The 230,686-nt window shown below is 66.4% G+C and carries 185 protein-coding genes and 1 tRNA gene (1 of these 186 cut by a window edge); 89 read left to right on the top strand and 97 right to left on the bottom strand.

What is annotated here, in order from left to right; translation table 11 throughout:
- From ACQP1G_RS08830 to ACQP1G_RS08810, 5 genes are all read right to left on the bottom strand, one after another.
- Window positions 1-7,667, bottom strand: partial view of a type I polyketide synthase gene (locus ACQP1G_RS08830; RefSeq protein ID WP_433200626.1) — the 5' portion only. 3,244 nt of this gene lie to the left of the window's left edge; 7,667 of the gene's 10,911 nt are visible here — the first part of the coding sequence; the start codon lies at window positions 7,665-7,667; its stop codon lies off the left edge, out of view.
- Between the two features lie 52 nt (window positions 7,668-7,719).
- A complete protein-coding gene (locus tag ACQP1G_RS08825; protein WP_433200623.1) occupies window positions 7,720-22,323 on the bottom strand; it encodes an SDR family NAD(P)-dependent oxidoreductase in 14,604 nt (4,867 codons plus the stop codon).
- A 739-nt stretch (window positions 22,324-23,062) separates the two neighbouring features.
- Window positions 23,063-23,251 (bottom strand): hypothetical protein, encoded by a 189-nt coding sequence (locus tag ACQP1G_RS08820; RefSeq protein WP_433200620.1) that lies wholly within the window; start codon window positions 23,249-23,251, stop codon window positions 23,063-23,065.
- A gap of 863 nt (window positions 23,252-24,114) precedes the next feature.
- A complete protein-coding gene (locus ACQP1G_RS08815) occupies window positions 24,115-25,269 on the bottom strand; it encodes a GAF domain-containing protein (RefSeq protein ID WP_433200617.1) in 1,155 nt (384 codons plus the stop codon).
- Window positions 25,270-26,225: 956 nt separating this feature from the next.
- Window positions 26,226-27,182, bottom strand: a complete 957-nt coding sequence (locus tag ACQP1G_RS08810; protein WP_433200614.1) for a helix-turn-helix domain-containing protein — start codon at window positions 27,180-27,182, stop codon at window positions 26,226-26,228.
- A 166-nt stretch (window positions 27,183-27,348) separates the two neighbouring features.
- On the opposite strand from ACQP1G_RS08810, the gene ACQP1G_RS08805 reads away from it, so the two are divergent.
- Both ACQP1G_RS08805 and ACQP1G_RS08800 read left to right on the top strand, forming a co-directional pair.
- Window positions 27,349-27,618 carry a hypothetical protein gene (locus ACQP1G_RS08805; protein ID WP_433200611.1) on the top strand — a complete coding sequence of 90 codons (270 nt, stop codon included), beginning with the start codon at window positions 27,349-27,351 and terminating at the stop codon, window positions 27,616-27,618.
- 11 nt (window positions 27,619-27,629) lie between these two features.
- Window positions 27,630-27,830, top strand: a complete 201-nt coding sequence (locus ACQP1G_RS08800; protein ID WP_433200608.1) for a hypothetical protein — start codon at window positions 27,630-27,632, stop codon at window positions 27,828-27,830.
- Window positions 27,831-27,900: 70 nt separating this feature from the next.
- Here ACQP1G_RS08800 and ACQP1G_RS08795 read toward each other — a convergent pair.
- Window positions 27,901-27,974, bottom strand: a tRNA-Met gene (locus ACQP1G_RS08795).
- 563 nt (window positions 27,975-28,537) lie between these two features.
- Here ACQP1G_RS08795 and ACQP1G_RS08790 point away from each other — a divergent pair.
- Window positions 28,538-29,089: a transglycosylase family protein gene (locus ACQP1G_RS08790; RefSeq protein WP_433200605.1), complete on the top strand. Its 552-nt coding sequence runs from the start codon at window positions 28,538-28,540 to the stop codon at window positions 29,087-29,089.
- A 117-nt stretch (window positions 29,090-29,206) separates the two neighbouring features.
- Here ACQP1G_RS08790 and ACQP1G_RS08785 read toward each other — a convergent pair whose 3' ends face one another.
- Window positions 29,207-32,203, bottom strand: coding sequence for a UPF0182 family protein (locus ACQP1G_RS08785; RefSeq protein ID WP_433200602.1), 2,997 nt, complete (start codon window positions 32,201-32,203; stop codon window positions 29,207-29,209).
- Window positions 32,204-33,215: 1,012 nt separating this feature from the next.
- On the opposite strand from ACQP1G_RS08785, the gene ACQP1G_RS08780 reads away from it, so the two are divergent.
- On the top strand, window positions 33,216-33,806 hold the full coding sequence (locus tag ACQP1G_RS08780; RefSeq protein WP_433200600.1) for a PPA1309 family protein: 591 nt from the start codon (window positions 33,216-33,218) through the stop codon (window positions 33,804-33,806).
- 1 nt (window position 33,807) lies between these two features.
- Here ACQP1G_RS08780 and ACQP1G_RS08775 read toward each other — a convergent pair whose 3' ends face one another.
- Window positions 33,808-34,833 (bottom strand): YlbL family protein, encoded by a 1,026-nt coding sequence (locus tag ACQP1G_RS08775; RefSeq protein WP_433200597.1) that lies wholly within the window; start codon window positions 34,831-34,833, stop codon window positions 33,808-33,810.
- Window positions 34,834-34,959: 126 nt separating this feature from the next.
- Here ACQP1G_RS08775 and ACQP1G_RS08770 point away from each other — a divergent pair, with 126 nt between their 5' ends.
- From ACQP1G_RS08770 to ACQP1G_RS08755, 4 genes are all read left to right on the top strand, one after another.
- Window positions 34,960-36,372: a zinc-dependent metalloprotease gene (locus ACQP1G_RS08770; RefSeq protein WP_433200594.1), complete on the top strand. Its 1,413-nt coding sequence runs from the start codon at window positions 34,960-34,962 to the stop codon at window positions 36,370-36,372.
- A gap of 87 nt (window positions 36,373-36,459) precedes the next feature.
- Window positions 36,460-37,323, top strand: coding sequence for a hypothetical protein (locus ACQP1G_RS08765; RefSeq protein WP_433200592.1), 864 nt, complete (start codon window positions 36,460-36,462; stop codon window positions 37,321-37,323).
- A gap of 83 nt (window positions 37,324-37,406) precedes the next feature.
- Entirely contained in the window at window positions 37,407-38,750 is a 1,344-nt protein-coding gene (locus ACQP1G_RS08760) for an ABC1 kinase family protein (RefSeq protein WP_433200589.1), read from the top strand.
- A 143-nt stretch (window positions 38,751-38,893) separates the two neighbouring features.
- On the top strand, window positions 38,894-40,627 hold the full coding sequence (locus ACQP1G_RS08755) for a thiamine pyrophosphate-dependent enzyme (RefSeq protein ID WP_433200586.1): 1,734 nt from the start codon (window positions 38,894-38,896) through the stop codon (window positions 40,625-40,627).
- A gap of 233 nt (window positions 40,628-40,860) precedes the next feature.
- On the opposite strand, the gene ACQP1G_RS08750 is transcribed toward ACQP1G_RS08755, so the two are convergent.
- The 6 genes from ACQP1G_RS08750 to ACQP1G_RS08725 form a co-directional block, all read right to left on the bottom strand.
- Complete coding sequence (locus tag ACQP1G_RS08750; RefSeq protein WP_433208327.1) at window positions 40,861-41,136, bottom strand: WhiB family transcriptional regulator; 276 nt, start codon at window positions 41,134-41,136, stop codon at window positions 40,861-40,863.
- A gap of 183 nt (window positions 41,137-41,319) precedes the next feature.
- Window positions 41,320-41,661 carry a hypothetical protein gene (locus tag ACQP1G_RS08745; RefSeq protein ID WP_433200583.1) on the bottom strand — a complete coding sequence of 114 codons (342 nt, stop codon included), beginning with the start codon at window positions 41,659-41,661 and terminating at the stop codon, window positions 41,320-41,322.
- A 108-nt stretch (window positions 41,662-41,769) separates the two neighbouring features.
- Entirely contained in the window at window positions 41,770-43,947 is a 2,178-nt protein-coding gene (locus ACQP1G_RS08740) for an ATP-dependent DNA helicase UvrD2 (RefSeq protein ID WP_433200580.1), read from the bottom strand.
- 58 nt (window positions 43,948-44,005) lie between these two features.
- Entirely contained in the window at window positions 44,006-44,485 is a 480-nt protein-coding gene (locus ACQP1G_RS08735; RefSeq protein ID WP_433200577.1) for a MarR family winged helix-turn-helix transcriptional regulator, read from the bottom strand.
- Window positions 44,482-44,970, bottom strand: a complete 489-nt coding sequence (locus tag ACQP1G_RS08730; protein ID WP_433200574.1) for an EVE domain-containing protein — start codon at window positions 44,968-44,970, stop codon at window positions 44,482-44,484. The genes ACQP1G_RS08735 and ACQP1G_RS08730 overlap by 4 nt, the downstream gene beginning before the upstream one ends.
- On the bottom strand, window positions 44,967-45,389 hold the full coding sequence (locus ACQP1G_RS08725; protein ID WP_433200571.1) for an SRPBCC family protein: 423 nt from the start codon (window positions 45,387-45,389) through the stop codon (window positions 44,967-44,969). Before ACQP1G_RS08725 ends, ACQP1G_RS08730 begins: the two co-directional genes overlap by 4 nt.
- Before the next feature lie 107 nt (window positions 45,390-45,496).
- Here ACQP1G_RS08725 and ACQP1G_RS08720 point away from each other — a divergent pair, with 107 nt between their 5' ends.
- Complete coding sequence (locus ACQP1G_RS08720; RefSeq protein ID WP_433208324.1) at window positions 45,497-45,727, top strand: mycoredoxin; 231 nt, start codon at window positions 45,497-45,499, stop codon at window positions 45,725-45,727.
- Window positions 45,728-45,789: 62 nt separating this feature from the next.
- On the opposite strand, the gene nudC is transcribed toward ACQP1G_RS08720, so the two are convergent.
- From nudC to ACQP1G_RS08700, 4 genes are all read right to left on the bottom strand, one after another.
- Entirely contained in the window at window positions 45,790-46,698 is a 909-nt protein-coding gene (nudC, locus tag ACQP1G_RS08715) for an NAD(+) diphosphatase (protein WP_433200568.1), read from the bottom strand.
- Between the two features lie 47 nt (window positions 46,699-46,745).
- Entirely contained in the window at window positions 46,746-47,801 is a 1,056-nt protein-coding gene (locus tag ACQP1G_RS08710) for a potassium channel family protein (RefSeq protein WP_433200565.1), read from the bottom strand.
- 119 nt (window positions 47,802-47,920) lie between these two features.
- The gene (locus ACQP1G_RS08705; RefSeq protein ID WP_433200562.1) at window positions 47,921-51,766 is read right to left on the bottom strand and encodes an ATP-dependent helicase; all 3,846 of its coding nucleotides are present in this window, start codon (window positions 51,764-51,766) and stop codon (window positions 47,921-47,923) included.
- Window positions 51,763-55,668, bottom strand: coding sequence for a PD-(D/E)XK nuclease family protein (locus tag ACQP1G_RS08700; protein ID WP_433200559.1), 3,906 nt, complete (start codon window positions 55,666-55,668; stop codon window positions 51,763-51,765). Before ACQP1G_RS08700 ends, ACQP1G_RS08705 begins: the two co-directional genes overlap by 4 nt.
- 126 nt (window positions 55,669-55,794) lie before the next feature.
- On the opposite strand from ACQP1G_RS08700, the gene ACQP1G_RS08695 reads away from it, so the two are divergent.
- The 15 genes from ACQP1G_RS08695 to ACQP1G_RS08625 all read left to right on the top strand — a co-directional run bounded on the left by ACQP1G_RS08695 (window position 55,795) and on the right by ACQP1G_RS08625 (window position 73,197).
- A complete protein-coding gene (locus ACQP1G_RS08695; RefSeq protein WP_433200556.1) occupies window positions 55,795-56,580 on the top strand; it encodes an alpha/beta fold hydrolase in 786 nt (261 codons plus the stop codon).
- Window positions 56,581-56,585: 5 nt separating this feature from the next.
- A complete protein-coding gene (locus tag ACQP1G_RS08690; protein ID WP_433200553.1) occupies window positions 56,586-56,882 on the top strand; it encodes an MGMT family protein in 297 nt (98 codons plus the stop codon).
- A gap of 39 nt (window positions 56,883-56,921) precedes the next feature.
- Window positions 56,922-57,665: a VOC family protein gene (locus ACQP1G_RS08685; RefSeq protein WP_433200550.1), complete on the top strand. Its 744-nt coding sequence runs from the start codon at window positions 56,922-56,924 to the stop codon at window positions 57,663-57,665.
- A 161-nt stretch (window positions 57,666-57,826) separates the two neighbouring features.
- Window positions 57,827-59,611 carry an NTP transferase domain-containing protein gene (locus tag ACQP1G_RS08680; protein ID WP_433200547.1) on the top strand — a complete coding sequence of 595 codons (1,785 nt, stop codon included), beginning with the start codon at window positions 57,827-57,829 and terminating at the stop codon, window positions 59,609-59,611.
- Between the two features lie 92 nt (window positions 59,612-59,703).
- Window positions 59,704-59,886, top strand: a complete 183-nt coding sequence (locus ACQP1G_RS08675; RefSeq protein WP_433200544.1) for a hypothetical protein — start codon at window positions 59,704-59,706, stop codon at window positions 59,884-59,886.
- A gap of 593 nt (window positions 59,887-60,479) precedes the next feature.
- Entirely contained in the window at window positions 60,480-60,782 is a 303-nt protein-coding gene (locus tag ACQP1G_RS08670; RefSeq protein ID WP_433200541.1) for a hypothetical protein, read from the top strand.
- Window positions 60,783-61,251: 469 nt separating this feature from the next.
- Window positions 61,252-62,937 (top strand): S-methyl-5-thioribose-1-phosphate isomerase, encoded by a 1,686-nt coding sequence (gene mtnA, locus ACQP1G_RS08665; RefSeq protein ID WP_433200538.1) that lies wholly within the window; start codon window positions 61,252-61,254, stop codon window positions 62,935-62,937.
- The gene (locus ACQP1G_RS08660; RefSeq protein ID WP_433200535.1) at window positions 62,934-63,509 is read left to right on the top strand and encodes a 1,2-dihydroxy-3-keto-5-methylthiopentene dioxygenase; all 576 of its coding nucleotides are present in this window, start codon (window positions 62,934-62,936) and stop codon (window positions 63,507-63,509) included. Before mtnA ends, ACQP1G_RS08660 begins: the two co-directional genes overlap by 4 nt.
- Window positions 63,506-64,189, top strand: coding sequence for an acireductone synthase (mtnC, locus tag ACQP1G_RS08655; protein ID WP_433200532.1), 684 nt, complete (start codon window positions 63,506-63,508; stop codon window positions 64,187-64,189). Before ACQP1G_RS08660 ends, mtnC begins: the two co-directional genes overlap by 4 nt.
- A 517-nt stretch (window positions 64,190-64,706) precedes the next feature.
- Window positions 64,707-68,504, top strand: a complete 3,798-nt coding sequence (locus ACQP1G_RS08650; protein WP_433200529.1) for a nitrate reductase subunit alpha — start codon at window positions 64,707-64,709, stop codon at window positions 68,502-68,504.
- Window position 68,505: 1 nt separating this feature from the next.
- Window positions 68,506-70,245: a nitrate reductase subunit beta gene (gene narH / locus ACQP1G_RS08645; protein WP_433200526.1), complete on the top strand. Its 1,740-nt coding sequence runs from the start codon at window positions 68,506-68,508 to the stop codon at window positions 70,243-70,245.
- 34 nt (window positions 70,246-70,279) lie between these two features.
- Window positions 70,280-70,960, top strand: coding sequence for a nitrate reductase molybdenum cofactor assembly chaperone (gene narJ, locus ACQP1G_RS08640; protein WP_433200523.1), 681 nt, complete (start codon window positions 70,280-70,282; stop codon window positions 70,958-70,960).
- On the top strand, window positions 70,957-71,697 hold the full coding sequence (gene narI / locus ACQP1G_RS08635; protein ID WP_433200520.1) for a respiratory nitrate reductase subunit gamma: 741 nt from the start codon (window positions 70,957-70,959) through the stop codon (window positions 71,695-71,697). The genes narJ and narI overlap by 4 nt, the downstream gene beginning before the upstream one ends.
- A gap of 140 nt (window positions 71,698-71,837) precedes the next feature.
- Window positions 71,838-72,809 carry an alpha/beta hydrolase gene (locus tag ACQP1G_RS08630; protein WP_433200517.1) on the top strand — a complete coding sequence of 324 codons (972 nt, stop codon included), beginning with the start codon at window positions 71,838-71,840 and terminating at the stop codon, window positions 72,807-72,809.
- A gap of 46 nt (window positions 72,810-72,855) precedes the next feature.
- Window positions 72,856-73,197, top strand: coding sequence for a TfoX/Sxy family protein (locus tag ACQP1G_RS08625; protein WP_433200514.1), 342 nt, complete (start codon window positions 72,856-72,858; stop codon window positions 73,195-73,197).
- A gap of 4 nt (window positions 73,198-73,201) precedes the next feature.
- Here ACQP1G_RS08625 and ACQP1G_RS08620 read toward each other — a convergent pair whose 3' ends face one another.
- Entirely contained in the window at window positions 73,202-74,902 is a 1,701-nt protein-coding gene (locus ACQP1G_RS08620) for a metallophosphoesterase (protein ID WP_433208321.1), read from the bottom strand.
- Window positions 74,903-75,119: 217 nt separating this feature from the next.
- On the opposite strand from ACQP1G_RS08620, the gene ACQP1G_RS08615 reads away from it, so the two are divergent.
- Entirely contained in the window at window positions 75,120-75,566 is a 447-nt protein-coding gene (locus ACQP1G_RS08615; RefSeq protein ID WP_433200511.1) for a cupin domain-containing protein, read from the top strand.
- On the opposite strand, the gene ACQP1G_RS08610 is transcribed toward ACQP1G_RS08615, so the two are convergent.
- The 4 genes from ACQP1G_RS08610 to ACQP1G_RS08595 form a co-directional block, all read right to left on the bottom strand.
- Window positions 75,567-76,166: a TetR/AcrR family transcriptional regulator gene (locus ACQP1G_RS08610; RefSeq protein WP_433200508.1), complete on the bottom strand. Its 600-nt coding sequence runs from the start codon at window positions 76,164-76,166 to the stop codon at window positions 75,567-75,569.
- A gap of 134 nt (window positions 76,167-76,300) precedes the next feature.
- Window positions 76,301-77,371, bottom strand: a complete 1,071-nt coding sequence (locus ACQP1G_RS08605) for a fatty acid desaturase family protein (protein ID WP_433200505.1) — start codon at window positions 77,369-77,371, stop codon at window positions 76,301-76,303.
- Between the two features lie 484 nt (window positions 77,372-77,855).
- Complete coding sequence (locus ACQP1G_RS08600) at window positions 77,856-78,254, bottom strand: hypothetical protein (protein WP_433200502.1); 399 nt, start codon at window positions 78,252-78,254, stop codon at window positions 77,856-77,858.
- 233 nt (window positions 78,255-78,487) lie between these two features.
- Window positions 78,488-79,426, bottom strand: coding sequence for a TIGR04222 domain-containing membrane protein (locus tag ACQP1G_RS08595; protein ID WP_433200499.1), 939 nt, complete (start codon window positions 79,424-79,426; stop codon window positions 78,488-78,490).
- A gap of 377 nt (window positions 79,427-79,803) precedes the next feature.
- Here ACQP1G_RS08595 and ACQP1G_RS08590 point away from each other — a divergent pair, with 377 nt between their 5' ends.
- Window positions 79,804-80,220 (top strand): pyridoxamine 5'-phosphate oxidase family protein, encoded by a 417-nt coding sequence (locus tag ACQP1G_RS08590; RefSeq protein ID WP_433200496.1) that lies wholly within the window; start codon window positions 79,804-79,806, stop codon window positions 80,218-80,220.
- 106 nt (window positions 80,221-80,326) lie between these two features.
- Window positions 80,327-80,779: a VOC family protein gene (locus ACQP1G_RS08585; RefSeq protein WP_433200493.1), complete on the top strand. Its 453-nt coding sequence runs from the start codon at window positions 80,327-80,329 to the stop codon at window positions 80,777-80,779.
- Window positions 80,780-80,896: 117 nt separating this feature from the next.
- Here ACQP1G_RS08585 and ACQP1G_RS08580 read toward each other — a convergent pair whose 3' ends face one another.
- On the bottom strand, window positions 80,897-81,808 hold the full coding sequence (locus tag ACQP1G_RS08580) for an NAD-dependent epimerase (RefSeq protein WP_433200490.1): 912 nt from the start codon (window positions 81,806-81,808) through the stop codon (window positions 80,897-80,899).
- A gap of 141 nt (window positions 81,809-81,949) precedes the next feature.
- Between ACQP1G_RS08580 and ACQP1G_RS08575 the strand changes: the two genes are divergently transcribed.
- Window positions 81,950-82,909, top strand: a complete 960-nt coding sequence (locus tag ACQP1G_RS08575; protein ID WP_433200487.1) for a GlxA family transcriptional regulator — start codon at window positions 81,950-81,952, stop codon at window positions 82,907-82,909.
- An 82-nt stretch (window positions 82,910-82,991) separates the two neighbouring features.
- Here the strand turns inward: ACQP1G_RS08575 and ACQP1G_RS08570 are convergent, their stop codons facing one another.
- From ACQP1G_RS08570 to ACQP1G_RS08545, 6 genes are all read right to left on the bottom strand, one after another.
- A complete protein-coding gene (locus tag ACQP1G_RS08570) occupies window positions 82,992-83,786 on the bottom strand; it encodes a sirohydrochlorin chelatase (RefSeq protein ID WP_433200484.1) in 795 nt (264 codons plus the stop codon).
- A complete protein-coding gene (locus ACQP1G_RS08565; RefSeq protein ID WP_433200481.1) occupies window positions 83,783-85,024 on the bottom strand; it encodes a uroporphyrinogen-III synthase in 1,242 nt (413 codons plus the stop codon). The genes ACQP1G_RS08570 and ACQP1G_RS08565 overlap by 4 nt, the downstream gene beginning before the upstream one ends.
- Window positions 85,021-85,473 carry a nitrite reductase small subunit NirD gene (gene nirD / locus ACQP1G_RS08560; protein WP_433200478.1) on the bottom strand — a complete coding sequence of 151 codons (453 nt, stop codon included), beginning with the start codon at window positions 85,471-85,473 and terminating at the stop codon, window positions 85,021-85,023. The genes ACQP1G_RS08565 and nirD overlap by 4 nt, the downstream gene beginning before the upstream one ends.
- A 64-nt stretch (window positions 85,474-85,537) precedes the next feature.
- Window positions 85,538-88,087 (bottom strand): nitrite reductase large subunit NirB, encoded by a 2,550-nt coding sequence (nirB, locus tag ACQP1G_RS08555; protein ID WP_433200475.1) that lies wholly within the window; start codon window positions 88,085-88,087, stop codon window positions 85,538-85,540.
- A gap of 26 nt (window positions 88,088-88,113) precedes the next feature.
- Window positions 88,114-89,580 (bottom strand): nitrate/nitrite transporter, encoded by a 1,467-nt coding sequence (locus ACQP1G_RS08550; RefSeq protein WP_433208318.1) that lies wholly within the window; start codon window positions 89,578-89,580, stop codon window positions 88,114-88,116.
- 391 nt (window positions 89,581-89,971) lie between these two features.
- On the bottom strand, window positions 89,972-91,231 hold the full coding sequence (locus ACQP1G_RS08545; RefSeq protein WP_433200472.1) for an MFS transporter: 1,260 nt from the start codon (window positions 91,229-91,231) through the stop codon (window positions 89,972-89,974).
- Between the two features lie 65 nt (window positions 91,232-91,296).
- Here ACQP1G_RS08545 and ACQP1G_RS08540 point away from each other — a divergent pair, with 65 nt between their 5' ends.
- From ACQP1G_RS08540 to ACQP1G_RS08525, 4 genes are all read left to right on the top strand, one after another.
- Window positions 91,297-91,968: a FadR/GntR family transcriptional regulator gene (locus ACQP1G_RS08540; protein WP_433200469.1), complete on the top strand. Its 672-nt coding sequence runs from the start codon at window positions 91,297-91,299 to the stop codon at window positions 91,966-91,968.
- 202 nt (window positions 91,969-92,170) lie between these two features.
- Complete coding sequence (locus ACQP1G_RS08535) at window positions 92,171-93,655, top strand: MFS transporter (RefSeq protein ID WP_433200466.1); 1,485 nt, start codon at window positions 92,171-92,173, stop codon at window positions 93,653-93,655.
- Window positions 93,656-93,900: 245 nt separating this feature from the next.
- Complete coding sequence (locus tag ACQP1G_RS08530) at window positions 93,901-94,440, top strand: GNAT family N-acetyltransferase (protein WP_433200463.1); 540 nt, start codon at window positions 93,901-93,903, stop codon at window positions 94,438-94,440.
- Between the two features lie 65 nt (window positions 94,441-94,505).
- Window positions 94,506-95,348 carry a hypothetical protein gene (locus ACQP1G_RS08525; RefSeq protein WP_433200460.1) on the top strand — a complete coding sequence of 281 codons (843 nt, stop codon included), beginning with the start codon at window positions 94,506-94,508 and terminating at the stop codon, window positions 95,346-95,348.
- Window positions 95,349-95,362: 14 nt separating this feature from the next.
- Here the strand turns inward: ACQP1G_RS08525 and ACQP1G_RS08520 are convergent, their stop codons facing one another.
- From ACQP1G_RS08520 to ACQP1G_RS08490, 7 genes are all read right to left on the bottom strand, one after another.
- Window positions 95,363-96,469, bottom strand: a complete 1,107-nt coding sequence (locus tag ACQP1G_RS08520) for an SCO2521 family protein (protein WP_433200457.1) — start codon at window positions 96,467-96,469, stop codon at window positions 95,363-95,365.
- A gap of 1 nt (window position 96,470) precedes the next feature.
- The gene (locus ACQP1G_RS08515) at window positions 96,471-97,487 is read right to left on the bottom strand and encodes an SCO2522 family protein (protein ID WP_433200454.1); all 1,017 of its coding nucleotides are present in this window, start codon (window positions 97,485-97,487) and stop codon (window positions 96,471-96,473) included.
- Between the two features lie 46 nt (window positions 97,488-97,533).
- On the bottom strand, window positions 97,534-98,448 hold the full coding sequence (locus ACQP1G_RS08510; RefSeq protein WP_433200451.1) for an SCO2523 family variant P-loop protein: 915 nt from the start codon (window positions 98,446-98,448) through the stop codon (window positions 97,534-97,536).
- 4 nt (window positions 98,449-98,452) lie between these two features.
- Window positions 98,453-100,294, bottom strand: coding sequence for an SCO2524 family protein (locus ACQP1G_RS08505; RefSeq protein WP_433200448.1), 1,842 nt, complete (start codon window positions 100,292-100,294; stop codon window positions 98,453-98,455).
- Window positions 100,295-100,590: 296 nt separating this feature from the next.
- Window positions 100,591-101,442 (bottom strand): TIGR02569 family protein, encoded by an 852-nt coding sequence (locus tag ACQP1G_RS08500; RefSeq protein WP_433200445.1) that lies wholly within the window; start codon window positions 101,440-101,442, stop codon window positions 100,591-100,593.
- Window positions 101,443-101,682: 240 nt separating this feature from the next.
- Window positions 101,683-102,867: an adenylyltransferase/sulfurtransferase MoeZ gene (gene moeZ, locus ACQP1G_RS08495; protein ID WP_433200442.1), complete on the bottom strand. Its 1,185-nt coding sequence runs from the start codon at window positions 102,865-102,867 to the stop codon at window positions 101,683-101,685.
- Window positions 102,868-103,352: 485 nt separating this feature from the next.
- A complete protein-coding gene (locus tag ACQP1G_RS08490; RefSeq protein ID WP_433208315.1) occupies window positions 103,353-104,348 on the bottom strand; it encodes a DUF3152 domain-containing protein in 996 nt (331 codons plus the stop codon).
- A gap of 450 nt (window positions 104,349-104,798) precedes the next feature.
- Here ACQP1G_RS08490 and ACQP1G_RS08485 point away from each other — a divergent pair, with 450 nt between their 5' ends.
- Window positions 104,799-105,464, top strand: a complete 666-nt coding sequence (locus tag ACQP1G_RS08485) for a TetR/AcrR family transcriptional regulator (protein ID WP_433200439.1) — start codon at window positions 104,799-104,801, stop codon at window positions 105,462-105,464.
- An 80-nt stretch (window positions 105,465-105,544) separates the two neighbouring features.
- On the opposite strand, the gene ACQP1G_RS08480 is transcribed toward ACQP1G_RS08485, so the two are convergent.
- Together ACQP1G_RS08480 and ACQP1G_RS08475 are read right to left on the bottom strand one after the other, a co-directional pair.
- A complete protein-coding gene (locus ACQP1G_RS08480; RefSeq protein WP_062984284.1) occupies window positions 105,545-105,772 on the bottom strand; it encodes a DUF3107 domain-containing protein in 228 nt (75 codons plus the stop codon).
- 268 nt (window positions 105,773-106,040) lie between these two features.
- On the bottom strand, window positions 106,041-106,586 hold the full coding sequence (locus tag ACQP1G_RS08475) for a YceI family protein (RefSeq protein WP_433200436.1): 546 nt from the start codon (window positions 106,584-106,586) through the stop codon (window positions 106,041-106,043).
- A gap of 102 nt (window positions 106,587-106,688) precedes the next feature.
- Between ACQP1G_RS08475 and ACQP1G_RS08470 the strand changes: the two genes are divergently transcribed.
- The gene (locus ACQP1G_RS08470) at window positions 106,689-107,519 is read left to right on the top strand and encodes a helix-turn-helix transcriptional regulator (protein ID WP_433200433.1); all 831 of its coding nucleotides are present in this window, start codon (window positions 106,689-106,691) and stop codon (window positions 107,517-107,519) included.
- Window positions 107,520-107,523: 4 nt separating this feature from the next.
- Here the strand turns inward: ACQP1G_RS08470 and ACQP1G_RS08465 are convergent, their stop codons facing one another.
- The 3 genes from ACQP1G_RS08465 to ACQP1G_RS08455 form a co-directional block, all read right to left on the bottom strand.
- Window positions 107,524-108,240, bottom strand: coding sequence for a ferritin-like fold-containing protein (locus ACQP1G_RS08465; RefSeq protein ID WP_433200430.1), 717 nt, complete (start codon window positions 108,238-108,240; stop codon window positions 107,524-107,526).
- A 93-nt stretch (window positions 108,241-108,333) separates the two neighbouring features.
- Window positions 108,334-109,389, bottom strand: coding sequence for an alpha/beta fold hydrolase (locus tag ACQP1G_RS08460; protein WP_433200428.1), 1,056 nt, complete (start codon window positions 109,387-109,389; stop codon window positions 108,334-108,336).
- Between the two features lie 70 nt (window positions 109,390-109,459).
- The gene (locus tag ACQP1G_RS08455) at window positions 109,460-110,317 is read right to left on the bottom strand and encodes an SCO6745 family protein (RefSeq protein WP_433200425.1); all 858 of its coding nucleotides are present in this window, start codon (window positions 110,315-110,317) and stop codon (window positions 109,460-109,462) included.
- 558 nt (window positions 110,318-110,875) lie between these two features.
- Between ACQP1G_RS08455 and ACQP1G_RS08450 the strand changes: the two genes are divergently transcribed.
- The 5 genes from ACQP1G_RS08450 to ACQP1G_RS08430 all read left to right on the top strand — a co-directional run bounded on the left by ACQP1G_RS08450 (window position 110,876) and on the right by ACQP1G_RS08430 (window position 115,752).
- Entirely contained in the window at window positions 110,876-112,591 is a 1,716-nt protein-coding gene (locus ACQP1G_RS08450) for a DEAD/DEAH box helicase (RefSeq protein ID WP_433208312.1), read from the top strand.
- A gap of 102 nt (window positions 112,592-112,693) precedes the next feature.
- Window positions 112,694-113,929 (top strand): Rv3212 family protein, encoded by a 1,236-nt coding sequence (locus ACQP1G_RS08445; protein WP_433200422.1) that lies wholly within the window; start codon window positions 112,694-112,696, stop codon window positions 113,927-113,929.
- Between the two features lie 49 nt (window positions 113,930-113,978).
- A complete protein-coding gene (locus tag ACQP1G_RS08440; RefSeq protein WP_433200419.1) occupies window positions 113,979-114,590 on the top strand; it encodes an acid phosphatase in 612 nt (203 codons plus the stop codon).
- Window positions 114,587-115,075: an N-acetyltransferase family protein gene (locus ACQP1G_RS08435; RefSeq protein WP_433200416.1), complete on the top strand. Its 489-nt coding sequence runs from the start codon at window positions 114,587-114,589 to the stop codon at window positions 115,073-115,075. Before ACQP1G_RS08440 ends, ACQP1G_RS08435 begins: the two co-directional genes overlap by 4 nt.
- Window positions 115,072-115,752, top strand: coding sequence for an endonuclease V (locus ACQP1G_RS08430; protein ID WP_433200413.1), 681 nt, complete (start codon window positions 115,072-115,074; stop codon window positions 115,750-115,752). Before ACQP1G_RS08435 ends, ACQP1G_RS08430 begins: the two co-directional genes overlap by 4 nt.
- A 6-nt stretch (window positions 115,753-115,758) precedes the next feature.
- Here ACQP1G_RS08430 and ACQP1G_RS08425 read toward each other — a convergent pair whose 3' ends face one another.
- Window positions 115,759-116,214, bottom strand: coding sequence for a hypothetical protein (locus ACQP1G_RS08425; RefSeq protein ID WP_433200410.1), 456 nt, complete (start codon window positions 116,212-116,214; stop codon window positions 115,759-115,761).
- Window positions 116,215-116,280: 66 nt separating this feature from the next.
- On the opposite strand from ACQP1G_RS08425, the gene ACQP1G_RS08420 reads away from it, so the two are divergent.
- Window positions 116,281-117,222 (top strand): diacylglycerol/lipid kinase family protein, encoded by a 942-nt coding sequence (locus ACQP1G_RS08420; protein WP_433200407.1) that lies wholly within the window; start codon window positions 116,281-116,283, stop codon window positions 117,220-117,222.
- Window positions 117,223-117,475: 253 nt separating this feature from the next.
- Window positions 117,476-117,730: a WhiB family transcriptional regulator gene (locus ACQP1G_RS08415; protein WP_011211115.1), complete on the top strand. Its 255-nt coding sequence runs from the start codon at window positions 117,476-117,478 to the stop codon at window positions 117,728-117,730.
- A 176-nt stretch (window positions 117,731-117,906) separates the two neighbouring features.
- Here the strand turns inward: ACQP1G_RS08415 and ACQP1G_RS08410 are convergent, their stop codons facing one another.
- Both ACQP1G_RS08410 and ACQP1G_RS08405 read right to left on the bottom strand, forming a co-directional pair.
- Window positions 117,907-119,421: a sensor histidine kinase gene (locus ACQP1G_RS08410; RefSeq protein WP_433200404.1), complete on the bottom strand. Its 1,515-nt coding sequence runs from the start codon at window positions 119,419-119,421 to the stop codon at window positions 117,907-117,909.
- Between the two features lie 23 nt (window positions 119,422-119,444).
- The gene (locus tag ACQP1G_RS08405) at window positions 119,445-119,660 is read right to left on the bottom strand and encodes a biotin/lipoyl-binding carrier protein (protein WP_433200401.1); all 216 of its coding nucleotides are present in this window, start codon (window positions 119,658-119,660) and stop codon (window positions 119,445-119,447) included.
- Between the two features lie 91 nt (window positions 119,661-119,751).
- Between ACQP1G_RS08405 and ACQP1G_RS08400 the strand changes: the two genes are divergently transcribed.
- On the top strand, window positions 119,752-119,826 hold the full coding sequence (locus tag ACQP1G_RS08400) for a 50S ribosomal protein bL37 (RefSeq protein ID WP_095887907.1): 75 nt from the start codon (window positions 119,752-119,754) through the stop codon (window positions 119,824-119,826).
- A 95-nt stretch (window positions 119,827-119,921) separates the two neighbouring features.
- Here the strand turns inward: ACQP1G_RS08400 and rsrA are convergent, their stop codons facing one another.
- Entirely contained in the window at window positions 119,922-120,182 is a 261-nt protein-coding gene (gene rsrA / locus ACQP1G_RS08395) for a mycothiol system anti-sigma-R factor (RefSeq protein WP_433208309.1), read from the bottom strand.
- Window positions 120,183-120,202: 20 nt separating this feature from the next.
- Window positions 120,203-120,844, bottom strand: a complete 642-nt coding sequence (locus tag ACQP1G_RS08390) for a sigma-70 family RNA polymerase sigma factor (RefSeq protein WP_433200398.1) — start codon at window positions 120,842-120,844, stop codon at window positions 120,203-120,205.
- 281 nt (window positions 120,845-121,125) lie between these two features.
- Between ACQP1G_RS08390 and ybaK the strand changes: the two genes are divergently transcribed.
- Together ybaK and ACQP1G_RS08380 are read left to right on the top strand one after the other, a co-directional pair.
- Entirely contained in the window at window positions 121,126-121,620 is a 495-nt protein-coding gene (gene ybaK / locus ACQP1G_RS08385) for a Cys-tRNA(Pro) deacylase (RefSeq protein ID WP_433200395.1), read from the top strand.
- Window positions 121,621-121,694: 74 nt separating this feature from the next.
- On the top strand, window positions 121,695-122,021 hold the full coding sequence (locus ACQP1G_RS08380) for a hypothetical protein (RefSeq protein ID WP_433200392.1): 327 nt from the start codon (window positions 121,695-121,697) through the stop codon (window positions 122,019-122,021).
- A gap of 24 nt (window positions 122,022-122,045) precedes the next feature.
- Here ACQP1G_RS08380 and ACQP1G_RS08375 read toward each other — a convergent pair whose 3' ends face one another.
- Window positions 122,046-122,837, bottom strand: coding sequence for an SOS response-associated peptidase (locus ACQP1G_RS08375; RefSeq protein ID WP_433200389.1), 792 nt, complete (start codon window positions 122,835-122,837; stop codon window positions 122,046-122,048).
- A gap of 94 nt (window positions 122,838-122,931) precedes the next feature.
- On the opposite strand from ACQP1G_RS08375, the gene ACQP1G_RS08370 reads away from it, so the two are divergent.
- From ACQP1G_RS08370 to rsgA, 3 genes are all read left to right on the top strand, one after another.
- Window positions 122,932-124,479: an aldehyde dehydrogenase family protein gene (locus ACQP1G_RS08370; RefSeq protein ID WP_433200386.1), complete on the top strand. Its 1,548-nt coding sequence runs from the start codon at window positions 122,932-122,934 to the stop codon at window positions 124,477-124,479.
- Window positions 124,480-124,947: 468 nt separating this feature from the next.
- Window positions 124,948-126,258, top strand: a complete 1,311-nt coding sequence (gene aroA / locus ACQP1G_RS08365) for a 3-phosphoshikimate 1-carboxyvinyltransferase (RefSeq protein WP_433208306.1) — start codon at window positions 124,948-124,950, stop codon at window positions 126,256-126,258.
- On the top strand, window positions 126,255-127,241 hold the full coding sequence (rsgA, locus tag ACQP1G_RS08360) for a ribosome small subunit-dependent GTPase A (RefSeq protein ID WP_433208303.1): 987 nt from the start codon (window positions 126,255-126,257) through the stop codon (window positions 127,239-127,241). The genes aroA and rsgA overlap by 4 nt, the downstream gene beginning before the upstream one ends.
- 9 nt (window positions 127,242-127,250) lie before the next feature.
- On the opposite strand, the gene ACQP1G_RS08355 is transcribed toward rsgA, so the two are convergent.
- Complete coding sequence (locus ACQP1G_RS08355) at window positions 127,251-127,628, bottom strand: nuclear transport factor 2 family protein (protein WP_433200383.1); 378 nt, start codon at window positions 127,626-127,628, stop codon at window positions 127,251-127,253.
- 135 nt (window positions 127,629-127,763) lie between these two features.
- Window positions 127,764-130,589: a preprotein translocase subunit SecA gene (secA, locus tag ACQP1G_RS08350; protein ID WP_433200380.1), complete on the bottom strand. Its 2,826-nt coding sequence runs from the start codon at window positions 130,587-130,589 to the stop codon at window positions 127,764-127,766.
- A 662-nt stretch (window positions 130,590-131,251) separates the two neighbouring features.
- Here secA and ACQP1G_RS08345 point away from each other — a divergent pair.
- The 6 genes from ACQP1G_RS08345 (at window position 131,252) to bluB (ending at window position 138,265) form a co-directional block, all read left to right on the top strand.
- Window positions 131,252-132,664 carry a WS/DGAT/MGAT family O-acyltransferase gene (locus tag ACQP1G_RS08345; protein ID WP_433200377.1) on the top strand — a complete coding sequence of 471 codons (1,413 nt, stop codon included), beginning with the start codon at window positions 131,252-131,254 and terminating at the stop codon, window positions 132,662-132,664.
- Window positions 132,665-132,674: 10 nt separating this feature from the next.
- Window positions 132,675-133,238 carry a DUF6912 family protein gene (locus ACQP1G_RS08340; protein WP_433208300.1) on the top strand — a complete coding sequence of 188 codons (564 nt, stop codon included), beginning with the start codon at window positions 132,675-132,677 and terminating at the stop codon, window positions 133,236-133,238.
- Window positions 133,239-133,355: 117 nt separating this feature from the next.
- Window positions 133,356-134,513 carry a ferredoxin reductase gene (locus tag ACQP1G_RS08335; RefSeq protein WP_433200374.1) on the top strand — a complete coding sequence of 386 codons (1,158 nt, stop codon included), beginning with the start codon at window positions 133,356-133,358 and terminating at the stop codon, window positions 134,511-134,513.
- Window positions 134,514-134,593: 80 nt separating this feature from the next.
- Entirely contained in the window at window positions 134,594-136,027 is a 1,434-nt protein-coding gene (locus ACQP1G_RS08330; protein ID WP_433200371.1) for a fatty acid desaturase family protein, read from the top strand.
- Between the two features lie 100 nt (window positions 136,028-136,127).
- The gene (locus tag ACQP1G_RS08325) at window positions 136,128-137,375 is read left to right on the top strand and encodes a fatty acid desaturase family protein (RefSeq protein ID WP_433200368.1); all 1,248 of its coding nucleotides are present in this window, start codon (window positions 136,128-136,130) and stop codon (window positions 137,373-137,375) included.
- A gap of 269 nt (window positions 137,376-137,644) precedes the next feature.
- Window positions 137,645-138,265 carry a 5,6-dimethylbenzimidazole synthase gene (gene bluB / locus ACQP1G_RS08320; RefSeq protein WP_433208297.1) on the top strand — a complete coding sequence of 207 codons (621 nt, stop codon included), beginning with the start codon at window positions 137,645-137,647 and terminating at the stop codon, window positions 138,263-138,265.
- A gap of 275 nt (window positions 138,266-138,540) precedes the next feature.
- On the opposite strand, the gene ACQP1G_RS08315 is transcribed toward bluB, so the two are convergent.
- Entirely contained in the window at window positions 138,541-139,833 is a 1,293-nt protein-coding gene (locus ACQP1G_RS08315; RefSeq protein ID WP_433200365.1) for an acetyl-CoA C-acyltransferase, read from the bottom strand.
- A gap of 451 nt (window positions 139,834-140,284) precedes the next feature.
- On the opposite strand from ACQP1G_RS08315, the gene ACQP1G_RS08310 reads away from it, so the two are divergent.
- From ACQP1G_RS08310 to ACQP1G_RS08300, 3 genes are all read left to right on the top strand, one after another.
- Entirely contained in the window at window positions 140,285-140,989 is a 705-nt protein-coding gene (locus ACQP1G_RS08310) for a helix-turn-helix domain-containing protein (RefSeq protein ID WP_433200362.1), read from the top strand.
- Window positions 140,990-141,000: 11 nt separating this feature from the next.
- Window positions 141,001-141,417 carry a hypothetical protein gene (locus ACQP1G_RS08305; protein ID WP_433200359.1) on the top strand — a complete coding sequence of 139 codons (417 nt, stop codon included), beginning with the start codon at window positions 141,001-141,003 and terminating at the stop codon, window positions 141,415-141,417.
- A 209-nt stretch (window positions 141,418-141,626) separates the two neighbouring features.
- The gene (locus tag ACQP1G_RS08300; RefSeq protein WP_433200357.1) at window positions 141,627-142,019 is read left to right on the top strand and encodes a hypothetical protein; all 393 of its coding nucleotides are present in this window, start codon (window positions 141,627-141,629) and stop codon (window positions 142,017-142,019) included.
- A 77-nt stretch (window positions 142,020-142,096) separates the two neighbouring features.
- Here ACQP1G_RS08300 and hpf read toward each other — a convergent pair whose 3' ends face one another.
- From hpf to cofD, 15 genes are all read right to left on the bottom strand, one after another.
- Entirely contained in the window at window positions 142,097-142,801 is a 705-nt protein-coding gene (gene hpf, locus ACQP1G_RS08295; RefSeq protein WP_433208294.1) for a ribosome hibernation-promoting factor, HPF/YfiA family, read from the bottom strand.
- Between the two features lie 248 nt (window positions 142,802-143,049).
- A complete protein-coding gene (locus ACQP1G_RS08290) occupies window positions 143,050-143,694 on the bottom strand; it encodes a ComF family protein (RefSeq protein WP_433200354.1) in 645 nt (214 codons plus the stop codon).
- 306 nt (window positions 143,695-144,000) lie between these two features.
- Complete coding sequence (lpqB, locus tag ACQP1G_RS08285; protein ID WP_433200351.1) at window positions 144,001-145,824, bottom strand: MtrAB system accessory lipoprotein LpqB; 1,824 nt, start codon at window positions 145,822-145,824, stop codon at window positions 144,001-144,003.
- Window positions 145,821-147,698, bottom strand: a complete 1,878-nt coding sequence (gene mtrB, locus ACQP1G_RS08280) for an MtrAB system histidine kinase MtrB (RefSeq protein WP_433200348.1) — start codon at window positions 147,696-147,698, stop codon at window positions 145,821-145,823. Before mtrB ends, lpqB begins: the two co-directional genes overlap by 4 nt.
- 71 nt (window positions 147,699-147,769) lie before the next feature.
- Window positions 147,770-148,447, bottom strand: coding sequence for an MtrAB system response regulator MtrA (gene mtrA / locus ACQP1G_RS08275; RefSeq protein WP_433200345.1), 678 nt, complete (start codon window positions 148,445-148,447; stop codon window positions 147,770-147,772).
- A 78-nt stretch (window positions 148,448-148,525) separates the two neighbouring features.
- Window positions 148,526-149,173 (bottom strand): dTMP kinase, encoded by a 648-nt coding sequence (locus ACQP1G_RS08270; protein WP_433200342.1) that lies wholly within the window; start codon window positions 149,171-149,173, stop codon window positions 148,526-148,528.
- A 224-nt stretch (window positions 149,174-149,397) separates the two neighbouring features.
- Window positions 149,398-150,882 carry an adenosylhomocysteinase gene (ahcY, locus tag ACQP1G_RS08265; protein WP_433200339.1) on the bottom strand — a complete coding sequence of 495 codons (1,485 nt, stop codon included), beginning with the start codon at window positions 150,880-150,882 and terminating at the stop codon, window positions 149,398-149,400.
- A 70-nt stretch (window positions 150,883-150,952) separates the two neighbouring features.
- Complete coding sequence (locus tag ACQP1G_RS08260; RefSeq protein WP_433200336.1) at window positions 150,953-152,158, bottom strand: alkane 1-monooxygenase; 1,206 nt, start codon at window positions 152,156-152,158, stop codon at window positions 150,953-150,955.
- Between the two features lie 143 nt (window positions 152,159-152,301).
- Window positions 152,302-152,922, bottom strand: a complete 621-nt coding sequence (locus ACQP1G_RS08255) for a TetR/AcrR family transcriptional regulator (RefSeq protein WP_433208291.1) — start codon at window positions 152,920-152,922, stop codon at window positions 152,302-152,304.
- Between the two features lie 39 nt (window positions 152,923-152,961).
- Window positions 152,962-153,144, bottom strand: coding sequence for a rubredoxin (locus ACQP1G_RS08250; RefSeq protein ID WP_433200333.1), 183 nt, complete (start codon window positions 153,142-153,144; stop codon window positions 152,962-152,964).
- Window positions 153,141-153,314 (bottom strand): rubredoxin, encoded by a 174-nt coding sequence (locus ACQP1G_RS08245; RefSeq protein ID WP_433200330.1) that lies wholly within the window; start codon window positions 153,312-153,314, stop codon window positions 153,141-153,143. The genes ACQP1G_RS08250 and ACQP1G_RS08245 overlap by 4 nt, the downstream gene beginning before the upstream one ends.
- A 76-nt stretch (window positions 153,315-153,390) precedes the next feature.
- Complete coding sequence (locus ACQP1G_RS08240) at window positions 153,391-154,629, bottom strand: alkane 1-monooxygenase (protein ID WP_433200327.1); 1,239 nt, start codon at window positions 154,627-154,629, stop codon at window positions 153,391-153,393.
- A gap of 235 nt (window positions 154,630-154,864) precedes the next feature.
- Window positions 154,865-155,383: an NUDIX hydrolase gene (locus ACQP1G_RS08235; RefSeq protein ID WP_433200324.1), complete on the bottom strand. Its 519-nt coding sequence runs from the start codon at window positions 155,381-155,383 to the stop codon at window positions 154,865-154,867.
- A 79-nt stretch (window positions 155,384-155,462) separates the two neighbouring features.
- Window positions 155,463-156,830: a coenzyme F420-0:L-glutamate ligase gene (locus tag ACQP1G_RS08230; protein WP_433200321.1), complete on the bottom strand. Its 1,368-nt coding sequence runs from the start codon at window positions 156,828-156,830 to the stop codon at window positions 155,463-155,465.
- Between the two features lie 17 nt (window positions 156,831-156,847).
- Entirely contained in the window at window positions 156,848-157,846 is a 999-nt protein-coding gene (cofD, locus tag ACQP1G_RS08225; RefSeq protein WP_433200318.1) for a 2-phospho-L-lactate transferase, read from the bottom strand.
- Window positions 157,847-158,374: 528 nt separating this feature from the next.
- Here cofD and ACQP1G_RS08220 point away from each other — a divergent pair.
- The 7 genes from ACQP1G_RS08220 to ACQP1G_RS08190 all read left to right on the top strand — a co-directional run bounded on the left by ACQP1G_RS08220 (window position 158,375) and on the right by ACQP1G_RS08190 (window position 164,901).
- Complete coding sequence (locus tag ACQP1G_RS08220) at window positions 158,375-158,608, top strand: WhiB family transcriptional regulator (protein ID WP_029901515.1); 234 nt, start codon at window positions 158,375-158,377, stop codon at window positions 158,606-158,608.
- A gap of 215 nt (window positions 158,609-158,823) precedes the next feature.
- Window positions 158,824-159,303 carry a metallopeptidase family protein gene (locus tag ACQP1G_RS08215; protein WP_330249994.1) on the top strand — a complete coding sequence of 160 codons (480 nt, stop codon included), beginning with the start codon at window positions 158,824-158,826 and terminating at the stop codon, window positions 159,301-159,303.
- A 177-nt stretch (window positions 159,304-159,480) separates the two neighbouring features.
- Window positions 159,481-159,861, top strand: coding sequence for a DUF3499 domain-containing protein (locus ACQP1G_RS08210; RefSeq protein WP_433208288.1), 381 nt, complete (start codon window positions 159,481-159,483; stop codon window positions 159,859-159,861).
- A gap of 59 nt (window positions 159,862-159,920) precedes the next feature.
- Window positions 159,921-161,291 carry a phosphomannomutase/phosphoglucomutase gene (locus tag ACQP1G_RS08205; protein ID WP_433208285.1) on the top strand — a complete coding sequence of 457 codons (1,371 nt, stop codon included), beginning with the start codon at window positions 159,921-159,923 and terminating at the stop codon, window positions 161,289-161,291.
- A 130-nt stretch (window positions 161,292-161,421) separates the two neighbouring features.
- Window positions 161,422-162,645 carry a tobH protein gene (locus ACQP1G_RS08200; protein WP_433200315.1) on the top strand — a complete coding sequence of 408 codons (1,224 nt, stop codon included), beginning with the start codon at window positions 161,422-161,424 and terminating at the stop codon, window positions 162,643-162,645.
- The gene (gene manA / locus ACQP1G_RS08195) at window positions 162,645-163,865 is read left to right on the top strand and encodes a mannose-6-phosphate isomerase, class I (RefSeq protein ID WP_433200312.1); all 1,221 of its coding nucleotides are present in this window, start codon (window positions 162,645-162,647) and stop codon (window positions 163,863-163,865) included. The genes ACQP1G_RS08200 and manA overlap by 1 nt, the downstream gene beginning before the upstream one ends.
- Window positions 163,866-163,980: 115 nt before the next feature.
- A complete protein-coding gene (locus ACQP1G_RS08190) occupies window positions 163,981-164,901 on the top strand; it encodes a cation diffusion facilitator family transporter (RefSeq protein ID WP_433200309.1) in 921 nt (306 codons plus the stop codon).
- A gap of 21 nt (window positions 164,902-164,922) precedes the next feature.
- On the opposite strand, the gene ACQP1G_RS08185 is transcribed toward ACQP1G_RS08190, so the two are convergent.
- Window positions 164,923-166,386, bottom strand: coding sequence for a phytoene desaturase family protein (locus tag ACQP1G_RS08185; RefSeq protein ID WP_433200306.1), 1,464 nt, complete (start codon window positions 166,384-166,386; stop codon window positions 164,923-164,925).
- A gap of 55 nt (window positions 166,387-166,441) precedes the next feature.
- Window positions 166,442-167,026 carry a TetR/AcrR family transcriptional regulator gene (locus tag ACQP1G_RS08180; RefSeq protein WP_433200303.1) on the bottom strand — a complete coding sequence of 195 codons (585 nt, stop codon included), beginning with the start codon at window positions 167,024-167,026 and terminating at the stop codon, window positions 166,442-166,444.
- Between the two features lie 104 nt (window positions 167,027-167,130).
- On the opposite strand from ACQP1G_RS08180, the gene ACQP1G_RS08175 reads away from it, so the two are divergent.
- Together ACQP1G_RS08175 and ACQP1G_RS08170 are read left to right on the top strand one after the other, a co-directional pair.
- Window positions 167,131-167,556: a DUF4267 domain-containing protein gene (locus tag ACQP1G_RS08175; RefSeq protein ID WP_433200300.1), complete on the top strand. Its 426-nt coding sequence runs from the start codon at window positions 167,131-167,133 to the stop codon at window positions 167,554-167,556.
- 183 nt (window positions 167,557-167,739) lie between these two features.
- Window positions 167,740-167,955 carry a DUF4287 domain-containing protein gene (locus ACQP1G_RS08170; protein ID WP_433200297.1) on the top strand — a complete coding sequence of 72 codons (216 nt, stop codon included), beginning with the start codon at window positions 167,740-167,742 and terminating at the stop codon, window positions 167,953-167,955.
- A gap of 139 nt (window positions 167,956-168,094) precedes the next feature.
- Here ACQP1G_RS08170 and ACQP1G_RS08165 read toward each other — a convergent pair whose 3' ends face one another.
- On the bottom strand, window positions 168,095-168,316 hold the full coding sequence (locus tag ACQP1G_RS08165; protein ID WP_433200294.1) for a hypothetical protein: 222 nt from the start codon (window positions 168,314-168,316) through the stop codon (window positions 168,095-168,097).
- A gap of 35 nt (window positions 168,317-168,351) precedes the next feature.
- The gene (locus tag ACQP1G_RS08160; protein WP_433200291.1) at window positions 168,352-169,710 is read right to left on the bottom strand and encodes a cation:dicarboxylate symporter family transporter; all 1,359 of its coding nucleotides are present in this window, start codon (window positions 169,708-169,710) and stop codon (window positions 168,352-168,354) included.
- A gap of 129 nt (window positions 169,711-169,839) precedes the next feature.
- On the opposite strand from ACQP1G_RS08160, the gene ACQP1G_RS08155 reads away from it, so the two are divergent.
- Window positions 169,840-171,510, top strand: a complete 1,671-nt coding sequence (locus ACQP1G_RS08155) for an ATP-binding protein (protein ID WP_433200288.1) — start codon at window positions 169,840-169,842, stop codon at window positions 171,508-171,510.
- Entirely contained in the window at window positions 171,507-172,208 is a 702-nt protein-coding gene (locus tag ACQP1G_RS08150) for a response regulator (protein WP_433200285.1), read from the top strand. Before ACQP1G_RS08155 ends, ACQP1G_RS08150 begins: the two co-directional genes overlap by 4 nt.
- Before the next feature lie 159 nt (window positions 172,209-172,367).
- On the opposite strand, the gene ACQP1G_RS08145 is transcribed toward ACQP1G_RS08150, so the two are convergent.
- From ACQP1G_RS08145 to rfbD, 3 genes are all read right to left on the bottom strand, one after another.
- Complete coding sequence (locus tag ACQP1G_RS08145; RefSeq protein ID WP_433208282.1) at window positions 172,368-173,447, bottom strand: sugar phosphate nucleotidyltransferase; 1,080 nt, start codon at window positions 173,445-173,447, stop codon at window positions 172,368-172,370.
- A 116-nt stretch (window positions 173,448-173,563) separates the two neighbouring features.
- Window positions 173,564-174,457: a glycosyltransferase family 2 protein gene (locus ACQP1G_RS08140; protein ID WP_433200282.1), complete on the bottom strand. Its 894-nt coding sequence runs from the start codon at window positions 174,455-174,457 to the stop codon at window positions 173,564-173,566.
- Between the two features lie 91 nt (window positions 174,458-174,548).
- Window positions 174,549-175,415, bottom strand: coding sequence for a dTDP-4-dehydrorhamnose reductase (rfbD, locus tag ACQP1G_RS08135; protein WP_433200279.1), 867 nt, complete (start codon window positions 175,413-175,415; stop codon window positions 174,549-174,551).
- A gap of 251 nt (window positions 175,416-175,666) precedes the next feature.
- Here rfbD and ACQP1G_RS08130 point away from each other — a divergent pair, with 251 nt between their 5' ends.
- The 3 genes from ACQP1G_RS08130 (at window position 175,667) to ACQP1G_RS08120 (ending at window position 179,281) form a co-directional block, all read left to right on the top strand.
- Window positions 175,667-177,130 (top strand): LCP family protein, encoded by a 1,464-nt coding sequence (locus ACQP1G_RS08130; protein WP_433200276.1) that lies wholly within the window; start codon window positions 175,667-175,669, stop codon window positions 177,128-177,130.
- An 18-nt stretch (window positions 177,131-177,148) separates the two neighbouring features.
- Complete coding sequence (locus ACQP1G_RS08125) at window positions 177,149-177,871, top strand: TIGR03089 family protein (RefSeq protein WP_433200273.1); 723 nt, start codon at window positions 177,149-177,151, stop codon at window positions 177,869-177,871.
- Between the two features lie 102 nt (window positions 177,872-177,973).
- Entirely contained in the window at window positions 177,974-179,281 is a 1,308-nt protein-coding gene (locus ACQP1G_RS08120) for a cytochrome P450 (RefSeq protein ID WP_433200270.1), read from the top strand.
- A gap of 214 nt (window positions 179,282-179,495) precedes the next feature.
- Here the strand turns inward: ACQP1G_RS08120 and ACQP1G_RS08115 are convergent, their stop codons facing one another.
- Window positions 179,496-180,515: an NAD(P)/FAD-dependent oxidoreductase gene (locus ACQP1G_RS08115; RefSeq protein ID WP_433200267.1), complete on the bottom strand. Its 1,020-nt coding sequence runs from the start codon at window positions 180,513-180,515 to the stop codon at window positions 179,496-179,498.
- Between the two features lie 78 nt (window positions 180,516-180,593).
- Between ACQP1G_RS08115 and ACQP1G_RS08110 the strand changes: the two genes are divergently transcribed.
- Window positions 180,594-181,187 carry a helix-turn-helix domain-containing protein gene (locus ACQP1G_RS08110; RefSeq protein ID WP_433200264.1) on the top strand — a complete coding sequence of 198 codons (594 nt, stop codon included), beginning with the start codon at window positions 180,594-180,596 and terminating at the stop codon, window positions 181,185-181,187.
- Window positions 181,188-181,220: 33 nt separating this feature from the next.
- On the opposite strand, the gene ACQP1G_RS08105 is transcribed toward ACQP1G_RS08110, so the two are convergent.
- On the bottom strand, window positions 181,221-182,798 hold the full coding sequence (locus ACQP1G_RS08105; protein WP_433200261.1) for a carboxylesterase/lipase family protein: 1,578 nt from the start codon (window positions 182,796-182,798) through the stop codon (window positions 181,221-181,223).
- A 235-nt stretch (window positions 182,799-183,033) separates the two neighbouring features.
- Here ACQP1G_RS08105 and ACQP1G_RS08100 point away from each other — a divergent pair, with 235 nt between their 5' ends.
- A complete protein-coding gene (locus ACQP1G_RS08100) occupies window positions 183,034-183,261 on the top strand; it encodes an FmdB family zinc ribbon protein (protein ID WP_433200258.1) in 228 nt (75 codons plus the stop codon).
- Window positions 183,262-183,420: 159 nt separating this feature from the next.
- Here ACQP1G_RS08100 and ACQP1G_RS08095 read toward each other — a convergent pair whose 3' ends face one another.
- The 4 genes from ACQP1G_RS08095 to ACQP1G_RS08080 form a co-directional block, all read right to left on the bottom strand.
- Window positions 183,421-183,696 (bottom strand): SelT/SelW/SelH family protein, encoded by a 276-nt coding sequence (locus ACQP1G_RS08095; RefSeq protein ID WP_433200255.1) that lies wholly within the window; start codon window positions 183,694-183,696, stop codon window positions 183,421-183,423.
- A 17-nt stretch (window positions 183,697-183,713) separates the two neighbouring features.
- On the bottom strand, window positions 183,714-184,103 hold the full coding sequence (locus ACQP1G_RS08090; protein ID WP_433208279.1) for a YchJ family protein: 390 nt from the start codon (window positions 184,101-184,103) through the stop codon (window positions 183,714-183,716).
- Window positions 184,104-184,673: 570 nt separating this feature from the next.
- Entirely contained in the window at window positions 184,674-185,060 is a 387-nt protein-coding gene (locus ACQP1G_RS08085) for a hypothetical protein (RefSeq protein ID WP_433200252.1), read from the bottom strand.
- 298 nt (window positions 185,061-185,358) lie between these two features.
- Complete coding sequence (locus ACQP1G_RS08080) at window positions 185,359-187,788, bottom strand: AAA family ATPase (RefSeq protein ID WP_433200249.1); 2,430 nt, start codon at window positions 187,786-187,788, stop codon at window positions 185,359-185,361.
- Between the two features lie 475 nt (window positions 187,789-188,263).
- Between ACQP1G_RS08080 and ACQP1G_RS08075 the strand changes: the two genes are divergently transcribed.
- The 4 genes from ACQP1G_RS08075 to ACQP1G_RS08060 all read left to right on the top strand — a co-directional run bounded on the left by ACQP1G_RS08075 (window position 188,264) and on the right by ACQP1G_RS08060 (window position 195,997).
- The gene (locus tag ACQP1G_RS08075; protein ID WP_433200246.1) at window positions 188,264-191,125 is read left to right on the top strand and encodes a DUF5691 domain-containing protein; all 2,862 of its coding nucleotides are present in this window, start codon (window positions 188,264-188,266) and stop codon (window positions 191,123-191,125) included.
- Entirely contained in the window at window positions 191,122-192,231 is a 1,110-nt protein-coding gene (locus ACQP1G_RS08070; protein ID WP_433200243.1) for an ATP-binding protein, read from the top strand. The genes ACQP1G_RS08075 and ACQP1G_RS08070 overlap by 4 nt, the downstream gene beginning before the upstream one ends.
- A gap of 141 nt (window positions 192,232-192,372) precedes the next feature.
- Window positions 192,373-194,676, top strand: coding sequence for a DUF5682 family protein (locus ACQP1G_RS08065; RefSeq protein ID WP_433200240.1), 2,304 nt, complete (start codon window positions 192,373-192,375; stop codon window positions 194,674-194,676).
- 166 nt (window positions 194,677-194,842) lie between these two features.
- Window positions 194,843-195,997 (top strand): VWA domain-containing protein, encoded by a 1,155-nt coding sequence (locus ACQP1G_RS08060; protein WP_433200237.1) that lies wholly within the window; start codon window positions 194,843-194,845, stop codon window positions 195,995-195,997.
- A gap of 196 nt (window positions 195,998-196,193) precedes the next feature.
- Here the strand turns inward: ACQP1G_RS08060 and ACQP1G_RS08055 are convergent, their stop codons facing one another.
- The 11 genes from ACQP1G_RS08055 to ACQP1G_RS08005 form a co-directional block, all read right to left on the bottom strand.
- Window positions 196,194-197,021 (bottom strand): phosphatase PAP2 family protein, encoded by an 828-nt coding sequence (locus ACQP1G_RS08055; RefSeq protein ID WP_433200234.1) that lies wholly within the window; start codon window positions 197,019-197,021, stop codon window positions 196,194-196,196.
- A 469-nt stretch (window positions 197,022-197,490) separates the two neighbouring features.
- The gene (locus ACQP1G_RS08050) at window positions 197,491-200,019 is read right to left on the bottom strand and encodes an ABC transporter permease (protein ID WP_433200231.1); all 2,529 of its coding nucleotides are present in this window, start codon (window positions 200,017-200,019) and stop codon (window positions 197,491-197,493) included.
- The gene (locus ACQP1G_RS08045) at window positions 200,019-200,795 is read right to left on the bottom strand and encodes an ABC transporter ATP-binding protein (protein WP_433200228.1); all 777 of its coding nucleotides are present in this window, start codon (window positions 200,793-200,795) and stop codon (window positions 200,019-200,021) included. The genes ACQP1G_RS08050 and ACQP1G_RS08045 overlap by 1 nt, the downstream gene beginning before the upstream one ends.
- Window positions 200,796-200,875: 80 nt before the next feature.
- Window positions 200,876-201,301: an acyl-CoA thioesterase gene (locus ACQP1G_RS08040; protein WP_433200225.1), complete on the bottom strand. Its 426-nt coding sequence runs from the start codon at window positions 201,299-201,301 to the stop codon at window positions 200,876-200,878.
- 53 nt (window positions 201,302-201,354) lie between these two features.
- The gene (locus ACQP1G_RS08035) at window positions 201,355-202,173 is read right to left on the bottom strand and encodes an alpha/beta fold hydrolase (protein WP_433200222.1); all 819 of its coding nucleotides are present in this window, start codon (window positions 202,171-202,173) and stop codon (window positions 201,355-201,357) included.
- 78 nt (window positions 202,174-202,251) lie between these two features.
- Complete coding sequence (locus ACQP1G_RS08030; protein ID WP_433200219.1) at window positions 202,252-202,830, bottom strand: TetR/AcrR family transcriptional regulator; 579 nt, start codon at window positions 202,828-202,830, stop codon at window positions 202,252-202,254.
- A gap of 11 nt (window positions 202,831-202,841) precedes the next feature.
- The gene (locus ACQP1G_RS08025; protein WP_433200216.1) at window positions 202,842-204,308 is read right to left on the bottom strand and encodes an FAD-dependent oxidoreductase; all 1,467 of its coding nucleotides are present in this window, start codon (window positions 204,306-204,308) and stop codon (window positions 202,842-202,844) included.
- A gap of 20 nt (window positions 204,309-204,328) precedes the next feature.
- Complete coding sequence (locus tag ACQP1G_RS08020; RefSeq protein WP_433208276.1) at window positions 204,329-204,835, bottom strand: carboxymuconolactone decarboxylase family protein; 507 nt, start codon at window positions 204,833-204,835, stop codon at window positions 204,329-204,331.
- 19 nt (window positions 204,836-204,854) lie between these two features.
- Window positions 204,855-205,727: an NAD(P)-dependent oxidoreductase gene (locus ACQP1G_RS08015; protein WP_433200213.1), complete on the bottom strand. Its 873-nt coding sequence runs from the start codon at window positions 205,725-205,727 to the stop codon at window positions 204,855-204,857.
- Entirely contained in the window at window positions 205,724-206,476 is a 753-nt protein-coding gene (locus ACQP1G_RS08010) for an SDR family oxidoreductase (RefSeq protein WP_433200210.1), read from the bottom strand. The genes ACQP1G_RS08015 and ACQP1G_RS08010 overlap by 4 nt, the downstream gene beginning before the upstream one ends.
- 31 nt (window positions 206,477-206,507) lie before the next feature.
- Complete coding sequence (locus ACQP1G_RS08005) at window positions 206,508-207,965, bottom strand: aldehyde dehydrogenase (RefSeq protein WP_433200207.1); 1,458 nt, start codon at window positions 207,963-207,965, stop codon at window positions 206,508-206,510.
- A 367-nt stretch (window positions 207,966-208,332) separates the two neighbouring features.
- Here ACQP1G_RS08005 and ACQP1G_RS08000 point away from each other — a divergent pair, with 367 nt between their 5' ends.
- The 9 genes from ACQP1G_RS08000 (at window position 208,333) to ACQP1G_RS07960 (ending at window position 217,503) form a co-directional block, all read left to right on the top strand.
- On the top strand, window positions 208,333-209,538 hold the full coding sequence (locus ACQP1G_RS08000) for a cytochrome P450 (RefSeq protein WP_433200204.1): 1,206 nt from the start codon (window positions 208,333-208,335) through the stop codon (window positions 209,536-209,538).
- A 1-nt stretch (window position 209,539) separates the two neighbouring features.
- Window positions 209,540-210,346, top strand: a complete 807-nt coding sequence (locus ACQP1G_RS07995; protein ID WP_433200201.1) for an SDR family oxidoreductase — start codon at window positions 209,540-209,542, stop codon at window positions 210,344-210,346.
- Window positions 210,343-210,558, top strand: a complete 216-nt coding sequence (locus ACQP1G_RS07990) for a ferredoxin (protein WP_433200198.1) — start codon at window positions 210,343-210,345, stop codon at window positions 210,556-210,558. Before ACQP1G_RS07995 ends, ACQP1G_RS07990 begins: the two co-directional genes overlap by 4 nt.
- Window positions 210,558-211,109: a nuclear transport factor 2 family protein gene (locus ACQP1G_RS07985; protein ID WP_433200195.1), complete on the top strand. Its 552-nt coding sequence runs from the start codon at window positions 210,558-210,560 to the stop codon at window positions 211,107-211,109. The genes ACQP1G_RS07990 and ACQP1G_RS07985 overlap by 1 nt, the downstream gene beginning before the upstream one ends.
- Window positions 211,109-212,347 (top strand): hypothetical protein, encoded by a 1,239-nt coding sequence (locus ACQP1G_RS07980; protein ID WP_433200192.1) that lies wholly within the window; start codon window positions 211,109-211,111, stop codon window positions 212,345-212,347. The genes ACQP1G_RS07985 and ACQP1G_RS07980 overlap by 1 nt, the downstream gene beginning before the upstream one ends.
- 12 nt (window positions 212,348-212,359) lie before the next feature.
- Window positions 212,360-213,985 (top strand): acyl-CoA synthetase, encoded by a 1,626-nt coding sequence (locus tag ACQP1G_RS07975; protein WP_433200189.1) that lies wholly within the window; start codon window positions 212,360-212,362, stop codon window positions 213,983-213,985.
- 187 nt (window positions 213,986-214,172) lie between these two features.
- Window positions 214,173-215,768 (top strand): succinic semialdehyde dehydrogenase, encoded by a 1,596-nt coding sequence (locus tag ACQP1G_RS07970; protein WP_433200186.1) that lies wholly within the window; start codon window positions 214,173-214,175, stop codon window positions 215,766-215,768.
- Between the two features lie 26 nt (window positions 215,769-215,794).
- A complete protein-coding gene (locus tag ACQP1G_RS07965) occupies window positions 215,795-217,021 on the top strand; it encodes a cytochrome P450 (protein ID WP_433200183.1) in 1,227 nt (408 codons plus the stop codon).
- On the top strand, window positions 217,018-217,503 hold the full coding sequence (locus ACQP1G_RS07960) for a glutathione peroxidase (RefSeq protein ID WP_433200180.1): 486 nt from the start codon (window positions 217,018-217,020) through the stop codon (window positions 217,501-217,503). Before ACQP1G_RS07965 ends, ACQP1G_RS07960 begins: the two co-directional genes overlap by 4 nt.
- Before the next feature lie 48 nt (window positions 217,504-217,551).
- Here the strand turns inward: ACQP1G_RS07960 and ACQP1G_RS07955 are convergent, their stop codons facing one another.
- The 5 genes from ACQP1G_RS07955 to ACQP1G_RS07935 all read right to left on the bottom strand — a co-directional run bounded on the left by ACQP1G_RS07955 (window position 217,552) and on the right by ACQP1G_RS07935 (window position 224,743).
- Complete coding sequence (locus ACQP1G_RS07955) at window positions 217,552-218,133, bottom strand: TerD family protein (protein WP_433200177.1); 582 nt, start codon at window positions 218,131-218,133, stop codon at window positions 217,552-217,554.
- Window positions 218,134-218,179: 46 nt separating this feature from the next.
- On the bottom strand, window positions 218,180-219,568 hold the full coding sequence (locus ACQP1G_RS07950) for a cytochrome P450 (protein WP_433200174.1): 1,389 nt from the start codon (window positions 219,566-219,568) through the stop codon (window positions 218,180-218,182).
- 454 nt (window positions 219,569-220,022) lie between these two features.
- Entirely contained in the window at window positions 220,023-221,198 is a 1,176-nt protein-coding gene (gene tuf, locus ACQP1G_RS07945; protein ID WP_433200171.1) for an elongation factor Tu, read from the bottom strand.
- A gap of 293 nt (window positions 221,199-221,491) precedes the next feature.
- Window positions 221,492-223,348, bottom strand: coding sequence for a protein kinase domain-containing protein (locus tag ACQP1G_RS07940; protein WP_433200168.1), 1,857 nt, complete (start codon window positions 223,346-223,348; stop codon window positions 221,492-221,494).
- 174 nt (window positions 223,349-223,522) lie between these two features.
- Window positions 223,523-224,743: a serine/threonine-protein kinase gene (locus ACQP1G_RS07935; protein ID WP_433200165.1), complete on the bottom strand. Its 1,221-nt coding sequence runs from the start codon at window positions 224,741-224,743 to the stop codon at window positions 223,523-223,525.
- 145 nt (window positions 224,744-224,888) lie between these two features.
- On the opposite strand from ACQP1G_RS07935, the gene ACQP1G_RS07930 reads away from it, so the two are divergent.
- From ACQP1G_RS07930 to ACQP1G_RS07915, 4 genes are all read left to right on the top strand, one after another.
- On the top strand, window positions 224,889-225,659 hold the full coding sequence (locus ACQP1G_RS07930) for a deoxyribonuclease IV (protein WP_433200162.1): 771 nt from the start codon (window positions 224,889-224,891) through the stop codon (window positions 225,657-225,659).
- Window positions 225,660-225,846: 187 nt separating this feature from the next.
- Window positions 225,847-226,773, top strand: coding sequence for a TauD/TfdA dioxygenase family protein (locus tag ACQP1G_RS07925; protein ID WP_433200159.1), 927 nt, complete (start codon window positions 225,847-225,849; stop codon window positions 226,771-226,773).
- Between the two features lie 170 nt (window positions 226,774-226,943).
- The gene (locus ACQP1G_RS07920; RefSeq protein ID WP_433200156.1) at window positions 226,944-228,152 is read left to right on the top strand and encodes a CaiB/BaiF CoA transferase family protein; all 1,209 of its coding nucleotides are present in this window, start codon (window positions 226,944-226,946) and stop codon (window positions 228,150-228,152) included.
- A 222-nt stretch (window positions 228,153-228,374) separates the two neighbouring features.
- On the top strand, window positions 228,375-229,316 hold the full coding sequence (locus ACQP1G_RS07915) for a hydroxymethylglutaryl-CoA lyase (protein ID WP_433200153.1): 942 nt from the start codon (window positions 228,375-228,377) through the stop codon (window positions 229,314-229,316).
- Window positions 229,317-229,440: 124 nt separating this feature from the next.
- Here ACQP1G_RS07915 and ACQP1G_RS07910 read toward each other — a convergent pair whose 3' ends face one another.
- Both ACQP1G_RS07910 and ACQP1G_RS07905 read right to left on the bottom strand, forming a co-directional pair.
- Entirely contained in the window at window positions 229,441-230,292 is an 852-nt protein-coding gene (locus ACQP1G_RS07910) for a GNAT family N-acetyltransferase (RefSeq protein ID WP_433200150.1), read from the bottom strand.
- A 75-nt stretch (window positions 230,293-230,367) separates the two neighbouring features.
- Complete coding sequence (locus tag ACQP1G_RS07905; RefSeq protein WP_433200147.1) at window positions 230,368-230,655, bottom strand: hypothetical protein; 288 nt, start codon at window positions 230,653-230,655, stop codon at window positions 230,368-230,370.
- Window positions 230,656-230,686: the final 31 nt, after the last annotated feature.

Raw genomic sequence — 230,686 nt, 5'->3', positions numbered from 1 at the left:
GGCTCCATTCGCTGGGAATGGAACGCATGCGACACCCGCAATCGGCTCGTCTTGCGACCCCGATCGGCGAACAGCCGACCGATCTCGTCGACGGCATCCTCATCACCCGAGACCACCACGGCCACCGGCGAATTCACCGCCGCCACCGACACCCGATCACCGAATCCGGCGATCATCGCATCGACTTCGGCTGCGGACGCGGCGACCGCGAGCATCGCACCGCCCGTCGGCAGCGCATCCATCAACCGCCCGCGCGCCGCGACCAGCTCGCAGGCGTCCTCCAGTGACCACACACCGGCTACATACGCTGCCGCCAGTTCACCGATCGAGTGCCCGATCAACACATCCGGGACAACTCCGAACGAATCCAACAGCCGATACAGCGCCACTTCGAACGCGAACAGCGCGGGCTGGGTCAATCGTGTCCGATCCAGGATCCCGGTCTCCGCGGCGACTCCCTGATCGTCGATCAGGTGTCCGGTGAACATCGCCTGCTTCAGGGAACATCCCAGCAGCGGATCGAAATGGGCACACACCTCGTCCAACGCCGCGGCGAATACCGGGAAGGCATCGGACAGACCCGCGCCCATACCGACCCGCTGCGCGCCCTGACCGCTGAACAGGAAGGCGGTCTTCCCGGCGCCCACCGTGCCGGAAACCACTCCGGCCGAGGGGGATCCGGCGACCAGCTGCGCCAGCCGCGCGAGCAGTTCGTCGCGATCACCGCCGAGGACCGCCGCCCGCGACTCATGCTGCGCACGTGTCGTCGCGAGCGAATACGCCACATCCGCCGGATCGGCGTCGGGGTGATCGATCAGCCACTTCTGCAGCTTCGCCGCCTGCGCCCGCAGGGCGGTCTCATTCTTGGCCGAGACCAGCCAAGGCACCCCCGTGCGTGGACGGTCGGTAGCCGGTGGCGCGACGACCGGCGGTGGGGCGGGCGCTTCCTCGAGGATCGCGTGTGCGTTGGTGCCGCTGACACCGAACGACGACACGCCCGCTCGACGGACCCGTCCGCCGGCCGGCCACGGCTGGGCCTCGGTCAACAGCTGGACATCGCCCGCGGACCAGTCCACGTGTGGGCTCGGCTCGTCCGCATGCAGTGTCTTCGGCAGGGTTTCGTGGCGCAGCGCTTGCACCATCTTGATCACGCCACCGACACCTGCCGCGGCCACGGTGTGGCCGATATTCGACTTGATCGATCCGATCCGCAGCGGTCGTTGCGCACGGTCGCGCCCATACGCCGCGATCAGCGCCTGGGCTTCGATCGGATCACCCAGCGTCGTCCCGGTGCCGTGCGCCTCCACCGCGTCGATATCCGACGGCTCGAGTCCGGCATTCGCCAACGCCGCCGCGATCACCCGCTCCTGTGCCGGACCGTTCGGCGCGGTCAAGCCGTTGCTCGCCCCGTCCTGGTTCACCGCTGTGCCGCGCACGAGGGCGAGGACGTTGTGGCCCAGGCGCCGGGCGTCGGAGAGCCGCTCGAGCACCAGTACACCGACGCCCTCGGAGAAGGCGACGCCATCTGCCGCCGCGGAGAACGCCTTACAACGTCCATCGGGCGAGAGACCGCGCTGCCGCGCGAAATCGACGTAGAGGTAAGGACTGGCCGCGACCGTGACGCCGCTCGCCAGCGCCAGCGAGCTCTCCCCCTGGCGCAGCGCTTGGCAGGCCAGGTGCAGCGAGACCAGCGACGACGAGCATGCGGTGTCCACGGTGACCGCCGGGCCTTCGAGACCGAGGACGTAGGCCACCCGTCCCGACATCACGCTGCTCGTGGTGCCGGTGAGCCGGTAGCCCTCCAGATCACCGGCCACCCGATCGATGTAGCCCGAGTAGCCCGCTCCGACGTACACCCCGGTGTCGCTGCCCCGCAACGACGTCGGATCGATGCGCGCGTCCTCCAGAGCCTCCCAGGACACCTCCAACAGCAGACGTTGCTGCGGGTCCATCGCGGACGCCTCCCGTGGACCGATCCCGAAGAATCCCGGGTCGAAATCACCGGCGTTGTAGAGGAATCCGCCGCGCCGGGTGTAGACGGTACCGGGCTTGTCCGGATTCGCATCGAACAGCCGCTCCAGATCCCAGCCCCGATCCGACGGGAAATCGCCGGTCGCATCGGTTCCGGACGCAACGAGATCCCACAGCTGGTCCGGTGATTCGACGCCGCCGGGGAACTGGCAGGCCATACCCACGATCGCAATCGGCTCGTCCGCCCGGACTCGGCGAACAGCCTTCTTGACGGGTTCGCCCACCGTCGGCTCGACGCGCGATTGCACCAGCTTCGCCACCGCCGCCGGGGTCGGATGATCGAACACCAGCGTCGACGGCAATTGCAGGCCGGTGGCCTTGCCGAGCCTGTTCCGGAACTCCACGCCACCCAGCGAATCGAATCCGATCTCGTCGAAGCGCTGGTCGAGACGAATGTCGGCGGCCGAATTGTGCCCAAGCACCGCCGCCGCCTGTGCGAGCACGACCTCCAGCACCACCTCGCCACGCCGCGCTTGCGGCACACCCGCCAACCGGGCGGCCAGCGAGCCCGCCGCCGCGGCGACCGCCGCCTGTTGCGTCGGGCGAGTCGAACGCGGCACGAATCCGCGCAGCACCGCCGGAACCGCGTCGACATCGGACTCGCGCCGCAAGATACTCGCGTCGAACCGGATCGGAGCCAGACGCGCATCCGAGTGAGCGAGCGCTTCGTCGAAAAGACCTGTCCCCTCGACACTTTCGAGCGGGCCGAGACCCAAGCGATCCCACCGCGCGAGGGCAGCGCGGTTCAAGCCGCCGGTCATACCGCTGCCCTGGTTCCACGGCCCCCACGCCAGCGACGTGGCGGCCGCCCCCGCGGCCCGCCGCCGCTGCGCCAACGCGTCCAGGAAACCGTTCGCCGCAGCATAGTTGCCCTGCCCCGACGACCCCAGCACCATCGCGATCGACGAGAACACCACGAACGCGGACAGATTCAGATCACGAGTCAGCTCGTCCAGATGCCATGCCCCGTCGACCTTCGGCGCCAGCACCCGATCCACCTGGTCAGCGGTCAGCGACTCGACGGTGCCGTCGTCCAGAATTCCCGCGGTGTGCACGACAGCGGTCAGTCCGGTGTCGGGATCGATCGTCGCCAGCAGGTTCCGCACCGCGACGCGGTCGGCGACATCGCATGCGACGACCCGAACCTCGGCCCCGGCCTGTGCCAATTCGGCAACCAGTTCCTCGGCACCGGGCGCTTCGGGTCCCCGGCGCGAGGTCAATACCAGACTGCGCACACCGTGCTCGGCAACGAGATGACGGGCGAACAACGCACCCAGCCCACCCGTACCGCCCGTGATCAGCACGGTCCCGTCCCCGAACGACGGCCGCATCTCCGTATCGTCGGAAGCGGACGCGCGCACCATCCGAGGAACGAGAATCTCCGCACCACGGACCGCCGCCTGCGGCTCGCCCGAAATCAATACCGCCGCAATACGTTCCGCATCGAGCGGCCGGGCCGGATCCGCGTCCACGAGGACGAACCGTTGCGGATGCTCCGACTGCGCACTGCGCACCAATCCCCACACCGCCGCCGCGGCCGGATCCGGAGCCTCATCGGGCAATCCCACCGCGCCTGTCGTCACCACGACCAACCGAACATCGGACAGCCGGTCCTCGGCGAGCAGGGACTGCACCGTCGCCAACGCGTCGTGCACCCTGATCCGCACCGATTCCGGACCACCGACGGCCGAACCTGCCACGAAGGACTCGGTTGCCCGCCACACCACCACATCGGGAACACCCTCGGCCGCAACGACATCGGCGACCGTCGCGTATTCCGTGTCGATCCCCGCCACTGTCGTATCCCCGAGTACCGCCAGGGACGGTGCGGGTCGGCTCACTCCCGCAACCGATTCCGCGGTGGGCTCCCAGCGCACCTGGTACAGGCCCGCCTCGTCACCGACGAGACTGCTCCGGAATTCCTTCACGTCATATGGACGCATCACCACCGCGTCGACCGACACGACCGGATTGCCGTCCGGATCGAGCGCCGCGACCGACACGGTCTCGGCTCCGGTCGCCGCCGCGATGACCCGAAGCGAGGTCACCTCGGCCGGCCACTGCCCGCCATCGGTTGCCGACTCGTGGAAACGGGCACCACCCCACCGGAACAGCAACCTGCCGGTATCGGGATCGGAATCCGCATCGCGCCACAGCAACCCGGAGAATCCCGCGTGCATGACCATATCCAGCAGGGCGGGGTGCAGGTCGTACCGTCCCGGCTCCGGCGCCGCATCGGTGTCCAAGACGATCTCAGAGAAAACCATGTCGTCGCGTTGCCACGCGGCACGCACACCGACGAACGCCGGACCGTACTCGAGCCCGGCCAGCTTCGCGATCCGCTCCGGAAGCGCCGCACTGTCCACGACCTCGGTATCGACGGGCGGCCATTGCTCCTCCCGCAGCCGCGACAACAACGCCGAATCACCATCCCACCGGGCCCCCAGTGCACCGGTGGCGTTATGGATCCATTCGGCATCGGAGGACGTGCGGAAATAGAACTCGAACGGGCGCCGCCCGGACTCGTCCGCCGCCTGCACCAGCACCTGCAACTCGACCTCGTCGTCCGCGGTCGGCAGAATCGGCGCCTGCAAGGTGAGCTCCTCCACGACCCCGCAACCGATCCGACGGCCCGCGACGAGAAGGAACTCGATGAACGTCGCGCTCGGCACAACCACCACGCCGTAGGTCATGTGATCGGCGATCCACGGATGAGTACGCAACGAGAACCGGCCGGTCAACAACCATTCGTCGGTACCCGCCAATCCGACCACACCCGTCAGGATCGGATGATCCGTCGACGGCGGCGACGCGTCGACGGCGCCCGACAACCAGAAACGGCGATGTTGGAAGGCGTAGGTAGGCAACGGAATCCGACGCGCCGCCCGACCCGCGAACCACGAACGCCAGTCCACCCGCGCACCCGCGACATGAACCTGTGCCAAGGACGTAACGAACTGCTGCACCTCATCGACCGACCGCCGCGAAGCCGCCGCCACCGACGACACCGACTCGACCGCCGCGTTCTCGGCCAGACAGCCACGCGTCATTGCCGCCAACACCGCATCGGGGCCCACCTCGACGAACCGTCGCACACCTGCCTCGACCAGAACGTCGATCCCCGGTGCGAACCGGACACACCCCCGCAGCTGCTCGACCCAGTACCCGGGATCGGTCAGCTCGGCAGCGACCACGGCCGCCGAAACGTTCGACACGATCGGCAACGACGGCTCCCGATACGTCAATCCTTCAGCGACAGAGCGGAACTCGGCCAATATGGGATCCATCCGCGCCGAGTGGAACGCGTGACCGACCCGCAATCGATTCGTCTTCACGCCCGCGCCGGACAGCAGCCGCTCGATCTCACCGATGGCATCGACGTCCCCGGACAACACCGTCGACGAAGGACCGTTCACCGCCGCGATCGACACCCGGTCGGCGAAATCGGCGACGACATCAATAGCTCGTGCCTCACCGATCGCCACCGCGACCATCGCGCCGCCCACCGGCAAGGCCCCCATCAACCGGCCCCGCGACACCACCAGCGCACACGCATCCGCGAGCGACCACACCCCCGCCACATACGCCGCCGCCAACTCACCGATCGAATGCCCGATCAGCAGATCCGGTGTGACACCGAATGATTCGATCAACCGGAACAACGCCACCTCGAACGTGAACAATGCCGGTTGGGTGAATTCGGTCCGATCCAACACACCATCGGCGTCGGCGAACATCAGGTCCTTCAAGGACAGCGCGGAGCTCCTCGAGGGGTGGTGGTCCGGAGACGGGTTGGCCTGCTCCAACAGCGGATCGACCTGCGCGCACACCTCGTCCAGCGCAGCCGCGAACACCGGGAACGCCCGATACAGGTCCGCGCCCATACCGACCCGCTGCGCACCCTGACCCGTGAACAGGAAGGCGGTCCTATCAGAACCGGCATTCCCTTCGATCGTGCCGTGCGAACCCGCGGCCATATCGGCCAGCCCCGCCAGCAGGTCGTCCCGGTTACGCCCCACGACCGCACCGCGCCGATCCAACTGCGCCCGCGACGTCGCCGAGGAATACGCCACATCCCATATATCGGCGTCGGGATCGTCGATCAACCACTGCCGCAGTCGATCCGCCTGAGCACGGAGGGCTTCCTCGGATTTGGCCGATATCAACAACGGAACGACATCGGCCACAATGGGTTTCGCGGCCGGTGCCAGCTCGGGCCCGTCCGCGGACGCCACGGTGACCGGATGGGCGGGTGCTTCCTCGAGTATGAGGTGGGCGTTGGTACCACTGGCTCCGAACGACGACACCCCGGCTCGCCGGATCCGGTCCCCCACCGGCCACGGCTCGCTGTCCTGCAGTAGCCGCACCGTACCCGCGGACCAATCCACATGCGGGGTGGGCGCATCCACGTGCAACGTCTTCGGCAGCACGCCGTACCGCATGGCCTGAACCATCTTGATCACGCCGCCCACCCCGGCGGCAGCCGAGGTGTGACCGACATTCGACTTCAACGATCCCAAACGCAACGGCGCGCTGTCGCGCCGCGCGCCATACGCGCTGATCAGTGCCCGCGCCTCGATCGGATCCCCGAGCATCGTGCCGGTGCCGTGCGCCTCTACCGCGTCGATATCCGACGGGTCCAGGCCCGCGTTCGCCAGCGCGGCCGCGATCACTCGTTCCTGTGACGGACCGTTCGGTGCGGTCAAGCCGTTGCTCGCACCATCCTGATTGACAGCACTGCCACGCACCACCGCCAGCACGGTGTGACCGAGCCGCTGTGCATCCGACAACCGCTCCAACACCAGCACTCCGAGCCCCTCGGAGAAACCGGTTCCGTCGGCAGCGGCCGCGAATGCCTTGCAGCGCGCATCGGGTGACAACGCCCGCTGACGCGCGAACGCGATCAGCAGAGACGGATCCGACATGACGGTCACCCCACCCGCCAACGCCAGCGACGTATCACCCTGCCGCAGTGCCTGGCACGCCAGATGCAACGCCACCAGCGACGACGAGCAGGCGGTGTCGACCGAGATGGCCGGGCCCTTGAAGCCGAACGTGTACGCGATCCGCCCGGACAGCACAGCGTTCGAAACGCCCAGGTAGGCATGGCCTTCGGTCTCGGCGGTGATATTCGGCGAGCCGATGCGGGGACCGTAGTTCTGATGGATGACGCCGGCGAAGACGCCGGTGTCGCTGCCGCGCAACGACACCGGGTCGATACCCGCGTCCTCCAACCCCTGCCAAGACGCCTCCAACATCAGGCGCTGTTGCGGATCCATCGCCGCGGCCTCACGCGGGCCGATCGCGAAGAAGGCCGCATCGAAATCGCCTATGGCGTCGAGGAATCCACCGTCACGGGTGTAAATGCTGCCCGGCGCATCCGGATCCGGGTCGAACAGCCGTTCCAGGTCCCACCCTCGATCGGTCGGGTAGTCCCCGATGGCATCCACACCGTCCGCCGTCATGCGCCACAGATCTTCCGGGGAGCGCACACCACCGGGATATCGGCAAGCCATACCGACGATCGCGATCGGTTCCCGCGACCGGTCGGTGAGCACACGCAGTTGTTGTTTGGTCTCGTAGAGCTCCTTCGCGGTCTTCTTCAGATACCGGCGTAGCTCGTCGTTGTCGGCCATCGGTGGAACTCCAGATCGTGTTTGCTCAGCTGGGGTGGTCGCGGAACTTGCTTCAACTGAGTTGGTCGATGAATTCGAATAGCTCGCGGTCGTCCGCGGTGTCGAGACTCTCGGCGCCGCCGCCCAGGTCGATGTCGCCGGTGTCCTTGCCTTCGAGCTCACGCAACAGTGCGGTCAACTTGCTTGTGATAGCCGACCGGTCCACGGCCGACAGCTCGGCCGCGGCGCAACTGCGCACCAGCGACTCGATCTCGGCGGTGATACGTTCCGCGGGGTCGTCGACCGGAACGATCTCCTGGCGGATGAAGCCGGCCAGCGCCTCCGGGGTGGGGTAGTCGAACATCGCGGTCGTGGACAACTGCACTCCGACAGCCGATTTCAGCCGGTTGCGGAATTCCATGACGCCGAGCGAATCGAACCCGATATCGCTGAACGGCTTGTCCGGAGCCATCGCGTCCGCACCGGTGTGCCCGAGAACGGCCGCCGCCTGAACACCGATCACGTCGAGGATGATGCGTTCCTGCTCGGCTGTGACACGGCCGAGCAGTTGCGCCGCCAAAGACGCGGAGCCTGCGGAGCGCCCATTCAACGCGGTCGGCGACTCGCTCGTCCGGTCGCTCACCCGGCGGCGTGCCGGCCGCGACAAGCCGCGCATGACCGGGCGCACATCATCGGGATCGGCCTCGCCGAGAGCGGCCCGGTCGATCCGGACCGCCACGAACATGGACCTGCCGCCCGCCAATGCCGCGTCGAACAGCCCCATGCCGTCCTCGTTGCCCAGCGGAAGCAGACCTTCCCGCCGCAACCGGGCGAGGTCGGCCTCGCCGAGGGCACTGGTCATACCGCTGCTCTGCTGCCATGGCCCCCATGCCACCGACGTCGCGGGCAGACCGGCCACCTGCCGGTGTTGCGCCAGCGCGTCGAGAAAGACATTGGCGGCCGCATAGTTCGCCTGGCCCGGATTGCCGATCACGCCCGCGATCGAGGAGTACAGCACGAACGCCGACAGATCCAAGTCCTTGGTCGCCTCATGCAGATTCCACGCCGCATTCACCTTCGGCCGCAGCACCGTCGCGATCTGCTCCGGCGTCATGGTGGCGAGCAGACCGTCGGCCAGCACACCCGCCGCATGCACGACACCGGTCAACGGATGCTGTGACGGTATGGCCGCCAACACCGCGTCCAGTGCGGCTCGATCGGCCGCGTCACACGCGACCACCTCCACATGCGCACCGAGCGCGGCCAGCTCGGCGGTGAGTTCGGCCGCGCCGGGCGCTTGCGGACCACGTCTACCCGCCAACACCAGCCTGCGCACACCGTGCACGGTGATCAGGTGTCGCGCGGCCACCGCGCCCAATCCTCCGGTGCCGCCGGTGATGAGAACAGTGCCATCGGGCCGCAACGGCATCGGCACGGTGAGCACGTTCTTGCCGATATGCCGGGCCTGGCTCAGGTACCGGTAGGCGTCCGGCGCCTGCCGCATGTCCCACGCGATGGTCGGGTACGGCGCCAAAGTCCCGGCCTCGAAAAGATCGACCAGAGCGGTCAGAATCTCGTGCAGCCGATCCGGACCCGCCTCCATCAGCATGAAACTGTGGTAGTCCACCCCCGGATACTCGGCGGCCACCTCGACCGGATCACGCCGGTCGAGCATGCCCATCTCGACGAACCGTCCGCCGCGCGGCAGTAGACGCAACGACGCATCCACGAATTCGCCTGCCAGCGAATCCAATACGATGTCCACACCGCGACCGTCGGTGGCATCGAGGAACTTCTGCTCGAAATCCAACGTGCGCGAGTTGCCGATCTCGGCGTCGTCGAACCCCGAATCGCGCAACACATTCCACTTCGGCTCACTGGCGGTGACCAACAACCGCAGGCCCAGGTGTCGCGCGAGTTGCACGGCTGCCAGGCCGACACCACCGGTCGCCGCATGCAGCAGCAGCGTCTCGCCGGGGCGCGCATCGGCGAGGTCGACAAGGCCGTAGTAGGCGGTCGCGTAGACGATGGGAATCGCCGCGGCCTGCGCGAACGACCAGCCATGCGGCATCGGCGCGAGCAGTCGGCGATCGACCACCGCCACCGATCCGACACCCGGGATCAACCCGAAAACCCGATCGCCCGGCGCGAATTCGGTCACATCCGGGGCGACCTCCAAGACGACTCCGGCTCCCTCACCGCCGGGCCGACCTTCCTTGTCGGGATAGGTACCGAGCGCCATCAGCACATCCCGGAAGTTGAGGCCGACCGACCGCATGCTCACCCGGACCTGCCCTGGTGCCAGCGGTTCCAACGCACCCGGATGGTCGCTCACAACGAAGTTGTCTCCGGTCAACGTGCCCTTGTCGCGCAGCATCAGCGCCCATGCCGGGGTGTTTCGCGACGCGACGTCGAGCGGGTTCGAACCACCGCGGATCAGGCGCGGCGCATGTGCCTTCCCGCGCCGCACGGCCAGCTGGGATTCGTCGCCCGTCACCAAGGCCAGAGCCACAGCGGGCCGACAATCTGCCCAGTCCTCGACATCGACGAGGAGAATCCGGTCCGGATTCTCACTCTGTGCGGTACGCAGCAGACCCCACACCGCTGCCGTGGGCAGGTCCACCCGCTCGTGCGGATGTACTGCGACCGCCTGTCGGGTCACCATGACGATGAGCCGGTCCTGTGTCAGCAGCCGCTGCACCTGCGCCGCAACGACGGTGACCAGATCCCGTACCGCCACCGGGAGATCGCCGTCGACGACCGTAGCGTCGGCGCGCGACAGCTCATTCCATCGCTGAGCGTCGAGCCGCAACACCGTCGCGTCCCGTCCCGCGATCGTCACGGTTTCACCGTCATCGGCGGGGCTCCAGGCGTCGGCCGCGGTGGGCTCATCCGCAGGCTCGGGTAGCGCGACCCAGTTCACCTCGTAGCCGACGCCGTCGGTGCGACGGTGCGACGGTGCGAGCGCATCGGCCGACAAGGTCCGCAGCGTCAGTGCCCCGATATCGGCCACGGCCATACCCGCCGGATCGGCCAGGGTTACGGTGATCCGCTCACGCCCCGGCCCGGAGCCGGTCGCGGCGGCACGGATACGCACTGCGGTCGCGCCCGACACATACAGGGCAATGTTCTCCCATGAGAACGGGACGGCGATCTCACCTGCCCGGGTATCGGGAACCAGCCCACCGAGCAGGATCGCGTGCAGCGCGGCATCCAACAATGCCGGATGCACACCGAATGTCGCGGCGTCCGATCGTGCGGACTCCGGCAGTACGACCTCGGCGAACACCTCTCCGTCGCGCCCCCACAGGGCAGTCAGCCCGCGGAACGCCGGTCCGTACTCATAGCCCCGCTCGGCCAGATCCGCGTACGCGTGATCGATCGCTATCGCTGTCGCACCGGCGGGCGGCCAACTCACCGGGCCGGAGTCGACCGGGGGCGTGTCCGACCCGGCGGTAACCGTCGCGACCGCGTGGCGAATCCACTGTTCCGCATCGGCGCTGGGCGAGTCCGCATCATCGCCGATCGACCGCGAGTACACCGACACCGTCCGTGCGCCGGTTTCATCCGGTCCGCCCGCTACCACTCGCAGGTCGACGGCACCGGCGGCCGGCAGCGGCAGGGGTGCCTCGATCACCAGCTCCGCCAATCGCGGGCAGTCCACCACCGTTCCCACGTGCAGGGCCAACTCCACCAAGGCGGCACCAGGCAGCAATGCCACCCCGGCCACGACATGATCGGCCAGCCAAGGATGACCGGCTTGCGACAGCCTGCCTGTGAACACCACGTCCCGGGAATCCGGCAGCCGCACCATCGCGCCCAACAGGGGATGTCCCGCATCGTCGAGACCCGACTGCCACACATCCGGCATTTCGACCGGCTGAGCCCAGTAGCGCTGATGTTGGAACGCGTAGGTAGGCAACGTCGCCCGGCCCGCGGCGTGTCCGGCGAACACCGGCGTCCAGTCCACCGGTATACCCACCGCGTGGGCGTGTGCGAGAGCCGTGACGAACCCGACCACCTCATCGACCGATCGCCGGGACGACGCCACCACCATCGACTTCGCCTCCACCTCCGGACGCTGCGCCAAGCACTGCCGGGTCATCGCGGTGAGCACCGCATCCGGGCCCACCTCCACGAATCTCCGCACACCGGACTCGACCAGCGTGTTCACCCCGGGAGCGAACCGCACGCAACCACGCACCTGCGCCACCCAGTACTCCGGATCACGCACCGCATCGCCCGCCTGCGCACCCGACACATTCGACACGATCGGCAATAACGGCTCCCGATACGTCAAACCCTCTGCTACGGCACGGAACTCGGCCAACATCGGTTCCATCCGGACCGAATGGAACGCATGACTGACCCGCAATCGGTGCGTCTTGCGACCCCGCTGCGCGAACAGCTCCTCGATCTCACCGATGGCATCCTCATCTCCCGAGAACACCACCGCCTCCGGACCATTCACCGCGGCCACCGACAACCGGTCGGGGTATCCGGCCACCAGCGCCGTCGCCTCGTCCTCGGACACGGCAACCGCCGACATCGCCCCGCCCTCCGGCAACCCACCCATCAACCGGCCACGCGCCGCCACCAACACACACGCGTCCGCAAGCGACCACACCCCCGCCACATACGCCGCCGCCAACTCACCGATCGAATGCCCCGCAACCACATCCGGGACAACGCCGAACGACTCCAGCAATCGGAACAACGCCACCTCGAACGCGAACAACGCGGGCTGCGTGAACTCCGTCCGACTCAACCCCGCCTCGGGAGCGTTGAACATCACCTCGCGCAACGACCCACCGCGATGACGATCGAACTCGGTGCACACCTCATCCAACGCCGCCGCGAACACCGGAAACTTCCGGTACAGCCCCGCACCCATCCCTGGGTGCTGCGCACCCTGACCGGTGAACAGGAACGCCGTCTTACCCGACCCCACAACACCTTCGACCGTCGTGGACGATCCCGTCCCAGAAGCAAGATCTGCCAGGCCGGCCAGTAACTCCTCCCGATCGCGACCCAGTACGCCACCACGCCATGGCAACAGCGCCCTCGTATCGATCAGTGACGACGCCACACCCCACACATCCGCATCGGGATGGACGACCATCCACTGCCGCAATCGATCCGCCTGCGCCCGCAGACCACGCTCGGATTTCGCGGACACCAACAACGCAACGACATCCGACGCGGACGCGGGGACGACGTTGTGCCCAGCGACCCGCGGGACAACGGTCACCGGGGGTTCCTCGAGGATCACGTGCGCGTTCGTGCCGCTGATCCCGAACGACGACACCCCCGCCCGACGCACTCGATCGCCCACGGGCCACCGCTCCGCGTCCGACAACACCCGCACCGACCCCGCCGACCAATCCACATGCGGCGACAACGCGTCGACATGCAATGTCTTCGGCAGGGTTTCGTGCCGCATGGCCTGCACCATCTTGATCACGCCACCGACACCCGCGGCCGCCTGCGAATGCCCGATATTGGACTTGAGCGAACCGATGCGCAACGGCTCCATCCGGTCCTGACCGTAGGCGGTGATCAGCGCCTGCGCCTCGATCGGATCACCCAGGGTCGTCCCGGTGCCGTGCGCTTCCACCGCATCCACATCCGAGGGCGCCAACCCGGCATCGGCCAACGCCGCCGCGATCACCCGCTCCTGCGACGGACCGTTCGGCGCGGTCAAACCATTGCTCGCACCATCCTGATTGATCGCGCTACCCCGCACCACCGCGAGCACGTTGTGGCCCAACCGCTGCGCATCCGCCAGCCGCTCCACCACCAGTACGGCCGCGCCTTCCGACCACGAAACACCATCTGCCGCAGCGGAGAACGACTTGCAGCGTCCGTCCGAGGACAGACCGCGGTTGCGGGAGAACTCCAAGAACACCATCGGCGTCGCCATCACCGTCGCACCACCCACCAACGCCAGCGAACTCTCGCCCTGACGCAACGCCCGACACGCCACATGCAACGCCACCAACGACGACGAACACGCCGTATCCACCGTCATCGCGGGCCCTTCCAAACCCAACGCATACGCCACCCGCCCGGACACCACACTCCCCACGGCGCCGGTCACGACATACCCATCGACCTCCGGCCCTGCCTTACGCGTCAGCGTTTCGTAGTCCTGGTACATCACCCCCGTATAAACACCGGTGTCGCTGCCCCGCAACGACGTCGGATCGATCCCCGCGTGCTCCAACGCCTCCCACGAAACCTCCAACAGCAACCGCTGCTGCGGATCCATCGCGATCGCCTCGCGCGGACCGATCCCGAAAAAGCCCGCATCGAAATCCGCCGCGTTCGTCAGGAAGCCACCCTTCCCGGAATAGGACGTCCCCGAATGGTCGGGGTCCGGATCAATCAGACGGTCCAGCGCCCAACCGCGATCCGACGGAAACTCGCTGATGGCGTCCGTTTCGGACAACACCAGCTGCCACAGTTCGTCCGCGGACTCGACACCACCCGGATACCGGCAGGCCATGCCGACAATGGCGATCGGCTCGTCCGCCCGCACCCGGCGCACAGTCTTCTCGACGGGTTCGCCCACCGTCTCGGGCTCGACGCGCGACTGCACCAGCTTCGCCACCGCCGCCGGGGTCGGATGGTCGAACACCAACGTCGAGGGCAACTGGATACCGGTCGCCTTGGCCAGCCGGTTACGGAACTCCACCGCCCCGAGCGAATCGAAACCCAGCTCACGGAACGGCTTTCCGACATCGACCGACTCGCCCGAGTCGTGCCCGAGCACCGCGGCGACCTGGTCGCGTACCGCCTCCAGCACTACCTCGCCGCGTTGCGCCTGCGGCACCCCGGCCAGCCGGGCGCCCAACGAACCCGCCGCGTGTCCGGCCGAGGCAGCTTTCACGGCCTGCGCCGGGCGTGCCGAACGCCGAACGAATCCGCGCAGCACCGCGGGAACCACAGCGGCATCGGACTCGCGACGCAATACACTCGCGTCGAACCGGATCGGCACCAGCCGCGCATCCGAGTGCGCGAGAGCGGCGTCGAACAGGCGCAGACCCTCGCCGTCACCGAGTTGCCCCAGCCCCAACCGATCCCACCGCGCGACAGCAGCGCGATCCAGGCCACCGGTCATCCCGCTGCCCTGGTTCCACGGCCCCCACGCCAACGACGTCGCCGCCATCCCCGCCGCTCGCCGCTGTTGCGCCAACGCATCCAGGAAGCCGTTCGCCGCGGCGTAATTACCCTGCCCGGCCGACCCGAGAACGCCCGCAACCGACGAGAACACCACGAACGCCGACAGGTCGCGGTCGCCGGTCAGCTCGTGCAGATGCCACGCCCCGTCCACCTTCGGCGCCAACACGCGATCCACCTGTTCGGCGGTCAGTGTCTCGATGATGCCGTCGTCGAGCACACCCGCGGCATGGACAATGGCGGTCGATCCGACAGCTGGATCGATGGTGGCCAACAGCTTTCGCACCGCATCGCGGTCCGCGATATCGCACGCGACCACCCGAGCGTCGGCCCCCGACTGCGCCAATTCGGCGACCAGCTCAGCGACGCCTGCCGCGTCGGGTCCCCGCCGCGAGGTCAGCACCAGCCTGCGCACACCGTGCTCGGCCACCAGATGACGGGCGAGCAACGCACCCAGCCCACCCGTACCACCGGTGATCAACACCGTCCCGTCCCCCAACGATGGCAGCGCACCAAGGTCCGCCGACGCGGACGCGCGCGTCAGCCGAGGAACCAGGACCTCCCCACCACGCACCGCGACCTGCGACTCCCCCGACCGCAACACCGCCGCGATCCGATCGACATCCAACGGCGCGACCGGGTCCTCATCGATGAGGACGAACCGCTCCGGATTCTCCGACTGCGCGCTACGGACCAATCCCCACACCGAAGCAGCGGCCAGATCCGGAACCTCACCGGGCAACCCCGCGCCGCCCGCCGTGACCACGGCCAAGCGGACATCGGACAAACGTTCCTGCGCAAGCCAGGACTTCAGCAACGCAAGCGTGCCGAGCACCCCCGCCCGAACCGCTGCCGGATCGTCGGCCGAATCATCGGCGGACGGCTCAGCCGCGCGCCACACGACCACACCCGGAACACGTTCAGCCGCAACGACATCAGCAATCGATCCATAGGACGCACCGATCCCCGACACCGTCGTGTCCGCGAGCACCGCCATCGGCAACGCGGACCGGTCGGCCGGTCCTACCGCGGTGTGCTCCCAACGCACCGCGTACAGGCTCGCTTCGACATCGGACAGAGCGCTCCGGAATTCCTTGACGTCGTACGGACGCATCACCACCGCATCAACGGACACGATCGGATTGCCATCCGGATCAACGGTCGCGACGGAGATGGTCTCCGCGCCGGTCGCGACCGCGATGACCCGAAGCGACGTCACCTCCGCAGGCCATTCGCCCTCGGTCGTCGGCGGATGGAATCGCGCACCGCCCCAACGGAACAACAACCTGCCGGTATCCGGATCGGAATCCGCGTCCCGCCACACCAACCGGGAGAGCCCGGTATGCAGCGCCATATCCAGCAGGGCCGGATGCAGGTCGAAGCGTCCCGGTTCCGTCGCCACATCGGTATCCAGGGCGATCTCCGCGAAGACCGTGTCGCCACGCTGCCACGCAGCACGCACACCGGTGAACGCCGGACCGTATTCGAGCCCTGAGCCCTGCGACATCTGCTCCGGAATCCGGGTGGCGTCAACGGGTTCGGCGTCGGCGGGCGGCCACTCCTCGCCGCGCAACCGCGACAGCAACACCGAATCGCCATCCCACTCGGCAGCGAGCGCACCGGTCGCGTTGTGCACCCACTCGTCATCCGACGACTTACGGAAATAGAACTCGAACTGACGCCGCCCCGACTCATCCGGCGCCTGCACCAACACCTGCAGTTCGACCTCATCGTCCCCGCCCGGCAGGATCGGCGCCTGCAACGTGAGCTCCTCGACCACACCGCAACCGATCCGGCCGCCCGCGACCAGAAGGAACTCCACCAACGTCGCGCTCGGCACAACCACCACGCCATAAGACATGTGGTCCGCGATCCACGGATGAGTACGCAATGACAACCGGCCGGTGCACAACCACTCGTCAGAACCCGCCAACCCGACCACACCGGTCAAAATCGGATGATTCGACGACGGCGACGCATCACCGCCGGGCTGCAACCAGAACCGGCGACGCTGGAACGCGTAGGTGGGCAACGGAACTCGCCGCACCTCTCGGCCCGCGAACAGCGGACGCCAATCCACCCGCACACCCGAGACATGAACCTGCGCCAGTGCGGTGACGAACTGCGTCACCTCATCGCTCGCCCGCCGCGAGGTCGCTACCACCGACGACGCCGACTCGACCTCGAGGTTCTCGGCCAGACACCCACGCGTCATCGCCGCCAGCACCGCATCCGGACCGACCTCGACAAACCGTCGCACGCCCCCCGCAACCAGGGCATCGACGCCCGGCGCGAATCGGACACAACCCCGCACCTGTCGCACCCAGTACTCCGGATCGGTCACCGCGCCCCCGGCGAGCGCACCGGAAACGTTCGACACAATCGGGAGACTCGGCGATTCGTACGCGATACCTTCGGCCACCGCACGGAACTCGGCCAGCATCGGATCCATTCGCGCCGAATGGAAAGCATGGCTGACCCGCAACCGATTCGTCTTGACTCCAGTGGCGCGGAGCTGCCGCTCGATCTCATCGATGGCGTCGACATCCCCGGACAACACCGTCGACGACGGGTCGTTCACCGCCGCGACCGACACTCGATCGCCGAACCCGGCAACCACATCCGCCGCTCGCTCTTCGCCGATCGCCGCGGCGAGCATGGCACCACCCACGGGCAGTGCACCCATCAACCGGCCCCGAGCCGCCACCAACGCACACGCATCCGCCAGCGACCACACCCCCGCCACATACGCCGCCGCCAACTCACCGATCGAATGCCCGATCAACACATCCGGTGTCACACCGAACGATTCGATCAACCGGAACAACGCCACCTCGAACGCGAACAACGCGGGCTGGGTGAACTCGGTCCGATCCAGAACTGCGGCATCGCCATCGCCACCAGTGCCGCGGAACATCACCTCTTCGAGCGAGCACTCCAACACCGGATCGAACTCGGCGCATACCGAATCCAATGCGTCCGCGAATACCGGGAACGCCTCGTACAGGCCCGCGCCCATACCGACCCGCTGCGCACCTTGACCGGTGAACAAGAAGGCTGTCTTCCCCGAACCGACGACTCCTTCGATGACGCCGGTACCGGTGCCGGATTCGGCAAGACCGGCCAACCGGGCGAGCAACTCGTCCCGATCACGGCCGAGGACCACACTCCGCGAATCCAGCTGCGCCCGCGACATCGCCAGCGCCGCGGCCGCATCCGCGACGTCGACCTCCGACCGCTCCGACAACCACGCGCGCAGCCGGGCGGCCTGCGCACGCAGACCTGCCTCGCCCTTACCCGACACCAGCAATGGGATGACCGGCACAGTGATATTCGACTGCCCCGCAACGTCTTCGATATCGCCGCCGGCCGCCGCTACCGGTGCGACAGGTGCTTCTTCGAGGATCACATGCGCATTGGTGCCGCTGATCCCGAACGATGACACACCCGCCCGGCGCAGCCGATCACCTGCGGTCCACGGTTCGGCTTCGGTCAGCAGACGCACCGCGCCCGCGGCCCAATCCACATGCGGCGACGGCGTTTCGGCGTGCAGCGTCCGCGGCAACCGCTCGTGCCGCATCGCCTGCACCATCTTGATCACACCGGCCACACCGGCGGCGGCCACGGTATGGCCGATATTCGACTTCAAGGAACCGATCCGCAACGGCTCCCGATCGCCGCGATCCTGTCCGTAGGCAGCGATCAACGCCTGTGCTTCGATCGGATCACCCAGAGTCGTGCCGGTCCCGTGTGCCTCCACGGCGTCCACATCGGCCGCCGAAATCCCCGCATTGGCGAGGGCCTGCGCGATCACCCGCTCCTGCGACGGACCGTTCGGTGCGGTCAGACCATTGCTCGCGCCATCTTGGTTCACCGCACTACCGCGAATAACGGCCACGATGTTGTGGCCGAGCCGCTGCGCATCCGAAAGCCGCTCCAGCACGAGCACACCCGAGCCCTCCGACCATGCCACCCCGTCGGCGGCAGCCGAGAACGCCTTGCAGCGACCGTCCGGTGACAGGCCGCGCTGGCGGGCGAAGTCCACGAACAGATACGGGCTGGCCGCGATGGTCACGCCGCCGGCGAGCACCAGCGAGCTGTCACCCTGGCGCAGTGCCTGGCAGGCCAGGTGCAACGCCACCAGCGACGACGAGCACGCCGTATCCACCGTCACCGCCGGTCCTTCCAGGCCGAACACGTACGCGACGCGGCCGGAAATGACGCTGTGCGAAGTGCCGGTCAGCCGGTAACCCTCCAGGTCGCCGGTCACCCGCCGCGAGTAGCCCGACGAGCAGGCACCGGCGAATACGCCGGTATCGCTGCCCCGCAACGACATCGGGTCGATACCCGCGTCCTCCAGGGCTTCCCACGATGTCTCCAGCAGCAGCCGCTGCTGCGGATCCATCGCCAACGCTTCGCGGGGGCTGATACCGAAGAAGCCGGGGTCGAAATCGCCTGCGCTGCTGAGGAATCCACCGTGGCGCGCGTAGACCGTGCCCGGTTTGTCGGGGTCCGGGTCGAACAGCCGGTCCAGGTCCCAACCGCGGTCGGTGGGGAATTCGCCGATCGCGTCCCGGCCCGTGGCCATCAGATCCCACAGGTCCTCGGCGGACCGCACACCGCCCGGGAATCGGGCGCCCATGCCGACGATCGCGATCGGTTCGTCCGAAGTCGTGCGCCGCGATACCCGCCGCTGCCCGCGGTCGGTCCCGGTGACCCGTGCCCGTAGCAGCGCCGCGACCGCGGTCGCGGTCGGATGGTCGAAGATGAGCGTCGCGGGCAGCGGCACGCCGGTGGCCCGCATCAGCCGGTTCTGCAGCTCCACCCCACTGATGGAGTCGAAGCCGGACTCGGTGAACGGCAGGTCGGGGTGAACAGATCGGGCCGACTCGTGGCCTAATACGGCGGCAGCATGCTCACGAACGATATCGAGAACTACTGTGTCGCGCTGATATTCGGGGGCCGCCAGCAGTGTGCGGGCCAGCGGGCTGTCGTCCCAGGCTCCGGTCTGCCCATCGCCCTCGGAAATTCGGTCCTCGGAAATGCGCTTTTCGGTTGCCGCAATGACGTCGGTGACATCGGTGCGACCACCGGAAGTGACCGGTGCACCGACCCAGAAGTTACGGCGCTGGAACGCGTATGGCGGAAGGTCGACCCGCGACCCACCGGAGACCAGCGCGCGCGGATCCACCGGCAAACCGGCGCAGTAGGCCTGTGCCAGCGACGCGATGAACCGTTCCGGGCCGCCCGCACCGCGCCGCAACGATCCGACAATGGATATGCCCTCGGCCGCACCGGCCGCCTCGGCGGTTTCGCCGATGGCCGTCGTGAGCACCGGATGCGGACTTGCCTCGACGAATCCGGTGACGCCTTCCCCGATCAGCGCCGTAACAGCATCGGCGAATCGAACCGGTTCCCGCAACGACCGATACCAATATTCGGCGTCCAGTTCCGCCGTATCCAACCGGTCGGCGAATACCGTGGAAAAGAACGGCACCGACCCGGATCGCGGGTGGATCGGCGCCAGTTCCTCGAGCAGCCGATCGGCGGGCACCTGCGACCGGAGAGCCACCACACGTGCCGCATCAGCCAGCGAAAGTCCGCCGGCAACGTGGGCGGCGGCGATCTCGCCGTCGGAATGGCCGATCACCATGTCCGGCTCCACGCCGGCCGCCTGCCACATCCGGGCCAGCGAGACCATCACCGCGAACAGCACCGGCTGCGCCACATCTTCGCGATCCAGCGAGGGCGCGTCGCCTTCGCGACGCAGCACCGCCGCCAGCGACCAGTCCACGTACGGCGCAAGCGCCGCTTCACATTCGGCGATCGACTCTGCGAACACCCCACCCGCATCCAGCAGCCCCAGCGCCATGCCTTCCCATAGGCCGCCCTGCCCCGGGAAGACGAACGCGACCCGCCGCTGCTCGGCCCGCGCGGTTGTCGGCTCGATGGCCACAGCGGGCGCGATCGGGTCGGCCAGGGCTGCCAAGCCGGCCAGCAGTTCCGCTCGATCCCGCCCGACGACGTTGCCGCGCCACTCCATGTGGGCTCGCGTGGCCAGCAGCGAGTACGCCACGTCGACCGCATCCAGCTCGGTATGGCGGAGCAGCCACTCCCGCAGCCGGGCCGCTTGCGCACGCACGCCGACCTCGCTGCGGGCCGATACCACCCACGGCACCGCACCGGCCGCGCGGTCCACCGTGGACCCGGCGGACCCGACGGCGGGTGCCTCCTCCACGATCACGTGGGCATTCGATCCCCCCATGCCGAACGACGACACACCTGCCCTGCGCACGCCGGCCACCGGCCAGTTCTCGCTGCCCGTCACCACCCGTAAACCCAAGTCGCCGAGTGGAATTCGAGGATTCGGCGTCTCGAAGTTGAGGCTGGCCACCAGTTCCCGATGGGTCAGACAGAGCACGGTCTTGATGAGGCCCGCGATACCGGACGCACCTTCCAGATGCCCGATATTCGTCTTGACCGATCCGACGGCCAGCGGCGCATCCTGTGCCCGGCCCGCGCCGTAGGTTTCGCCGAGCGCGGCAGCCTCCACCGGATCACCGGCGGGCGTCCCCGTGCCGTGCAATTCGACATACTGCACCGACGGCGCTTCGACACCGGCCGCGGTCAGAGCGGAGCGGATCGCCGCCGCCTGCGCATCCCGGCTCGGGGCGCTCAGCACTCGGCGTTCGTTGCCGGTGTTGACAGCACTGCCGCGGATCACGGCATGAATCCGGTCGCCGTCGGCGACCGCCTGCGCCAGCGGTTTCAGCACCACCATGCCGCCGCCCTCGCCGCGCACGAACCCGTCGGCCCGCGCATCGAAGGTATAGCAGGCGCCGAGCGCCGACTGCGCGCCGAACTGCTCGATACGCTCACCGCTCGTCGGCGACAGAATCAGGTTCAGGCCGCCGGCCAGCGCCACATCGCTCTCGCCGCTGCGCAGACTCTCGACCGCCAGATGCACCGCGACCAGCGAAGATGCCTGGGCGCTGTCGACCAGGATGCTCGGACCGCTGAAACCGAAGTAATTCGAGACGCGGTTCGCGATGATGCCGCGTCCGACGCCCCACAGCGAGTGGCGGCTGACACCCGGGCCGCCCCGGGAGGCCACGATTTCGGCGAAATCGCTTCCGGTGCAGCCGAGGAACACACCGCACCGCCGGACCTCGCGCGCCGCGGCGGCCAGCCCCGCGTCCTCGAGCGCCTCCCAGCTCAACTCCAGCGCGAGCAGCTGCTGTGGATCGATCGCCCGCGCCTCATTGGGCGAGACCCCGAAGAAGTCCGCGTCGAACTCCCCTACGGTGTCGACGAATCCGGCCCGCTCGGTGATGCTCTCCCGTCCGGGGGGAACTGCGCCGATCGCGGCGCGCCCCTCCCTGAGCAACTGCCAGTAACTGTCGAGATCGGCCGCGCCCGGCATTCTGCAGGACATGCCAACAATAGCGACGTCAAACACCGATCCGGTCACCTCTGAACATCCTTCCCAAGGCATGCTGCGACCCGCCATAAGCCTCTGACGAGTGTGTTTGTTGTCGGCCACCGAGCCGTTCGAGTCCGAGTTCGGTGAACGGACCGCCGACCTCGATCTCATCGACGGAGCTGGACCCGTCAACGGCCGCCAGCGGCAAAGGAATCTCATCGAGACCAGAACTCGTTGAGTCGTTTTCGGAGACGTTTGCCGATCGCCCCGCCAGCAATGCGTTCTCGATTCGTCGTTCCAACCGCGGCTCCGGGGCGATGGCGCTCGGCGGACGGCCACCTCCCGCGATATCCATCCGGATCGCGGAGCAGGTCATGTCACCATCAATTCGTAGGTCTAACTAACGAGTTCACAAGTAGGTCGACGCAGACAATTCCTGCTTCGACATAACGGCTTTCGACTTGGTCGAGGCTCAGCGAAGAGCCCCGAATGATGCGGCGCGCGTATTCCGCAGGCGGCCCGGGGCCCCGAGGAGATGGTGCAGGCTCGGCCCAGACTGGACCTAGCTGTGCCGCGGGCTCAGTAGAGCAACTGATCAGCGATCGACGCTGAAGACTGGAGCGCTACGTGGCTATGCCCGAGGCTCGAGGCGCGTACAAGAGGGGGTAGTGCCCGAATCGCACGCCGCCGCGAGGTACGTACACAGCACCTACGCTACGGCGAGGTCGATTGGCACAGTGATCCTCTCAGGTTTTCGAACGGCGAGACAGGACTCATATTACTGCACAGTATTTTGACGATCTTGACCTTGTCAACCGTCCGGTAGCTTCACGACGGCTACCTTGGCCGAGGACGAGACCGCAGGGGCGATCAGCTGCACGTAGGCGGCCGGACCGCCCACCAGAGCCGAACCATCCCGGCAGTCGCGGTAGCCCTCATCCATGCGTTGCGGCACGACCAGCGTGGCACCGATTCCGGACAGGCTGACGCCAGTGATCATGCAATTGCAGTCGTAGAAACCCATCGGCGTCGGAGACCGTTCCTTTGTCCAACCCAACCGGCCGACCTGTCGGTTGTTGGTCGACGGCTCCGTTCAGGGTAGGCACTTCCCATCGTTGGTGATCCATCGTGCTGACTGGTAACAATATCCAGCGCTGCTGGAGCACTCGTCAGATCAAAGTCGATCTCGATCCGAACTGCCGTCGGCAACGAGGTCAATTGTGAAATGTCAGCATTTACTTTTTGACCGAGGGTGTGTGCGCCACCCCTTGCCAGGATGTCGAATGAGACTTCTTCGGCGTCGACCACTAGGACACGTTCACACGGGGGCGGTCGCCCCATCCGCCCGGAATTCGATCCGGGAGAGGTTCGAGCGTCCGGCCGCGAAAGCGGGGCTTCCCGAGATCCCACGGGACGATGCCGACCCGAATCCGGCGGACGATTCAGAATCCCGAGCTTGGCCAAGGTTCCCGAATATGCATTCGAGGAGCAATGAAAAACGGCCCGGAACAATGTGTTCCGCGCCGTTTTCCCTAGTAGCGGGGACAGGATTTGAACCCTGCGACCTCTGGGTTATGAGCTCAGCGAGGTCACGCTCCCAGGGTCTTCTCCTGTGCCAGATGCGCTGGTCAGCGGGACCGCATCACCTCTAGCCAAGCCACACGGTCCCACCGGTCTCGACGGATCCAGCTTGTTTCGTTCCCAAATCCGTTCCCACCCAAGGCCCCACCTTTGGGATGCATATCGAATCAGTCGCCCGACAGCGCGAAACCAGCTGGCCTTTCAGGGCGGTCCGATCGCGTGCCAGCCGAGCTGTCAAGCGAATTCACTTCGCCAACGCCACCGTCCTACCCGCGCCTGCACTCATTCATCGGCGGCCTGCGCCGCGACCAAGAGGTCGATCTCGCGGTTCTTCTCCACCGGATTCGAGCGTTGACACCCGTCGGCGACGTCTCGGTGGGGGCAGTTTTCGGAAACGAGCCCCGGCCGCATGTCGTCTCCCACTGGTCGGATCAGGCACGTCAGGAACCTGGGAAGCCCGTGGGGTAGTCGCATGCAGTAAAGCTCGACGAGTTGCCACTCGTGTTCGAGCGTGAGCAGCCGAACGACCGATCGGGCCGATTTGATGCGGTCCTTCACTAGGTCCAAGAGCGGTGTGAGGTAGTACGCAAGATCGTCGGGGTGGATGAGATGCGTGGTGGTCAAGTTGAATTCTTTGCGATCCGCCGACGGGTCGGTGCCACGGGATGCTGGATGATGCCGCCAGGCGATGCCGGTTAGCGGCGGCGTCAGCCACTCGACAATCTGCAGGGTTTCGGTGTCGATCAAGGCGATGGTTCCGCCGAGCAGCCCGGCAGCCGCGCCGCCGTGATAGGTCGGCAGCACGATGCCGGGTTGGCGATCCTGCTCCACTTGGAGCAGCAGCCCGCGCAGGGAATGCGGTGAGTGGTAGCGGAAGAATCCGAAGACACGGGTTGTCTTCTCGTCGTCGGCGGTCAGGACCCGCATCGGTCCCTGCCACTGCGTTCCTGGTTGCGCGTCGAGCGCTGCGGTAATCAGCCGGTCGCGTTCTTCGCACTCGATGATCCGCGACAGAAACCACGCCCCGTGTAGCAGTGGAAATCCCTCGGGCAGCACCGCCCCACCCCGCCCGCTGTTCAGCACGGTCCATTGCTTGCCGTCCCACACCAGGACGTCGATCGCGGGAGGGTCCACAGGGGTATCAGCCTGTGAACCGACCCACATCTGAACCGCCAGAGGCCCTCCGTCTGGTCCAGGCACCGGCAGCGCGAAGACCTTGTGTGCCTCGCCGCGGATCCGGATTTCGCGGGCGCACATCTGGTTTGATGCGATGGCGTCCGTGATGGCCGAAGAGGCAATAGCAGCCAACGAGTTCGGACGGATCGCGCGATGCAGGGTCCGCTCTCGGGGCATGCCTTCCTCCGGCACGTGGCGGATGACCATCCCCGGTGTCGCGGCATCGATCAGATACCACACGTTTTGCTTTCCCCTGTTCATTCGACCGTCCGGCGGCCCTTCGTCGCCTGCTGTGGACAAGGTCCGAATGCCGGGAGGTGCGGCGACATCTACCACTGCGACCGTGCCGCGACGATGGTGATCTCGGTGAGGAGTTGCAGTGGCGGCCGTTGCCTGCCTTCGGCAGTCCTTCGATGTCGAAATCGACGCCCACGTGGCGCTCCACGGGGATCACCCCGGACTGTCGCTGGGCACGAATCGGCAACCGGCCCCCTGCGCCGGTTGCCACGGTCGCGACGCGATCGCACCGTCTGTACCTCGGCGTCAAGGCATAGCACCCGAGCCCGCCTCTTCATCTCCGACTATGCGAATGCAGATCATGTGAACTCGCTTTGCGTCCAAGGGGTTTCGGCTCGATATGAACGTCGGGTCAACACTTTGCCCAGTGCCGACAGAAGCGCCGGCCACCCGGCCAGTGTGCCGAGAGCTTCGAGGTGTTAGGCCGATGCCACTTCCTTGGGGCATGAAAAACTTTAGACGCGAATTCCGGAGATTCTTTGCAAGTTTTCGGAGGATCCTTGCAAGACATCCGCGCGGTGGCGAGCCGAGCAGTGATCAGTCAAACCCAGCCCCGAACCCTCTGCTGCGAGAAGCGCTGCCCCGACCCCGATCCCGGCCAGCCCGATCATCGAGTGGCGGCCCGCGCTTCTGTGCTCCCCGACCTGGACGAGGGGGGAACTGGGTTGTGGTTCGCCAGCAGACGCCGTCGGGGCTGGCGAGGGGCGCCTCTACCGGGAGCGTGGTGAAGCTCCGGCCGCAGCATCGGGTGGTGCGCGATGGGATGGTTTCGTGATTTTGTGGCGTGCGGCCGGGCCGCAGTTGTCCCTTTCTGTCGCGTCGGGACCCTACCAATGCGGTCAGGTCCCGACACCGGCCCGCACCTATCAGCGATATCGAACCGTGGTGTCCGGCAATGCTTTTCCGCGGCCCCTCGGCATCTACCCGTTTAGCTGTTCGCGCAACTCACGCGGGGTCTGCTCGTGCTGACGCCGGAAGGCATCGCTGAACCCGCGCACCGAGGTGTACCCCGCCGCGCGGACAACCCAGTTCATGTCGACGCGCCCAGGTTTGGACAGTCGCTGATATGCGCGGTCGAGGCGGATCTTGCGCAGCAACGCGGCCGGCGTGACGCCGAAGGTTTCCGTCAGCGCGGTGTGCAGCGTCCGATGGGAGACCTTGCACATCTCGGCGACGGCTTCCAGCGTCAAATTGGGCTCGTCTGCGTGGGTTTCCATTTTCTCCCGGGCTTGTGCAGCCAGGAATGCATGTCCCTGCTCTGTGACAGCTCGGGTTGGGTGGAGCACCCCCTCGAGCAGGAAAAGCGCACTGCGATATGCGATGCTGAAATCGTGTGAGGTCCACTGCCCGTGGTTGGCGTGAAGTTGACTCATCTGACCTACCAGCGAGGCAATCAAGGGGCGACTTGCATCCAGGGCGAGCGGGGCGTCTCCGGCGAGGTCGTGATCTACCGAATGGGCTGGAACGGTCATGATCAGAGCATCCAACGGAGCATCTTGCCGCATGATCACGCCCGAGTCCCAGCGAATCAACGCGACGTCCCCGGGCCTGAAGATTCCAGCATCGTCGCCCTGCCGGAGCCGAAATTCCCCGTGCACCGGCAGCATCAGCCGAAAGCCGTCGTCACCATCAGCCTTGGCATCTCGGGCAGTTCGATGGTAGTGCACGGGGTCGGAAGAGAAGCGCACGATCTGCAGGTCGCCAACTGCCTGAGCGATCGTCTTCCAGCCGAAGTTGCGGTTGTTGTCGCGGTCACTGAACGCCAGGCCGAAGGTTCCTTGTCGACGCAGCAGGTAGTCGCGCCAGTGCTCCCTCCGATCCGGGTTCGTCTCGGAATCATCTGGCGAGTCCTCTTCCCACCAATAGTCCGAATCCACGGGTTGTTCCCTTTCGCGCACGCCCCCAAAGGATCTCAACGTACCGAGCCGCCGGGCGCTGGGAACCGCGTAAATGCTCCGGCTCTGATCTCGTAGTGTTTCACATTGACACAAGCGCGTAGGAAGCCAGCCACAGCGTCACGGGCAATCGATCCACGAGAGCCGTGTGGTCGTCGACGTCCGCGCCCAGGACGGCGAAGTCGAGACCGACGACTCCGTCCGACAGAACTCGCTCGACCCGGACACCGTCCAGGTATTGCGTGACTGGAAAGTCGTCCAGGATGCCGAACGGAAGTTCTTCGGCGTCGACTACCAGGACACGGATCGTGTGTTCACATGGGAAGACGGTCGCCCTGTCCATCCAGACTCGACCCGGGAGAGGTTCAAGCGTCTGGCCGCGGAGGCAAGGCTTCTGAGATCCGGTTCTACGATCTGAGGCACTCCTACGTGACCGGTGCGCTGGCCGCTGGGATCAGTCCGAAGGTGGTCAGCGAGCGAGTCGGCCACGCCGATGTGGCGTTCACCCTCGAGACCTACTCACACATACTGCCGGGATGGATCGGGATGCAGCGGTCCGCGGCGCGGACTATCTACTGGACGATGCCGACCCGAATCTGGCGGACGATTCAGAATCCTGAGCTTCGCTAAGGTTCCCGAATATGTTTCGAGGAGCAATGAAAAACGGCCCGGAACAATGTGTTCCGGGCCGTTTCCCTAGTAGCGGGGACAGGATTTGAACCTGCGACCTCTGGGTTATGAGCCCAGCGAGCTACCGAGCTGCTCCACCCCGCGTCGGTAAACACAACATTACACACGTCTACGCAGGGAAGGCAAATCGCTGACATTGTTGGACGTTTTCGCTGGTCAGCAGGCCGAACGAGAAGGCGACAGCGGCGACGGGCGGTGCGGCACACGGAACACTCCGGGGCGAGTCCGGCAGCCGACAGAGGCCGAGCCGGGCTGTCGCACCAATGGCGATAGACGCGCAACGAATGCAATCGAACCGGTCGATCGACGGATTCAAACGTGACCTGAGTCACTATTTCGTAGTGATCCCGAACACATAACGATGCTATAACAGACCGTCCAGAATCCATTCTTAAGGCATTTACGACCTGCGCAAACACTGATATACACGCTATTCGAATCATGCAATGGCGAAGTTATCAAGATGTGATCTGTTGAGATTTCTTCGTTACCGTCGGTCCACGGCCCGGATCAAACGTGATGGGCTCGAACTCGAACTGCCGAACACCGGCGACCCTGTCCCGCGGTTCGAGGATCCCCGACACACCTGGGGGCAGGGACTCGGGCTTTCGGTTTCCGGGGCGGTGGGCGCAGGGAGGGAAACCATCATGTCGAAGCACCGAAAGCTCAGCACCCGCGCCCTCGGCTATGCCGCCGTAACCGGCGCAATCGTTGCCGTCCCGTTCGGTCTTTCCACCGCCACCGCCACCGCCTCGGCCGCCCCCACCCACAACTGGGACGGCGTCGCGCAGTGCGAGAGCGGTGGCAACTGGGGTATCAACACCGGAAACGGCTACTACGGCGGTCTGCAGTTCTCGCAGAGCACCTGGGCCGCCAACGGTGGCGCCGGTTCCGCCAATAGCGCCAGCAAGGACGAGCAGATCCGGGTCGCCGAGAACGTACTCGCCACCCAGGGCCCCGGCGCCTGGCCGGTCTGCGGCCAGTACCTGCGCGCTGGTGAATCCCAGCCGAGCCCGGCCGTCATCGAGCCGGAGCCCGCCCCCGCCGTGGTCGCCCCTGCCCCGTCCTCCAACATCGAGACCGCCATCGAGCAGGCCAAGTCCGCGGGCTACCAGCTGGCCGAGCGCAGCGGCCTGAAGGGCCAGTACCAGCAGATCCTGGACCAGAACAGCACGCTGATCGACTCGTTCGGTCGCTGACGCAAGAATCCGACGTCACTCGGCAACGGCGCCGAAGGTGACGTCGGCTCGTCCGGCGTCAACTAGAACGGCCCCGCCACCCACTTCCGGGCGACGGGGCCGTTCTCGGTTCAACGGTCAGCGACCGGCGTCCTGATAGGCCTTCACCGCGGCCTCCAGTTCCTCCAGCGCCTTGCCGAAGTCCTGGAAGTTGCCGGACTTCATGGAATTTCGCACATTCTCGATCTTCTTGTTCAAATCCGCGGCCGCCGCGTCCTTGGCGGTGGATCCGGTCGCGGGCGGTGGGGTGGTGCCCTGCGCCGGCGGGGTAGTGCCTTGCGCCGGCGGCGTTGCGCCGTGGTCCGACGGCGGTGCGGTGCCCGGTTTCGGCCTGCTCGCCGGATCACCGCCGAACGGCGTGGCCAGCGAACCCGTCCCCGGCAGCACCTGATTCAGCGCATCGGCCAAGGTCGAGGCAAAGCCGACCTTCACACTGCCCGCCACATCGCGATAGCTCACCAGCACGCGCAGCAGCTGCGGGAAGGTGGAGCTGCCCGCCCCGGTATTTCGCTCGTTGTAAAACGGCTCCACATACAGGATTCCGCCGTCGGCGATCGGCAAGGTCAGCAGATTGCCGTATCTGATCTTGTTCGAGTTCGACAGCAGTGTTTTCTGACTGGAGACTTCGGGGGCCGTCGTCATACTGTTCTGGGTTTGCTGTGGACCCTGTGTTTGGGTATCGGTCGGCAATTGCAAAATGGTGAATTTGCCGTAGCCGTCCGGATCCGACCGCACCGAGATATAGGCGGACAGGAACTGCCGGTTGTAGCCGACCATGGCACTGGTCAGATTGAACACCGGCTTATTCGTCGTCGGATCACCGAGCAGCACATAGTAAGGCGGCTGATTGAAGGTGCCGCCCTCGGTGGTCGGATCACTCGGCACCGACCAGAATGCGTTGTTGGTGAAGAACTCTCGCGGATTGTCCACGTGGTACTTGGTCAGCATTTCGCGCTGCACCTTGAACAGATCCTCGGGATAGCGGAAGTGTGCGCGCAACTCCGGGGAGATCTCGCTCTCCGGCTTGACCGCGCCGGGGAACACACCGCGCCAGGCCTTGAGTACCGGGTCGGTGGAATCCACCTCGTAGAGGGTCACCGTACCGTCATAGGCGTCGACGGTCGCCTTCACCGAGTTGCGGATGTAGCTGACCTCCTTGCGCGGCAACAGCCGTCCGGTCTTCTTATCGATGCTGTCCTCGACCGCGCCCTCCAGCGAGGTGGTCTGCGCGTACGGGTAGTTGTCCAGCGTGGTGTAGGCGTCGACGATCCACTGGATCCGCCCGTCGACGACCGCCGGATAGGCATTACCGTCGGTGGTCAGCCACGGCGCCACCTTCTGCACCCGCTCGCGCGGACTGCGATTGAAGATGATCTTGGAGTTGTCACCGATGGCGGAGGAGAACAGGATGTTGCGCTCGGTGTACTTCGCGGCGAAGGCCAACCGGTTGAACCAGTTGCCGATCGAGACGCCGCCCTTGCCGCTATAGGTGAATTGCGCGGTATCGGAGTCGTATTCACGCGGCTGCTGGCCGCCGACGCCGCCGACGATCGCGTAATCCGGGTTGGACTGCGAGATCAGCTCGCCATAGTAGATGCGCGGCTGATCGACCTTGATCTGCTGCTGGTCGGTCGTGTTGAACAGGTCGCTGACCAGGAAGATCGGATAGCCGCTGTCGCTGCTGCCACCGGCGGCATTCGGATCGTCGTACTGCGGCTTGTTGACCCGGTTGGCCGGCGCGGCCACGAAGCCGTTGCCGTGGGTGTAGACGGTGTGCTTGTTGATCCAGTCGAGCTGGTTGCCGCTCAGCGCCGACGGATGCAGCTCACGCGCGGCCACGATGTAGTCCTGTACGTCGCCGCCGAGGTTGTAGCGATCGATGTCCAGCGACTCCGGGAAGCCGTAGAAATTCTTCAGCTGCTTGAGCTGGGTGAAGGTGGGCGAGAGGATATTCGGGTCGAGCAGTCGCGCATTGCCGATGGTGGCCGCGTCGACCGGAACCTCCAGCGGACTCTTCTTACTGTCGCCCTTGTAGTCCTTGTACTCGATCTTGTCGGAGGTGATCCCGAACGCCTGCCTGGTGGCGGCGATATTGCGTTCGATATACGTGCTCTCCTTGTCGGCGGCGTTCGGGCGCACCGAGAACTGCTCGACCACCAGCGGCCACACCGCGCCGACCAGGACCGAGGAGAGTACGAGCAGCGCGGCAGCCATCGCTGGCACCCGCAGATCGCGCAGCACGATCCCGGCGAAGAAGGCGATCGCGCAGATCACCGCGATGGACAACAGAATCAGCTTCGCGGGCAGCACGGCGTTGATATCGGTGTAGGAACCGCCGGTGAACGTCGGCTCCTTGCGGCTGCTGGAAAGCAGTTCGTAACGGTCGAACCAGTACGCGACGGCCTTGAGCAGCACGAAAATTCCGGCGATCAGGGCCAACTGGATGCGCGCGGGGCGGGTCAACGTGCCCTCACGTCCGCTCAGCCGCAGGCCACCGAAGACGTAGTGCGTGACCAGGCTGGCGAAGAACGCGATGACCACCGCGACGAACAGCCAGTTCAGCATCATTCGATAGAAGGGCAGATCGAAGGCATAGAAGCCGACGTCCAGGCCGAACTGCGGATCCTTCTGACCGAACGAGCCGCCGTTGAGGAACAGCTGCACGGTGACCCAATTCGACTGCGCCACCAAGCCGGACAGCACGCCGAGCACCAGCGGGATCCCGATACCGAACAGCTTGAGCCGACTCATCACCGTGGTGCGGTAGCGCGCGATCGGATCGTTCGGACCCGCCACCGGCACGAATACCGGCCGGGTCCGGTAGGCCAGCAGCAGCGCCAACCAGACGACGAGGCCGACGAACAGCGCCACGACGAGGAACAACAGGATCCGCGTGCGCAAGACGGTGAGATATACATTGCGGAAACCGACCTCGCCGAACCACAACCAGTTCGTATAGGTGTCGGTCAGCCGCGGTCCGAGCAGCAGCAGTGCTGCCAGAATGATGGCCGCCACCAGCAGCACTCGGCTGCGTCGGGACAACGAAGGTAAGCCGGTGGGGGGCCGCATGCCCACGATGCCACTCTCCAAGGTCCGGCGGCGCTCGTACCGATCGTTCGGCCGTCGCACCGCAGTCCGATGTTGCAGGTGGTCCGTTCCGGACCGTCTCGCTGCCACTCTACGGAATCTGTGTTGTTGGCCGCGCGGGCGCGGCGTGTTCGCGGCCCCCTTGGTCTCGCGTCCGAGCCGTCGAGACTCGCGCCTGCGGCGCATGCGCTTCGACGACTCGGACGCGAGACGGGCCGCGAACGGGTCGCTCGTAAGACTCGCTCCGTCAGGGTCACCGAGGTACGGATCGTTCGACACCGGATATACACCCGCACCGCAGCCGAGACTCACGCCTACGGCGCACACGCTTCAACGACCCGGACACGAGACAAGACACGAACTCCTCACTCGTAAGACTCGCTCCGTCAGGGTCACCGAGGTACGGATCGTTCGACACCGGATATACACCCGCACCGCAGCCGAGACTCACGCCTACGGCGCACACGCTTCAACGACCCGGACACGAGACAAGACACGAACTCCTCACTCGTAAGACTCGCTCCGTCAGGGTCACCGAGGTACGGATCGTTCGACACCGGATATACACCCGCACCGCAGCCGAGACTCACGCCTACGGCGCACACGCTTCAACGACCCGGACACGAGACAAGACACGAACTCCTCACTCGTAAGACTCGCTCCGTCAGGGTCACCGAGGTACGGATCGTTCGACACCGGATATACACCCGCACCGCAGCCGAGACTCACGCCTACGGCGCACACGCTTCAACGACCCGGACACGAGACAAGACACGAACTCCTCACTCGTAAGACTCGCTCCGTCAGGGTCACCGAGGTACGGATCGTTCGACACCGGATATACACCCGCACCGCAGCCGAGACTCACGCCTACGGCGCACACGCTTCAACGACCCGGACACGAGACAAGACACGAACTCCTCACTCGTAAGACTCGCTCCGTGGTGGGTGCGAAAATTGGCGCCGCCCTCGGCCCGCATGCTGTGACAGTGGTGAAAGGATGTCCGATGTGACCGAAGATCTGCACGCCGAACTCGTCCTCGCCCGATCCGTCCGTGAGGTGGCGGACTTCGTCGACGCTGAGGGTTGGGGCAGACCGCCGCAGATGTTCGCGCTGGTGCCGACGGCCGATCTGGTCGCGGCCGAGCCGGGGTTGCTCGATCAGCTCGACCAGGGCAGCGAACTGACTCCCATTGCGCAGGAATCGTTCCCGGATGACATCACCGGCGGATCGATGGCACTCGACGAATTTCTCGCGACCACCAGCTGGCCCGATGCGGTCAGGGGCTGTGTGCTGGTCCAGGAGATCGTGGTGCTCCCGCCGGATGCCGAGAGCACCCTGGACGACGCGCTCACCCCACTGCTCGCCGATCACGAGGCCGCCGACGCGGCCGCCCGCGCCGCCGCCGAGACACATCCGGAACGGCGCACCGCACGGCTGTTCGCCGCGGTGCTGCGCGAAGGCACCGAGCTGTGCCTGCTGCAGATCAAGCCGGAGGACGACGCCGACGATTTCGGCGACCTCGACCTGCGCACCTACCCGAATCTGGCGCCGAACCTCATCGAGGCACTGCACCACACGATGGAGTGAATCAGCCGCAGGAAACGGTGTCGCGGCCCGCGTTGATGTCGTTGAGCGATTGCACTGCGCCGCTGAGGTTTTCGACCTTCACCAGCCGCAGACCCTCCGGGCTGCGCTGCTTGGCTTCATTGCAGTTGGCGGCCGGGACCAGGAAGGTCTCGGCACCGGCATCGCGCGCGGCCATCATCTTGTATTGGATACCGCCGATCGGGCCGACCTTGCCGTCCTGATCGATGGTGCCGGTACCGGCGACGAACTTGCCGCCGTCGAGTTCGCCGGGCGAGAGCTTGTCGATCAGCGCGAGGCTGAACATCAGGCCCGCCGACGGGCCGCCGATATCGGCGAGATTGAACGAGACCTGCATGAGTGGGCGCGCGCCCTCGGTCAGGCCCAGACCGAGAAAGCCTTTGTTCGCGTCATCGGGACGGGCGGCCAGCGTGATCGTCGCGGTCTGCTCGGCGTTCTCGCGGCGGTACACCACGGTGAGCTGACTGCCCGGCGCCTGCGAGGAGACCGCGGCGATGACATCCTTGGGCGCGGCGATCGGGGCACCGTTGACGCTGACCAGTTCGTCGCCCGCCTGCAGCGTCTGCTTGGCCGGGCCGTCGTCGGAGACGTTGCCCACCAGCACCACCGTCGGCAGGTTCAAGAAGTGCAGCGCGGCCATCTCGGCATTGCCCTCGGAGTTCTTGAAGTCCTGCTGGTTGGACTTATCGATTTCCTCGCGCGGGACACCGGGCGGATACACCTCGGCGCGCGGGACCAACCCATGCTCACCGCTGACCCAGAACCCGAATGCCTCGAAGATGTTCAGCCCGTCGCGCACCGAGACCGTGGTCATATTCAGGTGCCCGGTCACCGGGTCCACTTCGGCGCCGCGGACATCGACGACCTGCTGGCCGTCCACCGCGCCCAGAGTATTGAACGTGGGCCCCGGACCGAGTGCGACGAACGGCACAGTGAGCACGCTACCCACCGCACCGAGCACGAGCACCGGGATCAAGGCGGCCACCAGGGTCAGGATCCGACGATTCACCTGGACCACAGTAGTGATCGCCCACGCGAGCGGGCGGGCGAGGCGCATATTCGGGCCCCACGCGCGTGTCCCGATTTCGCGCCGCGCGAACATCGAACCCCGACCCCACACGCGTATGTTTAGGGTATGAGTGACCTCCCCTTCGGATTCTCGAACCGCGACGACGACGACCGCAAGCGCGGCGACGAGCCGAGCGGTCCTGGGGCGAACGATCCGTTCGGCTCGGGCGGGGCAGGCGCAGGCGGTTTCGATCCGGCACAGCTCGGCCAGATGCTCACCTCGCTCGGCCAGATGCTCAGTGGGATGGGGCAGCCGGGGTCGGCGCAATCCTCCGGTCCGGTCAACTACGACGTGGCCAAGCGACTGGCCCGCCAGCAGCTCGGCGCGAGTGTGTCGCCGGTGGCCTCGGGCACCGTCAGCGCCGTCGCCGACGCCGCGCACCTGGCCGAACTGTGGCTCGACGGTGCGACCACCCTGCCCGCTGGCGCGAATAAGACCGCGGCCTGGACCGCCAACGACTGGATCGAGGAGACGCTGCCGACCTGGAAGCGGCTGTGTGATCCGGTGGCCGAACAGATCTCCGGAATGTGGACCGCACAGCTGCCGGAGGAGGCGCGCGAATTCGCCGGGCCGATGGTCGGCATGCTCGGGCAGATGGGCGGGCTGGCATTCGGCTCGCAGCTCGGCCAGGCGCTCGGCCAGCTCGCCAAGGAGGTGCTGACCTCCACCGATATCGGGCTGCCGCTCGGCCCGACCGGCACCGCGGCGCTGCTGCCAGCGGCGATCTCCGAGTTCAGCGCCGGACTCGAGCAGCCGGAGAGCGAGATCATGGTCTTCCTCGCGGCCCGCGAGGCCGCGCATCAGCGACTGTTCGGACATGTGCCGTGGCTGCGTCAGCAGGTGCTCGGCGCGGTCGAGGATTATGCGCGCGGCATCAAGATGGACTTCTCGGCACTGGAGTCGGCGGCCCAGGGCATCGACCCGATGTCGCTGACCGATCCCTCGAAGCTCGAGGAGATCCTGTCCCAGGGCACCTTCGAACCGCAGACCACCCCGGAACAGAAGCAGGCACTGGAACGACTGGAGACCCTGCTCGCCCTGATCGAGGGCTGGGTCCAGGTCGTGGTCACCGACGCGGTCGGTGATCGCCTCCCCGGCGCCGGCGCGCTCGCCGAAACCCTCATTCGCCGCCGCGCCACCGGCGGCCCGGCCGAACAGACCTTCGCGACCCTGGTCGGACTGGAGCTGCGTCCCCGCAAGCTGCGCGAGGCGGCGGCGCTGTGGCGGCGGCTGAGCACCGATGCCGGTATCGACGCCAGAGACGCCCTCTGGGCGCATCCGGACCTGCTACCGGATTCCAACGATCTGGACTCCCCCGCCGCCTTCATCGATTCGGTCATCGGTGGCGGCGCGGACGTCTTCGCCGATCCGCTGGCCCAACTGGCCGCGACCGAGGCCCGCGAGAAGGCCGAGCGCGAGGCCGCCGAGGACAACGGCGAATCCGGCCCGAACCTCGGTAAGGACACCGACGCGTCCTAGAACTGTCCTGTTGATAGGTACGAATCCCTGTGGATTACTGCGAGATTCGCACTGATTCGCCGATCACGCGGTCCGCATACTGCTGGCATGACGATGCGGATGTGCGGACCGATGCTGGCGCCGCGGGTGACGGTATTGGTGCGACCCTCCGGAGTCGTGCAGCTGGGGTGGGATCCGGAGTGCGCGCTGCTGCTGGATCGGACCGCGTTGGACACCGAGACGGTGCTCGCGTTTCTGCGACTGCTGGACGGGATGCAGAGTCGACCGCAGGTCATCTGGCGGGCCGGGGAGTGTGGGATCGCCGCCGAGCAGGCGGTCGAGCTGCTGAACCGGATCGATGACGCGGGGCTGCTCCTGCAACCCGACCAGCGGCTCGGCCAGGTGCGCTCGGTGCGGGTGCACGGGCTCGGGCCGCTGTCGGATGCGGTCGCGACCGGGCTGCGGCGGCTCGGGCTGCGCGCGATCCGGTCGCGCGGGTACCGTCCCGACGGTTCGGTACCCGATTGGCGCGGTGAACTCGTGGTGCTGGCCGATGCGTTGGTCATCGACCCGCGACTCGCCAATGAGCTGGTGCTGCACGGGATTCCGCATCTGCAGGTCCGCATTCGCGATGGCAACAGGGGAATCGTGGGGCCGCTGGTGTTTCCCGGCCTGACGAGTTGTCTGCGCTGCCTCGACCTCACCCGGTGTGAATACGACCCGGAATGGCCGCAGCTCGCGAGCCAGTTGCTCGGCCGGGTCGGGCACGCCTCACCGGCCGGAGTCCTGGCCACGGCGGCGTTGCTGCTCGGCGAACTCGAGGCGATCATGCGCTGTTCCCCCGAGCGACCGCTCGACACCATGAACACCACGATCGAACTCGAACTGGATACGCACCGGATCTCGCGCCGCGAATGGCCACAGCACGACGGCTGCGGATGCCGCGGAATTTTCGCTGGTCCGACCCGATGAGAGTGTTGATTCTTACGTTCCGCCAAGGAAAGACATCAAGATTGGCATGGCAAAGCCACGGGTCTGTCCGCCATGATGGGTACGTGTCTGAGATTGTGCGTCGTCGCTCAACCCGCAATGCCAAGTTAGCCAAGATTCCGCTCGGGATCGCCGGACGGGCCGCCGTCGGGTTCGGTAAGAAGCTGGCCGGTGGCGACAAGTCGGAGATCAACGCCCAGTTGAACCAGAAGGCCGCCGAGCAGTTGTTCACCGTGCTGGGTGAGCTCAAGGGTGGCGCGATGAAGTTCGGCCAGGCGCTGAGCGTGATGGAGGCCGCGGTTCCCGAGGAGTTCGGCGAGCACTATCGCGACGCACTCACCAAGCTGCAGGCGGCCGCGCCGCCGATACCAGCCGAGACGGTGCACCGGGTCCTCGACCAGCAGCTCGGCACCCAATGGCGGCAGCGCTTTCGATCCTTCGACGACACTCCCGCCGCATCGGCGAGCATCGGCCAGGTGCACAGGGCGGTCTGGTCCGACGGCCGGGTCGTGGCGGTGAAGGTGCAGTATCCGGGTGCCGATGAGGCGCTGCGCGCCGATCTCAAGACACTATCCCGGATGACCGGCCTGATCGCCTCGGTAATTCCGGGCGCGGATGTCAAGCCGATCCTGGCCGAGATCACCGAACGCACCGAGGAAGAACTCGACTACCGCAACGAGGCCGCCAACCAGCGCGCCTTCGCGAAGGGCTACGACGGCCATCCGGAGATCGTGGTGCCGAAGGTGGTGGCCAGCGCGCCGAAGGTGATCGTGACCGAATGGGTCGACGGCACGTCGGTCTCGGCGATCATCAAACAGGGCGCCGAGGATCCGGAGGGCACCCGTGCTCTGCGCAATCGGGTCGCCGGATTGATGGGCAAGTTCCACTTCTCCGCACCGGAGACCGTCGGCCTGCTGCACGCCGACCCGCATCCCGGCAACTTCATGATGCTGCCCGACGGCAAACTGGCCGTCATCGACTTCGGCGCCTGCGCCCCCATGCCGGACGGCTTTCCGGAGATCCTCGGGCGAATGCTCGCGCTCGAAATCGACGAACGCTTCGATGAACTGGTCGAGCTCTTGTACGACAACGGTTGGGTGATTCCGGGCCGGACCGTCACCGATAAGGAGATCGCCGACTACCTGCGGCCGTTCACCGACCCGATCCAGACCGATTCGTTCCACTTCACCCGCAGGTGGATGCAGCGGGTGGCGGGTAAGGCCTCCGATATCACCAGCCAGGATATGAAGACCGCGCGCGCTCTGCAGTTGCCCGCGCAGTTCGTGATGATCTTCCGGGTGCTCGGCGGTTCGGTCGGCATCCTGGCTCAGCTCGACGCGGAGTTGCCGTTCATGCAGCTGGTGCGTACCTGGATGCCCGGCTTCCGCGAGGAGCGCACGGCCAGCTGAACCAGGGCCGGCTACCGGCCGGCTGACGATCCCCGATGACGGAACGGTCCTACCGCCGCGACGGCAGGATCCGACCGATTGGTCTCTACTGCCTGTTCCACCACTTCGTGTACGACCCAGACGATTCACGAAGGAGATCGGCAATGGCAAAGAATGTCGCTGACGGTATGTGGGAGATGCTGGTGTCGGCAGGGGTCCAGCGCTGTTACGGCATTGTGGGTGACGCCCTCAATCCGGTGATCGATGCGATGCACCGCAACGGCGGCATCGATTTCGTCCATGTGCGGCACGAGGAGTACGGGGTCTTCGCGGCGGTCGCCGAGGCCTGTCTGACCGGGCGACCGGTGGCGGTCTGCGGTACCGCGGGTCCGGGTGTCACACACCTGATCAACGGGCTGCTCGACGCCCGCAAGGAAGGCGCGCCGGTCATCGCCATCGCGGGTGACAGCGAGACGGCACTGCTCGACAGCAGCACCGTCGAGGAACTCAACCCCTACAAATTCTTCGATACCGCCGCGCTGTACATCGGCCGGATCGGCAATCCGGCCCAGTTGCACCACGTCGTGGGCAGTGCGATCACTGTCGCGATGGCCGAGCGCGGGCCAACCGTGGTGTCACTGCCCGGCGACGTCGCCATGCAGAATGCGCCGAAAGGCACTATGCGCGTGGCACTTCCGTCCACAACCATCGGCCCGGCCGCACCCGATGACCTGACCGCGATGGCCGCGTTGATCAACGACGGCGCCAAGGTCGCGATCTTCGGCGGTGACGGCTGCGCCGAAGCGGGTGGCGAAGTGCGCGCTCTCGCGACGAAATTGAAGGCGCCGGTCGGCTATTCGCTCAAGGGCAAGCAGTGGCTCGAACACGACAACCGCAACGCGGTCGGTATGACCGGTCTGCTCGGGTACGGCGGCTGCTGGGAGGCGGTCAACCACTGCGATGTGCTGCTGATGCTCGGCACCGACTTTCCGTTCGCCAACTTCCTGCCGCAGAGCAAGGTCAAGGTGATCCAGGTCGACCGCAACGCGCGCCACCTGGGCAGGCGAGTTCCGTTGGAGTTGGCGGTTATCGGCGATGTCGGCGCGACGGTCGCCGCGCTGCTGCCGATGGTGGCGGCCAAGACCAGCGAACGGTTTCTGCACAAATGTGTCAAGGAGACCGAGCATTTCAACAAGCGACTCCAGCACTATGTGACCAAGGGTCCGGAGCTGACGCCGATTCGTCCCGAGTACCTGGCATCGGTACTCGACGAGGAGGCCGCCGATGACGCACTGTTCTTCGCCGATACCGGTACGCCGGTCATCTGGGCATCCCGGCATATCCACTACGGGCCGAAACGTCGTCTGTTCGGGTCATTCTCGTGGGCATCGATGGCCAACGCCTCCCCCAACGCGTTCGGTGCGCAACTGGCCTTCCCGGGCCGCCAGACCATCGCGCTGTGCGGGGACGGCGGGTTCACCATGCTCGGTCTAGGCGATCTGCTGACCGAGGTGCAGCGCAAGGCAGCAGTGGTGCACATCGTCCTGAACAACGGCCAACTCGATTTCGTCAATATCGAGCAGCAGGAGGCCGGGCTGGTCCCGTACGGAACGGATTTCGTGAACCCGGACTTCGGCAAGGTCGCCGAAGCATTGGGCGCCAAGGGCATTCGGATCGAGGAGCCCGGCGATCTGCGCACCGGGATCCGGGCCGCGCTGGCGCACAGGGGCGGTCCGGTCGTCCTGGATGTGCTCGTCGACCGCTACGCCTTGGCGATGCCATCGCACGTCCCGGTGGGGACCGCACGAGGGTTCACGCTGAGCATGGCCAAACAGACCATCGAGGGGCATTTCGACGATGTCGTGGAGACCGCTGGCCACAACGTCCGCCTGCTGTAGAACCCGTATTGTCACAGTCTTTCCCGAGTCAGCTGGAGAAGAGGCGGACGAATACGAGCTCCACACACACCGCGCTGACCGCGTCGCGCCGAAAAGCGTTGGCCCAGAACGCAAACGAGCCGCCCACCGGATCTCACGGTGAGCGGCTCGTCTGCTTTCTCGTTCCTGGGCCCTGCCCGGATCCGAAACGGCCGGATAGGCCTCAGCGACCGGAGGGAGACAGGTCGGCGATCTCATGCCGAGATCGCGACCTTGCGCGGGCGACCGCGCGGGCGCTTGCGGGCGATCACGACACCCTGTTCGAAGATCTCACCGCCCCAGACACCCCACGGCTCACGCCGATCCATGGCCGCGCTCAGGCAGCCCTTACGGATGGGGCACGACGCGCACAGCGCCTTGGCCTGCTCCAACTGTCCCGGGCTCTCGGCGAACCAGAGATCGGGGTCTCCGGCTCGACAAGGCAGGACCTTTGTGACCTCCCGGGGGCGTGCCACGGCTCGGCATGTCACGTCAGTAGTGGCTTGTGGCCAGCTCTCTGCGGTGAACACGTCGTTCTCCTTCAGCTCGTTTGCAGCGGTACGTTTCGTTCGTTCCGCGAAACCGAGGCCGGTTGTGGCTGAAGGGCCGGTAAAAAAATACTGGCCACGGTTTCGCTTCGGGCGATCCGTGGCCAGGAGGTCGGGGAGTGTTCCCTACCTAGTTCGACATCTCTGTCGAATCCTGATCACGGTCGCTGGGTGGGTGGTGCGGCGGAGGCGTGCTGCCCGCAGATCTGCCGGTGCATATCCGGCCTCAACTGCGAATGCGCCGACTTCTGCCTCGGTGGCAAATGCCGGGTGCCAGCCCGCGCTGGGCTTGTCCTGCTCGTTGACGCAAATCGGGGAATGCATTGGCATGGATTGCGCCTGAATCCCGAATACGTCGACGCCGGACAGACCGATCCCCTGCAAATCGAGGATCCCCCGGGAGGCCGACATGACGGGTGCAGCATTCACCGCAACGCCGCTGGCGCTGAAGTTCGTGTTGTCATTCATCGTTCTGCCTCCCTCCTGAGCTCGTGTCGGTAACTGTGCGCGCCGGGATGACCTCCCGGTGCGTGATTCCCACCATATGTGTTGTCGCCCATCGCGACAACCTATTTTCTACCTGCGGTTTTGTGGGCTTGACCGCAGCCGCGATGCCACTATCTTCAACACATCGGCCCCGTATTGCTCGAGCTTCTTCGCCCCGATTCCGGGGATGGCGGTGAGCGCATGGTCGTCGGCGGGCAGTTGCTCGGCGATCGCGGTGAGCGTGGTGTCGGTGAAGATCACGAACTCACGTACCCGCAGATCCTGCGCTTTCTCCTCGCGCCACGTCTGCAGCGCGGCAAGTAGCTCGGCGTCCAGTTCTGCCGGACAGCGGCGGCAGCGACCGAGCATGGTGGCGTAGGTGCCGATCAACGGTTTGGCACATACCCGGCAGGTCGGGCGCACGCCGTTCGAGGTGGTGGCGGCGACCGGCGCCGCGATTCGCGAGGCAGGCGAATCGTCGGGCACCAGACCGTTGAGGAATCGGGAGCGCCGCCGGGTGCGTCTGCTGCCCCCGCCGCGAGCCAGCGCCCAGGACAGCTGCAGATGTTCGCGGGCCCTGGTCACGCCCACGTAGAGCAGCCTCCGCTCCTCTTCGAGTGCGGCCTGATCGGCGACCGAGCCGTCGTCGCCGAGCACATGTGCGATCGGCAGGGTGCCATCGGCGACGCCGACGAGGAATACCGCATCCCACTCCAGCCCCTTCGCCGCGTGCAACGACGCGAGGGTGACACCCTGCACGGTCGGTGGATGTCTGGCCTCGGCGCGCGCGGCCAGTTCACGCAGCAGGCCGAGCAGATCGAGCGCGTCGTCGTGCTCGACCAACTCCTCGGTCAGGCGCACCAACGCCACCAGCGATTCCCAGCGCTCACGGGCCTGGGCGCCCGCTGGTTCGGTGGCGGTGAGGCCGACCGGCGCGAGTGCGGCACGGACCAAGGTGACCAAGGCCTTACCGCTACGGGACTGATCGGGCAGATCGTCGCGGGATGCGACCTGACGCAACACGGATACGGCTTGCCTTACCTCGGCCCGGGCGAAGAAGCCCTCCCCGCCGCGGACCACATACGGAATGTTTTGGTCTGTCATCGCCTGTTCATAGGCTTCGGATTGCGCGTTGATGCGGTAGAGCACCGCGATTTCGGCGGCCGGCGTGCCAGCGGCGATCAGTTTCTTGATGGACCTGGCGACCGCCGTGGCCTCGGCCGGACCGTCGTCGAATTCGGCGAAGCCCGGTTCCGGCCCGTCCTCGCGCTGGCCGATCAGTTGCAGCCGGGTGCCGGCGATGCGCCCACGCGCGGCACCGATGACCCGATTGGCCAGCGAGACCACCTGCGGAGTCGAGCGATAGTCGCGTTCCAGCCGGACCACCGTCGCCTCCGGAAAGCGTCGGGAGAAGTCGAGCAGAAAGCCGGGGGTGGCGCCGGTGAACGAGTAGATCGTCTGGTTCGCATCGCCGACGACGGTCAGATCGTCGCGCTCGCCGAGCCAGGCATCGAGCACCCGCTGCTGCAACGGCGTGACGTCCTGGTATTCATCGACCACGAAACTGCGGTAGCGGCTGCGGAATTCGTCGGCCACCGCCGGATAGTCCTCCAGTGCGGCCGCGGTGTGCAGCAATAGATCGTCGAAGTCGAGCAGCAGACCGTCCGGCGTGGCCTTCAGCTTTTCGTAGCCGCTGTAGACCGCCGCGACCCGCATCGGGTCATAGGGCGCCTCGCGCCGATGTTCGGCAACGGCCGCCGGATAGTCCTCCGGCGCGATGAGTGTGGCTTTGGCCCATTCGATTTCGGTGAGCAGATCGCGGACGGCGTCCGTATGCGAGGACAATCCGGCCTGGTGCGCCGCCTGAGCCACGATCGGGAATTTGCGATCGAGCAACTGCCAGGGCACATCGCCGACGATCTGCGGCCAGAAATACTTCAGCTGCCGCAGCGCGGCGGCATGGAAGGTGCGGGCCTGCACCTGATTGGCCTCGCCGGCGAGTCCGAGCGCGCGCAGGCGGGCGCGCATCTCCCCTGCCGCGCGCGCGGTGAACGTCACCGCGAGCACCTGATCGGCCTTCACATGTCCGGCGGAGACCAGATGTGCGATGCGATGGGTGATGGTCCTGGTCTTGCCGGTGCCGGCGCCCGCGAGCACACACACCGGACCCCGCGGCGCGCGCACGGCGGCGGCCTGTTCCGGGTCCAGCGAGTCCAGCGCTCGGCGGACGGGCTCGCTCGTACTGGTTGCCGACACGACACACATCATGGCAGTGCCCGCCGACAAGTCGTGCCGCCGGACAAGAAGCGGCCCGGTCGAGCCGTTGTCAGCTCGCGCCCGGCGAGTTCTTGCGGTCGCGCAATTGTTGCAGCGCGCCCGCGAAGGCGCGGGCATCCGTGCCGAGCGGGGCGAAGAACTCCTGATCGCAGTTCTCGACCACGACCAGCGCCCGATTCGCCAGTGCCACACCGTCTTCGGTGGGAACCAGGGCCTTGGCCCTGCGGTCGTGCGGGTGGTCGCGGCGCTCGAGCAGGCCCTTCTGTTCGAGCGCGCGCAGGACCTGGGAGGTCATCATCGGATCGGTGGCGGCATGCGCGGCCAGATCACGTTGCATCACCGGTTCATCGCGACGGGCGGCCAGATAGGTCAGCGCGGCCAGCAGGACGAATTGCACATGGGTGAGGTCGAACGGAGCCAGCACCGCGCGCTGGGCGGCCTGCCAGCGGTTGGTCACCTGCCAGAGCAACAGTCCCGGGCTTTCGTCGGCCTCGGCGAATCTGGAGTGCAGGCCTTCCCGCTCACTCATCGACTTCCTTCGCCGTCGATCGAGGCCATTGATCCTGCCAGCGCGTGATCCCGGTCGATCATGGCCCTGGCGATGAGCGTGTAGTCGTGGGCAGTGAGTTCGACCAGTCCGCGGCGCAGCACCATGCCCCAGTTCGGTGCGCTGGTCAGATCCAGTTCGCCGTGCAATTCATCGATCGGAGTCTCGCGCGCATCGGTGCGATAGCTGACCGCGCGCCGCCAGGGTTGGAAGCAGCCGCCGTCCTGGGAGTCCGCCTGCCAGACGGGGCGGTCGTCGATGGTGCCGATCGCGGTGAATGCGCGGATCGGCGCGCCGGACCGCATGCCCTCGCGTGGTGAGTAATAGAGGAAACCGTCGCCGGGGCGCATCCGTTCGAGCGGTGTCCGCTTGCCGTGGTTGACCTGGACGATGCCGAGTTCGACACCGCGGCGCACATGTTCCCTGGAGACGACGCCCAGCCAGTATCGAGGCCCCGTCGTGCTCATACCAGCACCGCCTCGGCCGCCGCGACGAGCGCGTCGAGATCCGGCTGCACCGACTCGGCGATATCGCCGCCCATCACCTTGATCCAGAACCAGCGCAGCGGCCCGTCGATCGAGACGGTCACCGTCACCGTTGTGCCCTCCGAAGCGGTGGTGACCTGGTGATCGAAGGTCAGTCGGGCGCCGATGAGCTTGGAGACGTCGACGAATTCGGTATCGGAGAGCCGCTCGACGCGGAACGGGACCTTGGGGCCGCCCTTCGGCTTCAAGGTGCCGGTCGCGCCCTGGACGAACGGACCGTCGAGACGGACCCATTCGGTGTCGTTGTTCCACTCCGGCCACGTGCCCATATCGGCCCATGTGGCGAAGAAGGCGGCGGATGCAGCGGTCGAGGTGGCCTGTGCGGTGGCGATCGTTGTCATGGATTTAGTATGCGCGCATATTAAATCTCGCGCAAGTCCCAGGATGGAACAGGATCGGACCGTAGAATGTTGAACGATCCGTGACTGATGTGACTCCCGCTTTGACGATGTACTCGACCACCTGGTGCGGCTACTGCCGCAGGCTCAAGAAGCAGCTGGACGAGTCCGGTATCAGTTATGTCGAGGTCGATATCGAACAGGATGCGGCATCGGCCGAGTTCGTCGGCAGTGTGAACGGCGGCAACCATGTGGTGCCGACGGTGAAGTTCGCGGACGGTTCAACGGCGACCAACCCGTCGCTGGCCGCGGTCAAGCAGACGCTGGCCACACTGGCCTGATCAGGCGGCCACCACATCCGTGCGGACCTCAACGGCCCGCACGGAGCTATTCGTGCCCGCGCTCAGCTCTCCAGCGCGGCCCAGGACTCCACAATCGTGCGCGCGATGGAGATCGACCCCGGCAGCAATAGCCGCGCGCCCTGGTTCTGCGCGGACCAATCGCCGACGGCCAGCGCCTCGCGCACCTCGGCCCTGGTGAACCAGTAAGCCTCGGCGATCTCACCATCGGAAAAGATGAGCGGCTGATCGGGATCGGCGACGGCGGTGAAACCGAGCATCAGCGAGCGCGGGAACGGCCACGGCTGGCTGCCGAGGTAGGTGATGTCACCGACCGCGACGCCGACTTCCTCGAGCATCTCGCGCTCGACGCACCGCTCCAGCGACTCCCCCGCCTCGACGAATCCGGCGAGCAGGGAGAACAGCGTCTTGGGCCAGGTGTGCTGGCGGGCGAGCAGCACCCGGTCGCCGCCGTCGTGGATGAGGCAGATGACGGCTGGGTCGATACGGGGAAACTCCTCGTGGCCGTTCTCGGCGACTCGCGACCAACCGCCCTTGGTCGTGATGGTCGCGGTGCCGTCGGCGGCATTGAACCCGGCCTTGTCATGCCAGTTCAGCAGGGCCATGGCGGCCGTGAGCAGACCGGCGGTGAGATCGTCGACGCCGGCCGCCATGGCCCGCAGATCGGTCAGAGTGCCCTGCAACTCGGGATCGCGGATCGCCCACACATGTTTGCCGCCGCTGATACCGAGAAATACCGCGGCCGGATTCGGCTCGGCGGACAGTTCGATCGCCGGTTCCAGCACCAGCGCACCGTCGTCGAAGCGGAACTGCCCGCGCTTGTTGACCCGGAGTAGTTCGGCGTCGGCCCAGCCCTCCTTCAGCGCCTGCTCATCGGTCCGGATCTCCTCGGCCCGGTCGAGCACTGAACGCGAAAGCAGTGGAACACCATTGAGCTGAAATCCTGAGGCCACGGTTCGAGACTATCGCGCCGTCGCGAACGCCAGCCGTCGCGCCGGTATTACCTGCCCGCGTGCCGGATGTACAGCAGCTTGTCGGTCGCCTCCAGCGCGTCCACCTCGGCCTGGCCTACCCGGATCAGCATGCCGCCGCGCACCACGCCGAGCACGATATCGCCGAGATGGCGGGGCGAGCCGCCGACCTCGGACGGTTCCACATCGCGTTCGGCGACCGCGAAACCCTGCTCGGGGGTCAGCAGATCCTCGATCATCTCGACCACGGTCGGGGTGGTGGTGGCAATGCCGAGCAACCTGCCCGCGGTCTCGGAGGAAACCACCACCGAATCCGCGCCGGACTGGCGCAGCAGATGGGTGTTCTCGGCCTCCCGGATGGCGACGACGATCTTGGCGCTCTTATTGAGTTCGCGTGCCGTCAGGCTGACCAGTACGGCGGTATCGTCCCGGTTGGCGGCGACGATGACCGCGGCCGCCCGCTGCACACCGGCCAGCCGGAGCACATCGGATTGGGTGGCCGAACCGTGCACCGTCACCAGGCCCGCATTCGCCGCCGCCTCCAGTGCCACGGCATCGGTATCGACGACGACGATATCGCCGGGCTGCACGCCGTCGCCGAGCATGGCGTCGACCGCGGTACGGCCCTTCGTCCCGTATCCGACGACGACGGTGTGATTACGCACGCTGCGCCTCCAACGCTGAATCTTGAATGCCTGCCGCGAACGCTCGGTGAGTACGCCGATGGTGGTACCGACGAGCACGATGAGGAAGAGAATGCGCAGCGGGGTGATGATGACGATATTGACCAGCCTGGCCTCGGCGGTCACCGGTGCGATATCGCCGTAGCCGGTGGTGGACAGCGATACCGTCGCATAGTAGAAGGCGTCGAGGAACGACAGCTCGTTTCCGGAATTGTCGTGGTACCCATCGCGACCCACGTACACCACCAGCGCCGCGGCGCACAGCAAGCCGATCGCGAAGAGCACCCGACGTACCAGCGAAGCCCATGGACTGGACTGGATTTCGGGGATGCGCAGCACGCCGACCAGCGCGAAATCCGGGCGGCTCGACAACCCGACACTGCGTGCGCGATCACCGAACACCGGACGCACCCGCCCTGGCCGAGTCGATTATCTCCGGCGTTACTTGTCCCTCCGGCACGCACGGGAGCCTACCGGGTCACCGCAACCGCACTCGGCACCCACACGAACAGTCGGTGAATCTATGGCCGCGGATCATTCGGCGCGGCCTTTCTGATCAGTTCGGCCAATTCGTCCGGACCGGGTAGCGCGGCGGGCGCGATAGTGCGTCCGGTGCGCACGTAATGGAATGCGGCGCCGATGCGTTCGAGCATGTGCGCCTCGGTGCCGTGCTCGCGCGCGGCCATCAACCTGGCCCAGGCCAGGCGGTATACGGCCAACTGCATGGCGACCGCCGGTTCGTCGGCGGGTGCTGGTTCGGCGCCGGTCTTCCAATCGACCACGATCCAGCCGCCGCCGGGTTCGGCGAAGACGGCATCCATCCGGCCGCGGATCACCGTGCCAGCGATGGAGGTTTCGAAGGGGATCTCCACCTCGAGAGGGCTGCGATGGGCCCACGGTGAGTTGAGGAAGGACTCCTGCATGGTGACCAATTCGGTGTCCAGACCCGCGTCGGCGGCGCTGCTGTCCGCGCCGGGGAGTTCGTCGAAGCCGAGCAGGCGGTCGGCGGCGAACCAGCGCTGTACCCAGGCGTGGAAGGCGGTACCGCGGCGGGCCAGCGGATTCGGCGGGAACGGTAGGGGGCGGCGCAGGCGGGCGGCGAGTTCGGCCGGGTCGGCGCGCATTTCGACCAGGGCGGTGGCGGCGATCTGGCCGGGGAGTTCGACTTCCTGCGCGATGGTTTGGTCGGCTTCGAATTCGGCGAGCAAGGCGTCGACGTCGGCGGCCCAGCCATCGGGGTCGTCGGGATCGGCGGTGTGGCCTGCGGAATTGTCCTGGGGCAGTGCGGATTCGGAGGTGGATGATCCGAACTCGTCCGGGGGCGGTTCGAATTCGTCGAAGGGCGGTTCGAAACCGTCGGCAGGTGGTTCGAAGTCGTCTGGGGGCAGTGGAAATTCATCCGGGTCGTAGGGATGTGGCACGCCGACGCTCGCGGTTTCGTGGCGACCGTCGAACGGTGCGGGCGCATCGGGAAGGTCGGGTGGCGGCACCTCGGCGTAGGGGTCGACCGGCAGCGTCGGCGGGTCCTCGGGCCGGGCGGCCGCGGATTTCGGGTCGGCGATGTTGTCGGTGGGTGGGTCTACAGTCGGTGCCATGTCGATGGTCTCGCGTTCCGACAATTCCACTGGCGCAGTGGAATGGTCGGGTCGCGTCCGCCGCTCGGTCGCGGTGATTTCGGCGGCGGATCGTGCCGACAGGTCCGCGAGGGCGGCGCGGACCAGGGACGCACCCTGTTCGATGGGGTCGCGGCGGTTGCCCAGGGGGTCGCGAGGCCATTCGGCGGTTGCGGGGTTATCGGTGAAGGGGTTGACGGCATCGATGTCGGGGGCGTCGTCCCAGCGGTCGATGGTGACCGCGCCATTGGCCGGGCTGTCGGGCGCTGCGCTGGCGTGTTCGAGTTCCAATAGAAAGTCCGATGGCCCCTTTGGGGCGGTGCCGGTTTCAGCCCAGTGGTGGGCCGAGACGAGCAGGACCCGTTCGGTTCTGGTGAGGGCGACATAGAACAGGCGGCGGTCTTCGTCGATGCGGCGGCGGTCCAGGGATTCCTTATGGGACTTGATCGCGCGCTCCAGGTCGGCGCGGTCGTAGAGGTCCGACAGGTCGAGGACGGGGACGCCCTCGGCGGCATCGTCCTGTTGGCGGTCGCCGCGCAGTGCGGTGGGAAGTTCGGCGAGCGCGCCGAGCCAGGTGCCCGAGGCCGCGCCGGAGGGGAAGACACCGCGGGTGACGTGCGGTACTGCGACGATCTCCCATTCCAGTCCCTTGGCCGCGTGCACGGTCAGTACCTGGACTCGATCCCGCGCAACCTCGATTTCGCCGGGTTCCAAACCGTTCTCGACCGATTCCGCGGCGGCGAGGAAGGCGAGCAGGCCGCCGAGTGACGCACCGGAGTCGCTGGCATATCCGGCGACCACCTCGGCGAAGGCATCCAGATGTTCGCGTCCGGCACCGGCGCCGACCATGGCACGGCGGGCCTGGGTCTCTACGCCGACGCCGATGGTGCGTTCCACGTCCGCGACGAGTTCGGCCAGCGGTTGGCCGCTGCGTTCCCGCAGTGCGGCGAGTTCGCGGCCCAGTGCGACGACGCGCAGAAAGCCGGATTCCGAATACTGTTCCCGCGGACCGGGATCGGCGATCGCATCGGCCAGACCCGCCTGTTCGGCCGGTTCCGGCGCCACCTCGCGCAGCGCATCGGCCAGTGCGGTCGAGTCGGTGATCTCGTTGACTTCATTGCCGTGCAGGCGGCTGATCGACAGGTCTCTGGCGCGGCGGGCGAGTGCGGCGAGGTCGGCGACGCCGATGCGCCAGCGGGCGCCGGTGAGTATGCGCATGGCGGCGCTGCCCGCGCCGGGTTCGGCGATGAGCCGCAGCGTGGCGACGATATCGGCGACCTCCGGGGTGGCGAGCAGGCCGCCGAGCCCGACGATCTCCACCGGAAGTCCCTGTTCGCGTAGTGCTTCCGCGAGCGGAGCGGCATCGGCATTGCGGCGCACCAGCACGGCCGAGGTGGGCGGTGGCTCCCCCGCTTCGCGCTTGGCGGCCCATTCGGCCGCGACCCGGCCTGCCACCCAGTTCCGTTCGTCGGCGACGGTTTCGGTGAGCGCCAGTGCGACGACACCCGGCGCGGCATCGGGTTTCGCGCGCAGTGCGTCGACGGTGACGCCGCCGCTGTCGATGGCACTGCGGCGCAATGGTTCAGCGACCAGGTTTGCCAGGGCCAGCGCTTCGGGCGGGTTCCGCCAGCTGGTCAGCAGCGGCAGGATCGGCGCGGGAACATCTGGGGCACTGGGGAAGTCGGTGGCGAATCGCGGCAGGTTGGCGGCGGACGCGCCGCGCCAACCGTAAATCGACTGCATCGGATCACCGACCGCGGTCACCGCAAGTCGCTGTTCGCCACGATTGGTCGCCGGGTGCTCGGCATCCGACCGCGATCGCTTGGCGTGCGGCTGCGGTGACAATCCGCCGAACAGCGATGCGAGCAGGATGCGTTGGGCGTGGCCGGTGTCCTGATATTCGTCGAGTAGGACCAGGCGGAAGCGGGCGCGTTCGGCGGCGGCGACCTCCGGATGTTCGGCGGCCAGGCGGGCGGCCAGCGACATCTGCGCGCCGAAATCCAGTGCGCCGCGGCGGCGTAACGCCTCGGCCAACTGCTTGACCAGGGGCAGTAGGGCGACGCGTTCGCGCTGTACCTGGACGATGTTCTGCAGGGCCTGGCTCGGTCCGCCGCGTTGGCGCGGGCCCGCGGGTAGCGTGTGCACCAGTTTTTCGAGTTCGGTGTGGGCCTCGGCGAGTTGTTCGGGCTCCACCAGGTGTTCGGCGAGTTGACCGGATAGGGCCAGTACCGCCTCGGTGACCGAGACCGGGGTGCGTTCGGTATCGAGGTCGCCGTCCCAATTGCGGACCACCTGATGCGCGAGTTGCCAGAGCTGGGTTTCGGTCAGCAGCGTCGCGGAGGGTTCCACCGGCAGCAGCAGCCCGTGTCGGGTGAGCAGCCGCCCCGCGTACGAGTGATAGGTGCTGATCTCGGGTTCGGCGCCGGAGAGTTGAGTGCGCAGCTCACCGCCGGTATCGAGTTCGCGCAGCAATGGCGAACCGGCCAGCCGGGCCAGCCGGGTGCGGATGCGGGAGGTCAACTGCTGAGCGGCTTTTCGGGTGAAGGTCAGACCGAGCACCTCATCGGGCAGCACCAGGCGGTTGGCGACCATCCACACCACGCGCGCGGCCATGGTCTCGGTTTTGCCCGCGCCCGCACCGGCCACCACCAGGGTCGGCCCCGGTGCGGCCGCGATCACGGCGGCCTGCTCGTCGGTGGGTGGCGGGAGGCCGAGCGCCTCCGCGAGCCGGTTCGGCGAGACGGTGCCGCTCACTCGTCGGTCACCTGCCTTCCGGTGTCCTGGACGGGGCAGCTGCCCGCCACCGAGCAGTGCCTGCAGCCATCGTTGCGCATGGCGAGGTAGCTCGGGCCTTGCGTGGCGGCCGCGGCATCATGAATTGTGCCACGCCACTTCTCCAGCGCCTCGGCATCGAGGGCGGGCTGCATGCGTTGGGTGGCACCCTCCTTGCTGCTCGGCTTGGCAACATAGACCAGTCGCGCGCCACCGGGTTCGGCCGCGGCGAATCCGGATTCACCTGCGGTAGTGTCGGATTCGTCCTGCGCACGGTCGGATTCCACGGCGACGTCGAGCGCGCCCGCGGCGGCCGCCACCTGGTAGGTCGCAAGTTGGGCATGGTCGGCGGCGGCCTGCTTGGTGACCGGCGACTTCCCGGTCTTGACATCGACGATGACGAACCGGCCGAAGCCGTCGCGTTCGAGCCGATCGACCCGGCCCCGAATCCGCACGTCGCGTTCATCTTCGGTGCGCGAGGGCAGTACACAGTCGACCGGAACCTCGACTCCGGCCTGGGTCAGCTCACCGCGGGTATTGCGCACCCAGGCCATAAATGTCGCCAACATGGCCTCGGTGCGACGCAGCTCCTGCCGGGAATGCCAGCCGGTACCGGGATCGATGGCCTGCCACGCCCGGTCCAATGCCGCGCGGACCTGCGATTCGGGTACCTTGCCCGCCAGCGCCTGCACGAGTGTGTGCACCAAATTGCCCTTGACGGCATGTGGGTTGTCGCCGTCGGTACCGCCGTGACGTTCCAGGGCCCAACGCAGCGGGCAGGTGCGCAGCAGCTCAACGGTGGACGGGGACAGGGCGACCGCGGTGTCGTCCTCGTCCCACAGCGACCGTGATGAGCTGAGATCGGCGGTGCCGTACCAGTCGTCCGGATGTGTACCGGGCACGCCAGCGTATGCCAGCCGGGCCAGTTGGTGTGCGGCGCGGCGCCTGCGCTCGGGTTCGGCCTCGGAATCGCAGACCACACCGCGCAATTCGGCCACCAGCGCATGCATGACCAGGGCCCGCCCCGGGTCGGCGACGGGTAGCGCGCCGGGTTCGCCGTCATCGTCGTGGCCGAGGAGTTCGGCGAGGAACCGGGACGGGACGAGGTCGCGTTCACCCGATACCGATTCCACGGCGGTGACCAGCAGCGAGCGCCGGGCCCGGCTGCACGCGACCAGCAGCAGCCTGCGTTCTTCGGCCATGATCGGAGCCGCGCGGCTGACCACGTCACCCGCGTCGATGATGCCCGCGGTGAGGTCGACCAGGTCCTCGGTCTGCAGCAGGGTGCCGCGCGGCCGCGGATTCGGCCAAATGCCTTCCTGCACAGCGGCAACCGCGACCACATCCCACTCCCGGCCCGCCGATGCGTGCGCACTGAGCAGTGCGACCGCATCCCCCGGCGCGGTCAGTGATCTGGTGTCGTGTGGAATCTCCTGCTGCACAAGGTATTCGACGAAACCTTCGATGCTCGCGCGCGGCAGCCGGTCCACGTAGGCGGCCGCGGCGTCGAATAATCCGACGGCGGCATCGAGGTCGCGATCGGCCTGCATGCCCGCCGCCCCACCGCGTTCGGACTGTGCGACCCAGCGTCGCTCCAGCCGCGATCCGGTCCACAGCGACCAGAGCACATCCTCCAGACCGGCACCGCGCCGCCGGGTTTTGGTGGCCCGGTCGAGTGCGTCGAAGACCCGCTTCAGCGGTGCGGCCTCGACATCGGTGAGCCGCTCCATGATGCGGCGGTCCGCGCGCCCGACCAGCAGATCCCGCAGCACCTCCGCGGAGGATTTGTCGACATAGGCGCGCCAGGTATCGGCCGGATCGTTTGCGGACCCGCCGATTCCGGTTTGCGCGTCGTTGCGTTGGGGCTGTTGCGCATTCGCATCCCCCTGATCGATTCGCCGCCCGATCTGTTCGGCATCGTCCGTACTCGATTCGGCGACGCCCGTAACCCGCTGGGCAGACGCATCCCCTTCGGCCTCGTCCACACCTTCCGGACCCGGCTCGGCGGTAACAGCGTCTTCGGGTGTCGCGCTGTCGGATTCGTACTCATCGACGTCCGGACGCTCGCCCTCCCATTCGGAGTCGCGGCCGCTCCATTCCGGCTCGATGCCGTACCAATCCGCATCGTCGGCGATCCGTTCGGCCTCGCCGATATTCCGTTCGGCCGTCGCGACACTGCGTCGGACATCATTACCACCGCCCGCCTCGTCCGGCGGGAGATCCGCCTCGTCGAGTGGGAAGTCTCCGGCCACGTCCGATGGGAAATCCACAGCGGTCCAATCGGATTCACCGCCGGGCACGGTACTCGCGCGTCCGGGCGCGGCCTTGATCTCACTGCGCGCGGCATCCAACACACCGCGGCGAATACCGCGACGCAATCGGCGCAGGGTGATCTGATCGGCGCCGCCGAGCGGCCCGGCCAACAGATCCAATGCATCTTCGGCGGAGAACATCGCCTCGGCCGCGCGCCGTCGCCCGCGTCGTTCCGTATCCTCGGCCAGCACCGCCCGCAGCGCGAGCAGCATCCAGGCCGCGCCGCGCCGTCTGGCCAATGGCGCGGCGAGCGCGGGTTGTTGCACGGGTACTCCGGCCGCCAACAGTGCGCGGCGCAGTGGCGCCAGGGACAACGGCACCGAGCGGACGATCACCGCCATCCGCGACCACGGCACGCCGTCGGTGAGGTGAGCACGGCGCAAATGGTCGGCGATCAGGGCCGCTTCCTTGGCCGGGGTGGCCAGCACCCGCACCCGAACCTCGGTGCCGTCGTCCTTGGGCGCTACGGTGTGACCAGGTGCCGAAAAGCGTTGCGGCGCACTGCCGGGCAACTTCGCAGCGATCCGCGCGACGGCCAACTGCACCTGACCGCCCGATCGGTGGTTGTCCCGCAGGATGATGCGCTGTCCCTCCGGCGCCGCCAGATCGGCGACGAAGCGCGCGTCCGCACCACGAAAGGCGAACACGCCCTGATCCGGATCGCCCGCGACGACCGCGGTGTGCGCGGCGGTGCCCATCACCTCGACCAGCAGCGCGGCCTGCGGATCCAAGTGCTGCGCATCGTCGACCAGCAGGTATCGGATCCGATTCCGTTCGGCCGCAAGCAGCTCCGCATCACCGGCCAGCGCGTCCAATGCCGCACCGACGAGCTCGGCCGCATCCAATGCCGGGGCGGTCGCCTCGGGCGCCTCCACGCCGACCGACCAGCGCAAGAGCATCGACTGTTCGTACCGGACCGCGAATCTACCCGCCGCCACCCACTCCGGGCGACCGTGCTCGCGGCCGAGCCGCACCAGATCCTCGGGTCCGAGCCCGCGCTCGGTGGCCCGCAGCATGAGATCGCGCAACTGTTCGGCGAATCCGCCGAGACCGAGTGCAGGCTGCAACCGTTCCGGCCACAGGCCGCTCGCCCCGGCCGCGATATCGATCAGATCGCCGCGCAGCATTTCGCGCAGGACGGCATCTTGCTCGGCACCGGTCAGCAAACGCGGCGGCGGATTGCCGTGCGCGCTGGCATGTCTGCGCAATACCGAGAATGCGTAGGAGTGCAGCGTGCGCACCAGCGGCTCCCTGGTGGCGCCGGGTACACCGCCCTCCACGGTGTCCGGACCGCTCAGCCGCGCGGTGATCGAGTCACGCACTGCGCTCGCCGCCTGCTTCGAATGGGTCAGCACCAGCACCGATTCCGGATCGGCGCCCGCGGCGATGCGCGCGGCGGCCAGATCGATCAGCAGCGCGGTCTTACCGGTGCCGGGACCGCCGAGCACCTGCCACGGCCGCCAGCCCGGTCGAATGGGGCCGACGGTGGCGGCGGCGTCGAACAGCGCGCGGACATCGGCACCCCAGGCCAGAGCCGGGGGTGCCGCCACATTTCGGCGAACAAGTCGCACCGCGCTATCCGATCGCACCACGCCGGCTATTGCAACAGACACCTCCGACACGCCATACAGCCGATTCACGCATCGGTGAGGTCGAACACACGCCTCGGTCTGCGATGGATTTCGATATACGTCACTATGAGTCCTGTGTCGCCTCTTCATGTGTATCGGTACGGACCTGCGGATGGGCCGAAAGTCCTGGCCCTGCACGGTGTGACCGGTCACGGCAAACGCTGGGAAGATTTGGCAACCCGATATCTGCCCGATGTCCGGATCATTGCCCCCGACCTGCGCGGACACGGCCAATCGCCCTCGCTGCCGCCGTGGAACTTCGAGGCCATCGTCGAGGATCTGGTCGAACTGCTCGCCGCGGAGACCGACGAACCCGTGGTGGTGGTCGCGCATTCGTTCGGCGGAGCCTGCGCACTGCACCTGGTCCATCAGCATCCACACCTTGTGCGCAAGCTGATCCTGCTCGATTCGGCCGTCGCGCTCGAGCCGGAGCGCTTGATGGATATCGCCCTGTCGAGCCTGGCCTCACCGGACTACGACACCGTCGAGCACGCGCGTCAGGACAAGATCGCCACCGGCTGGGCCGAGGTGGAGCCGCGCCTGCTGGACGCCGAACTCACCGAACATCTGATGCCGACGGCCGACGGCCGCGTCGGTTGGCGGATCAGTCTGCCCGCCATCAATTCCTACTGGGGCCAGCTGGCCCGGCACTATGTGCTGCCACCCGCCGACCTCCCGACGGTCCTGGTGCAGGCCATGAAGGTGGTGCCGCCGTTCGTGACGCCGGAGTTCCGTACCGCCCTCACCGAGCACCTCGGCGAGCATCTGACCATGCTCGAGTGGGACTGCGATCATATGGTCGCCCAAGCCCGTCCGGCCGAGACCGCTGCGCTGATCCGATCGGTACTGTGAATTCGATGGCCACCACCGATGCCGAGGTCGAACGGGTGCGCGCGCTGGTCGCGACGATTCCGCCCGGCCGGGTGGTCACCTACGGCGATATCGCCGCGGCGGCCGGATTGTCCACCCCACGCACGGTCGGCTGGATCATGCGCACCGACTCCGCGGATCTGCCCTGGCATCGGGTGATCGGCGCGAGTGGCCGCCCCGCCGCCCATCTGGCCGATCGCCAGTTGCGCTTGTTGGCCACCGAGGGCGTCGCGATCCGCGAGGGTCGAGTGGACCTGCGCGCCGCGCGTTTTCCGCTCCCGTAAACGGCCCCGCCGCCGTCGATCGGCGGCTACCGTTGAGTCATGTCCACCCGCCTGGCGTGTGTCGTCTTCGATGCAGACCAGCCCCGTTTCGTCGCGGATTTCTGGGCCGCGTTGCTGGGCTGGGCGGTGACCATCGACCGCCCCGATGAGGTCGACGTCGCGGCGCCCGATCCGGACGGCCTCGATCTGGCCCTGACCTTCCGGCCCGCGGCGCGTGCCAAGGACGGTAAGAACCGCATCCATCTGGATCTGGCCAGCCGCTCACTGGACCATCAGCGCGTACAGGTCGACCGCGCGCTCGCGCTGGGGGCCCGCCACGTCGATATCGGCCAGGGCACGGTGCCGTGGGTGGTGCTCGCCGATCCCGAGGGCAATGAATTCTGTGTGCTCGAGCCGAGGGAGGAGTACGTGGACACCGGCGCTGTCGCCGCCATCGTGGTCGATACCCACGACCCGGTGCGACTGGCCGAATTCTGGTCCACCGCCTCCGGCTGGCCGGTCACGCACGGCGGCGCGCAGGTGGCGGGGCTGCGTTCGGCGACCGGACTCGGATGCTGGCTGGAATTCGTCCGCACACCCGACGTCAAGAGCGGCCGCAATCGACTACGTCTCGACCTGGCCTCGTTCCCCGCCGACGATCCGGCCGCCGAAGTGGCCCGGCTACGCGGGGCCACCCAGGTCGCCCCGGACACGGTCGGCGGCGCCCCCGGACCGATGCTCGCCGATCCGGAGACCAACGAATTCTGCCTGCACCGACTGGCCCCCGACTACTCGACGGTGTAGGAGTTGCGACGGCCAGCGCGTCGCCCGAGGCACCCGGCCCTCCCGGGTCCGTACCGCCGACGAATTAGCATGTCGGCCATGCCTGCCCACCCGACGCCCAACCACCACCCAGCATCGAATCGCCGCACGATGCCGCGGGCCATCGCGCCGGGCGCCGACCGGTGACCACCGCTGATGCGATCGTGCTGGCGGGCGGGCGGGCCAGCCGCATGGGGGGCGTCGACAAGCCCGCAATCATCATCGGTGGCCGATCCATGCTCGAAGCGGCCCTCGCGGCGGTGACGCGCTGTGCGCGAACCGTTGTCGTCGGACCGCATCGCCACGAACTGCAGGCGGACATCGTTCAGGTGCGAGAGGTACCGCCCGGCTCGGGTCCGGTCGCCGCGGTGGGGGCCGGGCTGCGCGCACTCGGCCCGACCGCCGCACCGCTGGTGGTGGTGCTCGCCGCGGATCTGCCGTTCCTCTCGGAATCGACAGTGATGGAACTGATCCGGTACGGCACCGAATCCGGTGCGGACGCGGTCTTCGCGGCCGACGAATCCGGACGACCCCAGTATCTGATCGGTGTGTGGCGGCGCACGGCGCTGGCGGCCGCGCTGGAGCGGCTGGACTCGCTGACCAATCAGCCGATGAAGGCGTTGATTCCGGCCGATACAGTCACCGTCACCATGGCCGGTATCGCCGATTGCGATACCGAAGAGCAGGTGCGGCGGGCCCGGATGGCCTGGGATACGGGCGCCGCGTCGAGCGCTCGCCCCGCACCGTCGTCGACCGCTTCCGGTGCACCGCTACCTCTCGATGAGGCACGGAATATCCTGCGCACCACTATCTCTCGACTCACCGAGTATCGGGCCGAACTGAACTCCGTGCGCGGCGCCACCCTCGCCGCGCCACTGACCGCCGTCGGACCGCTGCCGCGCTTCGACGTCTCGGCGATGGACGGATACGCGGTCGCCGGTGATGGTCCGTGGCGTTTGCGCCGCGATATCGGCTTCGCGGGCGGACGGCGGCCGATCGGATTGCTGCCCGGTGAGGCGGTGCGGATCGCCACCGGCGCACATGTGCCCGATGGCACCACACGCGTGCTCCGTGACGAATTTGCACGGGTCGACCAGGACGAAACACTGCACCAGCGACCGGATTCCCCGCTGCGCGACGATATCCGCCGCCGTGGCGAGGACCGCGATTCCGGCGATCTGGTCGCCCCCGAGGGCACCGCGGTCACCGCGGCCCTGATCTCCGCAGCGGCCAGTGTGGAGGTGACCGAGGCGGTCGTGCGCGGCCCGGTCCGAGCCAGGATCATCATGACCGGTGACGAGATCCGCAGCACCGGCCCGCTGCAGATCGGCCAGACCCGCGACTCGATCGGCCCCATCCTGCCGGATGTACTGTCCTGGTACGGAATTCGCACGGTGGATCGCGTTCACCTGCGTGATACCCCGCGCGGCTTCGACGAAGTGCTCGGCGCCACCGACGATGGCGATCTGCTGGTGATCGTCGGCGCCACCGGTGGCGGGGCGGCGGACCAGTTGCGCGGCGCCATCGCACGCGCGGGGGCTCGAATCCTGGTGCACCGCTTGGCCCTACGTCCCGGCGGATCCACCATCGTTGCCGAACTGGCCACCGGCACAACCATTCTCGGCCTGCCCGGCAACCCGTTCGCGGCCCTGGCCATACTGATGGCCCTGTCCCCCGCCCTGGCCGAAGGCCGGACCGGCGGGCATCCGCTGCGTCCGCCGGTCGGGCCGCTGCATAACGCGAGCGCGATCTCCGGGCCCGTCACCCGCATCGTCCCGGCTCGTATCGCTCCCTACGGCGGCTGGCTCGGCGATCCCCAGATCCGCACCACCCATCTGGGCGGCCTCGTCGACCGTGACGGCCTGGTCATCGTCCCGGCCGGAGCCACCGACGACGATCTGGTCGAATTCCTCCCACTGCGGATGTAAAGAATTGATCTTTTCCTTCCACCGATGATGTCCGCTCGCTATTGTGTGATGGTTAGGCGAATCCCAATCACTTCGGAAAGGACCGAGTGGAGATGGCTGAAAAGTCGAAGAAGACGCCTAAGAAAATGCCCAAGCCGATGGAGCGGCAGCAGCAACAGCAGCGCCAGGACCAGAGCGGTATGAACCGATCTGGCTCGAGCGATCGCGATCGCATGGGCGATGAGCAGCGCCAGGAGCGGCGAGGCGCTGAACAGCGCCGACCCGGGCAAGCCTGATCTGAAACGGGCCGCCGGATCCTGCATTGGACCGGCGGCCCGGCTGTGCGTACCAGAGCCACTCCAACTCTTCCCGGTTCGGGAGCGGCTTGGGACTTTAATTACGACACTGCATTTCCGCCGATCCCCCGATAATGCTCGACGTGTGCTCGCGAATACACTGCGCGCCCGTTCGAAATTACGCCGACGGCGACGCCGCAGCGCTGTTTTTTGCCGCAGCAAATGCGAAATACATTGTGGGCGGCCATCGAGTCGTCCGTAGGGCCCTGATGGGTGCCATATGGCTCGGATCGGCGAAGTTCGGCCGCATGGGGCTACGCGCCAAGGCACAGCAGCTCCGGAGTGTCGAGGCACGGCGGGCAAGGGTGGGGTCGGGAGTGGGCACGGCGTCGAAGCGGCGGCGGGTGTAGGCCGCTCGGGGCGCAGCGAATACCTCTGCTACGGGACGGTTTCGACGACGGAACCCTGGTGCAGGACCACGACGCGGTCGGCGACCCGGTGCACCACCGCGGGGTCGTGGCTGATCGCCGAGAAGGTCGCCGAACTCGCTGCCGCCTGGGACGAATCCGCCTGGGGTGAATACGGTTTTCCCCTTGGTCACCCGGCACGATCTGGCGCGACGGCGGCCCGAGGAGGCGCGCTTCGCGGCGCCGGTGCGGCTGCTGCCGGGCACACCGACGCTGGAGCGCCATCGCTCCCAGCGCTCGATCACCGACCGGGACTTCATGATCGAGGCCGAACTCGGCGGCCACCGACCCGGCGACCAGGGCATGCCCGTCACACACGGCGATCCGTTCGGCGCTATGTGCGCTACGGCGAGGAATGCCGAATCATATGCGGGCCCAACAGCTATGGCATCTACCACGCGCCCACCCCCACGAGCTCGTCATCGATAGTTGCCGCGATGATGTTGGCTGCCTCGCTATCTCGGTCGGGTGACGACCGAACCGCTCGCGGCGGGCGTGCGGCGGATCACGGTGCGCGCCACGGTTCGTCCGGCTGCGCTCGGACTACGTCATCGAGATGGACGGCGTGCCCGGCCCACAACTGCTCGATCAGATGCAGCTCGTCGGCATATCACCATGGACCGGAATCGCCGTCGGCGTCGACGCCCGCGGCCCGGTCTCCTGGGACCCGCGCGAACGCCGCGGCGCCTGCCACTACACCCGTGGACCTACGCGCGATCACCTACACCCCCGGCCCGATCCGGGTGCCCCAGCAGACCATCGAGACAGTCGAGTGAGGCGGAATTCGTCGCCCAATGACCGCGCCGAGCACCGGCGGCCGGATTTCGGCTGCCACCGACCGTCCGATACCGTTGACCAGGGACAACACCCCAGTCCGCCGGACCGAAGGATGCACCTGATGGACGACAGTTCCCTGATCTGGGACGACGGTGCACTGGTCACCATCGACCAGCGCGAACTGCCGCAGGAGGTGCGCGAGCTGCGGCTGACCACGGTCGATGAGGTCATCGACGCGATCAAGACGCTGGCCATCCGCGGCGCGCCCGCGATCGGGATCGCGGGTGCGTTCGGTGTCGTCATCGCCACCGCCGCGCATACGGCCGACGGTGTCGTCGATGTGGCGCGGGCCGAGGCGGATGCCGCGCGGATCGCCGACGCCCGGCCCACCGCGGTCAATCTCGCCTGGGCGGTGCGGCGGGTGGTGCCCAAGGTGCCGCTCGGTGCGGATGCGGTGCTCGCCGAAACCCTGGCCATGCTGGCCGAGGACGGTCGCGTCAATCGGGCCGCCGCGACGCATGCCGCCGATCTCGTGCAGCGGCTCTGCCCGGACCGGCCGCTGCGGGTGCTCACCCACTGCAATACGGGGCGACTGGCGACCAGCGCCTTCGGCACCGCGATCGGGGCGATGCGGGTGCTGTCCGAGCGCGGGGCGATCGAGAACGTGCTGGTCGACGAGACCCGCCCGCTACTGCAGGGCGCGCGGCTGACCGCTTGGGAGCTGGCGGAAGCGGGCATACCGCATCGGCTCACCATCGATTCGGCGGCGGCCTGGGCGATGGCGACCGGTCAGGTCGACTGTGTGCTGGTCGGCGCGGACCGGGTTACCGCCAATGGTGATGTCGCGAACAAGATCGGCACCTATGGACTCGCGATCGCGGCCCGCCACCACGGCATTCCGTTCATCGTGGTGGCGCCGGAGTCGACGCGTGATCCGAAGATGGCGACCGGTGCCGATATCGTCGTCGAACAGCGGGCCACAGCGGAGGTGACCGGATTCGGTGGTGTCGCAACGGCTCCCACCGATACCGCGGCGTTCAATCCGGCCTTCGATGTGACACCAGCGGAGTTGGTGACCGCGGTCGTCACCGAACTCGGTGTCGTCCACGGTGCGAATGCCGAAGGGGCCGAAGGTGATCCAGGTGCGGCCATCGCCGATATCGCGCGCGAGTTGTACGGCAACGGCTGGATGCCGGGCACGGCGGGCAATATCTCGGTGCGCACCGGCGATACCGCGGTGATCACCGGCAGTGGTCTGTCGAAGGGTGAACTGACCGCGCGTGACATGGTGACCGTCCGCATCGCGGACTCCGCGCCGGTGCCGGAGCAGCAGCGCAAACCCTCGGCGGAGACCACGATTCACACCGCGGTGTACCGAACCACGGATGCCACGGCCGTCGTACACATCCATCCGCCGTACGCGACGACCGCCGCGACCCGCTACGGCGCCCCCGACGCGGTGACCACCCTGCGCATCGCGGACTACGAACTCATCAAGGGCCTGGTGGCCAAGGAGCCGGACGGTACCTACCCGACCGTTCTGGACCTCCCCGTCTTCCCGAACTGGCCCGACGTCGCGCGCATCGGCGCCGATATCGAGCGATATCTGAGCGAGAACCCCACCGCGGCACCGGTATTGGGCATCGTCGGGCACGGAATCACGACGTGGGGGGACAATCTCTCCCAGGCACGCGATCGCGCCGAATGCCTCGAGGCACTATGTGAGCTGGTGGCCCGCACCGGCCGACGGCAGGCATTTGCCGGGCGCAATCCGAACGAGATCCTCGAGATTGGACTGACATCATGACGCTGCTGCAGGTTATGGCCGCCGACAATGCCGACAAGGTACTGCTGCGCACCACCGACGATGCGGTGATCGCAGCCGAATTGGCCGCCAGGGGAATCGCTTTCGACCGCTGGCCGGTGCTGGACAACGCCACCGAAACGTCCTCGGACGAACTGCTGGCCGAATATGACGACCGGGTGGCCGAACTCAATGCCTCCGGCCGCTACCAGCATATCGATATCGCGCGCATCCACCCCGACGACGCGAATCCGGAGTGGCCGCAGATCGCCAAGGGCGCTCGGGAAAAATTCCTCAACGAGCACCGGCACGCCGAGGACGAGGTGCGGTTCTTCGCGGCCGGACGCGGCTGCTTCTACCTGCATCTCGGTGACGAGATCGTGGCGGCGGTCTGCGAAGGCGGCGACCTGCTCTCGGTGCCCGCTGGCACGCTGCACTGGTTCGATATGGGCACCCGCCCCGACTTCATCGCCATCCGGTTCTTCGAGGAGGCCGACGGCTGGGTCGGCGATTTCACCGGTGACCCGATCAGCGCGGGTTTCCCAACCCTCGACCAGCTGCTGATCGCCCCGTGATCACCGCCGTCGTCGTCGATATCGAGGGCACCACCAGCCCGACCAGCTCGGTGCGCGAGGACCTGTACGGCTACACCCGGGCGCGCCTGCCCGAGTGGCTGGCCGAAAACCGTGCGGGTGCCGCCGCTCCCATCATCGCGGCCACCCGGGACCTCACCGAACGCCCCGATGCCGACACCGATGAGGTTGCCGCGACTCTGCGCGACTGGCTCGGCTCGGATGTGAAGGCCGAACCGCTCAAGGCCGCCCAGGGCATCATCTGCGCCGAGGGCTTCCGCAACGGTGCGCTGCACGGCGAATTCTTCCCGGATGTCGCGCCAGCCCTCACCGCCTGGCACGCCGCGGGCCTGGCACTCTACGTCTACTCCTCGGGATCGGTACGCAACCAACAGGATTGGTTCACCTTCGCCCGCGGCGGTGAACTGGCATCGATCATCGGCGGCTACTTCGACCTGTCGAGTGCGGGTCCGAAACGCGAACCCGCGTCCTATGCGAAGATCGCGAGCGCCATCGGCGCACCCGCCGACCGCATCCTGTTCCTGTCCGACCATCCGGACGAACTCGACGCCGCCGTCGCCGCGGGCTGGTCCGTGACCGGTGTCCACCGTCCCGGCGAGCCCAATCCCGCACAGCCCCCGCATCATTGGATCGCCTCGTTCGCCGAACTGAACCTGCCCTGAGGCATTCGCCCGCCGCCTGCAACAACGACAGTCGATCGAATGCCGCGCGCGCCCCGGCGTGCGTTGGTTCCCTCGATGACTTCGGCCGAAGAATAATCCGCTAATCCGGCAATCTCCGAAACTATCGGCAAATCCGTAGCGAATATCCGAGCGGGTCGCGAAAATGGCGCGCGCCGGGTCGGTCGACAGCCCCGCGCGGGTGCGGAATCGGCCTCGGAAGGGCTCCCGAAGTGTGTTAACAAATGTAAACCACCTGAGAACCAGCGGTTTCCAAAGCATCACCGGCAAGTCCCCGAAACTCCCGCCGGGAGTCGCGTTTCGGCCGGTCAGGGCGGATCCGCCCAGGTCACCTCGATACCTTCGGCATTTGGCGGCAATCGCGGGGTGACCACCACGTTGCGCCGACCTCACAACTCACGATCGGCCAGCGCGCGCTGTGAGAGGATCGTTTGGACGAGCGTCGCGACCTCCTTACAGTCGGTGCATCAGCCCGATTTCACAGCTCGAAGGGGACGTCGTGGTTAATTCGCGCACTCAGGCTTCCGCGTCCTCCGATTCGGCCGATCGGCAATCCACCGACGCGAGCGATGCACTGCTGCGTCTCGGCAAATACTTCCACCGCGGCGAGGTGTCGACCGACCAGCGCAGCCTGCATCAGGTCGGCGGGCGCAGCGCCGACGAGTTCTACCGGGACCGCTGGTCGCACGATAAGGTGGTGCGCTCCACGCACGGCGTGAACTGCACCGGGTCCTGCTCCTGGAAGATCTACGTCAAGGACGGCGTGATCACCTGGGAGTCGCAGCAGACGGACTATCCGTCGGTCGGCGCGGACAAGCCCGAGTACGAACCGCGCGGCTGCCCGCGTGGGGCATCGTTCTCCTGGTACACGTATTCGCCTGCGCGCGTGCGCTATCCGTATGTGCGCGGGGTGCTGCTCGAGCTGTACCGGGAGGCGAAGGATCGGCTCAAGGATCCGGTGCTGGCCTGGGAATCGATCGTCGAGGATCCGGAAAAGGCCGCGCGCTACAAGTCGGCGCGTGGCAAGGGCGGATTCGTGCGCGCCGAGTGGTGGGAGGCCGCCGAGATCGCCGCCGCCGCGCACGTGCACACGATCAAGAAGTACGGACCGGACCGGGTGGCCGGATTCTCTCCCATTCCGGCCATGTCCATGGTCAGCCATGCCGTCGGCGCCCGGTTCATTTCCATGCTCGGCGGCTCGATGCTGTCGTTCTACGACTGGTATGCCGACCTGCCGGTGGCCTCGCCGCAGGTCTTCGGCGATCAGACCGATGTGCCGGAATCGGCCGACTGGTTCGACGCGGGCTACCTCATCATGTGGGGATCGAATGTCCCGGTGACCCGCACCCCGGACGCGCACTATATGACCGAGGCCCGCTACCGCGGTCAGAAGGTCGTCGTGGTCTCACCCGACTACGCGGACAACACCAAATTCGCGGACGAATGGGTGCCAGCGCGACCGGGAACCGATGCGGCCCTTGCCATGTCGATGGGTCATGTGATCCTGAAGGAATTCTTCGTCGAGCGCGGCACGCCCCGGTTCCTCGACTACGTCAAGCGCTACACCGATCTGCCCTTCCTGGTGTGCCTAGACGATCCGGAGGGCTGGGACGCCGCTGGTGTGTACCACCACGACGGCGCGCTGCCCGGCAAATTCCTCACCGCAGCCGACCTCGGCCATACCGATGAGACCGCCCAGCACAAGATGGTGTTGCTCGACGCCGCCGGTAATCCGGTGGTGCCCAATGGCTCGCTCGGACACCGCTTTACCGCGGGCGACGAAGGCAAGTGGAATCTGGATCTCGAAGGCGTCGATCCGCTACTGACCCTGCACGACCGCGCCGACCAGCGCCCGATCGCGGTGCAACTGCCGCGATTCGATACCGATACCGCGGGCGTGCTGGTGCGTGGTGTACCGACGATCACCGTCGCGGGCAAGCGGGTCACCACGGTCTTCGACCTGTTGCTCGCGCAGTACGGTGTGGGGCGCGACGGGCTGCCGGGGACCTGGCCGACCGGTTACGACGACGCCCGCGAGCCCTACACCCCGGCCTGGCAGGAGGCCATTACCGGCGTGCCCGCCGTACAGGCGCGGCGTATCGCCCGCGAATTCGCCGATAACGCCGAAAAATCCGGCGGCCGGTCGATGATCCTGATGGGTGCTGGCACCAATCACTGGTTCCACTCCGACCAGATCTACCGCGCCTTCTTCACGCTGACCCTGCTCACCGGATGCCAGGGCGTCAATGGCGGCGGCTGGGCGCACTACGTCGGCCAAGAGAAATGCCGCCCGGTAACCGGTTGGTCGACACTGGCTTTCGGGCTGGACTGGCAGCGACCGCCGCGCCAGATGCAGGGCACGGTGTTCTGGTACCTCAGCAATGATCAGTGGCGCTACGACCCGTTCACCGCACAGTCCTTCGCCTCCCCGCTGGGCCGTGGGAAATTCGCGGGCCGGACCGCCGCCGACAATATCGCGCTGGCCAGTCGCCTGGGCTGGATGCCGAGTTATCCGACATTCGACCGCAATCCGCTGGATCTGGTGGACGAGGCCGAAGCGGCGGGCAAGTCGGCACCCGACCATGTGGTGGACGGGCTGAAGTCCGGGGACCTGCGCTTCGCCTGTGAGGATCCCGATGCGCCGGAGAACTTTCCGCGCTGCCTGACCGTGTGGCGGGCGAATCTGCTCGGGTCCTCCGGTAAGGGCAACGAATACTTCCACAAGCATCTGCTCGGCGCGGATTCCAATCTGCAGACCACCGATGTCGCGGGTGTGCGGCCGCAGGAGTTGGTCTGGCGCAAGGACGCGCCGACCGGCAAACTGGATCTGCTGCTGTCATTGGACTTCCGGATGACCAGCACCACGCTGTTCTCCGATATCGTGCTGCCCGCCGCCACCTGGTACGAGAAGCACGATCTGTCCTCCACCGATATGCACCCGTTCGTGCACGCGTTCTCCCCTGCCATCTCCCCGCCATGGGAGGCCAAGACGGATTTCGATGCGTTCCACCGGATCGCGCGCGGATTCTCCTGGATGGCCGAGAAGCATCTCGGTAAGCGCAAGGACATCGTGGCGGTACCGCTGCAGCACGATTCGCCCGATGCGCTCGCGCAGGCGGGTGGACGCGTACTCGACTGGAAAACCGGTGAGTGCGAACCGATTCCGGGCAAGACCATGCCGAAGTTGGTCGTGGTCGAGCGGGACTACCCCAAGCTCGCGGAGAAGATGGCCGCACTCGGGCCGCTGATCGATACCCTCGGCGTCACCACCAAGGGCGTCACCACGCATCCGAACGAAGAGGTGGCCTACCTCGCCGGTGTGAACGGCACGGTGGTTTCCGGTGTGGCCCAGGGGCGTCCGTCGCTGGCCAAGGACACCCACGCGGCCGAGGCCATCCTGGCGCTGTCCGGCACCACCAACGGCAGACTCGCGGTCGAAGGGTTCCATGCGCTGGAGCGCCGCACCGGCACCCAGCTCGCCGATCTCGCCACCGAGCACGAGGGCAAGCGAATCACCTTCGCCGACACCCAGTCCCGGCCGGTTCCGGTGATCACGTCGCCGGAATGGTCGGGTAGCGAGACCGGCGGACGGCGCTACTCCCCGTTCACCATCAATACCGAACGACTCAAGCCCTGGCACACCCTCACCGGGCGCCAGCACTTCTACCTCGACCACGACTGGATGGCCGAACTCGGAGAGCAGCTGCCGATCTTCCGGCCACCGCTCGATATGAGCGCGCTGTTCAGCGAGCCAGGGGTGGGGTCCGTCGGTGACAACGGCGTCACCGTTCGGTACCTCACACCGCATTCGAAGTGGTCGATCCACTCGGCGTACCAGGACAACCTGCACATGCTGACGCTCTCGCGCGGCGGGCAGTCGATCTGGATGTCGGATAAGGACGCGGCGAAGATCGGTGTGGCGGATAACGATTGGATCGAGGCGGTCAACCGCAACGGTGTGGTTGTCGCGCGGGCCATCGTCAGCCACCGGATGCCCGAGGGCACGGTGTTCATGTACCACGCCCAGGACCGGGCGGTGGATGTGCCGCGCATCGAGGGGCTGCCGAATGCGAACGGCAGCGGGAACGGATTCGACTGGGCCGCACCGGACAAGCAGCCCGGTAAGGGTAAGCGCGGCGGCATCCACAATGCGCTCACCCGCATCATGATCAAGCCGTCGCATCTCATCGGCGGTTATGCGCAGCAGTCCTTCGCACTGAACTACCACGGCCCCACCGGAAATCAGCGCGACGAGGTCACCACCATTCGTCGTCGCTCGCAGGAAGTGGAGTACTGACATGCGTGTCATGGCACAGATGGCCATGGTGATGAACCTGGACAAGTGCATCGGCTGTCACACCTGCAGTGTCACCTGTAAGCAGGCGTGGACCAACCGCGGCGGCACCGAGTACATGTGGTTCAACAATGTGGAAACCCGGCCGGGACAGGGTTATCCGCGCCGATACCAGGATCAGGACAAGTGGAAGGGCGGCTGGAAGCTCACCAAGCGCGGCAAGCTCACCCTGAAGTCCGGTTCGCGCATCAAGCGCCTGCTCAATATCTTCGCCAATCCGGATCTGCCCACGGTCTCGGATTACTACGAGCCGTGGAGCTACGACTACGACAACCTGCTGTCCGCGCCCGCGATGGACACCAGCCCGGTGGCGCGGCCGAAATCGCTGATCACCGGCCAGGATACGAAGATCACCTGGGGCGCCAACTGGGATGACGACCTGGGCTCCGGACCGGAGCAGGTAGGTAAGGACCCACTGCTCGCCAAGCTCTCCGATCAGGTGAAGCTGGAGTTCGAGCAGACCTTCATGTTCTATCTGCCGCGGATCTGCGAGCACTGCCTCAATCCGTCGTGTGTGGCCTCGTGCCCATCGGGTGCGATCTACAAGCGGTCCGAGGACGGCATCGTACTGGTCGACCAGGACAAATGCCGCGGCTGGCGGCAGTGCGTCAGCGGCTGCCCGTACAAGAAGATCTATTTCAACCACAAGACGGGTAAGGCGGAGAAGTGCACGTTCTGCTACCCCCGCGTGGAAGTCGGCATTCCGACGGTCTGTTCGGAAACCTGCGTCGGGCGGCTGCGCTACATCGGCGTCATGCTCTACGACGCGGATGCGGTGCAGGCAGCGGCCTCGGTCACCGACACCGAGGATCTGTATCCGTCACAGCTCGGGGTGTTCCTCAATCCGCATGATCCGCGGGTGATCGCGCAGGCCGAACGCGCCGGGATCTCGCCGGAGTGGATCGAGGCCGCGCAGAACTCGCCGGTCTACAAGTTGATCGTCGACTACCAGATCGCGCTGCCGCTGCATCCGGAATACCGCACCATGCCGATGGTTTGGTACGTGCCGCCGCTGTCGCCGGTGGTGGATGTGCTGTCGGAGACCGGACACGATGCCGAGGACGCGTCGAATCTGTTCGGCGCCATCGATGCACTGCGCATTCCGATCGAGTACCTGGCCGAGTTGTTCACCGCCGGTGAGATCGGACCGGTACGCGCCGCGCTGCAGCGGCTGGCCGCCATGCGGTCGTTCATGCGGTCGGTGAATCTCGGTATGGAGCCGGATCCTTCGATCGCGCCGTCGGTGCGGTTGGGGCCCGAGGAGATCGAGGCGATGTACCGGCTGCTCGCCATCGCGAAATACGAACACCGGTATGTGATTCCACAGGGCGCGACTTCCCAGGCGCACGAACTGGATTCGCTGGCCACCGGATGCAGCCTCGATACCGATGGCGGGCCGGGTATGACGGCGTTCGACACGATGGTGGAGAAATTTCATCTCACCGATGCCAATGATGCCGCGCCGGAACAGAAGTCGACGCGGGTCAACCTGCTGAACTGGGACGGGCGCAGCACCGAGGGGTTGTTGCCCGTCGCGACCAATGGCAATGGCGCCACTGGGCACGGCACGAACGGGACCAACGGTTCGGCGACAAACGGTACAGCCACAAATGGTTCGACCGACGGCAGGCCAGCAGTGACGAACGGTTCCGCCGCGCCGACGCCGACCGGAGCGCCCCAGTGAACGCCATCGACCCGCTGACTGTCGGAGGCCGGTGATGGCACTGCTGAAAGTGCGCCGCAGGCCGGAGCCCGTCGCTCGACTGTCCGAGCGGGACTGCCGTCTGGTGTGGCGAATAGCCGCCCTACTGCTCGACTATCCGAGCGAGCAGATGTTGGCGACCGTCGACCAGATCGATGATGCCGCAATGCGATTGCCGGACGAGGTGGGTGCGCACCTGCTGGAATTCGTCCACCATGTGCGCGCCACCACGCCGCTCACGCTGGCCCAACAGTATGTCGAAACCTTCGATATGCGACGGCGTTCCAGCATGCATCTGACGTTCTACGCCTACGGCGACACCCGCAAGCGCGGCATGGCACTGCTGCGGTTCAAGCACGCCTATCGCCACGCGGGTGTCGAACTCGGCGACGAGGAGTTGCCCGACCACCTGCCGGTGCTGCTGGAATTCGCCGCCACCGTCGACCCGATCGGCGGCGAACGTCTGCTCGGCGAGCACGTCCCGGTGATCGAATTGCTGCGTCTGTCGCTGATGGACAACGGATCCCCCTATGCCGCGGTGCTTGCCGCCGTGGTCGCCACACTGCCGCCATTGACCACCGCGGACCGCCGTCGGATCGCCGAACTCGCCGCGCAGGGACCGCCCGACGAAGAGGTCGGCCTCGACCCCTTCGCGATGGACCCCACCCTCTTCGACGGATCGGAAGCCCGCCGATGACCACCACCTTCTGGATGACACTGCCCTACGTGGCTTTTACCTCGTTCCTGCTCGGCCACCTGTGGCGTTACCGCAATGACCAATTCGGCTGGACCACGAGGTCATCCCAGATCTACGAGAGCCGCCTGCTGCGTCTCGGCAGCCCGCTGTTCCACTTCGGCATGCTCGGCGTCATCGGCGGTCACGTCCTCGGCGTGCTGATCCCGGAGTCCTGGACCGCCGCGGTCGGCATCTCCGAGCACTCCTACCACGTGATCGCGGTGGCGGCGGGTTCGGTCGCGGGACTCGCGGTCATCCTCGGCATCGGCATCCTGCTCTACCGCCGCATCACCGTCCCCGCCGTCCGCAAGGCCACCACCCGCAACGACCAGCTCATGTACGTACTGCTGGCCGCCGCACTGATCACCGGCCTGCTCAATACCTGGGGCAGCAATCTGCTGTGGGGTACCTACAACTATCGCGAGACCGTATCCCCGTGGTTCCGTAGCCTTTTCACCCTGCACCCGCAGCCCGAGCTAATGGTCGGCACACCGTGGACCTTCCAGGTCCACGGTCTCGTCGTGCTGACCCTAATCGCGATCTGGCCCTATACCCGCCTGGTCCATATGTTCAGTGCCCCCGTCGGCTATCTGACCCGCCCATACATCGTCTACCGGGCCAAAGAATCCAATGCCACGGACAAGCGCCGCTACGCCCGCGCCTGGGACGCCCCCGTCACGCCCGAAACCTGGCGCTGACCCCGAGTTCGGGTCCTCTCACCCGATGCCCCGTGGCCCCGTCCTCCCACATCGGGAGGATTGGGGCCGCGCCATTTTCCAGCAAACACGCCCCGCCGAATCCCGTGACCACCGCTGAGGCCGTGATAGGAATTCGACCCATGTACCGGCTACTGCGATGCCTGGTTTTCCTGTTCGCGGTCTGTGCCGCGACGATCCCCACCACCGCCGGAGCCGACCCCGGCTCCCAGATCCTCGACGTTCGCCCGTTGGGCGGGCGACAGTTCGAGGTCGTGGTCCATTCGGCGGCGATGAATCGGCCGATCACGCTGTGGATGTCACATCCCGGCTCCGGCGCGCCCGCGCTCTATCTGCTCAATGCGGTCGACGGCGGCGAGGACGGCGGGCCCTGGACGATCCGCACGGATGTCGCGGACTTCTTCGCGAATAAGAACGTCAATGTGATCGTGCCGATGGGCGGGCGCGCGAGTTATTACACCGATTGGCTCAATGACGATCCGGTCCTGGGCCGCAATAAGTGGACCACCTTCCTGACCCAGGAACTGCCGCCGCTGCTGGAATCACGCTTCGGGATGACCGGGCGCAATGCCGTTGCGGGCGTGTCGATGTCGGCGACCTCGGCACTGAATCTGGCCATCGGCGCACCCGGCCGCTATCAGGCAATTGGTGCCTACAGCGGCTGTCCGCGCACCAGTGACGCCGCGGCCAATGCCTATGTGCACTCCGAGCTCGCGGTCTTCGGCGCCAATGCAGACAATATGTGGGGCGCGCCGGACAATCCGGCCTGGGCCGAACACGATCCGATGCTGCATGTGGACCAGCTGCGCGGCATGGCGCTCTACGTCTCGGCGGGCAATGGCGTCGCGGGCGCGCACGAAGCGCTCGGCGATATCGGCATCGACGGCAACCCGGTCCGCCTGCTCGATCGCATGCTGGTCGGCGGCGTCATGGAAACCGTCATCGGCGAATGCACCCGCCCATTCGTGGACCGGCTGGCCGCCGCTGGCGTGCCGGCCACCGTGAATCTGCGTCAGGGCACCCACGCCTGGTCCTACTGGCAGGACGACCTGCACGAGTCCTGGCCGCTGTTCGCGGCCGCGATCGGCGCGTAGGCGCGGTTCGTCCGAAACTTGTCGGTGCCCTGGTCGACAATGCGGTATGGCGTATGACAAGGAGCTCGCCGATCGGATCCGGGAGCTGATCGAGCCCGAACCCGGTCTGGTCGAGAAGAAGATGTTCGGCGGTCTGGCCTTCCTGATCGGCGGCAATATGGCGGTCGCGGCGAGCGGTCGGGGCGGTCTACTGGTCCGCGTCGCCCCGCAGGACAGCACCGCGCTGCTCGCCCGCGCGTACGTCGCCACGATGGTGATGGGCGGCCGGGAGATGACCAACTGGCTGCACGTCGACGGCGCGGCGGTCACCGACGACGCCGCGCTCGACGAATGGATCGATCGCGGTGTGAGCTATGCGCGCTCACTCCCGCCGAAGAAGAACAAGTAGCCGTTCAGCGGACGAGGCGGCGGAAGGTGAGTTTGTCGAATTCCCGGCCGTATTCGTCCACCGCGACCACATCCATTTCGCTGGCGAAGATGCCGGGCCGGACATCGACGCGCAGGAACGAGTAGTTGCGGAACCGTACTCGCGACCAGGGAGCGGCCTCATCCTGCTTATCGCCGGAGGAGGTCCAGACATAGCTGTTCGCGACGGTGGTGTCCGGCAATTCGTGGCCGCGGAACGATTCCTGCGAGCCGGGTTGGAAGTCGTAGCGCGGGCGACCACCACCGCCGACGGTGTAATAGACGGTGCCGTCGGTCTCCGGGTAGACGATCGAATTGTCACCGGCGACCCTGGTCGCGGCGCCAGCGCGGATCGGATCCGTGCGTTCGAAGACGTGATTGTGCCCCTGCAGCACCAGATCCACCTGATACCTGTCGAACAGTCCCGCCCAGGCGTCACGCAGGCCGCCGTCGCTGGCATGTGCGTCGGTGGTCGAATACGCACAGTGGTGGAAGAAGCACACCAGGAAGTCGATCTCCGGATCCGCGCGGTAGGCGGCGAGGGTGCGCTCCACCCAACTCGTCTGTGCCCCACCGGAATACCCGGCATTGGCCTTGATCTCATAGGTGACGTCATTGGCGTCGAGCGAGAGCACCGCGACATTGCCGTAGGTGAACGAGTATGCCGAGGGGCAGCCGGCGGGACCGTTGCCGGGAAAGTCCAGCCGTGCCAGATGTCCGCCGTAGCCGTGCTGCCCGTAGGTCGCTTCCATATCGTGGTTGCCGGTGGCGAACATCCACGGAGTCTGGGCGGCGCTGAGTTCGATGGCGCCGAAGTAGACATCCCAGACATACGGGTTGTACTTGTCGAAGCCGGACGCGGCCTGCGTGCCGTGTGCGACGAATTCGTTCGGCTTGCCAGCGCCGGACGGGTCGGCGTAGGCGATATCACCGGCGAGGATGTGGAAATCCGGTTTGGTGGCGGCGATTTGGCGCAGCACATTGCTCGCGTGCGGTGCGGTCGGATCGTTATCGGACTTGTAGTACTTGTCGTCGTAGTCGCCGGACACCGTGCCCGCCGGCAGCGCCGGGGTGTCGTCGGTGCCCTGATCGCCCATCATGGTGAATCGGAACGGCAGGATTGCACTGCGCGCGCTCGGCATCGCGGGTGCGGCGGCGCGGATATCGCCGGTGAACCCGTCGGAGGTGCGCCACCGATAGAAATGCGGCAGTCGGCCCGGCAGACCGTCGACCGGGGCGTGTACGTAGAACTGTTCGGCAGCGAGCACCCCGCCGTCGGCAGTGGGCACCTGGGTCAGCAGATTGCGCACCTCGGCCTCGATGGTGCCGCCGAGCGCGGGTGTCGGGCCGTGGTCCAGAAAGACCTTGGTTCCGGCCGGTGGCCGGGAGAGCTGACCGGCGAATCGCAGCTGACTACTCGCGTCCGGCCCGTACCCGATATGCCGTCCGCCGACCGCGAGCTGCGCGTCCTCGGCGTAGGCGCGCCGGCCGAACGGCGAGGTTCCGACTGCCGCCACCGCCGCGGCGGCGGCCGCACCACGCAGGACATTGCGTCGCGAGACGGCATGGCGGCGTAGATAATTCCGGTGCCACTCGTGCTGCTCGACCATGGTCATCTCGGCGGCCAGGGCGGCGGGAATTCCGGTATTCGGTATATCGCCAGCGGGGTTCAGCGGATTCGACGGCACGGCATCCGATGCTCTACGGCCGCGGCGCATCACGCAACTCGACACCGCTTCCCAGGCACGAACATTTCATGAACTCTGGTCCGCGACCCGGGCCTGCTGTACGGCAGCCGCGCCAATTCGTACAAAACGAACGAATGCCCCAGCGGCAGTGACAATCTGGGCCCGGTGGCCACGCGGGACCCTTTGCCGAGGGCGTCTTCGTGGCTATGCTGCCGCGATGACGCCTTTTACGCGTGCGGCAGTCACCGTGGTCGTCGCGGTCGGTTCAGTGTTCGGTGCCGCGAGCGCCGATGCCACGCCCGGTACCGATATCACCGCGGTCACCCTCGCCCAGGCTCAGATCCCGGCCGGACTGCTGCCCTTCGTCGCGGGCACCGATCTCGTCGTCCGCGAAATCACCATCGCTCCAGGCGGTTCCACCGGCTGGCACTATCACGACGGCCCGGTCTTCGGCTTCGTCCGATCGGGCACCCTGACCCACCCCGGCCCCGACTGCGTCGCCCCCGTCTACCGCACCGGCGATTTCATCTACGAACCCGAAGGTGCCTGGAACGTCCACATCGGCCGCAACCTCGGCCCCGACCCGCTCATCCTCGACGTCGTCTACGCACCACCCACCGGTATGCCACTGTTCGAGGATGCCGACGCCCCGGAGTGCGCGTAATCAGCTCGGCATCCGCTGACGCACCAGCGGTAGGTACACCTCGTCGACGATCTCGATGAGTACATCGTCGGGTGCGCTCGGCACCCCGCGCAGCACGAATTCATTGCGCAGCAAGACAATTGCCACGGTGGCGACCCGTGGATGCAGGGCTTCGGGTGCGGCTTCGCCGCGTGCGACCGCGCGGCCGAGGATGGTCAGCCAGGTGGCGGCGCTGGAGTCGGTGGACTGCTCCGGCAACTGCGCGAGAAGTTCGGACGCGCCACCGGCCGCCGCCAGTAAATCGCGCATGACCGCGCCGAGGGGTGAGCTCCAATGGCGGTTCGCACGGCGCAGCATCTCGAGCACATCGTCGCGCAGATTGCCGGTATCCGGGGGCGCAACGGCAGTGGCCAACAGCCGATACGCGGCGATGCCGAGCGCTAGGCGGTTCGGCCAGCGGCGGTAGATGGCGTTCTTATTGGTGCCCGCGCGGGCCGCGACCTTGTCCATGGTCAGTCCCGCATATCCGGATTCGGCCAGTTCGTCCGCGGCGGCGCGCAGGATCGCCGCTTCCAGCGCGGTACCGCGCCGCCGCGTTTGCCCGGCCTCTGATTGGTCCACGCCCGCCACCCTTCGGTAATCGGAACTGATCGTACCTTCCGATCTGGACGTGACTCCTACACCTAGCGACGATAAGGCACGTCGAGTACCTTACTGAATTCGGCTCCGCCACCTTTCTCGGCGCGGGGAAACGTTCATCCGGCGACCGGGTGTCGGTCGGTGGTGCGGAGGGGGGCGCCGACGTGGTGCAGGTGCCGCAGCGCCTCGCGATAAGAGGAGATCAGCCCGGTCTCGTGGTATGGCACGCCGATTTCGGCGCAGTAGTCGCGGACGATCACCTGGGCGTGACGCAGATTCGGCGTCGGCATGCTCGGGAACAAGTGGTGCTCGATCTGATAGTTGAGCCCGCCGAGGGTGAGGTCGGTCAGCGCGCCACCTCGCACGTTGCGGGAGGTCAGCACCTGCCGGCGTAAGTAGTCGGGGCGGTCGTCACCGGTCAGGGTTGGCATGCCCTTATGGTTCGGGGCGAAGATGCAGCCCATGTACAGGCCGAACAGCGCCTGGTGGACAGCGAGGAACGCGAAGGCTTTGTCGGCGGGCAGGACCGCGAACAGCGCGGCCAGATAGGCGGCGAAGTGGCCGAAGAGCAGCGCGCCCTCCAATCCGCGGTGTTTAACCGATCGATTTCTGAGCGCACGCGCGCCGGCCACATGGAGGTTCAGGCCCTCCAGCATCAGTAGGGGGAAGAACAGGAACGCCTGCGCCCTCCCGATGAGACGAGGCAGACCACGGCTGGCACGCGCCTGCCGTTGTGACCAGACCAGAATGTCGGGCGCGACATCGGGGTCGAGGTCCTCGTGGTTCGGATTGGCGTGATGCCGGGTGTGCTTGTCCTGCCACCAGCCGTAGGCCAGACCTATGCCGGCGTTGCCGACGAGTCGGCCCACGACCTCCGTCGGCCGCCGTAACCGGAAGACTTGGCGGTGCGCGACATCGTGCATGACGAGTGCGACCTGAGCGCATGTGACGGCCATGAACGCCGCGACCATCAGCGTCCACCACGAGTCGCCGACGAGGACGAACGCCGCCCAGCCGGCCGCGAAGGCAATCCCGACGAGGCTGAGCCGGACGGCGTAGTAGACGGGACGCCGGTTCATCAGTCCCGCGTCGGAGATCCGGCGCAGCAGACGGGCGTAATCACCGCCGTCGCCGCCGCGTCGCGATGACTGTGGAAATGACTGTGGGGCCACGGCCGGTGTCGTCATAGATCTTCCTGAGAGCTGAGTCGGAGGTGCCACCTCCGCCCGTCCTCGATGCCGCCCGGTCGATGTCGATCGGAGATCTGATCCAGCGGCCGCTGCTCGGTATGTCCGGGGCGGGGTGACGATTTCGATACAGCGAAGCTATCGGCTGGATTCTCATTCCATGTAATCCCTTGGTATGACGTGGAATCGGACTGTGGTGTGATATCGGATGTCCACCGCAGACCAAGGATCCGGGGTGCAGATCCGAACGTCGTAGCCGACTGCCCCGTCCAAGACGGCATGGCCGAAGACCGGCTCCGGGATCGAGCGCGGTCCGGTTGGCCCTGCCAATAGCCTGCGCAAGTGCGCGCTCATAACCTCATATCGCACGGTTCCCAACGGCCACGCGGCCACCCCCGGGGTTCGAGGGTCGATGGCCGTGTCGCGGGGTCCAGCGAGGACCCCGCGACCAGTTATCAGCTGTGCTGCGCCGGCCCCGCATCCGTCAGGCGGCGTCGAGGGCCGCGGTGATCTTGCGGGCCATCGCGGCCACGGCGGGGCTCGGCTCGCCCTTGCTGGGCTGGACGGCGGCTTCGACGGCGACCAGGACGGTGCTGCGGAAGTTGTCGGCCTCGCCCGGATGCTGCTCGCCGAGCAGGCCGATGGCTGCGGTCAGGCTCGGCAGCACCTGGTCGGCGAGTTCGGCGACGGACTTGCCTTGCAGGTGGATGTCTTTGGACTTGGCGGCGAGCACGTGCCCGACCAGGCCGGTCGCCGAGGTCAGGGCGATGGAGCCGTGCGTGACGCCCTTGTGCGGCACACCGGCGGCGGCCATCAGCGATACGGCGCCGTAGGCGGCGGTGCGAAGGGTGCTCTTGTCCGAGTCGGTCAGGGTGATGGACATGTCGTGTACTCCTCGAAATCGGTTGTGGCACTTGTGTCGGTGCCGATCGTTTTGTTCGATGTGCATACTGTCGCGGGGCCGACTGACACCGACCTGACACACACCTGACACCTCCACTGACATCGCGATCGGCCATCGAATCGCCAGCTGACCGCTGGTGATCACACGGCCCGAGATCGCGGTGGGTCCGCGGCAAGCTCGACGAGGCCGGCAGACGCCGCTACACCGTTCTGTCAGTAACCACCGCCAGCGCCACCGATGTCACCTGCACCGTGGCCACCGTCGTAGTGCCCGTGGCCACCGTCGTAGTACCCGTGGCCACCGTGGTGGTGCCAGTGACCACTTTCCAAGGAACCCCAGAAATCCAGGCCACCCCAATGCCAGCCGTCCGAATCGAAGCCGCCGTGATCGGTATAACTCGGTACCGGGACTCCTGCGACCGAGGTCAGGTCCACGGTCATGCCTAGCGCCACGAATCGCTTGAACAGCGAATGCTGGTTTCGAAAGAAGCCTGTTCCCGGCGCGGAGTCCGTCTCGTCGAGGGCTGTATCGGCGGCCGAAGGCTCGGCGGTCTCCCAGTCGGCGAGTGCACGACGGCTCTCGCGACGCTCCCGGCGCAGCAACCGCCCTCCCGCGATCGTTCGCTGACTGAATAGCAGCAGGCAGAACGCGGCAAGAATCCCCGCAACCAACACCGCCAGATTGCCCCAGGTGACGACATCGGACTCCCAATACGCCGCCACGGCCACCATGGTCAGAATCAGTGTGACCACCACTATGGTCCGACGCCACCAGAGACGCGGGATCAAGCCTGCCTGCGCGAGCCGGTCCCGCGTCGCCGCCAACTCCCTTCGGGTGAACCGTTTTCCGGGCAGCTCGGACAACTGTGCGTGGCGGCGTACATCGGTGAAGACCGCACGCTCCAACTCGTCTGCGTCCAAAGGTAGTGGTTCCCTGGTGCGCCGGAAGTTCCGGCGCGTGTTCATCGTGATCACGTCGTCCGTATCCAGCGACTTGACCGCGGTGACGACAGCGCCAGGCGCGCCGCGGCACAGGTAGCCGAGCTCACTGGCCGACAATTCCGGGATCGACCGCACCCACAACGGGATACGCAGTAGCGCCGACACCCCAACTGGCAGCAAGGACAGGACGATAAGAACGAAACCCGTCACGTTCGAAACCTCCCCCGAATGTGGACGTGGTGAACCAATTATGAGGCAGATCGACACGATTGCCCAGTGACCGGCCAGTTCAGGAACCCCTCCCGGCACGCTTGTGCCGCAACAGGGTTCGATTCGATGCAGGCCGAGTACACCTCGTCCGCGATCACCTTCGAAGGCGGGATCATCCCAACCGGAAACCAACCAGCACCGGGGTCGGATCCACCGTTGATCCTGGGTTGATCCGACGCTCCCTGATCAGTCGCACTCGGTGACAGATGTCGTGAACAAATGACAGATCAGGTGATCGGCCACATCCGAAAACCGGGATCGCCTGCATTCGACCCACGAGGTAGACTCGAACATAAGTTCGAATCAAGGGGTTGGAGATGCGAACGCTACGTCCTGCCGAGATCGCAGGGTTGCTGGCCAGCGATATCGTCGCGCACCTGGCCACCATCGATGCGGCCGGATATCCGCATGTCACGCCCATCTGGTTTCTCTGGGATCAGCATGCTTTCCGGCTGACCAGTTGGGCTGGGCGTCCGCATCTGCGACGGATCAGGGCGAATCCGCGGGTCGGGTTGGTGATCGACCGTGAGATCGGCAGGCATGCGGACGGTCAGCGACCGAACCGGCAGGTCCGGATCATCGGTGACGCCGAGTTGACCATCGACCCGGATGGTGTGTGGACCCAGCGCATCCGGGAGAAGTACGGCAGCGGATCGGCGCCGGATCGGCCGGATCGTGCGCGGGTGCTGATCACCATCACCCCTGATCGGTTCGTCGCCATCGCGAGCGTCTGAGGCCGCCGCGAAAAACTTCGAGAAATCCGTCGAGATACGTCGACGGTGTCCGATCGGCTCCGACAAAGGGGTGACAGCAGGTCATCAACAACCCAAGGAGCCCATCATGTCGGTCAACACGTTCCTCTGGTTCGCCAGCGACGCCGAGGAAGCCGCCACCCGCTACACCGCACTGATCCCCGACTCCCGCATTGCCGAGGTCACCCGCCACCCCGACGGTTCGGCCTTCATCGTGGCCATCGAACTCGACGGCCACCCCTACACCCTGATGAACGGCGGGCCCGGCCACCCCTTCACCGATGCCGCCTCGATCCAGGTTGTCCTCGACACCCAAGCGGAGGTCGACCAACTCTGGGACGCCCTGGTCGACGGTGGCGAACCCGGCCCGTGCGGCTGGCTGACCGACCGCTACGGGCTGTCCTGGCAGGTGGTTCCCGCCACCCTCGTCACCCTCCTGAACGGCGTGAACCCCACCAAATCCGCCGCGGTTGCCACCGCCATGCAGTCCATGTCCAAGCTCGATGTGAAGATCCTGCAGGACGCCTACGACCACGCCTGAGGTTCGGCGTCCGCCGTGCACCGAACTGTTAACCCGGTGCACGGCGGCGGATATCCGTCAGCGCTGCGCGCCGTGCGGAGGTCGCCACGGCCTCGGGAACCGCGGCGATCCAACCGATCAGGACGTCGAAACCACCTCCGCGAATACCGCGTCCAGGTCGCTGGCTTCGACCCCGAACGTCTCCCGAATCGCCCCGTCGTCGACGGTGAACTTCCGGTGCGACATGTGATAGGTCTCGAACAACTCGGCCCAGAATGGGTCGGTGAGGCCGAGCAGGGTCAGTTCGCGATCGGACATCACCGCCAACTGCGGGCTCGCGGCAGCCGCCGCGGCGGCGAAACGTTCGGCGGCCTCGCGTACGGTGCTGGTGATGGTCGGGGCGAGCCAGGCGCGGCCCCAGGCGCTTTCGCTGCGCGCGACCGCGACCAGCGCCGCGGCCGCATCGCCGATCGCGGTGTAGGCGTGCGGCAGGTCCAGATCCTGCGGGACCAGAGCGAGTTGGCCCGCAACCACTTTCGGCTGCACCAGCAGCGAGAACATCGATACCGCACCGGCACCGAGGAACTGGCCGGCCCTGACCTCGGTGACCCGCACCCGGCCCGCGTCGTGGGCCGCCTTGGCATCGAGCCACATCCGCGCGCGCACCCGCCCTTTGGGGCCGGTGGCCGTCAACGGTGTGTCGTCGGTGACCACGCCGTCCACCGGACCGTAGCCGTAGAGGTTGCCCAGCATTACGTAATTCGCGCCGGTCTGCTCCGCGGCCGACAGGATGGCGCCGAACAATGGCGGTACGGCCTCCGGCCAGGTGTGATACGCGGGCATGGCGGCATTGATCACGGTGTCCGCACCCTTGACCTGGTCGGTGAGCACGGCCAGGTCGACGGCATCGGCGGCGATGCGCTCGATATTCGGATGCTCCGGCCCGGCACCGCTGCGGCTGATCATCCGCACCTGGTCGCCGGATTCGGCCAACAGGACCGCGGTTGCCGAGGCGGTGGCACCCCGGCCGACAATGACATGCGAAGGCATGCGACTTCCCTTCTGAGACAAGACAATTCACGCAATCGGCGGCGGCTTCGGAGCCGGTTGCCGGGCGCGTGTCATCAACATTGCCCGGCGCGGGAGCGCTAGACTAGTGGCCGGTTAGCCATCTATCCCAAGGATCCAGCCATGAAGACCGTGGCCGTCGTCGCCGTTGCACCGGTGAAGCCGTTCGAACTCGCCATGCCCGAAACGATGCTCGGCACGGTGACGGTGGACGGGGAGCCCTGCTACCGGGTCGTGGTGTGCACCGCCGAACCCGGTGTGGTCAAGGGCGGATTGGGCGGCTTCGATGTGGTGGTGCCACGCGGATTGGACGCACTCGACGAGGCCGATACCGTCATCGTGCCGAGCACGATCAGCCGCGGCACCGCCGATCCAGCCACCATCGCAGCCTTGCGGCGAGCCGTCGACCAGGGCAAACGCGTCACCTCGATCTGTAGCGGCGCATTCGTATTGGCCCAGGCCGGGCTGTTGTCCGGCCGCACCGCCACCACGCACTGGGGGCTCGCCGACGAACTCGCCGCCAGGTTTCCCGACGTGACCGTACGCACCGACGCGCTGTTCATCGAGGACGGACCGGTGACGACGGCTGCGGGCGCCGCAGCAGGAATCGATCTGTGCCTGCACTTGATTCGCACCGACTACGGTGCGACGGTCGCGAATGCCGCGGCACGTGCCGCCGTCGTGACACCGGTACGGCCCGGCGGCCAAGCTCAATTCGTCGACTCGCCGTTGCCGCCCGAGAACGGCCTTTCGCTAGCGGACACCCGCACCTGGGCCCTCGGCCGCCTGGACACCCCCCTGTCCCTGGACGAGCTGGCCACCCACGCCCGCACCAGCGTCCGCACCCTGACCCGCCGCTTCCACGAGGAAACCGGCCTCAGCCCGCAGAAATGGCTACTGCACCAACGCATCCAACGCGCGCGCGAACTGCTCGAATCCACCACGCTCCCGATGGACCAGGTCGCACGCCACAGCGGCATCGGCTCCGCGGAATCCCTGCGCCAGCACATGATTCGCCACGTGGGTCTACCCCCGAGCGCCTATCGCGCCTCGTTCACCCGCACCCCACGCCGATCCACCTGAGTACCGACGCCGCAGCAGTCGCGGTTGTACGTCGGGATCCGCGCCACGCACGACGGGATCCCGACGTCCACCGATATGGGGATTACGGAGTCTGTGCCCGAGGTGCCAGCTCGCCCGCACGAACCAGGTCGCGGGCGGCGGTGCGGTAGCGATCGGCGATGAGCCGGACGACCGCCGGATGCACGCCGATGGGTTCGGCGACGCCGTCCGCACCAGCCTCGTGCAGGCGCTGCTGGAACAGACCGTGCGCCAGCAGGTACGAGGCGATGAAGACCCGCTTCGCACCCGAATCACGCAGCGCGGCAACCACTTCCGGCACGCGGGGCGCTCCGGTCGCGACATAGCCGATACCAACGGGTGTCGACAGATGCTCGGCGAGCATGGCCGCCGCACGCCGAACATCTTGGCGCGCACGGGCATCCGACGATCCGGCCGCCGCGAAAACAACCGCGTCACCCGTCCGCCATCCGGCGGCACGCAACCGCATGGCCATGATGCGGGCCAACGCCGGATCCGGTCCCATCGCTGGCGTGACCGCGACCTCGGCATGACCGCTCTCGGCCACCTCGCGCGGCACATCCTGGTAGACGTGATATCCGGATGCGAGGAACGCCGGAACCACCACGGCGGGAACCGATTCCCCCGTGGCATCGGTCAGATCGCGCAATACCTCGGACGGCGATGGACCGAGCACGTCCACGAAAGCGGTACGTACCCAGGGCTTCTCGGAGGTCGCCACGGTGCTGTGCGCACCGACCCCGCCGACTGCCATCCCCCCGAGCTCCCGCGTCACCGCCTCGGCGAGGGCGGCGATCATCTGCACACCCCTGGTACTCCTGGTGCCGTGTGCGACCAGGACCAGGGCCGGAGCCGTCACCAGCTCCCCGCAGTCTGGACGTACCTCGGCGCACGCGCCGGGGTACCGATACCGGCCACCGGCGGACGTCCATTGGCCACGGTGCGCGGATAGTCGTCGGCGCATTCCGCGGCGTCCAGCGCGAGTCGGTAGCCCCGTTTGACCACGGTCTGAATCGCTTTCGGCGTACCGAGCCCCGCGCGCAGCCGCGCGATCGCGGTTTCCACGGCATGGGTGTCGTCACCGCCGCCGGGCAGTGCCGCGAGCAGGTCTTCCCGGGAGACGACCCGGCCGGGCTGACGCGCCAGCGACCGCATCAGAGCCATCGGCGCCGGCGCGAGCTGGCGCACCGAACCATCGACTACCACGCAGGCACCGCGCACGCTGATCGTATGTCCGGCGGCCTGAATTCGATTGGCCCGCCGCGGCAATTCCTCGGCGACGTGCCGGGCCAGCGCACCGAGCCGGGCTCGTCCCGGCATCGAGGTCGGCACGCCCAGCTCCTCCAGCGGAGCGGCAGTGATCGGCCCGACGCAGGCGGGCAGCACCCGGCCGCGCAGGGCGTGCAGCACACTTTCGAGCAGTCCGGTTTCCTTGGCCCGCATCAACAATGACGCGACGGCGGGCGCACTGGTGAAGGTCACGCAGTCCAGGCTGGAGGTGACAATGGCCTCGATGAGCTGATCCATCGGCCCCTGATCATCCGGCGGCACCCAGCGATACACCGGCACCGGAACGACATCCGCGCCCGCACACCGCAATACCTCACAGAAGTCCGGTACGGGTTCCCATTCCGTTGTCGCGCCGTGCAATTGGACCGCGATCCGTACGCCCTCCACGCCCTCGGCGAGCAGATGGTCGAGCACCTCCGCGGAGGATTCCGAGGCCGGGGACCACTCCTCGCGCAGTTCGGCGGCGCGGATGGCGCCCTTCGCCTTCGGCCCGCGGGCCAGCATCCTGGTCGCGGCCAGGGTCGTCCGCAAATCCTCGGCGATGCCCCATCCCTCGGCCGCCTCCATCCAACCGCGGAAGCCGATGCCGGTGGTGGCGACAACCAGCTGCGGTGGATCGGCGACGATTTCGCGGGTCACCCGCTCCAGCTCGGCGTCATCGGCCAGCGGAATGATCCGGATCGCGGGCGCCGCGACGATACCGGCACCCCGTCGGATGAGCAGCGTGGCGAACTCATCGGCCCGCCTGGCCGCGGTGATGCCGACCGTGAAACCGGCCAGACAGGCGCCCGTATCGATTGTTGTCATGCCGATCCACCGTCCGTGGCGTCGAGCCCGGTATCGACCGGCTCATTGGAAACCGAAACGATGCCGTCGTCGACGCGCACCGCATATACCGGCAGCGCTGCCGAATCGTCGTCCAGGCAGCGCCCGTCCAACAATGAGAACGCCTGCTTCAGCAGCGGCGACGCCACGACGGGGATACCGCCGCGATCACCGACGATCCCACGCGACATCACTGCCGCGCGGCCGAGCGGATCGATATTGCCGACGGCGTACAGGGTGCCGTCGGTCAGCAGGAACAGGGCGGCCTGACGGCCACCCTTCAGCAACACCGCGACGCCGCGGCCGGGGATCAGGTAGTCGAGTCGGCACGCCTGCGTCCAACCCGTGGGGGATGGCAAGTCGGCGGAGCCGACGGGGTGGGTAAACACAGTGGTAGCTGTGGCAATGCCGGGGGTATCCATCACGGTCATCGGTGTCATCCTCCAAACGCCTTACCCATTGGTACCGGCGTCCTGTTTCTTCGGGGTTAAGCGGCTATTGCCCGCGTGTGGCGACCGGAACTTCCGGCATACCCAACAGCACGGGCACCTTCCGTTCCCCGCTCTCGTCGAACGAAATGGTCGGATCCGCCGCTGCGGGGGCATTGACAAAGGACACGAAGCGCGACAGCTTCTCCTCGTCGTCGAGTACCGCGGCCCATTCGTCGCGGTAGCCAGCGACATGCTGTGCCATGGCCTCCTCCAGATCGTCGGCAATGCCGAGGCTGTCCTCGCAGATGACCTGCTTCAGGTAGTCGATGCCGCCCTCGAGCGCTTCCTGCCACGGCGCGGTGCGCTGCAGCCGGTCGGCGGTGCGGACATAGAACATCAGGTACCGGTCGATGTACTTGATCAGCGTCTCGTCATCGAGATCACCGGCGAGCAGCACCGCATGCTTCGGGGTCAGACCGCCGTTGCCGCCGACGTACAGGTTCCAGCCATGTTCGGTCGCGATGACGCCGACGTCCTTGCCGCGGGCCTCGGCGCATTCCCTGGCGCAGCCCGAGACGGCCAGCTTCAGCTTGTGCGGCGAACGCAATCCGCGGTAGCGCTTCTCCAGCAGCACTGCCATACCCACCGAATCCTGCTGGCCGTACCGGCACCAGGTGGAACCGACGCAGCTCTTCACGGTGCGCAGCGACTTGCCGTAGGCGTGGCCGGACTCCATGCCGACGTCCACCAGCCGCTTCCAGATCAGCGGCAACTGTTCGACACGCGCGCCGAACAGGTCGATCCGCTGACCGCCGGTGACCTTGACGTAGAGGTCGAATTCCTTGGCGATCTGGCCGATGGTGATCAGCTGATCCGCAGTGACCTCACCGCCCGGCATCCGCGGCACCACCGAATAGGTGCCGTTCTTCTGCATATTGGCCAGGAAGTGGTCGTTGGTGTCCTGCAGTGCGGCCTGTTCGCCGTCGAGGATGTGATCGCTCGAAGTCGAGGCCAGGATGGAGGCGACCGTCGGCTTGCAGATATCGCAGCCGGTGCCCGTGCCATGCTTGGCGATCAGGCTGGAGAAGGTGCGAATGCCGGTGACCTGGACGATCTGGAACAGTTCGGCGCGCGACTGCGAGAAGTGCTCGCACAGCGCCTTGGACATCGCCACGCCGGACTGCTCGAGCAGCTTCTTGAGCATGGGCACGCAACCGCCGCAGGAGGTTCCCGCGGACGTGCACTTCTTGATGCCCGCGATATCGCAGGCGCCCTCTTCGATGGCCCCGCAGATCGCACCCTTGGAAACGTTATTGCAGGAGCAGATCTGGGCGTCGTCGGGTAGCGCGTCGGCCCCGAGTTCGGCACCCGCCGGGGAGATCAACTGGGCGGGCTCGGCGGGCAGCGGACGCCCGACCAGCGGACGCAGCGCCGAGTACGCGGTGGCATCGCCGACCAGGATGCCGCCGAGCAGGGTCTGCGCGTCATCGGAGACAACGAGTTTCGCGTAGGTGCCCTTGGCGGCATCGTGCAGCACCACCGATAGCGCGCCCTCGGTGCTGCCGTGCGCGTCACCGAAACTCGCCACGTCGACGCCGAGCAGCTTCAGCTTGGTCGACATATCCGCGCCGGGGAATTCGCCGGCGCCACCGAGCAATCGGTCCGCGACGATCTCGGCGGTGGTGTAGCCGGGAGCAACCAGGCCGTAGCAAACGCCTTCCACCGCAGCGCATTCGCCGATCGCGAAGATATTCGGATCCGAGGTCCGTAGACCCAGATCGGTAATGATGCCGCCGCGCGGACCGACCTCGATACCGCTGTCGCGGGCGATCTGGTCGCGCGGGCGGACACCGGCGGAGAAGACCACCAGACCGGCCTCGATCACCGACTCGTCGGACAGCGTAACCTTCAGGCGCTCAGCCGAATTCGCCTCGGCGACGGTTTCGATCGACGCGGTGCCGACACCGGTGTGCACGGACAGTCCGAGGTCGGTGACCAGCTTCTCCAGGATGGCGCCGCCGCCCTCATCGATCTGAGCGGGCATCAGGCGGGCGTTGTACTCCACCACATGCGGTGTCATGCCGAGCAGTCGCAGCGCGTTGGCCGCCTCCAGGCCGAGCAGACCACCGCCGACGACAACGCCGACCGCACCGGGTCCCGCCGCGGCGGCCGCCGCCCGGATGCCGTCGAGGTCATCGATGGTCCGGTAGACGAAGCACTCCGGCAGATCGTGGCCCGGCACCGGCGGCACAAATGGGTACGAGCCGGTCGCCAGCACCAGCGAGTCGTAGGCGATGGTGTCGCCCGCCGACGTGGTGACCTTGCGGGCCTCCCGGTCGATGGTCTGCGCGGCTTGGCCCAGCCGCAGCTCGACCAGTTCGTCACCGGCGTACTCGTTGCCGGGCAGTGCGAGCTCACTGGCATCCCAGTTGCCGACGTACGACGAGAGTCCGACGCGGTCGTAGGCGGGCAGCTTTTCCTCGCTGAGGATGATCACCTGCCACTGACCGGCCTCGTCCCGGGACCGCAACGCCTCCACGAATCGGTGCCCGACCATGCCGTGGCCGACGACCACGGCGGTCTTGCGCTGGGCGGGGTCGACTGTCGAGTTCATGACTGTCCTCCGTTGATGGTTCGGCGTCAGGCTCGGGCCGACGGGCTGGCGGACTGGGACGTGGTACCGACGGATTCGGCTTCGAGCACGAGGGCCTCGGCCTCGGCGACGACCTCGGAATCGATCGCGACGCGCGGGCGGCGCAGGAACACCATCCAGGTCACCGCGGCGCAGGCCACGTAGAAGGCCATGAAGACCCAGAACGCGGTGGTCGCCGATTTGGTCGAGGCGTAGGAGGAGCGCAGCACCAGGTTGATCGCGACGCCGCCGAGCGCACCGATCGCGCCGACGAAGCCGATGAGCGCGCCGGAGGTGTTCTGCGACCACGCGGCCCGGGCGGTCGGACTCGCGTCCAGGCTCTTGGATTTGGCGTCGAAGACCGACGGGATGATCTTGGTGACCGCACCGTTGCCGATACCCGACACCACGAACAGCGCGATGAATCCGATCACCAGCGCGACCATCGCCGCACCGCTCGGTACGCCGCCGCTGCGATCGCCTGCTGCGCTCGCCACGGCCACCAGCACCGCGGCCGCGGTCATCGCGGCAAAGGTGTACATGGCGACGCGGCTGCCGCCGATCCGGTCGGCCCACTTGCCGCCATAGGGGCGGGCCAGCGAGCCGAGCAGCGGACCGATGAACGCGATCTGCGCGGCGTGCAGGGCGGCCTGCGCGACGGTGGCACCACCGGCCTTGAAGCTGATCTGCAGCACCTGGCCGAAGGCGAAGCTGTAGCCGATGAACGAACCGAAGGTGCCGATGTAGAGGAACGCGATCGCCCAGGACTGCGGCACCTTGAGCGCCGTGATCATGTAGGAGAGATCGGCCTTCTGGTTCTTCAGGTTGTCCATGTAGAGCGCGGCGCCGATACCCGCCATGGCCACGAGCACGAGGTAGATCGCGCAGATCAGCGAGGCGTGGGTGTTGCCGAGGGTGGCGATGACGAGCAGACCGACCAACTGGACGACGGGCACGCCGATATTGCCGCCGCCCGCGTTCAGACCGAGCGCCCACCCCTTCAACCGCTGCGGGTAGAAGGCATTGATATTGGTCATCGAGGAGGCGAAGTTGCCGCCACCGAAACCGGCGAATGCCGCAACGACCAGGAAGGTCGTGTACGAGGTGCCGGGCTGGTTGATGAAGTACAGCGTGAGCAGCGTCGGAATGAGCAGCAGCAGCGCGCTGAAGATGGTCCAGTTGCGGCCGCCGAAACGCGCCGTGGCGACGGTGTACGGAATCCGCAGCACCGCGCCGACCAGGGTCGGCATGGCGACCAGGAAGAACTTGCCCGCCGGATCGATGCCGAACTTATCGGTGGGCATGAACAGCACCATGACCGACCAGATGGACCACACCGAGAAACCGACATGCTCTGCGAAAACAGACCACACCAGGTTGCGCTTGGCGATGTCCTTGCCACCGGCCTCCCAGGCCGCGACATCTTCGGCATCCCAATGCTCGATGTTGTGGTTACGCGTCAGCGTGCTCAACAGGGGCCTCCCAAAATCGGTTAGCCCCACGGTAGGAAACAGGTATTGCCGAAATGCTGCCCCAAATGACCGTCAAATCAACGGTTGCTCACGATTACCGGGAATGCCGGGTGAGTTTCAACGAAATGTTTCAGGCATGTGACACAACGGTTTCCGCACGTCACGAACAGCCGACCTCGAAATCAATGGCCGGTGAGGTGTGACGTGCGCCCCCGCCTCCCCGGACCTGATGCCGGTCGTGAGTGCCGCTACTGTCCCGCCACGGGCCGGCGGCATATTTGACGAGTTACCCGTGTCCTTACGAAATCCGTTGTCACGGTGGGATCGGTCACGCCCAGAATGCTCGCCATCGCACAGCGGTGCAACTCGAGCAGTGAGATCCGGGACGGCGCTATTACTTCCAGGTGTCTTCGAGCATGCGCGGCTTGCATGCCTGCCAGGCACCGGCCAGTAGCACCAGCACCGCGACGACGAGCATCGCGAACGGCGCGGCCCAGCCGTCGGTCGCGCTGTGCAGCACGCCGAACAGCACCGGACCGATGCAGGCCACCGCATAGCCGACACCCTGAGTGAAGCCCGACAGCGAAGCCGAGCCCTGCGGAGTTCTGGTGCGCATATTGATCAGTGTCAACGCCATCGGGAAGGTGCTCGGGCCCAGGCCGAGCAGCACGACCCACAGCAACGTCGCGGTCATCGGCGCGATCAGCAGTCCGGCGAACGCGGTGAAAAAGAAGACGGCACACCCGACTACGAAGGGAAAGGGATTGCGGAACCGCGCGACGATCGTCGGCGCGGTGAACGCGGACACCAGACCGACCAGCGCGAACACGCCAACCATGGTCCCGCCGTATCCGGCGCTCGCGCCCGCCTCGGACAGGATCTTCGGCAGCCAGGTGAACATCGAGTAGGTAGTCAGTGAGGTCATACCGAACATGCCGGCCATGCCCCAGGCCACCGGCGAACGCCACACTTTGCCCTTGGGCTCCGTGGTCCGCGGCGGCAGACCGGTGCTGTCGACGCGATCGCGGCCCCGGCGGTCCCGCAGCACACCGATCCACGGTAGCGCGGCCGCGAAGCCGAGTATTGCCCACAGTCCCAGCGAAATCCGCCAGCCGTGCGCTTCGGCGACGGGCACGGCGATCAGCGCGGGCACCACGGTGCCGAGCTGGACCATGGTGATGTACAGCGAGCTGACCAGCGCGAGCCGATCCGGGAAGTACCGCTTGACCAGCGGCGGGATCACCACATTGCCGATGCCCATACCGCCGAGGGCCAGCGCGGAGAAGATGAGCAGTTCGGCGGTGCCGCCGACCAGCGCCCGGATCAGCATGCCGAGTCCGGCCAGCACCATCGCGACCAGCGCGGTGCGCTCCAGCCCGAGCCTGCGCACGAAGAGCGGGGTGAGCAGACCCGACACCGCGAACATCAGGGTCGGGATCATGCCGAAGACACCGACAACGGCCGTCGAGTACCCGATATCGGCGCCGATGCGCTCGGCGAGCGGAGAGAACGCGGTGACGGCGACCCGAAGGGTGAGCGCGGACACCACAATGGCGGCGAGGACGAGCAGGCGCCCTTCCGTCAGAGCGCGTTTACGCCGCTCGACCCGGACGTATTCCGGGCTGGTCGTGGTTTCGGAGAGGGTCGCAGTCACTGCGAAATCATAGGATGACCCGATGATAGGAGGCAAGAATTTGTGATGGGCGGTACTCTGTTGCCGTGCAACCCGTCCGGCGGACCAGCCTCATTGCCCAGGTAACCGAGCAGCTGCGTGCCGAAATTCGTTCCGGCCGTTGGCCGATCGGCTCCCGTATCCCCACTGAACCAGAGCTCACCGAGCTCACCGGAACCGGTCGAAATACGGTTCGTGAGGCGGTTCAAGCCCTCGTCCACGCCGGGATGCTGGAACGTCGCCAAGGCTCGGGCACCTATGTCATCGCCGCATCGGAGGTCGGTGGCACGCTCGCGAAGTACTTCGCCGACGCGGAGGAACGCGATGTCCTGGAGCTGCGCATGGCCCTGGACACCACCGCCGCCGCACTGGCCGCGCGCCGCCGCGACGAGGGCGATATCGCGAATCTGCGACGGCTCCTGGAGGAACGCAGCCAACAGCGTTGGGACGAACACAATCTCGCGGCCATCGAAGCCGATGTGGAATTGCACCGCGCGATCGTCGTCGCCAGCCACAACGCGGTATATCTCGAGTTCTACGATTCGCTGCTGCCCATTATCGAGCAGGGGATCCGGGCGCGGACCGCGAAATCCGACGACGCCTACGATGCCGAGCACAATGAATTGGTGCAGGCCGTCATCGATGGCGATCCGGAGCAGGCCGCCCAGGCCGCGCGGTGCTTCCTCGGCTCGCTCATCGCGGAATATCCCGACCGCTAGATTCCTGGTCGAATGACCGAAAAGATCCGACCGGTGCCGCACCCGATCGCCAGGTAACCAACAGGTCACCAAGCGTCGTCCCGATGTGTGAGTCGGATTTGCCGGGAACGTCACGGAGCGCCATTCACACGCAACAACCGGCTCCTACCTTTGTCTCGACCGTAGCTCGGCGAACCCACCGAGCCAGATCGAGAGGAAGCCGATGACTGCCGCAGTAGCTGCCACCGGCCAGCAGTCCGACACCCCAGCATTCACCCATCAGAAAAAGGGCCGCTGGTTGGATCATTGGGAGCCGGACAACACCGAATTCTGGGAATCGGGCGGCAAACTCACCGCTCGCAAGAACCTACTCTTCTCCGTCTTCGCCGAGAATCTCGGCTTCAGCGTATGGGTCATCTGGGGCACCGTGGTGACCAGCATGGGCCTGGCGGGTTTCGATTTCCTCGCCGGACTCGGCAAGGGCAACCCGACCGCGGTCAGCAACGCCCTGCTGCTGACCTCGACCCCGACGCTTGTCGGTGCGGCACTGCGCATTCCGTACACCTTCGCCATTCCGAAGTTCGGCGGGCGCGCGTTCACGGCGTTCAGTGCGGCCATGCTGCTCATCCCGACACTCGGCCTCGCCTACTTCGTCAACCACCCCGGCACCCCCATGTGGGTGTTCATGATCCTGGCCGCGCTGGCCGGTTTCGGCGGCGGTAACTTCTCGTCCTCGATGGCCAACATCTCGTTCTTCTTCCCGGAAGGGAAAAAGGGTGCGGCCCTTGGCATCAACGCCGCCGGTGGCAACCTCGGTGTCGCGCAGACCCAGTTGGTGCTGCCGCTGCTGATCACCCTCGGCACGCACATCATGGCCAAGGATGCGGCGGGCTACCGCTTCGGCATCACGCTGTCGGTGCTGGTCTGGATCCCGTTCATCCTGGTCGCCCTCGTCGGCGCACTGCGCTACATGGACAGCATCGGCACGGCCAAGGCCGACGGGAAGTCCTACAAGCTGGCGCTGACCAATAAGCACACTTGGGTGATGTCGTTCCTCTACATCGGCACCTTCGGTTCGTTCATCGGCTTCTCCTTCGCCTTCCCGACGCTGATCAAGGCCAACTTCCCGGATCTGGCCAAGATCGGCTGGATCACCACACTCGGCAACCTGGCCTTCCTCGGCGCGCTGGTCGGCTCGTTCAGCCGTCCGTTCGGCGGCTGGATCTCCGATAAGGTCGGCGGCGCCAAGATCACCGTCTACGTGTTCAGCGGCATGGCCATCGCATGTGTGCTGATCATGGCCGGACTCGAGGCGAAGAGCTTCCCGCTCTACCTGATCGCATTCCTGGTGCTGTTCATCCTGACCGGCATCGGCAACGGTTCGACCTACCGGATGATCCCGTCCATCTTCAACGCCGAAGCCAAGAAGTACGCCTCCGAACACGGCCTCGACCTCACCGAGGCCACGGCCTCGGCCAAGCGCCAGGCCGGTGCCGCGATCGGTGTCATCGGCGCGATCGGCGCCTCTGGCGGCTATCTGCTGCAGCAGGCACTTCGCTTGTCCAACATCAACTTCCACAGCATGAACCCCGCATTCTGGGCCTACTCCGGAGCCTTCCTGGTGATGGCCGCGGTCACCTGGTTCTTCTACCTGCGGTCCTCGTTCGCCGTGGCCCGCATGCCCTCGCTGGCCCACGCCAACGTGTAACCGCCCGCACCGCCCGCCTTTCGGCCGGAACCCCCGATCGGCAGGCCCGGCGCGGCTGCCCCCGACCCCCTCCGGGCCGGCAGCCGCGCCATCGGATAGACCCGAATGCCGCGCCGGGAAAGGTCCCCCGGCGCGGCATTCGGCATCTCGCCCCCGGCGTCAGCCCAAGTCCTCCGGCATTCCCACTCCCGAACCGCGCCAGCACTTTACGCTGGAAAGCAGACTCACACCGGGAGAGGTGAGCATTGGATAATTCCAAGGGGGCGGGGGAACCGGTGTTCCGGACCGCGACGCTGGCGGATCTCGACGATATCGCCGCGCTGGAGCGGGAACACTTCGGCGACCTGTGCTATCCGTACGTGATGCTGCGACAGCTGTTCGACCTGCACGGATCCGAATGGGTGGTGGCCGAAATCGGCGGCAGAGTGCGTGGTTACGCGCTCGTCGGCGTCGGCACCCGGCGGCGCGGCTGGGTAATGGGTCTCGCGGTCGCGCCGCGATACCGCAACCGCGGCGTCGGCCGGGCGCTGCTGGACCGGGCGGTAACGAGTTGCCGGACAGCACAGGCGGATTCGGTGTACATCACGGTCCGGCCGACCGATCAGCGCGTGGTCGATCTGTATAAGAACGCGGGATTCCGTTGGGCCGGACACGAACAGCGCTACTTCGGCGCTGGCGAACCTCGAGACGTGTTGGTGCACAGCATCGAACACCGTCCGAACAACACTCCGGTCCCCGGACCGAATGACAAGCGCTGGCGTAAAGGCGGTCCCACACCCGATTGATAGTCGAATCACGTTGGTATGGTGGATATCACGTCGAGAGCGACGGCTGCACCCGGGGGAACACGATGACCGATTACGCGGGCCTATCCCAACTACCACCTGCGGTCAATTCGATGACCATGCTGATCGATCGGCACGCCGACCGGTATGCGGGCGAGATCGTCGGCTACTTCCAACAGGCCGGGGCCGGGTCCGAGCAGCGGCTACTCGACTCCCTCAACACCCACGTCGAGACATTGGAGCTCGACTACGACCCGGTCAAGATTTCCCAGCCCGGCGACAGCCTGGTCTTCTCCCATATCTACGCGGCGGCGCAGCAGCCCGCCGTGGACGGCGACGGACCGCTGCCGACATTGACGGCTCTGCTCGCCGCCGAGGTCGAATTCCGCGGACCGCGGCGGCTGAGCCGCACCCAGAACATTCGAATCGGCGAAACCTATGAGCATCTCGGTCGTGCGCTGATCGCCGCCGACCTGCCCCAACATGCCGTGCTGGCCTTCAAACGCGCTGTGGGACTGCACCGTTTGGAGGAGGACTTCGAGGCACAGGACCGCTGCGGACACGCCTTGGCGCAAGCCCGCTGTCGCGCCGTGTATCCGGTCTGGCGGCGGATTCCGCATTGGACCCTGGAATGGCTGTGCGGCTATGGTTTTCGGCCGTTCCGGCTACTCGGCTGGATCGCCGCCGTCCTGCTCATCGGCACCGTCGCACTGTGGGCAACCGACAGCCAGTCGATCCCGACCGCACTGCACATGTGCCTGATCAACTACCTGAACCCGCTCGGCCTCGGCGACCTCGACAACATCAGGGGCGCCGGACGCACACTCCTGATCATCGAGGCCTATTCCGGGCTGGTGCTCAATTCGCTGTTCTTCGCCCTGCTGGTCCGGCGATGGTTCCGGATCTGATGCAGCCGCGCCGGCTAGTCCGGGCTGTAGTCCTCGGTGCCGATCCTGGTGCGCCGCACCGCATCCAACGTCGCCACCAGCACCCGATTGTGCAGTTGGTCGATCAATGCCCGACGTCCCGCGGTGAAATCCGGATCGGTGTGCAGCTGCGTCCACAGCCCGCGCAGCGCCGCGGGTGTGTGCGCGCCGGGCACCCACAGATGCGCCAGATGGTGCAGGACCGGGGCGAGCACCGCCATCGACTCCGCACTGCCCGGCGCGAACAGATCGGATTGCTCCAGCGCCGCGGCGGTGACCGTCAACAGCCAATCGTGTACCGCGAGATCCTCACAGAACCGCTGCACCTCGGCCAGTTCCGCCTCGGTGCGCACGGTGATCAACGCGGTGCGGACCGTATCGTTCTGCAACCGGAACCCCACCACCGGCTGCGCCGGATCGCCGATCCGCGCCGCCCAGCGCAGCCTGGTCGTTCCCGATTGCACCGGCGCGTTCTGGTCCAGCCGGTGGTCCATCCGGATGCGGCCGAGCAGCCGATTCGCGATCGACGCCAGATCGAGGGTGCCCACCGGCGACGGTCCGGCGACCAGGAAGCCCTCGGCCAACCGGGCACCGGTTTCCGCGGTGACCTTGGTGATCACCTCGGACACGCCGACCTGGCTCAGATAATGCGACCACGTCCGGCGCTGATCGCTCGCGGCTCGAACGACTCTGGTCCGTGCCGAACTCTGCAGCACCCGTCCACCGACCACGACCGCATGGGTGGCCACCGTGCCGATCGCCCGCACATCGGCATGCGAGGGGGCGGCCAACCGGCAATCCACGCCCTCCGCGGTGGTCGGCGAGACCGCGAGCGACATCGGCCGTTCCCACCACAGCATCGGACGGCCCGGCACGAGCTCGAGCAGTTCCTCGAGATCACCGCGGGACAGCGGCGTGGCCGCGGGCAGCAGGCAGGTATCGACCTCACCGAACACAATGAGCGGGCCGACGGGCGTCCTGGTCTGCGCCGCGCCACTGCGCACCAGCAGACGCACGGCCCGGCCGCGGCGCCGCTGACTCGGGTGCGGCGTCGAGCGCGGCATGCGTACCCGGCGCGCGGGCGAATCATTCGGTTCGTTCACGTCAGGATCCGTCCAGCAGGAAATGGGTGAGGCGTTCGGTCACCTTGCGCGATACGTCGATTCCCTCCTCCTTGCCCCGGTCGACGATCTGATCGACCACCTCGTCGTCGAGTTGGATGTGGTCGAGTATTACCCGCACCGCATGCTCGATACCCAGATATCGCTGCGGTAGCAGCGAAAGTGACCGATATGCGGCAAAAGGTTTGGCCCGCGGATTCAGCTGGACCACCGTTGGCATCTCCCACCAACTATCCGGCCAGGGCGTATCCGGATCCCACGGCTGCGGCTCGGCCACCGGCATACCGTCGAAGCGCAGCATGCCCAGTCGCAGCAATTGCCAGATGGAGGCCAGATACGGGCAGGACCATTTGGTGAAGACTTCCTTGCGCCCGTTCACCTTTCGGGTCTGCTTACTCCACATCTCGACATCGAGGAAAATCGAGTGCTCGCGCCGTCCGAACTCCTCGGGCGGCTCATACGGCTCATCGTGCATGGCCTGCTCCGACTGATCATCGGAGGCCCGGCGGCCATTACAGAGCCAGCCGGATTCCGCGGTCGGCGGCCTGCGGCCGTTCGCGCCCTCGGGCGGCTCGGCCACGATGCGGGCGCGGACCAGCTCGGCCAGCTCGATCCGGGGCACGCTCACCGCGCCGTATTCGGCGGCCGGAACCGCCCAGCAGCCTGCCTCGCGCGCCAAATAGTCGATGGTCAGCCCGCATTCGTCGGCATTGCGCAGCAATGTGTCGAGGATTTCGCCCGGATTGGTATCGGATCGGAAATAGTCGTCGACCAGAAAGCAGGTGCTCACCCTGGCACGCGGACCGAATTCGATTTTGGCGGCCTCGGTGAATGCGGTAACGAGCGGCACGATCCGGCGGAACTGCGCGCGAATCTTGGCCTCACCATTGGCCAGATCGTGCATATAGAAATGCCCGACCTCGATCGACACATGGGACAGCGGCACCTTGGCGACGCGCGCATGCTCGGTCGCCTCGCTGTAGCCTGCGGCATGCTCCATGTGCTCGAAATCCCTTTCCAGGATGGTGTTCTCGAGTTCCGTCGATTCAGATTCGGCGCCAGGTCGCGGGATCGAGCACGCGATCGGCGAGCGTGTCGAAGGCCTCGACGGTCGCCTTATTGGCGATTTCCTTCTGCACGTCGATATCGAGGATCAACTGTTCGCGCCATTGCAGTACCGGCTCGACCGGGGTCTCGCCGAGCATGGCGCTCGCTCCGACCTTGTTCGTCGAGGCCAGTCGTCGCAACATGGAATCCTGCTGGTGCAGCCAAGCCGCCTGTGGCCCAGGGGATTCGGTTGCCTCGTTCAGTTGTGGAACCGCGGTGCGCACGTACCGGACGTTGTCCAGCAGCGCCTCGGAATCGTGCCCGACGTCTGCACCGCAATCGAGCAGTCCGTACCGGCCGCGAACCAGACCGTGCGCGGCGATGATGTGCTGGCGGGTCCAGCGATGAAATACCAACCAGCGCACCGTCCTTGCCGCGAGCTGGGGCAAAGCCGTTGCCTTCAGCGCGATTTCCATCGCCACCGAGCGCCCTGCGCTGAGATCGACAATGCAGACGTCGAAGTCCTGATCGAGTTCGAGCAGTAGCTTGGCGCAGTTGCCCAGGGCGCGGTCATCTATCTTGGTGAACTCCGCGCCACCCGCATCCCCGGGCAGCAGGAAAAGCTTGCCGGTTCGCGTGCGCATCTTGCGCAATTCTCGGCGATCAGTGTTGTCCCGCACGTCGATCCGGGCGGGGACATCCGTCTTTCCGAGCAAATAAGAATGCAGGCCGTCGCCACTGGAGATGCCGCGCTCCACACCACTGATCTCGAACAGCGCCCCCGCGGTCGGGGAGCCGAAATCGAAATCCAGATAGACGACCCGCTTACCCCGGACACACATCCGGTAGGCGAGATTGCAGCTGGTCACCGAACGACCGGTGCCGCCCTTGTCGGAGGTCGCGAACACGATCATGCGCTCAGGGGTTCCTTGTCGCATCGCGGCGGGCGGCGGCCAGCCGGTCGAGTTCACGCAGCGCGTCGAGCGCGTGCACGAAAGTGGTCGCCGAATCCTCCCGCACCAGCTGCCTGGCCTGATCGATGTGGTCTTCCACGCGATCCAGCGCGGCCCGGTTGCCCGAGGTGTCATCGATACTGACACCGAGCATTTCCTGGTCGAACCGGTGTTCGGCGGTGTTCAACATAACCCGCGCGACGGCCTGTAGATCCGGCCAGTTGGGCGGCGGTTCGCGGTAGGTCCGGTCCGCGGCGACCAGACATTCGATGACTCGTTCGGTCATATACCAGGACGGCTTGGTGACCGCGACATCGCCGTTCTCGCCGAAGGCACCCGCCGGATCGTCCCACAGCCCAGGGGCACCGGCCCGGAGCATGCGCCGATCCAGGTGTTCCATTACCGATTTGGACAATTCCATCAGTTTGTCGCGAGCGGCGACATTGTTGGAAAGCCTTGCGGCTTGCAGCATGCGCTTGAGCAGCACCACCGAGAAGTCCGAAACCTCCCACTGCAGTATCGGCCCGTGATCGACCTCGCTACCCTGCAGCGTCAGCCGGACACCCGGGTTGTGCAGCGCCACCGCCGGATCCTCACGCATCGACCGGCGGATGATCCGGCCGCGACCGGCCAACTCGTCGAAAATGGCCACGGCCCTTGTCAAGTCGTCATCGGAGGCGGTGCGGGCGACCAAGTCCTGGATCAGCACGGCGGATACGATGAGACTGAAGTAATCCGACTGCTCATCGTCGGAAGTGCGCCACGGAATATCCTCCAGCGGCCAACTGCCGGAGCCGAAGCGCGCGACCGTCGACCAATAGCGCTGGGTCAGTTCCCAGCGGGTGCGCAGCGCCTGGGCGAGCCTATGCTGTTTCTCGTTGAGCAGACCCAGCTCACCGGTGCGCGGCGAGACGAGGTCATTGATGCCGTCCAGCGCGACGACGGTGAAATAGAGGTACGGGCGGGGATCGGCGATGCCCTTCTGACTCGCGATCTGCGCCTCGACGAAGTCGACCTCGGTAGCGTCGAGCACCACACCCCAACTCCACCCGCATTCGAAGAGCAGGTTCTCGTCCTCGAGCTCCTTGACCGATTCCTCCTGACCGAGGGTGACGTCACTGCGCAGCCGCGACCGCACCCGTTCCAGACTGCGCCGCACACCGTCGACCATGGCCTGCTCGGGCTCGCCGGTCTGGTTCAACATCCCCAGGATCGCCTGTCCTTCACGGGATTTCGGCTTCACCGTATTGACGACGAAGCTGCGGACCAGTCCGGTCATGGCCGCGGTGAGGCGCACACTGAGCTGCTCGGCGAGCGCATCGATCCGCTGGGTCAGCTCCCCCGGCCGCGCCCAGCCGCGGAAGGCGCGCAGGAAGCGCAAGCCGGCCATGCAGAGGGTCAGGGCCATCGAGTAGGAGTCGACGACCTCGATGCCGCGCTGCGCGGCATTGGGTTCACGCTGGTCAGCGGAGCGCAGATAGCTGCCGGCGGAAAAGCTCGGCTGCCCGTCGTCGCGGGTGTTCTGCTCGATATAGCGCTCGAGCAGCCAGACGACGAAGCTCCCGATCTGCTTCGGACCGCCGAGCGGCTCGAGGACCGAACTGACGTCGTTCTCCATACGATCGGGATTGTCCAGCGCGAAGATATCGATCTCCGTGGCCGGATACAGCAGGCAGAGCAACTGCTCGGAATCGCTGATAGAATTGGCGTCGGTTCGACCGCCCCAATGCCAGTCCCTGCCATCCCAGCATGCGGCGAGCATGGCCCGCCAGATATCCAGAATCTGTTGTCTCGGTTGGATTCTCACCTGCCGCCGTCCTCACCCCATATCGCAGGCGCGCCGGTCACCACCGCGTCCACGAACGTCAAATTAGCACGGGCACAACGCTCACGCTGGCTCCACGAGGGGCCGATCTGGTTCCATTCCGGCATCACCGGAACCGGTTGCAGAGCCATCAGAACACAGGCAACCGCACAGCATCCGGCGGCCCGCCGAGCAAGTAAGAAACCCGCCAGCTCGCGGCGGTCGTCAGAGCATACGCAACCGCCGCAGCGCACCCCGCCGGCCGGGGTGTCCGGGTGCCCGTGCGCACGGGACGAAACTCACAGCATCAACCGAACCATATCCGCGGTCCGCGCCAGCCCGGGGAAGGCGTCCGGTGTCGAACGGGGATGCAGTGCATGCACCGCAAGCCGAAACATGACCGCGCGCAACAACATTTGCGGCCACTCGGGGAGATCGGACCAGCGCTCGAGTAGACCGTCGTCGGCGCCGCCCCAGGCGAGTGCGTCGATGACGATGACACCGGCGGCCCAAGGTGCTGGTCGCCAGTAGGGGGTGATATCGGTGAGACCGGGTGTGAAAACTCCGGCGAACAGAACGGTGCCGAACAGATCCCCGTGGACCAGTTGGGCGGGCGTTTGGACCGGTTTGCGCAGCGTCGCCAATTGGCCGATGAGTTCCATACTGCGCTGACCGTCCGGCGAGGTCGCGGGCGGTATCGCACCCGAGCGCAGACTGCGCAGCGGCACCGCCTCCCAGGCGGCGCGGTCGGCGGCGACGAACACATCCACATCCACCCACGGCGAGACCGGGGGCTGGACCAGGAAGCGCGGGCGTTCGAGTTGGGCGGTGGCCTGATGTAGTCGAAGCGATACCGAGACGACCTCGTCGTGGCGCGGCTCCGGCACACCCTCCAGGTAGGTGTCTGCGCGCCAACCGGATACCACATACCGGCCATCGGTGGCACGGACGGGGCGGGCCAGGCGCAGGCCGTCCACCTTCAGGTTTTCGCGGACCTTCGCCGACCATGCCGCCCTGGCATGGTCGGCGACCGGACTCAGCACCACATCACCGAGGCGCCAGCCGCCGTCCCAGTCTCCCAGGGAAACCGGGGTCACTTCACGCAGACCGAACGTGGCGCGCACGTGCTCGGGGGGTTCCACAGAAGTCACGGCCGTACGGTACCGGCTGTGTTGAACTTGCCGCGGCTCCGCCGCGGCGTGTCCGCGGCCCCCCGATGGCTTGCGTCCGACCCTTTCGAGCGACCTGCAAGCAGTCGCTGGCGGCGCGGCCGAGACTCGCGACTACGTCGCATGCGCTTCGGCCGCTCGGACGCAAGCCGGACCGCGGACGTCGCTCGCTCCGTGGTGGTTACGTTGCGAGCGAAAACTCCGGCCCGGGCACGCTGGTCGTCAGTAAACCGGCAGTGACTTGTCGACCTGATTGGCCCAGGCGACGATGCCGCCCTGTACATGCGTGGCGTCGGAGAAACCCGCGTTCTTGAGCACGGCGAGCACCTCGGCCGAGCGGACACCGGTCTTGCAGTGCAACACGATCGGGCGGTTCTGCGGCAGATCCGAGAGCGCTTCACCGGAGAGGAAGCGATCCTTGGGGATCAACTTGGCACCCTCGATATGCACGATGTCCCATTCGACGGGTTCGCGAACGTCGATGAGCTCGATCTCCTTGCCCGCGTCGATGAGCTCCTTGAGTTCGCGCGCGGTGATCGTCGAACCCGCGGCCGCGGCTTGGCCCTCTTCGGAGACCACACCGCAGAACGCCTCGTAGTCGATCAGTTCGGTGATCGGCTGACGTTCCGGATCGCGGCGCAGCTTGATGGTCCGGTAGTTCATATCCAGTGCGTCGTAGACCATCAAACGACCGAGCAGCGGCTCGCCGATGCCGGTGATCAGCTTGATCGCCTCGGTCACCATGATCGAACCGATGGAGGCGCACAGCACGCCGAGTACGCCGCCCTCGGCGCAGGACGGCACCATGCCCGGCGGCGGGGCCTCCGGGTAGAGATCGCGGTAGTTGATGCCGCGGCCGTCGGGTGCGTCCTCCCAGAAGACCGAGACCTGGCCTTCGAAGCGGTAGATGGAGCCCCAGACGTATGGCTTGCCCGCCAACACCGCGGCGTCGTTGACCAGGTAGCGGGTGGCGAAGTTATCGGTGCCGTCGACAATCAGGTCGTACTCGGCGAACAGTTCGACGGCATTCTCTGGCTCCAAGCGGATCTTGTGCAGCCGGACGTCGATGCCGGAGTTGATCTCGAGGATGGAATCGCGTGCGCTGTCGGCCTTCGGGCGACCGATATCGGATTCACCGTGGATGATCTGGCGCTGCAGATTGGAGGCGTCGACCTCGTCGAATTCGACAATGCCCAGTGTGCCGACACCGGCGGCGGCCAGGTAGAGCAGCGCGGGCGATCCGAGGCCGCCAGCACCGATCACCAGCACCTTGGCGTTCTTCAGACGCTTCTGCCCGTCGACGCCGAGATCCGGAATGATCAAATGACGGCTATAGCGGGCGATCTCGTCCTTGGTCAGCTCCGCGGCCGGCTCGACCAGCGGCGGCAGGGACTTCGGTGATGACACGTCCTGGACTCCTCGAATCAGTTGGCCGATCGCACTGTGGTGGTTCAGCGCCTACTAAATCAACACCGACAACCGGACCGTTCTTCCCAACTATGGTCTCGCATCACCAACCGAGCCCCGCAACCGCCCCGCACGACCCCACCACGCCGCTGTGCGGGACATTTCCAGCCCGACCGACCCATCCCTGGTGACCACCACGGAGCGACTTACGAGCGAGGAGTTCGCGCCCCGTCTCACGTCCGAGCCGTCGAGGCGCATACGACGAAGTCACAAGTCTCGACCAACTGTGCCGCAGTACACCGGGTACTGACGATCCGCACCTCAGCAACCACGACGGAGCGAGTCTTACGAGCGACGTTCGCGGCCCGTCTCGCGTCCGAGCCGTCGAAGCGCATGCGACGAAGTCGCGAGTCTCGACGGCTCGGACGCGAGACCAAGGGGGCCGCGAACCCGCCGCGCCAAAGGCGCGGCAAATCCAACACAGCTCATCCGCGGGGGTAGGGCCACGGGTTGAAGCGGCAGCGTTTGCCGTCCATCGGGACCACGCCGTCGGGGTCGAGCGCAGCGATGTCGTTGTTCTTGGTGCCGAAGGTCTGCTGCATCATCACCGGCGCCAGCCCACCATCGGTCTCGCACGGCTGATGCTGGTGATAGCCGATGGCGTGGCCGACCTCGTGGTTGACCTGGTACTGCCGGTAGGACCCGATATCGCCCTCGAAGGCCAACGCACCGCGCACCCAGCGAACTTCCGAGAGCACCACCCGGCGCAGGTCGGCGTTGAAGCACGAGGAGTCGATCGGAATATCGAAACCGCATGCCTTGCGCGAGGATTCGCGAGAGGCCAGCGAGATGCGGAAGTCCGGCTCGCCCCGATCGATGCGCCGGAAGGCGAATTTGCTGTCGTGCGCCCAGCTTTTCGGATTGCTCAGTGTGCTGTCGACCATCTTGGCCACGGATTCGTCCCCGCCGAATCCGGAAGTGTCGACGCCGTTCTCGATTTCGACGGTGTACTTGAATTGGAATTCCGATCCGGTACCCGTCTGTGCGGTGTTCCCCGGCACCACATGCCATGTGCCCGTACCGGTTTCGGTGAACGGTCCGCCGTCGGGCAGCGCGCCGGTCGGCAGGTTCGTCGGGAAGTGGCCGTCGCCCGGCGGTGCGCCGATGATGCCAGCGGAGGCCGCGTGCGGACTCAGCCGTCCGAATCCTGGTGCGCCGCCTGCGATATTCGCGGGATCGGTGCCGGCGCGCACCGCGTCGACGATCACCAGCACGGTGACCACGAACAGCACGGGCAGGGCGTAGGCACGCCAACCATAGGTGCGGACGAAGCGACCGAGCGCGCTCTGTTTCTTGGCGTCGCGCTCCGGTCTCGGTGAACGCGAACGATTCTCGTCGGCGGCGGTGGGATCCCAGCGCGCCCGTAGCGGCTGATGGGAGCGATCGACGGGCGGTCCGTGCAGGCCGAGCGGATCGTAGATCTCGACACCGTTCTCATCCCGCCGCGCCGCCCCGGGTCTGGACGACCAGTCGTCGCGGACCTCCGCGAGGTCTCGGGCAGCAGCACCATTTCCGGCGGCTGCCCCAGTGCTCACCTCGGGGTCCGGCCTTTCCACAGAGCCCGAGACTACGGAACCGGACGCGTCGGAGCCAGCGGGGCGGTGCGCATCTCGCCCGCCGCCGGAAATATTCGGCGGGCCGGAATCGTTAGCTTGGTGCCCGTTAACGCTCGGGGTCACACTCACCAGAGTCTCACAAGGGGCAATACCGCTGAGCCGGGGCACTCGACGGGGCCGAACAGGGTGCGACATATCTCACCGAGTGGGCTCGATCTCCAGCCCGCAACCGCATGTGAGCTACGACCGGGTATCGTTCATTGGATACCCGGTGCACAACCCCATATTGCCGGGGCATCGACTGGGAGAGCCGAAATGACTGACCTCGTGGACCGGATGACGTCTCGCAGAACGTCGTCCGATGCCATGGCGCCGACCAAGCGCGGTACCCGGCTTCCGCGCGACGAGCGTCGTCAACAGCTACTCGCGGCGGCCAGTGAGGTCTTCGTGCAACGCGGCTACCACGCCGCTGGCATGGATGAGATCTCACAGTGCGCCGGAGTGAGCAAGCCGGTGCTGTATCAGCACTTCGCCAGCAAGCTCGAACTCTACTTGGCGGTGCTACAGAACTACGTCGACATGCTGGTGTCGAGTGTGCGCCAGGCACTGCGCTCGACCACCGACAACCGCCAGCGCGTACGTGCCGCCGTGCAGGCCTACTTCGATTTCGTCGATAACGAAATGCAGGGCTTCCGATTGGTTTTCGAATCCGATCTGATCAGCGAGCCGCAGGTGCAGCGCCGGGTCGAGCAGGCCACCGAGGCCTGTGTTGACGCGGTCTTCGATCTGGTCGCCCACGATTCCGGCTTGGACCCCTATCGGGCCCGGATTCTCGCGGTCGGACTGGTCGGCACCAGCCAGTTCACCGCGCGGTACTGGCTGGAGGCGGATCGGCCGATCCCGAAGGAAGAGGCGGTCGATACGACCGTCGCACTGGCCTGGGGCGGTCTGTCGCACGTACCGCTGCACCCGATCAACTGAGCCGACAACTCGGACGAGACGCCAGAGCCCCCGCACTGACCCGAGTGCGGGGGCTCTTGTCTGTCGCGGCGCGGTTCGGCTCAGACGGCGGCGAAGCCGACGCGACCGCCGGTGGCGGCGCCGATCTCGACGTAGGCGACCTTCGAGGCCTGGATCAGGAACTTGCGACCTTTCTCGTCGGTGAGCGCGACGACGCCGCCCTCGCCGCTCAGCGCACCGGACACCAGCGCCTCGACCTCGTCCGGGGTCTGCCCGCTATTGATCACGAGCTCGCGCGGGCTATCCGAAATACCGATCTTGACCTCCACGGCCAACCTCCGAACCTAGAGTCCTGTGTGCTGTCGAAATCAAGGCTAATGCTCCCCCGCCTCCCCGGGTATTCAGCGCCCCACTAAGAGCCACGAAATCCACGTCGGCGACCGGCGGTCGTGCGACCGCCCAGCTCTGGGCGTACCCGATAAGTTACCCATGTACCTGCGAAATCAGTGGTCATGTCGGAGATCCGACAGCCCTGCCGACCGAGCACGCGGGTGGCGTTCGCCTGTCGCGAACGCCGCCCCTCCCGCGTCGCGAAGATTACTTGGGCTCGATGAGCTGGATTTCGAGTTCGACCTTGACCGTATCGCTGAGCATGCCGGGCAGCGGCCCGCCGACGCCGAAGTCGGTGCGCTTGATGGTGCCGGTCGCGGAGAAACCCGCGTGCCGGTCGCCGGTCCCGGCGAATACCTGCACACCGCCCCACTCCACCTCGAGGGTGACCGGCTTGGTGATCCCGCCGAGGGTGGCCTCACCCTCGACCGCGAACGATTCGGCGATCTGGACCGGCTCGACGGCACGGAAGGACAGGGTGGGGCGGTTGGCGACATCGAGGAAGTCGGCGGTCCGCACGTGGTTGTCGCGATCGGCATTACCGGTGTCGAAGGAGTCGAGGTAAATGGTGGCGCCGAGGGTGGCCAAGCCCTTGTCGTCGACGACGAACTCGGTCTCGAACTTGTTGAAACGGCCGCGGACCTTGGAGATGCCCAGGTGGCGGATGGTGAATTCGACCTGGGAGTGCATCGCGTCCAGGGTCCAGGAACCCGGGACGAGCGCGGTGGTGCTGGATTCAGTAGAAGATGTCATGCCATAGACCATGACCGGACCGTGGTCCGTTAACCAGACCGCCGTTATCCTGGACCCGGTAGGGCGGGGATAACCATTCCAGGACAGGGCACGATGAAACGCATGGCACCGAACCCCTTCGCGGAGTATCTCGTCGCGCGCCGCGCTCAATTGCGGCCGTCGGACGTGGGACTACCCGAGGGCGGCCGCCGCAGGACCCCGGGACTGCGTCGTGAAGAGGTCGCGGTGCGCGCCGGGGTGAGCGCCGACTATCTGGCCCGGCTGGAGCAGGGTCGCGATACCAACCCTTCGGGGGCGGTCATCGATGCGCTCGCGCAGGCGCTGCGGATCGAGGGTAGGGATCGCCACCACTTCGGCTGGCTGGCCGTCACGTCCAGTAGCGAATCCCGCTGCCCCACCACTGAATCCGTTGCGGAGCAGCCGACCCCCGCGATCGAGACCATCGTGCGCGCACTGCATCCGACCCCGGCCTTCGTGCTCGGGCGACGGCTCAATGTGCTCGGCTGGAATCCGGCGTGGGAGGACATCGCGAAACCTCTTGGGCTGCTCGATAATCCCGAAGCCGTGAACCTGGCCTGGTTCACCTTCACCCACCCGCGCGCCAAGCAGGTGCTGCGCAACTGGGACGAGGTGGCCGACAGCTTCTCGGCCGCACTGCGCCGCGCGACCATGCGCTGGCCCGGCGAGGACCGCCTACTCGAACTGATCACCGCACTGCTCGCGCATCCGGAATTCGAAAGCCGTTGGCAACCGCAGCATATCGACGATCTGATCTCCGGCACACTGCGCTTCGACCACCCGGTGCACGGACACATCGATATCCCGTTCGAAACCCTCAACGGCGACCGCGATCAGAGCATCGTCGTCTGGCTCACCGACCAGACGCAGGCGCAATCCCCCGGCCTGCGACTGGTCCGCGCGGTGAACGAGTAAGAAATCAGATTCCCAGCACGGCCATGCGCTCGGCATGGCTGGCCTGCATGCGCTCGAACAGCGCGGCGATGCCGTTGAGGTCACCGGTCGCGCTGAGCACCAGTTCGGTGAGTTCGTCACGCTGGGCCATCACGTACTGCGCCTGGGTGATCGCCTCACCGAGCAGGCGTCGACCCCACAGGGTCAGCCGGTCGCGCTCGGAGCGGCTGGTCGCGACCGCGCGGCGCACCTCGTCGACCACGAATTCGGAGTGGCTGGTCTCGGCGAGCACATCCCGGACCACGGCGGCGACCTCGGGAGACAGGGCACCGGCGATCTCGGTGTAGAAGTCGGCGGCGATACCGTCACCGACATAGAACTTCACCATCGACTCGAGCCAGGTCGAGGGGTCGGTGGAGTCGTGGTAGGCATCGAGGGCACGCACGAACGGCGCCATTGCATCGAAAATGTCGACGCCGCGTTCGGCCAGTGCGGACTCCAGGGTTTCGAAGTGCCGCATCTCGGCGGCGGCCATCTTCGCGACGGCCACCTTGCCGCGCAGCGTCGGCGACAGCTTGGCCTCCTCGGCCAGCCGGTAGAACGCGGAGATCTCACCGTAGGCGAGCACCGCGAACAGGTCGACCACGCCGGGATCATCTGCTGCGAAGGACGAGCCGGACAACGAAACCCCCTGCGCGGCAGCTTGCCATGTTCCTAGCGCTGCGGATGACTGTGCTCCCATATCGACACAGCCTAGCCCCGGTCCGTTACCTGTCACCTGTCATCCCGGTACGTGTCGGGGACGTCCCGGCGAACGCCAGGAACCAGCGGTGGCTCAGGACAGCTCGGAAAGGAACTTGTCGAGATAGGTCCAGGTGGTGTCGCGGGCGGTTTCGCCGGTGAGGATGCCCAAGTGACTGCCGGGGGCGGTTTCGTAACGGACGGACTGCGCGCCGGTGAGGGTGCGCTGCCCGGCCTCGACGGCGGCGGCCGGGGTGATGACGTCGGTGGGCCCGCCGACGAGCAGCACCGGCGGGGTCACCTCGGCCAATTCGATACGGCGTTCGCCGAGCCGCACGACGCCGCGGCCGATGTCATTGTTCAGGATCAGTCGACCCCACAGCTGGCCGTAGAAGCGGCCGGGATAGCCGGGCATCTGCGCCATGAAGCGGTCGATGGACTCCATCTTGGCCAGGGTTTCGGTGCGGGCGATATTGCTCGCGACGAACCACGGGCGGGTGAGTTCGCGGTCCCATGCGGTGACCTTGTAGGCGATCCTGGTCAGCGTGGCCGGAACGCCGCCCGCCGCGCGCACCGCGGTCGAGGTCGCGATGCCGCCGGTCAGCTTGGCGACCGCGCGCAGCTGCGGGATGCCGGTCATCTTGTCGTAGTCCAGCGGTGAGCCGATTGCCGTAATGGAGCGGATCGGCAGTTCGGCGTGCGCGGCCGCGGTCAGCAGCGCGAGGGTGCCGCCGATGGACCAGCCGACCAGATCGACGGGCGTACCGTCGCGATCGCCCGAGGTGCGCAGGATCGCCTCGGGCAGGATGTCGTCGATCCAGGTTTCGAAGCCCATCCGCCGGTCGGCGAAAGTGATCTCGCCATAGTCGACGACATAGGGCGCGCGGCCAGTCCCGAGCAGGAATCTGGCCAGGCTCTGATCGGGGCGCAGATCGAAGCAGCTGGCGGGTGCGGCCAGCGGCGGCACCAGCAGCACCGCCGAATCCGTTGCGGCAGCGGCGGATTCACCTGCCTCGAAGCGGCGCAGCTGTCGATGCGGTTCGTCCCACAGCACCGTCGACGGGGCGGGATCCGGTGTTTCGACGCCTTGGCCGAAGGTCAGCGCCCAGGCATTGCGCGCGGCGATGGTGACGGTGTCGGTGAAACTCACATCCAAGAATCTCTCATATCTCGGTACCGGCGGTAACAGGCAAGTCCAGTTTGTGAGCACCGCCGCATCTTTAGCTCTGCGCCATGCCGATCGGGTTGATCGGCGGCACCAAACTTTCCTGCACGCGCCGCACCAATGGCGTGAGCGAGTAGGTCAGCTCGGCGATCGCGTCCTGCGACAGCGCCGATAGCGCGCCGTTCCATGCGGCGTCGTCGGTGCCCGCCTCCACCTGTTCGAGCAATTCGGCGCCAGCCGCGGTCAGCGCCGGACTGGTCGGCTCACCGTCGATCAACCCCCGTGCGCGCAACTCGTCGGCGATATCGGACCATTCCCGCTCCGACCAGCCACGCGCCGGCCGCATCACCGATTCGGGTGCCTTACCCGCCGCGACCTGCAGCACCAGCGCCTGTGATCCGGTCAGCCCGTACGCGACCAGCGCGGCCACATGCCCGTCACCGCGATGTTCCCGCAATGTGGTGCTGAGCTGCCACAGCGCCGCCACCGGATCGGCGGGTAGGGGCAATTCCGCATTCGCCGCGTACAGCGCGCGGCCGGTCGCATCGGCCGCCCGCGAGATCGGTTCGAGCAAGTCCACCGCGCGGGCGCATTCGGCGTCACCGGCTCCGGCCCCACGCAGCAAACCGGCCGAAAAAGCGAGCCGGGTCGCCAGACATTCCTCCGGCGTCGTCCTGGCCCACGCGTCGGGCACCGCCTTGCCCACCATGTCGGGATGGAATCCGGCGAAGGTCGCCGCTACCGTGCCAGCGCTCACCGCGCCCAGCGGAGCGGCCCGGAACGCGAAGTAGGTCTGCCAGAATCCGCGCAACCCGAGTGACACTCCGGCCTGCTTCACACCCGCGCCGAAATACACCACGTCGTGCAGCGGTTCGAGAGTGGTCCAGATTCGGCGCGCCAGATGAATTACCATGTGGCGCAGCGTACGTCGAAGGACGATCCGACGAAACCAGACTAATTGGCCCGGAAATGCTGATCATTTCGAGCGACCTGCGAGCAGTCGCTACGACCCATTTCGAGCGACCTGCAAGCAGCCGCTACGACCCATTTCGAGCGACCTGCAAGCAGCCGCTACGACCCATTTCCAGCGACCCGCAAACAGCCGCTACAGAGGTGGCAATTCGAGCCAAGCACAATATCACGCTACAATCGCTGCGGACAACGGAAATTATCGTCCCATCGAGGCACCGGATCGCACGGTCGCCCGAGTTCCGGAGGCGAGGTTTTCGACGTTCAGGAATATGTGCGCGCACCAGATCCGCATCACCCTTGCGCCGCGCCGATGTCTCCCGAGGTAGCCGCCGAAACGACGAGCTCCCGCCGACATCAGGGCAGTGGCCGAGGTGAGTATCACAGGCGGATACGTGGTCGTCGCGGGCCGACCGGTCCGCCCCACGCCTCGTGCGCGCGTGACGCGATAACGAGGAAAGGCACGAACCTGAGCAAGATCACTGTCGAACAGGAACCGGGTCTGGCGGATACGCTGCTGACCGCCGAACTGGACGAAACCCACACTGCTCCGACATTCACCGAATTGGGGGTTCGCCATGAAATCGTGCGGGCGCTCGGTGAGATCGGAATCGAACGCACTTTCGCAATTCAGGAACTGACTCTGCCGTTGGCACTCGCCGGTGAAGACCTCATCGGTCAGGCCCGCACCGGTATGGGAAAGACCTTCGGATTCGGCGTGCCGCTGCTGCACCGGATCGCGACCGCCGACTCCGGTACGACCCCGCTGGACGGCACCCCGCGGGCACTGATCATCGTGCCGACGCGCGAACTCTGCATCCAGGTCACCCAGGATCTGGAGAACGCGAGCAAGTACCTGAAGAACCACCAGGGTCAGCTACGCGTGCTCTCGATCTATGGCGGCCGCCCCTATGAATCCCAGATCGCCGCGCTGCGCTCGGGCGTCGATGTCGTCGTCGGAACTCCCGGCCGACTCATGGATCTGGCCGATCAGGGCCACCTGATTCTCGGCAAGATCGGCGTGCTCGTCCTGGACGAGGCCGACGAAATGCTGGATCTGGGCTTCCTACCCGATATCGAGCGCATTCTCGGCATGGTTCCGACGCAGCGCCAGACCATGCTGTTCTCGGCCACCATGCCGGGCCCGATCATCACCCTGGCCCGCACCTTCCTGACTCGGCCGACGCATATCCGCGCCGAGGAGCCGCACGACTCCGCCGTACACGACCGCACCGCACAGTTCGCCTACCGGGCGCACGCACTGGACAAGAGCGAGCTGATCGCCAAGGTGCTGCAGGCCGAGAGCCGCGGCGCGACCATGGTCTTCACCCGGACCAAGCGCACCGCGCAGAAGGTTGCCGACGATCTCGCCGAGCGCGGCTTCGCCGTCGGCGCCGTACACGGTGACCTCGGACAGATCGCGAGAGAGAAGGCGCTCACCAAATTCCGCAAGGGCGCCATCAACGTGCTCGTCGCTACCGATGTCGCCGCGCGCGGCATCGATATCGACGACGTCACCCACGTCATCAATTACCAGTGCCCCGAGGACGAGAAGACCTACGTGCACCGGATCGGACGCACCGGCCGGGCCGGGCGCACCGGTGTCGCGGTGACACTGATCGACTGGGACGAACTGAACCGCTGGGCCGCCATCGACACCGCCCTCGGCCTCGGCATCCCGGACCCGGTCGAGACGTATTCGAGCTCCCCGCACCTGTTCTCGGACCTCGGTATTCCCGAGGGCGTCACCGGCACGATCCGCAAGGCCAAGCCGGTGCGCGACGAGGACGCCGAAGTGGTCGAGCGCTCCGCCCGCACACCGCGCAAGCGCAATCGCCGCCGCACTCGCGCGGGCCAGCCGATCGACGGTGAGGTCGACGGCACCGAGGGCGATGCGACCGACGGTGCCGAAACCGATACCGCCGCAACAGCACTCGACACCGCGCCGAACGCAGACGCCGACGAGACGGCCGATAAGCCGGCCCGTCGTCGCCGCCGTCGTCGCAGGAGCGCCGGTGACGCCGAGCACGGCGCCGAGTCGAATGGCAACGGGGACAACGAAAACGGTGCGACCGCCACCGCGGACACCGCCTCGGACGACAGCACCGATGACGCCGACACCACCGATCAGCCCGCGCGCCGTCGGCGGCGCCGCCGCAAGCCCGCGGACGAGGCGGCCGCGGAAACCGCTCCCGCGACGGTCACCGCATCGGCATAGTCGATAGGCAGGCGCGTCTGTTATGGACGGGCGCGCCTGCGCCGGGCAATCCGGACGAGAGTCGATCGCGTCGGTTGGCCAACACGTTGTAGTCTCGCAAACGTGCTCGCACCAGAGCGGCGAACGCGCGCCGACATCATCTCCGCAGTCGCGATCGCCGTGCTCGTCGTGGTCGCGGCGGTGGCGGTGTGGGCCCGCAGTGACGCCAAGGGCACCGAGTCGGTGACGGCCGAACATCCGATTTCCACCCCTGCCGCGGCGGATCAAGTGCCGACCAGTCTGCACGAACTCTGGCATGCGTCCGACCCCGCCGCGAACCGCGCGCTGGTGGCCGCCGGCACGGTGGTCACCGGCGAGGACGGCACGGTCACCGGTCACGATCCACGGACCGGCGCCGACCTGTGGCACTACCGGCGCGACCTACCCCTGTGCGGCGTCGAATCGCAATTCGGCACGGTGATCGCCGTGTACAAGGATCAGCGCGGCTGCAGCCAGGCCACGCTGCTGGCCGGTGAGGACGGTTCGCGGCGGACCGCACGCAGCAGCTATATGGATCCGACGGTGCAGCTGTCCGCCGACGGAACCTACGTGCTGGCCCAGGGCCAGCGGCGGCTGGAAATGTGGCGCTCGGATCTGGTGCGGACCCTCGAATACGGATATGTCGACGCACCGGTCAACGTGAAAACCCAACCGCGCAAGGGCTGCAAACTACTCTCGTCGAGTTCGAGCTCCACCCGGCTCGCCGTACTCGAACGCTGCCCCGAGGACCCCGCCAGCCGGCTGACCGTCCTCAACCCCGCACCGAAGGACAACACGGTGCCCGAAGAGTACGGCTCGCATGTGCTCAACGGGCACGGCGCGGACTCCTCCGACGCGCGGGTAATCGCGGTGTCCGACAACCGAATCGTGCTGTACCTGCCCGGTGCGGCGGCGACCGCCGGCGCCGAGGCGATCACGCCGCGGCTCGAGGTCCTCGACGGCAACGGGAATGCGCTGATGGTGCACCAACTCTCCGCACCGCTGAGCGATAGGACGACAACCACCCGGATCAGCTCGCTGTTCCTGGTGTTCACCGGCAATAGCCTGATCGCTTTGAACGCCAGCACCTTCGATCCGATCTGGGCCGCCCCCGGCGCACTCGGCAGCCCGGTCTTCATGGCGGGCCGACTACTCGTGCCGGTGGACGGCGCGATCGCCGTCCTCGACCCCACCGCGGGCACCGAAGTGTCCCGGATTCCGGTCGCCCGGCCCGGCTACGACGGCTCCGCCATCTCGCTCGCCGTACTCGGCACGACCGTACTGGAAAAGCGCGGGTCGGAGATCTTCGCGCTCGGCTAGGACCCGCCCGTCACGGGCGCTCTCGGACCCGTGCCCCATGATGGAACTCATGTCCGCACTCGACGACGCCCGCTTGGTCCTGCTCCGGCACGGCGAAACCACCTGGTCGAACCAGCGGCGCCACACCGGCCGCACCGATCTGCCGCTCACCGAACGCGGCGAGGCGCAGGCCCGCGCCGCGGGCGGACTGCTGAGCGAGTTGAAACTGCGCGACCCGCTGGTGCTCACCAGCCCGCGCCAACGTGCCGTGCGTACGGCGGCGCTCGCGGGGCTCACGGATACCGTCGTCGATGCGGATCTCGCCGAATGGGACTACGGCGACTACGAGGGGCAGACCAGCGTCGAGATCCGCGAGCACGACCCGGGTTGGACCATCTGGACCGGCACCGTGCCCGGCGGCGAAACGGCCGCACAGGTCAGCGCCCGCGCCGATCGTGTGCTCGCATCGGTCGAACCCGCACTGCCGGATCGGGATATCGTGCTGGTCGGGCACGGCCACTTCTCCCGCGCGTTGATCACCCGCTGGGCCGAGCTCGATATCAGGGAGGGGCGGCGCTTCGCCATGTCCACCGCCGCGATCACCGTCCTAGGGTACGAACACGAGGATCGAACCATCCTGGCGCACAACCTGGTTCCCACCGACCATGGAGCCGCACTATGACTCACCCCAGCCAGATCCGCCGTGCCACCCCTGCCGATGTACCGGCACTGGTGGGCTTGGTCGAAGACCTCGCCGAATACGAGAAGGCCCGCGATGAGTGCACGCTCACCGCCGATCAGCTGCACACCGCCCTGTTCGGACCCTCGCCCGCGGTCTTCGCCCACGTCGTCGAGGACGAGAAGGGTGTGGTCGGCTGTGCGATCTGGTTCCTGAACTACTCCACCTGGACCGGCGTGCACGGCATCTATCTGGAGGATCTGTACGTCAAGCCGGAGACCCGCGGCAAGGGGTACGGCAAGTCGCTGCTCGCAGCACTCGCCAAGGAGGCCGCCGCCAATGGCTACAGCCGGGTCGACTGGTCCGTGCTGACCTGGAACACACCCTCCATCGAGTTCTACAAGTCCATCGGCGCCAACCCGCAGGACGAGTGGGTCGGCTACCGGCTCACCGGCGCGGCCATCGATGAGCTCGCCGCCGAAGGATGAGAGTTGCCACACCCACCGAATGGCCGACCACGGCGGACGATGCGGTAGCGGTCCAGGATGCGTTGCGGCCGTTGGTGGTTGCGGCCGACCCGCGCCCACCGCACTTCCGCACCATCGCCGGAATCGACTCGGCCTATGACGACGAGACCGGCATCGTCGCCGCGGCCGTGATCGTATTGGACAGTGGCACACTGGAACCCGTCGAATCCGTGGTGGCGCACGGCACCGTCACCTTCCCCTATGTGCCGGGTCTACTCGCCTTCCGCGAGCTGCCGACCACCCTCGCCGCCCTCGAAAAGCTCGACACCACACCGGATCTGCTGATCTGCGACGGCCAGGGCCTGGCCCACCCGCGCCGCTTCGGCTTGGCCTGCCACGTCGGCATCCTCACCGACATACCGACGATCGGGGTCGCCAAGACACCGTGGGGCGACTATCAGCAGCCCGGTACGGAACGCGGTGCGGCAACCGATATCACGATGGACGGTCAGATCGTCGGGCGCGCCCTGCGCACCCAGCCCGGCATCAAACCGGTGTTCGTCTCGGTCGGGCATCTCATCGACCTCGACACCGCATGCGGCCGGGTGCTCGCACTCACTCCGCGCTACCGCCAGCCCGAGACCACCCGGCAGGCCGATCACCTGTGCCGGCGGGCATTGCGCGCCGCCACCGCCTGAGCCCGGCTACTTCGATTCGGGCACGTCCGGATCGAGGCCGTACACCTCGGCCATCCAGCGATTCGACGGGGGCGCGAACAACAGCACCAGTGCGGCGATCACCACAACGCCGAGCAGCGCGCCGAGCACCGGCTGATGCGAATCGGTCAGCAGCGACCAGGTCACCGGGAGCAGCAGCACCTGCGCGATCACCGCGATGGCCCGCCCCCACCGATGTCCGAGCAGCAGACCGATACCGGCCGCGAGGACCGCACCGCCGAGGATGCCGAACCACGCGGCGGTACCGTACCCGCTCGCGGCACTCTGATCGTGTCCGAGCAGGCCACGCACGATCAGCACGATCGTCACGACCACGGCGACCGCGCCCTCCAGCGCGACCAACCCGCCCGCACCACGCACCGTCACGGGCACGCCCCCGGTCCCCGCGCTGTTCTCGACTTCATCCTTGCCGCTGTCCACCACGGGCCAAGCCTAGAACGCACTTGCCGGCTTTTCGGACCGGGCCATCAGCCGATTAGGCTTCCGAAGGTGCGGACGCTGCTGATCGTGAACCCGAATGCCACCTCGACTACGCCCGCGACCCGAGACCTGCTGGCGCACGCGTTGGAGAGCCGGACGCAGCTGACCGTCGCGCATACCCAGCATCGCGGCCACGCGGCGGAATTAGCGCAGTGGGCATCGACCAACGAGATGGATCTGATCGTGGTGCACGGCGGCGATGGGACGGTCAACGAGACCATCAACGGCTTCCTGCCACTGCCCGAGCTGAACGACGGACAGGCCTGGCTGCCGCGGCTCGGCGTGATCCCCGGCGGGTCGGCGAATGTGTTCGCGCGGGCACTGGGCATCTCCCCGGATCCGGTGACCGCGACCAACCAGCTCATCGACCTGCTCACCCTCGACCGCGACCGCAAAATCGGCCTCGGACTGGCCGATGATCGCTGGTTCGGCTTCAGCGCAGGCGTCGGCCTCGACGCCGACGTCTGTGAGGCCATCGACAACAGCCGCGCCAACGGTCACGCGGCCACCCCTGGTCGCTATGTTCGAACAACTGTGCGACAATTCTTCAAGGCGAAGCGCAAGGAACCAACCGTTCGGATCGAAATCCCGGGCTACGAGCCCGTCGATGGCGTCCATTACGCATTCGTGACGAACGCGAGTCCATGGACCTATCTCAACGAGACCCCGGTGCACACCAACCCTGGTACGGCCTTCGAAACGGGGCTCGGCGTGTTTGCCGTGCGGTCGATGTCGGTGGTCTCCACGCTGCTGCTCGCCCGCCAGTTGCTGGCCACCGATGGAAATCCCAAGTCCCGCAACCTCTTTCGCGAGGACAATGTGCCAACCGTGCGAATCGAGGCCACCGAACCCATCGGTCTGCAAATCGATGGCGACTTTATCGGAAAACGCAACATGGTGGATTTCACAGCTGTGCCGAACGTGCTCGAGGTCATCGCTCCGCGCCCCTAGCGAGCACGAAACGCGCGAAGAATCCGGGTGTTGCGCTGCGAAAACCAGGTAGAGCGAGTACAAAGGACCGGGCAGGTCCCCCTAGGGGGACTTTGAGAGCGTGAGCTTCCCCACGGTGCACCAGATACCTATTGACATCTACGGTGTTCGTGAAAGCATTCACAAGCAACCGTGCGGAAACATTCGAGTCGCACAAGTGAACGATCCACAAACCATCGGCGCCCTTTGCGGCGCCCAGCAAAGGAGCAGAGGAATGGACTGGCGCCACAAGGCCATCTGTCGCGATGAGGACCCCGAGCTGTTCTTCCCGGTGGGTAACAGCGGTCCTGCGCTCGCGCAGATTGCCGATGCCAAGCTGGTCTGCGCGCGCTGCCCCGTTACCGCCGACTGCCTGTCCTGGGCCCTGAAGTCCGGGCAGGATGCGGGCGTATGGGGTGGTATGAGCGAGGACGAGCGTCGGGCGCTCAAACGTCGCAACGCCCGCACGCGGACCCGTACCGTCGTCTAGTAGGGACGACAAGCGTTACCGGACCTCTTCAGCCCGGCCCGGTAACGCGGTCAAGCCCGGCACTTAGGTGCCGGGCTATTTTGTGCCTGTTATTGATTTGCCGCGCCTGCGGCGCGGCGTGTTCGCGGCCCTAATGTCTCGAGTCTTATTGTCCACCACCCAGATTCGTGATCGACTCAGCGCCCCGAGCGGCGGCCCAAGGGGACGCGTAGAACCGCGTCGGTACCGATATCGGCGCCAGGATGTAAACCGATGGAGCCGCCCAGTTCCGCGGTCACCAGGGTTCGCACGATCTGCAGGCCGAGGCGGTCGGAGGATTCCAGGCTGAAACCAGGCGGCAGACCGCGGCCGTCGTCGCTGATGATCACGTCCAGCCAGCGTGCCGAACGCTCGGAACGGATTGTCACCGTGCCGTTTTCGCCGGAATCGAAGGCGTGCTCGATGGCGTTCTGCACCAGTTCGGTCAGCACCATCACCAGCGGGGTGGCCCGTTCGGCGGAGAAGACGCCGAGCGAACCCGCCCGGCGCACTTTGATTCTGGCGGTGTGCACGGTCGCGACATCGGCCATGATCGGCAGCAGCCGGTCGACGACCTCGTCGAGATCGACCTCTTCGTCCACCGACATCGACAGCATCTCGTGCACCGAGGCGATGGAGGTCACCCGGCGCACCGATTCGGTCAGCGCGACCTGCGCCTCCTCGTTCTCGGTGCGGCGCGCTTGCAGCCGCAGCAGCGCGGCGACGGTCTGCAGGTTGTTCTTCACCCGGTGGTGGATCTCCCGGATGGTCGCGTCCTTACTGAGCAGCGCGCGGTCGCGGCGCTTGACCTCGGTGACGTCACGGACCAGCACCGCCGCCCCCGCCAATTCGCCGTGCGGGCGCAGCACCAGGGTGCGCAGCAGCACGGTGGCGCCGCGCGCTTCGACCTCCATGCGGCGTCCGGTGCGTCCGGCCAGCGCGGCCTGGATATCCCCGACGACCTCCTGCGCGTCGAACGGATCGGTGATCAGCGACCGGGTGGTGACGGCCAGATCCTGGCCGGCCAGATCGGCCTGCAGACCCATCCGGTGGTAGGCGGACAGCGCGTTCGGACTGGCGTAGACGACGATGCCCTCGGTATCGAGCCGGATGAAACCGTCGCCAGCGCGCGGACTGGAGTGTGTCGCGGCGCGGTCCTCGGTGGTCGGGAAGGTGCCGTCGGCGATCATCTGACACAGATCGTCGGCACAGGCGACATAGGCGATCTCGAGCGCACTACGCACCCGCGAGCGCTGCAAATCGGTATCGCGGCTGAGCACCGCGATGACATCGTCACCGCAGCGCACCGGAATGGCCTCGCGGATCGCGTGCACCGGATGCGGATGGTAGACGCCCTTGGCCTCGACTTCGCTGTCCGCGCGCACGATCTTGCCGGTCATCAGCGCGTCGAAAACCTGCGGGTGATCGGCCTGCGAGGCGACGCCACCCACCCGATCCTCCGGATGTACGGTGGGCGCCGTCGTCGGGCGGCACTGCGCGACGCAGACGATATCCGCGCCGTCGACGATGGGTCCCGCACCGACCCACAGCAGCAGATCCGCGAAGGACAGATCGGCGAGCAACTGCCAATCGCCGACCACCCGCTGCAGATGGTCCACGGCGACGCCGGGTAGGTCGGTATGTTCGGCCAGCAGCTCGCTCAGTGTCGCCATATTCGGTCTACCCGCTCCAGATACTAAGAGATGACAGCTATTAGGTGCCCGGCCTTGATCGCGTCGCCCTCTTTGACGCCGATCGAGGTAACCGTGCCACCGCTCTCGGCCAACACCGGGATCTCCATCTTCATCGACTCGAGGATCACCAGCGTGTCGCCCTCATGCACCTCGGCACCCTCGGCGACGACAACCTGCTGCACGACCGACACCAGCTCGGAGAGCACTTCCTCAGCCATGACACCCCATTCACTCGTTCGGCCTATATCCGCTGAAGCTACAGCCAACCACACGTGAAACAATGGCCTTCAATCAGAAGGGAGACTACCGATGGGTAAGCGTGGTCGTAAGAAGCGCAGCCGCAAGGGAAGCGCCGCCAACCACGGCAAGCGTCCTAACGCCTGAGCCGTAACGGATACGAAAAACACCGAGCGCCGGCATCTTCCACCAGGAAGACCGTGCCACTCGGTGTTTTTTCTGTGTTCAGGGCCTGGACGGGACTACTCGGTGGTCTCGACCCGGGTGACCGTGACGGATCGACGGATCTCCACGCTCAGCCGATCGCGCAGCGCATCAGGTGCCCGGTCGCCGCCGCATTTGCGACTCAGCAGGCTCTTGACCTTCTCCTCGATGCCGTAGGCCTCGATGCAGGGCGAGCAGTGGTCCATATGGTGCTGCAGCCGAGCCCGGGTGGCATCGTCACATTCGCCGTCGAGCATGAGCCAGACATCGGCCAGCACCGCCGTGCAGTCCAACTCCATATCGGGGTCACGCTCCGTACTCACTGCTTGACCTCCTGACGTTCCGCGCCGTTGCGGTTGAATCCACGTTCGCGCGCCACATCGGCGAGCAAACCCTTGAGCTGCTTGCGGCCGCGATGCAGCCGGGACATCACCGTACCGATGGGTGTGCCCATGATGTCGGCGATTTCCTTATATGGGAAACCCTCGACATCGGCGTAGTAGACCGCCATACGGAACTCCTCCGGCAGCTCCTGCAGCGCGGCTTTGATGTCATCGTCGGGCAGCGCGTCCAGCGCCTCGACCTCGGCCGAACGCAGGCCGGTCGAGGTGTGCTCGGCGGTGGCGGCGAGCTGCCAGTCGGTGATCTCGTCGGTCGGGTACTGCGCGGGCTGGCGCTGCTTCTTGCGGTAGGAGTTGATGTAGGTGTTGGTCAGGATCCGGTAGAGCCAGGCACGCAGATTGGTGCCCTCCTTGAAGGATTTGAAGCCCTGGAACGCCTTGACGTAGGTCTCCTGCACCAGATCCTCGGCATCGGCCGGATTCCGGGTCATGCGCAGCGCGGCACCGTAGAGCTGGTCCAGCAACGGGAGCGCATCGCGCTCGAACCGCCGCACCAGCTCGGTATCGTCGACCGCGGCGCCGACCGCACCGTCGGTCACCACGTCATCGTCGCTCGTCACACCAATCCCTTCGATCGCCGTACCTGCCAAATCTACAGGCGTGGTCAGATCTAGTGGGAACTGAGCTTCGACGGGCGACGCCACGGGGCGTTCTTCGAGCAGAACGGGCACCGACCTCTCCTTCACGTCCTACAGCCGCTGTCTGTATTCGCATGCAACATGTCCGTGCCCGACTGTGTTCCCACAGCGAACTGTCCGCACCGAAAACGGCTGTCCGGCCGGGCCGCCGGCGACTGCTTGCAGGTCGCTCGAAGCGTCGGCGTCGCCGCTACAGTGACCGCATGGCAGGAGCCTCGACCCCGGCGATCCGAACCCTGGCCAAGGCCGGTGTTGCCCATCGCGTACATGCCTACAAACACGATCCACGCGCCGAGTCCTACGGCGCGGAGGCCGTCGACGCGCTCGCCGCCGAGGTCGGTGTGACGGCGGCGCAGATCTTCAAGACGCTGGTGCTCGAATTGTCGACCGGTGTGCTCGCGGTCGCGGTGTTGCCGGTGCCGAATACCTTGTCGCTCAAGGCTGCCGCCGCCGCGCTCGCCGCGCCCAAGGCGGCAATGGCGGATAAGGCGAAGGCCGAGCGAATCACCGGTTACGTACTCGGCGGCATCTCCCCGCTCGGCCAGCGCAAGCTGCTGCCGACGGTGGTCGACGCCTCGGCGCTGGCCTGGGACCGCATGTTGTGCAGTGCGGGACGGCGCGGATTGGAGATCGAATTGGCGCCAGCGGATCTGGTCCGACTCACCGATGCGGTCACCGCACCAGTCACATCAGCATAATTCAGCACCAAGCCAGCAACATTTATGCGTTACTGAACGGGCCAAGATCGTCCGACTCGAGGATGTGATGCGAAATGTCCGCGCGCCAGCGATTGTGCAGCACCGTGATCGTCACTCTGTTCGGAGTTCTCCTGCTCACCAATGGCTCGGTCACGCTGCTAGCGCCGACGGCCAGCGCCGCACCGGGCGGCCCCCTGGTGATCGACGTCAACCACTTCCCGTTCGACGAGCATGTCGTTGACGACGCGCCGAAGAAGAACGGCACCCCGAAGAAGGATGAGAAGGCCGACAAGGCCGAGAAGTTGGGCGGCGGCGTCGCTGGCAAGGTCATCGACCTGGTCGGCAGTATCGCCAAGTGCGCGCTGAATATCGTGACGAACAGCGTGAAGTGCCAGCTCTGAGTCGATGAACGGCGGGCCGGGCGATCACAGCAGGCTGATCTGCCCGGCCTTTTCCGTATCCGCCCGAATGTCCAACGGCGCCAGCAACTCCGGGCCGTTATTGCGCACGCTGTTGACCAGCGACGAGACCGGACGCGCCACAATGCCCGCCACCGATTCGACGCTCGGCGTCTCGAGTAGCGTGGCCGGTGCCGGATGATCCGGATCCAGCCAGGCATCCCAATGCTCCCGCGGCATCGGCAACGGCATTCGGTCGTGGATGCGGGTGAGCTCGCCCACGGCGTCGGTGGTCAGGATGGTGCACGACAGCAGCGGTTCGCTCTGCTGTTGCGAGCGGTCCCGCCATACCGACCACAGCCCGGCCATATACAGCCGCGATCCGTCGGCAGCGGCCATGAAGTACGGATGTTTGGCGACCTTGCCCTTGGCTCCAGCGTCGGGTTCGACCAGCCACTCGTACCAGCCGTCCATCGGCACCAGACACCGGCGGTACTTCACCGCATCGCGGAATGACGCCGTGGTCGCGGCCTTATCGGCGCGGGCGTTGAACAGCGGCTTGCCCTTCACCGGCACCCCGGGTTCGGCGACCTTGGTCCAGACCGGGATCAGGCCCCACCGCATCCGCCGGATGCGCAGCTCGGCGTCGTCGTCCGGATGGCCGTGTTCGTGCCGCTCCACCACGGTGAGCACCTGGGTGGTCGGCGCGACGTTGTAGTTGGCGAACCCGCCGCCGTCACCGGGCGGGGTCTCGTCGATGGCATCCAGTTCGACGGCGAGCCGACCGGGATCGGTAGTAGTCGCATATCTGCCACACATATCTCGATACTTCCACTAGGTGCCGACAGACTCGGGGAGAATCGATGGTAGGTGGTGACCAGGTGAGAGTTGTGACATAGCATCATCTCAGAGAATGGTCGTTAACTTATCTCGGCAAGAGGAGAGACCCACCGTGACAACCATCGAGACCAGCCCCGCGGCACCGGAAACGGCGCTGAAATCGGTCGATCCGGCCACCGGAGAGGTCATCGGCACGCATCCCATCGCCGATGCGGACGCGGTGCGCGCAGCCGTCGCCAAGGCCCGCGGCGCGGCCGCGACCTGGGGCGGACTGAGCTTCGACGAGCGGCGCAAACATCTGCTGCGCTGGTCGAGCCAGCTGGTCGCGGACTCCGAGGAATTCACTGCGCTGATCCACAAGGAGAACGGCAAACCGCTCGACGACGCGTTCCTGGAGTTGATGCTCGCACTCGAGCACATCGCCTGGGCAGCCAAGAACGCCAAGAAGGTGCTGTCGCCGAAGAAGGTATTCCCCGGCGCACTGATGTCGAACTTCTCCGCCCGGCTCGAGCAGCGCCCGCTCGGCGTCGTCGGCGTCATCGGGCCGTGGAACTACCCGGTCTACACCCCGAACGGTTCCATCGCCTATGCGCTCGCCGCGGGCAATACGGTGGTCTTCAAGCCGAGTGAATTCTCCACCAGCATCGGCAATTTCCTCTCCGATGCGTTCAAGAAGGCCAATCCGGAGCTGCCGGGAGGGGTCTTCGAGACCATCAACGGTTTCGGCGCGACCGGCGCCGAACTGGTCAAGTCCGGCGTGGACAAGCTCGCGTTCACCGGATCGACCGCGACCGGCAAGAAGATCATGGCCGCGGCCGCCGATTCACTGACCCCGGTGCTGCTGGAATGCGGCGGCAAGGACGCGGTGATCGTCGCTGGCGATGCCGATATCAAGGCCGCCGCCGATGCGGTCGCCTGGGGCGCCACCGCCAATAGCGGCCAGACCTGCGCCGGGGTGGAGCGGGTGTATGTCGACCGCTCGGTGCGCGAGGACTTCGTCGCCGAGGTCAAGCGCATCCTGAAGGACATCAAGCCGGGCTCGGGGTCCGACGCGGCCTACGGTCCGATGACGATGCCGAGCCAGATCGATATCGTGCGCCGCCACATCGACGATGCGCTGAAGAGCGGTGGCACCGCGGTGCTCGGCGGGCCGGAGTCGGTCAAGGGGCCGTTCATCGAGCCGGTCGTGCTGGTCGATGTGGACGAGAGTTCCGAGGCGGTCGCCGAGGAGACCTTCGGCCCGACCGTCACCATCCGGACGGTGGACAGCATCGATGAGGCGGTCGAGCTGGCGAACAACTCCAAGTACGGCCTGTCCTCGGCGGTCTACTCGAAGAAGAACGGCCTGGAGATCGCCCGTCGCCTGCGCGTCGGCGCCACCTCGGTGAACTCCGTGCTCGCCTTCGCCGCCATCGCGGGCCTGCCCTTCGGCGGTGTCGGCGACTCCGGCATCGGCCGCATCCACGGCGAGCCCGGCCTGCGCGAATTCTCCCGTCCGCATTCGATCGCGGTGCAGCGCTTCGCCATTCCCGGCATGGCCCTGCTCAGCTACTCCCGAACCAAGTCCACGATGAAACTGCTCCGCCGGTTGGTCCCCATCCTCCACGGCCGCCACAAGTAACCGACCCCGCGCACGTGCGACGCCCCGCCGCACGTGCGCAATCGAACGGGTGCGATAGCGAACAGGCGGGTGTCACCACCCGCATGGACGGCCGCGCACCCAGTCGCTCCCACACGAGCGGATTGGCCACCACACCCGCCCATTCGCCACCGCACAGGTGAATTCCTCGTCGCACATGCGCAATCGAACGCGTGCGATAGCGAACAAGCGGGTGCGGCGACCTGCCCGCACGTACCGCGGCGCACCCGGTCGCTGCCGTGCAGACGGGCAGGTCGCGGCACATACCTGTTTGTTACCGCACGGGTGGATTCGTCATCGCAGATATGCGATCGCGTGGATGTGATGGCCAATGGGCGTATGGCGTGTGCGCTGATGGCCGCGCGTGGCAGGTGGTGCGCTACGTCTGTGGCCGGTGATGCGGACGATTTTATTGAGAGTTGGGTGACCGCCCGTGTGTCCGGGTTCGGGATGGGCGAAGATGGACTGGTGAGTTTCTGGCCAGCGCCCCATGTCGATGTACCCGTGCACGCGACCGTGACCCTGCCCGGATCGAAATCGATCACGAACCGGGCATTGATCTTGGCCGCGCTGGCCGAGGGGCCTTCGACCATCTCCGGGGCGCTGCGCAGCCGCGATACCCAACTCATGATCGGCGCGTTGCGGGCATTGGGCGCCCGGATCGAGGGTGATGACGAAACGTTGACCGTGACGCCAGCGCCGCTGCACAGCGGCACTGTCGACTGTGGGTTGGCGGGCACCGTCATGCGGTTCCTGCCGCCCGTGGCGGCCCTGGCCACCGGCGATGTCGCCTTCGACGGTGACGAGCAGGCGCGGGTCCGCCCGCTGGGCACCATCCTGGACGCACTGCGCCGGATCGGCGCGGATATCGAGGGCGACGCACTGCCGTTCACCGTGCACGGCAAGGGTGCGCTGCGCGGCGGCGCAGTCACCATCGACGCCTCCGGATCGTCCCAGTTCGTATCCGGTCTGCTGTTGTCGGCGGCCCGCTTCGACGAGGGCATCGTGGTGCACCACGACGGCAAGGCGCTGCCCTCCATGCCGCATATCGAGATGACCGTGGAGATGCTGCGGCGCGCCGAGGTCGCCGTCGAGGCCCCCGCCGATAGCCGTAAGCCCCAGACCTGGACCGTCGCGCCCGGCCCGATCCGCGCGGTGAACTGGGATGTGGAGCCGGATCTGTCCAATGCCACGCCCTTCCTGGCGGCGGCCGCCGTCACCGGAGGCGAGGTCCGCATCCCGCACTGGCCGCGCCTGACCACCCAGCCCGGTGATGTGATCCGGGAGATCCTGGTGCGTATGGGCGCCGAGGTGACCCGCTTCGACGGTGTGCTGACCGTGCGCGGCCCGGAGCGACTCGCCGGTATCGATATCGATCTGCACGATGTCGGCGAGCTGACCCCGACCGTGGCCGCCCTTGCGGCACTGGCAGATTCGCCGTCCCGGCTGCGCGGTATCGCACATCTGCGCGGGCACGAGACCGATCGGCTCGCGGCCCTTTCCACCGAGATCAACCGGCTCGGCGGCAATGTCACCGAGACCGAGGACGGACTGGAGATCACCCCGGCCCCGCTGCACGGCGGCAATTGGCACTCCTACGCCGACCACCGAATGGCAACGGCCGGTGCGATTCTCGGGCTTCGGGTACCCGGGGTCGCGATCGAGGATATCGGCACCACGGCCAAGACACTGCCCGGATTCGTCGGTTTGTGGGAGCGGATGCTGGATCCGTCGCTCTCGGATCAGGGAGCGGCGCGCTGAGACGACGCGAGTACGACGAGTCGGATGTCCGGGTCCGCCCGGGCAAGTCGACTCGTCCGCGCACGAAAACCCGTCCGCAGCACAATGACGCGGAATCGGCCATGGTCGTTTCAGTGGACCGCGGCCGTTGGGGTTGTGTGCTCGGCGGCAATCCGGACAAGCTGATCATCGCCATGCGAGCCAGGGAACTCGGCCGCACCCCGATCGTCGTCGGCGACCAGGTCGACGTGGTCGGCGATCTTTCCGGAAGACCCGATACTCTCGCGCGCATCGTCCGGGTCGCCGAACGCCGAACGGTGTTGCGCCGCACCGCCGATGACACCGATCCCTTCGAACGGATCGTCGTCGGCAACGCCGAACAGCTCTTCATCGTGGTCGCCCTCGCCGACCCACCACCGCGCACCGGTTTCGTCGAACGTGCCATGGTCGCCGCGTATGCCGGTGGGCTGCAACCGATTCTGTGTCTTACCAAACACGATCTGGCGGCCGAATCCGAATTCGCCGCCGCCTTCGACGATCTCGACCTCACCATTATTTACGGCGGTATCGACGACCCCATCGAACCGGTCCTCGAACTGCTCACCGACCGCCTCACCGCCTTCATCGGCCACTCCGGGGTCGGCAAGTCGACGCTGGTGAATCGCCTTGTCCCCGACGCGGATCGAGCCGTCGGCGAGGTCTCCGGCGTGGGAAAGGGCAAGCACACCTCCACCCAATCCGTGGCCCTGCCACTGCCCAACGGCGGCTGGGTCATCGACACCCCCGGCGTGCGCTCCTTCGGCCTGGCCCATATCACCCCCGACGATGTCATCGCCGCCTTCACCGACCTGGCCACCGCCATCGAGGACTGTCCCCGCGGCTGCACCCACCTCGGTCCCCCCGCGGATCCGGAATGCGCATTGGATGCACTGCCCGGCAAGGAACGTCGCGTGGCCGCCATCCGGCTCCTACTGACCGCGCTCAACGCGAACGATTCCTGGTAGCCGCCGGATCTAATGCCCGTCGGGCTGTTCGGGGGCGAAGGGCCATTCCTCGAAGCGGGTGCACAGACCGGCGGAGTCGAACCGCAACACCCACAGATCACGCCAGCGCGACAGCGTATCCCACCGATACTCCACATTCACGCGCACGACGGCGGTCGAATCCTGTACCGCGACAATCTCGGAAGCCATTGTGAACGGTTCATCGGGTCCGCTGCGCTCCGCCTCCCAGAACACCGCGAGCGGTTCGAGACCGACGATCGGATCCGCCCACGGCGACACCAGATATTCGACGTCCTCGGTGAACAGCTCGCCGAGCACACCGGTACCCGGCGAGCGCCAGGCCCGTTCGTAACCACCGACCCATTTCTCGACAGCGTCTCGGTCCACGCCTCGAAGTTACTCCGCCGCACCGGCCCTCGTGGGCCGTTGGCGACTGCTTACAGGTCGCTCGAAAGGGTCGGCTGCACAGACGCGAAAGCGCCCATGGACTCACGATCCATGGGCGCCTTCGTGATCGGCGAATCAGTGCCGACGACGCGACTTCGGTGCGCGCTTCTGCTTGGCCTGCGCGCGCGCAGCCTCCCGGCGTTCGCGGCGGGTGGCGCCGTCGCCGTACTCCTCGGCGTCACTGTGGATCGCGGCATGGCCGCCCTCGTCCGGACCCGAGTAGCTGAAGCCGTTGTTCGCCCTGGACTCGGCGATACCCTTGGCGCGCAACGCCGCCGGGGCGCCATTGACGACCGGCGCCTCCTGGGTGGGCAGCGGACGGGGTGCGGCGCCGACCGGCGACCGCAGACCCGGATCGATCGCGACGCCCTCCGGCTCCGGCTGCTGCACCTCGACCTGCAGGTTGAACAGGAAGCCGACCGACTCCTCCTTCAGACCCTCGAGCATCGCGGCGAACATATCGAAGCCCTCGCGCTGGTACTCGACCAGCGGATCGCGCTGCGCCATGGCACGCAGGCCGATGCCCTCCTTGAGGTAATCCATCTCGTAGAGGTGCTCGCGCCACTTGCGGTCCAGCACCGAAAGCAGTACCTGGCGTTCGAGATTGCGCATCGAACCATCGCCGGCCAGACCGTCGATCTGCTGCTCGCGCTTGTCGTATGCGTCGTGCGCGTCGTCGAGCAGCGCATCGACCAACTCGTCCTTGGTCAGATCGCCCGCCTCGCCGACGCCGGTCTCGCCGGTCAGATCCTTGTAATCCAGGCTCACCGGGTACAGCGTCTTCAGCGCGGTCCACAGTTTGTCCAGATCCCAGTCCTCGACGTAACCCTCGGCGGTGGCGCCATCGGCGTAGGCGTTGACCACATCGGTGATCATCTCCTGGACCTGGCCCTCCATATCCTCGCCGCGCAGAATCCGGTTGCGCTCGCCATAGATGATGGTGCGCTGCTGATTCATCACCTCGTCGTATTTGAGCACGTTCTTGCGGATCTCGAAGTTCTGCTGCTCGACCTGGGTCTGCGCGCTCTTGATGGCCTTGGAGACCATCTTCGCCTCGATCGGCACATCGTCGGGCAGATTCAGCCTGGTCATGATGGCTTCCAGCGCGGCACCGTTGAAGCGCCGCATCAGCTCGTCACCCAGCGACAGATAGAACCGGGACTCACCCGGGTCACCCTGACGGCCGGAACGACCGCGCAGCTGGTTGTCGATGCGCCGCGATTCGTGCCGCTCGGTGCCGAGCACATACAGACCACCAGCGTCGCGCACCGCGTCGGCATCCTCGGCGGTCTGCTCCTTGACCCGCTCCAGCGTCGGCAACCACGCGGCCTGGTACTCATCCGGCGTCTCCACCGGATCCAGACCCTCCTTGCGCAGGATGATGTCGGTGATGATGTCCGGATTGCCGCCGAGCACGACGTCGGTACCACGACCGGCCATATTCGTCGCCACGGTGACCGCACCCGGGCGGCCGGCCTCGGCGATGATCTCGGCTTCCTTTTCGTGGAACTTCGCGTTAAGCACGTTGTGCGCGATACCGCGCTTGGTGAACTGCTTGGACAGGTACTCCGAGCGCTCGACGCTGGTGGTACCGATCAGCACCGGCTGACCCTTTTCGTGCCGTTCGACGACATCGTCGACCACGGCCGAGAATTTGGCCTCTTCGGTTTTGTAGATCAGGTCGGACTGGTCCGCACGGACCATCGGCTTATTGGTCGGAATCGGCACGACGCCGAGGCTGTAGATCTGGTGCAGCTCAGCGGCCTCGGTCTCGGCGGTACCGGTCATACCGGAGAGCTTGTCGTAGAGGCGGAAGTAGTTCTGCAGCGTGATCGTGGCCAGAGTCTGGTTCTCCGGCTGGATCTCGACGCCTTCCTTGGCCTCGATCGCCTGGTGCATGCCCTCGTTGTAGCGGCGCCCGACCAGGATGCGGCCGGTGAACTCGTCGACGATGATGACCTCGCCGTCGCGGACGATGTAGTCCTTGTCCCGGTTGTAGAGCTCCTTGGCCTTGATGGCGTTGTTCAGGTAGCTGACCAGCGGCGAGTTGGCGGCCTCGTAGAGGTTGTCGATGCCGAGCTGATCCTCGACGAACTCGACGCCCGCCTCGTGCACGCCGATGGTGCGCTTCTTGATATCGACCTCGTAGTGCAGGTCCTTCTTCAGCAGCGGTGCGATGCGCGCGAATTCGGCGTACCACTTCGAGGAGGCATCGGCCGGACCCGAGATGATCAGCGGGGTGCGTGCCTCGTCGATGAGGATGGAGTCGACCTCGTCGACCACGGCGAAGTTGTGCCCGCGCTGCACCAGATCGTCCAGCGAGTGGGTCATGTTGTCGCGCAGGTAGTCAAAGCCGAACTCGTTGTTCGTGCCGTAGGTGATATCGGAGTTGTAGGAGTCGCGACGCTCGGCGGGGGTCATGCCGGACAGGATCACGCCGACACTGAACCCGAGGAAGCGGTGCACACGGCCCATCCACTCCGCGTCGCGCTTGGCCAGGTAGTCGTTGACCGTGACCACGTGTACGCCGTCGCCGGAGATGGCGTTGAGGTAGGCGGGCAGCACACAGGTCAGGGTCTTGCCCTCACCGGTCTTCATCTCGGAGATATTGCCGAGGTGCAGTGCCGCGCCGCCCATGATCTGCACCTTGTAGTGCTTCTGGTTGAGCACGCGCCAAGACGCCTCGCGGGCCACCGCGAACGCCTCTAGGAGCAGGTCGTCCAGCGTTTCGCCGTCCGCGTAGCGCTCCTTGAACTCGTCGGTCTTGGCACGCAGCTCGTGGTCGGTGAGCTCCTCGATCTCGGGCCCGAGCGCGAGGACCTCTTCCGCGAGGTGGGCGAGCCGCTTGACCGTGCGTCCCTCACCAATCCGTAGCAACCTCGTCAGTGTCAGCGCAGGCACGGGTCTCGTCAGTCCTCTGGTCGGTGTGTCAAATGTTCGGCCGTCACCCGGGTCGGGCAGTGTGCTCAGGGCCCCCGCCGAGCATGGCGGAATCCGCTGCACCGTTCATGATAATGCGGCCACCATGCTAGTTCCGTAGCGACTGCTTGCAGTCCGCTCGAAAGAACCAGCCGATAACCAGCGACCCAGCGCTGCACCCGCCGCTACCACCGAGGCGGCAGCCGTTTCTTTTCACCGTACCCGTCGTTCGCGCGCGCGAGCGGGCGAGAAAAGGCGGCTCGCGGTGTCCGATAACCCAGACCGACGAGAACTTCGGTCAATCGAATTGGAGTCGAACCTGTTCCAGTGTCGGTGTCATACGATGTAAGTCGTCCGTGGTGCCGACTGCATCGACCACATCTGCTGAGGTCGGACGGCATGCGATGACTCGAGGGCAGCGCGGCTCTTGGGCATGTCCCGCGCCGTCCCCCCGCTCGCTGTGGTCGAATCGAGTACCCCGGAATCGAACCGATGAACCCTCCCACGGATCAAGGTTCGAGTAAAGGGGCGCACGAATATCGCTGGAAATGCCACAGGGGGCGGAACGAACCGTTGTGGGCGACCACAATAGGCGTTGAAAGACGGCTCGGGTGGGAGCCACATCGGAAGGAGCACCGGGCAGCGTGATCACGAGATTGACGCCGCAGGACGCGTCGTTCTATCGGCTCGAGTCGAGTAGCAATCCGATCCATATCGGCTCTCTCGCGATCGTCCGAGGCAGCGACTCCGCACAGGGGGAACCGGCACTGGACTATGACCGGCTGGTCGACCTGGTGGAGAGCCGGCTCTCACTGGTCCCCCGCTACCGCAGGAAGGTGCGCGAGATCCCCTTCGCGCTCGGCCGTCCGGTCTGGGTCGAGGACAGCCAGTTCGATATCACCTATCACATTCGCCGCTCCGCACTGCCCGGTCCGGGCACCGACGGTCAGCTGCACGATCTGGTGGCCCGGCTGGCGTCGCGTCCCCTCGATCAGAGCCGCCCGCTGTGGGAGATGTATCTGATCGAGGGACTCACCGAGGGCCGGTCCGCAATCTTCACCAAGACTCATTCGGCGCTCGTCGACGGGGATACCGCGCTCGAGATCGGCCACGTGATCCTCGATACCAGCACCTCCCCGCGCGGCATCGCCGACGACGCCTGGGTGGCGCCGCGCGAACCCAACGAGGTGGAGCTGCTCGTCGGTGCGCTCACCCATTTGGCCGGACAGCCGCGCGAGGCGCTCGAGGTCGCCCGCGATGCGAGCGCCCACGCGTTCTCGGTGGTCGAGGCAGCGGGCAAGGCGGTGGACTCGGTGGTCTCGGCGGTGCGCGCGGCCGCCATCGGCGCACCGGACAGCCCGTTGAATGCCAAGACCTCACGTAACCGCCGCTTCGACGTGGTGCGCACGGATCTGGAGGACTACCGCAAGATCCGCAAACGTTTCGACTGCTCGATCAACGACGTGATCCTGGCCGTCGTCACCGGCGCGCTGCGCAACTGGCTGCTCTCGCGGGGTGAGGCGCTCACCGAATCGGCCGTACTGCGCGCGGTGGTGCCGATGTCGGTATATGTCGAGGGCATCGACGACCAGCTGAAACCGGCCAGCGAGGTGTCCTCGTTCCTGATCGATCTGCCGGTGGGCGAACCGAATCCGGTGATGCGTCTGTCGCACATCTCCCATGCCACCGAGGCCAATAGCAAGCATCGGCGCGGGGTTCGGGCACGCACCCTGGTGCACTTGGCCGGGTTCGCTCCGGCCAGCCTGCATGCGATGAGTGTGCGGGCGGCGAGTACGTTCGCAGAGCACACGTTCAATCTGGTGATCACCAACGCACCGGGTCCGCAGACCCCGATGTATATCGGCGGCGCGCGGATGCTGGAGATGTATCCGGTGTCGCCGCTGCTGCGCAATCAGGCCTCGAGCATCGGGATCACGTCCTATGACGGACGCGTCTTCTACGGACTCAACGCCGACCGCGACGCGATGGCCGATATCGGCGTGCTGGCCGCGTCGGTGCACGAGTCCATGGAGGAGATGCTCGGTGCCTGCGTCTGATCAGAACACTATGCGGGTCTACGTACCGGCCACCGTGCCGATGCTGCGTGAACTCGTCACGAACCGGGAACTGCGCCCGGTCGGCGGCACTGCCTTCGCGGTAACCCCGACACTGCGCGAGGCCTACGCATCCGGCGACGACGAGGAGTTGGCCGAGGTGGCGATGGCCGAGGCCGCGCGGGCCTCGCTGCGGCTGCTGGCCGCCGAACGGGAGGACGCCGCCGAGACGGCCGACGACGATGGCGAATCCGAGGACGCCGACGGACCCGCCACCACCTACCACAGTCCGGTCTACCGGCGCGCGGTCATCGCCGCCGATGTGACGGGCGCGAAGCTGCGCCCCGACCTCGACGATGCGGTGGTCCGGTTGGCCGGGCCGATCGGCTACGACCGGATCGCGTCGGTGCACGTCGATCTGGCCGAGGCCGAACCCGAAGTGGCCAAGGCGGTCGATGTGGTGGACGCGGCCGATCTGGGCGATAGCGACGCCGAGTTCGTACTCGGCGACGCCGAGGATCATCAGCTCGCCTGGTACGGCGCCCAGGAACTGCCGTTCCTGCTCGAATTGCTGTGACCCGTCCCGAGTTGTGGTGACGCCGCACCTGGACGCCCCGCGCTAACCTACGATGCCGTAACCTGACTGCTAGGCGGGCCCACTGGCGGCCGCACGACAGGGAGACGAACGGCGGCAATGGTCTTGAGAAAAGCGGCATCCTCGGTGCGCACGGTCCGGGAGTGGCTGGAGGCTCCGGCGGCCGAGGTCGCCGAGCGCGGCGGACGGCTGAACCTGCTGCGCGGCGCCGTCGCACGCGTGACCACGCCACTGCTGCCCGACGACTATCTGCACCTGGCGAATCCGCTGTGGTCCGCACGGGAGCTGCGCGGTCGAATTATCGAGGTGCGAAAGGAAACCGCGGATTCGGCCACCCTGGTCATCAAGCCGGGCTGGGGCTTCGACTGGAAATACGAACCGGGTCAGTACATCGGCATCGGCATCCTGATCGACGGCCGCTGGCACTGGCGCTCGTACTCGCTGACCTGCCCGCCGAACTGGACCGATCCGGAGCACCGCGGCAAGCGAACCATCTCGATCGCGGTGAAGGCGATGCCGGAGGGTTTCCTGTCGAGCCATCTTGTCAGCGGTGTCGCCGCGGGCACCATCGTCCGGCTGGCCGCGCCGCAGGGTGGTTTCGTGCTGCCGTCGCCGCCGCCGGAGAAGGTGCTGTTCCTCACCGCAGGCAGCGGCATCACCCCGATCATGGCCATGCTGCGCGCGCTGGACCGCCGCGATGTGTTCACCAATGTGGTGCACGTGCACTCCGCGCGCACCCTCGACGATGTGATGTTCGGCGCCGAACTGAGCGATCTGCACGATCGGCACCCCAGCTTTTCCACGCATCTGCATCTCACCGACGAGCAGGGCCGGTTCTCCCTCACCGCGCTCGACGATCGTTTTCCGGATTGGCGTGAGCGCCGGACCTGGGCCTGCGGCCCGGCGGCCATGTTGGACGAGATCGAGCACCACTGGCACGAGGCGGGCATCAGCGACCGCCTGACCGTCGAACGATTCGAGATCGAGCGTTCCGCCATCGGCGAGGGCGGCACCGTCACCTTCGGTCAGACCGGACGCACCGCGGAGGTCGACGGCGCGACCAGCCTGCTGGAGGCGGGCGAGGCCGCCGGTGTGCAGATGCCGTTCGGCTGCCGGATGGGCATCTGCCAAACCTGTGTCGTGACACTGACTTCCGGGCATACCCGCGATCTGCGCAATGGTGACGAGCGCCGCGAGGGCGACAAGGTACAAACCTGTATCTCGGCCGCGGCGGGCGACTGCACGCTCGACGTCTGAGACAGCGAGCGTCGTAGCTCAGCCGCCGGAGGGATCCGGCAGGTACCCTCGAGGTACATCCAGTCAGGGAAAGGACCCCGGTGGCCATCACCGATATCAAGGCGTTCGCCCATCTCACGGCGAGCGACATCGAAACACTGGGGCAGGAACTGGATTCCATCCGGCGCTCCGTCGAGCTGTCCCGCGGCGAGCGTGACGCGAAGTACATCCGGCGCACCATCGCCGCGCAGCGCGGCCTCGAAGTGCTCGCGCGCGCAGTGCTGTTCGGCAGCCGCAACCGCTGGGCCTGGCTGACCGGTACGGCACTGCTGTCGGTCGCCAAGATCATCGAGAATATGGAGCTCGGGCACAACATCAGTCACGGGCAATGGGATTGGATGAACGATCCCGAGATCCACTCCAGCACCTGGGAGTGGGATATGACCGGACCGTCTGCGCAATGGCGGCGGGCACACAACTACTCCCACCACACCTACACCAATGTGCTCGGCAAGGACGAGGACCTCGGTTTCGGCATCCTGCGGATGACCCGCGACGAGCAGTGGCGGCCGATCCACCTGGTCCAGCCGCTGGCGAACATCCTGCTCGCAGCCACCTTCGAATGGGGCATCGCGCTGCACGACCACAGCATCGAGAAGGAACTCTCCGGCGTGCCGCCCAAGGAGCTGATGTCGGAGCCGAACAAGGAGTTCGCCCGCAAGATCACCCGCCAGGTGGCCAAGGACTTCCTGTTCTACCCCGCGCTGACCGGACCGGCCTTCATGTCGACGCTCAAGGCGAACGCGACCGCCAACCTGGTGCGCAACCTGTGGGCCTACGCGGTGATCTTCTGCGGCCACTTCCCCGACGGCGCCGAGAAATTCACCATCGAGCAGCTCGAGGGCGAGACCAGCGGCGAGTGGTATCTGCGCCAGATGCTCGGCAGCGCCAACTTCAAGGCCGGGCCCGCGATGGCCTTCATGAGCGGCAACCTCTGCTACCAGATCGAACATCACCTGTTTCCGGATCTGCCGAGCAACCGCTATCCGGAGATCGCGGCGCGCGTCCGCGAGTTGTGCGATAAGTACGACCTGCCCTACACCACCGGCTCGCTCGGCAAGCAGTATCTGCTCGCCTTCCGGACCATTCACAAGCTGGCGCTGCCGGACCGCTTCCTCAAGCGCACCGCCGATGACGCGCCGGAGACCTCCTCGGAGCGCAAATTCGCCGGCGTCTCGCTGCCCGCCATGCCCTCGATGCCCGCCATGCCGTCGATGCCCAATACCGATCGCTGGGCCGATAAGTGGAACGAGACGCATTGGCTGCCCATCGATCCGGAGACCGGTAAGCGCCGCGGGCTGCGTTCGGCGTTGACCGAGGCCAAGGTGGTGCTGCGGGAGAAGGCCCGGCAGGAGAAGGAAATGCTGCGCGAGGCTAAGCTGGCGCTGCAGGAAAAGGCTCGGCAGGAAAAGGCAACGTTGCAGCGGAAGGCCCGGCGCGAGCGGGCGATCCGCCGGATCCGCCGCCGGAAATGAACTAGCACCCCGCCGACTATGTCCGCAATGGGGGATTTACCACATTTCGAAGACAGTCCCGATAACCTACGGTCTCGTAACTTACGGTACTGTAACCGCCATGGCGATCTCGGATGTCAAGGAATACGCGCATCTCACCGAAGCCGACGTGGAGGCACTAGGCGCGGAATTCGACGCGATCCGCCGTGATATCGAGGCCTCGCGCGGCGTTCGGGACGCACGGTATATCCGCAATGTCATCCGATTGCAGCGCGCACTCGAGATCAGCGGTCGCGCGGTGCTGTTCGCCAGCTTCCTGCCGCCCGCCTGGTTCACCGGTGTCGCCCTGCTCAGTACCGCCAAGATCATCGAGAACATGGAGATCGGGCACAACGTCATGCACGGGCAGTGGGACTGGATGAACGATCCCGAGGTCCACTCCAGCTCATGGGAATGGGATAACACCGGCCCGTCCAAGCACTGGAAGCACACCCACAACTACCTGCACCACAAGTACACCAATGTGCTCGGCATGGACGACGACATCGGCTACGGCCTGCTGCGCGTCACCCGCGACCAGCGCTGGAAGCCGTTCAATATCGGCAACCCGGTCTACAACCTGCTGCTGCAGATGTTCTTCGAATTGGGCGTCGCGGTCCAGCATCTCGAACTGGGCAAGGTCGGCCGACTGAAGGAGGGTTCGCCCGAGCGGGCCGAATTCGAGGTCAAGCGCAAGGAAGTGCTGGTCAAGATCGGCAAGCAGATCGGCAAGGACTACCTGCTGTTCCCGCTGCTGACCGGGCCCGCGTTCGTCTCGACGCTCACCGCGAACCTCACCGCCAACATCATCCGCAATATCTGGACCAATGCCGTGATCTTCTGCGGCCACTTCCCCGACGGTGCGGAGAAGTTCACCAGGGCCGATATCGACGGCGAATCCAAGGGCCAGTGGTACCTGCGCCAGATGCTGGGCAGCGCCAATATCTCCGGCGGCCCGCTCATGCACTTCATGACCGGCAACCTGAGCCATCAGATCGAACATCACCTGTTCCCGGACCTACCGAGCAACCGGTACGCCGAGATCGCGGTACGGGTGCGAGCCCTGGCCGAGAAGTACGACCTGCCCTACACCACCGGCTCCCTCCCGGTGCAGTACTTCAAGTCCTGGCGCACCATCCTGAAGCTGTCGTTGCCGAACAAGTACCTGCGCGCGACCGCCGACGATGCCCCCGAGACCGCCTCGGAGCGCAAGTTCGAGGGCAATACCACCCCGATCTTCGACCCGGTGACCGGTAAGCGTCGGGGTCTGCGCACCGCCCTGACCGAGGGCCGCCGACGCTTCGCCCGCCGCGCGGTAGCTGTCGGCTGACGCACCGTCCCACCATGGCGTCCACGGAAATCCGTGGGCGCCATCGCCTTTCGAGCATCCCGGAAGCGAGCACCGCCAGCATCCGGCCGCCGGTGGCCGTGTCGTCATGACGGCCGCGGCCGGTGAGCGCGGGCAACCGTTGCTGACTCGCGCCGCGCGGGTCATCCGGGTCGCAGGTCGGCGCGCAGTGGCCGCGCTGGCGCATCCACCCGGGTGTCGGTGAGAGCGAGGGTTGCGGCTGGTTGACTGAGGGCGTGTGTGCTGAAGATCTGAGCGTGTACGAGGCCATCCGGATGCGGCGCGATGTGCGCGCCGAGTTCACCGGCGACCTCGTCGACGATGCGACGCTGTGGCGGATACTCGATGCCGCACATCGAGCGCCCAGTGTCGGCAACTCACAGCCTTGGGACTTCGTAGTTGTGCGCGAGGGCGCGACATTGCGGAAGTTCGCCGATCATGTCGCGCAGAAGCGGATCGAATTCCGGGACACGCTGCCGCCGGAGCGGGCAGCGACCTTCGCGCCGATCAAGATCGAGGGCATTACCGAGAGCGGTACGGGCATCGTGGTCACCTATGACCACGACCGCGGCGGCCCGCAGGTCCTCGGCCGCGCCACCGTCCCCGAAACCGGCATCTACTCAGCGGTTCTCGCGATCCAGAACCTCTGGCTCGCTGCCACGGCCGAGCAGGTCGGCGTCGGCTGGGTCTCGTTCTACGACGCCGAATTCCTGACCGATCTGGTCGACCTCCCCGACGGCATCCGCCCCGTCGCGTGGCTGTGCGTCGGCCCAGTGCACGAATTCCAACGTGTCCCCGACCTGGAACGCTTCGGCTGGCGCACCGGCCGCCCCCTAACCGAAGCCGTCCACCAGGAAACCTTCCGCACCTGACCCACCCCCATCGACAACCATCATTCGACTCCCCTCGACAAATGCTCCTGAACGCAACCGCAGCCGGTCGACCGAGCTGGGAGCTGCCCACCCGGCTGCGGGAGGTAAGCCGGATACGGCGCGCGACGCACCCAGCACTGCAACGGCAAAACCGCGGGACAGCTGACACCCCGGGGGCGGCAGAACCGAGAAGTCGGTGCAAGACAACACGACCCACCGCAGCACGCCCAGAGAAAGCCCACTCCCACAATAGTTTTGGCAGGATGCTCGGGGCGTCAGACGCGTTCCAGCACTGCCGATGCGCCGATTCCGCCTGCTGCGCAGATGCCGAGTAGGGCGGCGTTCTTGCCGGTGCGGGCCAGTTCGTTGGCCATGGTGGTGACCATGCGCGCACCGGTGGCGCCGAAGGGGTGCCCGAGCGAGACCGAGCCGCCGTGCACATTGAGTTTGTCGATATCGACCTCGCCGACCGCGGCATCGCGATCTAGGCGGGTCTTTGCCCACTCGTCGCTGTTCAGCGCGGCCAGTACGGACAGCGTCTGGGCGGCGAACGCCTCGTGGATATCGATGAGATCGACATCGCCCAGGGACATTCCGGCCTTGTCGAGCGCGCGCGGCATGGAGATGGCCGGGCCGATCAGCACCTGGTCGGTCGGATCGACGCTGACGTAGCTCCAGGAGCGGAAGGCGGCCAGCGGGCGGTAGCCGAGGGCGCGCGCCTGCTCCTCGCTCATCAACAGCACCGCCGACGCGCCATCGGTCAGCGGGCTCGCATTGCCCGCGGTCACACTGCCGTCGCGTGCGAAGACCGGCTTCAGCCTCGCCAGCTTCTCGACGCTGGTATCCGCACGAACCAGTCCGTCGCGGGTGATGTCCACACCGTCCGGCGTGCGCACCCGCAGCACTTCGTCATCGAAGCGACCCGAATCGATGGCCGCGGCGGCGCGGTGATGCGAACGCGCCGCGAACTCGTCCTGATCCGCGCGGCTGATCCCGTGGATGCGGGCCATCTTCTCCGCCGACTCCCCCATCACCTCACCGGTGGTGCGTTCGGCGATCTTCGGTCGGCTCGGCAGCAGATCGGTGAACGGTGCGAGCTGGCGCGCCGCCGCGAGATAGTCCTTCGGCTTCGGCTTGCCCAGCGCCAGCGGCGCTCCGGCGTGCACCAGATTCTGCGGCAACTTCACCTCGGCATTGCTGGTCGAATCGCTGCCTCCGGCGATCATGATGTCGTATTCGCCCCGCTCGATCGCCGCAACGGCCGAGGTGATCGCCTGAAGTCCGGAGGCGCACGCCCGCGTCACCGTGTACCCCTCGCACCCGGCGTCGAGACCCAGATCCAACGCGATCTCGCGCGCGATATTCGGCGCCGCACTCGGCAGAATCACCCCGCCCCACACGATGGCCTGCACCTGCGCGCCCGGCAGCCCGGTCCGTTCCAACAGTCCCCGCACCGCGGCGTCGGCCAACGCGATCGAATCCATTCGCGTGTAATCGGTGAACGCCCTGATGAACGGCGTCCGCGCACCGGAGACGATGACGGCACGGCGGGCAGCGTTGGTAGCCATGGGGGTTGCTTGTCCGCCTCTCCGAATATTCAGGCCATACAAGTCGTGAGCCGCGAGATTTGCGCTCAGGTCCTGCGTCGAGTGCCCCGCCGGGTTTTGGACGTACCCGACGAGTTACCCATGTTCTTACGAAATCAATTGTCGCTCATCGATTCACTGACGTGCACTCGGGAAGCCCCGGCTCAGCGATCCCCTCCATATGCCGCTGAGCCGGGACGCCGGCACCTCCGAAGCGAGCCCGCGCTCAACCAGTCCCGGCCTGCGGCGCGCCGTTGCACAACAGACCGGGGGCGCCCGTCCCGGCGAACGCCCCTGCTCGTCCCGGAACCCGCAAGGCCGACGTCGGCACCTTCCGGCGCGAAAGAAACAGTAGCAATCTTTCGATTAGTTTTGCAAATCTTTTCTATAAAGTTGTCTTTTCACCCCAAACCGCTCTAGCATGAGGCTCACTATGCAAAGCCCTTCGGAGCTGTCGCGACATAAGCGCTTCGGCCGAATCATCAAGGAGCGCCGAGACGTACTCGGCCTGACACAGATGCAGATCGGTGATCTGGGAGGGCCATCGGCACCGACGATCCGCAAGATCGAAGACGGCGACGCGGCGATCAGCACGCACACCCTGAACAAACTCGACGCGCCGCTGCGCTGGCTGCCCGGCAGTGCGGCGCGCGCCTATGCCGGCGGCGACCCGACCGCGCACGAGGGCGCGGTGCACACCGCCAGCACCGATGAGTCGATCGTCTCCGGACCCGATGCGATCCGCTTCGAAATCTCGGATCTGACCGGGCTGCTCGCGGCTTCCGGTCGGCTCAACGACGCGGTCGAGCGCGGCCGGACCACCGAACCCCAACTGCTGTCGGCCATTTCAGAGCTCAACGCGGTCGTCTCCCGGCTGTCCGCGCGCTATGCCACCGCGATGCTGGAGCGCAACGGCGGACCCGGCCGAACCCTGCATCCCTTGGTCGCGATGGCGTTCTCCCATCTGCTCGACGTGCCAGCCGAATCGAGCGATCCCGCCGAACTGCAGGAACGCCGCTATCGCCGCTGGCTGGCCGGGCGCGTAGAGGATGTGGACGTCACCACCGAGGCCCGATTCCGAGCGCGCTGGCTGGCGGCCAATTCGGGCGTGACATCGATTCGAAACGGCAAGCAGTGAGGGCCAGGCAGATGACCGACGATGCGACGAGCCGAGGACGGCTGACGCTCAGCCACAAGGTGAACCGACTATTCGCGACCGTGCACCCGCGTTCCCAGCCCGAGCGCACGACCGCCTCGGTCGCCGAACAGGTCGGCACGCAGATGGGCCGCGCCATCCCGACAGGCCAGATCGAGCGGTTGCGCCGAGGCGAATTCGACTCCGCACCACTCGTATCCGACCTCCTCGCCGCGATCGCCCAGTGTTTCGGGGTGAGCGCCGACTATCTGACCACCACCGGCGCCGCGGCGGCCGCGATCGACCGCGAACTCGAACTGCTGGCCACCATGCGTGACGCCAATGTCGCCAGCATCGCGTTGCGCGGATCCGATATCGGTCTCGCCGCGTTGACCACGCTCATCGAAGGTACGGACCAACCCGCGCAGTGACTCCGGACCGGGCAGTCTCCGACGACTGGGTAGCATCGTGACCTACACGGGCGGAGCCCGCAGCGCCGTAGGAGATTGCCACGAATGCCCGGTATGGAGAACCGGTTCCGGGAATTATCCCGGGACGTACCGATACCGTCCCCCTGGAATCTGACCACCTACCTCGACGCCGTCGCGAACATCGAGGTCGCACCATCACCCTGCAACCGGTGGACACCGCGCTGCTCACCGGTACCGGCTGCGGTACCGGCAGCGGTCTGTGGATTGCCAAGCGCGACAGCGACATCATCGTCTACGGCGCCGACACCACCGAATGGCATGCCGAGCACATCATCGTGCACGAACTGGGCCACATGCTGCTCGGCCACGGACCGGAATCGGCGACAGAGACACCGGCGCCGCGCCCGCTGTTCGCCATCGCGGAACTGCTTCCCTCGATTTCCGCAGAGTCCATCGCCTATGTGCTGGGGCGCAGCGATTACGAATCCGCACGCGAACGCGATGCGGAGACCTTCGCCGACCTGGTCATGCTGGCCGCTATGCGCCCGCAACGCCGAGATTCCTTGCTACACCGGACCTTTTTCCGAGACCGACGACGCTGATCGCCCACGAAGCCGATCCGCACACAAAATCTCCGGGTACCCAGCTGATCGGCTGAGTACCCGGAGAAGCTGGGGAGCTACGCGAGCCGGATCAGGCCGTAGTCGAACGCGTGGCGACGATAGACAACCGACGGTCGGTCGGTCTCTTTGTCTTGGAAGAGGAAGAAGTCATGTCCAACGAGCTCCATCTGGTAGAGGGCGTCGTCAACGGACATCGGGGTCGCGGCGTGGACCTTGGTTCGCACGATATGGCCGGGACCGGCCGCATACTCCGGAGATTCCGATTCGGTGGGCCCGCGGCCCGCGATCTCGGGATGATCGTGCGCGGTTGCTGACCCGCTAGCCAGGGCGAACAGGGAATCATCGATCAGATCAGCGGTCGCCTCGGCCACCGACACCGGGGTCTTGTCCCCGTAGTGCACCCGGCGGCGGTCCTTCGTCCGGCGCAATCGGCTCTCCAGCTTCCCGGTCACCGACTCGAGGGCAGCGTAGAAGCTGTCCGCACAGGCCTCCGCCCGGACGACCGGGCCCTTGCCGCGCGCGGTGATCTCGACGCGCTGGCAGGCCTTGCGCTGACGACGATTGCGTTCGTGGAACAACTCCACATCGAACAGGAAGATCGACGGATCGAAGCGCTCGAGACGGGAGAGTTTCTCCGCGACGTAAATTCGGAAATGGTCGGGAACCTCTACATTGCGGCCCTTCACCACGACATCGGCGCGAGGCGCTCGAGGTCGGTCCGCTGCGGGTTCATCTGTCGCCTCCAAGGTGCGGTCATCCAGCACCGAAGACTGTGCCTCTTTAACAGAGGGGGCAACTTTCACTGAAGGTCGTGAAGAAGTCGTCACGCGTACCTCCCGGATATGGCCGCACAAACCAACGCACGTGCGGCGGGATTAGCCGTGCCGATAGACAATCTCTCGGCACATGATGTCCGAGGCCCCACCTCCAAACTCCCGGTTCGGGTGTGTGATCGCGACGCTAGTACGCCAACGGGCGGTCCGCCAGTGTTCACGCAAATTTCCCGGAGTCAAGCCGAACACGTCACCAACACGGCACGGACCGGCACCCCTGTCCGGCCGAGCGCGCGCACCGATTCGCGTACCGTCGCGCCGGTTGTCAGCACATCGTCGACCAGGACAACCTCGGCATTCGCCGGAATTTCCGGTACGACCGCGCCACCGGGCCGAGCCATGACACGACCGCGCATATTGTGTTGGCGCTCACGGACTGTCAAGCCCACCGAATCGCGCACACCCCACCACACCCGCAACATCGGTACCACTCGGCAATCCGGCAGCCATCGCGCCGCGACCAGCGCCGTCCGGACCACAGGATCCCCGCCGCGGCGGCGCGCGGCCGCCCGCCGACTCGGCGCCGGGATCAATACCAGCGGTCGCTCGCCATCGCGCAGCCGCGTCAGCCCCTCGGCCAGCGCCAGCCCCAACGGCTCGGCCACATCGCGCCGCCCGCGCTCCTTCACCGCGAGCACCGCCCGCCGCGCCGGACCCGCATACGGGCCGAGCGCCCAGCACGGCACACCGGGATCGATGCGCGGCCGCACCCGCACCGGCGGCCGGGCCAGCGTCGCCGCACATTCCGCACACCAGCCGACCCCGACCGCACCGCATCCGGCGCAGTCCGTGGCCAGGATCAGATCGAGCAGTGTCCGCATCGCCCGAGTCTGCGCCCGCCCACCGACAGGTTTGATCAACCGCGTCGGCCGCGAACTCCACGGCCTCCCACCGTGTCGATCAGTCGGGCAAGGCGCTGATTCCGTAGCAGCAGAGCCATTTACGCCACACCTGACGACCAGATACGCTGCCGATGGCTCCGTCGACTATCGACCTGAGCCGGTAGCTGGACCAGACCCGAACGGTATTCACATCAGCCCGATACCGCGCGGCTGTGTGATTCACCGGCCAGCTGATCCCCTGGCGGCTATCGGTCAGGGATTGGCTGGCCGATTCGACCGGAAATCTCAGCCGGGTAGCACCGGGACCGAGTTCTCGCCGTTGAGGCCCGGCACCTCGCGCCAGAAGCGGTCGGCCGCCTGCTCGCTGTACTGGAGCTGGAGAACCGCGCGCGAGTCCCCCACGTACTCGGATTCCGGCGACGCGCTGACCACTCGAACGGGTGCAGTCAGATTCTGGCTGATCTGCGGGGTCGGCTGCGATCCGTCGATCGAAACAGTCGACAGCGGATCGACATTGCCCTCCCGGGCGATGACGATACTGTCGGCGGTGAGCCAGCTCAACGACACTGCCCGCGTGCTGAGTGTGAGCGCTAGTTGTAGCGGCGAGGTGAGCGCGTACTTGCCGTCCGGACGCCGTTCGACCACCGCGACATAAACCTTGCCGTCGGCGATGAGCGCCGCGCGTACGCCGTTGCGGGCGATACGCAATTCGGTGATCGGCAGTCGCAGCGTCGATCCCTGCGTCGAGGCCATCAGCGCGGAGATATCGACCTCCTGCACCGATACCGTCCCGGTGGCGCGATCATTGACCGCGCGAATGACCCGCTCGCCATCGATGACGGCCCAGGCCGCGGTGCCATCGGCATTCCAGGACGGTCGGCTGATCGTCGACCCCTCGGCGACCGGGAAGGCGTTGCCGCCGTAGCTGCCGACCATCAGCGTGCGTGGCGGCTCCGGTGGCGGCCGTCCGGCGTCGGCGACCGCGGCGACCAGTTGTCCGTCGGGTGAGAGCGCGACCGACTGCAGATTGCTCACCGCGCCGAAGTAGCCGGGCGGGGTGATCATGCCGCTGTCGGTGACCTGCACCAGCGAACCGTTGCGCAGAGCGTGCAGTCCGATCTGGTTGCGCGAGTAGACGGCCGGGCTGAGCTGTTCGACGTCGGCGACCGACCAGCCGTTGGCGGCGAAGCGATCGTCGAATGGTTTACCGTCGGCGAGCAGCATGTACGGGCCGAGGATTTCGGCGCCCGCCAACGTGAGCACAACCTGTCCGGCCAAGAGTTCCTTATCGCGCGGGGATAGTCCGGAGGCGCCCGCGAAGTCGATGCGCACCCCGCCGAGTCCGACGCCGACGTCGTTGTTGTCGTTATTGGGCCTGGTGATCGGGCCGCGCAATGTCACGGGTGGCGCGAGTTCGTTGCGTACCACCGAGGCGAGTGCGGGCTGGGTGCCCTCGGCGAGCAGGCTGAGCAACCGCTGGGTCAGCTGGTTCTTGGCCACCGAGATCCAGCGCAGATCCGGGACGACCGTGGTGCCGGTCGGGTCGACGAAGTACAGCACGTAGCGCCGGTAGGACTTGGCGAACGCGGTCTGCTCGATCACCACGCCGTCGGGCAGCTCATCGATGCGCCATTCGCCATCGACCTTGGTCATCTCGATCTTGTTTTCCAGCGGCGCGTCGATGGCCCGATAGGCGCCGTCGCCGGCCAGCTCGCCGACCTTGTGCGCCCGGATCACATAGGTCGCCTTATCGCCGGAGCGCGACTCGCGCAGCGTATCGGCCTTGTCCACGACCAAGGTGCCCGCCGCATCGTCCCACTGCGCCGACGCCGACGGTGTCATGTACTGCCTTGCGGCCAGGTGGCGGTTCGACGGATCCGCGGTGGCCTGCAGGAAGTCGCGCAGCAACAGGTCCGGATCACGACCGGCGATGGGCGGCGGCGGACCTTCGGTGGTGGGCTGGCGATTGATCGTGCCGAGCGCCTGGGGTGCGGAGGATTCCGGCAGGCTCGCGCATCCGGTCAGCACCAGCAACACCGCCACCGCCACCGCGCCGAGCGCGGACAGCCGCAGCGACCTGCGCCTCGGGTACCAGCTACGCATCCTCATGACTGTACGTCCCCGCCGTCACCCGGCACGCTGTGCCCGGCCTGCTCCGATTCGGCGCTGTCGGCATCGGGCGCGGCCGGATCGGGCGCGGATCCCGCACCGTTTGTGGGTGCGATCGACACGGCACCGTTCGAGTTCGAATCGGCCGAATCGGTGTCCACCGAGTCGGCGCTGATCGAATCGGGATCGGTCGAGGTCGCATCGGCACCGTTGGTCTCGACTCGGATCATCGAAGCCAGCTCGGTGACCGTGCCCTCGTCGGCCGGTTCCGCGGCGGCCGGTCCGGGATCGACCGGCGGCGCGGACAATGCCTTGCGCAGCACCGGTTCCAGCGGCAGCGGGCTCGCGCCCATCTTCTTACCGCGCACCAGCGGCAAGGTCAGCCGGAAACTCGCGCCGATGCCGATTTCGCCCCAGGCCTCGAGCTTGCCCTCGTGCAGATTCGCGTCTTCGACGCTGATCGATAGACCGAGTCCGGTACCGCCGGAACGCCGCATCCGCGACGGATCCGAGCGCCAGAACCGGTTGAAGACCAACTTCTCCTCACCGGGTCGCAGGCCGACACCCTGGTCGCGCACGATCACCGCGACCGCATTGGCCTCGACATCGCCGCGCATCCGGATCAGCACCGGCTTGCCCTCGCTGTGGTCGATCGCATTGGCGAGCAGATTGCGTAGCACCCGCTCCACGCGCCGCGGATCGACCTCGGCGACCAGCGGTTCCTCCGGCATATCGATGACCACCTCGACACCGGACTCCTTGGCCAGATGCCGCACGGTAGAGATCGCGGCCCGCGCGCACATCCGCACGTCGAGCGATTCGACCTGGAGTTCGGCGACACCGGCGTCGTGACGGCTGATCTCGAGCAGATCGTTGAGCAGACCCTCGAATCGGTCGAGTTCGGTGACCAGCAGTTCGGAGCTGCGTGCCAGGGCCGGATCGAGATCGTCGCTGCTGCCGTGGATGAGGTCAGCGGCCATGCGGACGGTGGTCAGCGGGGTCCGCAGTTCATGGCTGACGTCGGAGGTGAAGCGGCGCTGCAGATTTCCGAACTCCGCCAACTCGCTGATCTGGTTGGACAGACTCTCGGCCATCTCGTTGAAGGCTTGCGCCAGCCGCGCCATATCGTCCTCGCCGCGCACCAGCATGCGTTCCTTGAGCCTGCCGTCGGCGAAGCGGCCCGCGATCCTGGCGGCGGAGCGGATCGGCAGCACCACCTGCCGGGTGACCAGCGCGGTGATCGCGGCCAACAGCACCAGCAGCACAATGCCGCCGATCATCATGGTGCCGCGCATCAGCGACAGGCTGCGCTCCTCATTGCTCAGCGGGAAGATCAGATAGATCTGCAGTGTCGGGATCTCCGCGCTCGGGCTGCCGATGATCAGCGACCGGCCGTGATAGCCGTCCGGGTCCGATACCGTGGCGAACTGGTAGCTGACCTGGTTGCGCGCGACGAATCGGCGCAACTCCTCGGGCACCTCCTGGACCGGCCCGGTCGAGATCAGCTGCTGCGGAGTACCGCCGACTATGCTCAGCGCCGAGTCGAAACTGCCTGCGGCACCGGTGGATTGGCCGGTCCCGCCGCGGTTGGACAGCGCGTTGCGCGCATCGATGAGCCGCTGCTGCTGAGTGCCGATATCGTGCACACCGGCGAGCTGGCTCTCCACCGTATTGCGGGCGCGGTCCATCTCCTCGACCGCGCCGTTGATCTTCGCGTCGATCAACCGGTCGGTGATCTGGCTGGTCAGCACCACGCCGAGGATCGTGATGACGATCAGCGACAGGGTGAGTGTGGACACGATGACGCGCAATTGCAGCGAACGCCGCCATACATGGCCGAGTGCGCTGCCGACCTCCTTGAGCCAAGCCACCATCGGCGCGAGGGAACGTTCGAGACGCTGCACCACTGCGGGCGAAGCGGTCGAACGATCCGCGTCGCCTCCGATCACGGGGGTCCGGCCTTGTAACCGACGCCGCGGACGGTCAACACGATCTCGGGGTTCTCGGGATCCTTCTCGACCTTCGCGCGGAGCCGCTGCACGTGCACGTTGACCAGGCGGGTGTCGGCCGCGTGCCGGTAGCCCCAGACCTGCTCCAGCAGCACCTCACGGGTGAAGACCTGGCGCGGCTTGCGGGCCAGCGCGACGAGCAGATCGAACTCGAGCGGCGTCAACGAGATCTGCGCGCCACCGCGGGTCACCTTATGTGCGGGCACATCGATGACGATATCGGCAATGGAGAGCAGTTCGGCGGGCTCTTCCTCGGTGCGACGCAGGCGGGCACGCACGCGGGCGACGAGTTCCTTCGGCTTGAAGGGCTTGACGATGTAATCGTCGGCCCCGGACTCCAGACCGAGGACGACGTCGACCGTATCGGTCTTCGCCGTCAGCATCACGATCGGAACTCCCGAGTCGGCCCGTAGCACCCGGCATACATCGATGCCGTTCATACCGGGCAGCATCAGGTCGAGCAGCACCAGATCGGGGCGGAGCTCACGAACCGCCGCCAGCGCCTGCGTGCCGTCGCCGACCACATGCGGGTCGAACCCTTCCCCGCGCAAGACGATCGTGAGCATCTCAGCGAGTGCCATATCGTCGTCGACGACCAGAATCTTCGGCTTCATAACTACTATGTTGTCATCTCTCTGGCCAGGATCGGGCCGCCACGCCATTAATGCTGCGAACCCGCCGCACATCCAACCTTATCGGGCAACAATTTCGGCAATTCGCGCGGCCAACGATGCTGGATCGTCATCGGATCGGAACATCCACCAGGGGCTGCGCCAGCCCCGTTCAGCCAGCTCACGGTACACCGCCGCAGTCCGATTCTGCAGTCCGCCATCGCGTTCGTAGGCGTCCAGCGCCCGAGTCGCATCGAGTTCGCCGCGCTTGCGGGCTCGCTCGGCCGCGACCTCTATGGGTACATCCAGCAACACCTGCAGCGTCGGCACCGGCAACCGGAACCGATCGAACTCCAATTCGCCTACCCAGCGGACGATTTCACCGTCCGCGGCTTGGCTCAGCCGGGCCGCGCTGTAGGCGGCGTTGGAGGCCACGTAGCGGTCCAGAATGACGATGTCATTGTCCGCCAACAGCTTCGACAGCTCATCGTGGGCATCGGCCCGATCGAGCGCGAATAGCAACGCCATCGCGCTGACCGAGGCGGCGAGATCGCCGTGCGCACCGCGCAATGCCTCGGCGGCCAGATCTGCGTGCACGGACCGGTCGTAGCGCGGGAACGCCAGCGAATCGACGCGCAGTCCGCGGGCGCGCAGCGCCGTAACGACGCCGTCGATCAGCGTCCGCTTACCCGCTCCGTCGAGCCCCTCGACCGCAACCAACGCACCCATGACCAGGAGGTTACATGCGTTCACGACGGCGGAATTCAGGGCCGACCCGTTTTCGAATATCTGAAACCAATCAGATTCAGATCCCGGCCATCGGCATAACCGTCACGCGATGTCACACCGTCGCATCGGGCGCACCACCAGGACAGCTCGACCCACTTCGAACTACAGTGCCCCACCGACCCGAAGATCGGCGGGGCACCAGCCTTTTCGGCGCTACCGACGGCTCAGTAGCGGTAGTGGTCGGGCTTGTACGGACCCTCGATGTCGACGCCGATGTACTCGGCCTGATCCTTGGTGAGCTTGGTCAGCGTGCCACCCAGCGCCTCCACGTGGATGCGCGCGACCTTCTCGTCCAGGTGCTTGGGCAGGCGGTAGACCTCGTTGTCGTATTCGTCCGGCTTGGTCCACAGCTCGATCTGAGCGATCACCTGGTTGGAGAAGCTGTTCGACATCACGAACGAGGGATGTCCGGTCGCATTGCCGAGATTCAGCAGCCGCCCCTCCGACAGCACGATGATCGACTTACCGGACTCCTTGAAGGTCCACAGGTCGACCTGCGGCTTGATATTCAGTCTCGTTGCGCCGGAACGCTCCAGCGCCGCCATATCGATCTCGTTGTCGAAGTGACCGATATTGCCGAGGATGGCCTGGTCCTTCATCGCCTTCATGTGGTCGAGGGTGATGATGTCCTTGTTGCCGGTCGAGGTGATGACGATATCGGCCTGGCCGATCGCCTGCTCGGCGGTGACGACGTCGTAGCCGTCCATCAGCGCCTGCAACGCGTTGATCGGATCAATCTCGGTGACCTGCACCCGGGCGCCCTGTCCCGCAAGCGATTCCGCGCAGCCCTTGCCGACATCGCCATAGCCGCAGATCAATATCTTCTTGCCACCGATCAAAACGTCGGTGCCCCGGTTGATTCCGTCGATGAGCGAGTGGCGGGTGCCGTACTTGTTGTCGAACTTGGACTTGGTGACCGAGTCGTTGACGTTGATCGCCGGGAATACCAACTCCCCCGCCGCCGCGAACTGGTACAGCCGCAGTACGCCGGTGGTGGTCTCCTCGGTGACGCCCTGTACCGATTCGGCGATCTTTCCCCACTTGGTCTTATCGGTTTCGAAGCGCTCGCGCAGCAGGTTCAGGAAGACCTTGTATTCGGCCGAGTGGTCCTCGTCCTCCGGCGGCACCACGCCCGCCTTCTCGAACTGCGCGCCGCGCAGTACGAGCATGGTGGCGTCACCGCCGTCGTCGAGGATCATATTCGCGGGCTCACCGGGCCAGGTCAGCATCTGCTCGGCGGCCCACCAGTACTCCTGCAGGGTCTCACCCTTCCAGGCGAAGACCGGGGTGCCCTTCGGCTCGTCCATGGTGCCGTGCGGACCGACGACGACCGCCGCGGCGGCGTGGTCCTGGGTGGAGAAGATGTTGCACGAGGCCCAGCGGACCTCGGCGCCGAGCGCGGTCAGCGTCTCGATCAGCACCGCGGTCTGGATGGTCATATGCAGCGAACCCGAGATGCGCGCACCCCGCAGCGGCAGCACTTCCGCGTATTCGCGGCGCAGTGCCATCAGGCCGGGCATCTCGTGTTCGGCGAGGCGGATCTCCTTGCGGCCGAATTCGGCCAGCGACAGGTCCGCCACCTTGTAATCGATGCCGTTGCGGACATCGGCGGTCAGGGACGTGCGTGCGGGAAGTTCTGAGGTCGTCATCTGCCTCTATCAGCCTCTCCTGGTTCGTCAGTACCGAGATAAGGCTAGTCGCTGCGTGGCCCCCGATGAACTAGGCGGTCACGCCATAGGACATCAGAATTCGACGGCGCTTGCGCGGCTGGATATTGGCCTGGGTGATGTCGCCGCCGTAATGGGCCAGCACGCGGTGATCCATGACGCGTCGCCAGAGCGGCGGGATGGCCGCGAACACGATCATGGACAGGTATCCGGCGGGCAGCTGCGGCGCCTGCATCGAACTGCGCAGCGTCTGGTACCGGCGCCCCGGATTCGCGTGGTGATCACTGTGCCGCTGCAGGTGGAAAAGGAAGATGTTGGTGACCAGATGGTCGCTGTTCCAGCTGTCCCGCGGTGAGCAGCGCACATAGCGGCCATTGCGTCGGCGTGCCCGCAGCAATCCATAGTGCTCGATGTAGTTCACCGTCTCCAGCAGCATGACGCCGATCAACGCCTGTAGCGCCAGATACGGCAGCACGCGCCAGCCGAAGATTGCGAGTAGCGCGCCGAACAGCACCACGCTCATCGCCCACGCCTGCAGGATGTGGTTATCCACACTGAACCAGCGTTTGCCCTTGCGGCTGAGGCGCTCACGTTCCAGCCGAATGGCGGAGCGGTATCCACCGGAAATGCTGCGCGGCAAGAACTCCCAGAGTGATTCACCCAGCCTGGCGCTGGCCGGATCCTCCGGCGTCGCCACCCGCGCATGATGGCCGCGGTTGTGCTCGACGAAAAAGTGTCCGTATCCGGACTGCGCGAGCGAGATCTTGGCCAACCAGCGCTCCAGATGTTCGACCCGATGCCCGAGCTCATGCGCCGCATTGATGCCGATACCGCTGACGAACCCGAGAGTCGCTGCCAGCCCGAGCTTGTCGATCACGGCCAGGTCGTCGCCCGCCCACATATAGGTGGCGATGAGTAGGCCGACCAACTGGACCGGCAGGAACAGATAGGTGCACCACCGGTAGTACCGGTCGTTGGACAGCAGCTCGTAGTCCTCGTCGCGCGGATTGGTGCCGTCCTCACCAACCACCCAGTCCAGCACAGGGATGACGGTCAGCACGATGATCGGCCCGATCCACCAGAAGACCGGGATACCAGTACGCAAGACCAGCTGCGACGGCAACAGTGCGATCGCAGGAGCAATCAATCCGAGGACCCACAGATGGCGTTTGGGGTCGGGCGACCCCGCCGGTTTGCCAACCGTTTGCACGTTTGCCCCGCTAAGTAAGTACCCTAACTCCGACGCATGACAATACATACAGACTTTACGAGTGTTACACAGCAGGTCGGCGCCGAAATGTGTCATCAGTTACGTGCGTGCCGGTTGGTTTTTAAGCACCCTCACATGTGAACACGATCACGGCACACTCGCCGCAAACCGTCAACTTCCCATCGGTGGGATCAACGCCGTTCTCGCATTGCCAGAATTGCCTCGACGTAGGGACTGAACACCGCACTCAATTCGGCGGGCGCATTGCGCCCGGGCGCGGGTGGCGTCGGGATATAGCTCAGCGCGATCCGCACCAAAGCCTGTGCCAGCACATCGGATTCGGTGGCCGTCGCCTGCACCCAGCTGTGCTGGAATGCGATGGACAGCCGTGCGGTGGCATGTTCGAGCAACGGCTCGGCATCAAGGGTGATGAGCCGCAACAGATCCAGCTTCACCTCACCGGCAACCAGCGACTGCACCAGCGGGTCGGCGGCGGCCGCCTGGAAGAAATCGCGCAGCCCCTCCTCGAACGCGGCACGCGCGTCGTCGATATTGCCGTCGATCGCGGAGCCGACATGATCGACCAGATCGTCGGCTAGGCGCAGCGCGTAGGACTGCGCCAGCCCGGCGCGCGAACCGAATTCGTTGTAAAGGGTCTGCCTGCTTACTCCGGCCCGGGTGGCCACATCCCCCAGGGTGATCTTCGACCAGTCCCGCTCGGTCAGCAGCTCGCGCATCGAATCCAGGACAGAGGTGCGCAGGAGTTCCCGCGCCGCCTCCTGATAGGAAACCCTCGGTCCGGTGCGCGGCATACCCGCGAGGTTGTCACGGGTGGTTGCCGCAGTCAAAATTCACGACCGTTCGATTTCGACCATGTAGAAGTCGGCCTTGGCCGCGCCGCAGTCCGGACAGGTCCAGTCGTCCGGAATATCGTCCCAACGGGTGCCCGGCTCGATCCCATCCTCCGGCCAGCCCTGCGCCTCGTCGTACTCGAAGCCACACTGGATGCACTGGAACAGCTTGTATTCACTCATTTCGGGACTCCCAAAGGTTCGAAGTCGATCTTCTCGCGCACACCACAATCGGGGCAGCACCAGTCGTCGGGAACGGTTTCCCACGGCGTGCCCGCCGGAAACCCTTCGTGCGGTGCACCTTTCATCTCGTCGTAGACGTAATCGCAAACAGGACAACGAAATGCGCTCATGACTGCGCCTCGCTGGCGCTCAGCTCCGTCATGACCGCATAAGCGGCTGCGTCCATTGCTCGCTCGCTACGCTCGCTCATGACTGCGCCCCCGCGCTGCCATAGCGCGCGATCACCTTGTCCCGCTTGGCCGGATGGATGTTCGCGCGGGTGATGTCGCCGCCGTAGTGGGCCAGCACCCGCTTGTCCATCACCCGCCGCCACAGCGGCGGGAAGTACGCGAGCAGGATCATGCTGGCGTAGCCGCTCGGCAGATTCGGCGCACCGTCCCAACTGCGCAGCGTCTGGTAGCGCCGGGTCGGGTACGCGTGATGATCGCTGTGCCGCTGCAGGTGGTACAGGAAGATGTTGGTGACGATGTGGTCGCTGTTCCAGCTGTGCACCGGGGCGGGCCGCTCGTACCGGCCGGATACGGTGCGCTGGCGGACCAGGCCGTAGTGCTCCAGGTAGTTGACCGCTTCCAGCAGGCTGAAGCCGACGACCGCCTGCAGGATCAGGTATGGCAGCAGGCCGATTCCGAACACCGCGAGCAGCACGGCAAACAGCGCCGCCGACATCAGCCAGGCGCTGAGCACTTCGTTCCGCAGAGTCAACGGCTTCTTGCCCAGGCGCTCGAGCCGGGTCCGCTCCAAGCGCCACGACGAGGTCAGGCTGCCCCGTACCGTGCGCGGCCAGAAGGCCCAGAACGATTCGCCCACCCGGGAACTCGCCGGATCCTCCGGCGTCGCGACACGCACATGGTGGCCGCGGTTGTGCTCGATATAGAAGTGGCCGTAGCAGGACTGGGCCAATGCGATCCGCGACAGCCAGCGCTCCAGGTCGACCTTCTTATGGCCGAGTTCGTGCGCGGTATTGATGCCGATACCGCCGATCATGCCGATGGTGATCGCCAGGCCGATCTTGTCGACGATATGCAGTCCGCCATCGATGCCGAGCCAGCTCAGGTTGTCCGCCGTGATCAGGTAGCTGCCCATGATCAGCGTCGCGTACTGGAACGGCAGGTAGAGGTAGGTGAGGTAGCGGTAGTACTTGTCGTTCTCCAGGTACTCCATCACCTCGTCGGGCGGGTTGTCGCCATCCGGGCCGAAGAAGATGTCGGCCAGCGGGATGACCACATAGACCAGCACCGGGCCGAGCCAGAACGGCACCTGAGCCAGCTTGTGCCAACCGAATTCGTTGAACGCCCAGACCAACGGCAGGGCGATGGTGAAAAGGCCGGTCGGCGCGAAAAGCCCCCACAGCCACAGGTATCGCTTGCGGTCGCGCCAGTCCGTCGCCTCGACCCGAGGGCCGGAAGCATGAGTTTCAGTGGACATCGTTGTCTCCTCATCGAGCGGCACATCACATGTGATGTGCAGTACCACTAAAGTTGACAATAGAGATCATCTTGTCTCGCGTCTAGACAAATCGACCGATTTGTAAAGAATGGCGGAAACGGCAAATCGGACACCGCGGCAGCGCGGCACGCCCGAATACGACGATCGCCGCGTCATCCCGTCGAATGCGGGACAACGCGGCGATCGTGCGCTGTGTCTATGGAGGTTTCGCCGATCAGCGAAGCAGGACGTCGGCGCTATCGGGCAGTGCGCCGACCGGCCACCAGCGCAGGTCGGTGGATTCGTGGCTGCGGATCGGGACCGCACCGGCCGGGGCCACAATGCGGAACAGCAGGTCGAGGTGCCTGGTCGGGGCGCCGAGCGAACAGGTGATCGGATGCGCTTGCGCGCCGTACAGCTCCGGATCCATGCGCAGGCCCGTTATCCCGGACTCCTCGGTCGCCTCGCGCAGCGCGGCGGCGGCCACCGTCTCATCCCCTTCCTCACAGTGCCCGCCGAGTTGGATCCACCGACCGACCCGTGGATGCAGCGTCAGCAGCACCTCGCGCTCGTCGTGCGAGAGGACCACAGCCGAGGCCGTGATGTGTCCGGGTGCGTGCTCACGCAGACATCCGCGCGGTGCGGACCCGAGGAACGCCAGCATCGCCTCCCGTAGCGATGCATCCGAATCCGTCGGCGGCCGCCACGATTCGAGCAGCGCCGTCGCGGAGGCGTGCAGCGAACTGGCGCTCACGTGTCCACTCCGACCTCGGCGCACGCCCGATTCCACCGATGCGCGGTCGATCTCACCGCATGCACGGATTCGCACCGACTCACAGCTCGACCAAGCCGGGGCCGGGGCCGAAGACCGGGCGGGGGGTCAGTTCCTCCAGAGGATGACCGATGGCGATGGCGCCGAGGGGATTCCAGTCGTCGGCTAGGCCGAGCACGTCGCGGGTGATTTCCGGGGCGAAGATGGTCGAGCCGATCCAGCAGCTGCCGATGCCCTCGGTGGCCAGCGCGACCAGCAGACCCTGCACGGCCGCGCCCACCGCGACGGTGAACATGGTCCGCTCGTTAGCGCGGCGCCGCTCATCTGGATAGTCGTGCGCACCGTCGGGCACGCAGAACGGGATGATCACCTCGGGTGCGTCGAAAAGGATTCGGCCGCGGGCGATTCGGCGTTCCACCCGCTCCGGGTCGAGCCCGTCGGCGGTCAGATCGGCCCGCCACTGCTCGGCCATGGCCGCCAGCAATTGGGTGCGCAGCCCGGGCTTGCGGACCCAGACGAAGCGGACCGGGCGGGTGTGGTGCGGCGCGGGTGCGGTGAGCGCCTTCGCGACGGCGGCGCGGATGCGTTCGGAATCGACCGGTGCGTCGGCGAATTGGCGGATCGAACGACGCAGCAGCAGCGCCTCGGCGCGCCCCTGCTCGATCGCCTCGGCGGTGCCGAGCCAGAACAGGTCATCGGTGCCGCCGCGCAACAGGTCCGCCGCACCGGATCCGTCGTCGATGACCGGCAGCCCGCGCACCACCGCCACCGGGACGCCGCCGAGCTTTCCCTTCACCAGATCGGCGGCAGCGGCCAATTCGTCGGCCACCGCGACCTGGGTGACGTGCAGTTCATTGCCCTGCCCGTCGACCGCGCCCGCATAGTCGTGCAGCACCCGCAGACCCGATGCGCCGATGGCGGTATCGATCTGGCCGTTGCGCCAGGCCCGGCCCATGGTGTCGGTGATGACCACCGCGACGTCCACACCGAGCCGCTCCCACAGCGCGGTCCGCAGCGCCTTCGCACTCGCGTCCGGATCGGCAGGCAACAGCACGAGTTCACCCTGCTCGACATTGGATCCGTCCACCCCGGAGGCGGCCTGCACGATGCCGAGTTTGTTCTCGGTGATCAGCGTGCGGCCCTTGCGCGCGAGCACGCGAACCGCTTCCTGTTCGACCAGGGCGCGGCGGGCGGCGTCGCGCTCCTCCGGATCCCGCGGCGCCTCGACGATCCGCCCCTCGGCCTTGGCGACGATTTTGCTGGTGACGACAAGGATGTCGCCATCGGCGAGCCACGGCGCGCAGGCGGCGATGTCCTCGCCGATGTCAGCACCCGGCCGGAACTCCGGCAGTCCGGTAATCGGCAGGATGCGCAACTCCCCCGCCGCGTGGTCGACCGGTCCGGTCGCATCGACGGTCCGCTCGGTCATACCGTCACCTCTCTGACTCACGGCTTGACTCCCGCCAGGTCCAACGCCTCCCGGACCATTTCAGCAGTGGTCGGCGGATCGGTCATCAGCAATGGCACGCTGCGCACCTCTACACCGGGCACATCCGCGGAATCGGTGGTGTGGATCAGCCACCCGTCCAGAATGCCGGTGGCCGAGCGCGCGCCATAGTAGCGCCCGATCGCCGCGGCGGTGGTCTCGACACCGATCACCGAGAGGCATTCATCGGCCATGCCGCGCAACGGCTTTCCGTCGATCACGCCGGAGATGCCGATCACCTTGGCCTCGGTGGTGCGCAGTGCGCCGCGAATACCGGGTACCGCGAGGATGGCGCCGATGCTCACCACCGGGTTGGACGGAGCCAGCAGCACAGCATCGGCCTCGGCTATGATCTGTGTCACATTTGGCGCCGGTTTGGCGTCATCGGCCCCAATTGTGGCGAATCCGTGCGTCTCGATGTCCGCGCGGTACCGAACCCACCACTCTTGAAAATGGATCGCGCGGCGTTCGCCAGGGTTGTCGGGGTCACTCACGACAACGTGCGTTTCGCAGCGATCGTCGGTAGCCGGGATGAGTTTTACGCCCGGTTGCCACCGGTTGCACAACGCCTCGGTGACCGCGGAGAGCGGATACCCGGCACGCAACATTTCGGTCCGAACCAAGTGCGTGGCGATATCGCGATCCCCCAAACCGAACCAATCCGGTTGGGCATGATATTTGGCCAGTTCTTCCTTGGCATGCCAGGTTTCCGCGACCCGGCCCCAGCCGCGTTCGGTGTCGATCCCACCACCGAGGGTGTACATGCAGGTATCGAGGTCGGGGCAGATCCGGAGGCCGTGCATCCAGACGTCGTCACCGACATTGACGATGGCGGAAACGTCCGCATCGGGCAGTAGTTCCCGGACGCCCTGAAGGAAGCGCGCGCCGCCGACCCCGCCCACCAGGACGGCGATCTTCGGCCCACTGGCGGGTGCGGTGTCCGCTTGTTGTGGAGTCACATCGACACAGCCTATGCGCTAGCGGAGCAGCACCGGTTCATCCCATATTTGCCGGTCATTTGCTATTCCACGTTCAAGATCAGCTATGGAATGCGGTTGCGGATAGTAACGGAATTGCGACGGCGGCTTGACCATCGACACGTCCGGCGTGTCTAATCACAGTCATGTCATTTCGGGTTCGCGCGAGAGTTCAACGCGCGGACAGCTTTTCGAACACATGTTCGCACCGGAGTGGCAAGCTCGGGGATGTCCGCGGGACAACGTCGCGGGGTACGGCCGTCGGTGTGCGTGTTGGTCCGACGGAAAGAATCAATCTGCGCTAACACACAGTGAGGAGGCGGAGCGATGGCCAATGAGCTGGCCCCTTCGGGCATGCCGGGCGGCGTATCGCAAACCGATTCCACAGCAGGCGCAGCACGTGGCGTCTGCGCAGAGATCGGTCGGATCGAAGCGGACCGGATCGGGCCTGAGATGACCGACGGAGTGACCGCACCCCGGCTCAGCTTGGTCGTGACGGGCTTCGATGAGATGTTCGAATCGATCGAGGAGCAGTGGCAGGAACGTGCCCTGTGCGCACAGACCGATCCGGAGGCGTTCTTCCCCGAGAAGGGCGGCTCGACCCGTGAGGCCAAACGGATCTGCATGGGCTGCGAGGTACGCGACGAGTGCCTGGAATACGCACTCGCACACGATGAACGCTTCGGCATCTGGGGCGGCCTCTCCGAGCGGGAGCGGCGCCGCCTGAAGCGCGGCATCGGCTAGCAGACTCTGGGCCCCCAGGATTACCCGTCGCGCAGGTGCCAACTGATTTCGTGAGCACATGGGTAACTCCTGGGGCACGCCCAGAAGTCGAACCGCGATCGACCGCCGGTCCGCAGCGCGGCTGACGAGGCACTCACTCGTCGGCCGAAGGCTCAGGGAGGCGGATGAGCCCGCCTCGATGCGCATCGCGGAGGCGGGCTGACTAAGTTTTAGATATGGCCCGTTCACGTAACCGTCGTCCACCGACCGCACGTTCGGTGATCCGTCGCGGGCGCGGGGTGCGCGGGCCGATGCTCCCCCCGACCGTGCCAGCGTGGCGCACCCGCGGGCAGCAGTTCGACCGGCTGGTCCTGGAGGCGTTCGCACCACTGGACACCCGGTGGCACGATCGACTGACCAAACTCGATATCGCGGTCGATGATGTGCCGAAAATCCGTCCGCTGCACCCGGATTCGGTTACCTGGCCGGATGAGGTGGTCGCCGACGGACCGGTGCCGCTGTCGCGGCTGATACCGGCCGGTGTCGACCGGCACGGCGTTGCCACCCGTGCTCGAGTCGTGTTGTTCCGCAAGCCACTCGAACTCCGCGCCGGCGATCCGGACGATCTCGTCGATCTCTTGCGCGAGGTGCTGGTACAGCAGATCGCCACCTATCTCGGCGTCGATCCGGACCTCATCGATCCCGAAGGCGCCTGAGCGAGCGCAGCGAGCGAACCGAAGACACAGCCGGGCACTCGCTCGTGCCGCAGCCTAGCGTCAGCGAAGCGCAGGCATGAGTGGGCGCGGGTGAACTCGCGCCCGAAAACGCCGAATCCTCAGCGTGTCTGAGCACATCGCGGCGTCAAGGGGGTTACTCTCATCGGCGTGATCCCCATGCGTCGTTGCTGCCGACCAGGTTGCAAGAATCCCGCTGTTGCGACGCTCACCTACGTGTACTCCGACTCGACCGCGGTCGTCGGGCCACTGGCAACGGTGGCCGAACCGCATTCTTGGGATCTGTGTGAAACGCATGCTTCCCGCATCACCGCACCGAAGGGGTGGGAGATGGTTCGCCATGAGGGCGGATTCTCTTCCAGCACACCGGATGACGACGATCTGACGGCATTGGCCGAAGCGGTGCGAGAGGCCGGATTGCGCCGCCGTCCCCCGGAGCACGACCGGCGTGGCTACTCCGACTACGCCCCGCCCACGCCCCGCGCCACCCGCACCGGTCGCCGCGGACACCTTCGAGTTCTGCCGGACCCGCCCAACTGAGGTCGGGCGGGACCGTGTCAGCGGCGTCGGTGGGAGCCACTAGTGTGGTCACCATGACAGTGGCCCGCTCTGCCGAATTCGTGAACGCGGTGATCAAGGCTTACGACGTTCGCGGTGTCGTCGGTGACCAAATCGACGGAGAATTCGTCAAGGATGTCGGTGCCGCGTTCGCGCGATTGATGCGCGCCGAGGGCGCGACCCGCGTCGTCATCGGACACGATATGCGTGAATCCTCACCGGAACTGGCCGTCGCCTTCGCCGACGGTGTGCTCGGACAGGGACTCGATGTCGTGCACATCGGACTCGCCTCGACCGATCAGCTGTACTTCGCCTCCGGTCATCTGGACTGTCCGGGCGCGATGTTCACCGCCAGCCACAACCCGGCCCGCTACAACGGCATCAAGCTGTGCCGCGCGAAGGCGCTTCCGGTCGGCCAGGACACCGGCCTGGCGACCATCAAGGACGAAGTGATCAATGGCGTCCCCGCTTACGACGGAACGCCGGGCAGCGCCACGAAACTCGATCTGCTGACCGACTACGCGAAGTTCCTGCGCGGGCTGGTCGATCTCGACGGCATCCGCCCGCTCACCGTCGCAGTGGACGCGGGCAACGGCATGGGCGGGCACACGGTGCCCGAGGTGCTCGGCACCGTGGCGCAGCTGACCGTGGTGCCGCTCTACTTCGAGTTGGACGGCTCGTTCCCCAATCATGAAGCCAATCCGCTCGATCCGAAGAATCTGGTCGATCTGCAGGATCTGGTCCGCAAGTCCGGCGCCGATATCGGCCTGGCCTTCGACGGCGACGCCGACCGCTGCTTCGTGGTCGACGAGAACGGTGACCCGATTTCGCCATCGGCGATCACCGCACTGGTCGCCGAGCGGGAACTGGCCAAGGAGCCGGGCGCGGTCATCATCCACAACCTCATCACCTCGCACGCGGTCCCCGAACTCGTGCACGAGCTCGGCGGCACCCCGGTGCGCACCCGGGTCGGCCACTCGTTCATCAAGCAGGAGATGGCGACCACCGGCGCGGTATTCGGCGGCGAGCACTCCGCGCACTACTACTTCCGCGATTTCTGGGGCGCTGATTCCGGCATGCTCGCGGCATTGCACGTGCTGGCCGCGCTCGGCGAGAAGGATCGTCCGATCTCGGAGCTCATGTCGTCGTACGAAACGTATGCGGCGTCCGGAGAGATCAACTCGACGGTGCCGGACGCAAAGGAGCGGACGATGGCTGTAGTGGAGGCATTCGGGGATCGGGCCATATCGGTGGACCGGTTGGACGGGGTCACTGTTCAGCTCACCGATGACGCCTGGTTCAATCTGCGCGCGTCGAATACCGAACCGTTGCTGCGGCTGAACGTGGAGGCCCGGTCGATGGAGGATGTAGACGCACTTGTAACTGAGATCCTGAGCATCGTCCGCTCCTGACTGGAATAGTGGAATCACAGACGTTGGATTCGCCCGACCCGGGCGCCCGAGTCGATATTTCAGAGTCGACAGCCCGGGTGGGAGCAGGGCGGGACCGCACACAGCGCGATGAGGGGAGGTGGGACGCCCGATGATCGCTGGAACACCGGTGCTCGACCTCGACGATGCCGCTTCACTCGAGGCGGCCGATGTCGGCGGCGCCCTGCGCTCCGCCGCATCCGGCGGCGCGCAGGTACGCGCGACCGCGGCGGCCGTGGCTGAGGACGCGCTCGCGCGCCTCGCCGATCTACGACCACGCAGCGTGGTGCTGGTCTCCGGCGCGGGCCGGGCCGCACGCGCCGCCAGCCTGATCGTCGCCGCGCTCGGAGATCGCGCGGGCCTACCCGTGGTGCCCGTCTCCGCCCTACCGCCGTGGGTGGGGCCGTTGGATGTGGTGCTCGTCGCGGGCGACGACGCCGGTGATCCCCGGCTGATCGACGCGGTCGACCGAGCGCAGCGCCGGGGCGCCGAAGTCGTGGTCGCCGCTCCGCACGAGGGACCGCTCCGTGCCGCGGCGGCCGGGCGCACATCGCTGCTGGAGCCACGAATTCCGGTCCTGGACCACAACCGCCTGCTGCGCTTCCTCTCGGCCTGTATCGCGGTGCTGCGCATCGTCGATCCGGCCCGTTCGGGTGCCGCCGTACCCGATCTGACCGAACTGGCCGATGTGCTCGACGCCGAGGCGTTGCGCGATGGTCCGCATAACGAGGTCTTCCACAATCCGGCCAAGACGCTGGCAGCGCGCATGCACGAGCGCGGCATCGTATTGGCCGGGGACTCCCCCGCCGCCAGCGAGCTGGCCGAGCACGGGGCCGAGGTGCTGTTGCAGTCCGCGGGTCGGGTGGCCAGCGCGGTGGATCTGGCCGAGGCCGTCGCCGCCAACCGACGCATGGTCGAGGCCGCCGGGCAATCCGCGCCCAACTTCGATCCGCTGTTCCACGACACGGAGCTGGACGGTCCGGTGCCGGTGGAGCGCATCCGCGTCTTCGTGCTCAGCGCGGACCTGGATCAGTCGGCGGCGCGCCGTAGGCTGGCCGTCTTCGGCGGGGCCGGATCGGGTCTGGTCGATGCCGATCTGGTGAGCGCGGACGTGGAGCTGCTGCATTCCTCACTTGCCGATCCCGCGGTGCCCGTGCAGGCCAGGGTGGATGAATCGGGCGTTCCGGTACCCGGCAGCCTCGCCCACGCCAGCGAACTCGAACAACTCGCGGTGCTCGCGCTGCGCCTGGAGATGGCCGCGGCCTATCTGCGGCTGATCGGATCCCGCGGCGGTGCGAACCCGACCACGGAACAGCTCGACGGGGGACGCTACTAGTGCACGAACTCGTTGGTGCGCTGCGTTCCTATGCCTGGGGTTCACGCACCGCACTCGCTCAGTTGTGCGGCCGACCGGTCCCCTCCGCACATCCGGAGGCGGAGCTGTGGTTCGGTGCCCATCCCGCCGATCCGGCGCATGTCCGCATCGAGGACAGCACCCGCTCCCTGCTGGAGTTGGTCGCGGCCGATCCGGAGCGCGAACTCGGCTCCGCCGCACCGGAATTCGGCGGGCGGCTGCCGTTCCTGTTGAAGATCCTCGCCGCCGAGGAACCGCTGTCGCTGCAGGCGCATCCGAGTTCGGCGCAGGCACATACCGGATTCGAGCGGGAGAACCGCGCGCGGGTGCCGCTGGATTCGCCCATGCGCAACTACCGCGACGAGAACCACAAGCCGGAACTGGTGGTTGCGCTGGACCGGTTCGAGGCGCTGGCCGGATTCCGGGAGCCGCACCGCACGGTCGACCTACTGCGCGCACTCGATGTGCCCGGGCTGCGCTCCTATGCGGACCTGCTTGCCGCCCAACCCGATTCGGCCGGACTGCGCACCCTGTTCACGACCTGGATCACCCTGCCGCAGAATGTGCTCGCCACGCTGCTGCCCCACGTGCTCGACGGCTGCGTGCGCTACCTATCGGTCAAGGGCAGCCGTGAGTTCACCGCCGAGGCGCGCACCGCACTCGAACTCGCCGAGGCCTATCCGGGCGATGCCGGGGTGCTGGCCGCGCTGCTGCTCAACCGATTGACCTTGGAGCCGGGACAGGGCCTGTTCCTCGCAGCCGGCAATCTGCACGCATATCTGCGTGGACTCGGCGTGGAGATCATGGCCAACTCCGACAATGTGCTGCGCGGCGGTCTGACGCCCAAACATGTCGATGTGCCGGAACTGTTGCGGGTGCTGGATTTCGAACCGATCGATCTGCCGGTGGTACTGCCGGAACCGGCGGGCGACGGATCGGTGCGGTACCGGACACCAGCGCCGGAGTTCGCCCTGCGCCGCTTCGATCTGACCGCCGGATCCGGGCAGGTGCCACTGACGTCTGCGGGGCCGGGAATCGTGCTGTGCACCTCAGGGCGAGTGCGGCTACTGCAGGGCGGGACCTCACTGGTATTGGAACGCGGTGCCGCGGCATGGATATCGGCTGCCGACAGCGAGATTCGCGCACAGGCCGTAGACGGCGATGCGCAGCTGTTCTGCGCATGCGTCGGTGGAGCCGCCTGACGGCACTGCCCGAACGCCCCATCATCCGGCGAGCGCCGGAATCCGGCATTCGGACTCGGCCCGGCCACAGGCTAAGTTAGCCAAGATCGGCAATACGAGCGGGAGGACCCTTTACATGTCGGCTGGTGGTGGCAAGAAGGCGATTCTCGCCGCGTTGTCGGCGAACGCGGGGATCGCGGCGGCGAAGTTCGTCGGCGCATTCATCACCGGTTCGGGATCGATGCTGGCCGAGGCGGTGCACTCGGTCGCGGACACCGCCAACCAGGGTCTGCTGCTGCTCGGGCAGCGCCGCGCCGCACAGGATGCCGATGAACTGCATCCGTTCGGGTACGGGCGCAACCGTTACTTCTATTCGTTCATCGTGGCGTTGGTGCTGTTCACACTCGGCTCGATCTATGCCATCTACGAGGGCATCCACAAGATCCAGCATCCGGAGGAGCTGAGCAATCCGATCGTCGCGATCGTCATCCTGTTCATCGCGATCTGCCTGGAGGGTTACAGCTTCGCCACCGCGATGCGGGAATCCATCCCGCTCAAGGGAAATGCGAGTTGGTGGCGGTTCATCCGCAATTCGCGCAGTCCGGAACTGCCGGTGGTGCTGCTCGAGGACACCGGCGCACTCATCGGTCTGGTCTTCGCATTCGCCGCGGTCGGACTGACCATGATCACCGATGATCCGGTCTGGGATGGCATCGGCACGCTGGCCATCGGCGCACTGCTCGGCATCATCGCGCTGATCCTGATCGTGGAGATGCAGAGCCTGCTGATCGGTGAGGGCGCGACGCCGGAAGAGGACAGGGCGATCCGCGCCAACCTGGTCGACGGCACGCGCATCGACCGGGTGATCCACCTCAAGACCCAGTACCTCGGTCCCGAGGAGATCCTGGTCGCGGCCAAGATCTCGATCGTGCCCGAGTTGGATATCGCGGATATCGCGGCGGCCATCGACGACGCGGAGGCCAGGGTCCGGGCGGCCGTGCCGGCCGCGCGAGTGATGTATCTGGAACCGGATCTCTACCGCAGGCAGACCGTCTGACCCGCAGACCGTGCGGTCGGGTTAGGCGGGATGGGCTGTGCGCAACAGGTCGAGTGGGTCGGTATGGATTCCGAACTCCCGGCGCAGCACGCGGCGGGCGGTGTGCAGGCCCGACATGCCGTGGACACCCGGACCGGGCGGGGTCGAGGCGGAGCAGAGGTAGACGCCGGGTAGCGGTGTGGCGTAAGGGTTCCAGCGCGGAACGGGGCGGAACGCGAACTGGCGCAGAGTCATCGCGCCCGCGGAGATATCGCCGCCGATGTAGTTGGCATTATGGGTGGGCATTTCGGCGCCGGTGACGACATTCTTCGCCAGGATCAGGTCGGTGAAGCCCGGGGCGAAACGTTCCACCTGGGCGATGACGGCGGCGCTGATATCGCGGGTCGAGCCGTTCGGGACATGCGCGTAGGTGTACAGCGTGTGACCACCCGCGGGCGCCCTGGTCGGGTCGACCACACCGGGCTGGATGGCGAGCACGTACGGACGGTCCGCGTGTTGTCCTGCGGCGATGGCCTTTTCGGCGGTCATCGCCTCGGCGCGGGTGCCGACCAGGTGCAGCGTTCCGGCGAGTTCGCATCCGGGCGCCTGCCATGGCACCGGTCCGGTGAGCGCGAAGTCGACCTTGCAGGCCGCGCCGCCATAACGGAAGCGCCGCAAACCCTTTGCGTAGCGATCCGGCAGCCGGTCGCCCGCCAGACGCAGCAGTTCGGCGGGCGCGGTGTCCAGCACAACTGCACGCGCGCCGCCGAATTCGTCGAGCGAATCGACCCGGTGCCCAATGACGATCTTGCCGCCGAGGCGTTCGAGTTCGGCGATCAGCGCGTCCGCTATGGCCTGACTCCCGCCGCGGGGCAGCACCCAGCCACCGGCGTGGGCGAGCGTGGCGAGCAGCATGCCCGCTCCGGCCGCGGGGATGGCGCGCGGCGGCGTGATCGCGTGCGTGGCGACGCCGGTCAGCAGTGCCGGGGCCGCCTGCTCCCGAAATCGGATATTCCACAGGGGTGATCCCTGCTCGAGCACCCGCAGCCCGAAACGCAATCCGGTCAGCGGATCGGCGGGTGGGCGGCGCAGATCCGACATCGCGAGATCGACCACCTCCCGCCAATGCCGAACCAGCGGCCCGAACAGCGACCGCCACGCGGCGCCGTCACGGCCGAGATCCGTGGCGGTGCGGTCGAGATCGCGCCACGCCACCGCGGCCGTACCGCCGTCGAGTGGATGCGCGTAGGACACCTCGGGCGCGAGCAACTCGACACCGTGCGCCGCCAAGTCGAAGGCGCGAAAGAACGGTGATGCCAATGCCATCGGATGCGCACCGGCACATACGTCGTGCCGGTATCCGGGCAGCGTCAGTTCCGCCGTGCGGCAACCACCGCCCGCGGTGTGCTCCGCCTCGTACACCTCGACGTCGAGACCGGCACGGGCCAGGATCACCGCCGCGGCGAGACCATTGGGACCGGAACCGACGACGACGACATCAGGCATACCTCGATTCTGCCGCGCCGACCCGGGCCGTGCCGTCAGCCGTCAGAGGTATCGGTCACCCATTCGCGCCCTGATGGGTCCATTGGCCGAGCAGTACCCGGATGCGCTCTTCGCGCAACTCGTCGACCAGCCGACCGCTGCGATCCAGGGTGGCGATGCCGTGCAGTGTGCTCCAGACCACCTCGGTCCCCGCCTGCAGATCGAACTCGCCCGCGAACGGCGCGTAGGCGCTCTGGATCTCGCCGAACGCGTCGCGCAGCACCTGCGGGGCATCGTTGCCGAAGGTGAGTTCGGTGTTGAGTACGAACATCGCGTCGTAGCGGGCCGGGTTCTCGATCGCGAAGTCCAGGTAGCCGCGCACCATGGCTTCGAGCGCCTCGACCGGGGTCTTCACGTGGGCCCGCCGCTCACGCAGTCGTGCGGTCAGATCGGCGATACCTTCCTCCGCGACGGCGGAGACGATCGCCGCCTTGCCCGCGAAGTGGCTGTAGAGCACCGGCTGGCTGTATTCGATCTTCTCGGCGAGGCGGCGCACGGTCACCGCCTCCCAGCCCGACGTTTCCGCGAGCTCGCGGGCGGTGTCGATGATCCGCTGATGGCGTTCGGCGCGTTCGCGTTCTTTGCGGTTCTGCGTGGTCATGACAGAAATTCTAGCAGCGCTAGACAAGCTAACAAAGCTCCGCTATCGTTGCTCTCGAACCTAGCGCCGCTAGATATCAGAGCAGCAAGTACGAGGAGCACACCATGACCATCTCGCGCATCGCCACCGCCCTTTCCCTCATCGGCGCGGCCTTCATCCTCTACATCGGTATCAGCTACCTGGTCACCCCGGAAACCATCGCCACCGGGTTCGGCCTGCCGGAATGGCCGTCGGGCGATGCGGTCGCGTTCATGAACCTCAAGGGCGTCCGCGACGTCGTCTCCGCGCTGATCATCCTGGTGCTGCTCGCCACCAAACAGCGCTACGCCCTCGGCATCGTGACCCTGGTGATCGCGCTGGTCCCGACCGGTGACATGCTCACCGTCCTCAGCTGGGGCGGATCCACCGCCGCCGCCTTCGGCATCCACGGCCTCACCGCCGCGCTGGTCGCCACCACGGGTGCGCTGCTGATCCGCGAGCACACCGTCGCGGATCGGCAGGACTCCCAGCGCGCCGTCGTCAACGCCTGATCATTCGGATCCCGCTGGTCGACACCAGGTTTCGCCGCAACCGGACCACCCGGCGCCGACCTCGCACACCGCGAGGTCGGCGCCGGCGTTCGTGATCCGGGACACAACCCCGCTCGCACCGATGAATTTCGGCAAGCGGCCCCGTCGATATCGCTGAACACCCAGCGAATACGGGAGACGAACATGACCACCAAGCCCAAGGGCCCCACGTCCTACTTCCCGTCGATCGAAGCCGAATACGGCCGCGCCATCGACGACTGGAAGGCCGCCATGGTCGCCTCGAACCTGAAGTCGCACAAGGAACTCGTCGAGTGGCTGAAGTCCGAGCACGGCTTCGGGCATGGGCACGCCACCGCGATCACCCAGCACCACCTGAACCCGGAGAAGTGGGCCAGTTGAGCCGCACACCACGAAGGGGCCCTGCAATCTTGCAGGACCCCTTCGTATTTCGAGAAGAGCTAGATCCGGAAAGGTTGACCCGGTAGTCGAAGAGTTCGGTGCCACATCTTCTGTCGCGGTGCTCGGTCGGCGCTGCTGGTTACGGCCCGATGAACAAGCGCTCGCACGGCAGACGCGGTAGCAGCCGGCATTCTTCGACGGTTTCGCGAATCAATTCGATTGTGCACCAGTGTTTTCGCCGCCAATCGTGGATCAGATTGGATACCGCTGCCGCGGTGGCGGTGTAATCGAAGACCACACCGGCCATCCAGATCCGCAGGTGCAGATCATCTTCTGGCGGGAACCATCTTTCGGCGGTCACGGCTTATCTCCTAGTCGACCTTTCCGGACGAGGCACTACGCCTTGACCATGTCCACGGCGTCGGGCTCCTGCTGTGTCCGCGGGCCGTGGCCATCGTCGACCATGGTCTGCTCGTCGAAGGGCAGTTTGCGGTCGAGGACCGACTGGACCCACTCCAGATCGATGGTCTTGGTCCAGGTGCCGACCAGCACGGTCGCGACGGCATTGCCCGAGAAGTTGGTCAACGCACGGGCTTCGGACATGAACCGGTCGATGCCGACGATCAGGCCGACGCCATCGAGCAGTTCGGGGCGATGGCTCTGCAGCCCGCCCGCCAGCGTGGCCAGACCCGCGCCGGTGACTCCGGCCGCCCCCTTGGACGCGACGATCATGAACAGCAGCAGGCCGACCTGCTCACCGATGCTGAGCGGTTTGCCCATCGCATCGGCGATGAACAGCGACGCCATGGTCAGGTAGATGGCGGTGCCGTCCAGATTGAACGAATATCCGGTCGGCACAACGACACCAACGGTGGTCCGTTCGACGCCGAGATGCTCCATCTTCGCGATCAGCCGCGGCAGCGCGGACTCCGAGGACGAGGTGCCAAGGATCAGCAGGTATTCCCGGGCCAGGTACCGGACCAACTTGAAGATCGACACCCGCGATACCGCCCACAGCAGCACGCCGAGCACCCCGAAGATGAAGACCAGACAGGTCAGATAGAACGCGACCATCAACAGCGCCAACTGCTTCACCGCGTCCAGGCCGGTCTTGCCGACCACATTCGCGATCGCGCCGAACGCGCCGATCGGGGCCAGCCACAGAATCATCGACAGGATCCGGAACACCAGCTTCTGCAGCGACGCGATACCGCGCAGAATCGGCTCCCCCGTCGTGCCCATGGCCTGCAACGCGAACCCGACCAGCATCGCGATGAACAGCGCCTGCAGCACGCTGCCCGTGGTCAGCGAGGAGACCAGGGTGGTCGGAATGATGCTCTGGATGAAGTCCCAGGTGCCGCCCGCGGCGTGCGCCTGATCTGCCAGCTTCGCGCCCTGTTTGGCGGTCTTGGCGATATTCATGCCGGAGCCCGGCTCGAGCAGGTTGCCGACGACCAGACCGATGGCGAGCGCGACCGTCGACATCACCAGGAAGTACCCGAGCGCCAGCCCACCGACCTTGCCGACATTGGCCGCCGAGCGCACCGATCCGATGCCGAGCACGATCGTGCAGAAGATGACCGGCGCGATCATCATCTTGATCAGATTGACGAACATGGTGCCGAGCGGTCCCACGTCCTGACCGAATTCGGGCGCCAGCCAGCCGACCAGAATTCCCGCGATTACGGCGACGATGACACCCATGTACAGCCAGTGGGTGCGGTCGCGCGGCTGTCGTTTCTGCACATCGCTCATAGCGGGAAAAGTCCTCTTCAGTGGTACCGGCGTGAGGTGGCTCACGCCCTCACGTGCACAATGTTGGCGGCTAGAGGTGACCGCGGTCACGCTTTGGTGCATTACGTTCAATGGTTCGAGGGAAAGACAGTGTTGCGCGGTGAGAAACACGGGGGACACGGTCGGCTATCGCTGGCCGGACAGGCCTTCGTGCTCCAGCTCGTGGTGCTCGGGCTGGTCATCGCCATCGGAGCGGTCCTAGCGGTGCTGGACGCCAGGCACGACAGCGATGTGACCACCGCACGGGAAGTCACCGATGTCGCGGTGGCCGTCGCACAGGCCCCCTCCACCATCGAGGCACTGCACACCCCCGATCCCACCGCGTTGCTACAACCGGTGACCGAACGGACCCGGATCCAGACCGGTATGGACTTCATCGTGGTGATGGCGCCGGACCGGACCAGGTACACCCACACCATGCCCGAGCGCATCGGGCAGCCGTTCAGCGGCAATATCGATCGGGCGCTGGCCGGGGAGACCTTCACCGAGACCTTCACCGGCACGCTCGGTCCCTCCATCCGCGCGGTCACCCCCGTCTACGAGAACGGGCGCATCATCGCGTTGGTCTCAGCCGGTGTCACCCGAGCACGGATCGGCGCACAGGTCGGCACGCAACTGCCACTGATCCTCGGCGTCGCCGCCGCAGGCCTCGCGGTCGCGGCGGCCGGATCCTTCCTGTTGAGTCGCCGGATCCGCCGCCAGACGCACGGCCTCGCGCCGGACGAGCTGCGCACGCTGTACGAACAGCACGACGCGGTGCTGCATTCGATCCACGAGGGGCTGGTGGTCTTCGGCCCGACCGGTGAGCGCGCGGAGGTCGTCAACGATGAGGCGCGCAGGTTGCTCGATCTGCCCGACGGTGTGGTCGAACACGGCGATCTGCCGATCTCGATGCAGCGCATGAGCTGGGGTGTGGTCCGTGACGAGATGCACGTGACCACCGATCGGATTCTGTTGGTCAATCAGGATGTCGTCACCTGGGAACGGCGGCCGATCGGCACCGTGATCACCATTCGCGACCACACCGAACTGCGCACCGTGATGGGCGAACTCGACTCGGTGCGCGGATTCGCGGAATCGCTGCGCGCACAGGCGCACGAATCGGCCAACCGACTGCACACCGTGATCACCATGGTGGAATTGGGCCGCTACCGGGAGGCGGTGGAATTCGCGACCGCCGAACTCCAACTGTCCCAGGCCCTTATCGATCGGCTGCTGACCTCGGTCGGCGACCCGGCACTCGCGGCGCTGCTGCTCGGTAAGGTCAACCAGGCCGCCGAACGCGGCATCGAGCTGACGATCACCGAGGACACGGCGCTCGATTCGACCGCGCCGCTGTCTGCACAGGAGACGGTGACGCTGGTGGGCAATCTGATCGACAACGCTATCGACGCGGCCACCGAGGGCGCCGGGGGATGGGTGGAAGTTACCGTGCGCCAACAGAATTCGGACGTCATCGGCGATCCGACGACAGCGGCGGATCCGGCGCTCGCGATCGAGTTGACCGCGGCGTTCGATGCAGTGCGATCGCAGGACGGGGACTCGGTGCTGTTCGTGCGGGTCGCCGACAGCGGACCCGGGATGTCGGCGGAAGCCTTCGCTCGCGCCGCCGAACGCGGCTACTCCACCAAAGCCGACCACCAAGGCCTCGGCCTGGCGCTGGTACACCGACTGGTCGACCGTCACGGCGGCGTGATCGGTACCGAGCGAGATCCGGAAAGCGCCGTGACGGTGACGATTCCGCGAAAGGATGCGCGATGATCCGAGTGTTGATCGTCGAGGACGAGCCATTGATCGCCGAGGCGCACCGCGCGTACGTCGAGCGCATTCCCGGCTTCACCCCGGTCGCCGTCGCGCACACCGGCCGCGAGGCCATGCGCGCCGCCGCCGATGCGGCCGCCGAGAATGCACCGATCGACTTGGTACTCATGGATATCGGCCTGCCCGACGCCAGCGGCCTCGATGTGGCCGCCGCCCTGACCGGCCTCGCGCCCCGCCCCGATGTCATCGCCATCACCTCGGCCCGCGACCTGGCCATGGTGCGCACCGCCGTCTCCTACGGCGTGGTCCTCTATCTCCTCAAACCGTTCACCTTCGCCGCCTTCCGCGACAAACTCGAACGCTACCGCGAATTCCGCACCGCCCTCCCCGCGGGCGAATCCGCCATCTCCCAACAGGACATCGACCGCGCCCTCGGCGCGCTACGCACCTCCGACCAGCGCGCCACCGCCCCCAAAGGCGTTGCACCGCAAACCCTCGACGAAATCTCCCGCACCGTCCGCGACGCCCCCGGCGGACTGACCGCCGCCGACACCGCCACCACCGTCGGCGTCTCCCGCATCACGGCCTGGCGCTACCTCGAAAAGCTCGCCGACGACGGCCTCGTCGACCGAAAATCCGACTACGGCCGAGCCGGCCGCCCCAAAACCCGCTACATCTGGAAGATCCGCCCGGCGTGAGCGCGGATCGACTTCCTACCCCACATCGAATCTGTCATGTATGCGGGAAACTCCACGCTGATCACGGCTGATCCCAACTCCTGCATGTCCGGACGGGCCACACCTCGCCGCGCATGGTCGAGCTCGCGCTCACGCCGAAATGCGAGATGTGGCTCGGTGTCAGACGTCGGTGGAGAAGCGGATGCCGCCGTCGGGGATGTCTACGCCGGGCCAGACTCGGGCGCCGCGTAGTAGTTCGCAGCGGGCGCCTACGTTGGCGCCGTCGCCGATGACGGCGTCGCGAACGAGGGCGCGGGGGCCGATGCGGGCGCCGAAGCCGATGATGGAGCGTTCCACGGTGGCACCGGCTTCGATGCGGGCGCCGTCGAACAGCACCGCGCCGTCGAGGCGGGCTCCGGCGCCCACTTCGGCGCCGCGGCCGACGACGGTACCGCCGATCAGCAGGGCGCCGGGTGCTACACCAGCGCCCTCGTGGACCAGGAATTCTCCGCGCTGGCCGGGCAGAGCCGGGGAGGGGGCGATGCCGCGAACCAAGTCGGCGGAGCCGCGGACGAAGTCCTCGGGGGTGCCCATATCGCGCCAGTAGGAGGAGTCGACATGACCTTGGACGCGGGCACCCTCGGCGAGCAGCGCCGGGAAGACCTCACGCTCCACCGAGACGGGGCGACCTGCCGGGATCTTCTCGATGTATTCGCGGCGGAAGACATAGCAACCGGCGTTGATCTGGTCGGTCGGCGGGTCCTGGGTCTTCTCCAGGAAGGCGGTGACCCGGCCGTCCTCGTCGGTCGGTACGCAGCCGAATGCGCGCGGATCGCTCACCCGGACCAGGTGCAGTGTCACATCCGCGTTGGTGGACTCGTGGGTGTCCAGGATCGCGCCGAGATCGGTACCGCCCAGCACGTCGCCGTTGAACACCATGATGTTGTCCGCGCGCAGCTTGGGCAGCACATTGCGAATCCCGCCGCCGGTACCGAGCGGTTCGGTCTCGGTGACGTACTCGAGCTCGAGACCGAGTTCGGCACCGTCGCCGAAGTGCTCCTCGAAGACCTCCGCCTTGAACGAGGTGCCGAGCACAACGTGGCTGATCCCGGCATCGGCGATGCGGGCGAGCAAGTGGGTGAGGAACGGCAGCCCGGCCGTCGGCAGCATCGGCTTGGGCGCCGACAGGGTCAGCGGACGTAACCGCGTGCCCTGACCGCCGACCAGAATCACGGCGTCGGTGCCTGCATTTCCTGCCATCATGCTCCCCTGTTCACAGTGGATCGTCCTCGCTGGTGCGCCCGAGACATCCTTCGACACCAGTTTCAGTACCCAGCGACACGCGCCGGGCACCATTGCGTGCCGAAGTTGTGACGCTAGCCCTGAGCTTCCCGCGCCTGTTGACGCAGCGCAGATCGAACCGCAATTCGGGAACGGATCGCAAGTCCGGTGCGCAACGCGAGCCGCAACGGTGCCTGCCACCAGTGCGGATGCCGATCGGCCTGGAATCGGTATGCGCTCGCGTGATGGGCGGGCAGCATGACCTCGGGATGGCGTCCTGCCGCATGCCCCTTGGCATGGGTGACCTCGGCGTCGGGCACGAAGACGTTGTGCCAGCCCGCCTTGCCCATCCGGTCGCCGAAGTCCACATCCTCCATGTACATGAAGTAGCGGGAGTCGAAGCCGTCGATCGAATCGAAGGCCGCGCGCCGCACCAGCAGGCACGACCCGGACAGCCAGCCGACGGCCCGCTCGGAGATCTCCTCGTTGTCCTGGCGGTAGCGCAGCGTCCACGGGTTGGACGGCCACACCGTGCCGAGAATGGCATGTCCGGCGCCGTCGAGCAGGCCTGGGACCGAGCGCGCGGAGGGGTAGACGCTGCCGTCGGGTTCGCGCACCATCGGCCCGATCGCGCCCGCCCGCGGCCAGCGCTTCGCGGCGGCGAGCAGTTTGTCGATGGAATCGGCGCCCCAGCGGATATCGGGATTGGAGATGACGATGAATTCGACGCTCGGATCGATCTCCGCGACCGCCCGGTTGATCGCCCCGCCGTAGCCGATATTGCCGCCGGTCCGTAGCAGTCGCACGTGCGAGTTCGCCTCCGCCGCCAGCTCCGGCGTCCCATCGACCGACCCGTTGTCGGCGAGAATCACCTGCGGCTTTTCGCTGGTGGCAGCGGCCAGCGTGGTGATGAAGTGCTCGAGGTGTTCGCCAGGTGAATAAGTCACCGTGACGACGACAAGCCCACCGGGGGCCACAGAATCGCTCACGACTGCGCCTCGCTGACGCTCGGCTCCGCCGTGCGCGAAGGCGCGCTGTGCTTTCGGTTCACTCGCTGACGCTCATTCACGACCGCCCAGCCTAGCCGGACAACCTCGACAGCGCGTCCCCGAGTGCGGCCTCCCATGGCCGCAGCGGTGTCAGTCCCGCATCGGCCCAGGAACGGTTGGACAACACCGAATATGCCGGGCGCCGTGCGGGTCTCGGAAATGCGGTCGAGTCACACGGGCGGACCCGAGTCGGGTCCGCGCCGAGTCCGGCGAATATCGCCCGCGCGAAGTCGAACCAGCTGGCCTGGCCGGCGTTGGTCGCGTGCAGGACCCGGGGTGCGTCGGGGCGACCCGCCAATTCCAGAAGTCCCTCGGCCAAATCGGCGGCGTAGGTCGGGGAGCCGAGCTGATCGCTGACCACGTCGACGGTGTCACGTTCGCGTTCCAGCCGGACCATGGTGGCGACGAAATCGCTTCCGCGCCCGGTGTATACCCACGCCGTGCGCACCACATGAGCGTGTGGCGCCAGTTCCAGCACGGCCTGCTCGCCCGCCGATTTGGAACGGCCGTACACGGTCGCTGGATCGGTCGGGTCCTCGGTGTCGTACGGCTTGTCGTTGGTACCCGCGAACACGTAATCGGTCGAAATATGGATCAGCCGGGCGCCGACCCGCGCGCAGGCCGCGGCGAGTACGGCCGGTCCGGTCGCATTACCGGCGAAGGCGGCATCGGGATCGGATTCGGCCTGGTCGACGGCGGTGAAGGCGGCGCAGTTCAGCACCACATCACCCGGTTCGAGCACGGCACGCACCGCGCTGGCGTCAGTGATGTCCAACGCACCGTGACCGAAGGCGCGGGCGGCGGGTGCGCGGCGCAAGAGTTCGCGCCCCAACTGCCCGCCCGCCCCGGTCACGACGAGGCGCGCGGCTGCGGTCGAGGAGGACGATATCGCGGTCACGGGCACGAGTCTGGCACGCCGTGACACCTGCGGTTGAGGTCCGCTCGGATAACCGTTGGCTAGCCTTGACGCAACGAAGACGGGGGCTACTGGAGGCGGGGCGGTCGAGTCAGCGACGTGTCGCCTTCGACGAAACCGGCGCTGCACAGGCAGAACATCAGCCGGGAGCGCTCGGCGAGCACAGTGGTGCTCGGGATGGATGCCCGGTTCGGCGAGAGGAAGCAGTGGTGCGGCAGAAGGAGAGGGCGACAGTGCCGTCGCAACCATCCGGGACCGAGGGCGGCGTCGGACCACTGCGCGCGCTCATCGCGGCAGGAGCGGTGCTGGTCCTACTCATTACCGGATTCGCCTGGCACAGTGTCGACTCGCTGATCTCGAATATCGAGCGCATCGGCGGCCTCGGGCTCGGCGGCGGCAGCGACGGCGCCGTCGACATCCTGATGGTCGGCGTGGACAGCCGCACCGACGCACACGGCAATCCCCTCAGCAATAGCGAGCGCGCCACCCTGCACGCGGGCGATGAGGTCGGCACCAATACCGACACCATCGTGCTGATCCGCGTCCCGAACGACGGCCGCTCCGCCACCGCCATCTCCATTCCGCGCGACTCCTATGTCGACATTCCCGGCCTCGGCATGGGCAAGATCAACTCGGCCTATGGCTCGACCAAGGAGGCTAAGCGGCTCGAGCTGGTCAAACAGGGCGTCTCGGAGGCCGACGCGGATAAACAGTCCACCCAGGCGGGCCGTCAGGCGCTGATCAAGACCGTCGCCAATCTCACCGGCATTACCGTCGATCATTACGCCGAGGTCAGTCTGCTCGGCTTCGTGCTGCTGACCGACGCGGTCGGCGGGGTCGAGGTCTGCCTGAACAATCCGGCCGACGAATGGATGTCCGGCGCCGATTTCCCCGCGGGCCGCCAGAAGCTCGACGGCCCAAAGGCTTTGAGCTTCGTGCGTCAGCGCCACGATCTGCCGCGCGGTGACCTGGACCGGATCGTGCGCCAGCAGGTCTTCATGGCGCAGCTGGTCGGCCGGGTGCTCAGTGCCAAAACGCTCAGCAATCCCGGCAAGTTGAAGAATCTCAGTGAGGCGGTAGGGCGCACCGTTGTGCTGGACGACAATTGGGATGTGCTCGCGTTTCTGCAGCAGCTGAAGGATCTGACAGGCGGTCAGGTCAGTTTCGAGACGGTGCCGGTCGCCGATCTCAACGACACGACCAGCGATGGCGAATCGGTCGTGCGGGTCGATCCGAAGGCGGTCAAGTCGTATGTGGCGGGGCTGGTCGATGGTAAGTCGGACGATCATGCCGAGCCGACAATCGATCCGGCGTCGGTGAGCGTCAGCGTATTCAACGCGAGCGGGGTCGGCGGGCTGGCCCGTCAGGTGGCACAGGCATTGACAGCCAAGGGATTCCAGGAGGGGCTGGTCGGCAACTACACCGGGCTCGGTGTCAGCAGCAGCCGAGTCCTTGTGGCGGATACCTCGAATCCGAAGGCCAAGGCGGTCGCGAAGGCACTCGGCGGGCTGAGCATCGTCTCCGATACTTCGTTGTCCTCCGATTCCGTCAGCGTCATACTGGCAAGCGACTATTCTGGTCCGGGCTCGGGCGCGGGCCGCGTGTTCGACTTCTCCACAACGTCGAGCACCGCAACACCCGTGCCGCCCGCCCCACCGATCGACGCAGGCCAGAACGGACCGAAATGCGTGAACTAACCATGCGCGAATTGACCGATGCGTGACCGAGACCACGCACTGACCCTCACCGAGGCGGTGCTGGATCCGATCCTCGAGCGCGATCCCACGGGTCCGCGCGTCACCTACTACGACGATGCCACCGGTGCCCGGATCGAGCTATCCGGGCTGACGCTGGCGAACTGGGCGGCCAAGACCGCCAATTTGATTCGCGACGAATTCGGGCTGAGCCCGGGCGCCAGGGTCGCGGTGCTGCTGCCGGCACACTGGCAGACCGCGGCGGTCCTGCTCGGCTGCTGGTGGGCCGGGACCGAGGTGGTGCTCGGGCCCGATCCGGACGCCGATCTGGCGCTGGCCACCGCCGAACGACTCGATGAGACCGACGGTATCGCGGAGGTCGCCGCGCTATCGCTGGACGCCTTCGGGATGCCGGTGCGCGATCTGCCGCTCGGCATCACCGATTTCGCCACGTCCGTGCGAGTGCACGGGGACCACTTCCTGCCCCGCGGCACCGGGGTGGCGCTGGATGGCATGCCGGTTTCGGAGGTGCTGGCCGAGGCCAGGAAGTCCGCACTGCGGCAGGGGTTCGCCGAGGGTGACCGGGTGCTGTCGAGCACGTCGTGGGATACCGCCGCCGAACTGATCGACGGATTCGTCTCGGTGCTGGTCGCGGGTGCCGCGCTGGTGCAGGTGGTCAATCCCGATCCGGCCCTGCGCGAGCGGCGCATCGAATCCGAGCGGGTCACCGCGCAGCGCGGCTGACCTCCTACCCCGGTATAGGTGGGCGTCCGACCATGGGACGTTCCACCCCGGCCGAGCAGTGCGTACGGTGGAATTGTCGCGCAACGATGGGGTTGGTGAGAGATGAAGCCGCAATATTGGTTCCGCTGGTTGTCGGTGCAGGGTGCGCCACGGTTGGCCCTGCGCACGCAGGCGCGGCGCGGTGATCCATTCGCCCAACTGATGGGCGGACCGGACGGCTTGGCCGATCCCTACCCACTGATCGAGCAACTGCGCGGCCGAGGTCGGCTGCAGCGCACCCCGATCGCGTGGGCCAGCTTCGACTACGATCTGTGCCGAACTGTCCTGCGGGACAACCGGTTCGGTGTTCGCACCAGCGACACTTTCAATATCCCCAAGCCGTTGCAACTGCTCGCCCAACGGCTTCCGTTACCGCCCAACCCGGTCGAGCCGCCGTCGATGCTGGTCATCGACCCGCCGGAGCATACGCGGATGCGCAAGCCGGTCGCATCGGCCTTCACCCCGCGCGCGATCGGCAGATTGCGCGATCGAGTCGAGACGGTGACCGAGGAACTCCTCGACGCGCTGCCATCGGGTGGCTCGGCCGATCTGATCGAGTCCTATGCCGCGCAGGTGCCGATCGCCATCATCTCGGAAATGCTCGGATTCCCGGAAAAGGACCGCAAGGTGTTCCTGGACTGGGGGGATCGGATGACGCCGCTGCTCGACGTCGGCATCTCCTGGCGAGCGTTCCGTCGTGCGCTCGGGTCGATGGAGTTGATGAACGACTACCTCGACGGGCATATCGTGCGCCTGCGCCGCGAGCCGGGGGACGACATCCTCAGCAGCCTGGTCACCGCAGGTGAACTCGATGACTACGCATTGAAGGCGAGTGCGAGCCTGCTGATGGGTGCGGGATTCGAGACCACGGTCAATCTGATCGGCAATGGCGTCGCCCAATTGGTCACGCACCCGGAACAATTGGATCGGTTGCGGGCCGAACCGGACCTCTGGTCGAACGCGGTCGAAGAGGTATTGCGGATCGATGCTCCGGTGCAGACGACGGCACGAATCGCATCGACCGACTTGGAACTCGAGGGTGTGCGGCTGCACAAGGGCAGTACGGTCGTGCTGTCGCTGGCGGGCGCGAACCGAGATCCTGCGGTCTTCGCCGATCCCGACGTCTTCGATGTCGGCCGCGCAAATGCCAAGGAGCACCTGACATTCAGCAGCGGTATACACGCATGTCTCGGTGCCAGCCTGGCCCGCATGGAAGCCACGTTCGCGCTGCGGTCGCTGTTCGACCGCTTCCCCGACCTGCAGTTCGACGGGCCGCCGCAACGTCGACAGTTGTTCACGTTGCACGGATACGAGCGGATGCCGGTCCGCCTCGGCCGCCGCGCACCCGCCCCTGAACCGACTGCGGTCTGAGCTCCGACTGCGGTCCGAGCTCGATGAGGGTCATCGTTTCACCGCGCTACAAGCCGTGGCGATCGCCGGTTGCCCGTTCGTACCGGCGCGCTTCGACTCCGGCCGAGACCTGGTAGGCGGTGACCGCCTACCAGGCGCGTTCCACCGAGAAGGGTTCCGAGTCCGCTAGCGGGAGTCCTCGGCGACCGGGGCTGCTCGGCGCAGCCGAAAGACGTCAGATGCCGTGCCGACGATCGCCCATCACCACCTCGCACAGTTGCGCTTCGGTCCCCACCGAGAACGGTTCCCGGTATGCCGCGACTGCTCGGCTGGTCTCCTCGGCGACCAGATCCGCGTTGATCTGGGCTGCCGCGGCCGCGCCCGCCGCCGCAGCGGCCCCGACCTGAGCCATCAGATCGGTGACATTGCCCGCCGCCCAGACGCCGGGGACATCGGTTCGGCCGGTCGGGTCGGTGGGGATGTACTCGCCCACCCCGGCCGGGTGTTCGGTCGGGCGCAGTCCGAGGCTGGTGAGGAACGGCGCGCGGGCCACCATGCGCGACCCAACGGTCACCACATCACGGGCGACCACGGTGCCATCGGTCAATCGGACTCCGGCGATGCGGTCGTCAACGATGTGCAGTGCGGTCACCGCACCGTCCACCACGCGAATACTGCGGGCGGCCAACTCCTCCGATTGCTCGGCGGTCAGCGGTGCCATGGTGTGCGAGAAGACGACGACATCGGCGCTCAACTGACGAAATAGCAACGCCTGGTGCACCGACATCGGCCCGGTCCCGAGCACGCCGATAGCCAGATCGCGAACCTCCCAGCCGTGGCAGTACGGGCAATGGATCACATCCCGGCCCCATCGCTCGCGCAACCCCGGCACCTCCGGCAGCTCATCGACCAGCCCGGTGGTCAGCAACAGTCGGCGGGCCCGCACCGATCGGCCGTCGACGGTCACCGTGAAACCCTCCGCATCGCGCACCACGTCGGTGACCTCGCCGCCCACCACCTGGCCGCCGTAGCCGTGGACCTCCGCGCGACCACGCTCCAGCAACTCGCCGGGCGGGGTCCCGTCGCGGGCGAGTAGTCCGTGCACGCCCTCGGCCGGGGCGTTGCGCGGATGGCCCGCATCGAATACGACCACCGAACGTCGCATCCGGGCCAGCATCAGCGCGCCGCTCAATCCCGCCGCGCCGCCGCCGATCACCACCACGTCATAGTCGTTGTTCAGCTGATCGATCACCATGACCACCTCCTCCCGACGACCATGCGGGACCGACCGCAAGTTTGGCAAACAAACTTGCCGATATGGCAAACTGACGGCATGGACAACGACCTCGGCCATGCACTCGACGCGGTCGGACCTCGGTTGCGCGTGCTGCGACGCCAGCGCGAAACCACCTTGGCCGAACTGTCGGCGGCGACCGGCATCTCGGTGAGCACCCTGTCCCGGCTCGAATCCGGCGCCCGCCGTCCAACACTCGAACTACTGCTGCCCCTGGCCAGGGCACACGGCGTCACCCTCGACGAACTGGTCGACGCGCCACCCACCGGCGACCCGCGCATCCACCTACGCCCGGTCACTCGCCACGGCATGACCATGCTGCCCCTGACCCGCCGCGCGGGCGGTATCCAGGCATACAAACTCGTCATTCCCGCCACCAGCCGCAAGGAACCCGACCCCAAAACTCACGAGGGCTACGAATGGCTCTACGTCCTCAACGGACGTCTGCGCCTGATCCTCGGCGAACACGATGTCGTCCTCACCCCCGGCGAAGCCGCCGAATTCGATACCCGCGTCCCACACTGGTTCGGCACCGCCGACTCCGAACCGGTCGAATTCCTCAGCCTCTTCGGCAAACAGGGCGAACGTGCCCACCTGCGCACCGCCCCCGAACCGAAATCCCGTTCGGTATGACGACCGCACCCAGCACACACGTTGCGGCGATCCTCAGCTGAAGCCGACGGCCTGTTCGCCCCAAGCGGTGCGCAAGTCGCGGTCCGGGTTGTCGATTACCCGGTCGATATTGTCGATGAGCAGGGTGGGGCGGGTGGTGGGGCGGTAAGGAGGCCAGTGTTTGGAACCGTCGAGTGCGGCGGGAACGCCGTGCGTGGCGAAGGCGAGCCAGCGGCGCTGCATGCGGCCGGAGACCTCCATGGCCACCTTGCGGCCGCCGAGCCAGAAGGTGGGGTCGTGGTTCAGTGTGCCGAAATTGCCGAAAACATAAGGCAATTCGGTGGCATGACCGGCGCCGACGCGGGCTGCCTTCAGCATCGGCGTCGCATGGTCGAAGCGGTACATCCAGGTCGGCGAGTGCGCGGCATGGCCGTCGGCGACCCAGTGGGCCGGCATGCGGAAGGCCGCATCGGTCGACATGGCCAGCGCACCACGGGTTTTCGCGAGATCCGGGTAGGCCGAGGTGATTTCGGCGATGCGCTCGGGCGACATATCGGGATGGTTGGCAGCCACGTCGCGCAGCATCGCGTTCACCGCGTCGGGGGTCACCGGCATGATCGGCGAACGCAGCACGCGGAACAGGGACGCCTCGTCCTTATTGGTACCGATGATCAGCGGCACGCGATGTGAGTGGCCGCGCTGGAAGCGGTCGATCGGATAGGTCGGGACCAGATCGCCGTCGACGACCGGCGCGGCGGCCAGCCTGCCCGGCTCCTGCAACGGAATCTCGTCGAGCAGTACGCCGGCCGCGGACACGATCCGTTCGATCGGGCACTCCAGCAATTCATTCGCGCGGACGAATGGCAGTTCCATCAGTTCCAGAAAGCGTTGCGCGACACGGGCGGCCCGCTCCTGGCCGAAAACCGTTGTCGCGGGCGGGCTTTGCGCGATGGCCCGGTGGAACAGCCCGGCTGCTGGCGGCGAAGTCAGCAATGCGGTAACGCATCCGGCGCCGGACGATTCACCGAACAGGGTCACATTGCCCGGATCGCCGCCGAATGCGGCGATATTGTCGCGCACCCACTCCAGCGCGGCGATCTGGTCGTGCAGACCGAGATTGGGTGTGAATTCACTGGACAGCGAGGACAGATCGAGGAAGCCGAGCGCACCGAGCCGATAGTTGACCGTCACCACCACGACGTCACCGGCTTCGGCCAGCTTGCGGCCGTCGTAGATGCCCTGGGCCGCGGTGCCGAGGCAGTAGGCGCCGCCGTGCAGCCACACCAGCACCGGCCGCGGCGCACCCGTATCGGCGGAACTGCGGGGCGAGAAGACATTGAGCCACAGGCAGTCCTCCCCCATCCGCAGATCGGAGTCGACCGGAACCATATTGCCCATCGTCTGCGGTGCGATCTCGCCGAAGGTCCTACATTCGCGGACGCCGTCCCATGGCCGCGGCGGCAGCGGTGGCCGGAACCGGTTCGGCCCCACCGGCGTGGATGCGTACGGAATGCTGCGCCACACCGCGACGGGTCCGTCCCAGCGTCCACTCACCCGGCCCCAGGTCGTTTGCGCTACCGGCTCGGTGTCGCCGACCTCGGAGTCCAGTTCGGTATCGAACTGAGTGCTCATGACTGCACCTCGCTGGCGCTCGGCTCCGTCATGCCCACTCGCGTGGCTGCGCCTATGATTCGCTCGCTGCGCTCGCTCATGGTCTTTCCGCACCTCCCGCCTACGACCCGGGCAGTGCGCTGTGAGTTTGCTCCAGCCGGGTCCAGCAACCTAGCGATCTCTTATCGAGAGTACGTCCAACCGGACGGTGGTACGGGTAAGACGCATCACCGCACCCGGGCGCTACGCTGGGCCGATGCCGAGTTATAGCTTCCGCTGCCGCAGCTGTGGCGACACCTTCGATGTCAACCGCCCGATGGCGGAGGCCTCGAATCCGGCGGCCTGCCCCAATGGTCACGACGACACGGTCAAGCTGCTGACCACATTTGCCACGGTCAGCAGGGTTGGCGGTGGCGCACCGTCACCGGCTCCGGCGCCGCGGCCCGCTGGTGGTGGGTGCTGCGGTGGCGGCTGCGGCTGCTGATTCGCCGATGGTTCGGGCGCGGGTGATCGGAGTGTTCGATATCACGCTCGCGCAGGCCGCAACGGCTGGGATCAGTCGCCCGGTTCAGCGGATGTCACGATAGTTTCAGCGGTCATCGCCGGTCCGCGAACGACACTGCAGTTCGCGTTGGCGTGGTGATCAGTCACGCGCGTCCGCGTGACCGAGGTCACGGTCGGGGGCTACGCGGTCGCGTACGCGTTGTTTGAGCACGGCGATATCGGGAAAACCGCCGTCTGCTTTGCGCTCCCAGACCTGGTCATCGTCGACGGTGATGCGGAAGACGCCACCGGTGCCCGGGATCAGGGCCACCTCACCGAGTTCGGTGGCGAAGGTGCTCAACAATTCTTGTGCCATCCAGCTCGCACGCAGCAGCCAGCGACATTGCGTGCAGTACTCGATCGCGACACGTGGCATGGGTGGCACGCTACCCGTCATGGTTCGATGACGCCGTCGAGGTAGACCCAGGCGCCATCCACTCGAGTGAATCTGCTGACCTCGTGCAGGGATCCGCGTCGTCCGCCAGCGCGGTAGTGGGCGATGAACTCGACGGTGCCCGCATCGTCGAATGGTCCGCCACGCTCGGTGCGCAGGATCTCCAGAAAGAGCCAGCGCTGGTCCGGATCCAGCTCGAGCGTCTGCGGACGGGTGCGCGGATGCCAGGACCGCAGCAGGTACTCGGCATCGCCGACCGCGAATGCGGTATAGCGCGAACGCATCAGTGCCTCAGCCGTAGCCGCTGGCCGCTCCCCCGCCAACACCGGTCCACAACACCGACCGAACGGTTCCCCACGCTTACACGGGCACGGCCGCGATTCGTCCATATCCCGAATCTTGCTCGCCGCGCGAACCGCTGCGGACATGGGGGCATCGGGCCGAGGTGCGGGGCGAGCGAGATAGGCCCTACGACGAGTCACCGAGATAGGTGGCACCGAACGCGGCGAGCCGCCTCAGCTCACAGCCGATCTTGATAACCCAGGTTGGCCGAGACGCTTCAGCGCGAAGAGGTTTCGAAACTCAGCGGCCAGGCAAAGTTTCGGCGACTTGGATGTTATTGGGGATATACAGAATAACGTGGCGTGTCGCTCGGAGTGTCGCCTCGAGTGCGGCAAGATCGGCGATCCGGCAACTCCTCGGCGACGAATCACGGTGTGCATAGGCGCAACTGCCGGCACCGATCAAGGAGCCCACCATGGGACTGATGTTGAACATCTTGAGTACCGGTTCCTCCCTCGCCTCCACCAGCTTCTCGCTATTGGGCGACATCCTCAGCCTGTTCGGCATGCTCTAACCACTCCGCGATGCGAATGCGCTGCGGCACAACAGCACCGACGACTGACGATGCGTCGATCTACCGCGCGACGGCGACGCCCTCGCGGCTGGCTCATACGCGGTCAGCGAGTGGCGGATGTGGAGAGGGCGATGGCGATGGCGGCGGTTTGGTCGCGCCAGCGGCGTAGTTCGGTGACACTCGGAGCTAGTTCGTAATCGTGGTGATGGGCGGCGCGTGACAGTGCTGCCCACACCGTGGCGACTTGTGCGGCGGTGTCGTCACCTGCGAATGCGCGTAATGCGAGTAGCTGCGCACGCATCGGGCAGCGTGCCAATTCCGGTGCTACCCGTAGCCACAACTCGTCGACGGACTGCTCCAGTGCGAGCCGCAGGATCCACACGGTTGCTCGCGACCACAGCCCGTCGGCATCGGTCACCGACCCGTCGAGCAGCCGATCCACGGCATCGAACCGCTCCGCCACGGTCGGCCGCGGTGGAGTCGGCCGCACCGCTGCGCCCTGTCTACGCGCGCCGCCCTTCCGCCCCACCTCGGCACGCCGACCTGCCTCGCCCTGCCAACGGCCACCGCCCCGCCCGCCAGTTCCGCCCCGCCGTTGGGTCTTCCGCCGCGCGCCCGGTCCATCCCCGCCGCGCCGACCGTCCGCACCACTCGGCACACCCGGCCCCCCGGCGCTATCACCGCCCGGTCCCCCTGCATCATCACCACCGCTGCGCGACCCGCCCGCAGCGCCACCCGGCGCGCTCACGGCAGCCGCCGAGCTGCCGAGACCGCGGCACAGCACCTGCTCATCGCCGTAACCATCCGACGAACTTCTCGGTGTCCGCGATCAGGTCGCGCATATCCCGTCCGATCGGCACGTGTGCGCCCGCCGTGGCATCGCGCAGTGCGCCGACGACCCATTTCCCTTCGCGGGCAAGGTGTTTGTTGAGATCGTCGACGCGGCCCTCGATACCCATTACGGCCAGGGCGACCATCGCGCGCGTCGTCTGCGCGGCTTCGATATGGCGCTCGACGTCGCGGTGGTCCATGCCAGCGGCCAATAGATTGCGGCGCGCTCTGGCCAGGCTCGCCGCTTCCACGGCCGATCTGCAGCAGGTGGCAACCAATTCGTCGGCGATCGCCGGTGGCAGTTGCGGTGTCCGTACCAGTGAGCGGGCGTCGTCGAGATAGCGGCGGATGGGGTCGCTGGATATCCGCACCTCCACCACCGAGCGCTCGCGCCGCTGCACCTCGAGCACGCTGGCGTCGAGTTGCATCCGCCGCACCGCCTCGGCGAGCCGCTCGTCATGGGTGAACACGATCACCTGCCGTGTCCACGCCATCACCTCGAGCACCCTGGCCAGCCCGTCCACCTTCGCCGGATCCATTGCCTGCACCGGATCATCGATCATGACGAAGCGAAAGGGGCTGTCCTCCACGGTCGCTCGCGGCAGGAACAGCGAAAGTCCGAGGGCGTGCAGCTCGCCCTGGCTCATCACCCCCAGCGCGGCCCCGTCCACCTCGTCGACGGTGACATCGAGCAGCACCCGGCGCGCGGTTCCGGCGTTGCCCTGCAACCGAATCGCGCCGAGCTCGACATTGCTCTGCTGACGCAGCGTGCGCCAGACCCAGCGCGCGGTGGTCTCCAGCGGCGCCATCCGCTCCCCGCGCAATCCGGCCGTCGCGGATTTCAGCCAGTCCTCGGCGCGTTTGAGAGTCCGCAGTTCACCGCCGTTCGCAACGACCGCGCGTGCCCCTTCCAGCCAGCCGGTGATGCGTGGCACCAAAGGCGACCACACCTCGTCGAGGCGGTTCAATTCCTTACGGGTGCCCTGCTGTAACAGCTCGAGCTCGTCGACCAGACGCGCGTGCGCACCGCGCAGTCGATCGGGTAGCTCTGGGGAGTAGTCGGCGCCGGTCAGCGCCGCCCAGTCCGTCCAGGCTCGGCGTACCGCGGTGGTGTCGACGGTCGGCGGGTTGCGCGGATCGAAATCCAGCTCGGGCGGAATATGTTCCGGCAGTGCGCGCGCCTCACGGACGGCGTGCCGCAGCGCATCCCGTGCGGTGGCGAGCGCCTCGACCCGGGAGGTCAGCTCGGCGATCGACGCCTGCGCACCGCGCAACCACGCCGCGTCGAGTTCCCCGCGCCCGCACACCGGACACGCGCATTCCCCGCTGGCGGCAACGTGTTCGCGCGCCCGGCGCAGCAATTCCAGCACCCGCAGATCGGCCTCGGCGTCCGCGGTCGAATCGCGTGCGAGCACGGCACGACACTGTTCGAGGCGTACGGCGATCGCTTCGACCTCGGCGCCGGTGGGCAAGGCCAGGCGCACGATCGCCCGCAACCCATCCGGACCGACCGGATGTTCAGCCGTGCCGAGTACTTCACGACCGATCGCGGTGAGATCGGGTCGATCCGGGCGCAGCAGCGCCGCCATCCGGACCGCGCGGTCGTCGGCCACCGATTCCAGCGCGGCCACCAGCTCGACCCGTTCTTGGCGCGAATCCCGCACGGCGCGTTCGAGTCCCAGTCGGCGCGTGCGAATTCGCTCCTGCGCCACGGTCAATTCGTCGAGACCGAGCAACCGGTGCAACGCATCGAACAGGTCACTCGGCTTACCGTCGACGAGCGCGCCGAGTTCGCTGTAGGACAGGAAGGGACGGTACAGCTCGAGCAGGCCCGCCCAGCGCGCGCCATCGAAATCCGTTGGCGCGGCCTCGGGTCGCCTTTCGGTCCAGTGCGCCTGGCCCAGATCCGCCTGCGGCGCCCATTCTTTGGCGATGGTCAGTTCGGGATCGGCCCCGGTGGTGAGCAATTCGAGTTCGATGCGCGCCGACGCGCCGTCGTGCAGATTCCGCCAGCCCTCGCGCCAGGCCGCCGAGCGGCCGTCCCACCGGCGATTGCTACCGGTGAGCACCAGTTCGGCGGCCTCGGCGAAACTGGACTTACCACTTCCGTTGCGGCCGACCACCAGTGTGAGTCCGGGGCCGGGCGGCAGCTCGAGCGTCACCTCGGGTCCGATGCCGCGGAAGCCGCGCACTCGGATCGCGCGCAGGAAGATGCCGGAGCCGTCGAATTCGGTTGCCAGGTCATCGGATTCGCTGCCGCCGAGGGCTCGGAGCACCGCGTGCGCGACATCAGGGGTGACTACGGGATCGGCGGCGAGCCGCCGGGATACCACCTCGCTCAGCCGCGGCACCGTCGTCGCAGGATCGGTTCCGGGATCTGAACGCATGGGTAACCCCCTACACCACCGAACCGCGGCAAGTCCTCCAACCCCGTACCGGGTATCACTGTCGAAAGCTGAACGAAACGCTACCCGATGGTGGCGAACTCGCGCACAGCGGTACCGGTTCGAGCGAGTCGAGGCAGTGGTGCGAATCTGCCCGCGGGGATGGTATGGCCATCGAACAGGCTGGGCCCCGCTCGATGTCCACCCCTCGCCAACCCCGGCGGGCAGCTCGATGGTGTGTCACCCGATTTGGGTGGCTCGGTCGGAGCCGAACAGAACAGAATGCCAGAACCGGACAATCAGCGCAAGACTATGCCGTCATCGAATATGGCGTTCGCGCAGCGTCTTCCAGGAAAAAAGCCCGTTCACCACCCAACTTGTCAGTGGGCTGCGGTAGAAATCCGTCAACCGAGAAACGGGGGAAATATGACGAACAGTCGATCCGGAGCCGCCGGATGAACCATGCGGGAGCAGTCACATGACCGCGCCGTGGTCCGAAGACCAGGTCAACGCGCTGGCGCCGGATGCGAGTTCGCTGTCCGCCGCGCGCAAGCTCGCCGGGCGCTGGCACGACACCGGCCGGTCGGACACCGCCCTGTGGGGCCTGTGCCGAGGCAGCGGAGCCAAGCCCTATCAAACGATCATCGATCTGGCGGGGCCCGCGTACAAGTGCTCATGTCCCAGCCGCAAGTTTCCGTGCAAGCACGCCCTGTCGCTCCTGCTGAACTGGTCGGGCGGCGCGGTCACCGAAGCGGCGACGATCGCGGATTTCGCGGCGGAATGGATCAACGCACGTGCGGCCCGCGCCGCCCAGCCCGCCAAAGACCCACAGACCCGCACGGCGAACCCGGCGACCGCCGAACAGCGGCGGGTGCGCGTGACAGCGGGTCTGGAGGAGCTCGACGTCTGGCTCGGCGATCAGGTGCGCACCGGGCTGGCACAGACCGATCGCTCGTTGCGCGCCTTCGAGGCGATCGCGGCGCGGATGGTCGACGCGCAAGCGCCCGGCATCGCCGCCACGCTGCGCCAGCTGCCGACCACCGTGGTGAGCCGGGCGGACTGGCCCGATGTCGTGCTGGCCGAATACGCCAGGCTGCATCTGCTGATCGCCGCGCACCGTCACCTCGATGAGCTGTCCCCCGAACTGCGGGCCAGCGTCCGCACCCATATCGGCTATCCGACACCGGCCGAGACCGTGCGCGCCGAACCGGCGGTGCGGGACCAGTGGCAGGTCCTCGGCATCCGCGCCAGTGAGGAGGAGCGGCTCTATACCCGCCGAACCTGGTTGTACGGCAGGCGGACTCGGCGCTGGGCGGTGCTGCTGGAACACTCCTTCGGTGCGCCGAACTTCTCGGCGGAGGTGCCGCTGCCCGGCATGATGGCCGATGCGGAGCTGCACTACTACCCGGGCGGTGCGCCGCTGCGGGCCCTGTGGGGCGAGCGGTACGGCGCGGCCGAACCGTTCACCACCTTGCCGGTTCCCGATGCGACGATCGCCGCCGCACTGGACGAGCATGCCGAGGCGCTGGGTGGTGATCCTTGGCTGCGGTCGTATCCGGTGCTGCTCACCGATGTCGTGCCGGTGTCGACCGAAAACGGCTGGTACATCACCGAATCCGACGGCACCGCACTACCCGTCGCGGCCACCGAGCAGCCGTGGCGGCTACTCGGGGTGTCGGGCGGGCATCCGGTGACGCTGGCCGCCGAGTGGAGTGTGGCCGGATTGGTCCCGATCTCGGCGTTAACCGCGGGTGAGATCGTCGATGTCGGCAGCGCGGAGTACGCGACACGCGAAGCGTCGAATTCGCCTGCCGCCCCGCTGTCGGAGGATCTGACCTCGGCGGCATTGCTCGGTACGGCCCGCAGGGCATTGGATCCCGCGCGGCTCGAAGCCCCGGTCGCCGCGGCGGCGACGCGGTTGCGCACCGATCCCGCGCTGGTACTGCTCGAATCGGCCGCGCTACGTGGCGCTTTCGCACGCGGCGGCGTATCCGTCGCCGCGGCGACCCGACCGGAACCCGCCGAGGATGACACGCGGCGACTGCTGCCACGGGCCGCGGCCGCCCGCCTGTCCCGACTGCTGCGCGACCGGTCCGCCTTCCTCCCAGAATGGTTCTCTGCCGCAACACCATTCGACTACCGCGCCCCCGACGCACTCTGTGGGCTACTGCTCGAGCGGGCGAAAGCCGATGCCGAATTGCGCGAGCCACTGCTGCGCCTGGCCGGAACCCGCGGTCGATGGCTGGCCGACCGGCATCCGGATTGGCGCGACCTGGTGCGGCAAGGACATTCCGATGCACCGACGGACCAGAGCTGGCAGTTCGGCCAACCACCCGAGCGTCGGGAATGGCTGGCCGAGCTGCGTCGTCGAGATGTCGACGCGGCACGGGCGGCACTGGCCGCGTCCTGGCCGCAGGAATCCGGTCCTTTGAAGGCGGAACTGCTTGCCGTACTCGCCGACGGGATTTCGGCCGCCGATGAACCACTGCTGGAAACGGCACTGAACGATCGACGATCGGATGTCCGGCGGATCGCGGCGGGACTGCTACCGCTGCTGCCGAATTCGGCATTCGCACAACGCATGACGCGACGGGCTGACGCTTGGGTCGCGGTCGAGCACCAGCTGCTGCATCCGAATCTGGTCGTACGCGTTCCAGAAGAGCTCGACGATGCCGACCGCAGGGACGGCATCACCGACCGCACCGTCGAGTTCACCTACCGATGGGATGGCGAACCGGATCTGCGCGCCGGGCGGCTGCGGCAGCTCGTCGCCGCGACGCCGCTCGCACACTGGGAGTCCGCACTCGGTGCGCCGGATAAGGCCACCCAGGCCAAGATCGTCGATCGGTTCCGGCAGCCGCTGTTCGACGGCTGGGTGGATGCCGCACTGGCACAACATGATCCGACCTGGGCGCGGGCGCTGTTCGATGCCGGGGTGCCGACCGATCTGGCGATGCTGCGGCGACGCGAACTGTTCGCACTGCTGCCGATGCCCGATCGCACCAGGCACCTACTCCAACTCGACGGCGCATGGCTCTCGGAACTGGAGGCGCTGCTGCCCGCCATGGGTCATCCGTGGCCCGAACCCCTTGCCCAACACCTGATTCTATTGCTGTTCGAACGCGCGCGTGCCGCGGCCAAACGCCCCGAGGCGCACGGCAGCAGCCCGAGCGCACATCGGTCCCTGCTGGCCGCGGCGGCCGTGCACCTACCCGTCAGCGCGGCGCGGGCGGCCACCGTGGTGGCTCGGCGATGCGCCGACCCCAACTGGGAGCGAGCCTTCGATCAGCTCGCCCATGACCTCAACCACCGCTCGATGATGCTCGAGGAGTTGCAGTGACGACCACTACCACCACCGATACGACGCCGGAGCTGTTGCGCCCGCACGCCGAACAGGCTTTTGCCGACGAACTGCGGGCACTGGCCGCGCTCGACGATCGGCCGCGTCCGCCGTCCTGGCAGCTGTCGCCGTGGGCGGTGGTCACCTATCTGCTGGGTGACACACTCGACGACGGCACGGTGATCACCCCCAAATACGTCGGGCCGCGCAGGCTCATGGAGGTTGCGGTCGCGACCCTGGCGACCGATCGGGCGCTGCTGCTGCTCGGCGTTCCCGGTACCGCGAAAACCTGGGTATCGGAACATCTTTCGGCCGCGATCAGCGGCGCGTCGACGCTGCTCGTACAGGGCACATCGGGCACGGCCGAAGAGGCGATCCGCTACGGCTGGAACTACGCGCGCCTGCTCGCCGAGGGCCCGAGCGAGGGTGCGCTGGTCCCGTCACCGGTGATGACCGCGATGCGCAGCGGCGCGATCGCCCGTATCGAGGAACTCACCCGCATCCCGTCCGACGTGCAGGACGCGCTGATCACCGTGCTGTCGGAAAAGACGCTGCCGGTACCGGAACTGGGTATGGAGGTACAGGCCGCCAAGGGCTTCAACGTCATCGCCACCGCGAACGACCGCGACCGAGGCGTCAACGACCTCTCCTCCGCGCTGCGCCGCCGCTTCAACACCGTGGTGCTGCCGCTACCCGCCAATGAGGACGAGGAGGTCGCGATCGTCACCCGCCGCGTGGAACAACTCGGCTCGGCACTCGAACTGCCCACCGTCCCCGCCGCGGCCGAGGAGGTGCGCCGCGTCGTGCGGGTCTTCCGGGAACTGCGCTCCGGCATGACGGCCGACGGCCGCACCAAACTCAAATCCCCCTCCGGCACCCTGTCCACCGCCGAAGCGATCTCGGTGATCACCAACGGCATCGCCCTGTCGGCCCATTTCGGTGACGGCACGCTGCGCGCCTCCGATATCGCGGGCGCGGTCCTCGGCTCGGTCATCAAGGACCCGGTGGCCGACGCCGTCATCTGGACCGAATATCTGGAAGCCGTTGTCCGCGAACGCCCCGACTGGTCCGACTTCTACCGTGCCTGCCGCGAGATCACCGGATGAGGCAGGTGCCGATCGGCTGCCGCGACATCATCCGACGACACCGCAGTTCAGCCCGGGGGTAACACGGTGACACAGACACACACGACCGAAGTCGACAACTCGGCTCCAGATATCCGCGACCGCACCGCGCAGAGTGGCCCTGTGACAAGGGTGTTCGGCATCCGCCATCACGGCCCCGGCTCCGCCAGATCGCTGCGCACCGCACTGGAGCGGTATCGGCCCGACGCGATTCTGATCGAGGGTCCGGCCGATGCCGATCCACTCGTCGGCTACGTTGCGGCCGAAGGGATGTCGCCGCCCGTCGCACTGCTGGCCTATGTGCCCGATGCGCCGGCCAAGGCCGCTTTCTGGCCCTACGCGGTGTTCTCACCGGAATGGCAGGCGCTGCGGTACGCGGCCGAACACAATGTGGCGGTTCGGTTCTGCGATCTGCCCGCGACCGCCGTACTCGCCGCCGAAGACGAACCGGGTGATCGCATCGATCCGCTGGCCGAACTGGCGGCCGCCGGCGGCTACGACGATGCCGAGCGCTGGTGGGACGCGGTGGTCGAATCCGTTGCCGACGCCGACGCCTTCGACGCGATCACCGAGGCGATGGGCGCGCTGCGCGCTGCCGCGGAGCAGGGCATGTTCGCGATCGGAACTGTCATGGGCACAAGCGAAGACGATTCGCCCGACATTCCGGCGAGCGATACGGTCGACGAAGCGGTCGGTCCCGAAGACGCGGTGCGCGAATCGACCAGATCCGACGGCATCGATGCCCACACGCTGCGGCGCGAGGCGTATATGCGCCAGACGATGCGCAAGGCGTTGAAGGAGGGGTCGCAGCGGCTCGCCGTGGTGTGCGGAGCCTGGCATGCCCCGGCGTTGACCGGGAAGCTGGGGCCCGCGACAGCGGATACCGCATTGCTCAAGGGACTTCCGAAGGTCAAGGCAACGCTGACGTGGGTGCCATGGACGCATTCGCGGCTGGCCACGACCTCCGGGTACGGCGCGGGCATTACCTCGCCGGGCTGGTATCACCACCTGTTCACCGAAACCGAGCAGCCGATCGCGCGCTGGCTGACCAAGGTGGCCGGGGTGCTGCGCGCCCACGATCTGCCGGTCTCCAGCGCGCACATCATCGAATCCGTCCGGCTCGCCGACACCCTCGCGGTACTGCGTGCCCGGCCGCTGGCCGGACTGTCGGAGGTCACCGAGGCAGTGCGGTCGGTGATGTGCGCTGGCGACGAGACGATGCTGCGACTCGTCGCGACCGAGCTAGTGGTCGGCGAGGCGCTCGGCGCCGTGCCCGAAGGCACCCCCACCGTTGCGCTCGATGCCGATCTTCGCGCCCGGATTCGCACGCTCCGACTCAAACAGGAAGCCCTGTCCCGCAATCTCGATCTCGACCTGCGCAAGGAACGCGAGGTCGAGCGCTCCCGACTGCTGCACCGACTGCGGGTACTCGGAATCGACTGGGGCACACCGATAACCGGTGAAGTCCGCAGCACCGGCACCTTCCGAGAGACCTGGGCGCTGCAGTGGCGACCCGAGTTCGCCGTCTCGATCATCGAGGCCTCGCGCTGGGGTACCACCATCCGCACCGCGGCCGAGGCCAGGATCCTGGACACCGCGAGTCGCGCGGACAGCACCGTCGGCGATCTCACCGCCGCGCTGGAAGTGGCGCTACTCGCCGACCTCGGTGGCGCCACCGACGGCCTGATCACCCGCCTGGAATCCGCCGCGGCACTCGACCACGACGTGACCCACCTGCTCGCCGCCCTCCCCGGCCTGACCCGCACGCTGCGCTACGGCGATGTGCGTGGCACCGACACCAAGGCACTCGTCCATGTCGCCGACGGCCTGCTGGTGCGCATCTGCGCGGGCCTGCCCGGTGCGGTCACCGGCCTCGATACCGAAGCCGCCGAACAACTCCGCAGCCAAATCGACGCCGCCCACACCGCGATCCACACCCGCGACGACGATTGGGCCACCGGCGAATGGCTGGCCGCCCTGCGCCGCCTCGCCGACCGCGACGATGTGCACGGGGCGCTCGTCGGCCGCGCCGTCCGGCTGCTCGCCGATGCCGGGCGCATCGATGAATCCGATTCCGCGCGTAGGCTTTCCGCGGCGCTGTCGATCGGCAATACCGCCGCCGCCAAGGCTGCCTGGATCGACGGCTTTCTGGGGGGTCGTGGACTGCTACTCGTCCACGACCGAGAGTTGTTGCGCCTCATCGACGATTGGCTCCGCAGCCTCGGCGACGATATGTTCGTCGAAATCCTGCCCCTGCTCCGCCGCACGTTCGGTGCGTTCGAATCCGGGGAGCGCCGCGCCATCGGTCAGGCGGTGCGCGACGGCGGCGTTATCGCAGCGCGCACCGGCGACGACATGGCTTTCGATGCCGAGCGTGGCCTCGTCGCAATGCGCACTGTCGCAGACATCTTGGGGGTGCCGGTATGAGCCCGACAGCAGGCGCATCCGGTCGGCTTGCGACTCCGATCGCCCCAACACCCGACGCGACGGCTGAACGGCTTGCCCGTCAGCGACCGAACGCGAGCACTCGGTTCCTCGACCAGCCCACCATGTGGCGGCATTGCGCCGTCACCGACCTTCCCGGAGTGGCCGGATGACCGCGATCGATGAAACCCGATCCAGGCGTTGGCGTTTGATCCTCGGCACCGCCGCCGAGCAGCCGCTCGGCGGTCTCGGATCCGCCGATGACGAGGCAATGGACCGTGCGCTGTCCGCCCTCTACAACACCGGCGACGACCAGAACTCGGGCAAGCGCTCCGCCGGTCTCGGCGGCTCCGCCCCCAAGGTGGCCCGCTGGCTCGGCGATATCCGCACCTATTTCCCGTCCACCGTCGTCGAGGTCATGCAGCGCGATGCGGTCGATCGTCTGAACCTGACCCAGCTCTTGCTGGAGCCGGAGCTGCTCGAAGCGGTGGAACCCGACGTGCACCTGGTCGGTACCCTGCTCAGCCTCAATCGGGTGATGCCCGAAACCACCAAGGCGACAGCGCGGATGGTGGTCGAGAAGGTGGTCCGCGAGATCGAACAACGTATCGCCGCACACACCGTCGCCGCGGTCTCCGGCGCACTGAACCGGGCCGCCCGCGTCACCCGACCTCGGCTGCGCGATATCGACTGGGACCGCACCATCCGCAAGAACCTCGCCAACTACCTCCCCGAATATCGCACCGTCGTCCCCGAGCGCCTGATCGGTTACGGCCGCAAGGCGCAGGCGGTACGCCGCGATGTGGTGCTGGCCATCGATCAATCCGGCTCGATGGCGTCGAGCGTGGTCTACGCCTCGGTCTTCGGCGCGGTGCTCGCCTCCATGCGCTCGCTGAAAACTTCGCTGGTCGTCTTCGACACCGAAGTCGTCGACCTGACCGAACAGCTCACCGATCCGGTCGAGGTGCTCTTCGGCACCCAACTCGGCGGCGGCACCGACATCAACCGGGCCATCGCCTACTCCCAATCCCTGATCACCCGGCCCGCCGACACCCTCTTCGTCCTCATATCCGACCTCTACGAAGGCGGCATCCGGGAAGAGATGCTGCGGCGGGTGAACGCCATGCGGGAATCCGGCGTCCAAGTGGTCGTCCTGCTCGCCCTCTCCGACGACGGCGCCCCAGCCTTCGACCACGACAACGCCGCTGCCCTCGCGGCGCTCGGCATTCCCGCCTTCGCCTGCACCCCGGACAAATTCCCGGATCTACTGGCATTGGCGCTCGACCGTGGCGACATCCAAGCCTGGGCCAACCGAAACGCCTGAAATTACCCGCCGGACTCAACTGCCCGACGACAGGCTGACCACTCCTTGGACCAGCGATATGAATTTGACGGCGACTTCCAGAAGCGTGTCGAGCGCGATGATGACATCCATGGCAGGACTCCTTGTCTGAACCGGCAAACAAGACAGCCCGTCGATGGTATGCCCCAAGTTGATCTTGATGGGGTGTTTGCCGTGGTCAGCGCGTCGGGAGCAACTGCGGGCCGATCGTGCCCATGGCACCCCACGCGGTGGCCGACGCGGGCACGACCAGCGGATGCAGCAGTGACGCCAACCCGAGTAGGACGATCGCGACGATCGCGTCGAGCCAATAGTGATTGCCGGTGCCGACCACGACTACCGTCGTGAGCACCGGATGCGCCAGCGCCAGCCATCGCCAGGTGCCACTGGTCGCGGCCACTACGGCGAAAGCGAGCAGCAAAGCCCACCCGACGTGCAATGAGGGCATGGCCGCGAACTGGTTCGAGAGCCCACCGGAATCCGGTGAGCCGTAGACGGATTGGCCGTGCACGGCGGCGAGATCGACGAATCCGTACTCGGGCAGCATGCGCGGCGGCGCGAGCGGCATCAGCATGTGCACCGCCAGCGCGGCCGCGGTCAGTGCCACCATCAGATTTCGGGTCCATCGATAGTGCTCCGGCCGAAAGACCCACAGCCACAACAGCACACCGATCGCGACCGTGAAATGCGCTGTGGCGTAATAGAAGTTGGCCGGTACCGCGAGAAAGTCCCGGTGCAGGAATACGCCCTGTACGGTGGTCTCTTCCGGCAGCCCGAGCGCGTCTTCGATGCTCAATACGCTTCTCGCATTTCCGAGCGCGTGCACGGTGTCGTCGGCGGTGACCATCCGCCCGACCCGATAGGCCAGATACAGCACAGTGATCAGCGCGAGCTGCCGAACCGCCTCGCCGCCGCGGCCGTGCACCGCCGCCCTCATCTTCTCGGCGATATCGCCGAACGCGGGCGAAAAACCCACGCTCGGACCACCGAGACCCGCTGCCACCATCGCCAGCGGCCTCCTTACCCATCGAACCCCAGGCCGTGATCAAGCGTTAAACGGAGTAGTTACCTCCGTTTACCGTAGCATTAATCGTTAGGCAGGCTCAGCACACTGTGACCGGAGATACACAACACGTGGCATCGGCAGTAGGCAGCTCGCGATGAGGGGCCCAGAGGCGTTGGCCATCGGCGCATTCGCCGTGCCCTGTGCCGAAAAGGCCACTGGCGTATGGGAAATAGAACGTCGGCAACGGACCCTGTCGCGTCAACCACTCCGGCGCTGCGCGATCCACCGGAGTCACCACGGCAGCAACCTTGACTACGACCGCCGGGCGATCCCGCGGCCATAGCTGACGTCGCACAGCACCGGCCCGGTCATCGGCCGCTCGACCGCATAACGGCGACAGGCCACCACACCGCCGAGCGACGCCGGTGCGCCGACGGCGGCGTGGTGACCGCTATGTTTCGAGGTAGATCTACAGATCCGCGATGGCGGCCAGCGGTGGCGTGCGAGCGGCCCGAATACCCGGCCACAACGCGGCCAGGACACCGATCACGGCCGAGCTGATGAGCACCAGCACCAGTTGGTTCCATGGGATGGCGATCTCGTCGAGGCCGAAGTCGCGCAGCGTGCGCAGGAAGCCGACACCGAGACCCAATCCGAGCAGCATCCCGACGATCGCACCGAACACCGCGATCAGCATGGATTCCAGATAGATGGTTCGGCGAACCTGGGCCCGTTGCATGCCGACCGCGCGCAGCATGCCGATCTCTCGACGCCGCTCCACCACCGATAGCGCCAGGGTGTTGACGATGCCGAGGATGGCGATCACCACCGCCAGCGCAAGCAGTCCGTACAGGATGGCGAGCAGTGTATTGATCTGCTTGCCCTGCGCGCCCTTGAAATCCTCCCGGTCCAGCACCTGGACCACCACGAACTGCTCGGTGGCGTGCTCCAGGTCGGTGCGCATCTGGGTCAGATCCGCGCCCGGCTTCGCCTTGACGAACATGAACAGGTTGGTCCGGAAATTGACCGGCATCACTTCTTCGTACATGACCGGCGACACCACCATCGGGCCGAGCAGCGGCGTCTTCTTGTAGACGCCGACCACCTCGACCGAGATCTTTTTGAACCCGAGGCTGGTCACGGTGACCTGGTCGCCGACCTTCCAGCCGCGTTTATCGGCCTCGTCCTGCGAAACCATGACATCGTGGTCGCCCAGGGTGGTGGTGCCCTTGATCATGTCGTAGTTCAGGACGCTGTCGGGCGCGCCGTCGAATTCGGTGCCGCCGACCTGCTCGCCGTTGATCGTGAACGCGACACCGCGCAGGCCGACCACATCGGCCACGCCCGGCACCGATTTGCGCACCGCGTCACCTGCACCGAGCGGCACACCGATCAGCTGCGGTCCGGACAGCACATAGTCGGCCTTCACACCCTTATCGACGAGCACGCCGACGCTGGCCTTCGCCGACGCGCCGAGCATGCCGATCGCGGTCACCAGCATCAGACCGAGGGTGAGCGCGAAAGCCGTTGCGGCCGTGCGCCGCGGATTGCGCGCGGCATTATTGCGCGACATCCGGCCGATCGGCCCGAACGGCCGCAGCAGCACACCGAGCACGCTCACCACCGGCCGCGACAGCGCGGGCGCGGCGAGCAACACCGCGAAGATCAGGCCGAGCGCGCCGAACCCGACCGTCAAGGCGGCATGGCCGCCGGTCTTCTGCGCGCCGAGTACGACGAGCAACGCGCCGGCGGCGGCGAGCACGAGGCCGACCCAGGTCCGGACCCGCAGCGACTCCCCGGTCGAGGCGAACTCCTCGCGCATGGCCTCCACCGGCGGGATCTTGGCGGCGCGGCGGGCCGGCGCATAGGCGCTGACCACCGTGACCAGCAGTCCGACGAGCATTCCGACGATCACGGTGCGCGGCAGCACCGTGAGCGAACCGGTCGGCAAGCCGAGATCGAACGCGTTGAGCAGGGCCGAGAGCCCGAAGGCCAGACCGATGCCGGCCGCCAAACCTATTGCGCTGCCTATCAATCCGATGACGAAGGCCTCGGACACCACCGATCGACCCACCTGTTGGCGGCTGGCGCCGACCGCGCGCAGCAGGGCCAGCTCACGCAGCCGCTGGGCCACGATCATCGAGAAGGTGTTGTAGATGATGAAGGTGCCGACGATCAGCGCGATCGCGCCGAAGGCGAGCAGGAAGTAGTTGATGAAGTTGAGCGCGTTGGAGACTTCCTTCTTCAGATCGGCGCGCACCTGATCGCCGTTCTGCACCTTGTAATCCGGTAGTACGTTGGCGATCTTGTCACGCAGTTCGTCCCCGGGCATGCCGGTGGCCGCGACATCGACGTAGGCGACATGCGAACCGTCGGTGAACAGCTTGCGCGCCTGTACGTCGTCGAACATCACGCCGATGAATCCGCCGGTGTCCGAGGGGACTTCGTAGATGCCGGTGAGGGTGACGTCGATCGGGCCGCCGTGCGATGGGATCAGCACCTTGGTCTTGTCCCCGACATGCAGGCCTGCGCGTTCGGCGCCGCCGGTATTGAGCGCGATCTCGCCTTCGTGCGCGGGTGGCACACCTCGGACGAACTTTTCCGGTTCGGCGACCGCCCGATCCGGCGGAATGTAGGACTGGCCGAAAGTCGGTGCGCCACCGGTCTGTACGGCCTTCTTGCCGTCCGGATAGAGCAGCACCAGCGGGCCGTTGACGCTCGGCGCGACCGCCCGCACCCCGTTCATCTTCGCGATATCGTCGACCACACTCAGCGGAATGCCCTGGGCCTGTTGCTTTTGCGGACTCACCCGCACATCGACACCTTTCGCCTGATTGGCGAAGATGCCGTCGAAGGTGCGCTGCAGGGTGTCGGTGAAGACGAACGATCCTGCGATGAAGGCGGTTCCGAGTACCACCGAGAGCAGCGTCAGCGCTAGTCGCACCTTGTGCGCGGCGAGGTTGCGCAAGACCACCTTGCGCATCGGTTTGCTACTCATTACGCCTGCTCCAGCGACTTCATCTTGTCGAGCACCGATTCGGAGGTCGGATCGCGCAGTTCGTCGACGATGCGACCGTCGGCGAGGAACACCACCCGGTCGGCGTATCCCGCGGCATGCGGCTCGTGGGTGACGATGACGACCGTCTGACCGAATTCGTCCACTGCCGCGCGCAGGATGGTGAGCACCTCCTCCGAGGCGCGGGAGTCGAGGTTGCCGGTCGGCTCGTCACCGAAGATGATCTCCGGCTTTCCGGCGAGGGCGCGCGCGCACGCGACGCGCTGTTGCTGCCCGCCGGAGAGTTCGCTCGGGCGATGGGTGAGCCGGTCGGTCAGTCCGAGCCGCTTGATCACCGTATCCAGCCAGTCCTGGTCGGGCTTGCGTCCGGCGATATCCAGCGGCAATGTGATGTTCTCGTGCGCGGTCAGCGTGGGAACCAGGTTGAAGGCCTGGAAGACGAATCCGATGCGGTCGCGCCGCAGCCGTGTCATCTGCTTATCCGAGAGCCCGGCCAGGTCGGTGTCGCCGATCCGAATGGTTCCGGTGCTGGCGCTGTCCAGACCCGCAAGGCAGTGCATCAGGGTCGATTTACCCGATCCGGAGGGGCCCATGATCGCGGTGAACTCCCCCTTCGCGAATTCGGCCGACACCCCGTCCAATGCCCTGACCTGAGTATCTCCGGAGCCGTAAACCTTCACCAGGTCGATGGCGCGTGCCGCGACAGCGGTCGAGGCAGCCGAATTCTCGATGTCGGCGCCTAGGGCTTGCGAAGTCATGCAATCAGTCTGTCTGCCATCGCCCGCCCGCGCCATCAGGGAGGTCCCCCAACTCTCTTGGTCTCATCGAACCCTTAGAACTACTCCCGCTGGCTGAGGCCGAAGACCGTCGGATCCGCCGCGAGGTCGCGGAAGTAGCGCGCTCCGTCAGGCACCAACCGCCGTTCGGTCAGATCGAGCAGGCCGCCGACGCCGATGATCTCCGCGGAGACCGTGCCATCGGTCTTGCGGATCTCCTGGATGGTCTGGTGGGTCTTGCCGTCCCAGACGAAATCGCAAGTGACCGTGACCTCGTCGCCGACGAACAGCTCCTGTTTGAAGGTGAGCGTCGCCTGCAGCGCGATGGGGCCGACACCGGCAGCCAGCAGCCTTTCCTGGGACAAGCCACCCTCCTGCAGACAGGCCCAGCGCGCCCGTTCCGCGTATTGCAGATAAACGGCCTGGTTCATATGCCCATTGCCATCGATATCCTCGGGCGACACAGTGATCGAGAGAGCGAATCCCATGCGCGGATGGTAGCGGCGGGGTACGACAAGAATCCGCCGCTACCGCCCTGAGCTCACGCTTTGATGAAGTCGATGATGTCGGCGTTGAGCTGCGCGGCATGCGAGATCATGATGCCGTGCCCGGTAGCCGGGTATTCCTTGTAGATATTGCCCGGGATCAGATCCTTGATCACCCGCCCGCACAGGTCGATGGGTGCCGAGGCATCGGCGTCACCGTGAATGACCAGCGTAGGCAGCGTGACCGCGCGCAACTCGTCTCGGAAATCGGAGTTGAAGATCGTGTACATGATCTCGTCCGCCGCCAGCAGCGAACAGTCCATGCACTTCTGGACCATCCACGCGATCCGCGCGGAGGACACCTGGTTGCCCAGATGCGTCGCGAAGAACGCCTGGGCGTTCTGCTCCATCCAGAGCGGACGGTCGGCGGCGCGGGCCGCACCCACCGCGTCGAAGACGGCCTTCGGCACGCCGTTCGGGTTGTCCGCGGCTTGTGCGAGGAAGGGCATGGTCACCGAGACCAGCGCGATCCGGCTGATCCGGTCGCTGCCGTGTCGGGTCAGGTACCGGATGAGCTCACCGCCCGCCATCGAATGCGCGACCACGGTGACCTCATGCAGATCGAGATGCTCCAGGAATGCGGCCAGATCCGCGGCCAGGGTGTCGTAGTCGTACCCGTGCCCGACCCAGTCCGACTTGCCATGGCCACGCCGGTCGTAGGACAGACACCGCAGACCCTGCTTGGACAGCGGCAGCATCTGCAGCTCCCACGAAGTGCTGCTCAACCAGCCACCGGCCATGAACAGCACCGGTTGCCCGGAACCCCACTCCTGGTAATGCAGCGTGGTGCCGTCGTGCGATTCGAAGTAGGGCATCGGATTCTCCAATCATCAGGTGCCCCACCATCATTGCGCCCACCGATAATGAAGTCGATTACCTCTCGAGTAAGTGCGCTACCTCAGGATGAGCAGTGCCGACTTCTCGAGGCGATCGGCGATATCGGAGTACGATGCGTAGCCCATGCCCGCCCGGACGAGGGCACCCGCGTAGAGCAGTTCCAAGGATTCGACGACGTCCGGGTCGGCGTCCGGGCCGAGCGCACGCATGAGGCGTTTGCGGATTTCGATGCCGATGCGGGCGCGCAGGTGGGCCACATCGGGGTCGCGGCCGAGCAGTGCGCTGGTCACCGCACCCGAGAGTTCCTGTTCGTCGGCGACCAGCATGGCGATATTGCGGAGTTCGGCGACGACCCGGACGGTGGGGTCCGGATCGTCGCTGACCGGTGCCGAATTGGCGAACAGGCGGCGCCAGAAGATCTCGGCGACGAGGTGTTCCTTCGAGGAGAAGTAGGTGTATGCCGTGGCGGTGCCCACACCGGCCGCTGCGGCGACCATGCGGATGGTCATCCCCGCAAAGCCTTCGCGCGCAAGCACTTCCACTGCGGCCCTGGTGAGCTTGTCGACAGTGTCTGCCTGCTTCTCGGTGAGGCGACGCCGAGTCGCCTCCAGGATGATGGACTCGCCTTCGGACATGTGTCTGGATCCTACTTTGCGGCGGCGCGACCGGCACGTCGGCCATAGAAGCTGCCGTCACCGAGGGACGCGCCACTGACATAGCCACCGGCACACAGTCCGGAGGTGCAGCGGCCCGCGGCGAACAGGCCGGGAATCGGTTCACCGGAGACATGCAGTACCCGCGAATCGAGGTCGGTACGCAATCCGCCGAGGGTGAAACCCGCGGTGAATCCCCGCATGTCGAATGCCGCGAGCGGAGTCCCGATCGGCTCGACCCACTGCGGCTTCTTACCGAGCAACGGATCCTTGCCGTCGGCGGCGTGCAGGTTGTAGCAGTCGACGGTGCCCTGCAGGGTCCGCTCCGGCAGGCCCATATCCGACTCCAGCTCCGCGACCGTCTCCGCCGCCCAGGTCGGCGGCTGCCGGAAGAACGGCGTCGATGTGACGGTGGCCAGCGCGGCCTCGAGCGCCTGCTCGTCGATGACCAGATACGCCTGGTTCTCCTGCTGGATCAGTGTCGCCTGGCCGATCCGCCCCGGATAGGTGTCCTCCGGGATGTAGCGCTGGCCGCGACCGTTGACCAGAATGCCGCGCGCCAACATCTGCGGATCGCCGAAGAACGCCACCTCGGTGGCATCCATATGCGCCAGCTCCGCACCGAGCGCCTGCGCGACCAGGATGCCGATGCCGTCGTGTTCCTCGATCGCGGCGGCGGGGCGGCCGATCAGCCGTGGCGCATAGGCCTCGATCATCTGCTGGTGGTAGGCGAAGCTGCCGGTGGCGAGTACGACCCCGCGCTCGGCGCGGATCGCGACCTCCTTGCCGAAGTGCGTCGCGATGAGTCCGACCACCCGATCGGTGTCGTCGACCACCAACCGCCGGATCCTGGTGTCGTATTCCACCCGGACACCGAGACTTTCCGCGGTGTCGGCAAGCGGCTTCATCAGCATGTAACCGCCGCTCTTGGCGCCGATCTTCTTATCGGCCATCTGCGGAATATGGCCGCGCGGAGCGGGTTTCGCGATCGCATTGAACGGCGCGGCATTCTCGCCGCCGGAGTACATCAGCCCCTCGTCGTGCGGCGGCTCCCAGCCGGGCTCACCCCAGAACTCCTGTTTGAACGGCACACCGCACGAGACCAGCCAGTTGTAGTGCTCGACGCTGTTCTGGCAGTAGTCCGCGATCTTGGCCTTGTCCTGCCCCGGCCCGAGCGCGGCCTGCAGGAACGTCTCCATATTCTCCGGTGTGTCCTCGAAGCCGAGGGCCCGCTGCAACGGCGTGCCGCCACCCATATAGATGAACCCACCCGCCATGGCTGCCGCACCGCCCCAGCCGCCGGTGCGCTCCAGGATCAGCACGTCGGCACCCGCACGAGCGGCCTCGATGGCGGCGCAGACACCGGCGATGCCGTATCCGGCGACGACGACGTCGGCCTCGACATCCCATGCGGAGATCGCGCTGGCACGCAGCGGCCGAATCTTTGCGGCATCAGACATGTTTCGCGTTCCTTACTGCTCTACTCGGAAGGGACTGCATCAGACTGCACCGGATCGGCGGACAGCGTCTCGTCTTCGGACAACACCGGCGATTCGGACTCCCGCACCTGTTCGGCCTGCTTGCGCGCCGCCTTTTTCTGTTGGGCGACAATCGTTCCCACCAAGATGTCGAGTTTGGTGCCGCTGGGCCAGCCGACGTAGTAGCACAGAAATAACGCGATCTCGTGCAGCTCGGCCTCGGTGAGTTCTTTATTGCGCAGTGCCGCACCGATCTGGATGCCCGCCGTATCCTGCAGCCCCTGGGCGGTGAGGGCGCCCAACAGGATCAGCCGCCGGTCACGGATGCTGAGCCCTGGCCGCGACCAGATTTCGGCGAACAGATGATCGGCCGTCATGGCGAAGTGGTCGCCGGGATAGTTCTGGAATTCGGTGCCGTAGACCTCGGCCATCTTGGCCAGTCCGCGCTGACGCACCTCGTCGATGGATCCGTCCGCACGCCCACCCGTCACCCGGCCACTACCCTCCATCGAATCGCTACGCGATGGTTCACTCATCAGTTCTCCCTTTCTGTGGCACGCCGAGCCCGGCCCCGAGGCGGTCGAGAGCCAGCTCGGCCAGCGGCAGCTCGACGCCGAGTCGCGCGCCGAGTTCCAAGGCCAGGCCGAGATCCTTCTCGCCGAGATCGCGCACATGGCTCAGAATCGGCAGCCAGAAATCATTCGGCTCGATCGGCGTGGTGCGGTCGCGCAGCATGATGGCGCCGGGGCCGCCGGTGACCGCGTCGGAGTGCCGAACAACCTTGCCGAGCACGGTGATATCGATATCCGCCGCCTCGGCGAGGCGCTGCGCCTCGGTGGCGGCGGTGAATGCGATGAAGTGCAAGAGGTTGCGCGCCAGCTTCATCCGGGTGCCAGCACCGACCGGTCCGGCGTGCACGACCAGATCGGCGAAGCATCCGAACGGGCCGCGAACCTTCTCGAATGCGGTGTCGGTGCCGCCGACCATGACCGCGAGCTTGCCGCGCGCGGCACCCTGGGCTCCGCCGCTGATCGGGGCGTCCACCAATTCGACCCCGCGCTCACCACATTCACCCGCCAGCACTTCGGCGGTCCGGTCGCTGATCGTGGAGTGCACAGCCACCACGGTTCCGGGCGCGGCGGTCCGCAGTAGGCCGTCCGGCCCGGTGACCACCGCCCGGACCTGCTCGTCATCCAGCACGGTCACCGATATGACGGCGGCCTTCTCGGCGAGCTCCGCCGCGGAATGGGCCGAGGACGCACCGGCTTCGGTGAGCGGTAGTACCGCCTCCGGGCGCATATCGCAGACGGTGAGTCCGCCGGACCAGGCCAGCAGGCTCTTGGCCATCGGTGCGCCCATATTTCCCAAACCGATGAATCCGACCGGCAATTCAGCATTCATGACCGGAACACTTGTCCGCCGTCGACATTGAAGATCTGCCCGGTGACCCAGCTCGCCTCGTCCGAGAGCAGGTACAGGCAGGCGCCGACCAAGTCCTCGGGCGTCCCCATTCGCTTGAGCGGCAACCGTTTCACCATATCGTCGACGATCACGCTCGGTGTCACGGCTTTGGTGGCCTCTGTGTCGATCGGGCCGGGGGCGATGGCGTTGATGCGGATCTTGGAACCGCCCAGTTCGAACGCCAACTGCTGGGTCAGACCGTTGATGCCGACCTTGGCCAATCCGTAGAAGCTGGAGTATGTCCATGCGGCGGTGGAGGATTGGTTGACGATCGACCCGCCGCCCGCCTTGACCATGTACTGCCACACCGCGCGGGTCATATTCAGCGCGCCGTCCATATTCACGCTCATGAACTTCTTGTAGTAGTCCCATGGCACGCTGAGCAACAGGTTGAGCTTCATCTCGCCGTAGATGGCGGCATTGTTCACCAGATGGTCGATCGCGCCGAATTCGCGGACGGTCAATTCGGCGAGGGCGGTGGCCGATTCCGGATCGGCGACATCGACCTCGCCGAAGATGGCGGTATCGCCCGCCGCGGTGATCTCCGCCGCGACCGCCTTACCCCGCTCGGTATTCAGATCGGCGACAACGACATTCGCGCCCTCGTGGGCCAATGCCTTGGCGTATGCCGCACCGATGCCTTGGGCGGCGCCGGTGACGATGGCGGTCTTACCGGGAAAGCGGGTCATGAAATCAGCTCCTCTGCAGCTGTACTCGGGTTTATCCGGCGGTCGCGATGAGTTTGGTTTCCAAGTACTCCTCGAATCCGGCGACGCCCATCTCCCGGCCGATGCCGGATTGCTTATAGCCGCCGAACGGTGCGTCGGCCGAATACCAGACACCGCCGTTGACGCTGAGCGTGCCGGTGCGAACACCGTTGGTGACATGCCGAATTCGGTCGGGGTCGGTGCCCCACACCGAACCGGAGAGCCCGTACGGGGAGTCGTTGGCTATCCGGATCGCATCGTCGTCGCCGTCGTACGGAATAACCACGAGCACCGGTCCGAAGATCTCCTCGCGGGCGACCGTCGCGGTATTGGGCACATCCGCGATCAATGTCGGTTCGATGAAGTAGCCGCGCTCGCGGCCCGCCGGGCGGCCGCCGCCGATCACGATCCGGCCGCCTTCGGCGCGCGCGATCTCGAGATACCGCTCGACCCTGGCCCGCTGCCGCTCGGAGATCAACGGTCCGCAGACGGTCCGCGCGTCGGTCGGATCGCCCGGCACGATGTCCGACAGCGTGCCCGCGGCGGCCTGGACCGCTTCGTCATACGCCGAACGCGGTACCAGCAGCCGGGTGGTCAGCGCACACCCTTGTCCCGCGTGCACGGCCACCGAAAACGCCGCCACCGCACAGGCTCCCGCGATATTCGCATCGTCGAGCACGATGAACGCCGATTTACCGCCGAGTTCGAGGAAGGCCTTCTTCAATGTCGTCGCCGCACCGGTCATGACCGCTTTACCGGTCTGTGTCGAGCCGGTGAAGCTGACCATATCGACCCGCGGATCCGCGGTGAGCTGCGCGCCGAGACCGTGATCGGTGGAGGTCACGATATTGACCACACCGGGCGGGATATCGGTCTGCTCGGCGATGATCGCGCCGACGACCGCCGCACACCATGGGGTATCCGGCGCGGGCTTGAGCACTACGGTATTTCCGGCCGCCAGCGCGGGACCCAGTTTGGCGAAATTGATCTGGTGCGGGAAGTTCCACGGTGTGATGGCCCCTATCACGCCGATCGCCTCGCGGCGCAGCACGCGGTGGCTCGCGATGCCCATGGGCGTCGCGGTGCCGAGATCGGTTTCCCAGCTATAGGTTTCGGCCAGCGACGCGGAATAGGACAGATCCGCGACCGGACCTTCCAGCTGCGGCCCCCGGGTCAGCATGGTCGGCGCGCCCGCCTCGGCGATGGTGATCTCGCGCAGCTCATCGATATCGGCCTGCAACGCGGTGCGCAACTGTTCGAGGCAGCGGGCGCGGAAGGCGTGATCGCGCGACCAGTCGGTGTCGTCGAATGCCGTGCGCGCGGCCGCGATGGCCGCGTCCATATCCGCGCCGTTCGCGTTCGCGGCCTGACCGATGACCTCCTCGGTCGCCGGGTTCACTGTCGCGAAGACGCCGTCCCCACCGGTGACCAGTTTGCCGCCGATCAGCAGGCGCGAACCGTCAGCGGGCACAAGACCAGGCCCACCCGTCGCCCGAGCGCCACCCCGCGTCGAACCGCTCCGCGATACTGCATTCATAAGGCTCCGATGCTGTCTGGACAGGTGTACGGAATATAGTCTCGCCATGCGATGCGACGCAAGAACTCGTTCCAAAACAGCGCCCCAGAACCAGCCGGATCGCACCCGAAGCGAACGACGGCGCACTATGCGAACCGAACCCGTGCACGCACCGCGACAACGCGAGATTGTTCTGGGAAAGCACTGTCGATCCGGCCGAGCTGGTGGTACCGTCCAGACACATGTCCAGCTATGTGTCTCCCATCGATGACGCGACACCGGTCACCGATGAGAACTGGTTCTCGAATTCTGGGTTATCGCGATGACGGCCGCCTCACTCGAGCCGCTGACTTTCGACCCCTACGACTACGCGTTCCACGAGGACCCGTACCCCACCTACGAGCGGCTGCGCACCGAAGCGTCGCTCTACTACAACGCCGACCTGGATTTCTGGGCACTGTCGCGGCACGCGGACGTGACCGCGGCCTTCCGCGACAGCGTCCGGCTCTCCAGCGCCAACGGCGTCTCGCTGGATCCGGCGGCCTGGGGACCGCATGCGCACCGGGTGATGTCGTTCCTGGCCATGGACGATCCGCGGCATATGCGCATGCGCCGCCTCGTCTACAAGGGCTTCACCCCCAAGCGCGTGGCCGAGATGGAAGATCGGATCAGGGAACTGACGCTCTCCTATCTCGAACCGGCCCTCGCGACCGGATCGTTCGACTGGATCGATGAGGTCGCGGGCAAACTCCCGATGGATGTCATCTCCGAACTGATGGGCGTGCCCGAGGCAGATCGCGCGGAGATCCGCAGGCTGGCCGATCTGGTGGTGCATCGCGAAGACGGCGTCCTCGATGTACCGATGGCCGCCGCGCAGGCATCGATCACACTCATCACCTACTACGCCGACATGGTCGCCGAGCGAAGGCGCTCCCGCACAACGGATCTCACCTCGGCACTGCTGGACGCCGACATCGACGGCGACACCCTGACCGATGAGGAGATCATCGGCTTCATGTTCCTGATGGTGGTGGCAGGTAACGAGACCACCACCAAACTCCTTGGTAACGCACTGTATTGGAGCGCACGGAATCCGAGCGAATACGCCAAGGTCGTCGCGGAGCCCGAGCTGGTCACCGACTGGGTCGAGGAGACGCTGCGCTACGACACCTCCAGCCAGCTGGTCGCGCGCTGCGCCGCCGTGGATATCGACCAGCACGGCCACACCATCCCGACCGGCGGGAAAGTGCTGCTGCTGATCGGTTCGGCCAATCGGGATCCGGAAGTCTTCGCCGACGGCGACAACTACCGCATCGGACGCGCCGACAAGGCCGGACTGGCGAGCTTCGGTGCAGGCGTGCACTTCTGCCTCGGCGCGCATCTGGCTCGGCTCGAGGCCGGTGTCGCGCTGCGCGAATTCGTCTCGCGGGTGCGGTCCTACGACGTCGCCGACACCGGCATCGTGCGGGTGCACTCGACCAATGTCCGCGGTTTCGCCAAACTCCCCATCGTCGTGGAGGCCAACTAAGATGCCACGGTTCGAACCCAATCCTGCTCGCCGACCGGCGATCGTGGCCGGAGCCTCCTCCGGGATCGGCGCCGCAACCGCACAAGCACTCGCCGAACTCGGGCACCCGGTCGCACTCGGAGCGCGCCGGGTGGATCAGTGCGAGGCGCTGGCCGCCAAGATTCGTGCCAATGGCGGCGAAGCCTTCGCCCACCAGCTCGATGTCACCGACGCGGCATCCATCGACGATTTCGTCGGTGCTGCCGAAGAAGCCCTCGGGCCCACCGAGATCCTGGTCTCCGGTGCGGGTGATATCGAATTCTCGCTGGTGCACGAGATGGAACCGGAGCGGTTCCTGCAGCAGGTGCAGGTGCATCTGGTAGGCGCGCACCGGCTGGTGCACCGGGTGCTGCCGGGCATGATCCGCAGGCAGCGCGGCGATTTCGTCTTGATCAGTTCCGACTGCGCCGAGGACCCGCGCCCGCGTACCGGTGCCTACAGTGCGGCCAAGGCCGGGCTCGAGGCGATGGTTCAGCAGATGCGAATGGAGCTGGAGGGCACCGGAGTTCGCGCCTCGCTGGTGCGGCCGGGTCCGACGCTGACCGGTATGGGCATGAATTCCACCCCCGAGGTGGTCGGCCCGTTGCTGGAGGACTGGAAGACCTGGGGATTCGCCCGCCACCCGTACATGCTGCGCGCCACCGACCTCGCCGCCGCGGCCATTGCCGTCGTCTCCGCGCCGCGCGGCGCACATCTGGTGCTGATCGAGGTCCAGCCGGAGGCGCCGCTGCGGCCGTCACCGGATTCGAATGACGGGAGCCAACAATGAGGATCATCGCCGATCTGGATCTATGTCAGGGACACGCCGTCTGCCAGGACGAAGCACCATCGACTTTCACCGTGCCCAAGCGCGGCAAGGTCGAAATCCTCGACCCGACACCGGGTCCCGACGCACGCGCGGATATCGAACGCGCCGTGCGCTACTGCCCGACCCAAGCGCTGTCGATCCGCGAGGACGAACCGGCGAAAGGAACACGGTAATGCCAGATTTCGACCGCGCCGAACTCGATGAGATGGTCCGGCGCTGGATCCTGGAGAACCAGCGCTGCGAAGAAAAGGGCGATTGGAAGCCGCTCGCCGAGATGTATACCGAAGACGCCACCTACGGTTGGAATTACGGCCCGACCCAGGAATTCATGGCCGTCGGGCGGGCGGAGATCCGGGAACTGGCACTCGGCCAGGAGATGGAGGGGCTGGAGGGCTGGTCCTATCCATATCAGCAGTTCGTCATCGACGAGCGCAGCGGCGATGTCATCGGCTTCTGGAAGCAGGTCAGCGATAACAAGCGCCCCGACGGCCGCAACTACAGTCCCGAGGGCATCGGCGGCAGCTGGTTCCGCTACGGCGGCAACTACCAATGGTCCTGGCAGCGTGACTTTTTCGACCTCGGCAATGTCTCGCAGCTGTTCATGGAGATGATCCAGAACAACGCGCTGACACCCGGTATGCACAAGCGCATCGCGCGTTCGGTCTCCGGAAAGCCGCTGGCGGGCTGGTATCGGATCGGCGACGCCCCGGTTCCGCTGTGGTGATGTCGAGCTTCGAGCGGCTGTCGCGGGCACAACTGGCGACGCTGGTGCCCGAACTGCTGCTGTGCGGGCATCTGATCGATCGGTCCGGAATGGCACACTCCATTGCGGCATTCGGCCGCGAGGGCATGACGGCGGTCGCCATCGAGGAGTGGCAGCTCGCCAGTCCGGTCTACACCCGCCGCATGCGCACCGCGCTCGGCTTCGACGGCGATGACGTGCCGACGATCTTCAAGGGCCTGCAACTCGATATCGGCGCACCACCGCAGTTCATGGACTTCCGGTTCCGCGTCGAGGATCGCGATCACGGCGAGTTCTGGCTCGATCACTGTGGCGCACTGGCGGATGTGGAACCGCTCGGCGAGGACTTCGTGGTGTCGATGTGCCACGACATCGAAGATCCGACCTTCGACGCGACCGCCCTCGCCACCAATCCGCATGCCCAGGTCCGGCCGATCCACCGGCCGCCACGCCACCCCGCCGACCGAAAACCGGTATGCGCGTGGACCGTCACCATCGACCCGGCGCATATCCCGCCACCGACCCCGCCCAACGCCGAGGTGGTGGCGAACTCCCGGGCCGCACTGCTGGAGCTGTCCCCGATCGATAGAGACGATCCCGGCGACAGCGACTACGCGGGTCCGCTGCTCAGCGATCTGCGCTTTGCCGACTTCTCCCGATCGGCACTGGTGCGGATGGCCGACGAGATCTGCCTGCAACACCATCTGCTCACCATCGGATTCATGACCGCCGTGCGCGCCAGGGCCGCCGATACCGCGACGGATATCGGCCGCAAACAATTCACGGGGATCGCCGGACTCACCTCCGAGCGGATGCGCACCGCACTCGGACTCGGTGACGGTCCGGCCGCACTGGCCGAGGTATTGCGGCTGCACCCGGCATGGAACCCGCTGTCGTACACCGGCATTGATGTATCGAGCACCGACGAGACGGTGCGACTGCGGGTGCCGTGGCACAGCTGTGCCAACACCGATCGCACGTGGCCGTCGATGCTCGATCCCGACCACCTCGGACCGCTGGAGGCGATGGTGCGCGGCGTGAATCCGCGGTTCTACGTGCACTCCACCACCGCGGACGAGCGGCACTGGACCGCCGAGATAGCGCTCGCCGCAACTCCGTTCACAGAGGCGACCGAGGTGGCCATTACCCGGATCAGCACCGGCGCCGCCTTCACCTTCACCGACCGCGGCATTCCGCTGCCGCTCACCGTCCTTCGATGAGAGTGAATTGCCATGTCCCACAACTTCGCCGACCTGTTCGAGCATGCGGTCGACGCGATGCCGGAGCGTACCGCCCTGATCGAAGGCGATCTGGCACTCACCCTCGCCGAACTCGACGCTCGCGCGAATAGGCTGGCCGACCATCTCGGCTCGATCGGCGTCGGCCCCGGCACCCACGTGGGGTTCCAGATGCACAACGGCATCGAGACGATGACCACTCTCATTGCCTGTTTCAAAGCACGAGCCGTCCCGATCAATATCAACTACCGCTACGGGCTCGAAGAGCTGCGCTACCTCTACGACAATGCCGACCTCGAAGTGCTGGTGTGCCATGAGACATACGCCGACGCGGCGCTGCACGCACTCGTCGATATCCCGTCGATCCATGTCCTGATCGTCGACGACAAACAACCCACCCCCATCGACACCGACGCCACCACCCCGGCAACGCTGCCCGCGTCCTACGAGCAGGCACTGCTCTCGGGCTCCCCCGCCCGTCGCACCATCGATCGCACCCCCGACGACCTGTTCATGATGTACACCGGCGGCACCACCGGTCGTCCGAAGGGCGTCATGTGGCGGCAAGAGGATATGTGGCGCGTCCTCGGCGGTGGCATCGACTTCTATACCGGCGAACCGGTTTCCGACGAATACCAGCAGTCGCGCGTCGGCGCACAGGGCGAACCGGGCACCTGGTTCGTACTCCCACCCCTCATCCACGCCGCCGCGATGATGCCGACCTTCACCGCCCTGTGGTCGGGCAATGCGGTCATATTCGAGCCGAAATTCGATGCGCACCGAATATGGCAGGTGGTCGAACAACGTCGCCCGCAGATCATGGTGATCACCGGAGATGCCATGGCACGCCCACTGATCGACGCCTACCGCGCCGCACCGGTGGACGCCACCTCCCTGGTCGCCATCGCCTCCGGTGCCGCGCTGCTGTCACAGCCGGTGAAGAACACACTGTTGGAACTGTTTCCGTCGTCGGTGGTCTCCGATTCGATCGGCTCCTCCGAAACCGGTTTCGGCGGTATCGGTTTCGCGCAGAAAGACGACAATCCCGCACGCGGTCCCCGGGTGCACAGCGGCCGGGGCGCGATCGTCGTCGACGATGCGGGACGGCAGGTCGCACCGGGTGCCGAGGGCTGGCTCGCCAAGACCGGCGCGGTGCCGATCGGCTATTACAAGGATCCGGAGAAGACCGAGCGGCTGTTCAAGACGGTCGACGGCGCGCGGATCGTGGTGACCGACGATCGCGCCAAGGTCGAGGCCGACGGCTCGGTGACGCTGATCGGTCGCGGCAATATGGTCGTCAATACCGGCGGCGAGAAGGTCTTCGTCGAGGAGGTCGAGAGCGTGGTGAAGGCGTACGAGGCCGTCTACGACGCGGTGGTGATCGGGGTACCGCACCAGCGCTGGGGGCAGCAGGTAGCGGCGGTGGTGTCGGTCGTGGGCTCCGAACCGGTGGATTTCGCCGCGCTGGAGCGCCATGTGCGCACTCATCTCGCGGGCTACAAGGTGCCGAGGCAGATCTGGGTCGCGGAGGTGGTCACGCGCGGCCCGAGCGGTAAGCCCGACTACCGCTGGGCCAAGGAATTCGCCGCGGGCCGAACACCGGACCATCGGGTGGATTGAAGATATCTCGGCATGCATTCAACCAGGTCATCCCCGCGAAGACCCTGGCAGTCGCAATGAGAACGTGTTCTAATTCGAGGATATCCGCCGTCGTTGCGAAGAAGGTCCAAATGAGCGAACGAAGTGAGCGAATCATGTGCCAGCGCGCCGTGCACATGCCGAAGCCGAACGTGAGCGAGGCGCAGGCATGAGCACTACCGAAGCCGAGAAGGACGCCACCGCGGCGCTGCCCGCCCGGATCACCGAGGCGCTGATCGGCCAGCTGACCGAGCTGGTCGCGGCCTCGGGCACCGCCGACCCGTACTCGATGATCGAGGTCTACACCGGGGCCGTGGTCGGCGCACTACCGCAGTCGACACCCGAGGACGTCGCCGCCGCCTATGCGAGCGCCCGCGCGGCACAGAAAGAATGGGCCACCTGGCCACTGCAGCGCCGCCTGCAGGTATTCGAACGCGCACACGAGCTGATTCTCGCCGAACACGAAACCATTGCCGACCTGATCCAGATCGGCTGCGGTAAGACCCGCCGGATGGCCTTCGAGGAGTCCTGCGACGTCCCGATGGTCATCAGCCACTACCTCAAGACCGCCCGCCGGGTGCTGAAATCCAAGCGGCGCGGCGGCCCGGTACCGCTGATCACTACCTCGACCGAGGAACACCGCCCCAAGGGCGTCGTCGCGGTCATCGCGCCCTGGAATTTCCCGTTCGCCATCGCGCTGTCGGATTCGATGCCCGCGCTGATGGCAGGCAATGGCGTCGTGCTCAAACCCGATAACAAGACCGCGCTCTGCGCGCTGTTCGGGGTGCAACTGCTGTATCGCGCGGGGCTGCCGAAGGGGCTGTTCCAGGTGGTATGCGGTGAAGGCCCCGAGGTGGGTCCGTCGCTGATCGACAATGCCGACTTCGTCATGTTCACCGGTTCGACCGCGACCGGACGGGTGGTCGGCGAGGGCGCGGGCCGCAATCTGATCGGCTGCAGCCTCGAACTCGGCGGCAAGAACCCGATGATCGTCTTGGACGACGCGAATCTCGACGAGGTCATCCCCGGTGCGGCGTTCGCGGTATTCGCGAATTCGGGCCAGGCCTGTATGCACATCGAACGGATCTACGTGCAGGACCGGCTCTACGACGAGTTCGTGCGCCGATTGGTCACGGCGGCAGCGGAATTGAACGCCAAGAGCGGCGCGGCCTACGACTACGCACCGGAATTCGGTTCGCTGGTTTCGGTGCAGCATATGGAGCGGGTCGCGGCACACGTCGAGGACGCGCGCGCGAAGGGCGCGACGGTACTGACCGGAGGCAAGCCACGGCCGGATATCGGCCCGGCGTTCTACGAGCCGACGGTGCTCACCGACGTCACCTCCGAGATGATGCACGCGACCATGGAGACCTTCGGCCCGGTGGTGAGCGTCTACCGGTTCACCGACGAGCAGGAGGCGATCCGGCTCGCCAATGACACCGCCTACGGTCTGAACGCCAGTGTCTGGGGCCGAGACCTGGCTCGCGCCAACCGAATCGGCGGCCAGCTCGAGGCCGGGAATATCAATATCAACGACGGCTTCGTGACCACCTACGCCGCGAAGTCCACCCCGTCCGGCGGCGTCAAACAATCCGGCGTCGGCACCAGGCACGGGGACAACGGCCTGCTCAAGTACACCGACACCGTGAACATCGGCGTGCAGAAGCGCCAGGTGATGGCGGCGCGTGCGGGACTTCCCTACGAAAAGCAGCTGAAGACGACGCTGACGACCCTACGACTCATGCGCCGACTCAGGTTGCGCTGAAACGATTTTCACCCCAGGAGGTAGCTATGGCAGCGCCCGAGTTCCCGGCCGGCTTCGATTTCACCGATCCCGCGCTATGGGAAGACCGCATGCCGGTCGAGGAATTCGCGACGCTGCGCCGCACCGCACCGGTGTGGTGGTGCGCGCAGCCCGACGCGACCTCCGGTGGCTTCCGCGACGGCGGGTACTGGGTGGTGAGCAAATACGAAGATGTGAAGGAGATTTCACGCACCCCAGAGATCTACTCCTCCGCACAGAAGGGCGCCATCATCCGGCTGCCCGACGATGTCACGCCGGAGCAGATCGAACTCACCGGCGCCCTGCTGGTCAATATGGATGCGCCCAAACATGCCAAGACCCGGCGGATCGTCTCCAAGGGATTCACACCGCGCGCCGTGGAGAGCCTGCGTGCGGCGTTGACCGAACGCGCGGCGCGAATCGTGCACGAGGCGAAGCGAACCGGCGGCGGTGACTTCGTCGAGCAGGTCGCCTGCGAACTGCCGCTGCAGGCCATCGCGGAACTGCTCGGCGTGCCGAACGACGACCGCCACAAGCTGTTCGAATGGTCCAATCAGACGCTGAACTACGACGATCCGGAGTACGGCGACGCGACTGCCGCCTTCACCGAAATCCTCGGCTACGCCTGGAATATGGCCGAACAGCGACGCGCCTGCCCGGTCGATGACATCGTCAGCCAGTTGGTGCATGCCGATGTCGACGGCGAGGCGCTCGGCTCGGACGAGTTCGGATTCTTCGTCATCCTGCTGGCCATCGCGGGCAATGAGACCACCCGCAACGCCATCACCCACGGTATGAAGGCCTTCGTGGACCATCCGCAACAGTGGGAGCTCTATCGGGAGCAGCGGCCGCGGACCGCACCCGATGAAATCGTCCGCTGGGCCACCCCGGTGAACGCCTTCCAACGCACGGCGGCCGTGGACACCGAACTCGGTGGGCAGCAGATCAAGAAGGGCCAGCGGCTGGGAATCTTCTACAGTTCGGCCAACTTCGACGAAGATGCCTTCGAGGATCCGTTCACCTTCGACGTATTACGGGACCCGAATCCGCATGTCGGATTCGGCGGCACCGGCGCGCATTACTGCGTCGGGGCGAATCTGGCGCGGCTGGAGATCGACCTGATGTTCAATGCCATCGCCGATGTGATGCCCAAGATCACCCAGGTCGCCGATCCGGTACGGTTGCGATCGGGGTGGATCAACGGAATCAAGAACTGGCAGGTGCGATACGAATGAATATCCGCAACATTGCACTACGTACCCTCTCCGGCGACCCGGCCACACTGGGCGAATTGGTCGGAGATAAGGCGGTACTGCTGGTCAACGTGGCCTCCAAATGCGGGCTGACGCCGCAGTACACCGGGCTGGTCGAGCTGCACAAGACCTACGGCGAGCGCGGCTTCAGCGTGGTCGGGGTCCCCTGTAACCAGTTCATGGGCCAGGAACCGGGCACCGCCGAGGAGATCGCGGAGTTCTGTTCGGCCACCTATGGCGTCGACTTTCCGCTGCTGGAAAAGACCGATGTCAACGGTGACGAGCGGCACCCGCTCTATGCCGCACTAGTGGAAACCGCGGATGCCGAGGGCACGGCCGGTGATATCCAGTGGAACTTCGAGAAGTTCCTGATCGATCGTGACGGTGCGGTGGTCGGCCGGTTCCGGCCGCGGACCGCACCCGATGACGCGGCCGTCGTGACCGCCGTCGAAGCCGCGCTGTAGCAAGAGCGGCCGGAGCTCGTCGTCCGAGCTCCGGCCCGCACCGCTGGCTTACGCCATGGCGAAGTGCAGCAGGGCCTGCTTATCGCCCTGCTTGATCTTGCCCTTGCGATTGAGCACCTCGAGCTGCCAGCTCCCACCGTTGCGGAACGCCTTGGCCACGGCATTGGCGTTATCCGTGCCGAGCAGCGACGGCCAGATATCGGCGACCTGCTGGGCACTGCCGCCGGTCGCGTCATAGACCTTGAACGAGATGTTGTTGGCCTTCTCGAACGAGGAACCCTTCTTGAATGCCGCGGCCACGAAAATGATCGCGTCGATGGCCTCGGGCACATTCGCGAAGGTGACGTGCACCGATTCATCGTCGCCGGAGGCGGCGCCGGTCTGTTCGTCGCCGGTGTGCTGGACCGAACCGTTGCCCAGCGGGTCGAGGGAGTCGAGACCGGCGAAGCGCACCGGCTCCGCACCTTGCATGAGAATGGCGATCAGATCCAGATCCACACCGCGCTTGCGGCGCAGTATCCCGAGCGCGCCGCCGCTGGTGCCCCCCGACGGGTCCCAGCTCACCCCGACCGTCAGCTTGGTGATGCCGTTGAGATCCGCGGCACCATCTTCCTTTTTGAGCGTGATCATATCTTCACACTACAAGTGAATACCGAACACCATGGGGCGCAGAAACTTAGCGCTCACGCTCGGGTAACCGACCGTTCTCCTGGGCCTTTCGCCGCCTGCGGTAGCGGACCGCACACGGCTGCTGCAGCTGCACGACCATCTTGCTGTGGTCATTGCGATAGCTCTGCGATGGTTGGGCCATCTCGAATTCCCAGTCCCGCAACAGTATCGAGAAGATGGCCTTGAGCTGCATGAGCGCGAACGCCGCACCGACGCAGCGGTGCCGTCCGGCGCCGAACGGAATCCAGGTCCAGCGGTTGACGATATCTTCCTGATTCGGATCGATATAGCGGTTCGGGTCGAAGTTGTCCGGGTTCGGGAAGTCCTCGGGGATCCGGTTGGAGATGGCCGGAGTCGCCGCGACGAGATCACCCGCCGCGATGCGATGCCCGCACACCTCGAATTCGCCCTGCGCCACCCGCATCAGAATGATCAGCGGCGGATGCAGTCGCAGCGTCTCCTTGACCACCGCCTCCAGATTCGGAATCTGGCGCAGCGCACCGAAACTGATATCGGAACCGTCGGCGTAGAGCTCATCGAGTTCGTCGACGACGCGGTGCAATTCGGCGGGATGCCTGAGCAATTCGATCACCGACCAGGCCGCGGTGCCGGAGGTGGTGTGATGGCCCGCGAACATCATCGAAATGAACATCCCGGTGATCTCGCTCGCACTGAACCGCGGCTGCCCCTGCTCGTCCTTGATCGAGATCAGGATGTCGAGCATGTCCCGATCTTCCTTGCTCGCGGGCGGATTCGTGGCCCGGCCGTCCATGATGCCCTGCACCAGTTCGACCAGTTCGCGGCGCGCCTCGTCGCGGCGGCGGAAGCTTTCGATCGGCGCATACGGGTCCACGTAGGCCAGTGCATCGGTGCCGCGCTCCAGATCGTGGTAGAGCCGGGCGAAGCGCTCGTCGAGCTCATCGCGAAAACGCTTGCCTATCAGGCATGCCGAGGAGGTGTAAATGGTCAGCTCGGCGAAGAAGTCGAGCAGGTCGATCTCGCCCTCCGCACCCCAGCCCGCCAGCATCCGTTCGACCTCGCGCCCGATGGTGGCGGCATGCCCGCGCATCTGTTCGGCCCGCAGCGCCTGGTTGTGCAGCATCTCCTTGCGCCGCTCCGGACTCGCGTCGAAGACCACACCCTCGCCGAAGATCGGCTTCATGAACGGGTAGGCCGCAGCCTGATCGAGATCCTCGTCCCCGGACCGGAAGAAGAACTCATTCGCCTCCGCACCGGACAGCAGAATCACGTGCCGCCCCGCGAGATCGAACGCCCCGACATCCCCGCATTCCGCACGCACCCGCCGCATCAGAGCCAGTGGGTCGACCCGGAATTCGTCGAGATGCCCGTACTCGTGATCGCCTCCGGAAACCCGCTGCGGCTTGACCAGGGTCATTGGAATCCTCCTGGGATATCTGTCCACACATATGATGGACACGTGTCTGGACAGTACTACGATATGGGTGAACCCGGCAAGGACGCCTTGCCCGACCACAACCTTGCGGCGACAACAAAAAGCCCGGCACTGCCGTATTCGCAGCGCCGGACTCTCGTTCGCCGAAGCCCAGGGTCGTTCGAACTCGCCGTCGTGCACGCCAGCGGTGAATGCATCCCACTCGCCGGGGTGAAGATCAGTGCGGGCCGGTCGGGTTCTTGGAGTCACGTACACCGATCAGGTCCTCCGGGATCCGCTCTTCGAACTCGTCCGCGTCGAGAAAGCCCGCAGCGTCGCACAGGTATCGCCTCGCACAGGGTAGAGCTACTGCGACGTGCGGACTGCCCATGCGACAGCTTCCGGCCACCGGGTTGGGCATGCGTGATGTTCGCGCATGCCCAACCCCTGGGGCGGCCTAGCCGACGGTCAGCACGGTGCCCGCGCCGACGGTCCGTCCGCCCTCGCGGATGGCGAAGCCGAGACCCGGCTCCAGCGGAACCGGGCGGCCCAATTCGACCGTGAGGTCGATGGTTTCGCCGGGGCGGGCGACCGCAATACCGTCGGGCAGCGTGACGTTGCCGACGACGTCACCGGTGCGCACGTAGAACTGCGGGCGGTAGCCGGTGCCGATCGGTGTGCGCCGACCGCCCTCCGCCGTACCCAGCAGGTACACGCGCGCGGTGAACCGGCCGTGCACCGCGATGCTGTCCGGCGCCGCCGCGACCTGACCACGACGCACCTGACCGCGTTGCACGCCGCGCAGCAGCAATGCGACATTGTCGCCCGCTTCCGCGAACTCCATTGTCCGGCCGAAGGTTTCGACTCCGGTGACAACCGAAGTCAGTTCCTCGCCGCCGAACAGCTGCACCCGCTCGCCCAACCGGATCCGGCCACGCTCCACCGCACCGGTGATGACGGTGCCCCGACCGGTGATGGTCAGGACGTTCTCCACCGGCAGCAGGAACGGCGCGTCGGTGTACCGGACCGGCGTCGGCACGTGGGTGTCCACGGCGTCCAGTAGGTCGAGCAGCGCGGCGGTCCATCGCGAATCCCCTTCCAGCGCGCGTAGGCCCGAGACCCGCACGACCGGAAGTTCGGCACCCGGATACCTCTGGGCGCTGAGCAGCTCACGCACCTCCAGCTCGATCAGGTCGAGCAGTTCCGGATCACCCGCATCGGCCTTGTTGAGCGCCACCACGATGTGTTCCACCCCGACCTGACGCGCGAGCAGCACATGCTCGGCCGTCTGCGGCATGACGCCATCCTGCGCCGAGACCACCAGGACGGCCCCGTCGAGCTGGGACGCGCCGGTGATCATATTCTTCACGAAGTCGGCGTGACCCGGCATATCGATATGCGCGTAATGCCTTGTGGCGGTTTCGTATTCGACGTGCGCGATATTGATGGTTATCCCGCGCGACGCCTCCTCCGGCGCCCGGTCGATCCGCTCGAACGGTACGAAGCTGCCGCCACCGCGCTCGGCGAGCACCTTGGTGATGGCGGCGGTCAGTGTGGTCTTCCCATGATCGACATGACCCATGGTGCCGATATTGAGATGCGGCTTGGTCCGCGCATACGTCTTCTTGGACATGGCTTTCCCTGACTAGGAACGATTTCCGGCGACACGAGTCACCAGGGGGGGACCTCTCTGCGACGGGCCACCTTCCCCGTCAGAGGTCCCGGGACATCCCGGGGAAGGTCAGCTTCGGGCGCCGTCGAAGTGCGCCGCAGCCGCTGCTGCGGACGCTGCCAGGGCAGCCGCCATCGCGCCCGCGACCGCGGACTCCAGAGCGATGGTGTGGCCGAACATGCCGTGAACTGTACGGGCCGAACAGAACCGGGCGCGAGCGATTATTCGCTCGCGCCCGGTTCTGTTCGGCGGTATCAGTTCAGCGGCGCCGAACGCCACCAGCGCAGGACCTTGTCCTGTGCGCCCGCCAAACCGTCTGCGTACATCAAGAATTGGGCGCGCTTGCTGTCGCTGGTGAAAGCGGTGACGATCTTCGGGCCGTCGTTGACGAATTTGTAGTTGGTGTAGGACTTTCCGCCGTTGGTGTCGGTCGACTTGGTGGCGTCCGAGGGCAGGTTGCTCAGCGCCTGCTGCACATCGGAGGCGTTCTTGTAGACGTAGATGGTGTAGAACGGGTCGTCGTTGTCGCCGCCGCCGTAGCAATCCCACTGCGCGGCCCAGGCCCCGAAGTCCGGGGTACCCGGGGTCGGCAGGGTCAGATCGCCGGTCTTGTGGGCGTTGCATTTCGCGCCGTTGTAGCCGACCGAATCCGATTCGCTGGCGGGCACCATGCGCGGGAACTCTTTGCTGATCGCGGCCGCGGTGGCATCGGCCGAACCGCTGCCGCCCCTGGACGAGGACGACGAGGTCGTGGAGCCGCCGCCGCTGGTCGTCGACGAACCACTGTTCGAAACCACGCCGATGATCGCGAGCACGACCACCAACAGCACGACCAGCCCGACGCACAGCGCGACGATGAGCCCGACATTCGACTTACGCTGCGGCGGCGGGACCGGGCGCGCACCGCCCATCGGCGGCCGGGGCCCGCCGGGCGGCGTCGCGAAACCGAGCGGCTGCTGCGGGTTGTAGGGATTGCTCGGATGCGGCTGCTGCTGGGGCGGCGCGGTCTGCGGGCGCTGAGTGCCCTGCGCGGGATTGACCGTTGTCGGCGCGAGCGCCTGCGGCTGCATGGTGTGCGGCCCGCTCGTCTGCGGATACGGCCCGCTCGTCTGCGGATACGGTCCGGCGGTCTGTGGGTAGGGCCCGTTCGTCACCGGATGCGGCGTACCGGTGACGGGCATCGGCTGCCCGGTGACCGGGCGTGGCGCACCCGTCACCGGAATCGCCGGTCCGGTACCCGGGCGCGGGCCGCCGACCACCGGCATTGCCGGGGCGCTGGGGTTGGTCAGTGCCTGCTTGGCCGCCTGCGCGAACTCCGAGCAGGAGGCGAACCGGTCATCGGGCCGCTTGGCCATGGCCTTCGTCATCACCGCGTCCAGCTGGTAGGGCAGCCCGGGACGGACGCTGCTCAACGCCGGGGGTGTGCCCTGCAGATGTCCCTGGATCACTGCCGCCGGATTGGTCGCCGCGAACGGACCGGACCCGGTGAACAGCCAGAACAGCGAGCAGGCCAGCGAGTACTGATCCGAGCGGTGATCGAGTGAAGCGCCGGTCAATTGTTCGGGCGAGGCGTAGGCCAGGGTGGCGGTGAAGGTGCCGGTCTGGGTGAGATGGCCGGTGTCGTCGCGCAGCCGCGCGATACCGAAGTCGGTCAGATAGACCCGCTCGCCGCGTCCGCCACCGGAACGAGCCAGCAGGATATTCGCCGGTTTCACATCGCGGTGCAGCACGCCCATGCCGTGCGCGTAATCGAGTGCGTCCGCGGTCTCTTTGATGATCTGGACCGCGCGCTCCGGCGGCAGCGACTTCGGATCGACTGATGCGGCGTCGATGCCATCGATGTATTGCATCGAGATCCACAGCTGCTCGTCGTCGAGGCCGCGGTCGTACACGGTGACGATATTCGGGTGATCGAGCTGCGCGACCAGGTCCGCCTCCCGCTCGAACCGCGCCCGCACCTCCTTATCGAAGAACATCTCCCGATTCAGCAGCTTCAGCGCCGTCATCCGCGGCAGTCGCGGATGCTTCGCCAGGTACACCGAACCCATGCCACCGCGACCCAATTGCCGATCGATGACATAACCGGCGAATACCTCACCGCTGGCCAGCATGTCTGCTCCACTTCCCGCCGCGCACCGGGACCCACTGATGCACAGGCGTACAGCATAAGAATGCGCGATCAGGACCACCTGACCACGGAAAACATCGAAACCTTAGCAGGATTCGCTTAAGCCCTGGTTATCGTCGACTTATAGGTATCGCATGCGACATTCGATAACGCACCGCTATGGCGGAGGCCGCGGCGCGGGGCCCGGCGGTGTCCGCCCAGGCCGACGTGGGATGTCCGGGAGAGCGATGGTGCCCGGTCGCGCCGACCGCCGCGGCGGCAGCGGCAGGCGCGGCTGAGATGATCTCGACGACTCGGGCTCGGAGCGATTGGTCGGCTCGGTCGGCCGGGTGGTTCTGCTGCTGCCGACTCGCTCGGAAGTGTTGGGGGGCACCGCGTTTCCGGACGGCACCGCGTTTCGGGGCGGCACCGGGTTTCGGGGCGGACCGGCGTGGTGAGGCGTTTCGGTGCCGGGACGGGATTCGGGACCCATACCCATCGGCGGGCGATACGGACCGTGATGCCCGTTCCCTTGATGCGGGTGCGGCCCGGACGACACCAGCGCCCGCCGAGCCGCTACGGCGAATTCGGTACAGCTGCCGAACCGGTCCGCGGGCCGTTTGGCCAGCGCCCGCGCGAGCACCGCGTCCAGCCCGGGCGGCGCGTCGGGGCGAAACCGGCGCAGCGACGGTATCGCCCCGTACAGATGCCCGTTGATGACGGCCATGGGATTCGCCCCCTGGAACGGCCCGACCCCGGTCAGCATCCAGAACAGCGAGCAGGCCAGTGAGTACTGATCCGCCAAATAGTCCGGCGTCCCGGTCAACTGCTCCGGCGCCGCATAGGCCAAGGTGGCGGTAATGGTTCCCGGCGAACTCAGTGTGGAGTCGGTGCCGCGCATACCCGCGATGCCGAAATCGGTGAGCAGCACCCGTTCCGGTTGGCCGATCGACGCCTTGGCCAGCAGGATATTGGCCGGTTTCACGTCGCGGTGCAGTACCCCGTTGGCGTGCGCGAAATCCAGGGCGGCCGCGGTATCGGCAATGATCTGCACCGCCCGACCCGGAGCGAGCACATTGACATCCGCGCAGGACGCATCCGCGCCGGGCACGAATTGCATCGAGATCCAGAGCTGTTGATCCTCGGCGCCGCGGTCGTAGACCGTGACGATATTCGGATGGTCGAGTTGGGCGACCAGATCGGCCTCCCGCTCGAAACGACGCCGGATCTCGGCATCGGTATACAGTTCGCGCTTCAGCAGTTTCAGCGCGGTCAGACGCGGCAGGCGCGGATGCTGGGCCAGGTATACGGTGCCCATACCACCCTGGCCGAGCACACGTTTGATGGTGTAGCCAGCGAAAACATCGCCAGTTCGCAGCACAGTGGATTCACCCCCCATATCGGGTCGAGCACCTGGATCCTACCGATGTATCTGTTCGAGCGGCCCCGACGCAACATGTTCGTTGCCGTCCGCCCCGCCCATTCGGCGGCCCGCGACGGCCATGTCGGAGACGTTGTCGGTGGTAGTCGATAGGCTCGGCCCCATGCGCATTGGAGCACACGTCCGGCTCGACAGCGATCCGATCGGCTTCGGCGAAAAACTCGGCGCCGATGTCATCCAGCTGTTCGTTGTCGACCCGCAGAGCTGGGACAAGCCGACCCCACATCCGCGGACCGAGGAGATCCTCGCCAGTCCGATCGAGGTGGTGGTGCACTCGTCGTACCAGATCAATGTGGCCAGCCTGAACAACCGCCTGCGCATGCCATCGCGCAGCGCGGTCGCGCAGCAGGCGAAGGCCGCCGCCGATATCGGCGCGTTCGGCCTGGTCGTGCACGGTGGACATGTCCGCTCCGACACCGAACTGGACACCGGAATCGACAACTGGCGCAAGCTGTTCGAGCGCCAGCAGGACAAGGGCGGCTTCGCGGTGCCGATTCTGATCGAAAACACCGCGGGCGGCAATCACGCCATGGCGCGGCATTTCGATTCGATCGCCCGGCTGTGGGACGCGGTCGGCGATTTCGGCGCTGGTTTCTGCCTGGACACCTGCCACGCCTGGGCGGGCGGTGAGGATCTGGTCGGCGTCGTCGAGCGGATCAAGGCCATCACCGGCCGCATCGACCTGGTGCACCTGAATTCCTCACGCGACGAGTTCAATTCGGGCGCAGACCGCCACGCCAACTTCGCCGACGGCACCATCGATCCCCAACTCCTCGCCGAGGTATGCCGCACCGCAAACGCTCCGGTCATCCTCGAAACCCCCGCCGAAGGTGTAGCGGACGACCTGGCCTACCTCCGAGAACACGTCGGCTGATCCGACACCCCCGCACCCGCCTCTCCCGAGGGTAGAGAGGACGACGACGTGTCAGCGGACAGCCGTCGGCGGGCGCAGTGGGGTGGGGCGTTGGGATCAGGGCGACGGAAACCCTGGTTGGGGTGGGTGTTTCGGTGGTGTGCTCGGTGGCGCATCAACCGATTTCGAGTAGCGAAGGTGATCTTCAATGACGGTCGACTACGCACAATCCATTGCCACTGTGACCAAACTCGGTGCTCGTATCGGGGCGCAGGTCGACAATGTGCGGCTGGGCGGCGAGGTGGACGCAGCCACCGTCGAGGTGATTCGGCGCGCGCTGCTCGCGAACAAGGTCATCTTCTTCCGTGGGCAGGACCATTTGACCGAGGACGGGCAGTACGAGTTCGCGCAGTTGCTCGGCACCCCGACCACCCCGCATCCGACGGTCACTTCGCACGGCGTCAAGAGCCTGGCCATCGACTCCGAGTACGGCCGCGCCAATAGCTGGCATACCGACGTCACCTTCGTCGACCGGATCCCGAAGGCCTCCATCCTGCGCGCGGTCACCCTGCCGCCTTACGGCGGATCGACCACCTGGGCATCCACCGTGGCCGCCTACGAATCGCTGCCCGAACCGCTGCAGCGCCTGGCCGAAAACCTGCGGGCCGTGCACACCAATGTCTACGACTACGCCGCCACCAACGTCGACCGGAGCACCCCGAACAGCGACGCCTACCGCGCCGAGTTCCAGTCCGATTTCTATGAGACCGAGCACCCGGTGGTGCGGGTGCACCCAGAGACCGGCGAGCGCGCACTGCTGGTCGGGCACTTCGTCAAGCACTTCGTCGGCGTCTCCACCAGCGAGTCCCAGGCCCTGTTCCGCCTGTTCCAGGACCGGGTGACCAGGCTGGAGAACACCACCCGCTGGAACTGGCAGCCCGGTGACGTCGCCATCTGGGACAACCGCGCTACCCAGCACTACGCCATCGACGATTACGACGACCAGCCGCGCAAGCTGACCCGGATCACCCTCGCCGGGGATATCCCGGTCGGTGTCGACGGCGTAAAGAGCACGGTGCACCACGGCAATGCCGAGCACTACTCGATCATCGAGGAAGTTTCGCCGCTCGCGTAGTGACGGTGACCGCACGGCTGCCGCAGTACGTCCGATTGTGCTGCGACAGTTGAGGGGCCGTGCGGTCGGCTTCCCGGGCTGTAGCCGAGCACCAGATCGGGCCGATGCCGGGTGGCCCTTTCGAGTGACCCGAGCAGTCGGCAGCCGCGCCATGGTACAGACTGAACCCCATGAGTATCAGCCCGCTGGACGGGGTTCGCGTCCTGGAACTCGGCAATTACATCGCCGCGCCGACCGCTGGTCGCATCCTCGGCGATTTCGGTGCCGAGGTGATCAAAGTGGAGCGGCCGAAGGCCGGGGACGAGCTGCGCAATTGGCGGCTCTACGGCGGCGATACCTCGATGCTGTACCGCACCATCAACCGGAACAAAAAGTCGATCACGCTGGATCTGCGCACCGAGGCCGGCCGGAGCATCGTCTTGGACCTGCTGCGACACTGCGACGTGCTGCTGGAGAATTTCCGTCCGGGCATGCTCGAGAAGTGGGGCCTTGGCCCGGAAGTGCTCAACGAGGTCAATCCGGATCTGGTGATCACCCGGATCTCCGCCTACGGGCAGACCGGGCCGCTGGCCGCGCGGCCGGGTTTCGCCGCGGTCGCGGAGGCCGTCGGCGGGCTGCGCGAACTCGTCGGCGATCCGGATCGGCCGCCGGTGCGGGTCGGTGTGTCCATCGGCGATTCGATCGCCGGCATCTATGCGGCCTTCGGGACGGTGATGGCGCTGTTCCAACGGGAGCGTACGACCGGATCGATTCCGCTCGGGGAACGCGTTATCGACGTGGCTTTGAACGAGGCGATTCTGTCGGTGATGGAATCGCTTGTTCCCGACTATCTTGCCTACGGTATCAACCGCGAGCGCGTCGGCGGCCGGATGGAGGGCATCGCGCCGAGCAATGCCTACCCAACCAGTGACGGCGCGAGCATCATTATCGGCGGCAACGGGGATGCCATCTTCCAGCGCTATATGGAGGTGATCGGCCGCCAAGATCTGGCCGCCGATCCGGACCTGCAGGACAACGCCGGACGCTGGCGCAACCGCGAACGGCTCGACGCGTGCATTGCCGAATGGACCGTCCTGCATACCCGGGACGAGGCGTTGAAACTGCTGGAGGCGGCGGCCATCCCGTGCGGCCCCATCTACACCGCCGCCGATATCGTCGCCGACGAGCAGTACAAGGCGCGCAATATGATTCAGCCGTTCCCGGTGGATGTCGGCGCACCGCAGCCGAAGACGGTCGGCTTTCCGGGCATCGTGCCGGTGATCGGCGAAAAGTCCCTGCCCATCCGCAATGTCGGCCCGGATCTGGGTGAGCACACCCGCGAGGTGCTCTCGGAACTGCTCGGCATGAGTGCGGCCGATATCGACGGGCTGGAGGCGTGATGCACGCCGGTATCTACGCAGTGGAGGCGATATGACGCGACGGGTATACGGCAGGCGTCGACCGCCGGGGCGCAACGTAGGAGAATTGCGTGCACCCGGCCACGCCCGCCCGACGATCCACCCCACCCCGGCCAGCAATGAGAAGCCGTGCGGTGGCGTGATGTGCGTTCCGCCCCATGTGCGTCAGGCGCCGCCGGCTCGGGAGGCGCGGGAGGAAGAGGGATGAGCGCGGCGGGTGGGCCCGACGCCGTCCTGCGCGATGTGACGCTGCGCGATGGGCTGCAGCTGACCGGAAAGGTGCTGCCGGTCGAACGCAAGGTGGAGATCGTGCGACGCCTGCTCGCGCTCGGCGTGCCCGCGTTGGAGATCGGCTCGATGGCCCGCGCCGATCTGGTGCCACCGATGGCCAACACCTTGGAACTCATTGCCGCGCTGACTCCTGAAGAGCTGCAGCGCTGTTGGGTCTGGGTGGCGACACCGCGCCATGTCGAGAAGGCTGCCGCCGCGGGCGTGCGCAACTTCCAATACTGCTTCTCCGCCTCGGATGCGCACAATAAGGCCAATATCGGCCGCAGCACCGAGGACAGCGTCGCCGCCATGCCGGACGCCGTGCGGCTGGCCGACGAGGCGGGTGGCGAAATCCAACTCTGCCTCGCCACCAGCTTCACCTGTCCCTTCGACGGACCCGTCGACCCGGAGCGAGTACTGGCCATTGCCAACGACCCGCGCACCGTAGGCGCCACCGATATCGTCATCGCCGACACTCTCGGCCAAGCCCACCCGACCCAGGTGGCCGCATTGATCTCGGCGGTGCGCGATCGAACCCCGCACCGCCGCATCGTCTTCCACGGTCACGACACCTGGGGCATGGGCGTCGCGAACACCCTCGCCGCCCTGCAAGCCGGTGCCACCATGGTCGATGGCTCCCTCGGCGGCCTCGGCGGCTGCCCCTTCGCCCCCGGTGCGAGCGGCAACACCTCCACCGAAGACATCCTCTTCGCCACCCGCCCCACCTGGTTCAGCCCACCCGTCCTGGCCGACCTGGTCGACCTCACCGAACACCTACTCGCCGACCTCGCCGAACCCAACCGCTCCCGCACCGCCGAGGGCGCTCGCTCCAAGGCCTCCGCCTTCGAATGGGTCATCGGCTCGACACCTTCCTGACGATCAGTCCTGGCAGAGGGAGTTCAGGATTTGGGAGCGGTGGCCGGTACCCTTTCGGACGGCGTTGAAGTCGAAACCTGAAGAAACGCAAAAGGGTTGGCCGGCGGCGACGGTACGCGCCCGATTACGGACCGGTGCTGGCCGAGGTGAACTGGTAGTGCCGGAAATCGCGGATGGGCTCGAATCCGATGGCGCGGTAGATCTTGTTCGAGGTGGGGTTGGCGATATCGGCGAACAGGCAGACGTTCAGGCCTTTCCAGCGCAGGGTGCGGGCCACGTGGGCGGTGAGGATGCTGGCGTAGCCGTGGCCGCGTTCCTCGGGTGGGGTGTAGACCGGTCCGATCCGGGACCAGCCGAATACCGGAACCTGGTGCGCGGCAACGGAGACGGGGCGGCCGTCACGTTCCCATAACCACCAGCGTCCGGTCGCGATCCGGTTCCGGATGGCGATGGCGTTCAGGCTCGGCGGTGGCAAACCGGACTCCAGGCGCATGGCCTCGGTCCAGTCGACACAGCGCGCAACATCGGATTCGGTTGCGCGGCGCGGTGCTCCGGCGGTGTCGGGGAAGTTCAGTGTCGCGAGGCGGTACAGGCGGGTGGAGTACGCCTCGACGAAACCCACGCCGTGACGCGTACCCCAGTGCTCGGCGAATTCGGTGGCGTCGTCGATCGCACCCTCGACCCCACCAACATCGCGCGCAACCTCGGCCATCGCATCGGCAACGGCCACAATACTTCCCGCGGGCAGCTCACCGAGATACACCCCGCGTCCGGCCGCCCGCATGGCGGCGCCGATCACCGTCGCGTCGTCATCATGCACGGACAGGAACCGCGATAGCGCGGCGTCGGCCTGCATACCGGCCAGGTGGTTGGCGATGCCCGTGGTGATCACCGTGTGCCGCAACGGATCACGCAGCAGGAAGGCCTCGGTGACCGATCGGTACCGCGCGGCGTCGGCGGTGATCTCGATCCTCATACCGAACCACGCTAGAGCCCGAAAGCCCTGCGCGCTCGCGATTTCCCGCGCCACCGCGCTGCGGCGGCGCCTGCTTCAGGTGGTCCGGTTCGCTCCGTCGGCGCGCAGCTTGAGCAGCACCAATCCGGCGGTGCACGCCAGAATCAGCCCGGCGACGGTGATTTCGACATGTAGTCCGGCGATGCCGAGTACTGCTCCGGCGATGCCGCCGATGAAAATCAGCCAGGCCGTTATCCGCGACAGGATCGCGGACAGGGTACGTACCGGCGGGTTCGACACGACTTGCTGCGAGGTTTCCGTGGCCGCCGATTCGGCGGCCGTGGCAGAGGCTCGCAACGGAGTTGTCGAGTAAGCTCCCATCATCAACTCCTCGATGACGCCGATGAAAGTACTG

The organism is Nocardia sp. CA-107356 (assembly GCF_050946365.1).
Classification (GTDB): domain Bacteria; phylum Actinomycetota; class Actinomycetes; order Mycobacteriales; family Mycobacteriaceae; genus Nocardia.
This window is presented reverse-complemented; position numbering and strand designations above follow the sequence as displayed.

What these genes read in the sequence shown, in the direction of transcription:
- ACQP1G_RS07950 (WP_433200174.1), bottom strand. Translation starts at nt 219,568, where the DNA reads ATGACCCTGGTCAAGCCGCAGCGGGTTTCCGGAGGCGATCACGAGTAC.
- ACQP1G_RS08120 (WP_433200270.1), top strand. Translation starts at nt 177,974, where the DNA reads ATGAAGCCGCAATATTGGTTCCGCTGGTTGTCGGTGCAGGGTGCGCCA.
- ACQP1G_RS08720 (WP_433208324.1), top strand. Translation starts at nt 45,497, where the DNA reads ATGTACTCGACCACCTGGTGCGGCTACTGCCGCAGGCTCAAGAAGCAG.
- ACQP1G_RS07920 (WP_433200156.1), top strand. Translation starts at nt 226,944, where the DNA reads ATGAGTATCAGCCCGCTGGACGGGGTTCGCGTCCTGGAACTCGGCAAT.
- ACQP1G_RS08090 (WP_433208279.1), bottom strand. Translation starts at nt 184,103, where the DNA reads ATGGACGAATCGCGGCCGTGCCCGTGTAAGCGTGGGGAACCGTTCGGT.
- ACQP1G_RS08735 (WP_433200577.1), bottom strand. Translation starts at nt 44,485, where the DNA reads ATGAGTGAGCGGGAAGGCCTGCACTCCAGATTCGCCGAGGCCGACGAA.
- ACQP1G_RS08000 (WP_433200204.1), top strand. Translation starts at nt 208,333, where the DNA reads ATGACGGCCGCCTCACTCGAGCCGCTGACTTTCGACCCCTACGACTAC.
- ACQP1G_RS08730 (WP_433200574.1), bottom strand. Translation starts at nt 44,970, where the DNA reads ATGAGCACGACGGGGCCTCGATACTGGCTGGGCGTCGTCTCCAGGGAA.
- ybaK (WP_433200395.1), top strand. Translation starts at nt 121,126, where the DNA reads ATGGCAGGAGCCTCGACCCCGGCGATCCGAACCCTGGCCAAGGCCGGT.
- ACQP1G_RS08200 (WP_433200315.1), top strand. Translation starts at nt 161,422, where the DNA reads ATGATCGCTGGAACACCGGTGCTCGACCTCGACGATGCCGCTTCACTC.
- ACQP1G_RS08745 (WP_433200583.1), bottom strand. Translation starts at nt 41,661, where the DNA reads ATGAATGACAACACGAACTTCAGCGCCAGCGGCGTTGCGGTGAATGCT.
- ACQP1G_RS08630 (WP_433200517.1), top strand. Translation starts at nt 71,838, where the DNA reads ATGTACCGGCTACTGCGATGCCTGGTTTTCCTGTTCGCGGTCTGTGCC.
- ACQP1G_RS08430 (WP_433200413.1), top strand. Translation starts at nt 115,072, where the DNA reads ATGAGAGTTGCCACACCCACCGAATGGCCGACCACGGCGGACGATGCG.
- ACQP1G_RS08080 (WP_433200249.1), bottom strand. Translation starts at nt 187,788, where the DNA reads ATGCGTTCAGATCCCGGAACCGATCCTGCGACGACGGTGCCGCGGCTG.
- ACQP1G_RS08075 (WP_433200246.1), top strand. Translation starts at nt 188,264, where the DNA reads ATGACCGCGCCGTGGTCCGAAGACCAGGTCAACGCGCTGGCGCCGGAT.
- ACQP1G_RS08335 (WP_433200374.1), top strand. Translation starts at nt 133,356, where the DNA reads ATGGTCTTGAGAAAAGCGGCATCCTCGGTGCGCACGGTCCGGGAGTGG.
- ACQP1G_RS08580 (WP_433200490.1), bottom strand. Translation starts at nt 81,808, where the DNA reads ATGCCTTCGCATGTCATTGTCGGCCGGGGTGCCACCGCCTCGGCAACC.
- ACQP1G_RS08150 (WP_433200285.1), top strand. Translation starts at nt 171,507, where the DNA reads ATGATCCGAGTGTTGATCGTCGAGGACGAGCCATTGATCGCCGAGGCG.
- ACQP1G_RS08115 (WP_433200267.1), bottom strand. Translation starts at nt 180,515, where the DNA reads ATGGTGATCGATCAGCTGAACAACGACTATGACGTGGTGGTGATCGGC.
- ACQP1G_RS08405 (WP_433200401.1), bottom strand. Translation starts at nt 119,660, where the DNA reads ATGGCTGAGGAAGTGCTCTCCGAGCTGGTGTCGGTCGTGCAGCAGGTT.
- mtrB (WP_433200348.1), bottom strand. Translation starts at nt 147,698, where the DNA reads ATGGTGGCTTGGCTCAAGGAGGTCGGCAGCGCACTCGGCCATGTATGG.
- ACQP1G_RS08605 (WP_433200505.1), bottom strand. Translation starts at nt 77,371, where the DNA reads ATGACGACACCGGCCGTGGCCCCACAGTCATTTCCACAGTCATCGCGA.
- nirD (WP_433200478.1), bottom strand. Translation starts at nt 85,473, where the DNA reads ATGACCGTGATGGATACCCCCGGCATTGCCACAGCTACCACTGTGTTT.
- ACQP1G_RS07975 (WP_433200189.1), top strand. Translation starts at nt 212,360, where the DNA reads ATGTCCCACAACTTCGCCGACCTGTTCGAGCATGCGGTCGACGCGATG.
- ACQP1G_RS07935 (WP_433200165.1), bottom strand. Translation starts at nt 224,743, where the DNA reads ATGGGGGGTGAATCCACTGTGCTGCGAACTGGCGATGTTTTCGCTGGC.
- ACQP1G_RS08250 (WP_433200333.1), bottom strand. Translation starts at nt 153,144, where the DNA reads ATGAGTGAATACAAGCTGTTCCAGTGCATCCAGTGTGGCTTCGAGTAC.
- ACQP1G_RS08765 (WP_433200592.1), top strand. Translation starts at nt 36,460, where the DNA reads ATGACGATGCGGATGTGCGGACCGATGCTGGCGCCGCGGGTGACGGTA.
- ACQP1G_RS08440 (WP_433200419.1), top strand. Translation starts at nt 113,979, where the DNA reads ATGTCCGCACTCGACGACGCCCGCTTGGTCCTGCTCCGGCACGGCGAA.
- ACQP1G_RS08185 (WP_433200306.1), bottom strand. Translation starts at nt 166,386, where the DNA reads ATGCCTGATGTCGTCGTCGTCGGTTCCGGTCCCAATGGTCTCGCCGCG.
- ACQP1G_RS08375 (WP_433200389.1), bottom strand. Translation starts at nt 122,837, where the DNA reads ATGTGTGGCAGATATGCGACTACTACCGATCCCGGTCGGCTCGCCGTC.
- ACQP1G_RS07910 (WP_433200150.1), bottom strand. Translation starts at nt 230,292, where the DNA reads ATGAGGATCGAGATCACCGCCGACGCCGCGCGGTACCGATCGGTCACC.
- ACQP1G_RS08190 (WP_433200309.1), top strand. Translation starts at nt 163,981, where the DNA reads ATGTCGGCTGGTGGTGGCAAGAAGGCGATTCTCGCCGCGTTGTCGGCG.
- ACQP1G_RS08585 (WP_433200493.1), top strand. Translation starts at nt 80,327, where the DNA reads ATGTCGGTCAACACGTTCCTCTGGTTCGCCAGCGACGCCGAGGAAGCC.
- ACQP1G_RS08465 (WP_433200430.1), bottom strand. Translation starts at nt 108,240, where the DNA reads ATGGGAGCACAGTCATCCGCAGCGCTAGGAACATGGCAAGCTGCCGCG.
- ACQP1G_RS08220 (WP_029901515.1), top strand. Translation starts at nt 158,375, where the DNA reads ATGTTCGAATCGATCGAGGAGCAGTGGCAGGAACGTGCCCTGTGCGCA.
- ACQP1G_RS08815 (WP_433200617.1), bottom strand. Translation starts at nt 25,269, where the DNA reads ATGAACAGGGGAAAGCAAAACGTGTGGTATCTGATCGATGCCGCGACA.
- ACQP1G_RS08060 (WP_433200237.1), top strand. Translation starts at nt 194,843, where the DNA reads ATGACCGCGATCGATGAAACCCGATCCAGGCGTTGGCGTTTGATCCTC.
- ACQP1G_RS07985 (WP_433200195.1), top strand. Translation starts at nt 210,558, where the DNA reads ATGCCAGATTTCGACCGCGCCGAACTCGATGAGATGGTCCGGCGCTGG.
- lpqB (WP_433200351.1), bottom strand. Translation starts at nt 145,824, where the DNA reads ATGAGGATGCGTAGCTGGTACCCGAGGCGCAGGTCGCTGCGGCTGTCC.
- ACQP1G_RS08125 (WP_433200273.1), top strand. Translation starts at nt 177,149, where the DNA reads ATGCGTGACCGAGACCACGCACTGACCCTCACCGAGGCGGTGCTGGAT.
- ACQP1G_RS08015 (WP_433200213.1), bottom strand. Translation starts at nt 205,727, where the DNA reads ATGAATGCTGAATTGCCGGTCGGATTCATCGGTTTGGGAAATATGGGC.
- ACQP1G_RS08380 (WP_433200392.1), top strand. Translation starts at nt 121,695, where the DNA reads ATGTCCGCGCGCCAGCGATTGTGCAGCACCGTGATCGTCACTCTGTTC.
- rsrA (WP_433208309.1), bottom strand. Translation starts at nt 120,182, where the DNA reads ATGGAGTTGGACTGCACGGCGGTGCTGGCCGATGTCTGGCTCATGCTC.
- ACQP1G_RS08210 (WP_433208288.1), top strand. Translation starts at nt 159,481, where the DNA reads ATGCGTCGTTGCTGCCGACCAGGTTGCAAGAATCCCGCTGTTGCGACG.
- ACQP1G_RS07970 (WP_433200186.1), top strand. Translation starts at nt 214,173, where the DNA reads ATGAGCACTACCGAAGCCGAGAAGGACGCCACCGCGGCGCTGCCCGCC.
- ACQP1G_RS08240 (WP_433200327.1), bottom strand. Translation starts at nt 154,629, where the DNA reads ATGTCCACTGAAACTCATGCTTCCGGCCCTCGGGTCGAGGCGACGGAC.
- ACQP1G_RS08525 (WP_433200460.1), top strand. Translation starts at nt 94,506, where the DNA reads ATGACCGATTACGCGGGCCTATCCCAACTACCACCTGCGGTCAATTCG.
- ACQP1G_RS08575 (WP_433200487.1), top strand. Translation starts at nt 81,950, where the DNA reads ATGAAGACCGTGGCCGTCGTCGCCGTTGCACCGGTGAAGCCGTTCGAA.
- narH (WP_433200526.1), top strand. Translation starts at nt 68,506, where the DNA reads ATGCGTGTCATGGCACAGATGGCCATGGTGATGAACCTGGACAAGTGC.
- ACQP1G_RS07955 (WP_433200177.1), bottom strand. Translation starts at nt 218,133, where the DNA reads ATGATCACGCTCAAAAAGGAAGATGGTGCCGCGGATCTCAACGGCATC.
- mtnA (WP_433200538.1), top strand. Translation starts at nt 61,252, where the DNA reads ATGGACGACAGTTCCCTGATCTGGGACGACGGTGCACTGGTCACCATC.
- ACQP1G_RS07965 (WP_433200183.1), top strand. Translation starts at nt 215,795, where the DNA reads ATGGCAGCGCCCGAGTTCCCGGCCGGCTTCGATTTCACCGATCCCGCG.
- ACQP1G_RS08315 (WP_433200365.1), bottom strand. Translation starts at nt 139,833, where the DNA reads ATGGCTACCAACGCTGCCCGCCGTGCCGTCATCGTCTCCGGTGCGCGG.
- ACQP1G_RS08825 (WP_433200623.1), bottom strand. Translation starts at nt 22,323, where the DNA reads ATGCCTTGGGAAGGATGTTCAGAGGTGACCGGATCGGTGTTTGACGTC.
- ACQP1G_RS08755 (WP_433200586.1), top strand. Translation starts at nt 38,894, where the DNA reads ATGGCAAAGAATGTCGCTGACGGTATGTGGGAGATGCTGGTGTCGGCA.
- ACQP1G_RS07990 (WP_433200198.1), top strand. Translation starts at nt 210,343, where the DNA reads ATGAGGATCATCGCCGATCTGGATCTATGTCAGGGACACGCCGTCTGC.
- ACQP1G_RS08695 (WP_433200556.1), top strand. Translation starts at nt 55,795, where the DNA reads ATGAGTCCTGTGTCGCCTCTTCATGTGTATCGGTACGGACCTGCGGAT.
- ACQP1G_RS08255 (WP_433208291.1), bottom strand. Translation starts at nt 152,922, where the DNA reads ATGCCGCGCACCGGACCGAGGGTTTCCTATCAGGAGGCGGCGCGGGAA.
- ACQP1G_RS07905 (WP_433200147.1), bottom strand. Translation starts at nt 230,655, where the DNA reads ATGATGGGAGCTTACTCGACAACTCCGTTGCGAGCCTCTGCCACGGCC.
- ACQP1G_RS08470 (WP_433200433.1), top strand. Translation starts at nt 106,689, where the DNA reads ATGGCACCGAACCCCTTCGCGGAGTATCTCGTCGCGCGCCGCGCTCAA.
- ACQP1G_RS08095 (WP_433200255.1), bottom strand. Translation starts at nt 183,696, where the DNA reads ATGCCACGTGTCGCGATCGAGTACTGCACGCAATGTCGCTGGCTGCTG.
- ACQP1G_RS08415 (WP_011211115.1), top strand. Translation starts at nt 117,476, where the DNA reads ATGGACTGGCGCCACAAGGCCATCTGTCGCGATGAGGACCCCGAGCTG.
- ACQP1G_RS07980 (WP_433200192.1), top strand. Translation starts at nt 211,109, where the DNA reads ATGTCGAGCTTCGAGCGGCTGTCGCGGGCACAACTGGCGACGCTGGTG.
- ACQP1G_RS08310 (WP_433200362.1), top strand. Translation starts at nt 140,285, where the DNA reads ATGCAAAGCCCTTCGGAGCTGTCGCGACATAAGCGCTTCGGCCGAATC.
- ACQP1G_RS08565 (WP_433200481.1), bottom strand. Translation starts at nt 85,024, where the DNA reads ATGACAACAATCGATACGGGCGCCTGTCTGGCCGGTTTCACGGTCGGC.
- ACQP1G_RS08475 (WP_433200436.1), bottom strand. Translation starts at nt 106,586, where the DNA reads ATGACATCTTCTACTGAATCCAGCACCACCGCGCTCGTCCCGGGTTCC.
- ACQP1G_RS08020 (WP_433208276.1), bottom strand. Translation starts at nt 204,835, where the DNA reads ATGGAGGGTAGTGGCCGGGTGACGGGTGGGCGTGCGGACGGATCCATC.
- ACQP1G_RS08660 (WP_433200535.1), top strand. Translation starts at nt 62,934, where the DNA reads ATGACGCTGCTGCAGGTTATGGCCGCCGACAATGCCGACAAGGTACTG.
- ACQP1G_RS08820 (WP_433200620.1), bottom strand. Translation starts at nt 23,251, where the DNA reads ATGATCACTGGCGTCAGCCTGTCCGGAATCGGTGCCACGCTGGTCGTG.
- ACQP1G_RS07925 (WP_433200159.1), top strand. Translation starts at nt 225,847, where the DNA reads ATGACGGTCGACTACGCACAATCCATTGCCACTGTGACCAAACTCGGT.
- ACQP1G_RS08410 (WP_433200404.1), bottom strand. Translation starts at nt 119,421, where the DNA reads ATGGCGACACTGAGCGAGCTGCTGGCCGAACATACCGACCTACCCGGC.
- ACQP1G_RS08455 (WP_433200425.1), bottom strand. Translation starts at nt 110,317, where the DNA reads ATGGTAATTCATCTGGCGCGCCGAATCTGGACCACTCTCGAACCGCTG.
- ACQP1G_RS08180 (WP_433200303.1), bottom strand. Translation starts at nt 167,026, where the DNA reads ATGACCACGCAGAACCGCAAAGAACGCGAACGCGCCGAACGCCATCAG.
- ACQP1G_RS08110 (WP_433200264.1), top strand. Translation starts at nt 180,594, where the DNA reads ATGGACAACGACCTCGGCCATGCACTCGACGCGGTCGGACCTCGGTTG.
- ACQP1G_RS08100 (WP_433200258.1), top strand. Translation starts at nt 183,034, where the DNA reads ATGCCGAGTTATAGCTTCCGCTGCCGCAGCTGTGGCGACACCTTCGAT.
- ACQP1G_RS08685 (WP_433200550.1), top strand. Translation starts at nt 56,922, where the DNA reads ATGTCCACCCGCCTGGCGTGTGTCGTCTTCGATGCAGACCAGCCCCGT.
- ACQP1G_RS08370 (WP_433200386.1), top strand. Translation starts at nt 122,932, where the DNA reads ATGGTCGTTAACTTATCTCGGCAAGAGGAGAGACCCACCGTGACAACC.
- ACQP1G_RS08615 (WP_433200511.1), top strand. Translation starts at nt 75,120, where the DNA reads ATGACGCCTTTTACGCGTGCGGCAGTCACCGTGGTCGTCGCGGTCGGT.
- ACQP1G_RS07995 (WP_433200201.1), top strand. Translation starts at nt 209,540, where the DNA reads ATGCCACGGTTCGAACCCAATCCTGCTCGCCGACCGGCGATCGTGGCC.
- ACQP1G_RS08160 (WP_433200291.1), bottom strand. Translation starts at nt 169,710, where the DNA reads ATGAGCGATGTGCAGAAACGACAGCCGCGCGACCGCACCCACTGGCTG.
- ACQP1G_RS07930 (WP_433200162.1), top strand. Translation starts at nt 224,889, where the DNA reads ATGCGCATTGGAGCACACGTCCGGCTCGACAGCGATCCGATCGGCTTC.
- ACQP1G_RS08245 (WP_433200330.1), bottom strand. Translation starts at nt 153,314, where the DNA reads ATGAGCGCATTTCGTTGTCCTGTTTGCGATTACGTCTACGACGAGATG.
- ahcY (WP_433200339.1), bottom strand. Translation starts at nt 150,882, where the DNA reads ATGACGACCTCAGAACTTCCCGCACGCACGTCCCTGACCGCCGATGTC.
- ACQP1G_RS08600 (WP_433200502.1), bottom strand. Translation starts at nt 78,254, where the DNA reads ATGTCCATCACCCTGACCGACTCGGACAAGAGCACCCTTCGCACCGCC.
- ACQP1G_RS08690 (WP_433200553.1), top strand. Translation starts at nt 56,586, where the DNA reads ATGGCCACCACCGATGCCGAGGTCGAACGGGTGCGCGCGCTGGTCGCG.
- ACQP1G_RS08290 (WP_433200354.1), bottom strand. Translation starts at nt 143,694, where the DNA reads ATGCGGACACTGCTCGATCTGATCCTGGCCACGGACTGCGCCGGATGC.
- ACQP1G_RS08025 (WP_433200216.1), bottom strand. Translation starts at nt 204,308, where the DNA reads ATGTCTGATGCCGCAAAGATTCGGCCGCTGCGTGCCAGCGCGATCTCC.
- ACQP1G_RS08010 (WP_433200210.1), bottom strand. Translation starts at nt 206,476, where the DNA reads ATGACCCGCTTTCCCGGTAAGACCGCCATCGTCACCGGCGCCGCCCAA.
- ACQP1G_RS08105 (WP_433200261.1), bottom strand. Translation starts at nt 182,798, where the DNA reads ATGAGCACTCAGTTCGATACCGAACTGGACTCCGAGGTCGGCGACACC.
- ACQP1G_RS08625 (WP_433200514.1), top strand. Translation starts at nt 72,856, where the DNA reads ATGGCGTATGACAAGGAGCTCGCCGATCGGATCCGGGAGCTGATCGAG.
- ACQP1G_RS08740 (WP_433200580.1), bottom strand. Translation starts at nt 43,947, where the DNA reads ATGATGTGTGTCGTGTCGGCAACCAGTACGAGCGAGCCCGTCCGCCGA.
- ACQP1G_RS07960 (WP_433200180.1), top strand. Translation starts at nt 217,018, where the DNA reads ATGAATATCCGCAACATTGCACTACGTACCCTCTCCGGCGACCCGGCC.
- ACQP1G_RS08770 (WP_433200594.1), top strand. Translation starts at nt 34,960, where the DNA reads ATGAGTGACCTCCCCTTCGGATTCTCGAACCGCGACGACGACGACCGC.
- ACQP1G_RS08175 (WP_433200300.1), top strand. Translation starts at nt 167,131, where the DNA reads ATGACCATCTCGCGCATCGCCACCGCCCTTTCCCTCATCGGCGCGGCC.
- ACQP1G_RS08215 (WP_330249994.1), top strand. Translation starts at nt 158,824, where the DNA reads ATGGCCCGTTCACGTAACCGTCGTCCACCGACCGCACGTTCGGTGATC.
- tuf (WP_433200171.1), bottom strand. Translation starts at nt 221,198, where the DNA reads ATGTCCAAGAAGACGTATGCGCGGACCAAGCCGCATCTCAATATCGGC.
- ACQP1G_RS08590 (WP_433200496.1), top strand. Translation starts at nt 79,804, where the DNA reads ATGCGAACGCTACGTCCTGCCGAGATCGCAGGGTTGCTGGCCAGCGAT.
- narI (WP_433200520.1), top strand. Translation starts at nt 70,957, where the DNA reads ATGACCACCACCTTCTGGATGACACTGCCCTACGTGGCTTTTACCTCG.
- ACQP1G_RS08050 (WP_433200231.1), bottom strand. Translation starts at nt 200,019, where the DNA reads ATGAGTAGCAAACCGATGCGCAAGGTGGTCTTGCGCAACCTCGCCGCG.
- ACQP1G_RS08725 (WP_433200571.1), bottom strand. Translation starts at nt 45,389, where the DNA reads ATGACAACGATCGCCACCGCACAGGCCACCTCGACCGCTGCATCCGCC.
- ACQP1G_RS07915 (WP_433200153.1), top strand. Translation starts at nt 228,375, where the DNA reads ATGAGCGCGGCGGGTGGGCCCGACGCCGTCCTGCGCGATGTGACGCTG.
- ACQP1G_RS08535 (WP_433200466.1), top strand. Translation starts at nt 92,171, where the DNA reads ATGACTGCCGCAGTAGCTGCCACCGGCCAGCAGTCCGACACCCCAGCA.
- ACQP1G_RS08145 (WP_433208282.1), bottom strand. Translation starts at nt 173,447, where the DNA reads ATGGCAGGAAATGCAGGCACCGACGCCGTGATTCTGGTCGGCGGTCAG.
- ACQP1G_RS08055 (WP_433200234.1), bottom strand. Translation starts at nt 197,021, where the DNA reads ATGGTGGCAGCGGGTCTCGGTGGTCCGAGCGTGGGTTTTTCGCCCGCG.
- ACQP1G_RS08675 (WP_433200544.1), top strand. Translation starts at nt 59,704, where the DNA reads ATGGCTGAAAAGTCGAAGAAGACGCCTAAGAAAATGCCCAAGCCGATG.
- ACQP1G_RS07940 (WP_433200168.1), bottom strand. Translation starts at nt 223,348, where the DNA reads ATGCTGGCCAGCGGTGAGGTATTCGCCGGTTATGTCATCGATCGGCAA.
- ACQP1G_RS08780 (WP_433200600.1), top strand. Translation starts at nt 33,216, where the DNA reads ATGTCCGATGTGACCGAAGATCTGCACGCCGAACTCGTCCTCGCCCGA.
- nirB (WP_433200475.1), bottom strand. Translation starts at nt 88,087, where the DNA reads ATGAACTCGACAGTCGACCCCGCCCAGCGCAAGACCGCCGTGGTCGTC.
- ACQP1G_RS08305 (WP_433200359.1), top strand. Translation starts at nt 141,001, where the DNA reads ATGACCGACGATGCGACGAGCCGAGGACGGCTGACGCTCAGCCACAAG.
- ACQP1G_RS08260 (WP_433200336.1), bottom strand. Translation starts at nt 152,158, where the DNA reads ATGTATTGTCATGCGTCGGAGTTAGGGTACTTACTTAGCGGGGCAAAC.
- ACQP1G_RS08485 (WP_433200439.1), top strand. Translation starts at nt 104,799, where the DNA reads ATGACTGACCTCGTGGACCGGATGACGTCTCGCAGAACGTCGTCCGAT.
- ACQP1G_RS08040 (WP_433200225.1), bottom strand. Translation starts at nt 201,301, where the DNA reads ATGGGATTCGCTCTCTCGATCACTGTGTCGCCCGAGGATATCGATGGC.
- ACQP1G_RS08230 (WP_433200321.1), bottom strand. Translation starts at nt 156,830, where the DNA reads ATGACCGAGCGGACCGTCGATGCGACCGGACCGGTCGACCACGCGGCG.
- ACQP1G_RS08515 (WP_433200454.1), bottom strand. Translation starts at nt 97,487, where the DNA reads ATGGAGCATGCCGCAGGCTACAGCGAGGCGACCGAGCATGCGCGCGTC.
- ACQP1G_RS08790 (WP_433200605.1), top strand. Translation starts at nt 28,538, where the DNA reads ATGTCGAAGCACCGAAAGCTCAGCACCCGCGCCCTCGGCTATGCCGCC.
- ACQP1G_RS08270 (WP_433200342.1), bottom strand. Translation starts at nt 149,173, where the DNA reads ATGGGTGCGTTGGTTGCGGTCGAGGGGCTCGACGGAGCGGGTAAGCGG.
- ACQP1G_RS08325 (WP_433200368.1), top strand. Translation starts at nt 136,128, where the DNA reads ATGGCGATCTCGGATGTCAAGGAATACGCGCATCTCACCGAAGCCGAC.
- narJ (WP_433200523.1), top strand. Translation starts at nt 70,280, where the DNA reads ATGGCACTGCTGAAAGTGCGCCGCAGGCCGGAGCCCGTCGCTCGACTG.
- ACQP1G_RS08340 (WP_433208300.1), top strand. Translation starts at nt 132,675, where the DNA reads ATGCGGGTCTACGTACCGGCCACCGTGCCGATGCTGCGTGAACTCGTC.
- ACQP1G_RS08035 (WP_433200222.1), bottom strand. Translation starts at nt 202,173, where the DNA reads ATGCCCTACTTCGAATCGCACGACGGCACCACGCTGCATTACCAGGAG.
- ACQP1G_RS08045 (WP_433200228.1), bottom strand. Translation starts at nt 200,795, where the DNA reads ATGACTTCGCAAGCCCTAGGCGCCGACATCGAGAATTCGGCTGCCTCG.
- ACQP1G_RS08170 (WP_433200297.1), top strand. Translation starts at nt 167,740, where the DNA reads ATGACCACCAAGCCCAAGGGCCCCACGTCCTACTTCCCGTCGATCGAA.
- ACQP1G_RS08510 (WP_433200451.1), bottom strand. Translation starts at nt 98,448, where the DNA reads ATGATCGTGTTCGCGACCTCCGACAAGGGCGGCACCGGTCGTTCGGTG.
- ACQP1G_RS08030 (WP_433200219.1), bottom strand. Translation starts at nt 202,830, where the DNA reads ATGTCCGAAGGCGAGTCCATCATCCTGGAGGCGACTCGGCGTCGCCTC.
- aroA (WP_433208306.1), top strand. Translation starts at nt 124,948, where the DNA reads ATGGGCGAAGATGGACTGGTGAGTTTCTGGCCAGCGCCCCATGTCGAT.
- ACQP1G_RS08435 (WP_433200416.1), top strand. Translation starts at nt 114,587, where the DNA reads ATGACTCACCCCAGCCAGATCCGCCGTGCCACCCCTGCCGATGTACCG.
- mtrA (WP_433200345.1), bottom strand. Translation starts at nt 148,447, where the DNA reads ATGAAGCCGAAGATTCTGGTCGTCGACGACGATATGGCACTCGCTGAG.